This window comes from Bacteroidales bacterium (assembly GCA_016709865.1).
Lineage (GTDB): Bacteria > Bacteroidota > Bacteroidia > Bacteroidales > VadinHA17 > LD21.
Genome location: JADJLX010000005.1, coordinates 1 through 230,686 on the forward strand (window position 1 = coordinate 1; position 230,686 = coordinate 230,686).

General features: G+C 39.3%; 172 protein-coding genes, 1 tRNA gene and 2 pseudogenes (1 of these 175 cut by a window edge). 65 read left to right on the forward strand and 110 right to left on the reverse strand.

Going from position 1 to position 230,686, the window contains the following annotated elements; translation table 11 throughout:
* Positions 1–79 precede the first annotated feature (79 nt).
* The 10 genes from IPJ16_08740 to IPJ16_08785 all read right to left on the reverse strand — a co-directional run bounded on the left by IPJ16_08740 (position 80) and on the right by IPJ16_08785 (position 17,629).
* Entirely contained in the window at positions 80–484 is a 405-nt protein-coding gene (locus IPJ16_08740; protein MBK7627260.1) for a hypothetical protein, read from the reverse strand.
* A 1,051-nt stretch (positions 485–1,535) separates the two neighbouring features.
* Positions 1,536–2,129, reverse strand: a complete 594-nt coding sequence (locus tag IPJ16_08745; GenBank protein MBK7627261.1) for a hypothetical protein — start codon at positions 2,127–2,129, stop codon at positions 1,536–1,538.
* A gap of 975 nt (positions 2,130–3,104) precedes the next feature.
* A complete protein-coding gene (locus IPJ16_08750) occupies positions 3,105–3,491 on the reverse strand; it encodes a hypothetical protein (protein MBK7627262.1) in 387 nt (128 codons plus the stop codon).
* Positions 3,492–6,038: 2,547 nt separating this feature from the next.
* A complete protein-coding gene (locus tag IPJ16_08755; protein ID MBK7627263.1) occupies positions 6,039–6,713 on the reverse strand; it encodes a hypothetical protein in 675 nt (224 codons plus the stop codon).
* A 971-nt stretch (positions 6,714–7,684) separates the two neighbouring features.
* Positions 7,685–8,761, reverse strand: a complete 1,077-nt coding sequence (locus tag IPJ16_08760) for a hypothetical protein (protein ID MBK7627264.1) — start codon at positions 8,759–8,761, stop codon at positions 7,685–7,687.
* Positions 8,762–9,593: 832 nt separating this feature from the next.
* Complete coding sequence (locus tag IPJ16_08765; GenBank protein MBK7627265.1) at positions 9,594–10,868, reverse strand: fibrobacter succinogenes major paralogous domain-containing protein; 1,275 nt, start codon at positions 10,866–10,868, stop codon at positions 9,594–9,596.
* Between the two features lie 862 nt (positions 10,869–11,730).
* Entirely contained in the window at positions 11,731–12,567 is an 837-nt protein-coding gene (locus IPJ16_08770; GenBank protein ID MBK7627266.1) for a hypothetical protein, read from the reverse strand.
* An 895-nt stretch (positions 12,568–13,462) separates the two neighbouring features.
* Positions 13,463–14,539 carry a hypothetical protein gene (locus tag IPJ16_08775; protein ID MBK7627267.1) on the reverse strand — a complete coding sequence of 359 codons (1,077 nt, stop codon included), beginning with the start codon at positions 14,537–14,539 and terminating at the stop codon, positions 13,463–13,465.
* Positions 14,540–15,296: 757 nt separating this feature from the next.
* Entirely contained in the window at positions 15,297–15,815 is a 519-nt protein-coding gene (locus IPJ16_08780) for a hypothetical protein (protein ID MBK7627268.1), read from the reverse strand.
* 725 nt (positions 15,816–16,540) lie between these two features.
* Complete coding sequence (locus IPJ16_08785) at positions 16,541–17,629, reverse strand: alkaline phosphatase (GenBank protein MBK7627269.1); 1,089 nt, start codon at positions 17,627–17,629, stop codon at positions 16,541–16,543.
* Positions 17,630–17,758: 129 nt separating this feature from the next.
* Here IPJ16_08785 and IPJ16_08790 point away from each other — a divergent pair, with 129 nt between their 5' ends.
* Positions 17,759–18,094 carry a helix-turn-helix transcriptional regulator gene (locus IPJ16_08790; GenBank protein MBK7627270.1) on the forward strand — a complete coding sequence of 112 codons (336 nt, stop codon included), beginning with the start codon at positions 17,759–17,761 and terminating at the stop codon, positions 18,092–18,094.
* 695 nt (positions 18,095–18,789) lie between these two features.
* Here IPJ16_08790 and IPJ16_08795 read toward each other — a convergent pair.
* A complete protein-coding gene (locus IPJ16_08795) occupies positions 18,790–19,170 on the reverse strand; it encodes a hypothetical protein (protein MBK7627271.1) in 381 nt (126 codons plus the stop codon).
* A 567-nt stretch (positions 19,171–19,737) separates the two neighbouring features.
* Here IPJ16_08795 and IPJ16_08800 point away from each other — a divergent pair.
* Entirely contained in the window at positions 19,738–19,953 is a 216-nt protein-coding gene (locus tag IPJ16_08800) for a hypothetical protein (GenBank protein ID MBK7627272.1), read from the forward strand.
* Between the two features lie 362 nt (positions 19,954–20,315).
* Here IPJ16_08800 and IPJ16_08805 read toward each other — a convergent pair whose 3' ends face one another.
* From IPJ16_08805 to IPJ16_08920, 24 genes are all read right to left on the reverse strand, one after another.
* A complete protein-coding gene (locus IPJ16_08805; GenBank protein ID MBK7627273.1) occupies positions 20,316–21,338 on the reverse strand; it encodes a DUF4249 family protein in 1,023 nt (340 codons plus the stop codon).
* 1 nt (position 21,339) lies between these two features.
* Entirely contained in the window at positions 21,340–23,697 is a 2,358-nt protein-coding gene (locus IPJ16_08810; GenBank protein ID MBK7627274.1) for a carboxypeptidase-like regulatory domain-containing protein, read from the reverse strand.
* A 64-nt stretch (positions 23,698–23,761) separates the two neighbouring features.
* On the reverse strand, positions 23,762–25,063 hold the full coding sequence (locus IPJ16_08815) for a fibronectin type III domain-containing protein (GenBank protein ID MBK7627275.1): 1,302 nt from the start codon (positions 25,061–25,063) through the stop codon (positions 23,762–23,764).
* Positions 25,054–25,605 (reverse strand): hypothetical protein, encoded by a 552-nt coding sequence (locus IPJ16_08820; protein ID MBK7627276.1) that lies wholly within the window; start codon positions 25,603–25,605, stop codon positions 25,054–25,056. Before IPJ16_08820 ends, IPJ16_08815 begins: the two co-directional genes overlap by 10 nt.
* A 209-nt stretch (positions 25,606–25,814) precedes the next feature.
* Positions 25,815–26,165 (reverse strand): LytTR family transcriptional regulator DNA-binding domain-containing protein, encoded by a 351-nt coding sequence (locus IPJ16_08825; GenBank protein ID MBK7627277.1) that lies wholly within the window; start codon positions 26,163–26,165, stop codon positions 25,815–25,817.
* Between the two features lie 1,685 nt (positions 26,166–27,850).
* On the reverse strand, positions 27,851–28,174 hold the full coding sequence (locus IPJ16_08830) for a helix-turn-helix transcriptional regulator (GenBank protein MBK7627278.1): 324 nt from the start codon (positions 28,172–28,174) through the stop codon (positions 27,851–27,853).
* A 10-nt stretch (positions 28,175–28,184) separates the two neighbouring features.
* A complete protein-coding gene (locus IPJ16_08835) occupies positions 28,185–28,523 on the reverse strand; it encodes a type II toxin-antitoxin system RelE/ParE family toxin (protein ID MBK7627279.1) in 339 nt (112 codons plus the stop codon).
* A 665-nt stretch (positions 28,524–29,188) separates the two neighbouring features.
* A complete protein-coding gene (locus IPJ16_08840) occupies positions 29,189–29,560 on the reverse strand; it encodes a hypothetical protein (GenBank protein ID MBK7627280.1) in 372 nt (123 codons plus the stop codon).
* Positions 29,561–30,697: 1,137 nt separating this feature from the next.
* Entirely contained in the window at positions 30,698–31,888 is a 1,191-nt protein-coding gene (locus IPJ16_08845; GenBank protein MBK7627281.1) for an AhpC/TSA family protein, read from the reverse strand.
* Between the two features lie 914 nt (positions 31,889–32,802).
* Positions 32,803–33,831: a helix-turn-helix transcriptional regulator gene (locus IPJ16_08850; GenBank protein ID MBK7627282.1), complete on the reverse strand. Its 1,029-nt coding sequence runs from the start codon at positions 33,829–33,831 to the stop codon at positions 32,803–32,805.
* 5 nt (positions 33,832–33,836) lie between these two features.
* Positions 33,837–34,379, reverse strand: coding sequence for a hypothetical protein (locus tag IPJ16_08855; protein ID MBK7627283.1), 543 nt, complete (start codon positions 34,377–34,379; stop codon positions 33,837–33,839).
* A gap of 717 nt (positions 34,380–35,096) precedes the next feature.
* Positions 35,097–35,504 (reverse strand): hypothetical protein, encoded by a 408-nt coding sequence (locus IPJ16_08860; protein MBK7627284.1) that lies wholly within the window; start codon positions 35,502–35,504, stop codon positions 35,097–35,099.
* 316 nt (positions 35,505–35,820) lie between these two features.
* Positions 35,821–36,585 carry a hypothetical protein gene (locus IPJ16_08865; GenBank protein MBK7627285.1) on the reverse strand — a complete coding sequence of 255 codons (765 nt, stop codon included), beginning with the start codon at positions 36,583–36,585 and terminating at the stop codon, positions 35,821–35,823.
* A gap of 637 nt (positions 36,586–37,222) precedes the next feature.
* The gene (locus IPJ16_08870) at positions 37,223–37,867 is read right to left on the reverse strand and encodes a hypothetical protein (GenBank protein ID MBK7627286.1); all 645 of its coding nucleotides are present in this window, start codon (positions 37,865–37,867) and stop codon (positions 37,223–37,225) included.
* 707 nt (positions 37,868–38,574) lie between these two features.
* Complete coding sequence (locus IPJ16_08875; GenBank protein ID MBK7627287.1) at positions 38,575–39,075, reverse strand: hypothetical protein; 501 nt, start codon at positions 39,073–39,075, stop codon at positions 38,575–38,577.
* 101 nt (positions 39,076–39,176) lie between these two features.
* Positions 39,177–39,890: an SH3 domain-containing protein gene (locus IPJ16_08880; GenBank protein ID MBK7627288.1), complete on the reverse strand. Its 714-nt coding sequence runs from the start codon at positions 39,888–39,890 to the stop codon at positions 39,177–39,179.
* 1,322 nt (positions 39,891–41,212) lie between these two features.
* Positions 41,213–41,644, reverse strand: coding sequence for a hypothetical protein (locus IPJ16_08885; GenBank protein MBK7627289.1), 432 nt, complete (start codon positions 41,642–41,644; stop codon positions 41,213–41,215).
* A gap of 874 nt (positions 41,645–42,518) precedes the next feature.
* The gene (locus IPJ16_08890) at positions 42,519–43,349 is read right to left on the reverse strand and encodes a M56 family metallopeptidase (protein ID MBK7627290.1); all 831 of its coding nucleotides are present in this window, start codon (positions 43,347–43,349) and stop codon (positions 42,519–42,521) included.
* A gap of 450 nt (positions 43,350–43,799) precedes the next feature.
* Positions 43,800–44,168, reverse strand: coding sequence for a BlaI/MecI/CopY family transcriptional regulator (locus tag IPJ16_08895; GenBank protein ID MBK7627291.1), 369 nt, complete (start codon positions 44,166–44,168; stop codon positions 43,800–43,802).
* 866 nt (positions 44,169–45,034) lie between these two features.
* Positions 45,035–45,637 carry a hypothetical protein gene (locus IPJ16_08900; GenBank protein MBK7627292.1) on the reverse strand — a complete coding sequence of 201 codons (603 nt, stop codon included), beginning with the start codon at positions 45,635–45,637 and terminating at the stop codon, positions 45,035–45,037.
* Positions 45,638–46,320: 683 nt separating this feature from the next.
* On the reverse strand, positions 46,321–47,061 hold the full coding sequence (locus IPJ16_08905; GenBank protein ID MBK7627293.1) for a hypothetical protein: 741 nt from the start codon (positions 47,059–47,061) through the stop codon (positions 46,321–46,323).
* The gene (locus tag IPJ16_08910; GenBank protein ID MBK7627294.1) at positions 47,042–47,431 is read right to left on the reverse strand and encodes a hypothetical protein; all 390 of its coding nucleotides are present in this window, start codon (positions 47,429–47,431) and stop codon (positions 47,042–47,044) included. The genes IPJ16_08905 and IPJ16_08910 overlap by 20 nt, the downstream gene beginning before the upstream one ends.
* Before the next feature lie 880 nt (positions 47,432–48,311).
* A complete protein-coding gene (locus tag IPJ16_08915) occupies positions 48,312–49,394 on the reverse strand; it encodes an AhpC/TSA family protein (GenBank protein MBK7627295.1) in 1,083 nt (360 codons plus the stop codon).
* A gap of 830 nt (positions 49,395–50,224) precedes the next feature.
* Positions 50,225–51,064: a carboxypeptidase-like regulatory domain-containing protein gene (locus IPJ16_08920; GenBank protein MBK7627296.1), complete on the reverse strand. Its 840-nt coding sequence runs from the start codon at positions 51,062–51,064 to the stop codon at positions 50,225–50,227.
* Between the two features lie 1,214 nt (positions 51,065–52,278).
* Here IPJ16_08920 and IPJ16_08925 point away from each other — a divergent pair.
* On the forward strand, positions 52,279–52,479 hold the full coding sequence (locus IPJ16_08925; GenBank protein ID MBK7627297.1) for a helix-turn-helix transcriptional regulator: 201 nt from the start codon (positions 52,279–52,281) through the stop codon (positions 52,477–52,479).
* Positions 52,480–53,540: 1,061 nt separating this feature from the next.
* Here the strand turns inward: IPJ16_08925 and IPJ16_08930 are convergent.
* From IPJ16_08930 to IPJ16_09035, 22 genes are all read right to left on the reverse strand, one after another.
* The gene (locus IPJ16_08930; protein MBK7627298.1) at positions 53,541–54,521 is read right to left on the reverse strand and encodes a carboxypeptidase-like regulatory domain-containing protein; all 981 of its coding nucleotides are present in this window, start codon (positions 54,519–54,521) and stop codon (positions 53,541–53,543) included.
* 24 nt (positions 54,522–54,545) lie between these two features.
* Complete coding sequence (locus IPJ16_08935; GenBank protein ID MBK7627299.1) at positions 54,546–57,008, reverse strand: TonB-dependent receptor plug domain-containing protein; 2,463 nt, start codon at positions 57,006–57,008, stop codon at positions 54,546–54,548.
* Between the two features lie 861 nt (positions 57,009–57,869).
* The gene (locus tag IPJ16_08940; GenBank protein MBK7627300.1) at positions 57,870–60,314 is read right to left on the reverse strand and encodes a M4 family metallopeptidase; all 2,445 of its coding nucleotides are present in this window, start codon (positions 60,312–60,314) and stop codon (positions 57,870–57,872) included.
* 11 nt (positions 60,315–60,325) lie between these two features.
* A complete protein-coding gene (locus IPJ16_08945) occupies positions 60,326–60,709 on the reverse strand; it encodes a hypothetical protein (GenBank protein MBK7627301.1) in 384 nt (127 codons plus the stop codon).
* Between the two features lie 1,976 nt (positions 60,710–62,685).
* On the reverse strand, positions 62,686–62,886 hold the full coding sequence (locus IPJ16_08950) for a hypothetical protein (protein ID MBK7627302.1): 201 nt from the start codon (positions 62,884–62,886) through the stop codon (positions 62,686–62,688).
* The gene (locus IPJ16_08955; GenBank protein ID MBK7627303.1) at positions 62,871–63,122 is read right to left on the reverse strand and encodes a hypothetical protein; all 252 of its coding nucleotides are present in this window, start codon (positions 63,120–63,122) and stop codon (positions 62,871–62,873) included. The genes IPJ16_08950 and IPJ16_08955 overlap by 16 nt, the downstream gene beginning before the upstream one ends.
* 41 nt (positions 63,123–63,163) lie before the next feature.
* On the reverse strand, positions 63,164–63,379 hold the full coding sequence (locus tag IPJ16_08960) for a hypothetical protein (GenBank protein ID MBK7627304.1): 216 nt from the start codon (positions 63,377–63,379) through the stop codon (positions 63,164–63,166).
* Positions 63,380–63,963: 584 nt separating this feature from the next.
* Positions 63,964–64,332 (reverse strand): BlaI/MecI/CopY family transcriptional regulator, encoded by a 369-nt coding sequence (locus tag IPJ16_08965; GenBank protein ID MBK7627305.1) that lies wholly within the window; start codon positions 64,330–64,332, stop codon positions 63,964–63,966.
* A gap of 941 nt (positions 64,333–65,273) precedes the next feature.
* A complete protein-coding gene (locus IPJ16_08970; protein ID MBK7627306.1) occupies positions 65,274–66,113 on the reverse strand; it encodes a S41 family peptidase in 840 nt (279 codons plus the stop codon).
* Between the two features lie 270 nt (positions 66,114–66,383).
* The gene (locus tag IPJ16_08975; GenBank protein ID MBK7627307.1) at positions 66,384–67,376 is read right to left on the reverse strand and encodes a CPBP family intramembrane metalloprotease; all 993 of its coding nucleotides are present in this window, start codon (positions 67,374–67,376) and stop codon (positions 66,384–66,386) included.
* A 9-nt stretch (positions 67,377–67,385) separates the two neighbouring features.
* Positions 67,386–67,952 (reverse strand): helix-turn-helix domain-containing protein, encoded by a 567-nt coding sequence (locus tag IPJ16_08980; protein MBK7627308.1) that lies wholly within the window; start codon positions 67,950–67,952, stop codon positions 67,386–67,388.
* Positions 67,953–68,845: 893 nt separating this feature from the next.
* Positions 68,846–69,394, reverse strand: coding sequence for a hypothetical protein (locus IPJ16_08985; protein ID MBK7627309.1), 549 nt, complete (start codon positions 69,392–69,394; stop codon positions 68,846–68,848).
* A 244-nt stretch (positions 69,395–69,638) separates the two neighbouring features.
* Positions 69,639–70,316 (reverse strand): hypothetical protein, encoded by a 678-nt coding sequence (locus IPJ16_08990; protein MBK7627310.1) that lies wholly within the window; start codon positions 70,314–70,316, stop codon positions 69,639–69,641.
* A gap of 746 nt (positions 70,317–71,062) precedes the next feature.
* The gene (locus tag IPJ16_08995; GenBank protein ID MBK7627311.1) at positions 71,063–71,344 is read right to left on the reverse strand and encodes a hypothetical protein; all 282 of its coding nucleotides are present in this window, start codon (positions 71,342–71,344) and stop codon (positions 71,063–71,065) included.
* Positions 71,345–71,964: 620 nt separating this feature from the next.
* Entirely contained in the window at positions 71,965–72,225 is a 261-nt protein-coding gene (locus IPJ16_09000; protein MBK7627312.1) for a hypothetical protein, read from the reverse strand.
* Positions 72,226–72,615: 390 nt separating this feature from the next.
* Positions 72,616–72,918 (reverse strand): type II toxin-antitoxin system RelE/ParE family toxin, encoded by a 303-nt coding sequence (locus IPJ16_09005; protein MBK7627313.1) that lies wholly within the window; start codon positions 72,916–72,918, stop codon positions 72,616–72,618.
* Positions 72,911–73,159, reverse strand: a complete 249-nt coding sequence (locus IPJ16_09010) for a hypothetical protein (protein ID MBK7627314.1) — start codon at positions 73,157–73,159, stop codon at positions 72,911–72,913. The genes IPJ16_09005 and IPJ16_09010 overlap by 8 nt, the downstream gene beginning before the upstream one ends.
* 44 nt (positions 73,160–73,203) lie before the next feature.
* Positions 73,204–73,536, reverse strand: coding sequence for a nucleotidyltransferase family protein (locus IPJ16_09015; protein MBK7627315.1), 333 nt, complete (start codon positions 73,534–73,536; stop codon positions 73,204–73,206).
* A gap of 35 nt (positions 73,537–73,571) precedes the next feature.
* Entirely contained in the window at positions 73,572–73,748 is a 177-nt protein-coding gene (locus tag IPJ16_09020; GenBank protein ID MBK7627316.1) for a type II toxin-antitoxin system PemK/MazF family toxin, read from the reverse strand.
* 83 nt (positions 73,749–73,831) lie between these two features.
* Positions 73,832–74,200, reverse strand: a complete 369-nt coding sequence (locus tag IPJ16_09025) for a four helix bundle protein (protein ID MBK7627317.1) — start codon at positions 74,198–74,200, stop codon at positions 73,832–73,834.
* Between the two features lie 106 nt (positions 74,201–74,306).
* The gene (locus IPJ16_09030) at positions 74,307–75,791 is read right to left on the reverse strand and encodes a tyrosine-type recombinase/integrase (protein ID MBK7627318.1); all 1,485 of its coding nucleotides are present in this window, start codon (positions 75,789–75,791) and stop codon (positions 74,307–74,309) included.
* Between the two features lie 182 nt (positions 75,792–75,973).
* Positions 75,974–77,569 (reverse strand): YfcC family protein, encoded by a 1,596-nt coding sequence (locus tag IPJ16_09035; GenBank protein ID MBK7627319.1) that lies wholly within the window; start codon positions 77,567–77,569, stop codon positions 75,974–75,976.
* A gap of 165 nt (positions 77,570–77,734) precedes the next feature.
* Between IPJ16_09035 and IPJ16_09040 the strand changes: the two genes are divergently transcribed.
* The gene (locus IPJ16_09040) at positions 77,735–78,217 is read left to right on the forward strand and encodes a GNAT family N-acetyltransferase (protein MBK7627320.1); all 483 of its coding nucleotides are present in this window, start codon (positions 77,735–77,737) and stop codon (positions 78,215–78,217) included.
* A 502-nt stretch (positions 78,218–78,719) separates the two neighbouring features.
* Here the strand turns inward: IPJ16_09040 and IPJ16_09045 are convergent.
* Positions 78,720–81,266: a DUF4982 domain-containing protein gene (locus tag IPJ16_09045; protein MBK7627321.1), complete on the reverse strand. Its 2,547-nt coding sequence runs from the start codon at positions 81,264–81,266 to the stop codon at positions 78,720–78,722.
* A 67-nt stretch (positions 81,267–81,333) separates the two neighbouring features.
* Entirely contained in the window at positions 81,334–82,635 is a 1,302-nt protein-coding gene (locus IPJ16_09050) for a DUF3472 domain-containing protein (protein ID MBK7627322.1), read from the reverse strand.
* Positions 82,636–83,282: 647 nt separating this feature from the next.
* Here IPJ16_09050 and IPJ16_09055 point away from each other — a divergent pair.
* Both IPJ16_09055 and IPJ16_09060 read left to right on the forward strand, forming a co-directional pair.
* Positions 83,283–86,018 (forward strand): family 78 glycoside hydrolase catalytic domain, encoded by a 2,736-nt coding sequence (locus IPJ16_09055; protein ID MBK7627323.1) that lies wholly within the window; start codon positions 83,283–83,285, stop codon positions 86,016–86,018.
* 69 nt (positions 86,019–86,087) lie between these two features.
* Positions 86,088–87,743 carry a M1 family metallopeptidase gene (locus tag IPJ16_09060; GenBank protein ID MBK7627324.1) on the forward strand — a complete coding sequence of 552 codons (1,656 nt, stop codon included), beginning with the start codon at positions 86,088–86,090 and terminating at the stop codon, positions 87,741–87,743.
* On the opposite strand, the gene IPJ16_09065 is transcribed toward IPJ16_09060, so the two are convergent.
* Together IPJ16_09065 and IPJ16_09070 are read right to left on the reverse strand one after the other, a co-directional pair.
* Positions 87,730–89,046 carry a TldD/PmbA family protein gene (locus IPJ16_09065; GenBank protein ID MBK7627325.1) on the reverse strand — a complete coding sequence of 439 codons (1,317 nt, stop codon included), beginning with the start codon at positions 89,044–89,046 and terminating at the stop codon, positions 87,730–87,732. The genes IPJ16_09060 and IPJ16_09065 overlap by 14 nt on opposite strands.
* Before the next feature lie 22 nt (positions 89,047–89,068).
* The gene (locus IPJ16_09070; GenBank protein ID MBK7627326.1) at positions 89,069–90,595 is read right to left on the reverse strand and encodes a TldD/PmbA family protein; all 1,527 of its coding nucleotides are present in this window, start codon (positions 90,593–90,595) and stop codon (positions 89,069–89,071) included.
* 344 nt (positions 90,596–90,939) lie between these two features.
* On the opposite strand from IPJ16_09070, the gene IPJ16_09075 reads away from it, so the two are divergent.
* From IPJ16_09075 to IPJ16_09085, 3 genes are all read left to right on the forward strand, one after another.
* Entirely contained in the window at positions 90,940–92,157 is a 1,218-nt protein-coding gene (locus IPJ16_09075) for a PQQ-binding-like beta-propeller repeat protein (protein ID MBK7627327.1), read from the forward strand.
* A gap of 261 nt (positions 92,158–92,418) precedes the next feature.
* Positions 92,419–96,180 (forward strand): DUF4981 domain-containing protein, encoded by a 3,762-nt coding sequence (locus tag IPJ16_09080; GenBank protein MBK7627328.1) that lies wholly within the window; start codon positions 92,419–92,421, stop codon positions 96,178–96,180.
* Between the two features lie 7 nt (positions 96,181–96,187).
* Positions 96,188–97,063 carry a hypothetical protein gene (locus tag IPJ16_09085; GenBank protein MBK7627329.1) on the forward strand — a complete coding sequence of 292 codons (876 nt, stop codon included), beginning with the start codon at positions 96,188–96,190 and terminating at the stop codon, positions 97,061–97,063.
* 210 nt (positions 97,064–97,273) lie between these two features.
* On the opposite strand, the gene IPJ16_09090 is transcribed toward IPJ16_09085, so the two are convergent.
* The 3 genes from IPJ16_09090 to IPJ16_09100 form a co-directional block, all read right to left on the reverse strand.
* Positions 97,274–97,999: a tryptophan-rich sensory protein gene (locus IPJ16_09090; GenBank protein MBK7627330.1), complete on the reverse strand. Its 726-nt coding sequence runs from the start codon at positions 97,997–97,999 to the stop codon at positions 97,274–97,276.
* A 159-nt stretch (positions 98,000–98,158) separates the two neighbouring features.
* Positions 98,159–99,013 carry a Nif3-like dinuclear metal center hexameric protein gene (locus IPJ16_09095; protein ID MBK7627331.1) on the reverse strand — a complete coding sequence of 285 codons (855 nt, stop codon included), beginning with the start codon at positions 99,011–99,013 and terminating at the stop codon, positions 98,159–98,161.
* A 524-nt stretch (positions 99,014–99,537) separates the two neighbouring features.
* On the reverse strand, positions 99,538–101,199 hold the full coding sequence (locus IPJ16_09100) for a putative transporter (GenBank protein ID MBK7627332.1): 1,662 nt from the start codon (positions 101,197–101,199) through the stop codon (positions 99,538–99,540).
* A 313-nt stretch (positions 101,200–101,512) separates the two neighbouring features.
* Here IPJ16_09100 and IPJ16_09105 point away from each other — a divergent pair, with 313 nt between their 5' ends.
* The 4 genes from IPJ16_09105 (at position 101,513) to IPJ16_09120 (ending at position 106,551) form a co-directional block, all read left to right on the forward strand.
* A complete protein-coding gene (locus IPJ16_09105) occupies positions 101,513–103,141 on the forward strand; it encodes a GMC family oxidoreductase (protein MBK7627333.1) in 1,629 nt (542 codons plus the stop codon).
* On the forward strand, positions 103,117–104,493 hold the full coding sequence (locus IPJ16_09110; GenBank protein MBK7627334.1) for an aldehyde dehydrogenase family protein: 1,377 nt from the start codon (positions 103,117–103,119) through the stop codon (positions 104,491–104,493). Before IPJ16_09105 ends, IPJ16_09110 begins: the two co-directional genes overlap by 25 nt.
* A 248-nt stretch (positions 104,494–104,741) precedes the next feature.
* On the forward strand, positions 104,742–106,151 hold the full coding sequence (locus tag IPJ16_09115) for an efflux RND transporter periplasmic adaptor subunit (protein MBK7627335.1): 1,410 nt from the start codon (positions 104,742–104,744) through the stop codon (positions 106,149–106,151).
* Between the two features lie 58 nt (positions 106,152–106,209).
* A complete protein-coding gene (locus tag IPJ16_09120) occupies positions 106,210–106,551 on the forward strand; it encodes a hypothetical protein (GenBank protein ID MBK7627336.1) in 342 nt (113 codons plus the stop codon).
* Between the two features lie 72 nt (positions 106,552–106,623).
* Here the strand turns inward: IPJ16_09120 and IPJ16_09125 are convergent, their stop codons facing one another.
* The 6 genes and pseudogenes from IPJ16_09125 to IPJ16_09150 all read right to left on the reverse strand — a co-directional run bounded on the left by IPJ16_09125 (position 106,624) and on the right by IPJ16_09150 (position 112,029).
* The gene (locus IPJ16_09125; protein MBK7627337.1) at positions 106,624–108,120 is read right to left on the reverse strand and encodes a glucosylceramidase; all 1,497 of its coding nucleotides are present in this window, start codon (positions 108,118–108,120) and stop codon (positions 106,624–106,626) included.
* A 192-nt stretch (positions 108,121–108,312) separates the two neighbouring features.
* A complete protein-coding gene (locus IPJ16_09130; protein MBK7627338.1) occupies positions 108,313–108,555 on the reverse strand; it encodes a transporter suffix domain-containing protein in 243 nt (80 codons plus the stop codon).
* Positions 108,556–108,716: 161 nt separating this feature from the next.
* A pseudogene (locus IPJ16_09135) lies at positions 108,717–108,865 on the reverse strand (class I SAM-dependent methyltransferase).
* Positions 108,866–108,867: 2 nt separating this feature from the next.
* Complete coding sequence (locus tag IPJ16_09140) at positions 108,868–109,158, reverse strand: TfoX/Sxy family protein (GenBank protein MBK7627339.1); 291 nt, start codon at positions 109,156–109,158, stop codon at positions 108,868–108,870.
* Between the two features lie 27 nt (positions 109,159–109,185).
* Positions 109,186–110,913, reverse strand: coding sequence for a coagulation factor 5/8 type domain-containing protein (locus IPJ16_09145; GenBank protein MBK7627340.1), 1,728 nt, complete (start codon positions 110,911–110,913; stop codon positions 109,186–109,188).
* A gap of 132 nt (positions 110,914–111,045) precedes the next feature.
* A complete protein-coding gene (locus IPJ16_09150; protein MBK7627341.1) occupies positions 111,046–112,029 on the reverse strand; it encodes a twin-arginine translocation signal domain-containing protein in 984 nt (327 codons plus the stop codon).
* 146 nt (positions 112,030–112,175) lie between these two features.
* On the opposite strand from IPJ16_09150, the gene IPJ16_09155 reads away from it, so the two are divergent.
* The 10 genes from IPJ16_09155 (at position 112,176) to IPJ16_09200 (ending at position 126,442) form a co-directional block, all read left to right on the forward strand.
* Positions 112,176–113,966 carry a thioredoxin domain-containing protein gene (locus IPJ16_09155; protein ID MBK7627342.1) on the forward strand — a complete coding sequence of 597 codons (1,791 nt, stop codon included), beginning with the start codon at positions 112,176–112,178 and terminating at the stop codon, positions 113,964–113,966.
* A gap of 111 nt (positions 113,967–114,077) precedes the next feature.
* Entirely contained in the window at positions 114,078–114,995 is a 918-nt protein-coding gene (locus IPJ16_09160; GenBank protein ID MBK7627343.1) for an NAD-dependent epimerase/dehydratase family protein, read from the forward strand.
* Between the two features lie 233 nt (positions 114,996–115,228).
* On the forward strand, positions 115,229–116,467 hold the full coding sequence (locus tag IPJ16_09165) for a DEAD/DEAH box helicase (GenBank protein MBK7627344.1): 1,239 nt from the start codon (positions 115,229–115,231) through the stop codon (positions 116,465–116,467).
* Between the two features lie 61 nt (positions 116,468–116,528).
* Positions 116,529–116,933 (forward strand): thiol-disulfide oxidoreductase DCC family protein, encoded by a 405-nt coding sequence (locus IPJ16_09170; protein ID MBK7627345.1) that lies wholly within the window; start codon positions 116,529–116,531, stop codon positions 116,931–116,933.
* A 58-nt stretch (positions 116,934–116,991) separates the two neighbouring features.
* Positions 116,992–118,272: an AGE family epimerase/isomerase gene (locus IPJ16_09175; GenBank protein ID MBK7627346.1), complete on the forward strand. Its 1,281-nt coding sequence runs from the start codon at positions 116,992–116,994 to the stop codon at positions 118,270–118,272.
* 172 nt (positions 118,273–118,444) lie between these two features.
* Entirely contained in the window at positions 118,445–119,023 is a 579-nt protein-coding gene (locus IPJ16_09180; protein ID MBK7627347.1) for a TetR/AcrR family transcriptional regulator, read from the forward strand.
* Positions 119,024–119,030: 7 nt separating this feature from the next.
* Entirely contained in the window at positions 119,031–120,410 is a 1,380-nt protein-coding gene (locus IPJ16_09185) for a TolC family protein (GenBank protein ID MBK7627348.1), read from the forward strand.
* Between the two features lie 50 nt (positions 120,411–120,460).
* A complete protein-coding gene (locus IPJ16_09190; protein ID MBK7627349.1) occupies positions 120,461–121,588 on the forward strand; it encodes an efflux RND transporter periplasmic adaptor subunit in 1,128 nt (375 codons plus the stop codon).
* A gap of 47 nt (positions 121,589–121,635) precedes the next feature.
* Positions 121,636–125,010, forward strand: a complete 3,375-nt coding sequence (locus IPJ16_09195) for an efflux RND transporter permease subunit (GenBank protein ID MBK7627350.1) — start codon at positions 121,636–121,638, stop codon at positions 125,008–125,010.
* 25 nt (positions 125,011–125,035) lie between these two features.
* Positions 125,036–126,442: a Gfo/Idh/MocA family oxidoreductase gene (locus IPJ16_09200; GenBank protein ID MBK7627351.1), complete on the forward strand. Its 1,407-nt coding sequence runs from the start codon at positions 125,036–125,038 to the stop codon at positions 126,440–126,442.
* Positions 126,443–126,589: 147 nt separating this feature from the next.
* On the opposite strand, the gene IPJ16_09205 is transcribed toward IPJ16_09200, so the two are convergent.
* Complete coding sequence (locus IPJ16_09205; GenBank protein MBK7627352.1) at positions 126,590–127,708, reverse strand: DEAD/DEAH box helicase; 1,119 nt, start codon at positions 127,706–127,708, stop codon at positions 126,590–126,592.
* Positions 127,709–127,826: 118 nt separating this feature from the next.
* On the opposite strand from IPJ16_09205, the gene IPJ16_09210 reads away from it, so the two are divergent.
* Positions 127,827–129,185, forward strand: a complete 1,359-nt coding sequence (locus IPJ16_09210; GenBank protein MBK7627353.1) for a Gfo/Idh/MocA family oxidoreductase — start codon at positions 127,827–127,829, stop codon at positions 129,183–129,185.
* A gap of 183 nt (positions 129,186–129,368) precedes the next feature.
* Entirely contained in the window at positions 129,369–131,195 is a 1,827-nt protein-coding gene (locus IPJ16_09215) for a Xaa-Pro dipeptidyl-peptidase (GenBank protein MBK7627354.1), read from the forward strand.
* 347 nt (positions 131,196–131,542) lie between these two features.
* On the opposite strand, the gene IPJ16_09220 is transcribed toward IPJ16_09215, so the two are convergent.
* The 3 genes from IPJ16_09220 to IPJ16_09230 all read right to left on the reverse strand — a co-directional run bounded on the left by IPJ16_09220 (position 131,543) and on the right by IPJ16_09230 (position 137,638).
* A complete protein-coding gene (locus IPJ16_09220; GenBank protein ID MBK7627355.1) occupies positions 131,543–132,559 on the reverse strand; it encodes a zinc-binding dehydrogenase in 1,017 nt (338 codons plus the stop codon).
* 72 nt (positions 132,560–132,631) lie between these two features.
* On the reverse strand, positions 132,632–133,948 hold the full coding sequence (locus IPJ16_09225) for a vanadium-dependent haloperoxidase (protein ID MBK7627356.1): 1,317 nt from the start codon (positions 133,946–133,948) through the stop codon (positions 132,632–132,634).
* A gap of 93 nt (positions 133,949–134,041) precedes the next feature.
* Entirely contained in the window at positions 134,042–137,638 is a 3,597-nt protein-coding gene (locus tag IPJ16_09230; protein ID MBK7627357.1) for a VCBS repeat-containing protein, read from the reverse strand.
* Between the two features lie 142 nt (positions 137,639–137,780).
* Here IPJ16_09230 and IPJ16_09235 point away from each other — a divergent pair, with 142 nt between their 5' ends.
* From IPJ16_09235 to IPJ16_09255, 5 genes are all read left to right on the forward strand, one after another.
* Complete coding sequence (locus IPJ16_09235) at positions 137,781–138,734, forward strand: AEC family transporter (protein ID MBK7627358.1); 954 nt, start codon at positions 137,781–137,783, stop codon at positions 138,732–138,734.
* Between the two features lie 42 nt (positions 138,735–138,776).
* Entirely contained in the window at positions 138,777–139,274 is a 498-nt protein-coding gene (locus tag IPJ16_09240; protein ID MBK7627359.1) for a redoxin domain-containing protein, read from the forward strand.
* Between the two features lie 36 nt (positions 139,275–139,310).
* On the forward strand, positions 139,311–140,600 hold the full coding sequence (locus IPJ16_09245) for a fibrobacter succinogenes major paralogous domain-containing protein (GenBank protein MBK7627360.1): 1,290 nt from the start codon (positions 139,311–139,313) through the stop codon (positions 140,598–140,600).
* Between the two features lie 189 nt (positions 140,601–140,789).
* Positions 140,790–141,677 carry a DUF4249 domain-containing protein gene (locus IPJ16_09250; protein MBK7627361.1) on the forward strand — a complete coding sequence of 296 codons (888 nt, stop codon included), beginning with the start codon at positions 140,790–140,792 and terminating at the stop codon, positions 141,675–141,677.
* A gap of 4 nt (positions 141,678–141,681) precedes the next feature.
* Positions 141,682–144,630 (forward strand): TonB-dependent receptor, encoded by a 2,949-nt coding sequence (locus IPJ16_09255; protein MBK7627362.1) that lies wholly within the window; start codon positions 141,682–141,684, stop codon positions 144,628–144,630.
* A 203-nt stretch (positions 144,631–144,833) separates the two neighbouring features.
* Here the strand turns inward: IPJ16_09255 and IPJ16_09260 are convergent.
* A tRNA-Ser gene (locus tag IPJ16_09260) sits at positions 144,834–144,925 on the reverse strand.
* A 314-nt stretch (positions 144,926–145,239) separates the two neighbouring features.
* Between IPJ16_09260 and IPJ16_09265 the strand changes: the two genes are divergently transcribed.
* The 6 genes from IPJ16_09265 (at position 145,240) to htpG (ending at position 151,238) form a co-directional block, all read left to right on the forward strand.
* Positions 145,240–145,509, forward strand: coding sequence for an HU family DNA-binding protein (locus IPJ16_09265; GenBank protein MBK7627363.1), 270 nt, complete (start codon positions 145,240–145,242; stop codon positions 145,507–145,509).
* A gap of 215 nt (positions 145,510–145,724) precedes the next feature.
* Entirely contained in the window at positions 145,725–146,432 is a 708-nt protein-coding gene (locus IPJ16_09270) for a response regulator transcription factor (GenBank protein MBK7627364.1), read from the forward strand.
* A 15-nt stretch (positions 146,433–146,447) separates the two neighbouring features.
* Positions 146,448–147,653 (forward strand): aspartate aminotransferase family protein, encoded by a 1,206-nt coding sequence (locus IPJ16_09275; GenBank protein ID MBK7627365.1) that lies wholly within the window; start codon positions 146,448–146,450, stop codon positions 147,651–147,653.
* Positions 147,650–148,480 (forward strand): hypothetical protein, encoded by an 831-nt coding sequence (locus tag IPJ16_09280; GenBank protein ID MBK7627366.1) that lies wholly within the window; start codon positions 147,650–147,652, stop codon positions 148,478–148,480. The genes IPJ16_09275 and IPJ16_09280 overlap by 4 nt, the downstream gene beginning before the upstream one ends.
* A gap of 93 nt (positions 148,481–148,573) precedes the next feature.
* Positions 148,574–149,092 (forward strand): hypothetical protein, encoded by a 519-nt coding sequence (locus IPJ16_09285; GenBank protein MBK7627367.1) that lies wholly within the window; start codon positions 148,574–148,576, stop codon positions 149,090–149,092.
* Between the two features lie 97 nt (positions 149,093–149,189).
* Positions 149,190–151,238, forward strand: coding sequence for a molecular chaperone HtpG (htpG, locus tag IPJ16_09290; GenBank protein ID MBK7627368.1), 2,049 nt, complete (start codon positions 149,190–149,192; stop codon positions 151,236–151,238).
* 199 nt (positions 151,239–151,437) lie between these two features.
* Here htpG and IPJ16_09295 read toward each other — a convergent pair whose 3' ends face one another.
* Positions 151,438–151,959 (reverse strand): hypothetical protein, encoded by a 522-nt coding sequence (locus IPJ16_09295; protein ID MBK7627369.1) that lies wholly within the window; start codon positions 151,957–151,959, stop codon positions 151,438–151,440.
* A gap of 233 nt (positions 151,960–152,192) precedes the next feature.
* On the opposite strand from IPJ16_09295, the gene IPJ16_09300 reads away from it, so the two are divergent.
* Positions 152,193–153,386 (forward strand): pyridoxal phosphate-dependent aminotransferase, encoded by a 1,194-nt coding sequence (locus IPJ16_09300; GenBank protein MBK7627370.1) that lies wholly within the window; start codon positions 152,193–152,195, stop codon positions 153,384–153,386.
* Between the two features lie 167 nt (positions 153,387–153,553).
* Here IPJ16_09300 and IPJ16_09305 read toward each other — a convergent pair.
* The 6 genes and pseudogenes from IPJ16_09305 to xerD form a co-directional block, all read right to left on the reverse strand.
* Positions 153,554–154,106, reverse strand: a pseudogene (locus tag IPJ16_09305) (nitroreductase family protein).
* Positions 154,106–154,684, reverse strand: a complete 579-nt coding sequence (locus IPJ16_09310; protein MBK7627371.1) for a rubrerythrin family protein — start codon at positions 154,682–154,684, stop codon at positions 154,106–154,108. The pseudogene IPJ16_09305 and the gene IPJ16_09310 overlap by 1 nt, the downstream one beginning before the upstream one ends.
* Before the next feature lie 43 nt (positions 154,685–154,727).
* Positions 154,728–155,372: a glycerol-3-phosphate 1-O-acyltransferase PlsY gene (gene plsY / locus IPJ16_09315; protein ID MBK7627372.1), complete on the reverse strand. Its 645-nt coding sequence runs from the start codon at positions 155,370–155,372 to the stop codon at positions 154,728–154,730.
* Positions 155,369–156,991 carry a phosphoenolpyruvate carboxykinase (ATP) gene (gene pckA / locus IPJ16_09320; GenBank protein ID MBK7627373.1) on the reverse strand — a complete coding sequence of 541 codons (1,623 nt, stop codon included), beginning with the start codon at positions 156,989–156,991 and terminating at the stop codon, positions 155,369–155,371. Before pckA ends, plsY begins: the two co-directional genes overlap by 4 nt.
* Before the next feature lie 211 nt (positions 156,992–157,202).
* Positions 157,203–159,929, reverse strand: a complete 2,727-nt coding sequence (locus tag IPJ16_09325) for a pyruvate, phosphate dikinase (GenBank protein MBK7627374.1) — start codon at positions 159,927–159,929, stop codon at positions 157,203–157,205.
* A 231-nt stretch (positions 159,930–160,160) separates the two neighbouring features.
* Entirely contained in the window at positions 160,161–161,060 is a 900-nt protein-coding gene (xerD, locus tag IPJ16_09330) for a site-specific tyrosine recombinase XerD (GenBank protein MBK7627375.1), read from the reverse strand.
* Positions 161,061–161,206: 146 nt separating this feature from the next.
* On the opposite strand from xerD, the gene IPJ16_09335 reads away from it, so the two are divergent.
* The 5 genes from IPJ16_09335 to IPJ16_09355 are packed head-to-tail and all read left to right on the forward strand — an operon-like array spanning position 161,207 to position 167,438.
* Complete coding sequence (locus tag IPJ16_09335; protein ID MBK7627376.1) at positions 161,207–161,644, forward strand: 3-dehydroquinate dehydratase; 438 nt, start codon at positions 161,207–161,209, stop codon at positions 161,642–161,644.
* A gap of 3 nt (positions 161,645–161,647) precedes the next feature.
* Positions 161,648–163,078: a pyruvate kinase gene (pyk, locus tag IPJ16_09340; GenBank protein ID MBK7627377.1), complete on the forward strand. Its 1,431-nt coding sequence runs from the start codon at positions 161,648–161,650 to the stop codon at positions 163,076–163,078.
* A 53-nt stretch (positions 163,079–163,131) separates the two neighbouring features.
* The gene (locus IPJ16_09345; protein MBK7627378.1) at positions 163,132–163,611 is read left to right on the forward strand and encodes a hypothetical protein; all 480 of its coding nucleotides are present in this window, start codon (positions 163,132–163,134) and stop codon (positions 163,609–163,611) included.
* A 7-nt stretch (positions 163,612–163,618) separates the two neighbouring features.
* Positions 163,619–166,216 (forward strand): gliding motility-associated C-terminal domain-containing protein, encoded by a 2,598-nt coding sequence (locus IPJ16_09350; GenBank protein ID MBK7627379.1) that lies wholly within the window; start codon positions 163,619–163,621, stop codon positions 166,214–166,216.
* Between the two features lie 19 nt (positions 166,217–166,235).
* A complete protein-coding gene (locus IPJ16_09355; GenBank protein MBK7627380.1) occupies positions 166,236–167,438 on the forward strand; it encodes a hypothetical protein in 1,203 nt (400 codons plus the stop codon).
* A 102-nt stretch (positions 167,439–167,540) separates the two neighbouring features.
* Here the strand turns inward: IPJ16_09355 and IPJ16_09360 are convergent, their stop codons facing one another.
* On the reverse strand, positions 167,541–170,750 hold the full coding sequence (locus IPJ16_09360; GenBank protein ID MBK7627381.1) for a PAS domain S-box protein: 3,210 nt from the start codon (positions 170,748–170,750) through the stop codon (positions 167,541–167,543).
* A gap of 91 nt (positions 170,751–170,841) precedes the next feature.
* Positions 170,842–171,489 (reverse strand): endonuclease III, encoded by a 648-nt coding sequence (nth, locus tag IPJ16_09365; GenBank protein ID MBK7627382.1) that lies wholly within the window; start codon positions 171,487–171,489, stop codon positions 170,842–170,844.
* Between the two features lie 67 nt (positions 171,490–171,556).
* Here nth and IPJ16_09370 point away from each other — a divergent pair, with 67 nt between their 5' ends.
* The 3 genes from IPJ16_09370 to IPJ16_09380 all read left to right on the forward strand — a co-directional run bounded on the left by IPJ16_09370 (position 171,557) and on the right by IPJ16_09380 (position 175,543).
* A complete protein-coding gene (locus IPJ16_09370; GenBank protein ID MBK7627383.1) occupies positions 171,557–173,431 on the forward strand; it encodes an ABC-F family ATP-binding cassette domain-containing protein in 1,875 nt (624 codons plus the stop codon).
* A gap of 80 nt (positions 173,432–173,511) precedes the next feature.
* Positions 173,512–174,549, forward strand: a complete 1,038-nt coding sequence (gene aroB, locus IPJ16_09375) for a 3-dehydroquinate synthase (protein MBK7627384.1) — start codon at positions 173,512–173,514, stop codon at positions 174,547–174,549.
* Positions 174,550–174,553: 4 nt separating this feature from the next.
* The gene (locus IPJ16_09380) at positions 174,554–175,543 is read left to right on the forward strand and encodes a chorismate synthase (protein ID MBK7627385.1); all 990 of its coding nucleotides are present in this window, start codon (positions 174,554–174,556) and stop codon (positions 175,541–175,543) included.
* 137 nt (positions 175,544–175,680) lie between these two features.
* Here IPJ16_09380 and IPJ16_09385 read toward each other — a convergent pair whose 3' ends face one another.
* From IPJ16_09385 to IPJ16_09410, 6 genes are all read right to left on the reverse strand, one after another.
* Entirely contained in the window at positions 175,681–176,034 is a 354-nt protein-coding gene (locus IPJ16_09385) for a GIY-YIG nuclease family protein (protein MBK7627386.1), read from the reverse strand.
* A gap of 38 nt (positions 176,035–176,072) precedes the next feature.
* On the reverse strand, positions 176,073–177,425 hold the full coding sequence (tilS, locus tag IPJ16_09390) for a tRNA lysidine(34) synthetase TilS (GenBank protein ID MBK7627387.1): 1,353 nt from the start codon (positions 177,423–177,425) through the stop codon (positions 176,073–176,075).
* Positions 177,426–177,505: 80 nt separating this feature from the next.
* Positions 177,506–178,138 (reverse strand): peroxiredoxin, encoded by a 633-nt coding sequence (locus tag IPJ16_09395; protein MBK7627388.1) that lies wholly within the window; start codon positions 178,136–178,138, stop codon positions 177,506–177,508.
* Positions 178,139–178,310: 172 nt separating this feature from the next.
* Positions 178,311–180,248 carry a hypothetical protein gene (locus tag IPJ16_09400; GenBank protein ID MBK7627389.1) on the reverse strand — a complete coding sequence of 646 codons (1,938 nt, stop codon included), beginning with the start codon at positions 180,246–180,248 and terminating at the stop codon, positions 178,311–178,313.
* Positions 180,248–180,958: a hypothetical protein gene (locus IPJ16_09405; protein ID MBK7627390.1), complete on the reverse strand. Its 711-nt coding sequence runs from the start codon at positions 180,956–180,958 to the stop codon at positions 180,248–180,250. Before IPJ16_09405 ends, IPJ16_09400 begins: the two co-directional genes overlap by 1 nt.
* A gap of 35 nt (positions 180,959–180,993) precedes the next feature.
* Positions 180,994–182,469 (reverse strand): proline--tRNA ligase, encoded by a 1,476-nt coding sequence (locus tag IPJ16_09410; GenBank protein ID MBK7627391.1) that lies wholly within the window; start codon positions 182,467–182,469, stop codon positions 180,994–180,996.
* 101 nt (positions 182,470–182,570) lie between these two features.
* Between IPJ16_09410 and IPJ16_09415 the strand changes: the two genes are divergently transcribed.
* The 3 genes from IPJ16_09415 to IPJ16_09425 all read left to right on the forward strand — a co-directional run bounded on the left by IPJ16_09415 (position 182,571) and on the right by IPJ16_09425 (position 186,943).
* Complete coding sequence (locus IPJ16_09415; GenBank protein MBK7627392.1) at positions 182,571–183,713, forward strand: hypothetical protein; 1,143 nt, start codon at positions 182,571–182,573, stop codon at positions 183,711–183,713.
* Between the two features lie 144 nt (positions 183,714–183,857).
* Entirely contained in the window at positions 183,858–185,381 is a 1,524-nt protein-coding gene (locus IPJ16_09420) for a hypothetical protein (GenBank protein ID MBK7627393.1), read from the forward strand.
* 80 nt (positions 185,382–185,461) lie between these two features.
* Positions 185,462–186,943, forward strand: a complete 1,482-nt coding sequence (locus IPJ16_09425) for an outer membrane protein transport protein (GenBank protein MBK7627394.1) — start codon at positions 185,462–185,464, stop codon at positions 186,941–186,943.
* A 149-nt stretch (positions 186,944–187,092) separates the two neighbouring features.
* On the opposite strand, the gene IPJ16_09430 is transcribed toward IPJ16_09425, so the two are convergent.
* From IPJ16_09430 to larC, 4 genes are read right to left on the reverse strand one after another with little or no spacing between them, the layout of a single operon-like run.
* A complete protein-coding gene (locus IPJ16_09430) occupies positions 187,093–187,713 on the reverse strand; it encodes a WbqC family protein (protein ID MBK7627395.1) in 621 nt (206 codons plus the stop codon).
* A 10-nt stretch (positions 187,714–187,723) separates the two neighbouring features.
* A complete protein-coding gene (gene larB, locus IPJ16_09435) occupies positions 187,724–188,473 on the reverse strand; it encodes a nickel pincer cofactor biosynthesis protein LarB (GenBank protein MBK7627396.1) in 750 nt (249 codons plus the stop codon).
* Complete coding sequence (gene larE, locus IPJ16_09440; GenBank protein ID MBK7627397.1) at positions 188,470–189,273, reverse strand: ATP-dependent sacrificial sulfur transferase LarE; 804 nt, start codon at positions 189,271–189,273, stop codon at positions 188,470–188,472. Before larE ends, larB begins: the two co-directional genes overlap by 4 nt.
* Positions 189,270–190,442: a nickel pincer cofactor biosynthesis protein LarC gene (gene larC, locus IPJ16_09445; GenBank protein MBK7627398.1), complete on the reverse strand. Its 1,173-nt coding sequence runs from the start codon at positions 190,440–190,442 to the stop codon at positions 189,270–189,272. Before larC ends, larE begins: the two co-directional genes overlap by 4 nt.
* 184 nt (positions 190,443–190,626) lie before the next feature.
* Here larC and IPJ16_09450 point away from each other — a divergent pair, with 184 nt between their 5' ends.
* The 9 genes from IPJ16_09450 (at position 190,627) to IPJ16_09490 (ending at position 199,084) form a co-directional block, all read left to right on the forward strand.
* Positions 190,627–191,547 (forward strand): DUF362 domain-containing protein, encoded by a 921-nt coding sequence (locus tag IPJ16_09450; protein ID MBK7627399.1) that lies wholly within the window; start codon positions 190,627–190,629, stop codon positions 191,545–191,547.
* 6 nt (positions 191,548–191,553) lie between these two features.
* Positions 191,554–193,113, forward strand: a complete 1,560-nt coding sequence (locus IPJ16_09455) for a 4Fe-4S dicluster domain-containing protein (GenBank protein MBK7627400.1) — start codon at positions 191,554–191,556, stop codon at positions 193,111–193,113.
* A 185-nt stretch (positions 193,114–193,298) separates the two neighbouring features.
* Complete coding sequence (gene mce, locus IPJ16_09460; protein MBK7627401.1) at positions 193,299–193,715, forward strand: methylmalonyl-CoA epimerase; 417 nt, start codon at positions 193,299–193,301, stop codon at positions 193,713–193,715.
* Between the two features lie 11 nt (positions 193,716–193,726).
* Positions 193,727–195,286 carry an acyl-CoA carboxylase subunit beta gene (locus tag IPJ16_09465; GenBank protein MBK7627402.1) on the forward strand — a complete coding sequence of 520 codons (1,560 nt, stop codon included), beginning with the start codon at positions 193,727–193,729 and terminating at the stop codon, positions 195,284–195,286.
* Between the two features lie 12 nt (positions 195,287–195,298).
* On the forward strand, positions 195,299–195,571 hold the full coding sequence (locus tag IPJ16_09470; protein ID MBK7627403.1) for a hypothetical protein: 273 nt from the start codon (positions 195,299–195,301) through the stop codon (positions 195,569–195,571).
* 29 nt (positions 195,572–195,600) lie between these two features.
* Entirely contained in the window at positions 195,601–196,020 is a 420-nt protein-coding gene (locus tag IPJ16_09475; protein MBK7627404.1) for a biotin/lipoyl-binding protein, read from the forward strand.
* A gap of 90 nt (positions 196,021–196,110) precedes the next feature.
* Positions 196,111–197,346, forward strand: a complete 1,236-nt coding sequence (locus IPJ16_09480; protein ID MBK7627405.1) for a citrate lyase ACP — start codon at positions 196,111–196,113, stop codon at positions 197,344–197,346.
* An 8-nt stretch (positions 197,347–197,354) separates the two neighbouring features.
* Entirely contained in the window at positions 197,355–198,914 is a 1,560-nt protein-coding gene (gene citF / locus IPJ16_09485; GenBank protein MBK7627406.1) for a citrate lyase subunit alpha, read from the forward strand.
* An 8-nt stretch (positions 198,915–198,922) separates the two neighbouring features.
* A complete protein-coding gene (locus IPJ16_09490; GenBank protein ID MBK7627407.1) occupies positions 198,923–199,084 on the forward strand; it encodes a rubredoxin in 162 nt (53 codons plus the stop codon).
* A 10-nt stretch (positions 199,085–199,094) separates the two neighbouring features.
* Here the strand turns inward: IPJ16_09490 and IPJ16_09495 are convergent, their stop codons facing one another.
* Positions 199,095–200,555, reverse strand: coding sequence for an aminoacyl-histidine dipeptidase (locus IPJ16_09495; protein ID MBK7627408.1), 1,461 nt, complete (start codon positions 200,553–200,555; stop codon positions 199,095–199,097).
* A 147-nt stretch (positions 200,556–200,702) separates the two neighbouring features.
* Between IPJ16_09495 and IPJ16_09500 the strand changes: the two genes are divergently transcribed.
* Positions 200,703–201,902 (forward strand): isocitrate/isopropylmalate dehydrogenase family protein, encoded by a 1,200-nt coding sequence (locus IPJ16_09500; GenBank protein ID MBK7627409.1) that lies wholly within the window; start codon positions 200,703–200,705, stop codon positions 201,900–201,902.
* A gap of 10 nt (positions 201,903–201,912) precedes the next feature.
* The gene (locus IPJ16_09505; GenBank protein MBK7627410.1) at positions 201,913–202,464 is read left to right on the forward strand and encodes an HDIG domain-containing protein; all 552 of its coding nucleotides are present in this window, start codon (positions 201,913–201,915) and stop codon (positions 202,462–202,464) included.
* On the opposite strand, the gene IPJ16_09510 is transcribed toward IPJ16_09505, so the two are convergent.
* Positions 202,453–204,921, reverse strand: coding sequence for a chitobiase/beta-hexosaminidase C-terminal domain-containing protein (locus IPJ16_09510; protein MBK7627411.1), 2,469 nt, complete (start codon positions 204,919–204,921; stop codon positions 202,453–202,455). The genes IPJ16_09505 and IPJ16_09510 overlap by 12 nt on opposite strands.
* Positions 204,922–205,090: 169 nt before the next feature.
* Positions 205,091–207,004, reverse strand: coding sequence for an AMP-binding protein (locus tag IPJ16_09515; GenBank protein ID MBK7627412.1), 1,914 nt, complete (start codon positions 207,002–207,004; stop codon positions 205,091–205,093).
* Between the two features lie 182 nt (positions 207,005–207,186).
* Here IPJ16_09515 and IPJ16_09520 point away from each other — a divergent pair, with 182 nt between their 5' ends.
* Positions 207,187–207,645 carry a hypothetical protein gene (locus IPJ16_09520; protein MBK7627413.1) on the forward strand — a complete coding sequence of 153 codons (459 nt, stop codon included), beginning with the start codon at positions 207,187–207,189 and terminating at the stop codon, positions 207,643–207,645.
* A gap of 120 nt (positions 207,646–207,765) precedes the next feature.
* Here IPJ16_09520 and IPJ16_09525 read toward each other — a convergent pair whose 3' ends face one another.
* The 6 genes from IPJ16_09525 to IPJ16_09550 all read right to left on the reverse strand — a co-directional run bounded on the left by IPJ16_09525 (position 207,766) and on the right by IPJ16_09550 (position 216,060).
* Positions 207,766–209,031 (reverse strand): adenylosuccinate synthase, encoded by a 1,266-nt coding sequence (locus IPJ16_09525; protein ID MBK7627414.1) that lies wholly within the window; start codon positions 209,029–209,031, stop codon positions 207,766–207,768.
* Positions 209,032–209,166: 135 nt separating this feature from the next.
* On the reverse strand, positions 209,167–209,616 hold the full coding sequence (locus IPJ16_09530; GenBank protein ID MBK7627415.1) for a transcriptional repressor: 450 nt from the start codon (positions 209,614–209,616) through the stop codon (positions 209,167–209,169).
* Between the two features lie 73 nt (positions 209,617–209,689).
* Complete coding sequence (locus IPJ16_09535; protein MBK7627416.1) at positions 209,690–211,936, reverse strand: bifunctional (p)ppGpp synthetase/guanosine-3',5'-bis(diphosphate) 3'-pyrophosphohydrolase; 2,247 nt, start codon at positions 211,934–211,936, stop codon at positions 209,690–209,692.
* A gap of 94 nt (positions 211,937–212,030) precedes the next feature.
* Entirely contained in the window at positions 212,031–213,536 is a 1,506-nt protein-coding gene (locus IPJ16_09540; GenBank protein MBK7627417.1) for a gliding motility-associated C-terminal domain-containing protein, read from the reverse strand.
* Positions 213,533–214,813 (reverse strand): insulinase family protein, encoded by a 1,281-nt coding sequence (locus IPJ16_09545; protein MBK7627418.1) that lies wholly within the window; start codon positions 214,811–214,813, stop codon positions 213,533–213,535. The genes IPJ16_09540 and IPJ16_09545 overlap by 4 nt, the downstream gene beginning before the upstream one ends.
* 2 nt (positions 214,814–214,815) lie before the next feature.
* Positions 214,816–216,060 (reverse strand): insulinase family protein, encoded by a 1,245-nt coding sequence (locus IPJ16_09550; protein MBK7627419.1) that lies wholly within the window; start codon positions 216,058–216,060, stop codon positions 214,816–214,818.
* A 60-nt stretch (positions 216,061–216,120) separates the two neighbouring features.
* Between IPJ16_09550 and IPJ16_09555 the strand changes: the two genes are divergently transcribed.
* From IPJ16_09555 to IPJ16_09565, 3 genes are all read left to right on the forward strand, one after another.
* A complete protein-coding gene (locus IPJ16_09555) occupies positions 216,121–217,896 on the forward strand; it encodes a chloride channel protein (protein ID MBK7627420.1) in 1,776 nt (591 codons plus the stop codon).
* A 21-nt stretch (positions 217,897–217,917) separates the two neighbouring features.
* Complete coding sequence (locus tag IPJ16_09560; GenBank protein ID MBK7627421.1) at positions 217,918–219,198, forward strand: serine hydroxymethyltransferase; 1,281 nt, start codon at positions 217,918–217,920, stop codon at positions 219,196–219,198.
* Positions 219,199–219,289: 91 nt separating this feature from the next.
* The gene (locus IPJ16_09565; GenBank protein ID MBK7627422.1) at positions 219,290–219,676 is read left to right on the forward strand and encodes a response regulator; all 387 of its coding nucleotides are present in this window, start codon (positions 219,290–219,292) and stop codon (positions 219,674–219,676) included.
* Positions 219,677–220,075: 399 nt separating this feature from the next.
* Here IPJ16_09565 and IPJ16_09570 read toward each other — a convergent pair whose 3' ends face one another.
* The 4 genes from IPJ16_09570 to IPJ16_09585 form a co-directional block, all read right to left on the reverse strand.
* Complete coding sequence (locus tag IPJ16_09570) at positions 220,076–220,639, reverse strand: hypothetical protein (GenBank protein MBK7627423.1); 564 nt, start codon at positions 220,637–220,639, stop codon at positions 220,076–220,078.
* On the reverse strand, positions 220,620–221,012 hold the full coding sequence (locus tag IPJ16_09575; protein ID MBK7627424.1) for a biopolymer transporter ExbD: 393 nt from the start codon (positions 221,010–221,012) through the stop codon (positions 220,620–220,622). The genes IPJ16_09570 and IPJ16_09575 overlap by 20 nt, the downstream gene beginning before the upstream one ends.
* A complete protein-coding gene (locus IPJ16_09580) occupies positions 221,012–221,704 on the reverse strand; it encodes a MotA/TolQ/ExbB proton channel family protein (protein MBK7627425.1) in 693 nt (230 codons plus the stop codon). Before IPJ16_09580 ends, IPJ16_09575 begins: the two co-directional genes overlap by 1 nt.
* Positions 221,705–221,941: 237 nt before the next feature.
* Positions 221,942–226,435, reverse strand: coding sequence for a translocation/assembly module TamB domain-containing protein (locus tag IPJ16_09585; GenBank protein MBK7627426.1), 4,494 nt, complete (start codon positions 226,433–226,435; stop codon positions 221,942–221,944).
* A gap of 61 nt (positions 226,436–226,496) precedes the next feature.
* Here IPJ16_09585 and tsaD point away from each other — a divergent pair, with 61 nt between their 5' ends.
* Together tsaD and IPJ16_09595 are read left to right on the forward strand one after the other, a co-directional pair.
* Positions 226,497–227,510, forward strand: coding sequence for a tRNA (adenosine(37)-N6)-threonylcarbamoyltransferase complex transferase subunit TsaD (gene tsaD, locus IPJ16_09590; GenBank protein MBK7627427.1), 1,014 nt, complete (start codon positions 226,497–226,499; stop codon positions 227,508–227,510).
* Between the two features lie 155 nt (positions 227,511–227,665).
* Complete coding sequence (locus tag IPJ16_09595; protein ID MBK7627428.1) at positions 227,666–228,040, forward strand: DUF1987 domain-containing protein; 375 nt, start codon at positions 227,666–227,668, stop codon at positions 228,038–228,040.
* A 30-nt stretch (positions 228,041–228,070) separates the two neighbouring features.
* On the opposite strand, the gene IPJ16_09600 is transcribed toward IPJ16_09595, so the two are convergent.
* From IPJ16_09600 to IPJ16_09610, 3 genes are all read right to left on the reverse strand, one after another.
* Complete coding sequence (locus IPJ16_09600) at positions 228,071–228,958, reverse strand: metallophosphoesterase (protein ID MBK7627429.1); 888 nt, start codon at positions 228,956–228,958, stop codon at positions 228,071–228,073.
* A gap of 122 nt (positions 228,959–229,080) precedes the next feature.
* The gene (locus IPJ16_09605) at positions 229,081–230,328 is read right to left on the reverse strand and encodes a serpin family protein (GenBank protein MBK7627430.1); all 1,248 of its coding nucleotides are present in this window, start codon (positions 230,326–230,328) and stop codon (positions 229,081–229,083) included.
* A 57-nt stretch (positions 230,329–230,385) separates the two neighbouring features.
* A protein-coding gene (locus IPJ16_09610) for a DnaJ domain-containing protein (protein MBK7627431.1) crosses the window boundary here: on the reverse strand, positions 230,386–230,686 show its 3' portion. Its footprint extends 260 nt past the window's final position; only the last 301 of its 561 coding nucleotides appear in the window; the start codon falls outside the window, past its right edge; it ends in the stop codon at positions 230,386–230,388.

Below are 230,686 nucleotides of genomic sequence, written 5' to 3' on the forward strand. Positions count from 1 at the left end.
TAGCAGGATTTGTCACTATAAACAGTTTCTGTTAAAGTATGGAGTATTATAATAATCAAGTAAGGGATGTCTAAATCTATTATTTTGACTTTGAATTATATAGAAATTCTTCCTGATAGTTGAGATTAAACTGTCCAGAGGTAAAGTTCATTATTTCTCCAGCATTAGATAATCTTTTGTCTTTGAGAAGTTTTACCTCGAATATCCCAGAAATTTGTCTATTTATTGTATCAAGTGATGTTATTTGAATAAAATTGGCTGAAATTGAATCTATTACATAACTATCAGTAAGTAAATCTCCACCAATAGTTTTATTCCAGGAAGACGAAAATTTAGTGATGGTATTCAATTCTGAAATGTCAGAAATGTAGAATGAAAGATATAAACCCTCCTCTTCGTAATTTTTAGAATTTTTCTTTCTTCCATAAATTGAAATAGAATTGTCAGTTTTATGTAAGTAAGAATAATTAGATGTGCGATCCATTCAGCTCCATCTTTCAGCGCCTTAAAAGATGATAGAGAATCATTCTCAGATTTTTTGCAAGAGAATATGAAGAAGAAAATTGATAGACCAATTATTAGACTTAATCTTTTCATATATCTGGATTTAGTTTGTTAATAAATTAACATCAAAAATCGTTCCAATGGAGCATTTTAATCCGAGATTTTGCCTTGTCCTGATAGGGGAGTAGGATTTGTCTTGATTAACAAATTTGTCACGATTTATAGTCCGTCAGCGATTAAGAAATTGTCCATATTATGACGAAAATTTACTTCGAAACCGTTATGCTTAGGCCTTTTCGGCCTAGTCGAATTTGTCACGGAACAGTCTGAGGCTTAAGCATAACGGCTCGGTGGTTGCGGTAGTAAACGTTGGTGGCGCCGTCCGCCGTTAAGGGTCCTGGTACTTTAGGCAGGATTAGTCCCGGCGTACAAGCCACCATGGCGCATTTTTTGCCAGTCCCGGCGAACGATAAAGTTGTCACGGTAGACGGATTTGTCAAGAGCCGGAAAAAACGGATTTGGAAGATAAGTGATAAGTTTTGTGTCACGATAAAATTGTCACGGTGGCGAGCAAAAAATGTGACAAGTTTATTACCCCAACCATCCGGGTTATGGGCAGTAGTTATTTTTTGATAGATATAATTTTAAGATCCTGATTGAAAGCAGTATTTGTCACGATATGAAATATTTAATGGAAGGCAGAATACTGAAGAGATGCTATAGAAATTAGATAAATTGTCACGATTGACTGTTATTTTGTAAACAATAAAATAGTTATTGTGTGCTATTACCCAAACCCGGCAGATGGCGATAATTCAAATGTTATTATAAAATGGTCATGATGAGAGAATCCTGATAGAAAAACGAAATTGTCACGTCAATGATAATTGATCCAGATGGGCTGTTATAGGCTGTTGCGCTGATAGATAATTTGTCAAGGTAAAACGAATCTGTCACGCTGACGAATTTGTCTAGGTAACCGCAACTGAATCAGCGCTATTGCCCATATTGTCCGTGTTATAAGCCGTTTTTTATTTTGTTATATAGTGAGTTGAAATCTCCGTAAGTGTAAGGTCTTTTTTATTGATTTTTTCAAGTCGAAACGAAATCCCATAGGTGTACAAATTATATGTTAAGCTATCGCTAGATATAAAATCATTGTTCATATACAGCAAATACTTTTGAGCAATTTTGGGATTTATGTCACCAATTTGTAGTCCAGAATCTGTATACACCTTTAATGTCTTGTCTTCTTTAATTTGTATCCAATTTAATTTAAGGGTTTTATTACTGGATGAATCTGAAAACTGAAAATTCATAGATTTATAGTTTATCTCTTTATTGACATCTGACCCGGATACTGCTTCTCCTGTCTTAGGATCGTAACCATCCCACATTCTTATAGTAAATTCATTAGGGTCTTGAGTGAGTTTGATATTTAATATTTTACACAAATCGTTTATTGTTGTTTTGAAAAGTATGATCGAATCATTATTATAGATTATTCCTTGACCTGCTATAACCTTCACAAAATCAATTTTTTGTCCAAAGGTTGAGGTAGATGCAAAATTGAATACAATTATCGTAATAAACAGAATATGTTTTATAAAGAGTTTCTTATTCATTAAGATAGAAGTGTTTCTTATCATTGGCAGTATCAATTATTGTGCCGCGTTATAATCGGAATTAAAATTGGCATGCCGTAAACCAATGGCTTATAACGGCTCGGCGGCTGCGGTAGTAAACGTTGGTGGCACCGTCCGCCGTTACGTTTCCTGGTACTTTGATGAGATGCTATTGAAATTAGATAAATAGTCAAGGTTTACTGTTCTTATGTTAACAATTAAATAGTGATTAAAATATTGTGTGACATTATAAAATCCTGGCAAATTGCGATAATTCATATGTCATTATAAAATGGTCACGATGAGAGAATCCTGATAGAAAAACGAAACTATCACGTCAATGATAAATAGTCAAGATAGTCCGTTATAGGCTAGTGGCGCTGAGAGATAATTTGTCAAGGTAAAATGAATCTGTCACGCTGACGAATTTGTCTAGGTAACTGTAACTGAATCAGCGCTATTGCCCATAACGGCTCGGCGGTTGCGGTAGTAAACGTTGGTGGCGCTGTCCGCCGATACGTGTCCTGGTACTTTAGGTCGGATTAGTCCCGGCGGACACGCCACCATGGCGCAATTTTTGCCATCCCGGCAGAGAGTGAAAACTGACATGTCAAGATAAAGCAAGCCAGCCGACTGAGCGTAGGGTGAGAAATTTGTAAAAGGGCAGAAAATTGTCATTAAGCTAAAATGATCAAAAGAGAAAAGAGCGTTCGGGCCCCTAAATTACTTGCAGTTTTTGCTCGGCTGGCGTTCACGTCACCATGCAAAAATTGTGACAAGTTTATTACCCCAACCGTCCGTGTTATAGTGCGTTTATTTATAAAACTGTCAACCAGCGATGAAATTGTCACGGTAGTAGGATTGGTCACGGTACAAAAAGTTATTAAGCGGGTGTAATTTAACATTGGTTTTTTGAGGATTTGTCCGGACTGTCGAAGGAAATTAATTAAATCATCCTTGTCATAGTGCGTTTATTTATTCTTTTTCCCAGAGAGTACCTATAAATTTGGAGTCCTTAAGAACATTTAAACAAGTATCAATCGGTTGGTTACCTCTACAGGAATATAGCTGAATTCCACTACAGTTATATAACACACCTGTTGGAGCATCTTGAATGCCTATTAAGTTCCACTGAATCTCAATTATGTTTTCAGAACCATGTAAGTAATAATTGATCCTGGTATAATCATGAGTCGTATTACTACTCATGTTTTTAACATATTCATTAAGCCATGGAAGATTTGTAAAGGGATTTTCTACACCGCATGCAGAATTCGTAAGTGAGTCATGCTCACAGCTATTGAAAGTAATAATTAAGCCGATAACGAAGATAAATACAATTCTATTTTTCAAAGAATTCATGGTCCTTAGGTTTGTGAAATAATTAACAAATATTGAGCCAAAATATTTTTGTTTTTGCAGAGTCCCGGTAAATGGGTTACAATTTGATGTCACAATAAAATTGTCAAGACGACGATGCAAAAACCATTACTCAATAGTCTTGATTGTCTGTCTTGAGGAACTGTCTTTGATGCAGGATTTGTCACGGTATACAAATTTAAATATAAAAAAGGATTTGGAGTTATAGTGCGTTTGGAGTGTCAATTTGGGGTCAGGCAGGAATCGCAAATGCACTATAACGGCTCGGTGGTTAGGATTAGTTGCCGTCTGTGTCGGGGTTGGCATGAGTTTTTGCACAGTCCCGATAAGTGGGCAGGATTTGGATGTCACGATAAAGTTGTCCAGATGAAGGTGTCCCGATAAGTGAGCAGGATTTGTCATGGTATGGTAAAATTATCACGACGGAGATGCAAAAACCATGACAACAGGAGCGAGGGCCGGCAGCCCATAGACTTTGTCACGGTAGCAGTATTAGTCACGGTACCAAAAACTTATAAGTGGGTGAAATTTATGGTGATAGACATTGGGTTGATTAAAAATTTGTCCGGGCTGCCGAAGGCAATTAAGCCCTACCATCCGGGTTAGCATTTCGGGCCAATTTTTAAACTGTCATTTTATATGAATTAAATTGTATACAGATACGCGTGTCCGGGGTATCAACCATAAAATATCTGTCTTGAGTAGAAGAGAAAAAGCTAAAACTGTAACGAACAACTTACCCATATTGTCAGGGTTATGGGGCGTAACTATATTAGTGTTATAAATGGCAATATCAATGATGTCATCCAAAGTATAATGGTGTATATAAAATCTGCCATCGATGGAGCAGGTTTATCGACAACAGGTTCTCTCTTGAGTATTTTTATGAATAATCTTCTTAAAGGAAATTGGATTGTTAAAAGGAAAATTGGCAAATATGATGCTGATTTGATAAATCTATAGTCAAACGTAAGAAGTTTCTGAAATAATATGTAGCTGTATATTATCGGAAAAATTGAAATTGCAACTGCTATGAGAAAAATGATAGATGTTGAAGCATTTTATAATCTAAAACGAACCAACCCCAAATTCCCCAAAAAGATAAATCCTGTCATCAAACTAAAATTCTTTGAATTCCCGATAAATGCATAACTTATTAAAATCAAGAGTACAACAACGAGTGAGATAATACTTGTTCGCCTTTTAATCTTTTCTTTTTCTTTAAGCGCGACCTTCTTTGGATCAACCTTCTTTTTTTTAAAAATTTGAGGTGATGAGAGAACTGAGAAATCTAATGGTGGTTTTTCAAAACTTTTGATTAATGAAGATTTAATCGTTTTACCTCCAAAATCAATTTTAAACACTTCATTATATTGAGTCACGGCATATACATTATCGTACTCTGTATCATTTTGGGGAACAAAATTTCTATTTCATAGTTTAATTTCTCTTTTGGGAAAATCGTTGTGTCTTTCACAAAAGTGTAACCACTAATTATTGGTTTATACTTTATGTTTTCAGGGTAGTATAAATAATTAACCAAAAAATTGAATGACTGATTATCAATATCTTCTTTGGGTATAATGACATACTTATTTGTGTCATACTGATATAACTCAATACAAAAATTCTCTGACAATGATTTATCATACATATAGATCCATTGTCTGATTGCTTTTTTGATCTGGAATAGTGTGCAATCTTGGACTATTATGAAATTAGTTTGGGTCATTGATCAAAGATATTTATTGGTTGGAATTATGCCCAATAGCTTGTTTATAGGATTTATCGACAGTCAAAGTTAAAAAACATTTTGAGTCCCGAAACCGAGTGTAATCTGATTTTTCGGTTAGCATTCGGGTCCCCTGATTACGTTACGGAATTGTCACGATATGAGTAAATTGTCACGGCGACTTTGGGCCTGAATGCTAACGGCTCGGTGGTTGCGGTAGTAAGCGTTGGTGGCGCCGTCCGCCGTTACGTGTCCTGGTACTTTAGGCAGGATTAGTCCCGGCGGACAAGCCACCATGGCGCAATTTTTGCCAGTCCCGGCGAGAGATAAAGTTGTCATGACAAACGGATTTGTCCAGAGCCGGAAAGCACTGATTTGGAAGATGAGTGAGAAGTTAATCGTCATGAAAAAATTGTCAAGGTGGCGAGCAAAAATTGTGACAAGCTTATTACCCCAACCATCCGGGTTATGGGCAGTAGTTATTTTGTCATATATTATCCCCAAGTCCTTGAATGATAGCAGTATTTGTCACGGTATGATATACTTAATGGATGGCAGAATCCCTGAAGAGATGCTATAGAGGTTGATTAATGGTCACGACGAGAGAATCATGATAGAGAAAACGAAATTGTCACGTAAATGATAATTGGTCCAGATAGTCCGTTATAGGCTAGTAATTTAAATATTGAAAGATGTTTTTTTAATTATGATAGATGACCAGTATTTGTCAGGTAAGGATAAAATTATTTAGATGAAGATTCAAAAACCATGGCAACAGAAATCATGATATGCTGCTTTTATTTAAAAGAATACTTCATGCCTAATTGAACTTCTAAGTATCCAAAACCTGATATCGTATAGGTTAGATTAGATTCTAATTTAACGGAAAATGAATTTGATATGTTAATATATGTACCAGTCCCAATTTCATAAAACAGAAATAATTTTCCGTCATGATTGTTAATCTCTCCATTGATTGGCTCCGTCATCATTTCACTTGAAGTATATTCTCCAACATAATACCTTTTAAAGTAGGTTGTCCTTAATCCGGTCTTTAAGTATGGGTCGAAAATCTTTGAGGGAGTAAGTAAATTATAATAAACACTAAAGGGAATTTCAAAAATGTATCTGTTATCAGTAGATTCCTCACTGTAGTAGAATAATCCAAGAGCAAAAGTTGAAATATCTGTCAAGCGAGCTTTGTAGTTTAATCCAGAACTTAAAGATAGTCTGTCATTTAAATCATGGTGTATTGCGAAGTTAACTCCGAAAGGATATATAACCTCCCTTATACCTTTTGTGTAATAATCATAAGACTTTTCGCCGGTGCTACCATAATAATAGAATGTGCTAATCGGAGAATATGAAATAGATGCAGACCATTTTCTTAGGCCTTGAGTATTGTCTTGTCCTGTAATTTTTGAGGAAGAGAAAATTGTGAGTAAAACTAAAAACAAAAAAGATTTTTTCATTTTAGTAGGCTGTTAGTTAAGTTGTTGTTAAATAAGAAGCCACAAATATTATGCCGATTTGCTTAATTCCGGTCTTTAATCGCGGGTCCGCCCAATTGAGTATTATTTGCTTCGGAGCTGTTATAGGTTTTTACGCGGATAGATAATTAGTCAAGGTATATCGAATTTGTCTCGGTTTACTGTTAATTTGTTAACAACAAAGTGGTGATTCAAATACCGTGTGTGATTACACAATCCCGGCAGATGTCGATAATTCAAATGTCATTATGAAATGGTCACGATGAGAGAATCCTGATAGAGAAAACGAAATTGTCACGTCAATGATAATTAGTCAAGATAGTCCGTTATAGGCCAGTGGCGCTGAGAGATAATCTGTCAAGGTAAAACGAATCTTTCACACTGACGAATTTGTCTAGGTAACTGTAACTGAATCAGCGCTATTGCCCATAACGGCTCGGTGGTTAGGATTAGTTGCCGTCTGTGTCGGGGTTGGCATGAGTTTTTGCACAGTCCCGATAAATGAGCAGGATTTGGCTGTCACGATAAAGTTGTCAAGATGAGTGAGTCCTGATAAGTGAGCAGGATTTGTCACGGTATGAAAAAATTGTCACGACGGTGATGCAAAAACCATGACAACAGGAGCGAAGGCCGGCAGCCCCATTGGCTTTGTCACGGTAGCAGGATTAGTCATGGTATATAAAACTAGATAAGTGGGTGAAATTTACGGTGATAGACGTGGTGGCTATTACGGATTTGTCCGGGCTGCCGAAGGCAATTAAGCCTACCATCCGGGTTATGCTTAGGCCTGGAATTAAAACTCAATTTTCAGGTAGATTTGTCACGGTCACGATATACAATCTGTCAGCGATTAAGATATTGTCCCTTTTTGATGAAATTTTGCTTTGAAGACCATGGCCTTTATGTCCAGTCGGAATACTGAGAAAGTAAATTTATAATTGATGCGAAAAACTTTAGTCTATTTTTTTCATCCTGTAAAGAGTAGATCCCCAAAATGCAAAACCAAGCTCTCTTTGCGGAAAATTTGTCAAATTCATTGACAATGAAGGTATCAACTCTGATTTAGTCCATGTTATTCCGCCATCTTTAGTCCTATAGTAAATACTCCCCTTAAAAACAGGCCAATCACCGCCTTCATATGCAGACACATATTCTAAATGAAAACCTTCATTTTCATTACTGAAATGTAGCGTCCCAAGACCATCAAATGGGAAATTGGTCTTTGTCCAACTTAAGCCTCCGTCAGTTGTTTTGAATATTTCTGAAATGCCATCAATATAGCCAATGGTTTCATTGTAAAAGTATAATTCTCTAATATCATAGGTTGTTTTTACAGGTGTGTTCAATGTAGTCCATGTCTGACCATAATCTGAACTTTTATAAATTCGTTGATTCTTTCCAGCAACAAAGATTAAATTACCAGCAAAGACTAGCTCATCATAAGGTGCAATAATTTCTAAATTATTTATAGACCAATTTATACCACCATCTGAAGTAGTTGCGAGTTTTTTGTTTTGCATGCCGTTATTTCCAGTTGTATAAATAATTGCAACCCCTTTTAATTCGTCAAAGAATTTTAGTGAATGTATACTTAAATAATTAGGGAAAAATGTTTTTGTCCAGGTCTCTCCTCCATTCGTAGTTTTTAACAGCAAACAGCCTTTATTGCAGTCTGCGCCTAAACAGTTCATCGATTGGCTTGATACAAATCCAACATTCTCATTAATGAAAAAAACAGAATGCAGGTGGAGAGTAGTGCCGGAATTTTGCTTAGTCCACATTTCTCCTGAATCAGTTGTTTTATAGATGTCGCCATTATATCCAACCACAAATCCAATTTCAGAATTTAGGAAATAAAGACCTCTTGAATTAATAGAAAAATCGTAAGTTGATTTTGAGAACTCCCAACCATCCAAACTTAACACGGTATTGTCAATAGGGTTAAATTTGGTTTCTGCTTCATTTATTGGTTTACTACAACCAATTAGAAATATTGCTACCAATAATATTCCAGTACTTATTTTTGACATGATAATTGGATAAAGGTTAGACAATCAAGGTATTTCTAGATGATCAATTATATAATTCTGAATTAACTTTACTGTTAATCTATTAACAGCAAAAATCGTTCCAATGCAGATTTGAATTTGCGGTGTTACCTAGTCCCGATAGGGGAGCAGGATTTGTCTTGATATACAAATTTGTCATGGTAAACGGTCTCACAGCGAATAAGAAATTGTCCAATTTATGATAAAATTCTACTTCGAAACCGTTATGCTTAGGCCTTTTCGGTCATGACGGATCTGTCCCGTAACGGCCTGAGGCTTAAGCATAACGGCTCGGTGGTATGGGGAGTTGCCGTCTATGTCGGGTTGGCATGTGTTTTTGCACAGTCCCGATAGATGAGCAGGATTTGGATGTCACGATAAAGTGGTCCAGATGAGTGTGTCCCGATAAGTGAGCAGGATTTGTCACGATATGATAAAATTATCACGATGGTGATGCAAAAACCATGACAACGGCGCGTCGGCCAGCAGCCCCATTGGCTTTGTCACGGTAGCAGGATTGGTCACGGTATATAAAACTTGATAAGTGGGTGTAAATTATGGTGATAGACATTGGGGTGATTATGAATTGGTCCGGGCTGCTGAAGGCAATTACCTATACCATCCGTGTTATGGTTAGTTCTAATATTAAAACTGTCAAACGACAACGAATTTGTCCCTCAAATGAAGTTTGTCAGTGTTTCTAATCCATGCAGGTAGTCAAGATTAGTCATGGAATTGAATATTTGATATATATATATATGAATATGAGTGTATTGAAGACAGTTTAGCCTACAATTTCTCATTTATGGATAGTTTAATCCTTGATACATCTGACACTAAATCCAAATCCCTTTTTAATACTTGAACGTCCAACCTGAGTATTATTATTTGATATAGATCTGGCCCAAGAAGAAATAGCGTCATACTCTGTACTTGACCAATAGTATGCTTTTAGTCCAGCCTCTGAAAATATTCCGTTATCATATCTATAACCGCCTCCCAATGCTGAAAAGCCAGACGAGTTTGTTGCTCCAATATTTTGACATGTCCAAAAATCCGGGCATCCAATCTGCTTTAACTTTCCACCCTGATCTATCCCTCTCAATCCTGTAGCATCAGCCTGAATTTGACTCATCCCAAGGCATACTTCTAAAATTTTCCAATCCTCGTCAGTTGGTACATGCCAACCTGTTGGACAAAGTTTACGGGTATCAGCTATAGCATAATAATTGTACAATTTACCATAAATTGGATTATATGTACTATAAGCACTTGTAAATGTTGAGTTCCATGATAAATTATCCTCCACAAAACTAATTGGAGTCCCGTCTTTGAAATTTGATACTTTCAGGTTTTCAATAGTCCAGACTTGATTGCCGATAGTTTTGATTTGATAAATATTTCCATCTATATCAGAAATTTCTCCTTCAGTAGTTGAAATACTTTGCTGGCCTGTATAAGATATACCAGATTCATTTTTTATGTATCCACAAATATAATACTTAGTATTTGGTAATAAGTTATTTATGATGATGCTAGTTGATGTGTAAGGGCCAGCAGCAACAATATGCGCTCCTTCAATAGAAGGAGACCCAGTGGTATTATAACATATACCATTTTCTTCCCAAGGCCGTACTGGGGGTATTGATAAACTGTAAGCAACAATAATTGAATTAGTTGTCGCAGTTATCTTTCTTAACTCTATTGAATTAGAATCTGGTGGTTTTAATTTTGGATAAAAAGAAAGTTCTTCGCCATAAGATGTCCCATTTCTATTTGTAGCGTAAGCTCTTAAATAATGCGTATCTCTAATTGACATTGATGCTCCATGCCATATTATGTTAATTTTACTCTCAAAACTGCCGGTACCTGAACCATCAACTGTTAGCCAGGGCTGATCCCATTTGGTGCGAGCACTAACGCCTCTTGAAATAACTTGAGAACCTCCATCATCAATGACTTCTCCGCCAGCTATAGCATAGTCCCATGTAAATTCCGTTATTGGAGTAGTAATCACATTGGGAAGGTTCTCCTTTATACAAGAATTGGTAAAGATAAAAAGACAAAATAAAATACTAATTTGTTTCATACTTTATAGATTGAAATTAAACATTGATGGTTGCTTGATATGGTATTTTAACTTTTCTAATTTACTTAAAACTTGAATAATTCCCATTACTCTGAGGACTTAGCTATTTCTTATGTGAAAAGATATACTCTCTAATCAGCAGGAGTAGTCCAGATTTACGAATTTGTCCCGGTTACCAATCCCGGCAGAAGGGCAGGAGTTGTCTAGTTTTACGAATTTGTCCCAGTTTACCAATCCCGGTGGCGAAGCAGGATTTGTCACGATTTATAAACCTCGCTTGAGTTATGGTTAGTTTTGAGAATCTGTAACTATCACGAAACTTGCGAATTAACCATAACGGCCCGCTGGTAGGTTTAGTTGCCGTCCGTGTCCGGGTTGGCATGTGTTTTTGCAAAGTCCCGATAAGTGGCGATAAGTTGGCTGTCATGATAAAATGGTCAAGATGACTGAGTCCCGGCAAACGGCGAGAATTGCTCCGGGTGCAGAAGCTGGCAGATGGCGATGCAAAAACCATGACAACGGTGCGTCGGCCGACAGCCCAGTAGACTTTTTCACGGATGCAGGATTGCTCCCGGTGTAAAGGTTTAATAAGTGGGTTGCAATTTGAAACATAGACTTTGGGGTGATGTAGGATTTGTCCGGGCTGGCGAAGGCAATTAAACCTACCAGCGTTGTTAGCACAAGTAGTGGATTAAAATGTCACGATAGTTTTAAATCCTGAAATAATTCGTGAATTTGTCACACACGAAAAGCTTTGTTGAGTATTGTCATAAATGGAAGTCCAGCTATCAAAACGAAACGAATTTGGGAGGTTACATTCAACTTACCAATATTGTCCGTGTTATGGGGGGTTAATAATTTACTATTTATTAATTTTTTTACTCCTAATTTCCCCTTTTTGCCCATAGCCAATCCAAGGATCTAAATAAATAAGTTCTAATTTGTTATTTTTAAAATGAAGAAGTGCTTGCAATGTTGATTTGTCAGTTGAGAAATCTAAGTTCGCTTTGCCAAAAGAGTCTAATTGATTTTTTGAGAATTTGATTTGTTTATACCATATTTTATAAGGTCTTGCTGCTTGACATAGTATCATTGAAAAATCTGACTTATTAAAGTTTATTTTTGGAAGTTTAAGACGTGAAAAAACTTCCTCTTTTTCCATTCCAACTTTAATATTATAAAAGAAATTAACTACTGTGTCTTGGATCGTGGCACTTTCCCAATAATAAATGTTTCTTTTTTTATCCTTAATTAAAGTGATTAAATCATTTTCGTTCTCCAAATAAACAAAATATGGGATATCATCGTCAACAGTTATTCTATAGTGTTCTGGATAAATTAATGTGAACATTGAGTCATTTACCAAAGGAAAGTATTTGTTTTCTCTATCGTAAAGTAATTCATTATTTAAAAAAGCAAAAATTGTATCACCTACTTCAGAAACGCAGATGACTTCAGTACTAACAAGTTGATTAGCAATCAAACTATCGGGTACTCTTGGATTTGGGTAAAGTCTTTCACCTAAGTAAATAAATTCTTCACCTGATGTTTTGAAAATAATACTATCAATTCTTGCAAGGGAGCTATTTTCCTGTTTATCCTTTAAAGTTTCATTTGAAGAATTCCTTGGCTGGCAGGAAATTATCATTAAGCCTAGAAGGACTGTAATAAATCCATTGATAAAGCTTCTATTATTCATAATTCCATTTGTTTGTTATATTCAAATTGCAATTGAAAAACTCTCAAAAGAAGTAATATATTAATATAATATTTCATTCGTTTCTGATCTCAATTTTCATGCATTCTTGCAGATTGACAAATAGTCAAATCGGTTGTTCTAATTATCTATAACTCGTTTTTCAAAATCCACCGAAAACAAATCTACAAGTTTTTTTAATACTGAAACTTGATGAATTTCAGACTTTTTGGTTAGCACAAGTAGTTTGAGCAGGAATTGTCCAAGATTGGCCTGCGGATAAATTTCTCCAGGTATATGTAATATGCTTTTTAGACAAAATTGTCAAGGTAGTAATCGCGGGGAGCTTTTCATTACAGATGACAAAAAATCTGAATGTTATGATAAGCCCAATAGATGACGGCGCGAGGCCAATCAAGTCACGAACTATTTGTGCTAACGGCTCGGTGGTTAGGATTAGTTGCCGTCTGTGTCGGGGCTGGCGAGTTTTTTGCAGGTCCCGATAGATGGAACGGAGTTGTCACGTCAAGATAGATTTAAACAGTGTAGCTGCAAAAAACTTGACAGCTTGTGCGTCAGCCGGCAGGCCCATAGACCTTGTCACGGTAGCAGGAGTGGTCAAGGTACAGAAAGTATAATAAGTGGCTTTAAACATGCTCTTTATGACTTTGGGGCTGATTACGAAATTGTCCGGCCTGCCGAAGGCAATTAAGCCTACCATCCGGGTTATGCTTAGGCCTTGAATTAAAACTCAATTTTCAGGTAGATTTGTCACGGTATACAATCTGTCAGCGATTAAGATATTGTCCCTTTTTGATGAAATTATGCTTTGAAGACCATGGCCTTTTTGTCCAGTCGGAATACTGAGAAAGTAAATATATAATTGATGAGAAAAACTTTAGTCTATTTTTTTCATCCTGTATAGAGTAGATCCCCAAAATGCAAAACCAAGCTCTCTTTGCGGAAAATTTGTCAAATTCATTGACAATGAAGGTATCAACTCTGATTTAGTCCATGTTATTCCGCCATCTTTAGTCCTATAGTAAATACTCCCCTTAAAAACAGGCCAATCACCGCCTTCATATGCAGACACATATTCTAAATGAAAACCTTCATTTTCATTACTGAAATGTAGCGTCCCAAGACCATCAAATGGGAAATTGGTCTTAGTCCAACTTAAGCCTCCGTCAGTTGTTTTGAATATTTCTGTAACGCCATCAATGTAGCCGATGTATTCGTTGTAAAAGTATAACTCACGAATATCAGATGTTGTTTTTACAGGTGTGTTCAATGTAGTCCATGTCTGACCATAATCTGAACTTTTATAAATTCGTTGATTCTTTCCAGCAACAAAGATTAAATTACCAGCAAAGACTAGCTCATCATAAGGTGCAATAATTTCTAAATTATTTATAGACCAATTTAAACCACCATCTGAAGTAGTTGCGAGTTTTTTATTTTGCATGCCGTTATTTCCAGTTGTATAAATAATTGCAACCCCTTTTAATTCGTCAAAGAATTTTAGTGAATGTATACTTAAGTAATTAGGGAAAAATGTTTTTGTCCAGGTCTCTCCTCCATTTGTAGTTTTTAACAGCAAACAGCCTTTATTGCAGTCTGCGTCTAAACAGTTCATCGATTGGCTTGATACAAATCCAACATTCTCATTAAGGAAAAAAACAGAATGCAGGTGGAGTGTAGTGCCGGAATTTTGCTTAGTCCACATTTCTCCTGAATCAGTTGTTTTATAGATGTCGCCATTATATCCAACCACAAATCCAATTTCAGAATTTAGGAAATAAAGACCTCTTGAATTAATAGAAAAATCGTAAGTTGATTTTGAGAACTCCCAACCATCCAAACTCAACACGGTATTGTCAATAGGGTTAAATTTGGTTTCTGCTTCATTTATTGGTTTACTACAACCAATTAGAAATATTGCTACCAATAATATTCCAGTGCTTATTTTTGACATGATAATTGGATAAAGGTTAGACAATCAAGGTATTTCTAGATGATTACTTATATAATTCTGAACTAGCTTTACTGTTAATCTATTAACAGCAAAAATCGTTCCAATGCAAATTTGAATTTGCGGTGTTACCTTGTCCCAGTAGGGGAGCAGGAATTGTCTTGATAACAAATTTGTCAAGGTACACGGTCTCTCAGCGATTAAAAATTTGTCCGCTTTATGATAAAAATCCACCTCGAAGCCGTTATGCTTAGGCCTTAATCGTCCAGACGAATCTGTCCCGCAATGCGTTGGGGCTTAAGCATAACGGCTCGGTGGTATGGGGAGTTGCCGTCTGTGTCGGGGTTGGCATGTGTTTTTGCACAGTCCCGATAGATGAGCAGGATTTGGATGTCACGATAAAGTGGTCCAGATAAGTGTGTCCCGATAAGTGAGCAGGGTTTGTCACGGTATGATAAAATTGTCACGATGGTGATGCAAAAACCATGACAACGGCGGGTCGGCCGACAGCCCCATTGGCTTTGTCACGGTAGCAGGAATAGTCACGGTATACTAAACTGGATAAGTGGGTGTAAGTTACGGTGATAGACATTGGAGTGATTGCGAATTGGTCCGGGCTGGCGAAGGCAATTACCTATACCATCCGGGTTATGCTTAGGCCTGGAATTAAAACTTGATTCTTAGCAGGATTTGTCACTATAAACAGTTTCTGTTAAAGTATGGAGTATTATAATAATCAAGTAAGGGATGTCTAAATCTATTATTTTGACTTTGAATTATATAGAAATTCTTCCTGATAGTTGAGATTAAACTGTCCAGAGGTAAAGTTCATTATTTCTCCAGCATTAGATAATCTTTTGTCTTTGAGAAGTTTTACCTCGAATATCCCAGAAATTTGTCTATTTATTGTATCAAGTGATGTTATTTGAATAAAATTGGCTGAAATTGAATCTATTACATAACTATCAGTAAGTAAATCTCCACCAATAGTTTTATTCCAGGAAGACGAAAATTTAGTGATGGTATTCAATTCTGAAATGTCAGAAATGTAGAATGAAAGATATAAACCCTCCTCTTCGTAATTTTTAGAATTTTTCTTTCTTCCATAAATTGAAATAGAATTGTCAGTTTTATGTAAGTAAGAATAATTAGATGTGGCGATCCATTCAGCTCCATCTTTCAGCGCCTTAAAAGATGATAGAGAATCATTCTCAGATTTTTTGCAAGAGAATATGAAGAAGAAAATTGATAGACCAATTATTAGACTTAATCTTTTCATATATCTGGATTTAGTTTGTTAATAAATTAACATCAAAAATCGTTCCAATGGAGCATTTTAATCCGAGATTTTGCCTTGTCCTGATAGGGGAGTAGGATTTGTCTTGATTAACAAATTTGTCACGATTTATGGTCCGTCAGCGATTAAGAAATTGTCCATATTATGACGAAAATTTACTTCGAAACCGTTATGCTTAGGCCTTTTCGGCCTAGTCGAATTTGTCACGGAACAGTCTGAGGCTTAAGCATAACGGCCCGGTGGTATAGGGAGTTGCCGTCTATGTCGGGGTTGGCATGAGTTTTTGCACAGTCCCGGTAAGTGGGCAGGATTTCCGTGTCACGATAAAGTTGTCCAGATGACCGAGTCCCGATAAATGAGCAGGATTTGTCACGGTATGATAAAATTGTCAAGATGGCGATGCAAAAACCATGACAACAGCGCGTCGGACGACAGCCCCATAGACTTTGTCACGGTAGCAGGATTACTCACGATACAAAAAGTTTATTAAGTGGGTGTAAATTACGGTGATAGACATTGGGGTGATGAAGGATTGGTCCGGGCTGGCGAAGGCAATTACCTATACCATCCGTGTTAGGCGCCGGAGTAGAATTAAAACTGTCCAGTGAGCAGGATGTTGTCTTTACATTAATTGTCTTTAGAAATAGTGATATTTTGAGCGTTGCAACAGATCACTTTTGATTAAAAATATTGTAAATCAACATTATTTATTTTTCTTCCAGTCCTAGCAACTTCATAATCTCATTAAATAGGTAGGTATTGTCCTGAATTCCACCAAAACTTTCAGATCCTGGACCATATGCAAAAAATGGCACCATTGTTCCTGTATGAATCATCCCGGATACTGCCCATTTTGCTTCAAACATCCCATTTTGAAAATTGCCAGTTGTCAGAGCCATGCCAGATGCTTCCGGTCCACCGGTAACTATTACTACTGTATTCCTATTTCTTTCAGCAAATTCCAGTGCCTTACCAATCGCATTGTCCAAATCGACCGTTTCAAGGGCAACAAGTTCAGCATTTTCTGAGTGAGATGCCCTATCAACAAAAACATCTGCAACAAACAGGAAAAAACCTTTTTTGTTGTTATCCAATACGTTTAAGGCTGTCTGCAATGCATCAGGAAACATGCTTCCACGTCCATCTTTGATACCTGAATTGTTTTGATCTGCAGTGAATCCTGCCAGTTTACCACTTTTAATATTTCTAATACTATCCATTGAAAACACTACCTGGTAGCCTTTGTTACGAAGCTCTGTAACCAGATTTCTTCCATCCTTGCGGTTGATAAAGGACCGAAGACCGGCTCCAATAAAAACGTCAAGATTGTGGGTAAGATAAGAAGCTGCAATATTTTCCATTTGCATCCTGTTTGCTTCATGTGCTACAAAAGGTGCGACACCTCCTTCAAGCAGAGTATTGGCTGAAACAATTCCAGTTGATATCCCTTTCTCCTCAGAATATTCAATGATCGATTTAATTGGTAGAGTATCTATATCAACAGAAACTGCGCCATTAAAACTTTTTATTCCAGTTGCTAATGCAGTCCCATGGTCAGGAGCTCCACCATTTAGACTGTTTGTGGTGTGTGTTAAGAGAAATCCAACATTCTTGAATTTATTGAGATTTAATTGACCTTTGTTTGCAATAAGACCTGCGTGCCACTGTGCCACACCCATTCCGTCTCCTACTATTAAAATTACATTTCTGTTTTTTTGGCTGTAGACTTCATTACTCGCTGTAAAATAGATTACAGAAAAAATCCCTATTAAAATCACACTTTTTGCAGTTTTCATGTTGGCAATACTTTTTCGTGTCGAAATTATTCTCAAAAAATTTCACCAAATGTAACATACTAGTTACTTTTGTACAAGTACCTACAAAAAGGTAAGTACCTGATTTAATGTTTATATTATTATAAATCAATGAAAAAAAATCAAGAAGAGATTAGGATATCCGACGAAAATTGTCCTGTTAGAAGAACATTAAGCTTATTAGGGGGCAAGTGGACCTTGCTAATACTGTTCCAGATAAACAATCGAGTCATTAGATACGGTGAACTGAAGAGAGCTATTCCTGGGATAAGTGAAAAAGTTTTAATACAAGAATTGAACTCACTAGTAAAGAATAATCTGGTAGTTAAGAAGTCTTTTCCAGAAATCCCTCCAAAAGTTGAATATAGTTTAACAAAGAAGGGACTTAGTACATTACCTATAGCAGAAAAACTGACAACTTTTGGTTTAGAAAATTTAATGTCATAATGAGCTATATTATTATTAAATGGGACTATTTGAATAATAAATATAATGTCACAGATACGAATTTATCAGGCTTTGACGGATTTCTGATTTTCTGTTAGGCGCCGGAGTTTCTAAATCCCGGCAGATGAGCAGGATTTGTCACGGTACCAATAAACTGTCCCAATGTCCAAGTCCCGATAAGTGAGCGAAAGTTGCCCGTCAAGATATAATTGGATAAGAAGTGCAGGAACCAAATAGAACACACGAAATATTATTGTCAAGATAAATTCTCAAACGAAGACGGCATGGGGCGGAACGCAAACTCTGACGCCTAACGGCTCGGTGGTTAGGATTAGTTGCCGGCTGTGTCGGGGCTGGCGAGTTTTTTGCAGGTCCCGATAGATGGAACAGAGCTGTCACGTCAAGGTAGATTTAAATAGTGTAGTTGCAAAAAACTTGACAGCTCGTGCGTCAGCCGGCAGGCCCATAGACCTTGTCACGGTAGCAGGAATGGTCAAGGTACAGAAAGTATAATAAGTAGCTTTAAACATGCTCTTAAAGACTTTGGGGCTATTACGGAATTGTCCGGCCTGCCGAAGGCAATTAAGCCTACCATCCGTGTTAGGCGCCGGAGTAGAATTAAAACTGTCACGATGAAACGAATTTGTCACGGTTGAAAAGCCCAAAAAATGAAGGTGATCCACTACATTTTAATTTCAATTCTTTGTTATGTTCATTTTGATTGTGAGATCTTTTGAAGTTGTAGTCCCCATACTAATAGGTGCTACATCTAAAAGACTGAAAGCATATTCTCCAAAGTGAATGGGATGACTTGAGTTTGGATCTTGATATAACACTGTATCCACAAGATTATTTGACTGATTGAAAGTGATAAAAATGTGAACTCCACCGGCTATTGCACAGCGTGCTCCTGGAGGACATCTTGAATCATTTAGGCTATTAATAGTAAATGATAAGTCACTGGTTACAACATATTTAATTCCCATATGTAAATTATCTGATATGCCCATTTTTATTTTTTCACAGCCTGATAAGAAAAGAGTCATGGTAAGAAGAACACACAATTTTGTTTTCATAGCTTAATATCGCATTATAATAGTTTTATGACACACCAATTTACGAATTTATCAAGCAAAAACGAAATTGTTTTTCTGTTAGGCGACGGAGTTTCTAAATCCCGGCAGATGAGCAGGATTTGTCACGATACCGATAAACTGTCCCAATGTCCAAGTCCCGATAAGTGGGTGAGAGTTGTCCGTTAAGGTAAAATTAGATAAGAAGTGCAGGAATTATATAGAACACACGAAATATAATTTTCAAGATAAAATTCTCAAACGAAGACGGCATGGGGCGGAACGCAAACTCTGACGCCTAACGGCCAGCGGGTTAGGATTAGTTGACGTCTGCGTCGGGGTTGGCATGTGTTTTTGCACAGTCCCGATAAATGAGCAGGATTTGGCTGTCATGATAAAATGGTCACGATGGCTGAGTCCCGATAAACGGCGCAGATTGCTCCGGGTGCAAAAGTTGGCAGATGGCGATGCAAAAACCATGACAACAGCGCGTCGGCCGACAGCCCCGTAGACTTTGTCACGGATGCAGGATTGCTCCCGGAGCAAAAGCTTAATAAGTGTGTGAAATTTATGGTGATAGACGTTGGGGTTATGAAGGATTTGTCCGGGCTGGCGAAGGCAATTAAGCCTACCCGCTTGTTAGCTGGCAGGGCAAATGTCCGGGTGGAAGATATTCTCAAGTTGTGGCGTTTTAAAAGTCCCGGTGTAAGAAGTGGATTTGGCATTGATGTCAGAAGTAATCAAGCGGCGAGATGTCCAAATGCAAATGTTTTGGAATTCAAATAATCTCTAACAAAAATTAGAGTCTTTGGATAGTTGTGTGCTAGTATATGTAATAAGCGTTTTGGGAGTGTTTTTTGTAATTGTAATGTTTGGAAACGCTTATTACATGTACTAGGCCGGTTAGCTGCAGGGCAAATTTTGTGTTTGTCATTTTGTAATAAATGCCTATACTTTAGCCGCCTGTTCGGCTTAGTGGCAGGGACGGGCCGGAAGGCTCTTTACGCAAAAACAATTTCAACTGCTTAAGAGATTTTTATTTTGCGTAATGTGCCTGACGGCAGAAGGGACGGTTTGGCTATTTTTTCTGAGAAAGCCTTGAGCATAAAATAACAGGTCCTTTGAATTTTATTGTTCACTGGTTTAGATTAGTTGTTAAAATCAAATTTCAACAGATCATCTGGCTCAATCGCCTGCCTTGCTTTAGATGCTTTACTAACCGCTCCGAAAAACCCGGCTTTGTTACTCATATTGCTGTATACAACGATTGGTTGAGCATAAATATCATCTTCAATAATTTCGTTTGTGAAAGATGATGTTATAAACGCAAACAGATCTTTTGAAATTGAGTATAGTTCTACCTCATATTCAGAAAAGTATTTCTTATTTGGGACTAATGCGTTGGCATCCTTTCTGACAGGAACTTCGATCTTTAAGCTATAATCTGACCCGTTGAAAACCTTATCTGAGAATACCCGCGGCTTCAGATCAGAACTACTGAATGGCTCCTTTATTGAGGTTCTGTAATCGGGCATAAAGTTAAATACCGGATCACTCAGAGGGACCTGCTTTCTTTCCTCAGAATATAATGTATCGTATATGTTCCCATAACCGGGCATTGGAAAAGAGTATTGAGTAAGGTAATATATTGCCGATACAAGATAGAAATCGTTCGAAACTGGATGGTCGCTAAATGATATTGTGAAGCGATAAAAGTCTTCAGAAGAAGTAATTTTGGTAGAATTTATCGAAGATATTGAAGCCGGAAGAGGTATAATTGTTGAGCCGCTTACTTCATCAAAACCGGAGGCGTCTACTTTAATTATAATTGAATCGCCTGCTTCAGGTACTGCACTAAAAGAGTTTATCTTAAAAAATTGTCTGCCTGCTTCAAAGTTTACAGTAGTATCGAGACACAATACAGATCCTGTTTTATAAAGAGTTAGACGGGTTACACCAATTTTTTTTGATAACGGCCGAATGAGGTCCATTGGTTGAGATAGGGATATCTCTAGACCTTCACCCGAGAAGTATGTGGCAAATGTTATTACTTTCTGAGCCGGAATTTCAGGTACGATATCAGATTTTCTCATTGAATAATCGGAGATAAGAAATTCACAGGAGTTAAGAAAAATGGAAAAAACTAGTATGATTCTTATCACCCTCTTCATCTTAGTAGTTTAGTTTATATGATATTGAAGGAAGAATGCCAAAAAGGCTGGCATTATATACCGTACCTGATATTATTCCTCTGTAGTAGGTGTTTTTTCGGTTATAAGCATTAAAAACTGTAGCAGAAAACGTCTGTTCCATTTGAGGATGTTTACGAAGTTGTTTAGTGTATGTGATTCCTAAGTCCAATCGATGATACGGAGGCATTCGTGAGCCATTTTTTGTTTCAAAGATCTGTGATTGCGGTATGAAAAGCAATCTGCCGGAAGGACCCTGATGCGACATTATTGAAATCGGTTCTCTGTAATAAAGCGGGAAACTATATGGAGCACCTGTATTGAAAATCCAGTTAACTCCCAGCTTAAAATTCTGGTTGAGCTGATAGTTGGAAGTTAATGAAAACTCATGCCGTTTATCAAAAGAAGAATAGAATTCAATTCCATTATTAATGTTTTCAAATTTCCTTTTAGACCACGATAAGGTATATGATAACCATCCATTTAACTTACCGATTTTTTTGTGCAGGAAAAATTCTGAACCATAAGCATTACCTGATCCCAAATCTACTTTCTCTTCCCAACCATTAACAGGTGAATTAATACTGGACCCTTCTTTGTACAATACCAGGTTATTCATTTCCTTATAGTATGTATTATATGAGAAGCTGTAAGCCTCATTCAATTTATACTCGGCTTCAAACCCATATTGGTAAGCTCTTTCAGGTGGTAAATTTCGGTTTGACGGAATCCATAAGTCAGTAGGTAATTCCAGAATTGAGGATCTAAGAAGGTGAAAATACTGATTTGACTTTAAGTAAAAGAATGTTAAAGAAGTATTAGGTATTGCTATTATTGTGCCGGATAAACGGGGTTCAGGGAAAAGAAAATTACCATTGTCTGAATTTAAAGATGTTAGCCTTATGCCAATATTATATGAAAAAAACCTTGATACTTTGGAGTCAAACTCAAAATACCCGACCGATTCAACTAAGTCAATTGGTTTGTTTCCAAATGATTCACTTATTGTCTCTCCCGTCTCAATATTTTTATCGTAGAAAACAGATTGTCCTGGTTTAAACCTGTGAAGTGTAGAACTTAAACCGAAGTAGAGGCGATTTGAACTTTTTGGAATAAACTGCCAGTCAGTTCTTGTGCCGAAATCATTTATAAGTGATGTGAAGGAAAGTTCGGAGCGATATGTATTTTCACCTTCTTTGAATTTGTCATAGCTATGCCTATCGAGATAAAATTTCGAAACATACAGAGAACTGCTGAAAGTAAGAGAAGGCCTCAGAATCTTATTCCATTTTGCCGAGATTATGTTATTACCCCATTTATAGCCTTCATCGCGACTCATCGTACCAGAAATACCATTATTTGTGTATTCAAGAGACTTAGCGACATTGTAATACTTGTCTTTTGATGTAAAGAAGCTTATTGTAAGCTTATCACGTGGTGAGATATTATGTGTCACTTTCCCTGACAAGTCACCAAAGTAGTAACCTGTGCGCGGCTTTTTTGCGATCAGATTATATGGCAACATAAACAAATCAATCATTGACCGGCGGGCAGCAAGGCTATATGTTGTCTTATTTTTAATTGGCCCTTCCATAATAATACTGCTGCTCATCAGACCAATTCCAATTTCCCTCTGGTGTTTATACTTATTTCCCTCTTTTAACGTAATATCAACAATTGATGACAATCTACCTCCATATCTTGCAGGCATGGCTCCTTTCATAAATCTGACGGACTGAATTGCTGATTCATTAATAACTGAAAAGAGGCCATAAAAATGTGAGTAGCTGTAAAGAGGAATATCATCAATGAGAATAAGATTCTGATCCTGATTCCCGCCTCTGACTATTAACCCTGAGAATCCTGCCCATGTACTGTTTACACCGGGAAGCATTTGTATAGTCTTTAAAATATCGACTTCCCCGAGCATGGCAGGAGATAGTTTTATTTGTTTGATTGGAATGTCGGTTACTCCGAAATTTCTAAACCTTGTGCTTTCTGATTTGCTGGAAACAATTTTTACCTCATCAAGTTGATGACCCTGGATTAGTGTAACAAAAATGGAGGTATCCTTTTTTGAGGTAAAACTGATTTGTTTACTTGAATAACCTATATAAGATACAGTTAGATCGATGCTGCCTGGCAATAATGAAACACTAAAATAGCCTTCATTATCTGATACTGTGCCATTTTTATTGTCACTTGACAAAATATAGGCTCCTACTATTTTTTCTCCGTTAATTGAATCTCGGACAAAACCAGAAATCCTCACGGATTGAGAACTACTTACAAGAAAAACAGACAGTAAAACTGAAATTAAAGTAAAAAGTTTGAAATTCATAAATCAAAAATACAAAGCGTTTAGGGTTTATGCAACCCTAAACGCTTATGATATTATTTAAATATTAGTATGGTGGTTGTGTAGAAAATGTTACAATTATATTGTCCAATACCTGGGCTGAATAATCCTCAGGAAACCAATAAGCAACATAGGTTGAACCTAGGTTTTCAGTCCTATTTCTGATACTGAAATTCAAATCTATTGATGATGCAGCTTGAATGTCAACTGTACCAATCTTTATAGGAATTTTGGTACTAAAGCTTAGCCCTTTCCAGCCCTCAAGCCAATTTGGTGCATGATATTCTATGAAAGTAAAACTAAGCACCTGATGATAGAAATAATTATCCCAGTTTCCACCACTTAATGCATCCAGATTAAAACCGTATTGAGCCTGAGGATAATCATAGCTTCTAGGAATAATTTCTTCAAATACCGTTATAAATTCTTCACGATAAATTATAATTGGTTGGGTAGAACTTGGAGTAGGTAAGTGTGCAAGGCTTACTTTTACTTCTGGAGTTCCAAGATACCAATACTCAAACTCAGTTATATTATAGAAGTAAATATTTGTAAGGTACAAGTGTTCTGTATATGTACGATATGGATTATAAACAATATCTTCCAACGGTCCTGAATTTGTACTCCCATTATAAGCTCTGATACTATATTGATATTTTGCTCCTAATTCTTTTGTGGCAAAATCTGTATAGCTTCGGCTCCCAGCTGCCAAAGTTGCTATATCGAAAGGAAGATCCCCATTTCCCATTTTTCTTGCCTGAATCTTGAAACCAGAAATATTAATATTTGTAGGATATACCCAGGTTAGGTGGATTTCATTTGGGCCATAAGCATTAATTGTCGAGTTTGTAGGTGCAGCAAGGCCAACATTTACTACATCAACAATTATTGTAGGCGAGTAATATGAATACATTTCTGAAAAGTCGGGATTAATCCTTTTTGTCCTTAAGCGATAAATGTACTGATAACCAGGCACGATGCTGTCATTATCAAAATATGTATCAGAACCATTAATAGCAAAAGTCTCATATACCAATTCCCAATAACCTGACACTTCTTTTTCTACCTGGATATAGTCATTATACCCATACTCAGCTGGATAACTCCATGATATCATATTATAGCTATTCAAGTATTGACCTGCGACGTCATCAGGAGGATAGACTTCGTACGGGTCTAAACTCTTTGAAGTTTTCTTAGGTTTTGTAATAGTTTGACTTAATGAATTATCAAGGTTCGTATTCTTGTCATAACGTGGATCAATATCCCCATTTATGTCGGACCTTTCATTCAAATTGATTACTATCACCGGTACTTTAGGAAAGGTTTTTCCATCAATTATCCCCACTTCTCCTTTATCGTTGATTGTGGTAAGGATATTACTATCATCATTATTAGTTTGTTCAAGAAAGCTACAATTGGGATGTCAGTATTAGCATCCCACTTATCTATATTGACAGGCATGGATAATTGTAGTTGTTTAAAGAGCAAGCCAAAAGATTCAAGTTTTTCTTGCTTCTCTTCAGCCGGCATTTGTAATTTAATGCCTTTAGCAATTTTCTTAGAGATTTTTTCACCTTTAATCTCTTTTTCTTTCAGGTTTTTAAAAATGACATCATAATCTCCATCAATTTTATTCAATAACTCTTGTTTCAGCATTATGCGAAAATCTAAATCCTGAAGCGCGTTTGCAGTACCAAAAGCCAATTGTTTTAATCCCTCATTGTATAATTTTGTAAGATTTTCAGGGGTATAGTCACCCCAGGAGTGAGATTTTATTTCTGTTTCACCAGAAAAAAGTTGTTGATCAGTCCCTTTAGTTTCAATCTCTTTCTCACATGATATTGAGAAAGAAATCAGAAGAAGCATAATTAGTTTAATCTTTTTCATTTTTGTAAGTTAAATTAGACATTGAAACAATTTTATAGCTATCTGTAACAATGTTAATTAGTTTCAACTCACTTACCAATACTGCAGTAGACGGATAGCACATGGAACCGATGAATTGTATAACAACATGCTCCATTTGCAAAAAAATAGGATATTTGGAATATACATAGTTCTAGAAAATAAAGAAATTTAGCTGGATGGCACATATCCTATATGTCAAGAAGCATTAGATTATCTTTAAAAGTCTTTTTCTTTAATCTAGATAATGGTATAATCTGATTTAAATCTTTAAGAATTATTCCTTTATTACAGAAACATTCAACAGATTTGCAATTAATGATGTAAGAATTGTGACATCTATAAAAAACTGGTTCTGGCAAGAATTTAAGATACCATTTTAAATAGTGTGAAGTCTTTATGAGCTCCTTTGTATTTAGAAGAATAAAAGTTGATTTATTTTCTGCTTTTATATAAACAACTGTTTTCAGGTAAATAAATCTTGAACCTCTTAAAGTTGTGACTTCAAAACAATTCTGGTTTTGCAAGGAGTTTTGGTTCATAAAATCGGATTAATAATTAATACTTCTACTTAAACATTTATAAAAAGTGCTTCAAGAGCAGGATTAGACTAAATATAAAATCAAGGAAAACTGTCTTATAGGGAGCTGATTTGAAATATATTATTGAATTTATTTATAAAGCTTCTGTAAATGTTTTGTTTGTGCCCAGTTGGTATGCTAAAAGAAGGATTTTGTTGATTTTTGTAATTGTAATTCAGTAACTTCGATTACTGCTTTAGCCTGTTGACCTGATGAGTAGGATTTAATGCAAGAAAGATTCTTTACTGGCCGAACATCGCTAAAATGTAACATTTATGCAAGCTTTCGCCCCGTCAGTCCCATCGGAAAAATGGCACTAACAAGACGAAACAGTAGCGATATAAACTTAATCATCAGCAATATATAAGATCAATATTTTTGCTGATATGCTTTTTTATTGTGTTTTAAATGTTTTAAAACTGTCTAGTATTAATGTTCTAGGATTGCAACTCCAAGAAGTAACTAACATCGAATGTTGTATTTGCTGTTATGCATAAAATATGTGATGTAAAATGTCTGTTTTGTCGTTATAGATTTCATCTCTGTTGCTACGTGTCAAAAACAGTCATTTTGTGACATGAAAATTCGAGTTATTTTTGAGCATAAGAATAATATATATTCATTCTAAATAATTTAAGCATTTTGTAATGCTAAAACTCTATATTGCTACGTCTCAAAAAATGCCTTTTTGTGACATGGGAAAATGAATTATTTTCAATTTTTCATGAAATACATATTCATTCTAAATAATATAGTGGAGAGAATCATGGTATTCCTTGAGGATATTAAGCCTCTCAATCGTCCAATGCATGGGTTGTTTAGTGTTGTAAGCTAAGAAGATAGGATGTATGCTGGCTATGTTGAATCATCGTCAAGTTGTACAGACATGAAGGTCTCGATAAACCGGGAAGGGATTAGCACGGTATAAAATAGTTGTCAAGGGTTGCCAAATTTCGGGAAAGAGGGCTGGTTTTGTCAAGATAGGATAAAGCTGTCAAGAGATGCCAAATCCTGGCAAGTGGGTAGTAGGATCTGCCATGATATGCTTAAATTGTCACGAGATGCCAAAGTCCCGGCAAGTGGGCAGGGTTTCTCATGGTATGAAAGGTTGTCACGATGGCGGAGTGCGGGAGGGCTAAAAGCATGTGTTTTGAAGCGAAGGGACGGTTACAGGGAAGGGCTTCAAAACTCTTGCGCGCGCGTCGGAGGTCCAGGTGTAATGCGGGATTGGAGCAAATTTGCCTTGCAGCTAACGGCTCGGTGGTTAGGATTAGTTGCCGTCTGTGTCGGGGTTGGCATGAGTTTTTGCATAGTCCCGATAGATGGGCAGGATTTGGATGTCACGATAAAGTTGTCAAGATGAGTGAGTCCCGATAAGTGAGCAGGATTTGTCACGGTATTACGAATTTGTCACGATGGTGATGCAAAAACCATGACAACAGAAGCGAGGGCCGGCAGCCCCATATACTTTGTCACGGAAGCAAGATTTGTCACGGTATGCAAAACTTGATAAGTGGGTGAAAATTATGGTGATAGACATTGGGGCAATTACGGATTGGTCCGGGCTGCCAAAGGCAATTAAGCCTACCATCCGGGTTATGTTTAGGCGGGGAATTAAAACTGTCCCGATAGCAGAAATAATCGTATTAGGCAATAACAATACTATTATCCTCAAGTTCAACCTGCATTTTAATCTTTGCTTTAAGTGCTGAAAAGACTTTTAGTATTGTCGAAAGTGTCACGTTACCAGTATGATTCTCAAGTCTTGAGATTTGAGCTTTTTGAACACCAATGAGATCTCCAAGTTGCTCCTGGGTTAATTTTCGATCAATCCTGGTTTGTTTGATAAGCTCTCCCAAAATATCCATCTGTAAATCATATTCATACTGGTCTCTCTTGGTTGTACCTTTTTTACCAAGGAATTCATCTTTTATTTCATCGAAGGAATATTTTTTCATTTTCGTTTCCATAATCTTTGTTTTAAAAAGTTTCAAAATACTTTCTCATCAGATTTCTCGCTTTCTCAATCTCCTGTTTTGGAACCTTATCAGTTTTCTTAATAAAACCGTGAGTGCAAACCACAAGAGTATTTCTATTGTTTCTTTTATCCCAAAAGGCTAAAAGTCTGTGTTGTAAGTTTTTATATTTAGTTCTAAATTCCCAAATATCGTTGTCTATTTTTTTAAAAGTTGCTGGGTCATTGAATTTTTTTGATTTGTCAATAATGAAAAAAAGTTTGATACGAGCTTTTTCATCAATGCTCCAGAGAAATTCTAGGGCTTCGTCAAGTAACTCAATTTCAAATCTGTCTTTAATCATGGCACAAATATACGAAATGTTTCATTGCAACGAAACTTAATTTTAAAATTTAAATCCTCTTCGGTTATGTTTAGGCGGAATCTGTCACGACGAGTAAAAGCCTGATCTTAAGGCGAATTAGTCCCGGTTCGCGCAGCGCCGCTTAAATATAACGGCTCGGTGGTTGCGGTAGTAAACGTTGGTGGCGCCGTCCGCCGTTACGTGTCTTGGTACTTTAGGTCGGATTAGTCCCGGCGGGCAAGCCACCATGGCGCAATTTTTGCCCGTCCCGGCAGAAGAGTGAAAATTGTCACGTCAAGATAAAACAAGCCAGCCGACCGAGCGTAGGGATGAGAAATTTGTAAAAGGGCAGAAATTTGTCATGATGATAAAATGATCAAAAGAAAAAAAAGCGTTCGGGTCCCTAAATTACTTGCAGTTTTTGCTCGGCTGGCGTTCACGTCACCAGGCAAAAATTGTGACAAGTTTATTACCTCAACCATCCGGGTTATAGTGCGTTTATTAATTAAAACTGTCCACCTGCGATGAAATTGTCATGGTAGCAGGATTGGTCTCGATTTCAGGATTGGTCACGGTAGCAGGATTAGTCACGGTATACAAAACTTGATAAGTGGGTGTAAATTATAGTGATAGGTATCTGGCTGTAGCTAATAATGATTAGATTTTCAATATTTTAATTTGCTGCTTGTCAGAGCAACTGTTATCATGTTTGTTTTTTTATAAATCTTTAATTCTGTGTTTGAAACAAACTCTTCGGAAGGAACAGCGGATACACTAAAAGAAATCACTACATCGTCACTAAAATGATTTTCTGAATCCAGTTCAATATTTCTTTCCGAAGGTACTCCATCTCCATAGGTTTTGATCGTAACTTTGTCTCCGGTTGTTGAACCTTCGATAATTAAATGGACAGCTCCACCATTGTTTGTCCTTTCTAAATACCAGTCTGAGCGAGTAACTTCTAGAGTAGGGTCCTCATCTTTGCTGCAGGATGCTAAGGCAATGAGCAAAAAGGTTAAATAGATATAGGTTTTCATAGTTTTATTGTTTCTGTGTTAATAATTTAACAACAAAAATCACGCCATAGTTGATGTATTGTCCAGATAGATACTCTCTTGTCCAAGTGAATTTGTCAAGATACTGAATCCTGATAGGTGGCCAGAAATTTATTACATTGGAATAAAATTCTCCAGATGACCCAATCCCGGCAAATGATAAGAAGTGGTCACGGTACGATAAAACTGTCACGACGGCGATGCAAAAACCATTACTCAATAGTCTTGATTGTCTGTCTTGAGTAACTGTCTTTGATGCAGGATTTGTCACGGTATACAAATTTAATTATAAATAGGATTTGGAGTTATAGTGCGTTTGGAGTGTAAATTTGGGGTCAGGCATGATTCGCAAATGCACTATAACGGCCCGCTGGTATGGGCAGTAAGCGTTGGTGGCGCAGCCTGCCGTTGTGTCATGCTATACTTTAGCTGATAAACTGTCCCGGCGGCAAGCCACCATGGCGCAATTTTTGCAAGTCCCGGCGAAAGATAATTTGTGCCTGCATTATGGATTTGTCCAGAGCCGGAAAAGAGTTGGCAGATGAGTGAGAAGTTAATCGTCATGGCGAAATTGTCACGGTGAGGAGCAAAAATTGTGACAAGTTTATTACCCCAACCGTCCGGGTTAGCATTCGGGCCTATATTAAAACTGTCCCGATATGAAAAATTTGTCACGATAAATGAAATTTGTCAAGATTTTAAGTCCCGATAAGTGGCGATGAGTTGGCTGTCATGATAAAATGGTCACGATGGCTGTGTCCCGATAAACGGCGAGAATTGCTCCTGGTGCAGAAGTTGGCAGATGGCGATGCAAAAACCATGACAACAGCGCGTCGGCCGACAGCCCCATAGACTTTGTCACGGATGCAGGATTGCTCCCGGTGTAAAGGTTTAATTAGTGGGTGTAAATAATGTTGATAGACGTTGGGGTTATGAAGGATTTGTCCGTGCTGGCGAAGGTAATTAAGCCTACCCGCTTGTTAGCACATGTATTAAATTTGAAACTGTCTACTGCCTAAAAATTATCTAGTTATTTGAAATCATATTTTATGGCGCTGATTACGTAGGTGTCTCGGCTGCCTCAGACAATTAAGCCTACCATACTTGTTAGCCTGCGTATTAATTTAAATTTTCAAATATCTGGGATAGAAACTTGTCAAGAGTCGCTTCACTTTCTTTTGAGTGTCCTACGTGTCGATAAATAATCTTTCCAGTTTTATCAATGATCAGCGTAAAAGGAATTGCTGGCACTGAAAAATTGTCTGATATATCCTTATTATATATCTCCCCATTTCGAAACATAGTTGTTGCATTATACCAGTTATCAATTTTTTCTTGATTTATCGCTTCTATCCAGGTTTCTTTATTTTTATCTAACCAAGCAATAGCAATAATCTCAAGTCCCTGTGGATGATATTGGCTATAAATTTCTCTCGAATGAGGAAAACTTTCACGACATGGCACACACCAGCTAGCCCAAAAATCAATCAATACAACATTTTTGTCACGAAATTGGGAAAAAGTAATTGTCTGATTATTTATGTCTTTTATATTTATGTCAGGAACTTTTGCACCAATTTGAACATTTTCTTTTTTTCTGATTTCGTCAAGAATATTTTTGCCATTACTACTTTCCTTGAGTGTAATGTCTAATCCATTAAAGATTGATTTTGTAGAGTCAAGTGACACAACCTCGTTACTTCCTAACATCTCTAATTGAGCTACAGAAAGAAACGATTTTGGATTATCAATTACGAATTTAATCTTTATGGAATCTAATTTCTTTTTGTTTTGTGTCCATTGCATATTTATTTCTTCTGCCTTCTTCTCAAACAGCATTTTTGAGGAATCTTCCAATGTTTTTTTAATGCTCTCACTGATTTTATTCTTCTGATCCCTAAGCATCGCAAACCTCTCATGAATTGGTTTTTCCATTTTGGATAATAAAACAGCATCATCTTGTGTCTTTGAACCAGTCATTATACATTCTTCAAAATTGCCTTTTGATACAGAAATCTTCATTTTATTCGGTTCAATATATATAAAGACTCTATCAGAATCGTTTCTCCCACTCATCACAGCAGAAATTGGCTCAACAATCTTTCCGGTAAAAATAAATCTACCATTTTTAATTCTGGTGGTATCATAAATTCTGGCATTATCTGACCAATATGTTAAAACTAATGAGCCTGTATCCTGACCGCTAATTTGCCCCTGAAGGGTAAATTTTTGGAATTCTTTGTCTGAGTGAGAAGTGCAGGAACTGATCAAGATGAGAATACCCAAGATAGTGGAATGAGACAATTTCATAGACATTTTAATTAAGTGGTGATACAATAATGATGTAAGCTATATAAATTTTTTGATTTTTCGATGTTTTAATACTATTAGCTGATATTGTTTCGGACTCTGAATCTGTCAAGGTTTTTGCAGTCCCGTTAATATGGCGGGAAATGTCACATTATGCTGAAATTTTTAAAAAGATGTTAGTACATGTATTTTTAGTCGCGCGATGGGAGAGTCCCGGTAGAATGCAGTATTGTTAATTAAATAACAGAGCTCTCTTGTGACGGAGCGAGGGCCTGCTGTCCGTCGTGCGAGGGCAGGTCCCGATAAAGTGCTGAATTTCTATTGTCATGATAAAACTTTATAAATACGGCGCGAGGGGTAAGTCACACGTTACCAAATATATGTGCTAACGGCTCGGCGGTTGCGGTAGTAAACGTTGGTGGCGCCGTCCGCCGTTACGTTCCCGATAGCTATCGGGACTGGTACTTTAGGCAGTATTAGTCCCGGCGGACAAGCCACCATGGCGCAATTTTTGCCATCCCGATAGCTATCGGGACCGGCGAAGGATGAAGTTGTCATAGTATACGGATTTGTCCAGAGCCGGAAAGCACGGATTTGGAAGATGAGTGAGAAATTAATCGTCATGAAAAAATTGTCAAGGTATGGCGCAAAAAATGTGACAAGTTTATTACCCCAACCATCCGGGTTAGCATACGGGCCAGAATTAAAACTGTCCCGATGAAAAGAATTTGTCACGATAACTGATTTGTCATGATTTTAAGTCCTGGCTACAAGCAGGATTTGTCTTGGTAGTGATACTTTATAAAAAGCAGTCATGACGAAACGAATTTGTCACGGTAGTCCCAGTCGTGGCTGAAAGGCAGGAATTGTCTTGATATTGTTATCTTGTTAACAGGCCATGTTAGGGTCATTTGTCAAGTATTATTGAATCCTAAGTCGCCTTTGTTTTTTTTATCAAGATTTAAGTTCAAGACATCCTTTCTGGAGTTAATACCAAGCTTTGAATAAATGCTATTAATATGCGATTTAACTGTACTTAAACCAATTGAGATGATTTCGGAGATTTCCTTATTGGATTTACCCTCAATCATCAAAGCAAAAATTTTTCTTTCTTGTATACTTAAATCACGAAGTAAATTTTGATTCTTTTGAGTAAGTTTAAAATATATCATGGACAAAAGAACTCCCATAACTAAACATATCCCGCCAATAAGAAATGGTATCCAGTGTCTGTTATTTTGAGATTGAGGGATTCTCTTACGAAATTCAATGAAATAGGTAGAACGTTCTTTACTCCACTTTGATAAGAAGTTTCTGTAGAACTGTTGATTTATTGGATAATTTTTTTCGAAGTTACTTTTATATAATGCATACAAAGAAACAATTGGGTTAGAACAAGAATCTGCTAAACTTCTAAGTTTTTCAGAAACAGCATTTTTAATTAACTCTTTTTTTATCACATAGCCGTTTATATTTACTGTGTCCAGAAAACTAGCAATCTCGTTTACTTGCAGCATCATTTTGTTTGGAAGATATCCATAAACTGAAGCATCCGCTAGAAATTTCGAATTGCACGAGTCCTTTATAATTATATGTGATTGGTTATTAGCTATTACTAATATGTAATTCTCATCTCTGCCACCTATAATTAAAGATGTGGGGGGGTCATTTTTTTTGGCAATATGAATTCGGAAGAGATTATCCTCTATTGGCAAGTATTGTGTTTTGAAACTGAACCGTCCTGAATTGTCAATTAAGGATTGATCAATTATCATGTCATATGCCATGGTATTGATATTATCTATATCAGGGATAATTGAAAGGTAAGCAATAGGTTTCCAAATGGTTGTATCAATTACAATTTGTCCATCTATTGATGATTGTGCTTTTATTTCTTGAAGAATAGAGGAGACTAATAATAGAATAAGCGCAAGTTTATACATAAATCTCATAATTTAATTTTTACATAGACTTTTCTTGCACTATTTGCACTATCGATTTTGTCTGTCAAGAAAATATATATTACTCCAGAAGTATTATCTGAGTAAATCTTCGCTTTCCAATCTCCTTTTATTGGATTTATAATTGTCCTGATAAGATCACCAGAGGCAGCTTTATTCTCATCAAGACCCTTTAAATTGTTATCAATATTTTTATATTTATTTACTCTTGCATTATTTTTTGAGGGACATTTTATTGAGTATTTAACTTGTCTTTCTCCAGAAGGATCAAAAATTTCTAAGGTTAGACTTCCAGTTTGAATTAAAGAGTATGACATAATGGTAATGGAATTTAAGCTATCCTTCAGAGGAATAATCTTTTCTTGCACACCTGTCTCATTATTAAGAATAATTTCTGTTTGAAATTTCATTTGTTTTGTCAATTCTTGTGCAGTCTGTCCAGATAGTTTATTTGTCTGGCCCATAATGAAATTTGCATTAAGCAGAAAAAAAATGAACGCTACAAAAAATCCTTTAATTGTTGTCATCATGACGATTGAATTAGGTTTGTAATAATAACGATTACAAAGCTATTTGAAGAATTTATCATATTAGTGCAGATGAGGATTGAATAAAGGATAAGAAAAGGTTGAAAAATTGCTATTTGTAAGATTTTTTTGGCACATTAGGTATAATTCTGGGAAAAATGACCGGTAACTTGCTTACAGATTCTTTTATTAATCAAAGTTACAAAGTTTTTTGAATCCCGGTTGTCGTGTAAAAGCCCGCCTTTTCAGTTAGCATTTGGGCCATCTGTCCAGGTTACGTAATTGTCACGGTATGAGTAATTGTCCCGATAGGCGCGCAGCGGGCCTGAATGCTAACGGCCCGCTGGTAGATTTAGTTGCCGACCGTGTCAGGGTTGGCATGTGTTTTTGCACAGTCCCGGTAAGTGGCGATAAGTTGGCTGTCATGATAAAATTGTCACGATGGCTGAGTCCCGATAAACGGCGCGGATTGCTCCCGGTGCAGAATTTGGCAGATGGCGATGCAAAAACCATGACAACAGCGCGTCGGCCGACAGCCCCATAGACTTTGTCACGGATGCAGGATTGCTCCCGGTGCAAAAAGTATAATAAGTGGGTGTAACCTGCGGTGATAGACTTTGGGGTTATGAAGGATTTGTCCGGGCTGGCGAAGGCAATTAAACCTACCAGCGATGTTATAGTTAGTTGCAATTTTAAAACTGTCACGGAACAACGGAACTGTCAAGGATTAACGGCTCCTTTAAAAGTCAGGTAATCATCTACAGAGACTCTGTATTTAAAATTTTCTCCAGTCCCGATAAATTTTAAATTATAAGTATAGTAACAAATGCAATCACAGTTTCCAATTTTTGTATTGAGTATTTTAATTATAATACTATCGCCTTTTATATCGGAGGATGTTGAATACTCTCCACAACATGTGGCATTAAAACCTGTAAGTATCTCAAGGTTTTCGTTTACTATTGAACATGTTACACCATTAGTTCCCAAAATCTGAGCTCCTTTAGAAGAGTCTCCTTTATCTAGAGCACAGCCTCCTGGAATCGTTTCTGAAAACTTAAGATCACCTATCCGTTCGCAGGAGATAAAGGCTGCGATCAACACAATAAGAAGAAATAGTTTTTTCATGATGGAGACTTTAGTGTTAATTTATTCACAGCAAAAATCAAGCCAGTCAGTAATAAATTTGAGTATTATTCTTCAGTCCCGGCAGATATGCAGTATTTAAATCGTCAAGATAGAGTTGTCCAAGGTGCCAGTCCCGGCGAACGATATAGTTGTCACGATAAACGGATTTGTCCAGAGCCGGAAAACACGAATTTGGCAGATGAGCGAAAAGCTAAGGGTCAAGATAAAATTGTCAAGGTTAGGAGCAAAAATTGTGACAAGTTTATTACCCCAACCGTCCGGGTTAGCACAAGTAATTTTTTCTTTAAATCTCTTATTAGTTTTTTAATGTTTTTAAATATTCTTCTGATAAATTTGTGATCATATCTACCAAGTCCGAATCAAGTATTTTTATTAAATCTACTTGGACCCTGAGAAGTTCTCTGTTTGAGTATTCTTCCATAAATGGAGGATATTGGTCATTATACATAATCCTTGAGAGAATTGCCAAAGACGATTCCATTCCTGCAACTCCATAGTACTCAACTCGTAATTCAAATTTTTGTTTCTGATTATCAATGGCAAGTTGGAAAAGCTCTAATTTTTGAGCTTTCGTCAAGCTCTTAAGAATTTCATTTTGCGCAAGGAATAATTCATGATTGATTATATTAATTATATAATGGCCAATTTCCAAATCTGTCCATGAACCCCAGTTCCCTTCAATATTTAACTCTTTATAAGCGCTGACAATTACAGGATAGGCATCACTTCGTCTTAATAGTTCTCCAAAACCATTACAGATCCCTTCGACATAATCAAATCCTTGTTGTAAACTATTCCGTGTCCAGATCATCCTTATTTCAGGATATGTTAAGCAGGTTTGAAATAACTCATCCGTATAAATACATCCGACAATATCTTTCGGTATTTTATAGAATTCCAGGGCTTCAAGGAATGTTATGCCATCTGGTTTCTCAGGATAAATATAAACGCCCCTGTCTATATCCTTACAAGTATCTTTTGAGCAACTAAAAACAAACAATCCTATTAGAAAAATCGAATAAAATTTATTCATCATAATTTTAAATCCTCCTATTTTCATGGTTCAAAGATACTCTATTTCAACATTTAGCATCTCAATTCTTCGCTCTTATCAGTTAGCACAAGTTTTTAGTCGCGCGAGGGACTAGTCCTGGTAAAAGGCAGAATTGTTATTTTGTTAACAGAATTATATAACTGACGGCGGGCAGGCAAATTGTCTTTTGTGCGACTGGCATGTCCTATTAAAGAGCAGAAATTATCTTGTCAAGATAAAACATTTTAAACATGGTGCGCGGGCATAATCGTCACATACTGAAATATTTGTGCTAACGACCCGCTGGTATAGGCAGTAAGCGTTGGTGGCGCCGTCCACCGATACGAGTCCCGGTACTTTAGCCGAAAAACTGTCCCGGCGGGCAAGTCACCATGGCGCAATTTTTGCAAGTCCCGGCGAAAGATAATTTGTCCCTGCATTACGGATTTGTCCAGAGCCGGAAAGCACGGATTTGGCAGATGAGTGAGAATTAATCGTCATGAAAAAATTGTCAAGGTATGGCGCAAAAAATGTGACAAGTTTATTACCCCAACCGACCGTGTTATAGTTAGTTGTATCATTAAAACTGGCAAGATATCAGATATTTAATGAGGAGTGTATTATAAATTAAAGGCCGAATTCTTATTAGGTTTTTAATTTGAAACTAAAACAATACTAATAGTTGCATATTGAGTCCAGTCACCGTAAATCCATCGGGTAATAATTGTCGCATTGGAGAAAACGTAATGTCGAGGTTTTTACTAACATCAAAATTTGTGAGACTTGCATCTACATTAGCGTCCAGGATTGTTAATAGATACCACCCTGCGATACCTATATATGATAAGTCGCGGTAACGTTTATAACCATCAACGCCACGTAACATACCTTCTTCATAGTATGCTTTCTGAGAGGGACTATAAGTATCAGGGTATAAAACTGGGTCATATGTTTTCGGATCAATAGTTTTTAGCTTACCTAGCTTAAGGTAACTTGTTGTTTGAGGGTTTTTATCTGAAAAATCCTGAAGAGCTTTTAAATATTGATTGTATTGTGCAGAATTGAATCCCACACTATAGATTAAGCTTGCGAATCCTGCATAAACTATTGGGACTTTCCAATATTTCTTGTTATAAATTTGTCCAAGTCCGGGGAAAACGACAGCCATCATGGTTGCTTTAAGCGGGTCTGCTTTAAATTTTTGTTTTACTTGAGTCTGAATACGAATAGAATCCTGTGCAAGGGTGATGTTTTGTCCCACAACGAATTGCAGAGTTACTAAAAATAATATTGTGTGAATTGTTTTCAATTTAATTAAAACGAAACAATTAGTTGTTTATTGAGAAAACTGATAAAAATTTATTTGTCAAGTTTCAGAATCCCGGCAGATGGGTGTAGGTTATCCCTCCAGGCAAAGTTGTCCAAGTTACCAATCCCGGCAGATGGGTGTAGGTTATCCCTCCAGACAAAGTTGTCCAAGTTACCAATCCCGGCAGATGAGTGAAGATTTACTCGTCATGATATAATTGTCCAGATGTTAAATCCAGTCAAAAGAGCAGGATTTGTCTCGATAAACGAACATCGTTTTCGGTTATAGTTAGTTGCTTAAAGCTCTCTAACGTGCAGAAACCCAACAATTAACTATAACGGCTCGGTGGTTGCGGTAGTAAGCGTTGGTGGCGCCGTCCGCCGATACGTGTCCCGGTACTTTAGGTCGGATTAGTCCCGGCGGACAAGCCACCATGGCGCAATTTTTGCCAGTCCCGGCGAACGGTAAAGTTGTCACGGTATACGGATTTGTCCAGAGCCGGAAAAAACGGATTTGGCAGATGATTGATAAGTTAAGTGTCAAGATAAAATTGTCACGGTAGCGAGCAAAAATTGTGACAAGCTTATTACCCCAACCATCCGGGTTATAGTTAGTTGTAATATTAAAACTGTCACGCGGAAACGAATCTGTCACGATAAAGAGAGTTGCAGATTATAAGTACAGATTTAAAATTTAGTCTAAGGGTACTATTCGATTCTCTCTATTATTTGATTTTTTGCGATTAGGAAATAGTCCTTCGGAATTGAATTGTCAACGATTTTGAGAATAACATCAACTGTAATGTCAGTATCCCAAATGGGGCCATTGTTGCTTAGTCCATATAATTTGTAGTCAGGGAATTTTGTTTGACGATTATCCTGTGGGTCTGAAACCCAAATTGTCTGGTTTGAGATAACGTACATTTTTTTTATTTGAATATGATCAGGAATTGAAATACTGTCACATTTAACCAAATATACCGAAGCAATCAATGGACTTTTTCTAGGAATTGGTCCACCAGGGAAGAAGTCCCGGTATAGTTCTGCTTCTGTTATGTATTTGTCAATCCCGATAGTCAGTGTATCAACTGAGTCTGAGTAAAGACTTGAATATAGTTTTGGATCTTCGATTAAGTCACCGTAAATCTTATCTTTTTCGCATGAAACTAATAAAAGGGAATAGACTAGGAGCAAGGTTATCTTATTCATAAATCTAGTGCTAGTGTTAATTCTTTCACAACAAAAACCAAGTCAGCCACTTAAAAGTCAAGAAACCTTGTGCGATGAAATTGTTTGTTTTATACAGGGCTCTATTGATTTAGTTTATTTTTTAACTCAATAAAGTTCTTAATTTTATTTTCTTTCTGCCATGTAACATTTTCAAAACCGAAGGTCAATATATTTCGCAAATACTCTCTGTCTTTGCCACTATAATTATTAATCTGTTTTATCACCAAATCAGGATAACATAAATAACAGTCACCCACACTCCATGCAGGCATTTCGTTTGCTGACCCTTGATTAACAATTAAAACTTTGAGGTGCTTTTCAAGTAAATCAATATCTCTATTTTTGCAGAATATTTTTGAAAGATATGGTAAAAGCGGAGTATAAATAGTCTCTTCAAAATTTTCAAACTCACTTAATAACTTCATCCTCTCATCATTTGGTAAACTCAGTCGTAGTGAATCGTATTTTAATCTGTAATCTTTGAGTCTATTTATTGAATTTATTATCAGGTCTCGTTGTTGTTGTTCCGTAAAATCAGATATTAATTGAATTCTGGATTTATGTACAAATCCAGACTTTGTGTAAAAATTATCAATTTTCCACCAGTTCTCACTTGTCGGCACACAAAGGAAAAATTCTCCTTTTTTAATTTTAAACAAAATTTCCGAATTAGAATTTTTGTCATCTCGAACATTGACGAAACCATCTAAGTCATTAATCATTGCTAATTCGGATTGTCCGAAAATTAACATAGGTATAAGTAATCCGATTGTTAGTGTTATTAATCCTCTCATTGTCAGGTTTTATTTATGCAGAATGTTACCTAGGATTGCTTACTATTACTTTTAATGTTATTATATTCACAACAAAAATCAGGCCAGTCAATTATAAATCAGAGTATTATTGTTTAGTCCTGGCAGATGTGCAGAATTTTAATTGTCACTATTAGCTTGTCCAAGTTACCAATCCCGGCAGATGGGTGCAAATTTACTCGTCATGATGTAATTGTCCAGATGTTAAATTTAGTCAAAAGAGCAGGATTTGTCAAGATATCTGAACCTCGCTTTCGGTTATAGTTAGTTGCTTAAAACTCTCTAACGTGCAGGAACCCAACAATTAACTATAACGGCTCGGTGGTTAGGATTAGTTGCCGTCTGTGTCGGGGTTGGCATGAGTTTTTGCACGGTCCCGATAGATGAGCAGGATTTGGATGTCACGATAAAGTGGTCCAGATGAGTGAGTCCCGATAAGTGAGCAGGATTTGTCACAGTATGATAAAATTGTCACGATGGCGATGCAAAAACCATGCAGGAGCGAAGGCCGGCAGCCTCTTAGACTTTGTCACGGTAGCAGGATTAGTCACGGTACCAAAAACTTATAAGTGGGTGAAATTTATGGTGATAGACATTGGGGTGATTACGGATTTGTCCGGGCTGCCGAAGGCAATTAAGCCTACCATCCGTGTTATGCTTAGGCCTGGATTAAAACTTGATTCATAGCAGGAATTGTCATGATAACAGAGATCATTTCTGCCGTATAAAGAAGCCAAGATCAAGAGCGAGGGTCTTATCCTGCTCATAAATGGTAATGTTAATAGTTCTCCCTGTCGTACAAAAGCACGAGAAACAACCACTGGCTGGTCCGTCATCTGTAATAGAGATTTTTTTAATCTTAATGCCTTGTAGCTCTAGGTAACTAATGACTTTGTCTTTATAGTCAGTATCATTATGGTTTGCACTCCATGGATTAGCGCAACCAGTTTCGTAGAAATGCAATTCTATCAAATCACCTTTTTTTTCACACGACCAATTGGAGATTAAGAATAATATCGAAATTATTATGAGGCCTTTTAATTTCATAGTAAATTTTTGTTTTAGATGTGGTGTTAAATTATTAACAGCAAAAATTGATCCAATCCAACAGGACAACTGGATCTAGTCCAAGTCCTGGTAGGGGAGCAGGATTTGTCATGGTAAACAAATTTGTCAATGAATTCGGTCTCTCAGCGTTAAAGAAATTGTCCATTTTATGATGAAATTTTGCTTCGAAACCGTTATGTTTAGGCCTAGATTAAAACTCACTTCTTCAGCAGGATTTGTCAAGGTATATTTGTGAATCATTTTGTAATTGTGTGACGAATTGGATCTTTAATAATCAAATGATATTTTACATCTTCGGAGGTGTCTGGTTTAATAATTAATATTTTCCCTCTTGTATCAGGTTTTCTAACAAATGGATAACAATAGAATCTTGAAGCCCCAGAAAATTCTTCTACAACAACAATATCTGAGTATAATGGGACTTTCTTATCTTTAAATAATGAGCTGTTTGGATATAACCCAAACCTATCTAAATCTCTTAATATTGGATTATCAATTTTTTTGGGTGAATGGAGATCAGGTTTTCCCAATAGAGGACTTACTGGATCTGTAATAGGGAAAAATTGTTTTTTAATATCACTGTCGATATAATTATGTTTGTCTTTTTGTCCAAATAAGGATCCAGTGATAAAAATGAAAGAAAACATCAGAATAATAGTTGCTTTCATGTCTATTTGAGTTTAGGTAATCAAAGAGTTAAAAGAAGTTTTTTAGAATAATTCCATAAGTTCGTTGAATACTAAGATATTACCGCAAAAATTGTACCGGTTTTAATTTTTATCTACAAATGTCATTGGCATTCTTGTTTAAGAGGTGGAAGCTTTCATGTCGGGATAATGTTGTCAAGATGTGGTAGTCTAGGTAATGGAGCAGGATTTGTCTTGATAAACAAATTTGTCAAGGTATACGGTCTCTCAGCGATTAAAAAAATTGTCCATTTTATGATGAAATTTTACTTCGAAACCGTTATGCTTAGGCCTTTTTGGTCATGACGAAACTGTCCCGTAACGGTCTGAGGCTTAAGCATAACGGCTCGGTGGTATGGGTAGTTGCCGTCTGTGTCGGGGTTGGCATGTGTTTTTGCACAGTCCCGGTAGATGAGCAGGATTTGGATGTCACGATAAAGTGGTCCAGATGAGTGTGTCCCGATAAGTGAGCAGGGTTTGTCACGGTATGATAGATTATCACGATGGTGATGCAAAACCATGACAACGGCGCGAAGGCCAGCAGCCCCATTAGCTTTGTCACGGTAGCAGGATTTGTCACGGTCTACAAGACTTGATAAGTGGGTGAAAATTACGCTCATAGACTTTGAGGTGATTACGGATTAGTCCGGGTTGCTGAAGGCAATTACCTATACCATCCGGGTTATGTTTAGGCGGGGAATTAAAACTGTCCCGATATGAGGACTAATCGTATTAGTCATTGTCATGATGTAATTATTTTAATTAGCCCTTAATCAGTATACCCAGACAGCTGTCCGGGTATATTAAATGTCCTTAAAATTTAAGATTTAGCTTTTCTTAAGCTATTGTTTAGTAATTATTTAAGCATGAACTTAATTTCGAGAGCAAATTCCATATCCTTATCCTTCCACTCAGGTATTTTAGCGTCTGAAAGGGTATTAGCGACCCGAAGACATTCAGTTTTTAATATTGGGTGTTCATTCGTACTAGCTTTTGTAGTTTTTGCTGCACTTGTTCCACCAGATGGTTTATAACCGACAATTACGATTTCTGGCAACAGGGGAACATTGACAGCTTTTTTGTCAGTATAAGCTTTGCATTCTTTTATTACTCCACCCTTATTCATTTTTACAACAACAAATACTTTTCCTGTGTCGGAAGAGTTTCTCGCCTCCTGAGGGTAGCCGGTATTGATCCCGATAAATTTCAAAATCTCTGTTTCAGAAGTCTTAGAGAATAGTGGTTTTTGGTTACCAGTGTTTGTTATAGTGTTCTCGGGTTTGAACGAAAACATAACTAATAGGATTGCTACTACCGGAAAAATTATTAAACTTTTCAGAGTAGCATAATTGCGTGTTGGCTTTTTGTTGATCATGACAATTCGGTTTTTAATTAAACTTGAGAAATTATGCGCTAATGGGACATTCATTAGGCTCGTTGGGATGTTTAGAAGTTTATACTGATATTCTTTTATATTACAAGAACTTTTTAATGAAAAATTGTCTGCTAAGTACTCATGGTTTAGTACGATCGACCTTTTTATAAGCCACATGAATGGATTGAACCATAAAAAGGCAATTAGTAATTCAGAAAATACCAAATCAAAAGTATGTCCTTGCTTGATATGTGCAGTTTCATGTTCAAGAATCTCCAAATAGTCACTGCTTTTGTAGGTTTTCTTTGGAATAACTACATAAGGAAAGAAAGAAAAGGTGGATGCTCCATTTCGGACAAAACAACTTTAGGGAACATAGTGTTTTGTATAGTTCCCTTTCGAATTATTCTAAGTGTTTGTGCAATGCTGGATATTATTCGAAATAGGAAAAGGCCTGTAACTAAAAAATAGATCCAAATCAATATGCTATTTAAATCGAATGAGGTAATTTTTTCTGAAACAATTGCTTCGAGACTAGTCCCAGTTAATATGATGCTTTTTATTGAGTTTGTGTTTTCAATTGGAGACTCAGTGGCAAATAGGTTAAAAACATTCAGTAAGGGTATAAAAATGGAAAGCAGCAGAAGTCCAATCAGGAAAATCCTGTTGCGAAGATAAAATGTATCCTTACTGAAAAAAAGTATATAACATAGGTATAACAGCATAGTCACAACTGATACCTTAAGCAGGTATAAGAGTAAATTATCCATTTTTCTTCCCTTTCTCAATAACCTCTATTAATTTTTTTAAGTCATCTGTACTTAGCTTATTTTCATCCACAAAAAATGAAACAACATTTTTGTAGGATGATCCAAAGTAATCGCTTACGACCTCTTTCATATAAGTTTTCCTATATTCTTCCTTCTTAACTAGTGGGAAGTACTCATGGTTTTTGCCATAAGCTTTATGACCAATGAAGCCTTTCTCCTCAAGTATTCGGATAACTGACGAAAGTGTCGTGTATAAGGGTTTCGGTTCTGGACAAAGATCAATCAGATCTTTAATGAATCCTTTTTTAGCTTTCCAAAGGATCTTCATAGCCTCTTCTTCTTTTGTTGTGAGTTTATTCATAGCAGTAACTGTTTTTACAAAGATATAACGGATATATCAGTAATGCAACTAAAATAACAAATAAATAACGGATAAATACGTTATTGATAAATATTGTTGTAAATTAGATGTGCTAATGTCATCTATTTCAGAGCAGTAGGTCAATAAATATTTTTAGCAATATTTCATAATAATTTTTAAGGCCATTTACTTTTGTTAGAGCGTCTAGGAAAATTTGTCCGATAAAATAGTCCCGATAGATGGGCAGGATTTCAGTATCATGATAAAGTTGTCCAGATAATTGAGTCCCGATTAGCGGGCAGGATTTGTCACGATTTAAGTAAATTCTAATCGGTTATGTTTAGGCGGATTTGTCACGACGGGTAAAGACCTGATCTGTAGACGAATTAGTCCCGGTTCGCGCAGCGCCGCTTAAACATAACGGCCCGCTGGTATGGGCAGTAAGCGTTGGTGGCGCAGCCCGCCGAGGTGTCATGCTATACTTTAGCCGATAATCTGTCCCGGCGGCAAGCCACCATGGCGCAATTTTTGCCAGTCCCGGCGAATGATAATTTGTCCCTGCTTTACGGATTTGTCCAGAGCCGGAAAAGAATTGGCAGATAAGTGAGAAGTTAATCGTCATGGCGAAATTGTCACGGTGGCGAGCAAAAATTGTGACAAGCTTATTGCCTATACCAGCGTTGTTAGCATTTGTGCATATTTTAAAACTGTCCCGATGCGAAGAATTTGTCACGATATCTGAAATTTGTCACGGTTTTCCAGTCCCGGCAAAGATGCAGGATTTTGTCACGGTGCTGTTATTTTGTTAACAGATGATCCAGTCTGGTTAGAAGTTATAATTCACTCTTTAGCATTTGTGCAAAATTTTAGAGTTTTTTTCTAAAGTCTTTTGGAACCCAACATCTCATATACATAGATTCAATTTTGCCAGAGGGAAATATGATTGTGTCAAGAGTATGGCCTCCATCAAAACATTCATCTGTGCCGAATTTTTCGGGATTTTGATTCCATTTTTCAACATGTCTAATTTGATTTCTAAGTTCAAGAATATCGTAATATAAATATCCATCATTATCCTCTAAATACTTTGATAAGACAGTATGATTTTCTTTATACTTTTTATCAGGGATTTTTAATTTATAAGTTATTAATGAGGAATCTATAAACATTGCAACATAATCAGCAGGACATCCAAAACAAATATAATCATAGTTTTCTTGAAGATAGATTGTATCTCTTTTGTTCGCTGTCAGTATAGAGTCTAAATCAAATAGATATAATGATCGATATTTGAATTGTTTATTTAATTCATCTGCCACACCTTTCGCTGTCCTAAAAGGAGACTCAATCAAGGCTGCTTTTTGGCTACTATCGATTGATAAATTTAGAGAGCGGTTAACTGCACATGATGTTAATAGAACAATTAGGAGAATTGATCCTACTGGTTTAATAGATTGAATATTTTGCATGGTACAGTTCATTTAAATATATTCTAAGTGAAAGTCGGTTTAAATCATGGTATTGAAGATAAATGTATGAATTTTCCGTTAGCATTTGTGCGATCTGTCATGGAAGAAAAAACTGTCATGCTATTAATAATTTGTCCCGAAGCATTGGCCCCCGCATAAATGCTAACGGCCGGCTGGTGTAGGTAGTAAGCGTTGGTGGCGCTGTCCGCCGACACGGGTCCCGGTACTTTAGGTCGGATTTGTCCCGGCGGGCAAGCCACCATGGCGCAATTTTTGCAAATCCCGGCGTAAGATAAAACTGTCACGGTAAACGGATTTGTCCAGAGCCGGAAGTCACGAATTTGGCAGATTAGTGATAAGTTTTGTGTCATGATTAAACAGTCAAGGTGGCGAGCAAAAATTGTGACAAGCTTATTACCCACACCAGCCTTGTTAGCACAAGTAGTAATTTTAAAGGTGTCAAAACTATCATTGTAGTCTTTAATCCTGAAATATGTGGCGAAGCAGTCACCCCAGCAGGGTTTCGATAGGAGAGTGTCATACTTTAATTCAGGTTTTCAAAACTGAACTGATTAGCCCGGATACATAAAAAGGTCATGATATATTCTGATCCCGGCAAAAGAGGAGAAATTGTCACACTAGCAGTGTTTTGGTAAATGGTTTTATAGCGAATGTTTTATTTTTTACTGCGAGAATAAATCATTTAATTGAACTCTTGAAAAGGTCATGATATCATCTCCAGTTTTCACGACCTTTACAAAATTTCCCGATGTAGTATAGAGCAACTTTAATAAACTTGTTTCTTTCGAATCAATTGTTTGTCCATTTCCATCAATTCGGATTAAAATTGATTTTTGTATCGGATCGTTCGGATATCCAACTGTTTCCTTTATAATAAAATCATTTTCTGCAGCATATAAAAACTTTTCCAACCACTCATTTGATTCAGTACCAAATTTTTTTGTCCAAATAGTATCTCCAGCCATGTTGGTACGAATTAAAAAACAATTCATGTCCCAAGGTTCTATAAGGTCCCGAGTTCTGCCAATAATCAGAAATCCTTTATCTGACAACTGACGGACGTCATAACCTAAATCATTAAATGGTTGTTTATTATAACTGTTTTTTGACCATTGCAGTACTCCATTGTCATTGAATTTTTGTAATAAAACCTGTTTACCGCTCCAAGTACCTGTAATTGCGAATCCATTTTTATTCATAGGTGAAACAGATGCCCCAGAAAAAACATAATTCTGATCACTGTTTTCCCATTCCTTCGAAAAATCTGAGTTTAGTTTAATTAATTTGCTACCAAAAAGTAAGTATCCATCATCATTAGTTCTGATAACGCTGAGAAGCGAAGTATGCTCTAATTCAGTCTTAGTTTTTTCATTGCCAAATTTATCAAGTGTGACTATTAACACGGAATGCCACATTACATCGCCACCTTCTGATACTGAGCAGAAGCATACAAGATTTCCATTCTCTTTTTTGAAATATATCTACAACCTCAACTGAATAGAAAGCTCCTCCCCAACCTCCCTCAGATAATAATTCGCCCCATTCATAATTATCTTTTTGCCATATCGGATCAAAATTCACGTCCAATTTTGATATTGTTATTCTTGAATCCTTTATTCCAGAAACTATGAATCCATTATTAATCTCTTTTATGTTAAGTAGAGTATTTAATTGAACTTCGGCAGTTGCTGTTAGATCAATTTTAGTACAACTTGACAAGAATAATGTGGCTAGGAATAAAAATTGAAAGGAATAGAGAAATTTCATTTTCATAGAATTATTAATTTTCACTAGCAAAAATCGTTCCAATTGGTTAATAATCAAAGTATCTGCTTTAATCACATTGGTTATTACCGGTTTTTAGTTAGCACAAGTAGTTTTAGCAGGAATTGTCCCGAATTGGCCGGCGGATAAAATTCTCCAGGTTGACGAAATATGCTTTTCAGACGTATTTGTCAAGGTAGCAGTAGCGGGGCGATATTCAGTCCAGATGACACGAAATATGAATGTCAAGATAAGCCCAATAGACGGCGGCGCGAGGCCAATAACACCGAAGACTATTTGTGCTAACGGCCAGCGGGTTAGGATTAGTTGCCGTCTGTGTCGGGGTTGGCATGTGTTTTTGCACAGTCCCGATAAGTGGCGATAAGTTGGCTGTCATGATAAAATTGTCACGATGGCTGTGTCCCGATAAACGGCGAGAATTGCTCCCGGTGCAGAAGTTGGCAGATGGCGATGCAAAAACCATGACAACAGCGCGTCGGCCGACAGCCCCATAGACTTTGTCACGGCAGCAGGATTGCTCCCGGTACAAAAGTTTAATAAGTGGGTGTAATTTATGGTGATAGACGTTGGGATTATGAAGGATTTGTCCGGGCTGGCGAAGGCAATTAAGCCTACCCGCTTGTTAGCACATGTATTAAATTTGAAACTGTCTACTGCCTAAAAATTATCTAGTTATTTGAAATCATATTTTATGGCGCTGATTACGTAGGTGTCTCGGCTGCCTCAGACAATTAAGCCTACCATACTTGTTAGCTTGCGTATTAATTTTAATTTTCAAATATCTGGGATAGAAATTTGTCAAGAGTCGCTTCACTTTCTTTTGAGTGTCCTACGTGTCGATAAATAATCTTTCCAGTTTTATCAATGATCAGCGTAAAAGGAATTGCTGGCACTGAAAAATTGTCTGATATATCCTTATTATATATCTCCCCATTTCGAAACATAGTTGTTGCATTATACCAGTTATCAATTTTTCTTGATTTATCGCTTCTATCCAGGTTTCTTTATTTTTATCTAACCAAGCAATAGCAATAATCTCAAGTCCCTGTGGATGATATTGGCTATAAATTTCTCTCAAATGAGGAAAACTTTCACGACATGGCACACACCAGCTAGCCCAAAAATCAATCAATACAACATTTTTGTCACGAAATTGGGAAAAAGTAATTGTCTGATTATTTATGTCTTTTATATTTATGTCAGGAACTTTTGCACCAATTTGAACATTTTCTTTTTTTCTGATTTCGTCAAGAATATTTTTGCCATTACTACTTTCCTTGAGTGTAATGTCTAATCCATTAAAGATTGATTTTGTAGAGTCAAGTGACACAACCTCGTTACTTCCTAACATCTCTAATTGAGCTACAGAAAGAAACGATTTTGGATTATCAATTACGAATTTAATCTTTATGGAATCTAATTTCTTTTTGTTTTGTGTCCATTGCATATTTATTTCTTCTGCCTTCTTCTCAAACAGCATTTTTGAGGAATCTTCCAATGTTTTTTTAATGCTCTCACTGATTTTATTCTTCTGATCTCTAAGCATCGCAAACCTCTCATGAATTGGTTTTTCCATTTTGGATAATAAAACAGCATCATCTTGTGTCTTTGAACCAGTCATTATACATTCTTCAAAATTGCCTTTTGATACAGAAATCTTCATTTTATTCGGTTCAATATATATAAAGACTCTATCAGAATCGTTTCTCCCACTCATCACAGCAGAAATTGGCTCAACAATCTTTCCGGTAAAAATAAATCTACCATTTTTAATTCTGGTGGTATCATAAATTCTGGCATTATCTGACCAATATGTTAAAACTATTGAGCCTGTATCCTGACCGCTAATTTGCCCCTGAAGGGTAAATTTTTGGAATTCTTTGTCTGAGTGAGAAGTACAGGAACTGATCAAGATGAGAATACCCAAGATAGTGGAATGAGACAATTTCATAGACATTTTAATTAAATGGTGATACAATAATGATGTAAGCTATATAAATTTTTTGATTTTTCGATGATTTAATACTGTAAGCTGATATTGTTTCGGACTCTGAATCTGTCAAGGTTTTTGCAGTCCCGTTAAGATGGCGGGAAATGTCACATTATACTGAAATTTTTAAAAAGATGTTAGCACATGTATTTTTAGTCGCGCGATGGGAGAGTCCCGGTAGAATGCAGTATTGTTAATTAAATAACAGAGCTCTCTTGTGACGGAGCGAGGGCCTGCTGTCCGTCGTGCGAGGGCAGGTCCCGATAAAGTGCTGAATTTCTATTGTCATGATAAAACTTTATAAATACGGCGCGAGGGGTAAGTCACACGTTACCAAATATATGTGCTAACGGCTCGGCGGTTGCGGTAGTAAACGTTGGTGGCGCCGTCCGCCGTTAAGGGTCCTGGTACTTTAGGCAGGATTAGTCCCGGCGTACAAGCCACCATGGCGCAATTTTTGCCAGTCCCGGCGAACGATAAAGTTGTCACGGTAGCAGGATTTGTCCAGAGCCGGAAAAACGGATTTGGCCGATGATTGAATAGTTAAGTGTCATGATAAAATTGTCAAGGTGGCGCGCAAAAATTGTGACAAGTTTATTACCCCAACCGTCCGGGTTAGGCGCCGGAGTAGAATTAAAACTGTCACGATGAAACGAATTTGTCACGGTGTGTAAAAGTTGATTTTTATTGCTAATCAAGCCTGTTGATCTTATTGAACTGTTAGATAAAAACTTGGGCTTTGCCTATCATGTCTAACCCATTTTGCTTCGGTTCCCCATTTTGTGTATATACTACCATGTTTTAATTTTTTTATTAAAAAGTATATTTGCTGAGTATACTTTTTGTCCGTTCATTTTTATAAGGTTATTTTTATTTACCCCGATAACTTTTATCCATTCCAGAGATAAAACAATATCCCCTTCAAATACTAAGTTGTATTTACTCAAATCAACCTCAACCCAACCAGACTCTTTAGTGAGAGTAATTAAGATATTTGCCTTAAGCAGTTCACTCCCTGGGAGGCTATCTATAATGTTACGTATGTGTAATCGGAATAGAGAGGAGTCGAATGATTGTTTAAAGAGATGCATGTTCAAACTCTTTAATCTTACCACTTTATCTCCTAATTCAAGCAAAGTGCCAATCTCATAGCCCTTACTAAAGTCAGTTCCTCCCCATCCACATAATCCACCTTTGAATGTATAATTCGTTGAACCAACTTTCTTTAACTTTCCTAAAGGGTTGACTATAACCTCCGGCAATTTGTAAATCTCATTTTCGAGCTGTACAGTATTGTCCTTATTTGAGAGTTCCTCAATTGTAAAAGTTTTGGATTGAAATCCGATCATTGAAAACCTGACGAGTGAATTAATCGGAAGCCCATGGACTTCTAACTTGAAATTACCTTCTTCATTTGTAATTGTACCGTAAGAGGTCTCAATAACTCCAATACTTGCATAAATCAACGGTTCATTTTTTGAAGCACTTAGGACTTTTCCGGTAATTGCCTGTCCATAAAATTGAAGATTAAGAAATAGGAGACCAACGATGGTAATGGTTTTTATATTATTTATCATGTATTTGAAGAATTTTGAATCAAGATACAATTTTTTGTTTTCAATGTCAGGCACCTGAGGAGATTAAAACTGTCACGATGAAATAAATTTGTCAAGGGTGAATCACACGAATCGATATAAAGTAGTGAAAACTAAAAAATTGTCAAGGTTACGAATTTGTCAAATGGAAACGGAACAAGGATTTTCTGTTAGGCGCCGGAGTTTTTAAATCCCGGCAGATGAGCAGGATTTGTCACGGTACCGATAAACTGTCCCAAGGTCAAAGTCCCGATAAGTGGGTGAGAGTTGTCCGTCAAGGTAAAATTGGATAAGAAGTGAAGAAACTATATAGAACATACGAAATATTATTATCAAGGTAAATTCTCAAACGAAGACTGCATGGGGCGGAACGCAAACTCTGACGCCTAACGGCTCGGTGGTTAGGATTAGTTGCCGTCTGTGTCGGGGCTGGCGAGTTTTTTGCAGGTCCCGATAGATGGAACGGAGTTGTCACGTCAAGGTAGATTTAAATAGTGTAGCTGCAAAAAACTTGACAGCTTGTGCGTCAGCCGGCAGGCCCATAGACCTTGTCACGGTAGCAGGAGTGGTCAAGGTATGGAAAGTATAATAAGTGGCTTTAAACATGCTATTAATGACTTTGGGGCTGATTACGGAGTTGTCCGGCCTGCCGAAGGCAATTAAGCCTACCATCCGTGTTAGGCGCCGGAGTAGAATTAAAACTGTCAAGATGTAAGAAATTGGTCTTGTTATGTAAACTTTGTTTGAATTAATGTAAATAAAAATTGTCTATATGTAAATTAAGTATTACATTTGTATAAACTAAATTCTTAAAACAATGAAACCAAAAAGTTATTTACTACCTCACAATTTTCAGAAAATAGGATGGGGAATATTCATTATTTCATTAATTCTTATGCTTGCTTTTTACGCGTTTGCCACTCTTAAGTTATTCAATAAGGATAATAACTACCTCCCAGGAATTAGCTTATATATTCTTATTATGTTCTCTATGTATTTTATAGCGTTTTCAAAAGATAGAATTGAAGACGAACTAATTCAAAGTGTCAGATACTCATCTATTGTGTTTACAGTTTTAACAGGATTTATATCTCATACTATAATTCTAATAATAGTCGCATTTAAGACGGCGATTAGTTTTCTTCCATATACTTCAACTATTTTTGCGATTATAAATCCAGTTACCTTGTTTATCCTTTATGTTCTCATTTTCAGAGCAAGATTATTTATGTTTAAGAGAGGGTTGAAAAATGCAGAATAATATAAGAGTAGAAAGGGCTATTGTGAAAATCTCACAACAGCTGTTAGCAGATGCAATTGGGGTAAGTAGGCAGACTATTAATGCCATTGAATCTCAGAAGTATGTACCTTCAACTGTCTTGTCTTTGAAAATTGCAAGATTCTTCAAGAAACCAGTTGAAGAAATATTTAAACTTGAAGAATCCGATTAAAACCCTCTTGTAAAGCATTTTGTGGAAAGGTTTTTAAGAATAATTGTCAAGGTTACGAATTTGTCAAATGAAAACGGAACACGGTTTTTCTGTTAGGCGCCGGAGTTTCTAAATCCCGGCAGATGAGCAGGATTTTTCACGATATGGTAAACTGTCCCAATGTCCTAGTCCCGATAAGTGAGTGAAAGTTGTCCGTCAAGATAAAAATGGATAAGAAATGCAGGAATTATATAGAACACACGAAATATTATTGTCAAGATAAAATTCTCAAACGAAGACGGCATGGGGTGGAACGCAACTCTGACGCCTAACGGCCGGCTGGTGTAGGTAGTAAGCGTTGGTGGCGCCGTCCGCCGATACGAGTCCCGGTACTTTAGGCAGGATTTGTCCCGGCGGGCAAGCCACCATGGCGCAATTTTTGCAAGTCCCGGCGAACGATAAAGTTGTCTCGGTTGCAGGATTTGTCCAGAGCCGGAAGTCAAAATTTGGCAGATGAGTGAAAAATTAAATGTCAAGATAAAATTGTCAAGGTGGCGAGCAAAAATTGTGACAAGCTTATTACCCACACCAGCCTTGTTAGCTGCTGGGCTATTTTAATTCTGTCACGGTTGTAGAAATTGTCATGGTAAATCAGCATTTTTAAGTCCCGGCAAATGGCACAAATTTGTCATGATGTACTAATGTCTACCTGGTGAAAAGTCCTTTAGTTATCTTGTTATAATACTCATTTTGTTTTTAATAGAACACTGAGTATTTGGATTTATGAGGGCTGGTATATGTAATAAGCGTATTAGGATTGTTTTAAAAATTGTCATGGTTTGGAAAGCTTATTACATGTACCAGTGAGTTAGCTGCTGGGCAAATTTTGTTTAAATCCTGATGGGACAACATTTTCTACTTTAGCCGCCTGTCTCGCCGAGTGGCAGGGAAGGGCTGGAAGGCTCTTTACGCAAAGGAATATTTAATTAAATGAAGCTGATTATTATGTTTGCGTAATGTGCCTGACAGCGAAGGGACGGTTATTGTAATGTATCGAGTTATGAAGATTGCAAAATTTATTTTTATTTTAGTTTAAAATCATATGGAAGGAGATCTCCGATTCGTTGTTGTGCCATTTGACCTGATAACATTATTCCCGAGCCATCGAAATAGCCATTAGAGTCAAAAAAGATATAGTCTTTTAATGGTTGTATGCAGCTTGAAGGAGATTTAGAGAGGTAATAGATATAAAGATCACTTTTGCTTGAAAGATATTTCTTAAAACCAGCTCTTACACTCACTATATCTTCATAATTAATAATTTCTTCCACTGAATTTTTAATATCGAAGCCATTAGAATGTAAAGAATTTGTCCATAATGAAGAGAAAAAATGACTCCTGGATCCAAGGTATGTTTTCTTCCTTCTTTTTTCAAAGAAGTTTTTGCTGGTTAACAATGTAGACATGTCTTCGCTGAAGAATGCATTACCTTCATATAGAAATGATTTGCATTTCCAGCAGTATTCAAAGTTATCCAGATAGTAGGTGATTTTATAACCGAGAGCATTATTGACAATCAGAATCGGATTTAAGGCATAAGCTTTTAAAGTATCACCGGAGTTTTTAAATGTAATATCGCCTTCGTTCGTAATAACACAGTTCTTCCCATTATAACCTGATCCAAGAAACTGGTTTCTGAATAGCATTAGATTTGCTTTTCTATCTTTCGATGTCGATTTAGCTGCTACTACGACTTCATTAAGTTCAAACGTCTTGGGTGATAAAAAAATCTCTATCGGTTTTTCTACTGAAAAATCAGTAAGTGTAAGAGTAAAATAACCTAATGCACTTACTGTAATTGGAAGCGAACTATATTTTGAGATATCCAGTTCAAAATATCCATTCTGGTCTGAATGGGTTCCTGCAGATGTTCCATTTATATAGATTGATGCAAAACTTATAATTTGATTATCAGACTTGTCGAGTAAAGTCCCTTTAATAATTTGAGATTGGCCCGCCTGAAAAAAAATGACTAATAAAAGGAATAAAATTATTTTTTTCATTGCGACAGATTCTGTCTGTTTGGTTTATCTGACTTCGTATTCAGCTTTTCCCGTTACAGGAATGCCACTATCTGTAATACCCTCTGCAATAATTCTGATTAATGATGAATTATCTCCGTTGTAATAATTCAGAATTACTTCACTTGTACCCTCCAGTTTTATATTAGGTTTCCAGTAAATAGTTGACCTCAGATCAGGATTAATGTCAGAGTTTGAATCCTGTAAATGTTGTGGCGAATAGAAAATCCGTGGTTCATTATACCCTGAAAACCTTATATTTGTTGAGTATTCCACTGGTGCTTTAATTTCTGAATCTTCACCTGTTCTGGTAATTAAATTTATAACTCCGGATGATGCCCTCATACCAAAAACAGAGGTTGCTCCAACGGATTTTAATACATCAATCCTTTCAATGTAATTGACCGGGATATAGTTTATTTCTTCATATGGTACCGGGTTACCATCAACAAGTATGAGAGGTAGAATACCAGATGTACCATCCGGATTAATTGTATCTTTTTGAAAACTAAATGCTCCCCTGATTCTGATTATGCCTCCTTTTAAAACTTCTACTCCTGGAAATCTACCGCTAATAAGCTCCGGCAGGCTGTTATAACTTTTCATTTGTTCGGTAATGATTAGTTCACCTTCGGGGGTACCATATTTTGAACGGCTCTTCTCTACTTTTTCAGTTTGTGGGTCTTTATGACGTTCAGAAATAATATTTACCTCTCCAATCCTTATCGTATCTGAAAGTTTGTATTTTTTCAATATTTCCTCATTAATTGTATAGTAGGATTTTAATTTAGAATTCTTGTTTTCAGTTAAAATAAAAACAGGAGTCAGACTATCTGATACTTTTGCCGGATTATATTTTAGCGAATCCAAAATCAACAAACCCTTCATTCGGTCTTTTTGATCAATCCCACTTACAATTAATCTTGCTTCGCCGGTTATGTCAACGCCTGATAAATTGAATCTGCCAGTTGAGTCGACTGGTATAGTTGTAAAAAATGAATTTGTATTACCGAAAATTCCCACACTTACTCTTGAACCCTCAATTGGTTTGTTTTTATAGAAATTTCTCAATCTCCCGGATATCATAAATCCATTCTCGGTAGGATAATTAACGGTATCATACTTCCAGGAAAAGTCACGCCAGCCCTGAGTAAGTAGCAAAAGATCCAAATTTTTTAATCTGTCTGCATTTGTCGGATCGAAGTAATTTGATGGATCTTCAACATTTCCTCGTATATCTGATTCCAGCAGAAACCATGAGGAAATATTCCTTGGGTACTGAGAAGTATTATTTGTGAAGGTTTCATCAATAGCAGCCAGAGAGACATTCCCCGTTCTTTCAACCGTTGAATCACCTGATAAAGATATTTTCAGATTAACTTTTTCTCTCTTTTTATAAAAGTTTTTGTCAGTTTCAATTAGCATTTTTAAAGGGGCCTCTTTTTCTATATAAATAAGTCTTTCTGAAAGAGGAAGATCTTCCCGGGTAGTAAGGGTCAACATTAAAATTCCTTCGGGAAGATAACCAGCCGGAACCACAAAATTGGTTATAGGAGATTTAATTCTAAAGGGAATTGTATTAATAACTTCCTTTCGTATTGAAATACTAAGTAATATGTCATGTTCTGAAATGAGTGCCAGAGTCTCAGAGTTTGTCTTAGTTGTAATCAATATTTCGTTATCTTGATTTATAGCGGCGCTAAAAGTTACACCTTTTGGAAAGCTTGTTGGTAATTCAGTCCTGATATCAATACTATCACCTCCCCTGATTATAGAATAGTATTTCAAACCTGAAGATGGCCTAAGGAAAAATTTGCCCATTCCAAGGTGAGTGGATTTAAATGTAGTGATCAAGTCCCCATTTGACGAATAAATTTTACCTGATACATCGCAACTCACGCCAAGATTATTAACAGCCTTAAAAGCTACTATTGATGACACATTGTTCACAAGGGAACCTCCCTCTGGAAAAAAGTTTATTATGATCTTATTTTCTACATATTTTACTTTATCTGAGATTTCATCTTGACCATTATCATTCGCGTTAACAATGGTGATTTCTTTGCAGAAGAATAACTGATCACTGAAATTCCTCATATAATTAGTGTAAGCCCGTAGCCTGTATCTTCCGGACATGATGTCTGCAGGAATCTTGAAGTCACCATTACCTAAACCTCCTTCGAGACGAATTATCCTGCTAGAGATAATTTTTGAGGATGGAGAAATAAGTTCGACATGCAGGTTGTTGCTGTGATCTGTGAGTAAGTGGTCCAGAGCATCAATTAGATAAGCTTTGAACCATATATCATCACCAGCAAGGTAATTCTCACGATCTATATGAAGATAGACTTTCTCAATTAGAATTACTGAGTCCTCATCAGAAGGATATTGAATGAATTTACCTCTCCCGAATGATAATTGATTGAATATTAGAATTAATACTCCAACAAGAATTTTGAATTTATTCATGTCTGAAGTTTATATTATCCTTAAAATTAATAAATATCATATAATAAAGAAAATATAAAATAGACTGGGCAATGATAAACTGTCTTAATTGGGTAAAGTCCCGATAGACAGGCAGGGTTTGTCATGGTATAATTAAGTTGGCCTGATGGCGGAGTCCGGGCGGGCAAAAAAGCATGTGTTTTGCAGCGAAGGGATGGTTGCAGGGACGGGCTGCAAAACTCTTGCGCGCGCGTCGGAAATCCCGGTGCAGTGAGGATTTGGGGCACTTTGCCTTGCAGCTAACGGCCCGGTGGTATGGGGAGTTGCCGTCTGTGTCGGGGTTGGCATGTGTTTTTGCACAATCCCGGTAGATGGGCAGGATTTGGCTGTCACGATAAAGTTGTCCAGATGACTGAGTCCTGATAAATGAGCAGGGTTTGTCACGGTATGATAAAATTGTCACGATGGCGATGCAAAAACCATGACAACGGCGCGAAGGCCAGCAGCCCTATTGACATTGTCACGGCAGCAGGATTAGTCACGGTACCGAAATTTTGATAATTGGGTGAAAACCATGAATATAGACTTTGGGGTGATTACGGATTGGTCCGGGCTGCTGAAGGCAATTACCTATACCATCCGTGTTAGCATTTGTGCTTATTTTAAAACTGTCCCGATGCGAATAATTTGTCAAGATATCTGAAATTTGTCAAGGTTTTCAGTCCTGGCTAACAGGCAGGATTTGTCATGGTGCTGATATTGTGTAAACAGCTGGTGTTGTGCGGTTAAAAGTTATAACCAATTATCGCAGCTGTTGAATTCTCAACATAAACATAAAGGAGTAATCTGAACATATTTCTACCTGTTTTAAATTGTAATTTTCTAATGCTTAATTATTAATTGCTTATTCATAATTAACTTACCGCTTTTAACTTGGACAATGTAAGTCCCATCTTTAAGATAATGAACAGGAATATTAAACTTGGTGCCGTAATATTTTCTTTTACTTTGCAAAACTCCATATATATTGAAAATACTTATCTCATTAAATGTTTCAAAAGACTTTAGATTCAATGGCCCCAATGCATTAAGTTCAACTGTTATTTCAGTACTACCTGGATTAGGATTTATTGAAAAGTATCCCCCACTGCCTATCTCTATCCACGTATATGCCGTATTACTTGAACCACAGGAATTGGATGCATATACCCAAACTTGATGTCCGACACTTTCATAAAAAGTGATATTGGCCCCACTATAGTCTGGATATATTTCTGCCCAAGGACTAGCATTCCAGTAATATGTGGCTTGAGCTGGAGCATCCCAAGAATGGGGATATGCAGTGAAATAGTACATATTATATGGTTCCCCGGAATAAGGACCAGTAACATAATTCACAATAGGGGTGCCAATCCATATATAGCACCTGACTGCAGAGAAATTTCCGCAACCATAGTTTATAGTAGCATCAATATAAGAAAATCCTTGGCCAGAAAATGAGAAAACACATGGGTTTGAATTATCAGAAGAGTTTTGTTGAATATTCGGACCAGGAGTCCAATCAATTGTACTTCCAACTGGTAAATATATCGAATAAGAAGCAGTATTTGGAGAACAAATTAATGTAGGCCCCAATATCTTATACTCTGAACTACCAATTCCAACTGCATTCCAAGCATTTTTTACTTGAGCAACCTGAAAAGAATTCTGACCAAATAGATTTTCAGCTACATATATAGTATAGTTCTTAACATCTGTAAATGTTGAACTTGTTGTTAACCAATATTTTTCCATTATATAAACTATCTTAGCAGCATCTGTGATACCTATTGGTAAAACCCTATAGCATAGACCTCGAGAATTTGAACCGTACCTGCCTTGTGAAAGTAGAAAAAACCAATGTGACATAACTGTACTATTAACATGTACATAAAGATCATTTACTGAACCCGTATACCAATTGCCCACATTATATACATCCGGATATGATGCGGTTTGATACGGAGTATTGTGATAGTGAAATGGTGCAGCATCAGGATCAGCCATATTTCTATTTTCATTATCGAATTCCCAGTTATCTCCCATAATCCATGGATTATGATTTGGAAGAGAAGCATAGGTTTCAACGCAAGCTGCCCATATATCGCTAAGACCCTCCTCAATTGCCCCAGGCTCTCCTACATGATTATACCCTACTTCATCATCATAAATAGCATGTCCAAACTCATGAGCTGTAACATCTACATCTGTTATTGGACCAAAATTAGTGCCATCCCCGTCTCCCATATAAATATAGTGATCGGTCTGCTTCCAATATGCATTATTGTGATTAGTGCCATAATGAATGTATAAAGTTAATAAAGAGTGACTTCCATCCCAACCATCTCTGCCAAGGAATGGTTGAAGAAAATAGTCGTATGTTTTCCCTGCTGCGAAGTGAGCATTTAATGCAGCGTCATCCATCTGTGCATTATGAAATTCGGCAGATGACCAATTGTTATTATCGTCAGTGAATTCTTCATAATATTGAAAGTATACAGAAGTATTCAAATCCAATGTCTGAATATTCCTTGTTTCATCTAGTAATCTGTAGGATTGAGTTTCAAAATCAGTTGTAATACTTTGAGAGGCACAATATCTTGTATCAGCTGTACCAACAGCATCTATCATCAAAGGTCTTTTATCAAAGATCTGACCCGTACGAGCATCAACATAAATATAATTCTGGTCATATGGAATAAAAGAATAGATCTTAAATTTATAAGCAAGAACAACACTATCTGAATCCCAATCTGTCCAGATTATAAGTTCTCCCTTAGGATAATAGGATACTGTGGTATCATTATTTTGTTTTTTTAAAAGTTCTTCCATGTCTTTATTTTCCCACATATATGTTTTGGCACCTATTTGTTTTAAAGTAGAATTTAAGGCATCCACTTCACTGAAGACTGGATTTACATCTAAGTTTCTTACTTTCCTTAGATTTCCACTTATACTTGTTATTTCTCCTTGATAGGAATGGACGTTATATTGGGAGAATTCAACCAAAAGTCCCTGATAATAATGTTGAAATCTTTCATGAGTGAATCCCATTTCATCGGTGGAGAGTTTTACTGTTTTGAAGTTATCATATGTTGAAAGATCTAAGCATTCTTTAATCAATTTTATTCCGTCAGAGTGCTTATATTTTGCTACTTCAGTATTCATTACTATTAAGCTAGGAATACTGTCTTTAGCATATTCAGTTCTAGAAATCTTTGATTGAGAATTGACATTTATGAGGATGATAAATGCCAAAAAACCAGATGAAATGATTTTCTTTTTCATTTTACAAGTTTTTATTGTTTAGCACTTGGAGATGATTGTGAAAAAACAAGTTTTCTATTAGCGTAATAGAACTCATAAGTAAATCCTTCAGGCATTTTACAATTTCCACCACCAGAGCTTATACCACCTAGTTCACAAGTTTTTTTGCCCTCACAATCATAAAAGACAGACTGTGCATCTGGACCTGGGCAATCACTTATTATTACGTACTCTTTGCGTTCATAAATCAATGAATATACCTCAACACATAGCATCCTTTCTAAAGTTTCCTTTAGCCAAATGAGATCAGTTCCGGGATTTTCGATGCCACATAAACAGTCTTTATCTTTTCGGCAGGTTGTCTGAATCATAATCAGAATTATAAAAACGCTAATGATTGACTTATGTACTTTCATAATTGTTGCTTTTTGAGAATTTTCTTATTGCATAAAGGAAATTTCGTAATTTAGTATTAAGGTATTAGATTTCATATTTCATATTTCATATTATGAGTATTACTGGTTAATAGGAATTAACCGTGTTTTGTTACCTAGTTTTTGTGCTTTTTTGTTAATTTTTCATAATTTATATTGATTCTAAATAAAATACAAGGTATAAAGGGGCATTTTCTTGTTCTATTTTAATCTTAGCGAGTAAAACGCTTATATGTCACTTAAATTCATTTAGAATTGTTTTACTGAAAACGGAAATAAAAGCACTTTAAAGCAGAAAAATATTGTTAGCTTTTTTAACCTTATCTAGAAAATATCTCATATTCAGTAGTTAACAGCTAACTCGTTTTTAGAATTTGTCTCTAATCAAATTTACATAATATTTTGAACTCTTGTTGTAAACGAGATCACGCCTTTTCGGTTAGCATTTGTGTGATCTGTCAATGGTTACGTAACTGTCACACTATAAGTAAATTGTCACGATAGGAGCGGAACGCGCATAAATGCTAACGGCTCGGTGGTTAGGATTAGTTGCCGTCTGTGTCGGGGCTGGCGAGTTTTTTGCAGGTCCCGATAGATGGAACCAAGCTGTCATGTCAAGATAGATTTAAATAGTGTAGCTGCAAAAAACTTGACAGCTCGTGCGTCAGCCGGCAGGCCCATAGACCTTGTCACGGTAGCAGGAGTGGTCAAGGTACAGAAAGTATGATAAGTGGCTTTAAACATGCTCTTAATGACTTTGGGATTGATTACGGAATTGTCCGGCCTGCCGAAGGCAATTAAGCCTACCATCCGGGTTAGGCGCCGGAGTAGAATTAAAACTGTCCAGCGAGCAGGATGTTGCCTTTACATTAATTGTATTTGTGAAATTTTTCACAATCTCCTCTACCATAGAAACCAGGAAATATAAGTACACTCTGAGCATACAAAACATGTCGCAGTGCGATTTGCCCAATCCAGATTAAAAAAGGTAGCTACTGAAGTATTTAATTGCGCCCTTCTAATCCAATAAAGATTATTGCCGCAAATGGGGCATATCAATTCTTTTCCCTTTACTGCAATTGTCTCTGGTTCTGATTTTTTAAATAGTCCCATAATTATCAAATCTGATTAAGAATTTATTTAGATATGAATTTACATTTTTTTATTCAAATAAATTGTCACGGTAACGAATTTGTCAAACGAAGACGGAACACTATTTTTCTGTTAGGCGCCGGAGTTTCTAAAATCCCGGCAGATGAGCAGGATTTGTCACGATACGATAAACTGTCCCAATGTCCAAGTCCCGATAAGTGGGTGAGAGTTGTCCGTCAAGGTAAAATTGGATAAGAAGTGCAGGAACCATATAGATCACACGAAATATTATTGTCAATGTAAATTCTCAAACGAAGACGGCATTGGGCGAAACGCAAACTCTGACGCCTAACGGCTCGGTGGTATGGGTAGTTGCCGTCTGTGTCGGGGTTGGCATGTGTTTTTGCACAGTCCCGGTAGATGAGCAGGATTTGGATGTCACGATAAAGTGGTCCAGATGAGTGTGTCCCGATAAGTGAGCAGGGTTTGTCACGGTATGATAGATTATCACGATGGTGATGCAAAAACCATGACAACGGCGCGAAGGCCAGCAGCCCCATTAGCTTTGTCACGGTAGCAGGATTTGTCACGGTCTACAAGACTTGATAAGTGGGTGAAAATTACGCTCATAGACTTTGAGGTGATTACGGATTAGTCCGGGTTGCTGAAGGCAATTACCTATACCATCCGGGTTATGTTTAGGCGGGGAATTAAAACTGTCCCGATATGAGGACTAATCGTATTAGTCATTGTCATGATGTAATTATTTTAATTAGCCCTTAATCAGTATACCCAGACAGCTGTCCGGGTATATTAAATGTCCTTAAAATTTAAGATTTAGCTTTTCTTAAGCTATTGTTTAGTAATTATTTAAGCATGAACTTAATTTCGAGAGCAAATTCCATATCCTTATCCTTCCACTCAGGTATTTTAGCGTCTGAAAGGGTATTAGCGACCCGAAGACATTCAGTTTTTAATATTGGGTGTTCATTCGTACTAGCTTTTGTAGTTTTTGCTGCACTTGTTCCACCAGATGGTTTATAACCGACAATTACGATTTCTGGCAACAGGGGAACATTGACAGCTTTTTGTCAGTATAAGCTTTGCATTCTTTTATTACTCCACCCTTATTCATTTTTACAACAACAAATACTTTTCCTGTGTCGGAAGAGTTTCTCGCCTCCTGAGGGTAGCCGGTATTGATCCCGATAAATTTCAAAATCTCTGTTTCAGAAGTCTTAGAGAATAGTGGTTTTTGGTTACCAGTGTTTGTTATAGTGTTCTCGGGTTTGAACGAAAACATAACTAATAGGATTGCTACTACCGGAAAAATTATTAAACTTTTCAGAGTAGCATAATTGCGTGTTGGCTTTTGTTGATCATGACAATTCGGTTTTTAATTAAACTTGAGAAATTATGCGCTAATGGGACATTCATTAGGCTCGTTGGGATGTTTAGAAGTTTATACTGATATTCTTTTATATTACAAGAACTTTTTAATGAAAAATTGTCTGCTAAGTACTCATGGTTTAGTACGATCGACCTTTTTATAAGCCACATGAATGGATTGAACCATAAAAGGCAATTAGTAATTCAGAAAATACCAAATCAAAAGTATGTCCTTGCTTGATATGTGCAGTTTCATGTTCAAGAATCTCCAAATAGTCACTGCTTTTGTAGGTTTTCTTTGGAATAACTACATAAGGAAAGAAAGAAAAAGGTGGATGCTCCATTTCGGACAAAACAACTTTAGGGAACATAGTGTTTTGTATAGTTCCCTTTCGAATTATTCTAAGTGTTTGTGCAATGCTGGATATTATTCGAAATAGGAAAAGGCCTGTAACTAAAAAATAGATCCAAATCAATATGCTATTTAAATCGAATGAGGTAATTTTTTCTGAAACAATTGCTTCGAGACTAGTCCCAGTTAATATGATGCTTTTATTGAGTTTGTGTTTTCAATTGGAGACTCAGTGGCAAATAGGTTAAAAACATTCAGTAAGGGTATAAAAATGGAAAGCAGCAGAAGTCCAATCAGGAAAATCCTGTTGCGAAGATAAAATGTATCCTTACTGAAAAAAAGTATATAACATAGGTATAACAGCATAGTCACAACTGATACCTTAAGCAGGTATAAGAGTAAATTATCCATTTTTCTTCCCTTTCTCAATAACCTCTATTAATTTTTTTAAGTCATCTGTACTTAGCTTATTTTCATCCACAAAAAATGAAACAACATTTTTGTAGGATGATCCAAAGTAATCGCTTACGACCTCTTTCATATAAGTTTTCCTATATTCTTCCTTCTTAACTAGTGGGAAGTACTCATGGTTTTTGCCATAAGCTTTATGACCAATGAAGCCTTTCTCCTCAAGTATTCGGATAACTGACGAAAGTGTCGTGTATAAGGGTTTCGGTTCTGGACAAAGATCAATCAGATCTTTAATGAATCCTTTTTTAGCTTTCCAAAGGATCTTCATAGCCTCTTCTTCTTTTGTTGTGAGTTTATTCATAGCAGTAACTGTTTTTACAAAGATATAACGGATATATCAGTAATGCAACTAAAATAACAAATAAATAACGGATAAATACGTTATTGATAAATATTGTTGTAAATTAGATGTGCTAATGTCATCTATTTCAGAGCAGTAGGTCAATAAATATTTTTAGCAATATTTCATAATAATTTTTAAGGCCATTTACTTTTGTTAGAGCGTCTAGGAAAATTTGTCCGATAAAATAGTCCCGATAGATGGGCAGGATTTCAGTATCATGATAAAGTTGTCCAGATAATTGAGTCCCGATTAGCGGGCAGGATTTGTCACGATTTAAGTAAATTCTAATCGGTTATGTTTAGGCGGATTTGTCACGACGGGTAAAGACCTGATCTGTAGACGAATTAGTCCCGGTTCGCGCAGCGCCGCTTAAACATAACGGCTCGGCGGTTGCGGTAGTAAACGTTGGTGGCGCTGTCCGCCGTTACGCGTCCTGCTACTTTAGGTCGGATTAGTCCCGGCGGGCAAGCCACCATGGCGCAATTTTTGCCAGTCCCGGCGAAAAATAAAATTGTCTCGGTTGCAGGATTTGTCCAGAGCCGGAAGAAACGAATTTGGCAGATGAGTGAAAAGCTAAGTGTCACGATAAAATTGTCATGGTAGAAAGCAAAAATTGTGACAAGTTTATTACCCCAACCGACCGGGTTATAGTGCGTTTATGAATTAAAACTGTCCACCAGTGATGAAATTGTCACGGTAGCAGGATTGGTCTCGATTTCAGGATTAGTCACGGTAGCAGGATCAGTCACGATAGTGAAAATTTAATAAGTGAGTTTAAATATGCTCTTAAAGACTTAGGGGTCAATTACGGAGTTGTCCTGCCTGCAGAAGTCATTTGTGCCAACCTTCTATGTAAGGAGATCGCAGCAGATTGATTATCTTTTTGTAGAATGGGAACCCTAATTTTTTTGTAGCATTGTCCAATTAATCCATTTGATTGCTAGTTCTTTTGCATCAACATCCTTAGCTATTTCATCAGGGATTATTTTCTTACCATAAAGTGTTTTATTTCGGTCAGCATAAACAACAGTCATAAGTGCTATCATGGAACTATCGGATAGTATAAATGTTGAATTTCCGGTGGTAAGGCCACAGGTTGCATTCCCAAAAAAGCGAGTTTTTGGTAATCCAATAAACGCCACGGCAATTGCTTCCGCTGAACTCGCGGTTTTATTATTTATCAGAATTGCAATCTTCTTATTTTTGTTTTTCAATTGATATAAGGAATCCGTTTGTATTACTATTGTAGTATCCATAAAAGCTTTTCCATTAGAATATCCCCACTTTTCATAGTTATTTTTACAATTAACAAAATATCCAGCCGTGCCATCTCCTAGAATTGGTCCAACCCCAAGTAGCATTGGCCACATGTCACCACCACCATTATCCCTAAGGTCGATTATCCATCCGTTAATTTTGTGCTTATCAAGGTCTTTAATAAAATCTTGGATTCGACTAGCAAAAGCCTTGGAAAGCACCTTGCTGCCAACAAATCCAGGAATCTTTATGTATCCAATTTCGTTGTCATAATGTGATTCTATGGATTGGATTTTTCTCATTGCTGTGTCAGAATATTCCTTTTTCATAATATTAGATGGAACGAGAAAGCTATGGCCATCGTGTAAAAGTGATAATGCATACTTAATTGTATTATGGTAATCATCCATTGTTTTGTCATTTTTTCCGTACGTAAGGACTTTTGATCTATAATCACTCCAGTTTATTTGTTCTTTCTTCATTGAGTGTGTTTGAATTATGTCTAAAGCATCCACTATATATTTCTGTTGTGGATTACACGCAATCAGGTAGATAATGCAAATCACTAAGACTATCTTAATTGAATTATTCATCTTTTTGCATTAATAGTTTGTCTTATCCAAGTTAAGAAATTGTCTGGATTTTAGTGCGTTTAACTTTAAAATTGTCAGGCAGGAGTCATTGTCATTTGGTAGAATTTCAAGTCCTGGCAAATGGTAGCATAACCTGGACTGAGTAGGATCCCTTTGATTCTATTTGTTAGTGCGAACTAGAGCACTTTCTTTATTAAATACTTTTATCAAAATGTAGATGCAAATTGATACTATGATTATTGAACCGATTATTGATAGAATTAGATTAGTTAATCCACCGTAAATTTTAACCAATGAGTCATTCACTAAAGCATTAACATCGACGAAGTATTTAAATAGAAATCCGCTTAAGTTAGCCGATGCATGAATTATTATAGATGGTAATACACTTCTGGTTTTGAAATATATCCAGCCCGAGAAAGTTCCAATAATCAGGCCATTTATAAATGACCAAGGATTCAAATGGGCTAATCCAAATAGCAAACTGGAAATCAGAATAGCAGTGAGCGGAGAGTATCTTTTTAATAATCCATCCAAAATGATACCTCTAAATAATAACTCCTCCAAAATCGGGGCAGCAATTACTAAAAGCAGAAATGCAAAAATCCCAGTCTGACTTCCGAAATCCATGATTGATTTTTTAAAACTTTCTGGCATAGGAATTATATTTCCTATCGGATCTGCAATTCCAAAAAGCAAGACCACTGATCCAATAATAATGAATGGCAGTATTCGTAGGTTATCAATTTTCAGATTAAATGAATTGCTGTTTGTTAATTTCTTTCTAATAAGATATGCAATGCTCAGAGGAATTCCGACAATTAAAACTTCACTTAAAAGCATTAAGGCTTCTTTCCCAATTAATCCGTCAAGACCTGAAGTTAGTTTAATTGTAAATACCAGCATTAACACATTAAAAGCTGTAATCCCGATACTTTGAGAAATGTTTGGGAAGTATTTGTTTTGACTTGTTTCAGAACCTCCAGTAATACTCCTAAGTATTTTAGGAATCAGAATTAGTCCTAATAATACAATTCCAAAAAGTATAAAATAAGTCCCGAATTTTATATGAGAGATAGTTAAAAAAACACCTATTGCAAATGTGATAACTCCTATTAGAAGAAACAGTTTTTCTGGTTTGTTTGAATTCATAACACTTCTCTAATTTTTAATAAACATAATCCCGGAATAATAGTAATTTCTCACTTTACCTTTACTTATTAAAAAGCTAATTGTAATAGGATATAAGATATTTATCAAATAAAACAATCCGGTTAAATATAAGAAAATCATACCGTTACTCCAATGCTGGACTCTAAAAATGGTGAACAACAAAAGGAGAATATTGCAAACTAAAGTCCAGAGGATTTGAAAGTTTAATAAATTAATCCCTTGTTCGTCTAAGGAAACAATCTTATCACGTTTCTTGCGCCAGAGAATCAATGGAAGAATAACATTCCCAACAGGAAGTATCATAAAAGTTAAAACAGACAAATGGAATAATTTAATGAATCTTAGATCTTCTATCTTATTATAGTCAATAATATCTTCGATTTTTACACCTAATGCTAGGCAAAGATTTTTCAGGGTATTTCCGTGTGGTACTGTAGCACCCTTTTCAATGCGTTGTAAAGTCCTTAAATTAATCTTGGATAAATCAGAAAGCTCTACTTGGGAAAGTCCTTTTCGTTTTCTGATCTCAAATATTTTATCCCCAATTGGATTCATTATTTTGAATCTTTATGAATTTTAAATCAAAGCTACATTTAAATTTTTCATTGATGTTAATGATTCTATATGACATTTTTACGGCATTTGTCTCTGGTTGTTGCTTTTTTAAATCTGGAGTCAAAACAGTAAATAAGGTATTAGGCTTGAATGTGAGCCTATTGCTGAGGTTTTTGCACAGTCCCGGTAAATGGGCATGATTTCAGTGTCACAATAAATTTGTCAAGATGTTAGAATCCCGGCAAATGATACGAAGTGGTCACGGTACGATAAAACTGTCACGACGGCGATGCAAAAACCATTACTCAATAGTCTTGATTGTCTGTCTTGAGGAACTGTCTTTGATATAGGATTTGTCACGGTATACAAATTTAAATGTAAAAAAGGATTTGGAGTTATAGTGCGTTTGGAGTGTCAATTTGGGGTCAGGCAGGAATCGCAAATGCACTATAACGGCCCGCTGGTATGGGCAGTAAGCGTTGGTGGCGCAGCCCGCCGATGTGTCATGCTATACTTTAGCCGATAAACTGTCCCGGCGGCAAGCCACCATGGCGCAATTTTTGCCAGTCCCGGCGAATGATAATTTGTCCCTGCATTACGGATTTGTCCAGAGCCGGAAAAGAGTTGGCAGATGAGTGAGAAGTTAATCGTCATGGCGAAATTGTCACGGTGGCGAGCAAAAATTGTGACAAGCTTATTGCCTATACCAGCGTTGTTAGCATTTGTGCTTATTTTAAAACTGTCTCGAAGAAGAGAATTTGTCACGATATATGAAATCTGTCAAGGTTCCCAATCCTGAATTACGTGCAGGATTTGTCATGGTGCTGTTATATTGTTAACAGCAAATGCAGTGCAGTTAAAAGTTAGAACCTTTATTTATGGTTAGTTGTAGATTAAAGTTTAATTTCAAGTCCTATTTTTATATGAGACTCGAGAAAATCATTAGTCCCGATATGGAGGTTAAATGGTATTATCTCATAGGAGATTCGCTTGTTTGGAGAACTAAACCTAAGTCCGCCACCAATATATCCGGCAAAATGAAAATTACTTATATACTGTGAAGATATGGTTCCTACATAATCCGGGTCAGTTTTGCCTCCAGTCCCAAGTAGACCTCTTGTATTGTTGATTAGTCCTCCCATACCAATGACTAAAGATGCTTTTTTACCTTTTAATAAGTCATAGGATAAAATTGTTTCAAGATTGGTAGAGTTAAAGTACTCATCTCTGGCATCCATAACAACCTTGGAACTATATTGTCCAAAACTAAAATTTGGATTTATTCTGAATCTACCATTCCAAATTTCTTTTTGAAATCCGGCAGAATAGGTGATCCCCAGTCCATCAGTTCTGTTTCCAATTGAAATACCGATTCCTGTCCTGAATTTGATGCTGATCTTGGAAGAGTCTTGACAGTATGCATTCAGAGTCAGTGTCAACAAGATGAGATAAGTTAGATAGAGGGTTTTAATAGTTGTTAAATGTCTTTGAATCATTTAGATCAGGCTATTTTTTGGAACAAATGGTTGAATTATCATAAACTATTGACATACTATTCAAAACTAAAAAAATTAATCATATATTTCAAGTCCACTCTATTCTGTTATTTGTTCTAATTGTTAGCAGTACAATAATTTTTGTAGTACCGGAATAATTGCAGAAAGTGTCTTGTCAGGGTTATAGATTTTATTTTTTCTGAAATATAGGAAATGCTAATCCAGCTGAAAATGAAAGAATGCTTGACTTCACATTAATGCTTGGCCAATCACCATTGAAATTTAGAGAGTTGATTGATTGTCCAACATCAGCTGAATACCAACTTAGCTTTGTAATCAAATCAAATTTGTCTGTCAGGTAAATTTGTAATCCCATCGAAGCATCGAATCCTAACTTGATTTTGGAATTGTCTTTATAACTTTTTGTCACAACCTCTCCGGATTGGTAATTTGTCGTGGTTAAGAATGCACTTGAAAATGAAGAATATCCATTTAATCCCGTTGTAATGAATAGGTTTAAATTGTCGTTTAGAGGAAATGAAACTTTTGGATAGAAACTTATTGAAGGAATCCCTGATGAAATTTCCATTTCTTTCTCCATTGTCACGGTAGTTCCGATTTTGTCAAATGTTGAAGCATGGTAATTAACAATATTAATGTAAGGAGATATTCCAAATGAAAAGTGTTTCGATACCAAGATCTCAAATTGATACTCAACAGTCACACCTGGATTAAATACTTCTGGTTCTTCAAATGCAAGATTAACACCTCCAAGTATTGAGTGTTGGAATTTTTGGGAATAAGTATTTTGGAAGTTTAAGAGTCCTAAGATAATAGGAAAACTAATTGCTAAGAATTTACGGTACATAAGAGTCATGAATATGGAATCTTGTTAAAGTGGTTTTATAAAACGGACTAAGTGATAAAATGTTTTGTCGGGATTTAAAATCCTGACTATCGGTAGAGAATATGCTCTTAGCTGTTAGCATTTGTGCGATCTGTCAAAGGTTACGTAACTGTCACACTATAAGTAAATTGTCCCGGTAGGAGCGGAACGCGGCATAAATGCTAACGGCTCGGTGGTATAGGTAGTTGCCGTCTGTGTCGGGGTTGGCATGTGTTTTTGCACAGTCCCGATAGATGAGCAGGATTTGGATGTCACGATAAAGTGGTCCAGATGAGTGTGTCCCGATAAGTGAGCAGGGTTTGTCACGGTATGATAAAATTGTCACGATGGCGATGCAAAAACCATGACAACAGCGCGAAGGCCAGCAGCCCCTTTGGCTTTGTCACGGTAGCAGGATTAGTCATGGTAGCAAAAACTTAATAAGTAGGTGTAAATTACGGTGATAGACATTGGGTTGATTACGGATTAGTCCGGGCTGCTGAAGGCAATTACCTATACCATCCGGGTTAGCATTTGTGCCTAAATTAAAACTGTCCAGATGCGAGGATTTGTCACGATAAGTGAAATTTGTCAAAGTTCTAAGTCCAGACAAATAGGCAGGATTTGTCAAGGTAGTGTTATTTTGTTAACAGTAGGTGTGTGGTTGGGTTTTGTAAAACTTAATTTGGTTGCTCTTTTGAATCGTCGTATTTTTTTGATTTGGAGTCTTAAATAATAACTATTAGAATTGCAAAAAGGAAACATAAAAATCCTATGATTAAAGTGAAAATAGCGCCATAATAATTGAGTTTCATTTGATTAATTATAGATTCATTTTGCTCTGCTTTTAATAGTTGTTTATACTTTTTAAGGTCAGTAATGAAGAATAAAAACAATGATGAATAAATACCTTCCTTTTTAAGCTTTTGAACAATATTGAATTGAAAAGGAACACTAATCATCCCTATTACAGCCATTATTATCATTAGGGTAATAAGTACTTTATCCATGATTCTGTTCGTATTTACTCAATGTTTTTTATTTATTTTTCTTGAATTGTCAAAACAAGGTGTTAGAATCCGCATAGGTTCAAATTTACTAAGAATTTTGAATATTGGTTGTCATGGAGAATTCGCCTTTTAGGTTAGCATTTGTGCGATCTGTCAAAGGTTACGTAACTGTCACACTATAAGTAAATTGTCCCGGTAATGGCGGCAGCCGCATAAATGCTAACGGCTCGGTGGTTGCGGTAGTAAACGTTGGTGGCGCCGTCCGCCGTTACGTGTCCTAGTACTTTAGGCAGGATTAGTCCCGGCGGACAAGCCACCATGGCGCATTTTTTGCCAGTCCCGGCGAACGATAAAGTTGTCACGGTAAACGGATTTGTCAAGAGCCGGAAAAAACGGATTTGGCAGATAAGTGATAAGTTCTGTGTCACGATAAAATTGTCACGGTGGCGCGCAAAAAATGTGACAAGTTTATTACCCCAACCATCCGGGTTATGGGCAGTAGTTATTTTTTCTCTCTATTAAAGGTCCTGATAGATAAGTAGTATTTGTCATGGTACGAAAATAATATAGATGGTAGAATACCTTATACGACTCTGATTTAAAGTTTCGCTAATTTGTTCTTAATTTGTTAGAAACTTATGTTGGATAATAGCAACACCACCACTTTGATCATTCAGAACTACAATATATTGAATATAGTCAACATCCAATTTATAGACTTTAGTGTATGAATCAAATTGTTTTATCAATGTTGATGATGGTGGATTGGTGACTTCTGGTCCGGAAGCAGCTGGTTCTGTTTTGCAAGAGACAATTAAGAAGATTGCAGAACAGATAATAACACCCAAAAACAAACCCAGGTAAAATCTTACATTTTTCATAGTTTTAAGTATTTGTTTGGAATATGATTAAAGATCGAATTCTTAAAGTTAAATACGATTTGTCATTATGCAATCAAGGTAGATGGCGAAAATTCAAATGTCATAATAAAATGGTCACGATTAGAGAATCCTGATAGAGAAAACGAAATTGTCACGTCAATGATAATTGGTCCAGATAGTCCGTTATAGGCTAGTGGCGCTGAGAGATAAATTTGTCAAGGTAAAACGAATCTGTCACGCTGACGAATTTGTCTAGGTAACCGCAACTGAATCAGCGCTATTGCCCATAACTCGTATATATGATTATAAAAATTGCTTGTTTTATGCTATTTAGAGGTGGATAGATGTATGTTTTATTTATATAATTGTGAGAGTAGGAAGGTACAATCCTTAGCATTTAAAAGTTATTGTATCCGGATTCTGTCTTGTATCAAAAATTCTTAAAATATCTATCTGGGTTTTGCTGTCAGTGTAGAACAAAGAATTATGTTTCGTCAAAACACACTTTCTTATTTTTTCCTTCTTAAAAATTACAGGAAATTGCCTTGGATTTTTTAAAATCTGCTTGATTGAGTCATCTGTCAAATCAATAAAATGATTTGAAACTCTTCTGTCCCAATTATTGTTAAGGTATTCAAGTATATTGTCAAAATCACTTACTGATAAAGGTGACCATACAATCTTTTTAGACATTATTGTATTTCTTACGGTACATTTCAAGTACTTCCTTATTGGAAATTCCTTTTCCTGCTTTTATTTCTGCGATTGCTTTAAATATTCCATCCTTCTGGTTCTCTGATAAATTATCCCATTCATCAGTATCTTTTTGCCCATTGATATAATTTGTAAGAATACCGTAGATTTCCTCAAGTTTTCTTTTTTCAAGAACATCAATCTGGCGGAAAAGCCGTATTTTTAAATCAGAAACAGTCATGTATTTATATTTTTTCAAAGATAATAAAAAGAGATCTGATTGCCTCAGGAATGGATTATAGACAAAGTTGATTTTTGATCACCATAGATTGTCTCTTCTAAAATTGTTTTTTTGAATCTGGGCTTAATAAATTTTTCACGACAGATATCTACCTCTATACCTAACTTATTATGAAAAAAGTCTTTAATCTGTAACTTCAAGTCATGAAGATCTTGTGTATTTTCTTCAAATTCCACCAGCAAATCAATATCGCTTTCTGGATTCTGTTCTCCACGGGCATAAGACCCAAAGATCCCAATCCGGATAATGTGGAATTGTTCCCGAAACAGTTGTTTGTTTTCGGTAATAAAATCTAATATCTGTTCTCTGCTTTTCATTTCATTACAAAAATACAAAATTCATTTGTATTATATTATTCAATATCAAGAACTACCCTGATGTTATCCTTTACAACCTTATGAAGCTCCTTCGGTAGCTCTCCAACCTTGCTCAACAGCCTCCTCTTATCTATCGCCCTTATCTGATCAATCATAATATCAGATTCTTCCTTAAGATTTGCAGTCCCTTTCTTAAGATGAACCCTTAATATCTCACCCTCTTTTTATGAAAATGCAAAGTGCAAAGTGTAAATAGCAAAGATCAATGGTATTTAACCCTTCATCAGATTTCATGTTATTTGATTTTTGCTTTAGCTGTTACAATGGACTTGGCAGTTATATTTGATAATTCCTTCGACTCATCATTTAGAATTTTCAAAATTTCATCTTCGGAGTGTATCAACTTTGCTGAAATTATAAGTTTTACCCAAAAGTGAGATTCCCGAAGTTCCTTTAACACAATCTGCATTTTGTAAACAAAATCCGCCTTGCTCTCTGCTGCCCTTGCTTCTTCAAAATTTGCCCCGGAAGATGTTCCTGAACGAAAAAGCTGACCATAAATATGCCTCCCGGAATAAGTTTTGTATAATTGCTTCTCAAGTTTCATTATCCCAACAATAAAACCCATAAACCTCTCCGACATCCTTTCTGGAAAACTATCCATAACTAATTAATTTTTAATTTCTTCCTTTTCATTTTTCATTTTGCACTTTGCACTTTGCACTTTGCATTTTGCATTTTTCACTTTTCACTTTTCACTTTTCACTTTCTCATATATCCATATCCTCAATCGGACTCCTAATCGCAAACAGATTCCTCCTGCTTACATGCGTATAGATCTCAGTTGTCCTGGTGCTCTTATGCCCGAGCAGTTCCTGTATGTACCTGATATCTAATCCGCTCTCGTGCAGATGGGTGGCGTAACTGTGCCTCAGACTGTGAACTCCTACTTCCTTCTGTATCCCGGCTCTTTTAAGCGACTGCTTAAACACCGAATATACACTCTCAACAGAATACTTTCCTCCTGTCTGCCCTTCAAAAAGATAGACTTTGGGATGATAGGTCTTTATATATCCTGCTATCTTCTCCCAGATCTTGGCCGCTATCGGAACCATTCGGTCTACATTTCCCTTACCTTCCCTGATATTCAAAATACCTCTTTCCATATCCAGATCACTTAGTTTTATATTTATTACTTCACTTCTCCGTAACCCGCAGGAGTATATTAGCCACAGCATCAGCTTGTGCTTGTTGTTCCTCGTGGCATCAAAGATCTTCACCACTTCTTCCTTCGAAAAGACTTTTGGCAATGCCCGGCTGCGGCGCGGACGGCTTAATGAATCGGGCGATACTCTTCGCCCTCCCGATACATAGTAATTAAGTTTTATTGCCGATATCATAATGTTCTGATATGAAGCAGAATAACCAAGTCTTAGAATGTAATCATCAATAAATTCACTGATATCTTCGCTGGTGATCTCATCAATGTCTCTGTTGTGAAAATACCTGAAGAACAGTTCCAGACTTGCTATGTACGACTCAACTGTCCGTTTGCTGTACCTGTTTTCATCAAGATATCTGCGAAGTAATTCAACTCTCTTTTCTGCCTCAGTACTTAACGGCCTGCTTCTTACATCAGTTCCCTTTTCTTCCCGTTTCTCCTTTAGCTCAGCAGGAATGATCCCCTTCTTTACAATCACTTCAACACCTCTCGATGAAAAATAGTCGGAGAGTGAGTCAACAGCAAGCTGCGACCATTTTAGTTTAAATTCTTTTCTCGTTCCGTCATAAAACACCCTTCCATATCCGTTCAGTTCCTTTATCCATTCCCTGTCATATCTTCCGGTAAATTTTATTATCAGCGCCCCGTTCGATTCTCCAATTGTGAAAAGTACAGCATCATACCCGTCCTTTCTTTTTTCCACTCCCTGGGTTTCATCAGGCAAAGGATATTCATCGGTTAACTGATCTTCATCTTCCTTTACAGGAATAGAAGCCTGTTTTTCAGACTTATTCTTACTATCTGATGACGCAATCTCTGAGATATCAATATCAGCAAAATCGCGGAAAGCAGAGAGTATTTGCTTCAGAGTAAGCTCATTGTCAGGTGCGTGCCAGCACATGTGTGTCTGACTCCATTTCACATTCTTTACAGACCTTACAAGTTCCGTAAGCTTCTGATCATATTTGAAAACAATGGCATACCTCCATTCATTACGATGGAAAATCCGTTTCAGGAAAATCTTTGGTTTCATAGCAGCGAAAAGTATTTAGCACGAAAAACTGAGAATTAAAGATACTAATTTCTATGGATTATTCAATTGACCGAAGACCGAAGACGGAAGACGGAAGACGGAAGACCGAAGACCGAAGAAATACTCAGGGCTCAGTTGGTCTGTCTCTCCGCTTTACGCTCTACGCTCTTTGCTTGGGAGTTTCAGAACCCCTTAAGCTTCATATAGACTGTTGGAATTAATAATAGGAAACCAATGACAACCAGAATAATAATAAGCGGAAGTACCCACCTGACCCATTTATCGTAAGGTATTTTAGCCACGCTTAGAACACCAAGCAGGACTCCGGAAGTAGGGGTGAGCATGTTTGTAAAACCATCACCAAACTGAAAAGCCATTACTGTGGCCTGCCTCGATACTCCTATGAGGTCTGAGAATTGCGACATCATCGGCATTGTGAGTGCGGCCTTCGCAGAACCCGATGGCATAACAAGATTGATTAGGTTCTGAACGACATACATCATACTAACCGATGCCATCTTTCCCATGCCCGAGATTGATTCGGAGAGTTTAAATAACAGTGTGTCAATGATATTGCCGTTGTTCAGAATAATAATGATGCCGCCTGCCAGTCCTACAATAATCGCAGCCGACTGTATATCTTTTACTCCGTCGAGAAAGAGTTTTGTTATCTTATTTGGATTGTAATTCATTGCAATACCTGTCACGAGTCCCATTGCAAAGAATAGTGTTGCAATTTCCATAATATACCAGCTGTAACCCATTACTCCGGCAATAAGCACAAGTATTGTAAAAAGAAGGATCTGAATTATGAAAAAATGGACTGATTTTCTTAGTGAAAAAATACCGGTGATTCCGAATAAAGCAGTTAAAACAGGGAAGACGGGGAGGGGAACTGTGCTTTCTCCAATCCCAAGGTTTGTCAATGGGAATTGCCATGAGAATATTCCCATTACAACCAATACGATTAAAAAGATTATCCATGCAGATAACGGAGTGTTGTAAGAGATCTCAAAGGAGCTGCCTTCTTGTTTGTCGCGCCAGTACTTATCATCCTCGGCTACAAGCGATTTTGAAGGATTTTTTTTCACAGATCGCGCATACCTGAGGATGAAAGCGAATCCGGCCAGGTTTATTATTACCCAGCAGAACATCCTGTATTCAATGCCCGAAAAAAGAGGAAGATTTGATAATCCCTGGGCAATGCCAATTGTAAATGGATTCAATATAGCGCCAGCAAATCCTAATGCCGCAGCAACAAAGCATAACGATACACCAACTATAGAGTCGTAACCCATCGATATGGCAAGCGGAACAAAAATCACAACGAATGCAATTGTCTCTTCACTCATGCCGAATACAGCCCCGAAAATGCTGAACATAAGCATTATAAGAATGAATATAATATTGTCAGCCCCCAGCTTAGCAATAATAACATTGTGTTCAATCCGCTTGCTGAACCTCAGAAACGACTGAATCGCCACATCTATCGCTTTGCTCTCGTTCATAATCCAGAATGCTCCGCCGATAATAAGAATGAAAACAATTATATCTGCTTTATCTACAAAGCCATCGAATAGCGCCGAAAACACCTGCCATGTCTGAGGATTATTTCCTGTATAATGAAACGATCCGGGTATCACTACATTACGATCAATGCCGTTTACTGTAATGATATGCCTGTCAAATAATCCCCCGGGAACTATCCAGGTGAGAATGGCACAGATCACAACTATTGAGAAAACAATAACGTAGGTGTGTGGGATCTTTTTTAGCATAACGATCATTTTATTGAAGTAAATATATGAAAAGATTGGCTACCGGCTTGCGGTGTGAGGCAGCCGGAAAAGAATATTTTAAAACGGTTTATTATACTTCGTAAATAATTTGCAACCTTTGTAGTCAGACAACATAATAACTCAATAACCAATAACTTAATTACAATGAATCTGAAATTCAGAACAACTCCTCAGGAGAGCGATATACAAAGTGTAAGAGAGATAATTGAATCAACAAAATTCTTCTACGATCATGAAGTTGAGATAGCAGTCGACCTTGTTAAGGAACGTCTTGAACTGGGAGAGTCAACAGGCTACTTTTTTGTTTTTGCCGAAGCCGATGGAGTTACTGTTGCATATTCATGCTTCGGACCAATATTAATGTCTGATACAAGTTTTGATCTTTACTGGATCTGTACAAATAATGCTTATCGCGGTAAGGGAATAGGTAAGAAGCTAATGGAGCAGACTGAAATCCATGCCAGGGAAATGGGATGCAAAATCCTTATTGCTGAAACATCTGGTTTGCCTCATTACGAACCAACCAGAGCCTTCTATATCAAAACAAATTTTGACCTCGAAGCCAAACTGAAAGACTTCTATAAAATGGGGGATGATAAGTTGTTTTATACTAAGAGGATAGGATGAAAATTGGGTGCGGGGTACTGGGTGCTGGGTGCTAGGTGCTGGGTGCTAGGTGATGTTCACAATAGCTGGTGCTATAAGCTTTGGGGATAAATGAGGAACTGAATATATAAGTTTCCCCTCCTTTTGAAGGAGGGGTGGTCGGGATGATTGATTATCATACATATACAGTATTCTGTTTCCCGACCGGGGTGGTTGATTATTTGATTTATTCTTACCTTTTTTGGGTATGAAAAACCAAAACATTTCTAACAGTAAAAGTCTTAATTTCTACAGATCAGCACTTAGCACCAGGTCTACTTCTGCAATCAACCACCCCGGCTGGTATCAGCATTTGTTTCATAATTAAAAAGTGGTCCAGCCACCCCTCCTTCAAAAGGAGGGGAAATGTATCAAGCATATATTCAATACCTTACATTTTGTTTTCAACTAAACTCTACACAATTTTACTCTACCTAACACCTTAAATTGACGACTGCTTCCTGCTCCCAGTTCTTTGCACCAATTAGTTAGCTAATTTGATTTCTACCGCTGCATTCTTCAGCCCTTTTGACATAGCCTTAACAGTGAACGCCCCGGTTGCTCCCTTATCGGCTTTCACAATAACAAGACACATGCCATTATAAGCTTTTCTGTAGTTGGCCTGGAAAGGATCGTGACTTGTGGCATCGCCGTTATCAACTGCAACTATCTTACCCGGACCCTCAATTGAGAAATTTACAAGGTTGCTGCTGCGTGGTACAAGAAGTTTATTTTTGTCTTCTATGCGTACAGTTATATAGATGAGATCAACGCCATCCGGACGAACCGCTGGCCTGTCAGCCGACATCGAAAGCATTGAAGCTTTTTCAGTTGTCCGCATAACATCCTCAGCCCATTTCACACCGTTTTTATAAGCAATAACTTTCAACTCACCGGGCTGATAGACAACATCATCCCATCTCAGTCTGTATTCATACTGACCTTTCTTTTTCTTTCCAAGAGATTTTCCGTTCAGGAATAGTTCAGCCTCATCGCCAGATGTATAAACATGTACCGGTGTAACCTGTCCTTTTCTTTCAGGCCAGTTCCAGTGAGGCAGAATATGTGCCATTGGCATTTCGGGTCTCCATTTCGACTGATACAGATAAAAACGGTCTTTCTTAAATCCTGCAAGATCAAGGATCCCGAAGTAGCTGCTGCGCGATGGTATTTCAGTCACACCATTATCATCGAGCATCTTCTTCGTTTCTTCAAACCTCCTTGAGGTTGGGCCCTGACCGGTAAGATCACCTGAGTAGGGAGTAGGCTCGCCAAGATAATCGAAGCCTGTCCAGACAAATTCCCCGAATACCCCCGGGTACTTATCCTGCATTTCCCATTGCTGGTCGGGTGTAGATGCCCATGCCGGATATGCCAGATCATATGATGAGACCTGGAATACACCTTTTCCGGGAAGATTATTGTTGAGGTTGCCCTGAACAACCGGGAAGAAGTATTCCCCTCTTGAACTGACAGTTGAAGCAGATTCTGAAGAGTGGAACGGTAGATTTGCATTATCCTTCAAAGCAAAAAATGCATCATATCTGTAAAGGCGGTAGTTGATCCCGAATACATCAAGTGTTTTCTGGAAACCGTTTGTGCCCGATTCATCCCAGTTGCAGCCTACAGTTACCGGACGGGTATTATCCTCCGATTTGATAATATTCTTAAGACTCTCCGACAGGGCAGGATTATTCTGGTCGCCCACCTCGTTTCCGGAGCTGTACATAAATACCGATGGATGATTTCTGTCGCGGCGTACCATTGCTCTCAGATCCTCATCGTGCCATGAATAGAACAGAAGATTATAATCTTTCCGTTTTTTTGGTGTCTTCCATGTATCGAAAGCCTCAACCTGTACAAGCATACCCATCTTATCGCAAAGGTCTAGGAGCTCAGGTGCCGGAGGATTATGACTCGTCCTGATGGCATTGCCGCCCATCTCTTTCAGAATCTCAATCTGCCTCTCTGCAGCCCGCACATTGAATGCAGCTCCCAGGGCACCCAGATCGTGGTGATTACAAACACCTTTTATTTCAACTTTCTTACCGTTAAGAAGAAATCCGTCACGGGCTGTGAAATTCAGCGTCCTGAAACCGAAATTGGTTTCATACCTGTCAAGAATCACCGAACCTTTTGAAACAGTAACTTCAACGCAGTACAGTTCAGGATTCTCAAGATCCCACAGAACAGGCTGTTTAACAGGAATATCGAGTCTGAAAATATGATCTTTCGATGAAGTTATAGTAGCATTTGCAGTTGTTGACACTGCAACAGGAGTTGCTATCCGATCAAATCTGTTATCTAGTTTATAAACAGTTGCTTTCAGAGTGACAGGTACTGCTTCAGTACTGTGACTCTCAACCTCTGCACTTACGCTGAGCACGGCTGACTCTTTCTTTATTTCCGGAGTAGTGGCGAATAGTCCGTTATGCGAAATATGTACCTGTGAAGTTTTTACAAGCCATACATTCCTGTAAATTCCGGCACCCGGATACCATCTCGAATCCCAGCTTTTTGTGTCGAGCCGTACAGCAATTATGTTTTCTTTTCCTGCTAAAATATATGGAGTAAGATCGAGTCTGAAAGAAGTATAGCCGTACGGCCATTCCCCGACATATTTTCCGTTCAGCCACACCTTAGCATAGGCCATGGCTCCGTCGAAATCGATATATATTCTCTTATCCTTATCATTTTCACTTATATTGAAATGTTTTCTGTACCAGCCAATCCCTTTCCATGGTAATAATCCTGTATTGTTCTCCAGCGAATCATTGAAGGGACCCTCAATAGCCCAGTCGTGGGGCAGATCGAGCGACCTCCAGCCGTTATCATTTACAGCAGGCATCTGCAGGTCGGCGGGTTCTTTATCAGTTGCAGCCGCTTCATTAAATGCATTAAAATATTTTGTGAATTTCCATCCGTCGTTAAACGATTCACGCGACCGAGGCGAATCCTGTGCAAGTAATGTCACACTAAAACAAAGTGTTACAAATGCTGTCATCATAACCAGTAAAAGTTGCTTTTTCATATGTTCGGGAGTTATAAATTTTGACTAAAATAAGCAAATGGAGGGGAATTAAAGCGGTGAATTATCATTATTCTAATCCTGCAAAATCTATCAGTGGCTGTTTCCCTGTGGAAGGTCGTGTAAAGATCTGATCCATATTGGTTTTATCGCTGAAGAAACCGCAGTTACGGAGGAAAAACATGCCATTTTCAGAACCGCCTGAATAGTCAATCCGCGATTCTTTCCTTGCAGTTGCATCTGCTGTGAATTTAACGCCGGTAAGTTCGAACCATTTACCTTCCCTGTCCTGTATCCACTGATTTGAATAATAACCCTTTCTTTCGAGCGGACCTGTATCAGGCATGAAGTTTTCGAGGAAGGAGTAAAGACTCTTCAGGTAGTTGTTTGTTTTTGGACGGCGGAAACTTGCTATCAGTTCCCATTTACCTGTTTCAGGTGCAAAAAAGTATGCAGTATAATCGGTTGAATTATTAACAGATGGCTCTCCCTTCAGCAGGAATCGATATGTATTACCTGCTTTCCAGAAATACTTTCGGTAACTCTGTCCTCCGGAGCCTTCGTTTCCAAACTCTTTGGTTATTACATCAGCGCCTTTTTTGAGCAGGATTATCTTGTATTCATCAGGGATCTCGCCCGGATTATCTGTTTTATAAGGACTCCACACAGAGAAAAGGATCCTTCTTTCTGTTTCAGAGTTGCATTGTATACCGAAGTAGCCGTCAGCAAATCCGTTGGCCATAAAGTATGAACCTATTACATCATTGCCTTCCGGAATGGTAATTTCATTATAAAACCAGACAATGTCGGAAGCTGTAGCAGGGATCTCATATCTTAGGTGTACAGATGGTCCGCGCCGGCCGAAATAGAAATCATCCTTTACAAAATATACTTTGCCTTCAGTTGCCTGGCCGCTTATGATGAAATCTGTGATCTCTGCAAATGCAGATCCCTGCTTGCTGATGCCCTGCAATTCAATCCAGTGGTATCCGGATTTGTCTATCCTGAAAGTGCCGACAGGAATTGTATCAAATGTTACATTCTTAATCTGAATTGATTTTATTTCACTGCCAAACCTTGCCTCAATCCCTGATGTTCCTGATGTCACCCTGGCACGTATCGAAATGCTTATCTCACCAGTCTGTTCAGTCCGGAAGTATGTCCTTATCCTTGCATTCCCGTCGTTCCAGCCGGTTATACCTTTGCCGGTTATAACATCTCCGCTTTTTGCCAGGTCATTTATTACCCAGCTGTTCCCGGCAGCAGGTATGGCAATTGCTTTGGTTTTATAAAGTGGTGATTCGCAGCCGTACGATGCAGTTGTTAAACACAGTAAAACACAGATATTAAAGTATATAGCGAATAGCCTCATTGTTAATTTTATTTAATTGGTCTATGGTAAAAATACAATAATATTCGAATTCATGGGATGAATTACATTTACGATTATAAGAGCTCGGAAATCAATGCATTTTAACAGAGAGGAAAATGATAATTCACGTGTATCCACTCCCAAACCAATCTCCGTCAACCTAAGTTTCGGGGATGAATGAGAAGCTTTGTAAAAAGGTTTCCCCTCCTTTTGAAGGAGGGGTGGCCGCAGTAAAATGCTTGTTTGTTTTTGCAAAGCTAATTTGCGGCTGGGGTGGTTGATTATTTATTCCTGTTTTCATCTTTTAGTATTCTGTGATATGCCCTTAGAATCAACCACCCCGGCCGGGATCAGCATTTGTGTGATTATTAAAAATTGGTCCGGCCACCCCTCCTTCAAAAGGAGGGGAAATTTATCCGGCATATTTTCAATACTTTATATTCTGTTGTGGCCTAGACTCTATCCCCTTTTCCATTCTTTCAGAGCCGGCTGGTCCGAAATTACAACCAAGCCCTTCGTGTCCTTTGTGTCCTTTGTGTCCTTTGTGAAATACCTTAGTGCCCTTTGTGGTAAATGGATTTATATTTCCTAATTTAGAAAAGTAAAATCCGTCATGAGATTTCAATATGCTTTACCCTTTCAATAATATGAAAAACTTCAACTTAGCCACAAAACCCATAAGGAATATCCTTTTGTTTGCAACCCAGATATTCATTGCCGCCAACCTGCTGCAATCCTGCACTGACGGAAAAACAAACTTTTCCGCCGGAAATCTGAAGTGCGAATATCTTATCAATCCGCTTGGAATCGATTCACCTAACCCAAGATTAACCTGGCAGATGACTGATGACCGGCAGGGGACTTTTCAGTACGCATATCAGATTCTTGTCTCTTCTGACGCCGCTGATATGAGCCGACTAAATGGAACCGTCTGGAATTCCGGGAAAATAAAATCCGCAAAGAATCTTGTATCATACCAGGGTAATCCCCTGAAGCCCTTTACAAGGTATTACTGGAGAGTGATTCTTTGGGACCAGAAAGGCAGGAAGTCTGTTGCTTCAAAAACCGCCTTCTTCGAAACAGGAATGATAGATAAAATGAACTGGAAAGGTTCCTGGATAAGCGATTCACGTGACGAGAAAATCAAACCTGCTCCCTACTTCCGTAAAAGTTTTAATGTAACAAAAAAGATAGTCTCTGCCAGGCAGTACATTGCTGTTGCCGGATTATATGAACTCTATATTAATGGTAATAAGATCGGTAACCATGTGCTCGATCCTGCATATACGCGTTTCGACCGGCGGACTCTCTACCTTACTCATGATGTCACTTCTTATCTGCAACAGGGTGAGAATGTTATAGGGGTGATCCTGGGTAATGGCTGGTACAATCACCAGTCTACGGCTGTCTGGTATTTCGATGAAGCCCCGTGGCGTTCACGTCCTAAGTTCTGCACCGATCTGAGAATTACTTATGATGATGGTTCCACAGAGACCATCACTAGCGGGACCGACTGGAAAACCTCCCTGGGTCCAATAATATTTAACAGCATTTACACTGCTGAACACTACGATGCGCGTCTAGAACAGCCGGGCTGGGACAAAACCGGTTTTAATGATTCCAAATGGGCCAGACCAATCCTGGTTGCGGCACCTTCTTCAAATATTGTCTCTCAGGTTATGCAGCCGATCCGTCAGGTTGAAGAAATACCTGCCGCCTCGGTAAACATGATCAATAAGCTTACAGCTGTTTACGACCTTGGACGCAATATTGCCGGGGTATCGAAATTAAAGGTAAGCGGTCCGGGAGGAACTGTTATCAGGCTGAAACATTCCGAGCGTCTTTATCCCGATGGACGTGCAGACCAGTCGAACATCGATGTGCACTACCGTCCAACCGACGATAAAGATCCTTTCCAGACAGATATATTTATTCTGAAAGGAGAGGGGGAGGAGACATTCATGGCACGCTTCGGGTATAAGGGATTTCAGTATGTCGAAGTTACTTCTGATAAGCCTTTAAACCTTACAAAAGAGAGTCTTACAGGATACTTTATGCATAGTGATGTGCCTGTTTCAGGTTCAATAGAGTCTTCAAATCCTGTTATTGATAAGATCTGGAGAGCTACTAATAATTCATACCTGTCGAACCTGTATGCTTATCCGACCGATTGTCCGCAGCGCGAAAAGAACGGATGGACCGGGGATGCGCATATCGCGAGTGAGACCGGATTGTATAACTTCGACGGGATAACGGTATATGAGAAATGGCTTGCCGACCATGACGATGAACAGCAACCTAACGGAGTACTTCCTGCCATAATCCCGACAAGCGGCTGGGGCTACCACTGGGCTAACGGTCCCGACTGGACCAGCACTATAGCAATAATACCCTGGAACATTTACCTCTTCTATGGCGATTCATATCTTCTGGAGAAGTATTATGATAATATCAAAAGGTATGTCGATCATATAACAGAGATTAGTCCGGAAGGCCTGACTGACTGGGGACTTGGAGACTGGATCCCGATAAAATCAAGAGCATCCAGAGAATTGACCTCCTCTGTTTATTATTATGCTGATGCAGTCATATTAGCTAAGGCAGCAAAACTTCTGGGAAAAAATGAAGATCTGGCCAAATATGATTCACTCTCATTTAAGATCAGAAATGCTATCAATAACAAATTTCTCGATACAGATAAGGGAGTTTATGCCAGCGGATTACAGACAGAGTTGAGCTCACCTCTTTTCTGGGGCGTCGTTCCTGACGATTTGAAGCAGAAGGTAGCCGACAGGCTTGCTGAGAAAGTTAAGGAGGATGGAAACAAGCTTGATGTTGGTCTGCTTGGTACCAAAACTATTCTGAATGCACTTAGCGAGAATGGTTATCCGGATCTTGCATATAAGCTTGCCTCGCAGGAAACATTCCCTTCATGGGGCTGGTGGATTGTAAACGGAGCAACAACACTTTACGAAAACTGGCCGCTCGATACCAAATCAGATATCTCTATGAATCACATTATGTTTGGTGAGATAGGAGCGTGGCTGTATAAGTCACCGGGCGGCATCTACCCTGATGAGATGAATCCCGGTTTCAAAAATGTGATCCTGAAGCCATGTTTCGTCGAAGGTCTTGACCATTTTTCCGCAACACATAATGGTCCTTTTGGTAATATCGTATCCTCGTGGAAAAGAGCTGATAAGGGAATTGAATACGATGTTGAAATACCTGCCAACAGCACTGCAACAATTATGCTAAAAGGAACTGATATAACACTTGATGGTAAGAAACTATCTGAACATAAAGACCTGAAAGTGACTCAAGATAATGATGTTCATACATTAAATCTTGGTTCAGGCAAATGGAATTTTGTGATTTTGTAGGCTAACTCCTTCCCCCCTGGGGGAAGGTTGGGAAGGGGGTAATTCGAATAATAATACAAAATATTAAAGATGAAGAATTTATATAGATGGAATATATACTTTACAGCAAGTATTGTTATTTTATTAACAGCATCCCTTAACGCCCAGACTGTCAAATTCACCCGCCAGGATACGCTAAGGGGTTCAGTTACACCCGAAAGAGCATGGTGGGATCTGATCTATTACCATCTCGATATAAAAGTAAATCCCTCAGACAGCACAATAAAAGGCACTAATACAGTTACTTATAAGGTTGTCAGTCCTCATGGCAAAATGCAGATCGATCTTCAGGAACCAATGAAACTGAATACAGCAACTTTAAACGACAGGCAGCTGAAATTCACAAGGGAGGGCAATGTTTACTGGATTGAAATTGACGGTAAGCAGCTTGCTGGAGAAATCTATTCTATTGTTCTGACCTATGGAGGGAAACCGCAGGTCTCAACAAGGCCTCCATGGACAGGAGGGATTACCTGGAAAAAAGACCGGAACGGGCTGCCTTTTATCGCTTCTGCCTGCCAGGGAGATGGCGCCAGCATGTGGTGGCCATGCAAAGATCATATGTACGATGAGCCCGACAGTATGCTGATCAGTGTAAATGTACCGGAAAACCTTATGGATGTGTCGAACGGAAGGCTTAGAAGTGTTGAGAATAAGACAGATAAAACAAAAACATTTAACTGGTTTGTTTCCAATCCGATAAACAACTACGGCGTGAATATTAACATCGGTGATTATGTACATTTTTCAGAGGTATATAAAGGTGAAAAGGGAGACCTTGATTGCGATTATTATGTGTTAAGAGATAACCTTGAAAAAGCGAAAGAACAATTCAAACAGGCTCCGATGATGCTGGCAGCTTTTGAACACTGGTTCGGCCCGTATCCGTTTTATGAGGATAGCTACAAGCTTGTTGAGGCACCTTACCTTGGCATGGAGCACCAGAGCTCGGTTACATATGGCAACGGATTCAAAAACGGTTATCTGGGTACTGATCTCAGCAAGACAGGCTGGGGACTGAAATTTGATTTTATAATAATTCATGAATCGGGTCATGAGTGGTTCGCCAACAGCATAACATACAGGGATATAGCCGATATGTGGGTGCATGAGAGTTTTACAAATTACTCTGAAAACCTGTATGTTGAATATCATTTCGGGAAGCAGGCAGGAAGTGAATACCTGATCGGCTCCAGAAAGAATATCCTGAACGACCGTCCCATAATTGGCATTTACGACGTTAATTATGAAGGCTCACATGATATGTATTATAAAGGAGGAAGCATGCTTCATACTATACGTCAGATCCTCAATGATGATGAAAAATGGAGGAGTATCCTGAGAGGGCTTAACAAAGACTTCTACCATCAGGTTGTCACAGGCGAGCAGATTGAAACGTACATGATTGAAAAGTCAGGGCTAAATCTGAAACCCATTTTTGATCAATACCTGCGCGATAAGAGGTTACCGGATTTTGAGTACTATATAAGAGGTAAAGATCTTATATACAGATACAATAACTGTATTGAAGGTTTTGAAATGCCTCTCAAGATCTTTGTCAACGGAACAGAAAAAAACATTACCCCGAAAACAACCTTCTCGGCAATCAGGCTAAAAGCCGGGATTGATGAGATCAAAGTTGATCCGGGGTATTATGTTAATCCTGTGAAGATTACAGCCCGCTGAAATCGGTCTTATCGAACAGCATTGATGGTGTCAGGTAAGTGCTGTAGGGGTATGGATCATTTCCAACCTCGGCAAGAGTATTCCAGAAATCATTCATATTTCCTGATATATTCATCTCATTAACAGGATGTACTATTTCACCTTTCTCAACCAGGAAACCCTCTATTCCATATGAAAAGTCGCCTGTTGATCCATTGCAGTTTCCTCCGTTAAAACCTGTAACAAGAACTCCCTTGCTGACTGATTTTACCAATCCGTTAAGATCTTTGTCTCCCGTTTTGAACACAATGTTTGAAGGATTCAAAGAGGTTGGCTTCAGATCGAGCTTACGCCCATAATAAGTCCCTATATAGTAGTTCTTCAGTATCCCGTTCTCAACAATTGTGCGCTTCTGGGCATTGAGACCTTCAGCATCGAAGTGCCTCGATCCCCATCCGGTGATCATTAAAGGATCATCCTCAATTGAAAGTATTTCGCTTGCAACTTTTGTATTTACTTTCCCTATGAGGAATGAGTTTTTCTGATACATTGATGATCCGAACATGGCAGAAATAAATGGTCCGATCAGATTCTGTACCACCAGTCTGTCGACAATCATCTGATATTTGCCCGAAGAGATCTTTTTTGGATCAAGCTTTCTTATCGTTCTTTCAAGAGCTGTCTTTCCTACACCAGTCTTGATCAATTTATCATAAAACACACTATACTCTCCCCAATAGTCTGAGGGTCTTCCCTTCTCTCCTTTTACAGAAACCGAAGCGGAAATACCTGCATAGCTTCCGGTATTCTCACCTTTGAACCCATTGCTTGTTACAAGAATATCACTGCCGACTGAATCATCATAACTTGTTGTTATAGAAATGATTCTCGGATCGGTACCATATATCTCGCTTTCAGCCTGACGGGCAAGATCAATTTTGGTTTTTGCATCGAGTGAGTTGATTGCAAGGTCTGAAGTCTTCAGATCTTCTCCTCCGCCTTTATAATATAGTTCAGCATCGGGCAGATACCGGAATTCATCTTCAGAGAGATAACGGGTTGCTGCAACAGCTCCCTCAACAAACTTCAGCAGTTCTTCTTTCTTAAGCAGGTTGGTTGAATGAGAGGAGTACTTTTTTTCTACATAAAGTGTAAGATTCAAGCCATTACTTATTGATTCCTGAAGCCTGTCGATCTTTTGTTCACGTATTTCGATGTGTCTGCTGGCACTGTCGTTTATTGCAACAGCAACCTGGTCGGCACCGCATTTTATTGCATGTTTTATAACCAGGTCAGCAATTTCATATTTTTCAGTTGTATTCATATCCTGATTTTTGTAATTATTTCTAGGCATTAATGCCTCCGACTGTAAGTTTTTTTATCTTGACTGTTGGCAGCCCCATAGTTACTGGCACACCCTGACCATCCTTTCCGCATGTATTTGGTGAATCAGAAATCTTAAGATCATCACCAACCATAGTAATATCAGCAAGAGCCTGTGGCCCGTTACCAATTATATTTATGTCCTTGATAGGTTTTGTAAGTTTTCCGTTTTCAATAATATAACCTAATTTGACAAAGAAAGTAAAGTCACCCGGACCAATATTTACCTGACCGTTACTGAAATCTTCAACATAAATGCCTTTTTTAACACTGGCTATGATCTCCTCTTTTTTATGAGGTCCGTTTTCCATATATGTTGATCTCATCCTCGGGATAGGCACATTTCTGAAATCCTGACGGCGTCCATTCCCTGTTGGTTTTACATTGTAAAATTTTGCACTTATTCTGTCGTGAATATAACTTGTAAGTTTTCCATTTGTGACAAGCAGCGTTTTCTCAGTTGGTACACCTTCATCATCGATATTGAGAGCACCACGGTCATTGGGAAGGGTTCCATCATCAATAATTGTGACGAAATCTTCAGCAATCTTCTGGTTCATCTTGTCAGAAAAAATCGATGTCTTTTTACGGTTAAAATCTGCTTCGAATGAATGTCCCATTGCTTCATGCAGAAGAATTCCGGAATCACCTGCAGCCATTACAACTTCCATTTCGCCTGCAATTGGTTTTACGGCATTAAATAAAACTGAAGTTTTTTGAATCGCCTTAGCTGCCAGACCATCTACAAGTTCATCAGTAAGAAACTCAAATCCTTTGCGATATGATTGATAAACAGCTGCATTTTCGATTCTGCCATTCTCTTCCATTATACAAACCGCATAAATCAGAGTCATTGGGCGGTAATCCCAGGAAAGTACTCCATCTGAATTGCAGAAGAGTATATAGGATGTTGAGTCCTGATGCGAAACATTCACTTTGGTTACCCGTTTATCACCGTCGAAAATCTTATCATTCAGTCGGGTTATAAAGGGTATTTTCTGGCTGATAACTGTTTCTTCCCATGGTGTATTTATCTTATAATATGAAGGAGGATTAAATTCACTGAACACTTCAGTTTTAAAAGATGAAGTGCTGTCAGCAATTGAAGCAGCAGTCTTCGCGGCTCTCAGCATAGAGTCGAGTGAAGTATTCTCAGAATATGCGAAACCCGTCTGGTCGCCCTTAAGAACGCGTATCCCTACTCCAAAGTTTACATTAGAATAGGCACTGTTTACTTTCTTGTCCTGCAATGATGTCGCATGACTTACTGTGTGTTCAAAAAAGAGGTCGGCATAATCAGCCCCCTTTTCCATAGCTGCCTGTAATACCTTCCGGAGTTGATCTGGTGTTACTTCAAAATGATCGAGATAACCTGCAGCGCTTTCCGAAACAGGAGATCCGCTGCAAGACTGAAGTAACGAAGGAACAATCATCGTGCCCGCAACAGTAATACCGCTCAGCTTGATAAATTCACGGCGTTTTAGATTCATGTGGATTACATTAATTGATTATCTAATAAAGTTATGACAAATTGTTTTATTTAGAAATTTTTTTTCAATGAATGGTTATGCAGAGCAAACGGATTGCTGTTTTTGGTTAACAACCTAGACCAATAAATCCATTAACCGCAAAGGTCGCCAAGGATTTTCGCAAAGTTCGCAAAGAAGAGAATTGCCGGATATTAGCTTTGCGTTCTTTGCGCATGCTTTGCGTACTCTGCGGTTAGAAAGATTTCTTGCTCAAAAAGTGTTAAAAAAACATAATAAATCACCTAATTAATTGGCAGTATATATTTTACGTTATATTTGAAAAGTTACAAAAAAATATGATTAATATGAGAAAGACTATCTTTATAATTCTGATATCAGTGCTTGGCCTGAACGCTGCAGGACAAGATGTTGCGCAATGGCGCGGAACAAACCGCGACGGCATCTATAATGAGAAAGGTCTGCTTAAAAAATGGCCCGATGGAGGTCCAAAACTTCTCTGGCATTTTGATGAACTTGGCGACGGTCATACTTCCGCTGCTGTAACTTCTAAAGCTATCTTCATAACAGGTATGGTGAACGGACAGGGGTGGATCTATTCATTTGATCTGAAGGGAAAACTCCTCTGGAAGAAGGAGTACGGAAAAGAATGGGCTGAGAGTCATAATGGTGTAAGATCAACACCTCTGGTTATTGGTGATAAACTATATCTCGAGAGCGGTTACGGCCTGCTTCTTTGCATGAAAACATCTGATGGCTCATCCGTATGGACTGTTGACCTCGTTGCAGAGTATGGAGCCAGAAACATTCAGTGGGGATTTACCGAGAACCTGTTTTACGACGGAAATGTATTGTATTGCACTCCGGGAGGCATCGATGCAAGTGTGGTCGCACTCGACAGAAATACTGGTAAAATGATCTGGAAGGCAAAAGGAATTGATGAGAAATCAGCATATTGCTCACCGATGATGGTGAACCTGAGGGACAGAAAAGTACTGGTTACATTCCTTCAGACATCTGTATGTGGTTTTGATGCAAAAAATGGTGATGTGCTTTGGAAATTTGCTCATACAATAAGACCTGATGTTCATCCGAACACTCCGATATACAAGGACGGACTTCTTTTCTGCACAACAGGATACGGCAAAGGCAGTGTAATGCTTAAACTCGCCGCTGACGGTAAAAGTGTTTCTGAGGTTTGGAAGCACGAGATGCTCGATCCAAAAATCGGTGGTGTCGTACTTCTGAACGGGAAAATTTATGGAACCGGCGACAGAAACAAATTCTTTTTCGGACTCGACTGGCTCACGGGAAAAGAACTTTTCCAGATAAGGGATCTTGCTCTGGCTCCTGCCAACATAATCGCAAACGACGGATTATTATATATTTATGCTGAATCAGGAAAGGTGTCGCTTGCTGAACCGAAAGCCGATGGCATCAATGTTATAAGTTCATTCGATGTTCCATATGGTACCATGACACATTGGGCCCACCTGGTCATAAAAGATAAGAAGCTTTATGTAAGGCATGGCAATTCGCTGATGGTGTATGATATAGGGGCTTAAGGGCATAGCTGTCAACCTAAGGATTCTGAAGATAGTCTAGAGTAGTTGAAACAGAAGGCATAACTATTTCAATATCAGGATATTGTTTGGTGAAAAGTCTCCCCTCCTTCAAAAGGAGGGGAGACTTTTTTATGCAGTTTCTTATCCATTCCCAAAGCTTAAGTTGACGACTCAGGGCACAGGGTATTGGCAACACGAGTGCGATTTGTGTGACCTGAATTTTTTTCACTATATTTCCTTCATCATTTAATATTTTGAAGAATGAAAAGGATTTATATTGCAGTGCTGCTTTCAACAATAGCCATAGCCATTCATGCTCAGGAGATAAAGTTCCCGGCGAACATCTATGATTTTCTTGAAAACACCAAGATTTTCGAGATTAACCAGGTAGAGGGTCATGTGCCGGTCGTTCCATATTTAACCTCAGATGAAGCACTGAAGAATAACCGTTCTTCTGCAGGCAGTATATTATCTCTTAATGGTACCTGGAAGTTCCATTTTGCCGATACTCCTGAAGGAACACCTTCCGGATTTTTTGCGGAGAACTATAATGATAAAAAATGGGATACAATTCATGTCCCATCCAACTGGGAAATGCAGGGTTTTGGCGACCCGCTGTTTCGCAATGTAAAGACTCCGTTTAAACCAAATCCGCCATTTATTCCAAGAGAATACAACCCTACAGGCTCTTACAGAAGGACCTTTAATATACCATCGGCATGGAAAGGAAAAGAGATCTTCCTGAGAATGGAAAAGGTGCAATCAGCTTCCTTCGTGTGGATAAACGGAAAAGAGTTAGGCTATAATGAAGGGGGACAGGAGCCGGCAGAATATAACATCACAAAATACCTGAAACCGGGGAAAAACACTATTGCAGTTAATGTGCATAAATACTCCGATGGATATTACCTGGAAGACCAGGATTACTGGCGTCTTGCAGGGATCTTTGATGATGTCTGGTTAATTGCCACACCGAAAACTCATATTTTCGACTGGTATGCCACAACCGACCTCGATGAAACTTATACCAATGCGAAGCTTGAACTTTCGATAGACCTGGCAAATTTTTCACCAGCAACTGTTAATGATTTCACAGTAAAAGCAACGCTATACGATTCAGATAAGAAAGTGGTGAAAACCCTGGTTTCTGATAAGGTTTCAGTAAGCACTGAGGTAAGGAAAACAGTTAAATTATCTTCCGAAATTTTAAATCCGGCAAAATGGTCTGCTGAATATCCCAATCTCTACACCCTCACATTTGAGTTAATAAATCCTGAAGGAAAGACTGTAGAAGCGATAAATGGCAGGATAGGCTTCAAGGAGACTGAAATCCGTAACCAGGTTTTTTACCTGAACGGGGTCCCTGTGAAACTAAACGGCATAAACAGTCATATGCAGCATCCCACTCTCGGACATACAATGGATGAGCAGACTATAAGAAAGGATATGAATCTCTTCAAACAGTTCAATATCAATTGTGTAAGAACTTCACATTATCCTCCTGTTACCAGATATCTCGAGCTTGCCGATGAATATGGTATCTATGTAATCGACGAAACAGGTGATGAATCGCATGCAACTGAGTATGTTTCAACACGAAAAGAATGGGAAGAAATGTATCGCGAAAGAGCAAGGAAGATGGTGCTTCGCGACAGGAACCATCCTTCAATACTTTTCTGGAGTGCAGGAAATGAGAGCGGTGAAGGTGATAATATCTGTGCTGTGATTGATGAAGGTAAAAAGTATGATAAAACACGATACTGGATGTATGGCGGCAATGCATTCGCACAGCGTTGCGAGGATATAATCGGTCCGCGTTATCCTAAAATATCAGATCTTATAACAAATGTGTTTCTTGTCCCTGAAAGCTCAGATCCGCGACCATCCTTCCTTGATGAATATCTTGCTGTTACGGGTAACGGAGGCGGTGCTCTCGATGATTACTGGGAAGCATTTTATAATCATCCGCGAAGCATGGGCGGGGCAATCTGGGACTTTGTAAGCACCGGGATAGCCGAAAAAATCCGATCACTTAAAGATGGCTCAGGAAATAATGTTCAGGTGAATATTATGGGAAGGGCAAAACTGGTTCAAGGATCGGAAGGCAAAGGAATTGACCTTAACGGTCACGACCAGTGGGTGGAGGTTTACAGGGATGAGGTGCTTGAGATAAGCGGTGACCAGCTGACTTTATCACTTAAGGTGTTCCCGAGAGCCCTCAGCAGTTCTGCAGGTACACTTATAACCAAAGGAAACTGGCAGTTTGGGATCCACCAGATCAGAAAGGACTCACTGGAATTTTATGTTACTACAAGGCAAAAAAGAAAAACCCGGATAGCGCTTCCGCCTGACTGGGAGAATAACTGGCACACTGTTGTGGCAGCATATAACGGAAAAGAGATCGTTCTCTCAATCGACAATAAGCAGAGTGATCCTGTTCCTGTTACGGGAAATATCCGCAACACACCTTTCCCTGTTAACATCGGACGAAATGTTGAAATACACGGACAGGAAACCACTGTTTATATATGTGATGCAATAATCGACCAGGTTGGTATTTTTTCAAAAGCTGTTTCCCCTGAAGCGCTTCAGAAGCCAACAGATGATCTGAAAAAGCAGGCCGCTCTCTGGCTCGATTTTGAGGAGATAACTGAAGGAGGTGAGTTTTATAGTTACGGAATAGGAGCCAGGACATACGGATCTATCTGGCCCGATCGCAGACCCCAGCCTGAGATGTGGCAGATCAAAAAATCGGCTCAGCCGGTTTCAGTGAAGCTTGTATCAGCTGAAAAAGGGGAGGTCGAAATTCAAAACAGGTATCTGTTTACAAATCTGAATGAGCTTGATGCTAAGTGGCTTATTCAGGAAAACGGCGAAACAGTGCAGAGCGGAAACATTACTGTTAATCTTGCCCCTCAGAAGAAGATGGTCTTAGCTATTCCATTTAAAAAGACTGAAATAAAGAAAGGCGCGGAATACTCACTGGTGGTCAGCTTCCTGCAAAAAGGAAAAACTGCCTGGGCTGAGCCGGGATTTGAAATTGCCTGGGATCAGTTAAAACTGCCATGGAGTGAGAATATAATCAGCAAAACTGAGGAATCATCCGGAGAAATGTCAACGACAGAAGATAAAGAGAAACTTACTGTCTCAGGAAAAGAATTTGTTTATGTTTTTGATAAACTGAAGGGTACACTTGTTTCGATGAAATTCAACGGAAAAGAACTTATAAAACAGGGTGCCGCACTCAATGTATGGCGGGCTCCTCTTGCCAACGAGACTGACGAATGGGCCTTCTGGGGATCAAATAACAAACACCGTACCGATGGTTACGGGCGTTTTGCAGCTACTGAATGGTACTCCTCGGGACTTGATAAACTTCAGCTTTTCAGCGAGTTATTCAGAGTCTTAAAGGATGATGACAATGAAGTGCAATTTGAAGTTAAAAATGTGATGCAGCTGGGAACAAAGCGGGGTTCCTTCATGAACCATTACCTGTATACCATAAAGAGCGATGGGGAGATTACAATCGAGCACTCAGTTTCTCCCGACGGAGATATGCCATCGTGGCTGCCGCGCATTGGCGTTGACTGGATTCTGGATAAGAGCCTTGGCAATGTTCAGTGGTTCGGACGTGGCCCCCAGGAGAATTACCCCGACAGAAAATCGGGCTATAAAACAGGTGTTTATAAATCAACTGTTATCGACATGTATGAGCCATACCTGATTCCTCAGGATTATGGATTAAGATGCGATAACAGATGGGTAAGGATGACCGATGAAAAAGGTACAGGACTGGAATTCAGCGGAGAAAAACTGTTTAACTTTAGTGCTCATCCATATTCAGAGGAGAACCTTACAAAAGCGTTATATACCTATCAGCTAAAGCCTTTTGATGGTATTACCTTCAACTTTGATTATGCAACAAGCGGAGTTGGCTGCACTGCCCTCTCTGTGTTTCCTGCATACCAGGTTATGCCGCAGAGAATCGATTTTGTTATTAATGTTAAACCTGTAAAAGAATAAACCCTAAATGTCTGAGAATTTTTATACCAATCCTGAAGAAGTAAGGGACTTTGTTACCAGGTTGTCGGAAAAGACAAGTTCCGAACTGTCAGCAATTATTACAAGGTACATAAGTTATCGTCCCGAAGCAGTGGAAGCAGCTCTTTATGTTTCAGTAGAAAAAGGGTTGATATCCTTTGATCTCAGGGAGTTGTTATGGCAGCAAATATCATCTTCATTTAAAGCACATGAGAGCAATATAAAGCATTACCGGTGGGAGAAGAGCAATGCATTTATCAAATATTTTGCAGGATACAATGATGAGGAGATCTATGAAATAATTGAAGACCCGAACAATATTGCAATTGACGTATATCATGCTTTGCTATCGGCAGCAAGGGAGCGGGAACTTATCTCAGATATTGATTTTAACAAGCATTATGGCGAGGCTAAAGAGGCAATAATGAGAGAGGAGGATATTAATCGTAATCTTCTGATTGATATTTTCGGGTATGAAGAGGGACCGGATGAGTCGCAGATCGAAATTGACCTTGAAGCTGAAAGGGAGAAGTACTGGAAGTGTCCGAATTGCCATGAGAATGTTGGAATGGAATATGCTATTTGCTGGAACTGTCAGTCCTCAGTTCCGGAAGAGATAGTCCATCCTGATCCTGTGGAAATAAGAAAAGAGCTTCCTCAAAAAATGCCTCCTTCCCTGGTCAGAATTGGTTTTACACTAATTGGAACGGGAATATTCGTATTTGCCATCGATCTGTTCCGGCACTACAGGTACAGCTCATACCTTCTGACTCATCTTGGTGGTTATATTGTAAGCGGCTTTTTCGTTTTGTTAGGTTTGGGATTTATTATTTACGGGGCATTCGTCGGGAAGAAGATTGATTAAACTCCTGCAAATTCCATGAGATCCCTCGCTGACGCTTCGGGATGACACATAATTCATGGTTCGTGGGGGAAAGAAGTGGCGATTCGATGAAAATTTATCTGTTATGAAAGATTCTTTACGAATCGCCACTTCTTTCCCTTCCTTGTCCCCAAAGAGTCCTGTCATCCCGAAGCGAAGCGAGGGATCTCCCAGTATAAGCAGGAATAAGTTTTAAGCAGCAATACCTGTGGTCTTCCTGAAGAATCCCCAAATAGTTACAGCACCAACCACCACAATAGCCGCTGCCGCAGCAATTACTATTGATTTATAGTCATCCTGTCGTTTTATGATGATCCCTGTAAATGCCCATATCACTGAAAGTCCGATAAACGGATTGCTTATCCTGTAAACAGTTAATGCAACAATTATAGCACCAATTGATATCATTATAATAGTCCAGGCTTCCTGGGATAATCCAAATCCAATCCAGTTATAACTTACAAGAAGCGCGGTAACGTTGGCTATAGTTGCTATACAGATCCAACCGAGGTAGATGCCGAAAGCAGATTTGATAATTCCGAAAGGCAAATCCTGAATAGCCATGTTAATATATATCAGCGACACGAGCATGCCGGCCATAACAAGAAGAGAAAGAGGAAGTTTGCCGTAATGCCATGTCACAATCCATAAAGCATTCAGGACACATGATATTCCAAAAGCAAGGCTGATCTTCGAAATTGTTATCTGGTTCGATCCTGTAAATTGCACAATTGTATAAATCAGAAGAAGTATATAGATTATTCCCCAGATTGAAAATGTAATTCCTGCCGGTACAAACAGATTCGGAAATGAGTCTGAAAGTTCGCCGGTGTTCTTATTATTCAGAGGAAGCGCATTAGCCAGATAGTTCATCACTATCATTCCTGTAAAAAAAACAAGGTTTATATATTTCATCATTTCCTGAATTAGTTAAATAGTTATTTTTTACTCTTCTTTACACTTTGCACAAGATGTCTTGCGGTCCTGCGGTCTTGCGGTCTTGCAGTCTTGCGGTCTTGCAGTCCCCCCCAGTCACGGTCGGTTGCTGAGCGAAGTCGAAGCAAGCCGTAACGCCCCCTAGTACGACCAATAAGCCGGCCCGCTCTCAACAAACACTACCGGAACATCTTTAATAAAAGTCTTCACCCACGATGCACAAAAATCCATTCCTGCCTCTTCTGATGAGATATGTCCCAGGAAGATTATTGCCTTGTTTCTTCCCTGTGAAACAGCGTCGCGGGTGTACTCATATGTTTCCCACTGAGGCGATTCCCCTGCGAGTACGACATCAACGTCTTCTTCCCTTAGTAATCTCATATGTGTAGAACTACCCGGAGCACCGGCAGCAAACCTTACCCTGGAAAGTTTCATATCCCTGTTGCCGATGACATAAAAGGCATTTGACGGAAAGATTTGCTTCAGGTATTTAAGCAATTCTTCAAGCGTAGTCTCTGGTAAAAGATACTGCGACAGATTACCATTTACCACATACTTTTCCCATTGCAGTTTTTTTACCATCCCCGACATGATTCCATCTGGTTTGATGCTGTGGATATAATCGTGAAACCTCCAGATAACCAGATTGTTTTCCTTAATATACCGGCTCTTTTCAAGGTAGACCGGATCATTCTGAAACTGGGTTGTCTGATCTGTATGATTATAGTATAAAGGCTCATGCACGATAATCAGGTTACACTTTTTTTCAACCGCCTTTTTCAGAACATCCATTGTAGCGAACATTGTTGTAACTATTCCTGTAACAGGTGTTTCGGGATTTCCTTCCTTTATAACATCAACAGTACCTGGTATCTTCTGGCTCCCGGTCTTACTGATAATCGTTTCAATAATCTGCCCTGCCGAATTCTGTCCGTAAACAGGAACAGTTATTGCGATTGAAATAATAATAACAAAAGCCTTTAATATCGTCTTCATAGCAATTCCTTTTAAATTCATATTCTCAAATTTAAAACAATTTACCCACTATCTGTTAAATTCCTGGTTTTTTACCTTTTAACAGTCTTGCCATAACCTCTGATGAGGAATGATAATCATCATAAGAAAGTTTCCCCTCCTTTTGAAGGAGGGGTGGTCGGGATGATTGATTATCTTATATATACAGTATTCTATTTCCCGACCGGGGTGGTTGATTCATTGATTTCTTCTCAGTGAGATGTATGAAAAAGGAAAACAATCTTAACCGCAAATGTCTTTATTTTTCTAGGTCATTACTCAGGAATATGGCCACATTAGTTGAGGTTGCTTTGTGACAATCAACCACCCCGGCCGGTATCCGCATCTGCATCATAATTTAAAAGTGGTCCGGCCACCCCTCCTTCAAAAGGAGGGGAAATTTATTATACATATCTTCAATACTTTACACTTTATTTTTGTACTAAAATCTCTCACTATTCTACTCTATTTAGTACCTCAGGATGACGGCTATACCCTTTACGCCGTTAAATAAACAACAACACCAACAGCTGCGCAACAAAAATTCTCAGGAACATTACCAGCGGATAAACAGTTGCATATGCTACCGCCGGTGCTTCAGACTGGGCGATACTATTGGCAAATGCGAGGGCAGGGGGATCAGTCATGCTGCCTGAAAGCAAACCGCAGATCTCGAGGTAATTTTTGCCAAGGTATATTCTTGTGAAAAACCCTACAATCAGAAGCGGCAGCAATGTTATCAGGGCACCATATCCCATCCAGATTAGTCCGTCACCAGAAAGAAGTGTTGGAATGAATTTCTCACCTGCAACAAGTCCAACGCTGGCAAGGAACAGGACAATCCCGATTTCGCGGAGCATTAGATTTGCACTTGGTGTGGTATATGAAACAAGTGAGAACTTATAACCGTATTTACTTAATAAGATCGCTACAATGAGCGGTCCGCCTGCAAGACCAAGCCGTATCGGATTAGCAATTCCGGGGATATGAAATGGAATGCTTCCCAGGATAACGCCCAGAAGTATTCCAATGAAAATTGGTACAATATTGGGTTCATTAAGTCTTTTTATTGAATTCCCCAGTTGTGCTATCACTTTTTCCATTGACTTCTCATCACCTACAACTGTAAGTCTGTCACCCATTTGCAATATTAGATTCGGAGTGGCTACAAGCTCTATTCCTGACCGATATACACGTGTAATGTTTATATTATATCTGGTTCTTAGTTTCAGCGACCCGAGATCTTTGCCAAAGACATCCTTGTTTGTTACCATTATACGGCGGGATATCAGTGAGCCCGATTTTGCTGAAATGTCCATATCGCTTTCCTTGCCGATTATACTTACTACTTCTGATATTGAACCCTTCTGGGTAACGACAAGGATAATATCGTTCTCCTGCACTTCAGTATCAGAGGCAGCAAGTATCAGCTCTCCGTTGCGAAGTATTCTCGAAACAACAACTTCCCGGTTTATTATCTTCGAGATCTCAAAGATCGTTTTATTGAATATCCCCGGATTTGTAACCAGTATGCTTCTTTTTTCAGGCAGAGTCTCTGTCGGATGCAGATCAAGGTTAAATTGTTCTATTTCTTTCTGAACGTTAATACCCAGGAACTTTCTGATTGCGAACATTGTAAGAATTATGCCAAGCACGCCAAAAGGGTAAGCGACTGCGTAACCGAGTCCGATTTCAGGGACAGGTGCACTACCGGAAATCTGTACAAGAGCCTGTTGTGCAGCACCGAGTCCGGGTGTATTTGTTACAGCTCCCGACATTACTCCGACAAGCATCGGAAGTGATTTGCCTGTTATGTAATGAAGAGCCAGTGTTGTTGCTCCGCCCAGCAGGACAATAATCATTGCCATGAGATTAAGTGATAGGCCTCCCTTTTTAAATGAAGAGAAAAATCCCGGCCCAACCTGCAGCCCGATTGAAAATACAAACAGGATCAGCCCAAAGTCCTTTACAAATTCAATGACAAGGTGGTTTGCAGACAATCCGAAATGGCCTGCAGCCAGACCAGCAAAAAGTACAAATGTGATGCCCAGCGAAATCCCGGATACTTTTAGTTTTCCCAGAAATACCCCGATTACAATTATTAAGCTGTAAACCAGTATTGTATGCGCAACAGTTTCTTTAAGAAACAGATCAATCAGCCAGGTCATATTTCAGAAATATTTATCCGCAAAAGTATGAGAATATCCGGACAAAATTATGGTGGTTTATCATGTTTCTAATAACCACGGAGACACGGAGAGCACGAAGTTTCACGGAGATAAGCCGTTACACCCAACGCTAAGCAAAGTCTCCAGACTTCGCCGAGCCCCGGGTCGTGCGCCGTGTGTCGTGTGTCGTTCGCCTTTGCGCCCTTGCGCCCTTGCGCCTTTGCGCCATAATCAATAATCTTTATCACAAAATCACCGTTTATTCGCTATACTTTCTATATTTACATCCAACCTCCCTTGTAAAACATATTAAATGACATACGATTATATTGTAATTGGTTCAGGATTCGGAGGAAGCGTTGCCAGTCTGCGTCTCGCTGAAAAGGGCTACTCAGTTCTTACCATTGAGCAGGGTAAACGATTCAATCCGGAAGATTTTCCAAAGTCAAACTGGAACCTGGCGAAATACCTCTGGGTACCTGCATTACGTTTTTTTGGCTTTCAGAAATTATCATTCTACTCAACAGCTAGCATTCTAAGCGGTACAGGTGTTGGCGGCGGAAGTCTTGTTTATGCCAATACACTCTATATTCCTCCTGATGAGTTTTTTAACAACTTATCGTGGCACCGTTTTGGTGACTGGAAGACTCTTCTTGAACCCTTTTACGACAAGGCCTCATTTATGCTCGGCAGGAAGAAATATTCAAAAATGAATATTGAAGACCAGATGCTTGAGGAGGTTTCAACGGATATGGATGCTCATGAGACCTTTGAGTCCGTGTTTGTCGGTGTAAATATTGACGGATCGGAAACTGAATCGGATCCGTATTTTAACGGACTTGGCCCTCTCCGCAAAGGCTGTATTGAATGTGGCGGATGCATGGTTGGCTGCAGGGAAAATGCAAAAAACACTCTTGACAGAAATTACCTCTGGTTTGCAGAAAAGATGGGAGTGGAGATCCTTCCTGAAACCAAAGTCGAAAAAATCTCTTTTGTTGACAATCAATATATTATTGAAACAAAGAATATTACATCTCTTTTTTTGAAAAAGAAGAAGACCTTCAAAGCTAAAGGGATTATTGTTGCCGGTGGTGCTTTAGGAACGCTCGACCTTCTTCTTAAACAGAAGTACAAGTATTCGACTCTCCCGCTTCTTTCTGACAAACTGGGACATGAACTCCGAACCAATGCTGAAACGCTGTGTGCGGTGTCTGGTGCTTCTCAAAAACTTAATAATGGTCTGGCCATTACTTCAGTTTTCAGTCCCGATGCATTTACCCATGTTGAAATTGTCAAATATCCCGACAAATCAAATGCTATGAAGTGGTTTTTTGGACTCTCTGTAGCCGGGGCTTCAACACCTCTTAAAAGAACATTATTGCTTTTTAAGAAGAGCATTACACATCCTTATCTATTCCTGAAGACACTCTTCAATTTCAGCTGGTCATCCAACATGGTAATATTCCTTGTCATGCAATCGGCAGATAATGCAATGAGAATGGTCTGGAAAAATAATCTCTTTGGCGGTAAGATGAAGATAAACAACCGGGGACAAAAAAGGGTCCCGGCCTATATTCCGATCGGACAGGAGGTAATGGAACGATATGCAAAAAAAGTAACGGGGATCTCTCAGAATATCCTGCTTGAAGTCTTCTTTGACAGACCTACTACTGCTCATATTCTTGGAGGCTGCCCAATGTCGGAATCAGGTGATACCGGAGTGGTTGATAAGAACCTGAAGGTACATGGCTACCCTGATTTCTATATAACAGATGGCTCTGTTATTCAGGGTAATATAGGTGTTAATCCAAGTTTTACAATTACAGCAATGGCAGAATACTGCATGAGCAAAATTCCTGTTAAACCAGGACATAACATTTCAGATATTTCAAAACAATTATTGATTCTTGAAGAAATATGGAAACAGAAGAAATCAGCATAATTCTCGAAAATCAGCGAAGATTCTTTGCTTCAGGAAAGACGCTTGATGTTTCTTACAGGATTGCGATCCTGAAAAAACTGCGTTCTTTAATACTTGAAAATGAACAGGATATTGCAGATGCTCTCTGGAAGGATTTTCATAAACCGGAATTCGAAGTTATAGCCACCGAATCGAGATTTGTATTAAAGGAACTGAATCACACTATTTCGCGTCTTAAAAGGTGGTCGCATAAAAGAAGGGTTAGGACTCCCTTAGTTCATTTCCTTTCGCATAGTTATATTTCTCCCCAGCCATATGGGCAGGTTCTTGTATTATCTCCATGGAACTTTCCGTTTCAGCTGGCTTTCATGCCACTTATAGGAGCCATTGCAGCAGGTAATTGTGTTGTTCTGAAAGTCTCACAGCAGGTACCAGCCATTGCAAAAGTAATGGAGAAGATTCTGAGTTTTCTTCCGGTTGAACATGTTGCATATGTTTATGGCGATCACACTGTTAGCGACCAGTTACTTGATTATAAGTTTGATTATATTTTCTTCACAGGCAGTCCGCGTATCGGTAAACATGTTATGCAGAAAGCATCACAGAATCTAACACCGTTATCGCTCGAACTTGGAGGCAAAAACCCATGTGTTGTTACTGCAGATGCACGACTCGATTACGCTGCAAAAAGAATTGCCTGGGGCAAGCTGATCAATTGCGGACAAACCTGTGTCAGTCCCGATTACCTGCTGATTGATAAAAAAGTACAGGATAGATTTCTTGAGCTTATTACACAGGAAATCAGGAATTTCTATGGAGAAGATCCTGAGAAAAGTAATGATTTTGCGAGAGTAATAAACTCTGCAGGCGTAAAACGGCTCGAGGCTTTAATGAAGGCTGGAAATATTGTCACCGGCGGAATATGCAAACCCGGTTCAGGGTATGTTTCTCCCACAATAATAAAAAATGTAAAACCCGATGATGCCATTATGCAGGAAGAGATCTTCGGGCCTGTTTTGCCAGTTATCGGTTTTGAGAATATTGAGGAGATCTATCCGATTATTGACATGAATCCTAAACCACTCGCTACCTACATATTTTCAACGAGTAAAAAGACAATCAGGGAATTCATGATGAGGACTCAGTCGGGTAGTGCCAGTATCAACGAAACAGTGATGCAGATAGCCTCACCATATCTTCCGTACGGAGGAATCGGAAGCAGCGGAATGGGAAGGTATCATGGAAAGAAATCATTTGAGACCTTCTCTAATATGCGGTCAGTACTCGTCAAGTCAAACCTTTTGGATATCTGGCTCCGCTATCCTCCATACTCAAAATTCAAGACTAAGATTGTCAGTTTCCTTATGAAGTAAAAAATTGTCTTGCAGTCATATTTCTTTTTGCTAAGCGAAGTCTCCAGACTTCGCTTTCCATAACCTGCAGTCTCCAGACTGCAAAATACTTAACGACGAAGTCAGGAGACTTCGCCGAGCCATAAGTCTTCGGTCTTCGGTCTTCCGTCTCCGGTCTTCCGTCTTTTCGAACATTTTCCGCTTCTCATATGTTATAATGATTCTAAATAAGATCATTATTAACAATGTATTTTTTAAGTTAAATTGAAATGAAGAAAACAATAATAATTACTGCACTGGTTGTTATACTGACTTCTGTGGGTCTGACTGTGTTTGTCAGGATGACCACAGACAGCGGGAAAGAAGCTTTGGCTTTTGCAGAGGCAAAAAGAGGAACTTTTGAGATATCAGTCTCAAATACAGGGGAACTTATTGCTGAAAATTCAATCGATATCAAGGGCCCTAATGTGGTAATGAATATGAATTTCAGGGCTGCACCAATAAAGATTACAGACCTGGTGCCAGAAGGTACCATTGTTAGGAAAGGTGATTATATAGCAACTCTTGACAGATCAAACTATAACAATACCCTTAAGGATGAGATGGATATCCTTAAAAAGAATCTATCTGACCTTGAAATGAAGATCCTTGATACAGCAGTTGTCTTAAGTTCTTTACGCGATGAGATCAGAAATCAGCAGTTTGTTGTTGAGGAAGCCTCTATCACAGTCGATCAGTCACGGTTTGAACCTCCTGCTGTACAGCGGCAGGCATCATTGAGACTTGACAGGGAACAGCGTCTGTATACTCAGAAAAAGAAGATTTATTCGCTCAGATCGGCTCAGAGCATTTCAGAGATAAGAGCTCAGAAACTAATAACGGATAATCAGAATTCAAAAGTTCAGGACCTGCAGGCTGTGTTAGCGGGATTTACAATCACAGCCCCTACTGATGGTATGGTTATTTACAAGAAAGACAGGATGGGAAACAAGATTAAAACAGGATCGATTCTTAATCCATGGGAACCTGTGGTAGCGACTTTGCCTGATTTATCATCAATGTTATCAAAAATATATGTCAGTGAGATTGAGGTAACAAAGGTGAAAAAGGGACAACCTGTTCACATAACTATTGATGCTTTTCAGGGTAAATCATATTCAGGAAAGGTTGCACAGATAGCCAATATAGGTGAACAGCTGACCAATTCAGATTCAAAAGTCTTTGAAGTTCTTGTGAAAATAGATGATTCTGATCCGGGATTACGACCAGCCATGACAACAAGTAACAAAGTGATAACAGGTAAATTTGAGAATGTGGTATATATTCCCGAGGAGAGCCTGCATGCCGGGGCTGACAGTGTTCCATATGTTTACACTAAGAATGGAACGAAACAGGTTGTTATTCCGGGAGTTTCGAATGAGAAAAATATTATCATTGAGCAGGGACTCGATGCAGGTGACATACTATGGATCTCAACACCTGAAGATGTGAAAGATTTTTTGCTTGCAGGATCTGATCTGATACCGGTTATTAAGGAACGTGAAAAGGCAAGGCGACTTGAAATGAAAACTAAAAGAGCGGATAAAGTACTTCTTACTCAAACTGATAACAAGACCTTACCAGTCGAGTCCGGTCGCGGCGGTACATCTGTATCAACTGTTTCTTCCGGTATTAACTAAGTAGGGAATCGGAGTTTTTGTGTAAATTTGATAATTATTTACACAAACTCAGCAGTAAATGGTATCAAGGTTATTATACTGGATTCCAAGGGTGTTTACAATCCTGGCGATAATTTTTATGATGATTTTCTCACTTGATGCTTTCGAAGGCAATGAACCCCTGGGAAAGAGATTAATTGGGTTCCTGATTCATAACATCCCTGTATTCATTCTCATTATAATCCTTGTAATAGCCTGGAAAAGAGAGCTCATCGGAGGAGTTCTTTTTATCCTTGCATTCATAGCCGGCGGCATATTTTTCAAATCCTTTTCCGGTAATGCTGCCTCACTGATTGTGATAGGACCTTTCTTTGTAACAGGGGTACTTTTTATTCTCCATCATTTATTTTACAGGAAATAGCTCACTCAATTACTCCCGTCTTCGGTCTCCTTTCTTCTGACTTCCCCGCACCCCGTACCCCGTACCCCGCACCTAATTCCCCGCCTCCCAAACATAAGTCCCTGCTGCCCCCGGACTCAATCTCACTGAAGCTAACATTCCATTGTACTGGATTCTGAATGACGAAACAGTATAAGTATCATTTACAACAATAAGTACAATTTTGCCATCAGGTGTTCTGAATGCGACATTTGGAAGTACAGGTGAGTTTTCAATTATTGCAGCCCGTCTGATTCCCTGGGATTCCTCGTCCTGGGTTATACTGACAGATTTATCCCCGGTATTTGTCGATCCGATGCGGACAGATCCCGGTCTCACAAATTTTGATGCATGTGCAATATTGTAGTATGCCAGGTTTCTTGATACATTATCACCATCAAGAGTAAGCGCACCCTGACACATTGAACAGCCTCCATTATCGGTATGAGGATCATTCTTCGGATCAGCAGCCAGGTTCCATAGTATGACATTCCTGCTCCAGCTTCGCGTTGTACCTATAATGAGCCTTTTAACCTGCGCAGCAATATTTATTGTTTTGTCACCCGGACGTTCAACTACCATCTGTTCAGTGAAATAGAGGTGTTTATCAGGACGCGCAATATGAAGATCAGCCATCGCGGCAATTTCTCCGCCATAGTGGTGAAAACCGCTTCCATCTACATACTTTGATACATCAGGGTCATTCAGAATCGCGAGAGGATAGTCGATGCGATCGAGATTATGATCGAAAAGGATGATTTTTGTTTTTAGTCCGGCCTTATTGAATGCCGGTCCGAGATTATATTTGATAAAATCTGCCTGTTCATTCCAGAACCACCTCATGCTAGGTGTGTTGTTTGTATTCAATGGCTCATTCTGAACGGTGACAGCATCAATTGTTATCCCCTGTTCTTTCATTGCCTGTATGTATTTTACAAAATACCTGGCATATACATCATAACACTCTTTCTTCAGAGCACCACCTCTAATATTATTGTTGGTTTTCATCCATACTGGTGCAGACCATGGCGATCCGAGTATTTTAATATCAGGATTAATGGAGAGTATCTCTTTCATAACAGGAACTACATCTTTCAGATCCTGCGAAAGAGAAAACTTCTTCAGTTCGAAGTCGGTTTCATTTTCTTTAAGATCATTGTATGAAAAGGTAAAGCTGTTCAGATCAGAAGAACCTATGCTGAGACGTAAATAACTGACGCCTATGTTGTTATCATTTAGAGCAAAAACTTCATTCAGAATTTTTCTTCTGGCTGCCGGACTCATTTTCATTAGAAGCTCAGCAGTGCCGCCTGTTATCGCATAGCCGAAACCGTCTATCTCCTGGAATTGCTGTGCTTCATCAATAATTATAGTAGCACCACCGCCTCTGCTGGTTCCGAAGAAGACACTATCAGTCTGTTTCTGGAATAAGGCAGACCTGTCAGCATTTGTAACCCACGATTCTACATATTGTTTTTTAGAATTCTGGGAATAACCTGTTACAATTGAAATTGTAACAATTGTTACAATCATGAGTAATCTATTCTTCATCACTTACTTTGATTAAATATTTCTTATCCAGGTATCATATTATCAAAAAATGATCAATCGCCGTTGGCTTTAGCCTGAAAATTGAATTTGATTTCAATTCTATTAAAAAACTTTTGCCTGGCTTGGGGCTTAGTCCTTCGGCTAGCCGTGTGAACCGTTGGCTAAGCAGGCAATTGTCCTGTACTTCTGTTATTAAAACTGGTCTTTATTTTCCGGATCAATTAATTGTTCATCTCCTTTTGGTTTTGGCCTCCAAAAGAATACTTTTTCCTTTATCTTGGCATAAAACGCTTTCCCAAGAATGAAAATGCTCACATAAAACAGAACCTCACCAATAATTATCAATACTGTTGTAATGCCTGCAATCTGTGCTTTTGTGTAATCAAACCATGGCATTATGAATATCAGTATGAATGAGATACAGGAGATAGTCAATAATATATAACCGGTTATTTTTAGCAAGGGGGTAAAGCGGCGTCGGCCAGGACCTCACACCATATCGCTAAATCAAATTCTTCCCGAAGGAGTTTTCTGCCGAAGTCTTTAGTTCTGCACAGCTTTTTGTGATCGGGCGGTGTCTCTTTTAGTCAGTTTTGATGTCGTCCTGTGCCGCAACCGACAAATTTTTTAAAAATTTTATCTCCTTTTCAATAAAGTCGCATTCCCCTGATGTACCAGCTACAAAGCATTCATTGTCATACTTTCTGGCATAGTTCTGGAACAATTTTTCATACCATTTTTTCATAACTAATTTATGGTTTGAGAATGGGAATTTTTTGCGGCCTGCAGCAAGTTGTAGAATTCTAAAAGTTCCTGCTTTCTTTCTCTGTCGAGATTGTGCCATCTTATACCCTGAATTGCTCCTTCAAGAGCATAGAGCATATTAATGCATACCCCGCTGTTTTCAATCGTGGCTAATCTTATAATTGCATTCTCGCTTCCGGTTTCAATCAGTTCTTTATCGTTATTTATTCCTGCAGCTATAAGTTTATCAGCAAGGGTTTTACCAATATTTGGAAGTTCTGTCAGGGATTTCATTTCTTCAGGAAGAATGTTTTCGGAAAATTATTTCATTATTGACTTTCGGTTATTGACATTTACCGCATCACCCTTACCGTTTATTATACTTTTTACAACACTCTCCTTATTGCCGTTTAACCAGAAAATTATCTTGTTATGGATACTGCTTTCCAGTTCAGGAGGTGTTTCAATAGCATTGTCGACAATAACGGGTGCGTCATAGAAAACATTGTAGATCCCAATACCCCAGGCTTCATGACTTTTCACATTATCAGATACCTTATATGAAGCGTATCCGTATGTATCACCATGCTTCCATGAATCAACTGTCGGAGGATCATAGGGCATCTCACTCTGATAAAAATATACTTTCCCGTTGTTCCCGTTCCAGAGTGTCTGGTATTCCTGAAAATGCTCATTAAACAGTCCGTATATTGTCACATCGTCGCCATTTACAATTAGTCCGTTTGCACCTCTGTTTTTATCCCACCCGACTCCGTTACCATGATCCGCCCTCCATAGCCATATATGATCAATATAAACATTCCTGCTGTTAATTATCATGCAGCTTGTTGCAGATCCCTGTGCAGGTCCTCCAACCCTGAAGAAAATATCATACAGAAAGGCTGGATTAACCGGGTGTGATTTTGCAGATCCTTTCTCTCCAACAATAAAAAGAGTCTCCGAATGTTTTGGACCGGCATCGATCGTTATACCGCAAACAGTAATGCCATCAACATCAGATAATTCAATCGCTGAAGTTCCGTTTACAGGCATAAGTGAAGGAAGTCCGAGTCCCATAATAATTGTTCCCGGACGTGTAACTTTTATTGTATTATTCAGATAATAGATTCCCGGAGTAAACAGCAGGTTTTTTCCCTCTTTAAGTGCATTGTTTATCGTTTCGGAATTATCTGTGCCGGCTTTTGCGATAAAGAAGTTCTTCAGGTTAACCGGTTTGTCAATCCTTTTACTGTCGGTCCATGTTGGTCCCGTAGTATTTGAACTTAACTGTGGCACCATAACCTCAAATCCCTTTTTACCTGATGTGATGTATGGTTTTTCGCGAATCACCGGGGTTCTGTCAATTCTTGTATATGGCTTCTCGGGCCATTCCCCTGCGGGAGCATTGGGTACTCCTATAAACATCATATTCCAGTTGCCTCCAATCCACTCTTTCCAGTCTGTGTTCCTTGAGAGCCACTGCTGCTGGGGACCGGATGTAACAGTTCCGTCAACTTTTGAATCAGCCAGAAAGCCGCCGCTGGCATACCCTTTGTCGAAAAGCTGAAGGTTACCCTTGATATGCACCCGGCGCATTGGTGCGGCCTGCGAAACACCCCAGATCATTGTATTTTCTGCCGTTGGGATAATTGTCATGTTCTCGACTGCTCTCCAGAAGTTTGTCAGAACACTGTTCCCATGAGTGGTATTTGATCTCACCGCACCGTTAATAACAACATCTTCAGGCGATTGCCCCAGACCTGCTACATGCATATAATAATCTACTTTTACATCAAGATTATACGTTCCGGGTTTGAAAAGCAGGGCATACCTGTTTTTGCTGAATTCACTTCTTCGTGCCGATTGTCGTTTAAATAAAGTGTCAATAACTGTCTGAATATCTTTCATATCCATCGACGGATCAAACACAAATACATTCTCCCCGAGAAGCTGGTGATTATATTTCTTCAGATCAATCTGACAATTACTGCTTAATGAGCCTGTTACCAATAGAAGTATCAGGAGCAGTATACGTTTAGTTCCACTCATCTTAATCAATCAATTTTAGTCATAAGTATGAAATGCATTATTCCTCACATCATCTATAATACATTATAAATAATACATCTCCTCGTCCTTGTGCCTTTACGCCTTTGCGCCTTTACGCCCTTACGCCCTTATCTATTCCAAAATGTTCCTCATATATTCAATACACTTCGTAACCTCCTTAACCGGGTCAGAATCAGCAGGTACCGTATATTCCAGTTCAAGGTCAACATTTATCGGCCATTTCTCCTTCTTAAGAAGAAGCAGGATATCCGCAATTGGTGTTTCTCCCTCACCAAATGGCTTATTTGTGTTTGGTGTGGCGTGTTTTGGTCCGGTCTTATCCTTAATATGAATACTTGGAATAAGATCGTGATATTTTATAATGATCTCATTTGGATGAAGTCCGGTTGAACCATAATAATGCCCTACGTCGAGGTTAAGTCTGTTGGCTTTAGAATATCCAAGATATTTGTCGATATCAAATCCTGGCATACCAAACTGTCCGTGAGTATGATAGATAGCCAGACTGTTATGTTTCTCAGCGAATTTACCGAGTCGCTGTGAGGCTTCATCTGTGAATTCATCTGTTATGCCATATGCTCCAAGAGCCTTTGCAGCTTTGTAAGCGTAATCAATCTCTTCATCCGACCATGAAGATGGTACAAATTTGGCTATGTGTATATCAACACCTGCTTTGTTGTACATCTTGCGTACTTCTTCATACTTCGCAATTGGCAGAGATAAACGCCATTTACGCTGTGCCTCTCTTAGCTCCTGAGCTGCTTTAGCCCTTTCAGCCTTTTCCTGTTCGGTAAGGTTACCAGTGCGTGCCTGTCTGGCAGCCTGAGGTATTCCAAGACCTTCTTCAAGTACGCTTCTCATTTCAAGAGAGTTTACTCCTGACTGTAACACATACTGAAGAGTCTCCTCAAGCGAATGAGGTATGCTTCGGTAGCAATAGGTTGTTAATCCGAGCTGGACACCGCCAACTTTTGAGTTTGGTTTCTTTGAACCTGATCCGATTGCAAACGGATAGTTAAATGGTACTGCAGCCAAAGCCGCCGCTGCAGCAGTTTTTCCGATAAAACTTCGTCTTGAAATTGTTGATTTTTTCATAAAAGCTGGTAATTGGAGGTTTATAGATTGCTACTTGTTCTTCATGATCATCAAAAGTAAAAAAAATATGATATAACTATCAACCGCCGGCATGATATTAATTCTGAACATTCTATAAATTTTGTTGTTCATTTATAAAATACTATATGAAAAGTCAGGAGTCTGATAAAGAATACTTCAGGCAAAACAACCTCAATAAATCGTCTTCCCCTTACCTGCTTCAACATACAGCTAATCCTATCTGGTGGCAGGAGTGGAGTTCTGATGCTATACATTATGCAGTTGCAGAAAATAAGCCAATATTTGTTTCAGTCGGGTATGCAACGTGTCACTGGTGCCATGTTATGGCTGCTGAAGCTTTTTCCGATGAAGCTACCGCAACCTGTCTTAACAATAATTTCGTATCCATAAAAGTTGACCGTGAGCAGCGTCCAGATATAGACCAGTTTATGATGGATTTTATTAATAAGCAGAATGGCAGAGGCGGCTGGCCATTGAATGTCTTTTTAACACCTGAACTGCGACCCATTTTTGCACTGACTTATGCCCCTGCAGCATCGGGAAATTCATTGTATTCTTTTCTTTCAGTAGTTGAACAGGTTGTTGCATATTTTAAGACAAAAGGAAATAAAATTCCTGAATTTGTCTGTATGGAAGAACTACCCGCCTTTGCCGATGAAAACTCCCTTACTGAGACAATCTCAAAATATTATGATTCAGATTTTGGTGGCTTTGGGAACGGTCAGAAGTTTCCGTCTCACTCAACGTTATTGTACCTTCTTTATCAGGCTGGTATTGATAACAGCCCTTCAATCAGGACCATGGTAATCAAAACTCTTGATGCTATGTATCTTGGTGGTTTAAATGATCATCTTCAGGGAGGGATTTACAGATATTGTACCGACAGGGAGTGGACAATACCTCATTTTGAAAAGATGCTTTATGATCAGGCAATGGCATTGTGGGTTTACTCACTCGCCTTCAAAGTCACCCAAAAAGCAGAATATAAAGAAATGGCTGAAAGGATAATACATTGTCTGGATGATAGTTTTGAGCAGGAAGGATTATACATCTCGGCACATGATGCAGATACTGATCATGAAGAAGGAGCAACTTATATCTGGAGTTACGATGAACTGACCACAATTCTGCTTCCCGATGAGCTTGAGAGATTTTCAGCTTCATATTATATTACCAGACAGGGCAACTTTGAAGGGCACAATCACCTGATAAGAAAAAACAAAGCATCTGTCCGTGATATTGAGGATAAGCTGTTATCCCTGCGCAGAAAGCGGATCCAGCCTTCACGCGATGAAAAGGTAGTTAGTGGAATTAATGCACTTGTTGCTATATCTCTGATCCATGCAGGAAGACTACTTTCTAAACCGGATTATGAGAAGAAGGCTGCTTTAATCGTCAATAATATTATGAACAGGTTCTGGGACGGAACATCTCTTGGTCATTCATTCTTCGATGGTAAATTACAGAACCAGTCTTTTCTTTCTGATGCCGGAGCATTGCTTCTGGCGATTGCGATGCTTTGTGAAGCAGACAATCAGTACACAAAGCTAATGAACCAATTTAAGGCTTATGTTGAGTCTTTCAGAGATGGAAGTAAATGGATCGAGTCGGAAAGTAATGATTTTCCTCGAGTTTATTCATCATGGTTTGATCACCCCGTTCCATCAGGTATAAGCCTGGCAGAAATGGGACTTACTTATGTTTCTATAATTTCCGGAGAAGAGATAACCGGAAGGGAATATTTGCAGCCTTTTCAATCAGATTTCTACAATATCAATGTAATGATGAATAACGGATTCTTTCATATCATCACTTCAAAAAAACCAATTCCATGGAATGAGCTGCCTGCTAATTCATTTCAGATAAGAGGGGAGCATGAGACCGACTGTTATATGGGAACATGCAGCCCATTGTAATTATCAGTTTCTGAACATATAGGTCAATATTTTGTTTAAATATATCGTAGAGACGCAATGCATTGCGTCTCTACAACAATAAAGGAAACAACATAATAAATCAATAGTTGTATGCAAACAATATTAGGTGCCAACGGAACAATAGGTTCACTGCTGGCAAAAGATTTAAGGAGTTACACTGACAGGATAAGGCTGGTGAGCCGTAATCCGAAAAAGGTAAATGATTCGGATGAATTGTTTTCTGCTGATCTTGGCAAGTCAGAAAATGTAGACAAGGCAGTTGAAGGATCAGATGTGGTATACCTGGTAGTTGGATTTGACTATAAAACAGAAGTCTGGCAGGAGAAGTGGCCAAAGCTCATGAGGGCAACAATTGACGCCTGCATAAAGCATAAAGCGCGGCTCGTGTTTTTTGACAATGTTTATATGTACGACATTAACGCTATTCCTCATATGACTGAAGAATCAGCAGTAAATCCTCCCAGCAGAAAAGGTGAGGTGCGCAGACAGATTGCACAAATGCTTATGGATGAGGTTAAAGCCGGACGCCTCATGGCTCTTATTGCACGATCGGCTGATTTCTACGGACCGAACAATGAGAAGAGCTTTATCAACGAAATGGTTATCAAGAGTCTCAGAAAAGGGAAGGCGGCCGACTGGCTTCTTGATACTGAAAAGAAACACTCATTTACTTTCACGCCGGATGCAGCCAGGGCAACTGCAATTCTCGGAAATACTGATGATGCCTATAACCAGGTCTGGCATCTGCCAACTGACAGTAATACACTTACAGGAAGGGAGTTTGTCGGGCTTTTTGCAAAAGAATTGAATACAAAACCACGGGTCAGGCCAATGCCGATGTGGTTGTTAAAGATCCTAGGACTGTTTATACCAATCATGAAGGAGATACAGGAAATGAGCTACCAGTACAACAGGGACTATTTCTTTGACTCTTCCAAATTTGACAGGAAATTCAACTTTAAAAAAACAACATACATTGAGGGAGTGAAGGAATGTCTGAAGTCATAGGCGCAGAGCACAGAGCACAGTGCACACAGCGTAGAGCGTAAAGCGTAAAGCATATAGATAGGCCAACTGTGCCCTGAGCCCTGTGCCCTGAGCAGTTCTCCGGTCTTCGGTCTCCAGTCTTCGGTCTCCCAGCCAGTTATTCATAAATTTTCACTACCTTTGCACTTTAATCCCGGAATAATCCCCCCATTACAAGGCCGCTTATTTCATATTTTTTTATTAATAAACTATTTATGCATTTTGAATCATTAGACATTATTGAACCAATACTCAGATCAATTAAAGAAGAGGGCTACACAATACCTACACCGATACAGGAACAGGCAATACCAATTATACTAAGGGGCACAGACCTTATAGGATGCGCCCAGACTGGAACAGGAAAAACATGTGCTTTTGCAGTTCCGATTCTGCAGCTGCTTAGTAAAAACAAGGCATTTGACAGAAAGAAAAAGATCAGGAGCCTGATCGTTACACCAACCAGAGAACTTGCAATTCAGATTGAAGAGAGCTTTAACGCATATGGCCGTTATACCGGACTGAACTGTACAGTTGTTTTTGGAGGGGTAAACCAGAATCCCCAGACGAACGCATTAAGAAACGGAGTTGATATCCTTGTGGCAACACCGGGAAGACTGCTTGACCTTATGAATCAGGGACATATCTCACTCAAAGATGTTGAAATATTTGTCCTCGATGAGGCAGATCGCATGCTCGACATGGGCTTTATTCACGATGTAAGGAAGATAATTTCACACCTTCCCCAGAAGAGACAATCTCTCTTCTTTTCCGCTACAATGCCCCCGGAAATTGTAAAGCTGGCAGGTTCAATAGTATATAAACCGGTTAAAGTTGAAGTAACTCCTTCGGCTTCTACAGTTGATATTGTTGACCAATATCTGTATTACATCGATAAAGGAAACAAAAATGCACTGCTGGTTGATCTTTTAAAAGACCAGAAGATAAAGACCGCATTGGTATTTACCCGTACAAAATTTGGTGCTGATAAGGTAGTTAAGGTTCTTAAAAAGAAAGATATAACCGCCGAGGCGATACATGGTAATAAAGCACAGAATGCACGCCAGCGTGCACTGTCAAATTTCAAGGCACAAACAACACGTGTACTTGTTGCTACCGATATTGCAGCCCGCGGAATAGATGTCGACGATCTTGAATATGTGATCAACTATGAGATTCCTAATATTCCTGAAACTTATGTCCACAGAATTGGGCGAACAGGAAGGGCCGGTGCAAACGGAACAGCAATTTCATTCTGTGATGCTGAGGAAAAAGCATATATCTGGGATATCGAAAAGCTCATTGCCAAACAGATAAGTGTTGTTGAAGATCATGCTTATCCTCTGATCGACAATAATCCTGTTAAAGCACCTAAAAATCAGCATGGTAATCATGCCCGTCCGAGGAGTCTCCCAAGGAACCTTATTCCCGACAGGAGAAATGTAAGAAGATAAAGTCGGAAGACGGAAGACCGAAGACCGAAGTTGAAATCCGAAATCCGAAATCCGCAATCCGATGGATCATTTACCTCCGATATTACTCTTCGATGGAGTTTGTAATCTCTGTAACAGGCTGGTAGTGTTTGTTATACGAAGGGATAAGAACGCCAGAATCAGATTTGCATCACTTCAGTCTGAAGCCGGAAAATCACTTCTGTCAGCAGCCGGATTAAATCCGGAAACTGTTGATACTGTTGTTTACCTTACTGGTGGTAAAACCTTTCTCAGATCTTCTGCAATACTCAATCTTCTGAACGATCTGGGCGGAGGCTTGAGACTGTTCTATTCCTTAATTATTATCCCGTCATTTATCCGCGATTTTATCTATAACCTGGTTGCCCGGAGCAGGTACCGTATTTTTGGGAAGAGAGAATCGTGCATGGTCCCGCCAAAAGATATTGAAAACAGGTTCATTTTGTGACAAAAAAGTTTGTATTTTGCATTGATTCATTTGATGTAAAACATAAACACCTCCGGAAATGAAAAACATTTTCACTTCAGTTTTCTTTATTTTTTTCTCGTTTGGCATTTTAACCGGTCAGACAATCGCATTACAAAAAGCTGATCAGACAAGGCTGAATAAACTGAAAACGGAAGTAACTGAAAATCTTACCGGGAACCTTTTGCCATACTGGTCAAAATACATGGTCGATAATGTCAATGGAGGATTCTACGGACGAATCAGCGGTTCCGACCAGGTATTCCCGAATGAAGATAAAGGTGGTATTCTGAATGCCCGTATCCTGTGGACATATTCAGCTGCCTACAGGGTGACAAAAGACACATCATACCTTCGTCTGGCTGCAAGAGCCAGAGATTATATTATGGCTAATTTCATCGACAGGGAATTTGGCGGAGCTTACAGAAGTGTTAAAGCCTCCGGGGAGCCTTCAGATACAAGGAAACAGACTTATACCCAGTCATTCTTTATTTATGGTTTGTCTGAATATTCAAGGGCAACAGGCGATAAGGCAGCTCTGAAAACAGCGAAAGAAATTTTTGAGTGTTTTGAAAAATACGTTTATGACAGGGAATCTAACGGGTACTTTGAGGTATTCACACGGGATTGGCAGCGTTCCAGAGACAGATTAATCGGCGAGAAAGACGACAGGGATGAAAAGACAATGAATACTTCACTTCATCTTATGGAAGCTTATGCAAATCTATATCGCGTTTGGCCCGATAAGAGACTGGAAAGCCGGTTGAAGAATATGGTCGAAATTTTTCTTGATAAAATTGTTGACGGTAAGACTTACCATCTGATCTGCTTCATGGACAGGAGCTGGAACCCGACATCAACAGTCGATTCATATGGTCACGATATAGAGGCTTCATGGCTGATTTATGAAGCAGCAACACTTCTGAAAGATCCCGTAATCCTGAAACGGGCCCGTGAAACCTGTATCAGGATAGCTGATGCCGCATCGGAAGGTATAATGCCCGACGGGAGTATGATTGATGAAAAAAACTTCGCTACAGGTGAATTGCGGACTACCCGGAGCTGGTGGCCTCAGGTTGAGACAGTTGTAGGGTATCTGAATGCTTATGAACTTACAGGTAATACCAGGTATCTCGATTATTGCGTCAATAACTGGAATTACACAAAAAAGCACTTTATCGATACAAAAAACGGCGGCTGGTATCCCTCCGTCAACGCTGAAGGTGTTGCAGGAAAAGGAGATAAGGGAGGATTCTGGACATGCCCTTATCACAACGGCAGGATGTGCCTCGAGGTTATTGAAAGAGTACAAATGCATTGATCATTTTCTGCAGAAAAGCCCTGTTATAAATCCGTTTGTTACAATTTTGTTAAATCTCTTATAAACCGGGGAAACATTTATTGTTTAATTTGTTTCCTGAGTTTATTGATGCTACTTTTGTGCCGTGATTGATAATCTGAACAACATTCTGTTAAAAGTACGGGAACTGTACATGAACTACGGTATAAAAAGTATTACCATGGATGATGTATCGCGTGAGCTTGGTGTGTCTAAAAAGACTCTTTATCAGTTTGTTACAGACAAAGATGATTTGGTTGGAAAATTTATTGATAACGAAATAGCGATCAGGCAGGAGGAGATCTGCAAATGTTTCAGAACAGGTTTGAATGCTATCGAAGAGCTCTTCGAGATTTCGATTTTCATGAACAAAATTATGCGTAATCAGAACCCTGCCACCGAATATGACCTTAAAAAGTATTACCCTGAGCACTATCAGAAAATTGTTAAGGCACGACGGGAGGGAATATACAGCTACATTCTTACTAACCTGAAAAATGGCAAGAAGGAAGGGTTGTATCGTGATGATCTTAATAATGAGATAATTGCCAGACTCTATTTGTCAAGGGCTGAGAGTATTCATACAAATGATCTGTTCACAATTGAAGAGTTTACTTCCCATGAACTGTTTATAGAGCTGATAAAATATCATGTCAGAGGAATAGCTACTCAAAAGGGAATTGATGTTCTGGAACAAAAAATTAATGAAGTGGAAACTAACAACGATAAATAATCTTTATATGAATTTAATACTGAAATTTTTTCTGCCATTTGTTATTCTGGGATTTGTCAGAGACGGATTTGGTCAGGATCAAAATGAAACTCTGAAACTATCTGTCTCTGAAGCACAGGCATATGCACTTCAGAACAATCGTTCAGTGCAGTCGGCGAAGATTGATATTAAGCTTGCTGATAAAAAGGTCTGGGAAACAATTGCCATCGGCCTGCCGCAGTTTGGTCTGTCAGCAAACTACCAGCATCAATTTGTTATTCCCCAACTGAGCTTTGGTCCTTATCTCGACATAAATTCGCTCCCCGGAGGCGGAGTTACCCTTACCAAAGATGATTTTGTAAACGCTTACAAGCCTTCTCCTGCTGTTTCTCTGGGAGTCCCCGACAATACAACATTTGATTTTACACTTTCACAGCTTATTTTCAGCGGTGAATATCTGGTCGGACTTCAGGCAATGAAGGTACTAAAAGAGGTATCTGTAAAAAATCTTGTTAAAACCGAGGGTCAGACAAAAGAATTAGTGGCAGGTACTTACTCACTTGTTCTGGTCTTAAGCGAAAGCATCAGGGTTTTGGATGAGAGTCTGAAAGTGATAGACAAGACGTATAATGATCTGATGAAGATGAATCAGCAGGGCTTCAACGAAGAGTCTGATGTTGACCAGATAAAGATCAGCAAATCTAATATACAAACTCTGATTAAGTCTCTCGAATCGCAGAAAGAAGTCTCAATGAAACTGCTGAAATTCCAGCTTGGCATTGAATTCACACAAAACCTCGTACTTACAGATACTCTTCCTGGAATAATAAATCAGGGTAATATCCAGTATCTGTCAGATCAGGTCTTTGATGTAGAGAACACTGTTGACTATAAAATGGTTGACAATCTTGAAAAGATCTCGGCACTGACTCTAAAACGCGAACAGTCGAAATATTTGCCAACAATATCAGCTTTCTATCGCCGGCATGAACAGACTCATCAGCCATCATTTAATTTCCAGGTAAAGGATCTGGTAGGTGTAGGATTAACTATGCCGATTTTTACCAGCGGTCAGAGGAGTGCAAAAATCAGTCAGGCAAGATTCGATCTTGAAAAATCGCGGCTGAATAAAGAAACGGCAGGTCAGGGTTTAATACTGGAGTTTGAAACTGCTATCAATAACTACCAGACCGCATTCAGTAACTTCTCAGTTAACAGGGAAAGTATGATACTCAGCAAAAAGGTATTTGATAAAACTGTTATCAAGTATCGCGAGGGCATCTCCTCAAGTTTTGATATTGCGCAAAGCCAGAACCAGATGCTTACCGCAGAGTCAAACTACTATACATCGGTGCTTTCGCTCCTGACAGCCAAGGCAAAACTCGATCGTATTTTAAGCATAAATTAACAGGTGAACAGAATATTTTGAATTTAATAATTATACAAATCAATCAAGAAATGAAAATCTTCAAATTAAGTATAGCAGCAATAATCTTTTTGGCTCTTATAATTTCATGCAGCAGCAACAAGAAAGCACAGCTTGAAAAATTAAAGCTTCAGCACACTGAGATCACAGAAGAGATTAAAAACCTGGAAAACGAACTGAAGTTATCCGGTACTGATTCTTTAGATACTGATAAATTCAAATTTGTTGGTATTACAAATGTCACTACAGGAATATTTGATCACTTCATTAAGGTTCAGGGTAAGCTCGACGGAGATCAGAATGCCGCTGTTTTTGCAGAGGCACCGGGTACAGTTTCAGCAAAGTATGCCGACGTAGGTCATCGTGTAACCAAAGGTCAGGTTCTGGCTCAGATTGACGATCAGCAGTACCGCAGTCAGCTCGAGAGTCTCGAAACACAGTATAATTTTGCTTCTGAAATGTTCGATAAGCAGAAGAGGCTTTGGGACCAGAAAATTGGAAGTGAAGTTCAGTACCTTCAGTCAAAAACATCCAAAGAGTCTTTGGAGCAGCAGATTGCTTCACTTAAGCAGCAGATTGAGAAATTTAAGATAAAATCTCCGATTACCGGAACTGTGGAAGAATGCAACATTAAAGTTGGGGGAGTGGTTACTCCCGATCCGCGTCTGGCCGCTTACAGGGTTGTGGAATTCAAAAATCTTAAAGTCACCGCTGAAGTTTCCGAGGCTTATGCTTCACGTGTTCAGAAAGGGGATAAGCTATTTGTGACTTTCCCTGATGCTAAAAAACAGGTTGAGACTGAAGTCTCATTTGTAAGTAAATATATTAATCCTGTTAACCGTACATTTCTTATTGAAACGAATATAAACAGCAGTTCTCCTGACCTTAAGGCAAATATGATTGCAATAATCCAGATCAACGATTATCATTCGGAAAATTCTGTAATTGTTCCAATGAATCTTATCCAGACCGATGATGAAGGCAGTTATGTTTATGTAATTCGACCGAAAGAAAAGTTCAATGCAGCTTTCAAACAGCCTGTTGTAATTGGAAACAGCTACAACGGTATTGCCGAGGTTGTTAAAGGATTAGGGGCAGGTGATAAAGTTGTCTCGACCGGATATCAGGAACTGATTGATGGAGAATTAGTAAGGTTTTAATTATCAGTTTGATACCAGGCCGACAATAGGCATTAAAGAATATTTTCATGGAAAAAAAATACAAGGAATTTTTTGCAACCAGCTGGGCTATTGACAATAAAATAAGTGTCTATGTGCTGGTGTTTATAATATCGGTTTTCGGGATAATGAACTATTACACAATCCCTAAAGAACAGATCCCTGAGATTGTGATCCCTAACATAATTGTTAACTCTGTTTACCCTGGAACTTCGCCTTCCGATATTGAGAATCTTGTTACCAGGCCGCTTGAGAAGAACCTGAAATCAATAAGTGGTGTCAAGAAGATTACCTCGCGATCAGTGCAGGATTTTTCCGCAATTATTGTCGAGTTTAATACCGGCATTGAAATTAAGGATGCCAAACAGAAAGTTATGGATGCTGTTGATAAAACCAAAAGGGTTTTGCCAAATGATCCCTCTTTCATGGAGCCATCTGTAATGGAGATTGACCTCTCTGAGCTTCCGATTCAGTATATAAACCTTTCCGGTGATATGCCGCTTGACAGACTGAAGCAATATGCTGACGACCTGCAGGATCGTATTGAAGGTCTGAAAGAGATTACCCGTGTTGAGATAGGAGGAGCCCTCGATCGTGAAATACAGATAGATATCGATATGTATAAGATGAAAGCTGCAAGTCTCACGTTCAGGGATGTGGAACAGGCAGTAAGTCTGAATAACATGACCGTTTCGGGAGGAAATGTTGATCTGCAGGGGATGAGCCGTTCAATACGTGTTGTTGGTGAAGTAAAAAATGTTGATGAATTGCGCAATATTGTTATTAACACATCAAGCGGTGCTCAAATAAAACTGATGGATATTGCTCATGTGGTTGACGGTTTTAAAAAAGCCGAGAATTACGCCCGCTATGATGGAAAAAACGTTGTTACCCTTAACGTAATTAAAAAGAGCGGTCAGAATCTTCTCGATGCTGCAGATCAGATACAGGTGATTATAGCAGATATGCAGAAGACTAAATTCCCTTCAAATCTGATTGTTGAGGTTACCGGCGATACTTCCCGTTATACCAGGAATACGGTTAATGAGCTTAACAATACAATCATAATCGGATTTATTCTTGTTACAATTGTTCTGATGTTCTTCATGGGACTTGTGAATGCCATCTTTGTCGGTTTTTCTATTCCGTTATCAATGGCAATAGCATATATATTCCTGCCCTGGATAGGATTCACTATGAACATGCTGGTTATGTTCGCCTTTATCTTTGCGCTGGGAATTGTAGTGGACGACGCAATTGTTGTCATTGAAAACACGCACAGGATCCATAAGAAGACAAAAATGGATATATCCCATTCGGCAAAGGCAGCTGCAGGGGAGGTATTTGTCCCTATTTTATCGGGGACACTCACTACGCTTGCTCCATTTTTCCCTCTGGCATTCTGGCCCGGGGTTGTAGGCAGTTTCATGGTATTCATACCTGTCACTCTTATCATAACACTGTTTGCCTCACTTATAGTCGCTTATATTTTTAATCCGGTTTTTGCTGTCGATTTTATGAAACACGATGAAGAAGACAGACCGGTAGCATTATCAAAATTGTATAAAATCACCGCCGTTATTGCAGCAGCAGCTATCCCGTTCTATTTTCTGAAATTGCCGGGTGTTGCGAACTTTCTCGTCTTTATCGCGATATCGTTCATGCTTCATAATCTGTTCGGCTATAAGGTTTTGCGCAAATTCCAGACTAAGGTTATTCCTTCAATGATGAGGCTTTACGAAAGAACACTTGTTTGGGTGTTAAAAGGAAGAAGACCTGTTTTTATCCTGTGGGGTATGATTGGCTTATTCGCTTTTACTTTGGTTCTGAACAATATCGTAAAAACAAAAGTTGTATTCTTTCCTGACAATGAGCCAAATACGATAAACACCTTCGTTAAAATGCCTGTCGGTACCGATATTACTGTTACCGACTCAGTCGCAAGGGTTGTTGAAAACAGAATAATGAGCGTTCTCGGAGAAAATAATCCGATAGTTGAATCAGTGGTTACAAATGTAGCATTTCTTGCCTCGGATAATAACTTTGATAACTCAAGCAAATCTTCAAACCTGGCCAAAATAGCAGTTAACTTTGTTGAATTCGCCAACAGAAAAGGTGAGAGCACCGGTGCCTATATGAACAGGATGCGGTCGGCCCTCAAAGATATCGCCGGAGCAGAAATTGTTGTCGACAAGACAAAAATGGGTCCGCCAACCGGGAAACCGATCAATATTGAGATCTCAGGAGAGGATCTGAAACAGCTGGCATCAACTTCTGACAGGTTCAGAAGATTTGTAGATTCATTACAGATAGGCGGAATTGAAGAACTCAAATCTGACTTTGCTACAACAAAACCTGAACTTATTATAAATCTCGACCGTGAAAGAGCCAACTTTGAAGGAATAAGTGCTGCAGTTGTTGGTGATGCAATCCGCACAGGTCAACTTGGTAAGGAAATATCAAAATACAGGGAAGGAGAAAATCAATATCCTATTATGCTTCGTTTTGAAGAGAATCAGCGCAAGGATATTGAGCAGCTTCTGAATCTTACAATAACATACCGTGATATGAACTCAGGCTTATTGAGGCAGATTCCTCTGTCGGTTGTTGCAAATATAGATTACGTTAACAGCTATGGCCAGATAAACAGGCTTAACCTGAAAAGGGTTATTACAGTCTCTTCCAATGTTATTGAAGGGTATAACGCAAATGAGATTAATGCCCGTTTGAGAAAGCTGATACCTCAGTTCCCGAAATCATCTGAAGTTGATATACGTATAACCGGCGAGCAGGAAGATCAGAAAGAATCAATGATATTCCTTTCAAAAGCTATGATTCTGTCACTCTTCCTTATCATGTTTATTCTTATCACCCAGTTTAATTCAATGTCGAAGACCCTCATAATAATTTCAGAGGTGATCTTCAGCCTTATTGGAGTACTCCTTGGATATATGATATTCGGCATGACAATCTCAATTATTATGACTGGTATGGGTATCATTGCACTGGCAGGAATAGTTGTGAGGAACGGAATACTGCTGGTGGAGTTTACAGATGTCCTGAAAGCAGATGGTATGAAAACACGAAAAGCAATCATTGAAGCCGGGAAAACACGTATTACTCCTGTGATACTCACAGCTACGGCTGCGATCCTCGGACTTATACCACTTGCAATCGGAATGAATATTAACTTCGGAACTCTCTTTTCAGAATTAAACCCTCACCTGCATTTTGGCGGTGATAATGTAATGTTCTTTGGACCATTATCATGGACGATAATCTTCGGATTAAGTTTCGCGACATTTTTAACACTGATTCTTATTCCGGTGATGTATTTTGTAATTTATTCAAGGAATATCAGACGGCAGCGTCGAAAATCCAATTATATTAGAGCCATTAATTAAATTATTAATCTTAACTGCTCTTACCATGGAAAACAGTTCCCGTCGCGATTTTGTGAAGAAATCCCTGTTAACAGGTGCAGGTCTTATCATCCTGCCTCAGATTATAAGGAACAATGCTTATGCTGCTTCACCAAATAAATTAATTCAGTTTGCACAGATCGGCTGCGGTCGTCAGGGTTCTGTCGATTATGCCGGAACAATGAGGCACACTGATCTTTGCCGTATTGTTGCTGTATGCGACCTTGACTCCAAAAGGGTTGACATAGCAAAAAATAAAATTGAAACTTTCTATAAGGAAAAGGGAGAAACCAATGTAAGTATCAAAACTTACCACGATTTCCAGGAGGTTCTGGCAAATCCCGATATAGATGCAGTTATTGTAAGTGTTCCTGATCACCAGCATGCACTCGTTGCTGTACAGGCTGTTCTGGCAGGTAAAGATGTTTATTGCCAGAAACCTCTCACATATGCAATATCTGAAGCAATTGCACTTCGTACCGCTGTCAGGGCAAAGAAAAGAATTTTGCAGACAGGAAGTCAGCAGCGTTCAGAGAAGCCATGGAACACTTTTCGCATCGCCAGTGAAGCAGTCCGTAATGGCCGCATAGGAAAAGTACATACAGTTAGTATTGGTATAGGAATAGACAGAATAAAGGGAGTTAAACCTGCTCCTCAGACTCCTCCGTCAACTTTTGATTATGAACGTTGGCTGGGCCCGGTATCTGATCAGCCTTATATGGAACTTAGATGTCACCCGCAGGATAGTATCGATGGCAGACCAGGATGGATAACAACCGAGGATTTTGGTCTTGGTATGATAACCAACTGGGGAGCTCACCATATGGATATTGCTCAATGGGCACTCGGAATGGAACTTAGCGGTCCTCAGACAGTTGAGGCAAAGGCGGAATTCATGAAGGATGATGTATGGACAGTTCATACAACTTATCATGCCGAGATGATGTATCCTGGAAACATTAAGGTTATCCTCGATAATAAATTCACTAACGGTATTTTATTTGAAGGAAGTGAAGGAACTGTATTCTGTGCAAGGGGTAGTGAAAGAGTTACTGCAAGCGATCCGGTTTCAACTGTTGACAAAAAAGGTCCGCTCTGGGCCAGCAATGATAAGATCCTTTATCCGAGAGTAGGACCTGAGGGTAAAGTATGGATGCCAAGTCCTGATCATTACCGCAACTGGCTCGAAAGTATAATCAGCAGACAGGATCCTATTGCTCCAGTAGATCAGTCATGCCGCAGTCTCGAAGCCTGCGCTGTTGCCTGGATAGGTATGAAGCTTGGCCGTAAGCTTACCTGGGATGCTAAGAAAGAGATGTTTAAAGGCGATAAGGAAGCAAATGCAATGCTTTCACGCAAAGCCCGCAAACCGGAATATGACCTGGCTTTAATTATGAAAAAAGCCAAACTATAATAACCTTTTCTCTTGCTCGGCGAAGTCTCCTGACTTCGTCGTAAAGTACACTGCAGTCTCCAAACTTCACTTTATCAAAAGCGAAGTCTGGAGACTTCGCTTAGCAAAAGTTTTTTCTTGACCGCACGACCGCAAGACTGCACGACCTTATCTTTGTATCTCCTTAATCGTAATCCCCAGCTCTTTTTCTATCTTCCTTAGCCCCTCATGCTCCCTTTGTGTGATCATAGTTAAAGAAAATCCCTTATTCCCTGCCCTTCCCGTTCTTCCGCTTCGGTGAGTATAATATTCTGTTTTTTCGGGCAGCTGGTAATGAACCACAAAAGCAAGTTCTTTTACATCAATACCTCTTGCTGCAAGGTCGGTGGCTATAAGGATCTGTAATTTGCCGTTTTTAAACGCTCTCATAACCTTATCGCGGTCTTTCTGGTACATGTCTCCCTCCAGGGCATCAACATTCACCTTCTTGGCCTGGAGCCTCTTTGTTACGGTCTGCGCTTCAACCTTTGTCCTGCAGAATACCAATCCTCTTCCAGCACCCTGCGATTTAAGGAACTGAAAAAGTACTTCAGGCTTGTCCAGACGGGAACAGATCAGAAATTTGTGCTCGATATCCCTGTTTACAATATTGTTCTTGTTTACTTCAACCCGCATAGCCTGCGGCGACATGTAGCTTGAAATGATTTTCTTGATTTCATCGGGCATTGTTGCTGAGAACAGCCATGTATGTCTCTTACCTGCAGTAGATTTCAGAATTGTATCAAGCTCTTTCTTGAATCCCATGCTAAGCATCTCATCAGCTTCGTCGAGAACGACTGTCCTGATAAATGAGAGATCAATCGCTTTTCGTTCAAGCAGATCAACAAGACGGCCTGGTGTGGCTACTACAATATGTGTCGGACGTCTGAGTGAGCGAACCTGTTCGTCAATGTTTGCTCCTCCGTAGACAGACTCTATAAAGATCTTCTTTGGAATATGTTTTGTGAACTTAAAAAGCTGTTTGGCAATCTGTTGTCCGAGTTCGCGTGTGGGTGACAGAATGAGAGCCTGCACATTTGGTTTGTCGGGATTAATTGCCTGCAGAATCGGAAGCCCGAAAGCTGCAGTTTTTCCTGTCCCGGTCTGTGCCTGACCAATAAAATCAGTTCCGTTTTCAATAAGAAATGGAATGGCTTTTTCCTGTATTTCAGTAGGTGTGATAATGTTGATTTCCTCTAATGCCTTGATGAAATTGCGGGAAATGCCTAAATCAGAGAACGTTTTCAAATTATAATTATTAATGCGGTGCAAAGATAGTCTAAAAAGCGGGGCAAAAAAATTGCCGTTTTTAATAGTCCGGTGAATATATTTTTCCGACATTTGATAATATTAAAACAACTTAACCATGAGTAATAAACCTTCGAAAGTAATTACCCGCAGAGGATTTATCGGAACTTCTGCAGCTGCTATGGCCGGACTGACAATTGTCCCGCGCCATGCCGTTTCCGGTTTAGGTCATAAAGCCCCCAGTGATAAGTTAAATGTTGCCGGTGTTGGTATCGGAGGGAGAGGAAGGGGCGTTATTGAGGTGGTTGCCAAAACTGAAAATATTGTTTCTCTGTGCGATGTCGACTGGAGCAATAATGTAAATAAGGTATTTCAGCTGTATCCTTCAGCTCGCAAGCATAAGGACTTCAGACTGATGCTCGATGCTGACAAGGATATTGATGCTGTAATCATAGCCACTCCTGATCATACTCATGCTGTTATCAGTCTTGAGGCGATGCGGCGTGGCAAGCATGTTTATACAGAAAAGCCTCTTACCCATACTGTTAAGGAAGCAAGGATGCTGACTGAAGCTGCAAAACAGTACAAAGTCGCAACCCAGATGGGTAACGGCGGTCAGGCTGCCGATGGTCCACGCCGTCTGCGCGAAATGATCTGGGATGGCGCAATCGGACCGGTGCGTGAAGTGCATGTCTGGACCGACAGGCCAAACAGGGGACTATCAGATACTTACTGGCCACAGGGCGTTAAAAGACCTGCAGATACTCCTCCGGTACCTGAAACCCTCGACTGGGATCTGTTTATCGGTCCTGCTCCAATGAGACCCTATCATCCTTCATATCACCCGTTTAACTGGCGTGGCTGGTGGGACTTTGGTACCGGGGCTCTTGGCGATATTGGCTGCCACTCACTTGATCCTGTTTTCAGAGCATTGAAACTTAAATATCCTGTAAGCTTCCAGGGAGTATCAACGCTGGTTAATGAGGAGACCTATCCACTTGGCTCAATGGTTCGGTATGAATTTGCTGCACGTGAAAATATGCCTGCTCTAACTCTTACATGGTATGATGGTGGTCTCAGGCCGCCTCTTATTGCTGAGCTTGAACCGGATATGAAGATGGGTCCGGGAGGAACACTGTTTGTCGGAGATAAAGGCAAAGTACTTGATGATAAGATCGTTCCGAAAGCTTTGCGGGAATCATATAAAAGACCTGATCCGTATATTCCTTCTTCACCCGGACATGAGATGGAATGGATCCTGGCATGCAAGGGCGGGGCACCGGCAGGTTCTAATTTCGAATGGGCGGGACCGCTGACAGAAACAGTCCTGCTTGGTAATATCCCTCTAAGGAAGGAGCTGAGAGAGAAACTGAGCGGACAGGTATTAACTTTCGATCCTGAGAAACTCACAATTCCTAATCTGCCGGAAGCAAATAAATTCCTGCATAAAGAGTACCGGAAAGGCTGGAGTCTTTGAAAGCTGTAACTGTAAAAGAAATCAAGGAAGAATTAAACCTCCGCACCCCGAAAGAGGTGCGGGAGTTGTGTTTTTTTATAAAACCCTCCATGAAGATCTTCAGATTGATTACGAAAAAGAACTTGTGGATCTGACAAAATGATTTTCTTTGTTACAACAATTTAGTAAAATAAAAAAGTTTTTATGAGAAGAATAATATTCTTGTTATCTGTATTGGTAATTACACAGTTGTTCAATCAATTGGACCTTATTGGTCAGGCCAAAACAATTGTTCCTGTAATTATCAATGGTGAAGCACAAAAAATACCCGAATTTGAAAATGCCGCAGATTGGATCAAACATGACCTTTGGGTGGAAACCGAATTTGACTCCGACGGCGATGGTAAACCGGACAGAATGCATGTGGATGTCACACGTCCTAAACAGACAGATAGTGAGGGAATTAAGCTTCCTGTTATATATGAATCAAGTCCTTACTTTGCCGGAACTGCAGGTAACGATAAGGAACTATTCTGGAATGTGCAGCAGGAATTGAATACTCAGCAATCGGGACATATTCACCCTCCTCAGATACAAATAAGGGGAAAACGTCCTGTAATTTCTACATCGCAGCTTAAATGGATCCCTTATGGATTTATAGTGGTTCATTCCTCTGCTCCCGGAACAGGATTATCGCAGGGGTGTCCGACAATCGGAACGGATATTGAACGTCTGGCGCCTAAGGCAGTTATCGACTGGCTGAATGGCCGCGCAAAAGGTTATTCCACTGCCGATAGCACTGAAGAGGTTAAGGCTTACTGGACAACCGGTAAAGTCGGGATGACAGGTACTTCTTATAACGGCACAATTCCGTTTGCAGCTGCAACTACCGGAGTTGAAGGTCTTGAGGCGATTATTCCGGTTTCTCCGAATAATTCATACTATCATTATTACAGATCCAATGGTCTGGTACGCAGTCCTGGAGGATACCTCGGGGAGGATGTTGATGTTCTCTATGATTTTGTCCACTCCAATCCGGATAATTGTGCTTACTGCGACAGTGTTGTAAGAGATGGTGAAATGGCAAATGGACAGGATCGTGTAAAAGGCGATTACAACGACTTTTGGGAAAAGCGCGATCTGATGAACGATATAGGGGCATTTAAAGCAGCCATACTTATGGCTCATGGATTCAACGACTGGAATGTTATGCCGAGCCACAGTACACGTTTTATTAAAGTTCTGGAGGAGAAGGGAGTACCTGTTCAGGTGTACCTGCACCAGGGAGGACATGGTGGCGAACCACCTTTTACAATGATGAACAGATGGTTTACCCGCTACCTGTTCGGCGTGGAAAACGGCGTGGAAAATGATCCCAAAGCATTCATTGTCAGGGAGAATGACAACAGGTTAAAACCAACACCTTATGCAGCTTATCCGAATCCTGATGCTTCTCCGGTTGAGTTTTATCTTTCATCCGGAGCCCCTGGTTATGGTAAACTCGGATTGAAAAAGACAAAGAAGCAGGGTAAGGAGACTCTTGTTGATGATTTCTCCAAAAGCGGAAGCGATCTGGCACAATCAAAGAATTCAGAGAACAGACTTCTGTTTCTTACTCCGGTATTGAAGGAGCCACTTCATATCTCAGGTACAACCACAATAAAAATCAGGGCTTCAAGCGATAAGCCGGCCGTCAACCTCTCAGTCTGGATGGTACAGCTTCCATGGAATGGTGAGAAGAATGCAAAGATCACTGATAATATTATTACCAGGGGATGGGCAGATCTTCAGAATCACAAATCATTGACTGAGAGTGAACCGCTGGTTCCGGGTAAGTTTTATGACATGACCTTCGAACTCGAGCCCGACGACCAGATAATACCGGCAGGGAAACAGATTGTTTTAATGATCTTCTCCAGTGACAAGGAATTTACACTTCATCCGCAACCGGGCACAAAACTTACTGTCGATATTGATAAAACTTCAATTACAATACCTGTAGTTGGTGGAGCCTCAAAGATATTATTTTGAGGGGGAGAGGGCAGAGCAGTCAACTTTAGCTTTGGTGTTGAATGAGAATCAGAATATAAAAGTTTCCCCTCCTTTTGAAGGAGGGGTGGTCGGGATGATTGATTATCTTATATATACAGTATTTTATTTCCCGACCGGGGTGGTTGATTCTCTGATTTCTTCTTACTTTTTTAGTACGAAAAACCAACACATCCTTAACATGAAAATTATAAAATCCTTTAGATCACTTAGGAACAAGTTCACTTCTGAAATCAACCACCCCGGCCGGTATCAGCATTTATATCGTAATTAAAAAGTGGTCCGGCCACCCCTCCTTCAAAAGGAGGGGAAACTTCTACGACACATATTCAATACTTCCCCTGGTTAGGCATAAGCAAAACTTTCCCCGCAGACATATTCTTCAGGTATGTGTCGACAGCCTCTTGCGCTCTTATGAGCGGAAATCTGCCCTGTATTTTGATTGTCAGATCGCCGCTCATCAGACTTCCTACTTTACGGAGGTTCTTCATATTCTTAATCATTCCATTTTCACCAGCCCGTCTTCCAAGAAAGAATCCGGATACTGTTATGTTATTGTCTATCAGGCTTCTTGGATTAACATTTATATGTTCTGCACCTGTAAGGTTCCCATAAATATATACTGCACTCTTTGGCGGAAGCACTTTTATCATTTCCGGCAGTTCTTTTCCGCAGACTGAATCAAACATAAGAGTGGCATGAAGCTCATTCGACAGATTTCCAAGGGTTTCAATGAATGATGGATCTGAAGTATTTAAGACATATTTTGAGCCCTTCTTTATAAGTGTCGCAACGTGTTCACTGTTTCTAACCAGATTAATAACAGGTATTCCTTTCTTAGCTGCAAGCAGCTCCACCATCCGTCCAAGCGCACTGGCCGCAGCATTGTTTATAATAGCCCTGTGCTTTCCGGCTTCAGCAATCTCCATAAAGGCAATTGCAGTAAGCGGATTGACAAGTGTCATCGATCCCTGTTCGAAGCTTACTTTATTTTTCAACGGAAAACACATTGCTGCAGAGGTTAACATATATTCAGCCCAGGTTCCTCTGATACCATGATGAGTACAGGCAACTCTTTTCCCAAACCATAACCGTGGCAACAGACCTTTACCTGCAGCTACAACCGTACCGCTTCCTTCGAGTCCCGGAATAAATATATCGAGATCAGTATCCATATTTCTGACCCTTGCAAGATCAGAAGGATTGATCGGGGCCGCAGCTATCTTTACAAGGACTTCACCCGGTCCGGGTTTTGGAATCTCAACTTCCCTGACAACCAAGGGACCTCCCTGTTTCTCAGTAAAAACAGCTATCATTTTCTCCGGATACTCTCTCTTATCTGACATCTTTTTCAGTTTCTTTAAAAATAGTTCATTTTGTAAAATATCCGTGCACCCTGAGGATAAAGATCTGATATTTTACTGTTTAAGTTTTTCAATTATGAGTTCCCCGAGCCTGTTACCCTGTGCTGCACTCGTGTCTGCAGTGAATCTGTAATGAATTCCACCGTATACCCTGCTTATCGAAGCTTCTGCAGCTGCTTCATTAAATGAATTGAAATGACGTTCCATTCCGATATACTTCAGATCGCTGGTATCCTGAAATTCAAAATTCTCACCAAAGAGTGAAGTAAGCACTGTTGCAGAACAGGCAGATATATTGCTGTGTCCGCTGGTATATTCCGGAAAGGGAGGAGTTTGCAGAAATGGCAGCCATAATGGATCGAAAGATTCATTTATTGCTGTCACTGGTCTGATATAGCTGCTACGGTATTTCTCATCCCAGCACGATATAAAGGATTCATATAATGCCAGGGAAGTGTAGGCATATGCCTTTGCCGTCATTACCTCATCGGCATCTGCTTTCTTTGAGGCGATTGCACAGATTCCCATCCAGTGACCTCCCGGTGTTATTTTTTTATTGCCGAACATCATGTGACCGGAATGTTCAATTACAAAAGGGTTATCATCCCAGAAACGTGCAATATCCATCTGTTCCTGTGTAATATTTTTATTAATGTCATATACTTCTTTAAGAGCTTTGTAAAAAAATGCTGTAGTATCCATATCAAATGTGGGAGGAGGTGATGGCTTAAGCATTGAAGCTGAATCCATTACTAGTGGTTTCATAGTGTTCCAGCACCACTCGATCCCATCGAGATAATCAGGTGGGGTTGGCCGCCATTTTCCCTTTTCGTTGCTGCCAAGATATTTGGCTTTTCCTCTTGAAGCCAGGTACCCGTCCATATTGGCTCTTTCCAGGATCACATTTGCCACACTGTCGCCGAACGCTGTGGATCGGTTGTATACTTCCTCATCCAGTGTTTCTTTAAAACCATTGTATATTGATTCTTCATAACTTATTAATGAATCAACAGAGAAGACTTTCACATTTCTTACAACATTAAAGAATGCTGTCGTAGCCGCCAGAGTGAAGTTATAGCTCTTTCCCTCCTCAGGAACTGGCATTGCCCCGAACCCGTTGAGTTTTGCTGTAATTGAAGGCGCTCCGGGCTTGTTAAACCTGATGGCTTCATACGATGCAAGCGATGTATAAACATATAGCCTGCTTGCAACAGGCGGAGTAAAAACATCATAAATTATTATCTGCGTGAGCTTATCCTGATTCTGATGGAGTATTTCAGTATCAGATAACAGAACAGTTTTCTTCTGACTGCAGCCACTTATCACAAAAAGTGATACTACAATAATTGTAAAGAGTTTAATTTTTTCCATCGAATATATTGTACTTAATATTTTTCTCCTTTCTCCTTTCTCTACGCTTTACGCTCTACGCTTTTTAACCTCAGAGTCCCAATTCCGTGTCCCTCATTGCGAGGAGGAACGACGAAGCAACCCCTTTGAATTAGTTATCGTCACCTCCTTAACCCCTCTCCCTACCTTTAAGAACCTGGCTGATTGTGATAAAAACGAATTTCCATAATAGAATTCCTGTCTCTGAACCTTCCCGTCTTTATATCTTATTTCAGCACTTATATCATCATCTCTAAGCGGAAAAATGTCAGTTTCAGCATTTAGTTCAAATATTTTAACCGGACCGCGGTTCTGTGAGGCAGCCACAAGGTAATTTCCTTTGGCACCTCTGAGTTTAACCAGTGCTTTCCCGTTACCGGGAACGTAGACTCCGCTTTCAGAAATTGAGAGAGGAGTAAATTCTCCGTTACCGTTACCTTTTAGAAATAATCCGCTTAACGCATCATATCTGCCTGTGAGTACATCGGTGCTGTAATCATTTGTGTTAATGAGGAGATCAATATTACCGTCTTCATCAAAATCATCTGCAACCATACCATTGACAGCTGATAACTGTGCTTCAGCAGGCAGGTTAATTACACTGAACTTCCCATTCCCATCATTTCTGAATAACGATGATCTGAACTCAGTAGCCTTGAGTTTCAAAGCTTCATTAAACTGGTTTTCAGTAAAAAGCTTATCAATTGTTGCTATGGCATATGACTTATAGTTCTGAAAACCTGATCGCATTTTGATCATCTGTTTCACAGCATCATCCCTGCCAAATGCCGGATATGCTTTTTTCGAAGTGTCTGTCTGACTGCTTGTTATATACAGAGCAGGGAATGCATCGTAATTACCATTATTATCAAAGTCGCCGGAAATTATTGAAACCGGGTGTTTCTCAGATGCTCTGTAAAAAGAATTCAAACCAAGGTTCCCAACTACGTAGTCAATATCACTATCGTTGTCAAAGTCACCGGAGGTAATTGAATTCCACCATCCGGAAAGACTTACGGTGCCAGTCTCATTTGTAGCATTTATAAACTTTCCGTCCACATTTTTCAGAAATGTAACAGGCATCCACTCCCCGGCCAGAACAAGATCACTCCATCCGTCATTATTATAATCAGTAAACAGGGCATCACATACCATCCCTAAATCTGACATCATGGGGGCGACTTCTTTTGTAATATCAGTGAACTTAACGGTTCCATTATCAGAGTCATTTCTGAATAAATAGCTCGACACAGGCTTTGGATAGTTCCAGGGATCAACCCTTCCTGAAATAAACAAATCAAGGTCGTTATCCCTGTCAAAATCTGCCGCCCTTACACATGCTTTGCTTGTAAAGTTCTCCGGGAAAACATCATCTCTTTCAGTAAAAATCCCCTTCCCGTTGTTGATATAAAAGTGGTCCTGATAAGCTTTTGAACCAGATTCATTTTCATATCCTCCCGATGAAACATATAGATCCTTATCTCCATCACCATCTGCATCAAATAACAGGATTCCCATATCATCCCACTTCTTTGAAGAAATAATTCCATCATTAAGAAGTTGCCTCTGCGTGAATGTCCCTTCGCTTTTCTGAAGAAACAGCATTGCACTGTTCTTTGCTGATCCACCGGTAACTATATCATCCAGACCATTCCCGTCAATATCTCCCGATGCAAGCGATGGTCCGTATTCCGATAACTTATGCGGCAGCAGTTTCTGGATATTGAAATCGACAAAATCTTCTTCTTTATCATTATGGCTGATCTTAACAGATCCTGTAACATCACTGAACAATGCATTTTCTGACTTCTCCCTGACTGGAACAGAATCATAAATATCTGCATTTTTAATATTGACTTCAATAAGCTGATTTGCAGTAACATTGATTAGTTTCTGGACTTTACCGCTTTGCCATTTAATTATAAGTGAATCAGCAGTTGCCTGATCTCTCAGTCCAAAGTGAGATATTACTGTGGAAGTTGAAATGTAGCCTCTGTAAGGATTGTTTTCCCGGACCTGCATTTTACCATTACCAAAATAAAGATAAATCAGAGCTCCCAGACCATTTCTGTTCAGGGAATCCCCAATGAGTTTAACATGCAGATAATTGCTTTTCAGAGGATCGATATCTGTTGAATTATTCCTGTATAAAGAAGCTTCGTCATTTATATTGTTTATCACAAGGTCAAGATCTCCGTCGTTGTCAAAATCAGCATATGCCGCACCATTTGAGAATGTGGGATCTGATAATCCCCATTCTGCTGACTTATCTGAGAAAGTAAGGTCAGCATTATTTTTATATAGGTAATTGTGGATTTTTACCTCAGGTACCTGTTTCAGGATATCTGCCTTGGGAGTGGTAAGCCAGGCCTTGCTCCGGAACATCCCGAAATCGTGGTCAGTTATATCTTTTGGAAACCCGTTAGCAATGAAAAGATCGTTATATCCGTCGTTATCAGAGTCAAACAGCAATGGAGTCCAGCTCCAGTCTGTAGCTTCCACTCCGGCAAAATATGCTATTTCGCTGAAAACTGGAATATCTGATGAGTCCTGGGCTGATGGGATTGATCCCTGATTAAGCTGCAGTGTGTTCCTGGTATACTGGTAGCTATAACCGTACCTGTCGGAATTCTGGAAGAACTGATAGCTTGAAGGAGGGAGCATCATCTTTTTGCGGTAATTGTCTTCCGGATTCATGTCAAGTGTTATAAAATCAATGAGACCGTCATTATTTATATCACTTGCATCATTACCCATTGCGCTGTTTGATGTATGTCTGAATGCTGAAGCTATACGTTCCGAGAAAGTGCCGTTTCTGTTGTTGATCCAGAGAAGATCATTCATAAGGTAGTCGTTTGAGACATAGATATCTTTCCATCCATCCTGATTGATGTCAGTTATACTAGCCTGATTACCATATCCTTCTGTTTGAATTCCCGCATGCTTTGAGACATTTGTGAATACCGGATGTTTCAGTTTAGCATCCAGGTCATTCCGGTATAATCTGCCTGTACTTGAATTAGATCCGTCCCTGATTACAGGTCTGAAAACAAAGGGTGAATTACGGTCATTTATTTCGTTTACAGTGAGGTAAACATCAAGGTCACCGTCATTGTCATAATCGAAGAAGGCAGCCTGTGTTGTGTGAGAATCATCATCAAGTCCGTACGCAGCCGCCATATCTTTAAAATGCGGTATATTCCTGCTATCTGTACCCTGATTCACATAAAGTATATTTTTTCTCTTCTCCGAATCGTTCCAAATTGTGGATGACACATAAAGATCCTGAAATCCGTCATTGTTGATATCAACTACTGCAACACCCCTGCACCATTTTCCTTCACCGGTTACTCCTGCAGTTTCAGTTACATCCTTAAAAGAAAAGTCACCGTCATTTAAATATAGTTTGCACGACACCAGGTTACCTGTAAAGAAAATATCAGGAAAGCCATCGTTGTTGAAATCACCAATTCCGACACCGCCTCCGTTAAATACATTCCCGTTATCCAGCTGGTTTACTGAGTCATTCTCTATAATCAGGTTATTGAAATGTATTCCGGAATGAGATGAATTGATCTCCTGAAACCTCAAGGGCTTTCTGATACATGAACTAATTGATAGGAATATTGCAAGTACACTAAAGAATTTTAATAAGGGTTTTGTGAAGTTCATCAGGTCTGATGGTTTTATAAAATCAAACAAAAAAAAGTGATTTTGGTTCAGTATTTATAAGATTGATTTTTCTTTTTTTGAGTAACACTAAACGTGCTATCTTTGGGAAGGTTAATAAATGTATCTGTTACACTTAATAATTTTGGAGACAAAAATCATAATATCTCAGATCATTATCCTTGCAATTGTTGTAATTATCGGTGCAATAGCTGCAAAGTTCAGAGTAATTACGCCGGAGTCGAAAGATATGTTGTCGAAGGTGATCTTTAATATTTCTCTTCCTCTTATGCTTTTCACTAATTTTCTTAAATTGGATGTAACTCCTAAATTGCTGACTAATAGTCTTTTAGTGTTGACAATAAGTGGAACAGTAATCCTCTTTATGTTGTTGGCTGGCTGGTTAACTGCAAGAATGTTCAGAATAAAAGGGAGGGAGGCTGCTGTTTTTAAAGCACATTCAATGTTCGGCAATATTATTTTCCTTGGTTTTCCACTGATTTACGCATTATACGGATCTGAAGGACTTCTATATGCGAGCATGTTCCAGCTAATTGCCAATATTATTATGTGGACAATCGGGGTAGTTGTTCTAACATATGGCAATGGAGTTTCGTGGCAAAAAAGTATTCTGAGGGTAATTAATATCAATACTATAGCGACCGTTACCGGATTTCTGTTTTTTATTTTTTCATTGAAACTTCCGGATATAATTGTTACTCCTTTTTCGGCACTGGGTGCTGCGAACACCTGGCTCTGCATGCTATACATAGGAGCGATGCTGGCTTTCTCAAGTGTGGGTGGGTTACTTAGAAAGAAGAGTCTTTATATTATCAGCTTCAACAGGCTGATTTTGATCCCGGCACTGCTAATAGCTGTTTTCGTTTTGTTTGCTTCTGTTTTCGGTCTTGCACCCGATAAGCTTGTCGCGTCTGTGATCATTCTTGAGGTTGCAATGCCCTGTATGGCAAGTGTTGTTATAATGGCAAAAGAGCTTGGTGCCGACGATCAGCTGGCTGTAGGTAATGTATTTGTTTCAACTATTATTAGTATTGTTACCCTGCCATTGGTACTGATGGCAATCAATACCTTCCTGTAGATGTGACCTAATTGTAAATGCCTGATGCAAAAAATATATAAGATGAAAAAGCAGGTTATCATATTCTTAATGTTACTGGCTGGACTGTTAACTACCTCAACACTTTCGTCTCAACCAAATAAGATTCCTCCTTTTCAGATGATGCAGGCTAACGGGAAAGTCTTCAAGGCTCAGTATTTGCCTCTTGGCAAGCCGATAGTACTCATTTATTTTTCACCTGACTGTGATGAATGCCAGAAACTGACAAAGGAAATGCTGGAGCGGAGTGAGGAACTTAAAAATGTATCAATTGCTATGATTACCTATCAGCCTGTAGAACAGGTAGTTCAGTATGTTGCTAAAAATAATTTAGGAAAGTATCCGAATATTTATGTGGGAACGGAAGGCAGCAGTCTGTTTGTAAGGAACTATTATGATATTATGCTTTTCCCTTTTATGACACTATATAATAAGGATGGTGATCTGATTGTCAAGTACACAAGTAAGCAGGTTAATGTTGAGGATCTGATGTTGAGGATCAGGAATCTCACGAAATACTAAAACTAAGTATATTTAAGGTACTCTTTGAAAGATTGAATGCGAACTCACTGGACATACATATTTGTTTTAACTATTCTCTTACTCTCTCTGCAGTCTTGCAGAAAAGGACCTGGAGTACCAACCGTTACAACACAGGATGTGACTGATATTGAATATGTAACCGCTGCCTCAGGCGGTAATATTACTGATGATGGAGGAGATCCAATTATTGCAAGAGGAATTTGCTGGAACACTAAAGGAAATCCAACAACAGCAGACAATGTTGCTAAAGGGGGCAGTGGAAGAGGACCATTTCACAAAGACATTACCAATCTCATTCCTGGAACAACATATTACCTGAGAGCTTACGCCTCCAACAGTGCCGAAACCGGATATGGAAATGAGGTGACATTTAAAACCCGTATGATTTTTAAACCGGACGTTTCTACTTACTGTATATCGTTTGAAAACCAGACTACTATAAAAACAGGTGGTTATATTACTGCTTTTTATGGCGGAACAATCTCAGAAAGAGGAATTTGCTGGAGCACTTCGCCAGAACCGGAAATAAATTCAGAAAAAAAAGTCACTGATAATCTCGATGGTCAAAACTTTTATTTGAGTAGCTCTGGTTTTATTCCCGGAACTACTTATTATCTGCGTGCTTTTGCCACCGATGAAGCAGGCACAGGTTACGGAAATGAAATAAAGTTTACTGTACATGTCGATGGTGCAACTGTTAGCGATGTCGATGAAAATGTATATAAAACAACTAAAATAGGCACACAAACATGGATGGCGGAAAACCTGAAAACAACAAAGTTCAATGACAAGACCCCTTTAGTAAACATAACAAATGATTATCAGGATAGCAGACTTTCTGTTTATGCATGGTATAATAATAAAGAAGAGTATAAAGAAGAATATGGTGCTCTCTACAATTATAATGCTGTTTCAAAGGCATGGGCTCCATATGACAGAAATGTTTGCCCTACAGGCTGGCATGTTCCTTCCGATAAAGAATGGTCCACACTCATCACCTTCCTTGGAGGCGATAGGTTTGCCGGCGGCAAACTGAAAGAAACAGGAACAACCCATTGGTCAGGTCCAAATGCTGAAGCTACTGACGAATTTGGTTTCAGAGCTCTGCCGGGAGGAACCACTAATTTCTGTTATGGATTTAATTCAGTTGGAATCACCGGATCGTGGTGGTGTTCTGATTTTGGAATATATAATAAGGAATATTATAATATAGTTTATGTTATGGATGCTTACTCAGGATCAGCCATCCGCTTACCTGGCAACGCCCATAACGGATATTCAGTGAGATGTATAAGGGATTATTGAAATAATTATCAACAATAATCGGAATTGCTCACTGCGACATCAATATCCTTCGGCGAAAGATAGATTCATTCACTTCACAGTGCCAGAATGAAAAAATTCAACGCATGAATTTTTATGTGAGTTGACAAATTTCAGCTTATTTGATTTTAAAATGTTATATATTTATAAGTTAAGTCAAAACTGTAGTAAATGCGTAGCTTGTTTTTTGTCGCTCTTCTGATACTCTTAACTCATTATTCCTGCAGAGAGATTGTAACTGATGAATTCCCGGGATTTACTCCCGTTCCTGCCGTAAATCGTATCATTATTGCCGGAGAACCTGTGAAAGTTCATATATCATTAGCTGAAAAGCTTGATACAAACCAGCTGACTTTGGTCAAGGATGCAGATATCTCACTTTATATCGACGGAAATTATGCAGAAAACCTTTTCCCTGATGAGAATGGGATATATTTTTCTTCATCGGTTGTTGAGCCACTGAGATCTTATAAACTGGAAGTAAATATACCTGGTTACAAGTCAATTACCTGTAACGAAATTCTGCCTTCTCCTTCACCAATATTCAATATTATCCATACCAGTAATGCCGGGAAAGATGAAGAGGGCATGATTTATCCATCCGTAACATTATCATTTAAAACAAATCCGGCTGAAAGACAATATTATGAAATAGTAATAAGAACGTTCCAATTCGGATATGAAAGGTTAGCTACTCTGAAGAAGATAACCGATCCTGTCTTATTGAACGAAGGGCTTCCTTTGACCATCTTCAGTAATGAGATCATAAGAGATTCGGTTTATACAATGACAATTAATTATTTCACGGGATCAGCCGGCTTTAGTGGGAATGAGCCATATCATACCTCATTGTATCCAATGATAATAGAACTGCGTTCCTGCAGTGGTGACTATTACCGGTTTGTCAAACAGAAGCACTTATATGAAAAGGGCAGGTTTCCTGAATTCCTAGCAGCCTCAACAAATGCATTTCCTTTATTCTCAAATATTCCCGGCGGCTATGGAATATTTGCAGGATATTCAGTAGTAATATCAGATACATTATTTCCTAAATTCTGATTAAATGCGAAAGATCATTCAAAACATCATCATCTTTCTATTACTGAGCTCCTCAATAAATGCTCAACAAAAGATTAATGTTTCAGGATTTGTAAAAAGCAGGGAAGATGGAGAGCGATTGATAGGAGCATTCATAACTGAGGCAGGAACATCAAATGGTACAACATCAGATTACAATGGATATTTTAACCTGGTGGTTCAGAATGGTACTTCATTGAAAGTCTCATTTATTGGATATAAAGACCTGGTTTTGAATCTGAATACAGGTAATGATACGATTCTTGAAATTGCGTTATCAGAGGATATTGAACAACTGGCTGAGGTAACAATAAATGCACAGAGGAAAATAAATAGTAATATCTCAACCCTGAACTATGTCCAGATGACGCAAACCCCTTCTTTGGGAGGAAAACCAGATGTAATCAAAACCCTTCAGCTTCTGCCTGGAATAAGTTCACAAAAGGAAGGATCCAGCCTCATGATTGTCAGGGGTGGGGATCCGGGGCAGAACCTTTACCTTTTCGATAATGTCCCAATCATATATGTCAATCACCTTGGCGGATTCATGTCTGTTTTCAATCCTGAGATGATTAACAATATCGATGTCTATAAAGGTGGATTTCCTTCGAGATACGGGGGGAAACTTTCCTCTGTAATGGATATAACCCAAAAGGAAGGTGATTACTCTGCCTATAAGGGATCGTTTAGTGCAGGTATAACAGATTTGTCTTTCAATTTTGAAGGACCGGCAGGAATTAAGAATTCAAGCTTTATTGTAGGGGCAAGAAAAACCCTGTTCGATCCTTTGATGGCATTGATCCAGCTTACCCAGTATACAGCCGGTGATTATATTATTGCATACGGTTTTCATGATTTCAATGGTAAATTTTCCTGGAAACCAGATAATAAGAACAGTCTAAGCTTAAACTTTTATCAGGGAGATGATTACCTTAATTATTGGTCCTTGAAGAAGGAGAAGTACAGAATGGGTGACATATGGGGAAACTGGCTCATTTCGGCAAAATATAATAAAATAGTATCTCCAAGGTTATTTTCATCAAGCAACATATCCTTCACCCGATACAGGTTAAAGGAGTTCATGAATTACACTTTACAGGAACCGGATACCTCGACTACGCACAGGCAAAGTTACAAATCTGCAGTCAGGGATCTGTCCTTCAGGTCGGCTTTAAAATTTACTGTATCTGAAAGCTGGTTTGCAGATTTCGGAATTCAATCTTCCTGGCTCTCTTTGATTCCAAATGAAACATACAATTCTACTCAGGCAGTTCAGTACCCAACAGAACCTGTAAATTCATTAGAAACAGCCATCTACGCTGACAACAAATTCATCCTCAAAGATAAATGGTCAGTTACCCCTGGTTTCAGGTTCATCAACCATCTTACCAGAGGATTTCCAGATCTTTCCTTTGAGCCGAGACTGAATGCGGATCTGCGATTTTCAGAAAATCATTCCATCAGCTTCAGCTACATGAAGGTTTCACAATATTCTCATCTTGTGTTCACTACCGGGAGCATATGGAATAATGAAGTCTGGATACCATCCGGCAAAAAGATCCCTCCTGCTAAATCTGACCAGCTGACTATAGGATGGAATGGTTCGTTCATGAGTGGAAAGTTCTCTTCCGAACTTAGCCTCTATTATAAGGATATGTACAATCTCTCCACATACAAAGACGGATACACCAGCCTGATGGGTGATGAGAACTGGATTTCAAAGGTCGAAACAGGGGGGAAGGGAAGATCAACGGGTATTGAGGTCTTGGTCAAGAAGAATTCCGGAAACTGGACAGGATTCATCAGTTATGTTTACTCATTGACAACAAGGCAATTCCCAAACATAAATGACGGAAAGCAATATATGTTTGATTATAACCGTCCCAATAATCTCTCTTTGAACCTGAATCGCAAAATTGGTGATAATCTCAACCTTAATCTGGTTTGGGTTTATCAGTCCGGCTTGCCCTATACTCAAGCAATCGGCAGACAGTATATCCCATCTGTGACAAATGATATGGAGGGTGCTGATTTCTATTATGAGGGATTGATATATGGTGAAAGAAATGGAGCCAGAATGAAAGATTATCACAGGCTGGATATCGGATTAACCTGGTCCCATTATAACCGGAGATATAATAAAGTTGATTGGAATTTCTCCATATACAACCTTTATAACAGGCACAACCCTGTTTTCTACTATTACAATACTGATAAATCGATGGATCTTTACAATCCTCAATGGAATCATGACTTCAAGCCATTATCACTTTACCAGTTGAGTTTATTTCCCATTATGCCTTCTGTATCCTATAAAGTATATTTTGATCCTTTAGCAAGGAAATCCCGAAAGGCATCTGCGATAGCGATCGCTCTTGAAAAAGCAAATTTGGAAAAACAGAGAGTGTCTGCCTCAGGAGGTTCATACATTAAGGATCGCTGGAATATTAAAGCAGGTTATTCAATCTCTTCGGGAAGAGGGGCGAAATATGATCCGTACAGAAACAAAAGATATAACCTTGAACTGAACTATGGATTTTTTAATAATATTGAAGCAGGAATTTATGGAGGATACTCAAGGATTCAGATGTGGGAACAAATATCACCAACGGGATGGGGGGGGTATCAAAAAGGTGCATTCATTTATGGTGTCAACTGTAATTTTCAGCTGCTCCCTTATTTAATTAAAAAGGATGATTTTAGGTTTGATCTGTATATTACCGGAAAGCTTGGTGGTATCACAATAAAATCCTCAAAAAGCTATGAAGAACATTGTCTTGGTGCCGGGGCAACAGTCTATTTGTTTAAACACCTTGGATTTTTTAGCGAGTATTATTACGGTAAATTCTACACTGTGCCTTTAAATCCCTTTCATTTCTTTAGTCAACCTGTTCAGAACAAAGTCAATTTCGGTCTGACAGTAAAATTTAAATGACAATCCACCATTATATGCCTGAGCTCAAAGCGCAAAAAGAGGGATTGCTCGCTTCTCTCGCGTTCCCTGTGAGGGAGGCTTCAAAGCAATCTGATCAAACCTTTCAGGTATTTTTATTTACGAAAAACCTTCGCTGAAGCTAGCTTCGCTTGGTTTCCCGTAAATAAAAAATCCCGCGAAAGCGGGATTTGATCAGATTGCTTTGGCGGAGAAAGAGGGATTCGAACCCCCGGAACCGTGGTAACAGTTCAACGGTTTTCAAGACCGCCGCATTCGACCGCTCTGCCATTTCTCCGCCGCAAAGATAGTATTTTTTTGTTTTTACAATATTTTTTTGAAAAAATATTGTAACTAACTAATAATCAACATGTTGCAATTTTTGTTAACAGGATATGAACAAAAAAATGAAAATAAAACTCTGAAGTCAGCGACTGGTGAGAAGTTGCGACATTTTGACCAAAACGCAACTTTCATCCAAAAAAAGTGCCATTTTAACCTTAAAGTGGCACTATTTGTGGAAAAACGGAAAAATAAATTTGCGTATGAATTTAAAAAAAATAAATTTGTATTCAATTAGTAAGATTGGTCTAACCCTTTAAATTTTTCATCATGACAAAAAAAGAATTAGTTAATGCAATCGCTGCTGAGGCAGGACTTTCTATCAAAGATGCTGGCAAATCATTAAACGCATTTGTTACCTCTTTCGGAAAAGCAATGAAAAAAGGTCAGAGAATCCAGCTCCCGGGCATGGGTACATTTAAAGTTGACAAGAGAAGTGCAAGAGTGGTTCGTAACCCACGTACTGGCGCTAAACTTAACGTTCCTGCTAAGAAGGTTGTAAAATTCAAAGCAGCTCCTGCTCTTAACAAAGGTCTTTAATCTTAACTGATTGAGATTGCTGAGGGGTGTTTTTACACCCCTTTTTTTATTTCATTATTCCCGGCTCATTAAAACAGCCATATCATGTTTAGATGAAATTAATCACAATTCTGATTCTTTTTCTAAAAGAATTTTAACTTTAGCCCCTGTGACACCTAAAATGTGAATGTTTTTATTATTTTTGATCGTGAAACTTATTGTCTAAACCGTAAAGCATGAACTGCATTATTGTCGATGATGACAAACTAAGCTGTAAAATCCTTGAGGGATACGTTGGCAAATCAACATCCCTCAATCTTATAGGTTCATTCAGCGATGCAGTTGAAGCACGAAATATTCTAACTAAAAGACATGATATCGAGCTTATTATACTCGATGTCGAGATGCCTGAAATGAACGGTTTTGATTTTATCGGAAGCCTTGACTTTCCTCCTAATATTATAATAGTATCCTCAGCAGAGGAATATGCAATGAAGGCATTCGACTTTAATGTTGTTGACTATCTGCTCAAACCTGTCACTTACGGACGTTTCTGCAAAGCAGTTGATAAAACTGTCAGATATTTCTCCCGCAAAGAAGGTACCAGCTCAGGCGACGAGGAAATATTTATTAAAAAAGGTTCATCGCTTGTTAAACTTAAACTGAGAGATATTATCTATATCGAAGCACTTGAAAATTATGTTACCCTGAATACCAATGATGATAAATTTACAATACATTTTACTATGAAAGCAATTGAAAATCAGTTGCCTTCAGGAGTATTCATCAGGGTGCACAGATCATTCATTATTAATAAAAGCATGATCCAGACTATTAAGGAGAATTCCCTCGATATCAATGTAGGCGGTTCCCTTAAAAGTATTCCGGTCGGGAAATCATTCAGAGACTCCCTCCTGAATGATATAAATGTGATGGCAAGATAATTTCTACTGATTTACATGCTTACCAATCGTCAGATCTTTCTGCAGCATCTTGGACAGACTTCACCATCACCTATGATGATCGAGATTGTCAGTGCAAAAGGAATATATATGTTTGGTCCCGACGGACAAGAGTATATGGACCTGATATCAGGGGTGTCGGTTAGCAATACCGGACATAGTCATCCCGCCGTTGTTGAGGCTGTTAAAAGCCAGGCTGACCAATATATGCACCTGATGGTCTATGGAGAAATAATCCAGTCTCCTCAGGTGAGATATGCTGAAAAACTTACCGGAATACTTCCGTCTTCACTGAACAGTTGCTACTTTGTTAACTCAGGAAGTGAAGCAGTGGAAGGGGCCCTAAAGCTGGCTAAAAGATATACAGGTAGGGGCCGGATAATCTCTTTTAAAAATGCTTACCATGGAAGCACACATGGAGCACTCAGTGTTCAGGGAAGCGAGCTTTACCGAAACTCTTTCAGACCACTGATGCCCGATGTTTTCCAGATCAGTTTCAATGATGAGAAAGCATTAGATATTATTGACACTTCAGTTGCATGTGTTATTGTTGAGCCTGTTCAGGGAGAAGGCGGTATAATTTATCCTGAAAATGATTTCCTGAAGAAACTGAGAGACAAATGTACATCTGCAGGTGCCTTGCTGATTTTTGATGAGATCCAGACCGGTTTTGGACGTACAGGTTTCATGTTTGCCATCGACCGGTTCAGGGTTGTTCCCGATATTCTTCTGCTGGCAAAAGCTCTTGGAGGCGGAATGCCGCTTGGTGCATTCATATCATCCAAGGAGATAATGTCGGTACTGATCTCAAATCCTGTTCTTGGACATATCACAACTTTTGGAGGTCATCCTGTCTGTTGTGCTGCCGGACTTGCTGCCCTCAATGTTATAATCGAAGGAGGGTATGTTGAAAAATCAATTCCTAAAGCAGAACTCTTTAAAAAAGAACTGATTCATCCTCATATTTCTGAGGTGAGAGGAGAGGGCCTTCTAATGGCTGTTAAGCTCAAAAATCCGGATTTTATTCATTATGTAATCGCTCATGCTCCTGATTATGGCCTGATTCTTGATTATTTTCTTTTCTGCAGCGATGCTTTCAGAATTGCTCCTCCGCTTATAATAGCTGAGGATGAAATAGCTGAAGCATGTAACAGGCTGAAAAAACTGCTTGATGCTGCAGGGATAAACGCAGAAAGGAAATGAAACGATTTTTCAGATACCTTATTATAATATACCTCCTAAGCCCGGCTTTAAAAGTAAACGGTCAGGAGTCTTTGGATTCTGCATCGGTTTTACTTGAGACTCTTTTCAGCCGGCTTACTGATAATAACGATGATAATTCCCGGATTCAGATTTATGACTCCATAAACGGGGTTATCGACTGGTATGTCAGGACAGACACGATTTTTAATCATAAATTCGACAATCTGAGGTATCTCGGACAAATTACCTCCCCCGACTCTGCCTTAAAGATTGTCACCTGGAACGCGGTCTTGCGGAGTAATCCGGGTAAGTACTATTCTTACATTATAAGAAAAGATGAGAAGGGTAAAAAGAATAATATTAATTTTCTCTCTGCCAGATATAATGATGCACCGATAAAAAAAGATACAACATATACAAGTTCAAACTGGTATGGAGCACTATATTATGATATGCGTCCATGTATCGACGGGGATAAAATGTTCTGGATTGTTCTGGGGATTGATTTTGGAAATCCATTGATATCAAAAAAAATAATCGATGTAATGGAATTTGCCGGCGACGGGACTATAATATTCGGACGAAAATGGTTTGCTGACGGAGATACATACAGCTACAGGGCAGTTATGGAATATGCAGTAACCGCATCGATGTCGCTTAGATTCACTTCCGATAAATCAATTGTTTTCGACCACCTGGTACCCATCAAACCTTCTCCCGTTAATAACCGGCAATTTTACGGACCGGATTATTCGACTGATTCATATGACTTTGAAAAGGGGAAATGGATTTTAAAGATTAATGTTGATGCCAGGAATAAGGAGTAAAAAAGTTTAGAGTGAACTAAAGTTTAGAGTGAGCTGAAGTTAAAAGAATTACATTTGTATTAACTTTAGTCACTTTAGTCACTTTTTAAATCTATGGCTGTAAGTGTTAAAACATATATCTTCTGTTTCGACGACCACAGAGCTTTCTCTGAGGATGTTAAGAAAAGATTCTCAGATACTTCCAGGTATTCAGTTGTCTCTTTTCCCACAAGGGAAGAATTGATAGATCACCTTGAAAAGGTGAGGGAAAACAACTTCTGCAAAATAGCTATTCTGGCTCTGCACGACAATAAAGAACAGATCTCAATGATCGACAGGATGACAATTGAGATAAAAAAGATTGACAACAGGACAGGACTCATTCTTGTTGGACCACCGGATAAGATGGAAGATATTAAGAAGGCTGTAAAGTATAATATTGATGCCTTTATTCCCAAGAACGCCAATTCAATTCTCCGCATTCATAATACAGTTAAAAAACTTATCAGTGAGCATAATATAGGTGTATTCAAAAAAAGAAGAAACATTTCGTTATATGCTCTGTTCATATTCATTATTGTGTCAGCTCTTCTTACCTTACTGGCATATTTTAAATTTCCTCAGTATTTCTGATCAGTTGCTTTGTGACTATTTGTCAGTTGTTAATCAACGGCACATCTTTTGAATGGTGAGGCCTGATTATTCATGTTAAACCATAAAACTATAAGATATGCAAACCGGTAAAATTGGAGTAACTACTGAGAACATTTTCCCGATTATTAAAAAATTTCTCTATTCTGACCATGAGATCTTTCTTCGTGAACTCATTTCAAATGCTGTTGATGCCACACAGAAACTTAAGACACTTGCTTCTGTAGGCGATTATAAAGGTGCCCTTGATGATACAACGATCAGAGTATCATTCGATAAGAAGAAAAAGACAATAATTGTCTCCGACAGGGGTTTGGGAATGACAAAAGAGGAGGTGGATAAATACCTTAACCAGATCGCTTTTTCCAGCGCCAACGATTTTCTTGATAAATATAAAGACCAGATAAATTCGATAATCGGACATTTCGGTCTTGGATTCTATTCATCATTTATGGTGTCTGATAAGGTTGAAGTTATTACAAAATCCTATCAGGATGGTGCGCAGGCTGTTAAGTGGAGCTGTGATGGAAGTCCCGAGTTTTCGATAGAGGAGGTTGAAAAGGAGAACATAGGAACAGATGTCATTCTCTATATTGATAAGGAGTCAAAAGAGTTTCTTGAGGAGAGCAGGATCGAACAGCTTCTTAAAAAATACTGCAAATTCCTGCCCGTGGATATTGCTTTCGGCATTGAGAAAGAGTGGAAAGACGGCAAGATGGTAGAGACAGGAAAAGCAAAAATCATAAATAATACAAAACCTGCATGGACACTCAAACCTGCTGATCTTAAAGATGATGATTATAAAAATTTCTACAGGGAGCTATATCCTGCCGGAGAAGAACCATTGTTCAATATACACCTGAATGTAGATTATCCTTTCAAGCTAACAGGAATATTATACTTCCCGAAGATTAAAAGCAATATCGAAATTCAGAAAAATAAAATTCAGCTTTACTGTAACCAGGTTTTTGTTACAGATTCAGTAGAAGGCATTGTTCCTGAGTTTCTTACACTACTTCACGGAGTAATTGATTCACCTGATATTCCGTTGAACGTATCTAGGAGTTATCTTCAGAGCGATTCGAATGTAAAGAAAATTTCTGCCCATATTACAAAGAAAGTGGCTGACCGGCTTAACGACATATTCAAGAATAACCGTGAGGAATTTGAGAAGAAATGGGATAGCTTAAAGTTATTCATTGAATATGGAATGATGACCGAGGAAAAGTTTTATGAGAAAGCCTCCAAGTTTGCCCTTCTTAAAAACACTGAGGATAAGTATTTTACATTTGAGGAGTATGAAAAGATAATTAAGGAGAATCAGACCGATAAGAATAATACACTGATTTATCTTTATTCTACAAACAAAACTGATCAGTTTACATATATTGAAAAAGCTAAGAATAAGGGTTATGATGTTCTGCTTCTCGACGGTCAGCTTGATGTTCACCTGATTAATCAGCTTGAGTCTAAGCTGAAAGATACCAGGTTTGTCAGGGTTGACTCCGATGTGGTTGACAAACTCATTCAGAAAGATGAGAAACGCGAATCAAAGCTGACTCCTGAGCAGCAGGACGATCTGAAGAGTGTATTTAATGTAAGAGTGAAATCAAAAGAGGTTTATAATGTTGTTTTTGAAACACTCGATGAGAATGAAGCGCCTGTAATCATAACTCAGTCAGAGTTCATGCGCAGAATGAAAGAGATGGCTCAGATGGGCGGCGGAGGGATGAATTTTTATGGCGAACTGCCCGATAGTTTTAACATTGTTGTTAATCCTAATCATCAGCTTGTTATAAAGGTTTCTGAGGATCTGCAGACAAAGGAAGGTACCCGCCTGGTAGAGAATGATGCTGAAAGAAAAAGGATTAAGGAGGAGATCGATTTTACAGAAAAAGAGCATAAGAAAAAGAAGGCTGATGAAATTAGTCAGATTGAGAAAGATGATCTCGAAAAACTGCGCAAGGAACTGACAGATGTTGAAAACTCCAGGAAAGAGATCCTCGAATCATATGGCACTTCAAACAAAGTTGTCAAGCAGCTTATAGACCTTGCACTGCTCGCAAATAATATGCTGAGAGGAGAGGAGCTGAGTAGCTTCGTTAAACGTAGCGTGGAATTGTTATAATAATTTTTCTAAGGATAAACCCCTCTGCCGCTTAGCGGCATCTCCCCTGGAAGGGGAGAAAATTTCTGCAATTAGCCGAATTTCAATTACATCCGGAGATTATTCCCCCTCCCAGGGGGAATGCCCGAAGGGCAAGGGGGTGTATGTATGTTGCAGAACTTGCCCAGGGGGAATGCCCGAAGGGCAAGGGGGGTGGGATTTAGACGATCCTGGCTATCTCATTCTTAACATAGTCAATAGCTGCCCTGGTAGGCTCCTTGTCGAGTTGCATAATTCTTTCAAGGAGTCTTTTGCTAAGATCCATGCCTGATGAATTGACCGGCATTTTCTCTGCTTCACTATTGATTATCTTAATCATGTTGGAACGTGCATTTCTAACCACTTCCCAGGCTTGCTGACTCATGTAAATCTGCTGAGACAGGTTGTGTTCAAATTCACTTCTGATAGTGTTTAGCAGAGTTGAATGAAGCTGCTGAGCTGTCATATCCGTCGAACTTACTCTGACAAGGAGTGACTCCAGAGAAATTCTCTCAAGGAGAAGAATTATTCTTTCATAAGCCTGCAGTTTAATAGGAGTTACAGTCCGGCTGTTCTGGAGTATCAGCTCCTGCCGGCGCTTATCCTGATCATTTCTGATCATATACCTCAGTACAAGCCAGGCTGTTAAAAATACTATCAGTGCCGGTATTGTTATTTTCAGAATGTCAGCAAGTAGTTCCATAATGATCATTTTTTATTAATATACAAATTTAGCTTAAACTTTTTATTTTCTTCTATAGTATTAATATTGCGGATTGCGGATTTTGGATTGCGGAATGAAAACAATTCAACAAATCAACACATCAATCCGAAATCCGAATTCCGAAATCCGAAATTTACCCTTATGTTTTTTCAATTATACTTCCTACATTTGGTTTAGTTGTTTTTAGTTTCATTTATCATAAACGCTTAATTATGGAATACTTATCCGACAGAGTTAAATCTTTAGCTGTATCACAGACACTTGCAATGGCTCAGAAGAGCCGCGAATTAAAGGCAAAAGGAATTGATATAATCAGTTTAAGTCTTGGTGAGCCTGACTTTAATACTCCGGATTATATAAAGGAGGCTGCCAAAAAGGCGATTGATGATAACTATTCCAAATACCCGCCTGTTCCTGGTTATGATGATCTGAGAAAAGCTATTTCAAAGAAGTTCAAAGATGAAAACGGACTTGAATATACTCCAGATCAGATTATTGTGTCTGCAGGTGGCAAGCATTCACTTATAAATGTGATTCTTTCAATAGTTAATCCGGGTGATGAGGTTATCATACTTGCTCCGTATTGGGTAAGTTACTATGATCAGATTGTTCTTGCTGAGGGCAAGCCTGTAGTTATAAAAGCATCTCTTGAAAACGATTTCAAGATAAAGCCTGAACAGCTTGAAGCCGTTATCACATCGAAAACGCGTTTAATAATTTTCAACTCTCCGTCAAATCCCACAGGTATGGTTTATAGCCGTTCGGAGATGGAGAAAATTGCTGCTGTTGTGGCAAAACATGAAGGATTGTTTATAATCTCAGATGAGATCTACGAACACATCATATTTGAAGGGGAGCATGTAAGTATGGCATCATTCAGCAACATTTACGACAGGGTAATAACAGTTAATGGTGTATCGAAGGGTTATGCAATGACAGGCTGGAGAATCGGATATATAGGTGCTCCGCTATGGATTGCAAAAGCATGCAATAAGTTACAGGGACAATTTACTTCTGGTGTATGCTCAATTGCCCAGAGAGCTGCTCTGGCAGCTATTCAGGGAGACGGTGAATCGCAAAAAACAATGAAGGCCGCATTCCTTCGCCGCCGCAACCTTATCTGCTCATTGCTGAGGGATGTTAAAGGACTCAAAGTAACAGTACCTGAAGGTGCATTCTATGTTATGCCAGATATTTCATATTTCCTTGGTAAATCGGATGGTGAGACAACAATCGGCAATTCAGACGATCTTGCTCTTTACCTCCTCGATAAAGCCCAGGTAGCTACAGTGGGAGGTGATGCTTTTGGTGCACCCGAATGTATCAGAATCTCCTATGCAACTTCAGATGACCTTCTGGTTGAAGCTGTTAAGAGAATAACAGTAGCATTGGAAAAATTGAGATAGGTCCTGTTTTTTTTTACCCCAGAGTGCGCTGAGGAAGAATACGCAGAGAACCGCAGAGAAAATTTCATAAATTCTCTGCGGTTCTCTTTTTTAAACAATCCATTATGGTATTCTCTGTAAAACTCTGCGGTCCTCTGCGGTAAAAATAAAACTTGCAAAAAAGAGAATTAGTACTTATTATATGAAACTGTATCTTCAGCGGGTTTCCTTCTTTTTTCCCTTTGGTCGCTGAGTGAATAACCAAGTGTAATGATCAGCTCAACACGTTTGGATTTAGGAACACCGAGCAATTTTTTTACCAGGGGTTCATCAAACCATCCAAGCATGCATGAGCCAATACCTTCAGCCTTAGCCTGCAGACAGATATTCTCAGATGCAATACCGATATCAATAAGTGAATAATCCTTGTCTTTGATACTGGCCCCGATTTTCGAGGTCAGGTTTGGTTTTTCCCTCACAATAACTATCTGAACCGGAGCCTGTGAAACGAAGGTATTCATACCCAATAAGGGAGCAGTTGCAGCCTCCGCAACTCTTGCCACCAGGGTCAGGATCAGTAACAATAATGAATTTCCACGGCTGAGCATTACAGGCCGAAGGGGCCATTCTTCCGGCCTCTATTATCCTGTCGAGCTTTTCCTGCTCTATCGGCTTATTGCTGTATTTTCTGTCGCTCTGCCTGCTCTTTATCAGATCAAGTATCTCTTTTGCCTCTGCCATTAATAGTTTGTAGCAAGAAGTTCGAAATAGCTTTCAGGATGCAGGCAAGCCGGACAATTCTTCAGCGGCTTTGTTCCGAAATGAATGTAACCGCATTTTCTGCAATACCAGAACACTTTATCATCGCGCTGAAATACTTTATCCTGCATTACGTTCTCAAGAAGTTTCCTGTATCTCTCTTCGTGTCCTTTTTCAGCGGCTGCAATTGCCTTGAAAGCTGTTGCAACAGTCTTAAATCCCTCTTCTTCAGCTATCCTGGCAAATTCAGGATAAAGATCACTCCACTCTTCATGTTCGCCCTCAGCTGCAGCAGAAAGGTTTCCTTTTGTTGTATCAATCTTGCCGGCAGGATATGATGCAGTGATCTCAACCATTCCTCCCTCAAGAAACTTAAAGAATCTCTTGGCATGCTGCTGCTCCTGAAGAGCTGTTTCAAGAAAGATCCCCGCAATTTGCTCATAGCCTTCTTCTTTTGCAACCTTGGCTGCAAACTCATACCTGTTTTTCGCCTGCGATTCTCCGGCAAATGCCTTCAGCAGGTTCTTCTCGGTTTTCGATCCTTTAATACTCTTTTCCATTTTGATTGGGTTTTATGATTAGTTGATTGATTGGTACATAATATTATGAAATTTTTTCCTTCTTCCCAAATTTAAAAAGTTTCTTCTCTTCCCCTTTCATCAGTCGTTCTATGTTTTTCCTGTGCGTTATTATCAAGGCAATTGCCACAACAACTGAAAACATTTTGAAAATTACAGATGGTGAGTCGAAAAGTAATAAGAGGAAGGCAGGAAATGCAAGACCAGCTGTCATCGACGAGACCGATACTATGCCAGTTATTAACAGAACTATCAGAAAAACTCCCATACAGCTTACAGTAAGAAGAGGATGAAGTGCCAGCAGGACCCCGAATATTGTTGCAACTCCTTTACCGCCCCTGAATCCGGCAAAAACCGGGAATACATGTCCGAGAATTGCAGTGACTCCGGCAATAATCTGATAGTTGATCAGAAGCGGGCTCTCAGGTTCGGCAAGCTTAAAGAAAACAGGGAGAAGAGTAGCCAGTGCACCCTTTGCAACGTCGATAAGTAAAACAGGAATTCCTGTTTTCCATCCTAGCACTCGTATTACGTTTGTTGCCCCTGCATTACCACTTCCGTGTTCTCTTACATCAATATTGTGAAACCACTTTCCGATCCATACCGCTGAGGGAAGGGAACCAATCAGATAGGCGAGTAGAAATGCCGTAATTGTGATTACCATACTCACGAGATTTTTGGTCCAAAATCTGCCAGTTTTGCAGTCTCTTTATTTGTGTTAAACTTACTGAAATTATTAATGAATTTAAAAGCCAGATCTGTAGCCGCCACATGCCATTTGGATGGTGTTTCCCATGCTTCTGAAGGATCCAGTATTTTATCATCCACTCCGTCAACTTTTGATGGGATACTCAGATTAAAGATTGGCAGCGTGTTGAATTCGCAGTCTGTTATTGTATCATTAAGTATGGCGTTAATGATCAGTCGTGTTGAGGGCAGATCTATCCTGGTTCCCGATCCGTACGGACCGCCCATCCATCCGGTATTTACAAGCCAGGCTTCTGCATGATGAATCTTCATTTTGCAGGTCAGCTCGTTAGCGTATACCAAAGGATCGAGCATAAGGAAAGTTCCCCCGAAACATGTGGAGAAGGAGGGAACAGGTTCTTTAATCCCTCTCTCGGTACCGGCAACTTTTGCAGTGTAACCACTTAGAAAATAGTATCTTGTCTGCTCTTCAGTAAGCCGGCTTACAGGAGGTAAAACTCCGAAAGCATCAGCAGTAAGGAAGATTACTTTCTTCGCGTGTCCTGCTTTTGATACCGGCTTTACTATATTGTCTATATGATAGATCGGATAAGAGACACGTGTGTTTTCAGTTTTTGAATTATTATTGAAATCAATTGTTCCATCCGATAAAATGACCAGATTCTCAAGCAGTGCATCCCGCCTGATTGCATTATAGATGTCGGGCTCATTTTTCTTGCTCAGGTTAATGCATTTTGCATAACAGCCCCCTTCAAAATTAAAAACACCATCATCATCCCATCCATGTTCATCGTCGCCTACAAGTGCCCTGTCAGGATCGGTGGAAAGAGTTGTTTTTCCTGTCCCCGAGAGGCCGAAGAATATAGCAGTATTTCCGTCTTTGCCTACATTCGCAGAGCAGTGCATCGATGCTATTCCCCTGAGAGGCAGATAGTAATTCATAATTGAGAAGATTCCTTTTTTCATCTCGCCGCCATACCAGGTGCCGCCTATAATTGTCATGCCCTCGGTTAGGTTGAACATTATGAAGTTTTCGGAATTAAGTCCCTGTGACTGCCAGTCGGGATTAGTGGCTTTAGAGGCATTTAAAACAACATAGTCAGGCTTGAAATTGTCGAGTTCATTCTGATCAGGCCTGATGAACATATTCTTAACGAAATGTGCCTGCCAGGCTACTTCAACAATAAATCTCACACTTAATCTTGAATTCTCATTAGCTCCGCAAAAACAATCTATTACAAAGAGTCTTTTGCCTGTTAATTGTTTAACAGCCAGATTTTTACAATGGTTCCATATTTCAGGTGTAATTGGCTTGTTATCTGAGACCTTGGCCTTTTCAGATCGCCACCAGACAGTATCTTTTGTTTTGTCATCGAAGACAACATATTTATCTTTTGGAGACCTTCCGGTGAAAACACCTGTGTCAATTGCAATAGCACCGCTTCTTGTAATTATACCTTTTTCACACCCGGTCAAACCTGGTTTTGTCTCCTCAGCAAAAAGCTGGTTATACGATGGATTATAAAGTATCTCTGTAACCTCCTTTATTCCGTATTGCAGTAAGTCCTGTTGGCTAATCATCCCTGGAAAATTCGTTGAAACTTGAAAGATGCCGAAATATAGCTCTATTTTTTGAATTAAAACCTGATGGAGGATAGGGTATTTATCATATCAGAGGTCTTAATTATACAAGTTGGTTATGGATTTTTTAAGTCCTGATAAATTAGGGCAGTCATGAAAAGAAAAAGGGTCCCGCTTCTGGCAGAACCCTTTTCTTATTTATAAATAGTGGTTATTTACCATATTTAATTGAAGCCTGTGCAGCAGCAAGTCTTGCAATAGGAACCCTGAAAGGAGAGCAGCTTACATATGTTAAGCCTGCCTTGAAACAGAATTCTACTGATGCAGGATCACCGCCCTGTTCACCGCAGATACCAACTTTAAGATCCGGTCTGGTTGCGCGACCTTTCTCAACTGCCATCTTGATAAGCTGTCCAACGCCATCCTGATCAATTGTCTGGAATGGATCAGAAGCAAGAATTTTCTTGTCAAGATAATCATGAAGGAATCCGCCTGTATCATCACGGCTGAATCCGAATGTCATCTGAGTAAGGTCGTTTGTACCGAATGAGAAGAACTCAGCGGTTTTCGCCATACGGTCAGCGAGCAGACATGCACGTGGAATTTCGATCATAGTTCCGTATTTGCATGAGATCTCTTTTACACCGAATTTAGCGCAAACTTCTGCATATACTTTGTCATATACTTTCTTTGTATAGTCAAGTTCTGCAACTTCGCAGGTAACAGGAACCATTAATTCAGGATAAGGTTTCTTACCTTCTTTAAGAAGTTCAACTGAAGACTCAAGCATTGCTCTGATCTGCATTTCAGTTACTTCAGGGAAAGTAATACCAAGACGTACTCCGCGGTGTCCCATCATCGGGTTTGATTCGTGAAGTGCTTCGCCACGTTTTGCAACGTCTTCTTTTTTAATTCCAAGTGCTTTTGCAAGCTCTTCCTGTTTCTCTGCACCCTGTGGTACAAACTCATGAAGAGGCGGATCAAGAAGCCTGAATGTTACAGGAAGTCCGTCCATAGCAGCCATAGTGGCTTTCATATCTTTCTTAACAAATGAGAACAGTTCGTCGAGTGCTTTACGGCGCTCTGTTTCGTTTGCGCTGAGAATCATCTTACGGAGAAGGAAAAGAGGCTGCTCTGAACCTTTACCATAGAACATATGCTCTGTACGGAAAAGTCCGATACCTTCGGCACCGTAGCTGCGTGCTATTAATGCATCTTCAGGTGTTTCAGCGTTTGTACGGACACCCATTTTACGGAATTTGTCAACAATCGACATGAATTCCTTGAAACGCGGGTTTTCAGAAGCATCCATAAGTGTAAGAGCTCCAATATATACGAAACCTTTTGTTCCGTTGAGTGTAAGGAAGTCACCTTCTTTAATAACTACATCAGAACCTGATATTTTGCAGATTTTCTTTCCAGCATCAACATGAAGAGCACCGGCACCTACAATACAGCATTTACCCCATCCGCGTGCAACAAGTGCAGCATGTGAAGTCATACCACCGCGGGCGGTAAGGATACCTTCTGCAGCGCGCATACCTTCAACGTCTTCAGGATTAGTCTCTTCACGGAGAAGAATAACTTTTTCACCTTTACGGAACCATGCAACTGCATCTTCAGCATTGAATACCACTCTACCTACAGCAGCACCCGGACCAGCGGGAAGACCTTTAACTGCAGGTGTATGTTTTTTCTCAACAGCCGGGTCGCAAATCGGGTGCAGAAGCTCATCGAGCTGTGCAGGATCTACGCGCATAACAGCAGTTTTCTCTTCAATAAGTTTTTCATGAAGCATGTCCATCGCCATGTTAAGGGCTGCGGTACCGGTTCTCTTACCAGCACGGCACTGTAACATATAAAGTACACCTTCCTGAATTGTGAATTCTATATCAAGCATGTCGCGGAACGACTTCTCAAGTATATTGCGGATATCCCATAGTTCTTTGTAAGTACCTGGCATAGCTTCCTGCATACTGTGAAGATGTCTGTTCTGATCATTTTTTGTGTCATCGTTAAGCGGACTCGGGGTACGGATACCTGCTACAACGTCTTCGCCCTGTGCATTCACAAGCCATTCGCCATAGAAAAGGTTCTCACCGGTTGCAGGGTTACGTGTGAAAGCAACACCTGTGGCTGATGTATCGCCCATGTTACCGAATACCATTGCCTGAACGTTAACAGCTGTTCCCCAATCATCAGGAATACCTTCAATACGACGGTATGATACAGCTTTCTTACCGTTCCAGCTCTTGAATACAGCTTTGATTGAACCTTCAAGCTGTTCTTTTGCATCGTCGGGGAAAGGTTTGCCGAGGGCTTTTAATACTATAGCCTTGAATTCTTCAGCAAGAGTCTTAAGTTCTTCTGCTGAAATCTCAGTGTCGGACTTGTATCCTTTATGTTTTTTAAATTCATCAAGTTTCTCATCAAGCTGCTTACGTATTCCTTTACCTTCGCCAAGATCAATACCTTCAGCTTTTTCCATTACGACGTCAGCGTACATCATAATAAGACGACGGTATGAGTCATAAACAAAACGTGGATTGTTTGTTTTTTTCAGGAAACCGGGAATCGTAGCTGAACAAAGTCCGATGTTAAGAACTGTATCCATCATACCAGGCATAGAGCTGCGGGCACCTGAACGGCATGATACAAGTAATGCATTCTCAGCATCACCATATTTCATGTTCATAGCCTCTTCAGTTTTCTTCATCGCTGCCCATACTTCAGGCATCAGTTCTTTAGGAAGAGTACAATCATTCTTGTAGTACTCATTACAGGCTTCGGTAGTGATTGTAAAACCAGCTGGTACCGGCAGACCAAGCAGGCACATTTCTGCAAGGTTGGCGCCTTTACCTCCGAGAAGGTTTTTCATATCAGCTTTACCCTCTGCAGATTTCTTTCCAAAGGAGTAGACTCTTTTAACTTGTGACATAATTTTTATTGATTTGAGATAAATTAAATTATTGATTTTGCAAAATAAGTCGCAAAGTTAATGATTTAAATTGAATTTCAGAAATGGGTTGAAATGATAACTTTTTTTAACATTTGGATCATCTTTTTAAAATGACTTTTGCCCATTATTTTTTTGCCCCTAAATCCCCTAAAGGGGACTTCTAAAACCGGCCAACTCCCCCTTTAGGGGGCTGGGGGGCGGTGGCTGGGCTCACGCCCTCGGATGAAACATAATAAGCGTATCCCTCAGATAACTCCTTTCAATATGAGTATAAATCTCGGTGGTAAGTATCGACTCATGTCCAAGCATCTCCTGTACTGCCCTCAGATCAGCCCCTGCCTCAATCATATGTGTGGCAAAAGAGTGCCTGAAGGTGTGAGGACTAATATTCTTCCTTATTCCGGCTTTCGCTGCCAGATCCTTGATTATTGTGAAAATCATGGCTCTTGTAAGTTTTGATCCGCGCCTGTTGAGAAAAAGCACGTTCTGATCCTTAATTACTGTCAGGGCATTCCTGTCCTGTTTGTATATATCAATCTCTTTCAATGCTTTGCCGCTCACAGGTACAAGCCTCTGCTTATTTCCTTTTCCTGTTACTATTACATATCCCTCGCCATAATGTATGTCGGTGAGACGCAGATTTACAAGCTCTGATACACGCAGCCCGCATCCGTAGAGCGTTTCGATTATGGCCTTATTTCTGTGACCGTCAGGTTTGCTCAGGTCGATGGCATCAATCATAAGGTCAATCTCAATAACAGAGAGGATCTCAGGAAGTTTCAGTCCTATCTTCGGCGATTCAATCAGGGTGGCAGGATTCTCTTCTATCTCCCCCTCAATAAGCAGGAATCTGTAAAACGCCCTGATCCCTGAAAGCACTCTCGACTGTGTCCTGGAGTTTTTATTATCTTCTCCATACCATATAAGGAATTCCTTAAGATCTGAGTATGATACTGCTGCCGGAGTGATTCCTGTTTTGGTTTCAGTAAAATATTTCTCAAGCTTTGAGACATCATTCATATAAGCATCAACACTGTTTTCCGACAAAGATTTTTCAAGCCGGAGGTATGTTTCAAAATTCCTGAATGATTGTTTCCAGTTCAGACTCATTCTTTGTCGATTTATAATAACAAAGTAACACAAACTTACAGAACCTTCTTAAGTTGTCTCCCTTAAATATTTTTTGTCTATTTTTACCGTTATTTAAAAAAAGTTTGCCTTTAAAATTACGATAGCTGTAGTAAATTCATTATCAGATGAAAATATTAATTATTAACGGACCAAATCTCAATCTTCTGGGCAGGAGAGAACCGGAGAAATATGGTCATTCTTCATTCGAGGAATATCTCGTGGTGCTGAAAGAACGTTTTCCTTTTATAATTATTGATTATTTCCAGTCAAACGTTGAGGGTGAAATTATTAATGAAATACATAAGGTAGGTTTTTCATACAACGGAATAATCCTTAATGCCGGAGGCTATACTCATACTTCAGTAGCCATTACCGATGCAATTGCTTCTGTCAAAACTGCAGTAATAGAAGTACATATAACTAATATAGCAGCCCGCGAGGACTTCAGAAAAACAAGTCTTATCGGAATGAAGTGTGCCGGAAGTATCTCGGGTTTTGGTCTTGACAGCTACAGACTTGCCGTTGAAGCATTAATTGAAATGAATAACAATAAGAAAATTTAATATATGAACAGAAAAAGAACAAAGGTTGTAGCAACTATTTCCGATAAGAACTGTGACGTAACTTTTATAAAAGAGCTCTATGAAGCAGGAATGGATGTTATAAGGATTAATTCGGCACATCTGAGTATCGAAGGAGCACTTAAAATTATAAAAAACACACGCGAAGTATCTGACAACATAGCAATTCTTCTCGACACAAAAGGCCCGGAGATTAGGACAACAATATGTGATGCACCAATTGAGCTTAAAAAAGGCAATAAGATAAATCTGATCGGCGATCCTGATAAAAAGAGTTCAAACGAAGGAATTCATGTCAGCTACAGGACTTTTTCATCAGATATTCCTCTTGGTTCTGTTATATTGATAGATGATGGTGAGCTTGAACTGAAGGTTCTTAAAAAACATGGAAATGCACTTGAGTGTCTGATCGAGAATGACGGAACTCTGGGTTCGCGAAAAAGTGTTAACATTCCGGGAGCAAAAATCAATCTGCCTTCACTTACAGATAAGGACAGGGCTTTCCTTGAGATGGCAGCAAATAACGGTGTTGACTTCATTGCCCATTCATTTGTCCGTTCAAAACAGGATGTGCTTGATGTTAAGGAAGTTCTGAAGCAGCATAACAGTGAAATAAAAATCATTGCCAAGATTGAGAATCAGGAAGGGGTGGATAACCTTGATGATATCCTCGATAATGTTTACGGCATAATGGTTGCCAGGGGTGATCTTGCCATTGAGATCCCTTATGAAAAGATCCCCGGTATTCAGAAAATGATAATCAATAAATGTATCATCAGCAGAAAACCGGTAATTGTCGCTACCCAGATGCTTCATTCAATGATTAACAATCCCCGGCCAACAAGGGCGGAGGTTAGCGATATAGCAAGTGCCATTTATTCCCAGACCGATGCCATAATGCTGAGCGGCGAGACAGCGAATGGCAAATACCCTGTTGAATCGGTAAAAACAATGACAAAGGTTGCTCTGGAGGTGGAAAAGAATAAAGAGAAGTTTCTTGATATACCTTATCTTAATGTTACAGGCGAAATATCTGCATATCTGGCAAAAGTCGCGGTTAAAACTGCATTCAGAATAGGCGCAAGGGGAATTATTGCCGACACAACCGGGGGAAGAACTATCAGGGATATGGCTTCCTATCGCGGAATTAACCTGATTCTTGCACAGTGCTACTCTAAGAATACAATGAGGGAAATGGCTTTGTCGTATGGAGTTTATGCCAGTTACCAGGAGCGTAAATCTTCTGTTGATGAGTTTATACATATTGCTTTGAAGAACCTTGTTAAGACTCATAATCTGAATAAGGACGATATTATTGTAGTGCTTGCAGGTAATTTTTCAGGAGGTTCCGGTTTCTCATTTATTGAAGTCGGATCGGTACAGTATCTTAAGGACCGTGTAAACATTACTGATTAATGAAGAATTGGTCTGATTTTTGAGGATTTATTCATGACTGAATATGAAAATGTATGCTTAAGCTTTTGTTCTTTTCAGTATGGATCACTTTTCATCCGGTTCATGTTACTCTGACCAGTATCGAATATGTTCCTGAGACAGTAGATTTTAAGATGTTTGTCAGGATGTATTTCGACGATTTTCTGGTTGATTGCAGGATGAATGGTTCCCTGATTAAGGATGAAAAGTTTTCAGGTGATAATCCAGCCTCTGTTGAGATTCTGGAAAAATATATTAATGATAAAATTGTTCTGAGAGTTAACGAAAAACAATTGGTTGCCAGATTGCAGAACCTGAATGTAGCAGATAATGAGATCAGTATGAATCTTTCTTACAGAAACAGTAAAAAGCCGAGAACAGTGACTGTGAAAAACCTGATTATGACAGGTCTCTATTCAGATCAGGCTAATATGCTGGTTGTCAGGATAAATGATTTTGAAGAGGGAGTTAAGCTTACTCCTGATTTAACTGAAAAGACTTTTAAAATAAAATAAATTCAGCGTGAAAAATTCCATTCCATACAAATATTTTCTTACACTACTCTTATCCTTCTGTTTTGTAAGCACATATGCTACACATAACCGTGCAGGTGAAATAACCTATGTCCAGCTTTCTGATCTCTCTTATGAAATAACAATAACCACTTTTACTTATACACTTAGTTTTGCCGACAGGGATAAACTTGATGTGGAATGGGGCGATAATACAACTTCAATTGCGCCAAGGGTAAGCAAAGTTATTCTCCCTAACCTTTATCAGAAAAATATTTACAAAATAGTCCATACTTATCCCGGACCAAGTGTTTATAAAATTGTTGTACAGGATCCTAACAGGAATGCCGGTGTAAAGAATATTCCAAATTCAGTGAATGTTGTTTTTTCAATGTCAACATTACTCATTGTTAATCCGGCAATGGGACGAAACAGCACTCCGGTGCTCTTAAATCCGCCGTACGATAAAGCTGCTTTCGGATATGTCTTTATTCACAATCCTGCTGCCTACGATCCCGACGGGGATAGTCTGTCATATCAGATGACTGTTTGTACAAGGGAAGATGGAAAGCCGATTGAAAACTATACACTTCCTCCGGCAACAAAATCAATAAGGGTAGATTCCATTTCGGGTGACCTGATCTGGGACACTCCAGCCGATACCGGTAAGTTCAATGTTGCTATGGAGATTCAGGAATGGCGTAATGGTAAAAAAATCGGAGCAGTTGTAAGGGACATGCAGATTGAGGTATATAATACTGATAATAAGCCACCTGTTAACAGCACTCTCAGAGATTATTGCGTAGAGGCAGGTCAAATGGTGGATTTTATATTCTCTGCGACAGATGCAAATCTTGATAAAATAGGGTTAATGGCAACATCAGGTATCTTTAAGCTTGGGTCATGCCCTGCAACATTTACCAAAATTGATTCAGTTGCAGGTTTTGCTTCTTCCCATTTTCAATGGACACCATGCCATGATGCTGTCAGAAACCAGCCATATGATGTTATTTTCAAATCGGACGATTACAATACCGAGCTCAAATTATCCGACATCGATAATATGAAGATTAAGGTTCTGGGTCCCTCACCAAAGATAATAAACGCAGTACCGGAAGGTAAGCTCATAAGACTTACATGGCAGAATTACGGAACGAATGTAATTTCAGGATTCAGCATTTACAGAAGGGAAGGGGCAACTACATTTGAACCTGATTCATGTACTTCAGGGGTACCATCTTCTACCGGTTTCGTTAAGGTAGGTTATATCGGAGGCAGTTCAACTACTTCATATTCTGATACAGATAATGGACAGGGTCTGCAATTTGGTAAAGAGTACGTTTACAGGATAGTTGCTGTTTATCCGAATGGAACTGAAAGTAAAGCATCGAACGAGATTAAGTCATCACTTATTTCTGGTTTAGTATTAATTAAAAATGTTAGTGTCAGTACCACCAACCCTCTGAACGGATCTGTTTATTTAGCATGGCAGAAACCTGATACTTTACTTACCGGCGGACCTTTCAGATATATGATTTATAGAGCTGAAGGTATTACTGCTACGAATTATACTCCAATTCCATCGTTGCCAACTTTAACTCTTAACGATACTATCTATACCGATACTTTGATTAATACTCAGTCAAAAGCTTACATTTATAAAATTGAGATATTGAATAATGAAAATCCTATCCCTGAACCTTCAATTGCTTCATCACTGCTTTTGAGTGTTGAGCCAGGTGACAGGAAGGCAAGACTCACTATAAGCCGTAATGTTCCATGGATAAATACTAGATACGATGTTTACAGATTGAATGAAGTAACATTGGTTTATGATTCAGTTGGTACTACTAACCTGTTGACATTTGTTGATAACGGACTTGAGAACGGGAAACAATACTGTTATAAAGTAAAATCAGTTGGTGAGTATATGGGTGAGAGTATGCCAAAGAATCTTATTAACTATTCTGAAATTGCCTGTACAACTCCGGTAGATAATGAGCCGCCGTGTACTCCATTGATTGATGTTAAAACCCAGTGCGACAGTCTGTATAACAAAATTTCCTGGTCGTTTTCAGATCCTCTTTGTATCGGCGATGTGGCTGGGTACAGACTATATTATAAGATGACTTCACAGGAAAACCTTACTCTTCTGGCTGATCTTCCGGATAAGCTTATACAATCTTATAAGCATTTTCCCGGTGAGGTTGTAGCCGGTTGTTATGCTGTATCTGCATATGATTCCAAAGGTAATGAGGGACTTAAATCAGTAATGGTTTGTATCGACTCCTGTAATTTTTATGAGATTCCTAATGTGTTCACACCTAATGGTGATGATATAAACGACAGGCTTGTTGCCAAGACATCAGGACTGGTTGAGAAAATTGATTTTTCGTTGTTTAACAGGAATGGATTATTATTATTCCGAACTGAGGAGCCAAAGATAAACTGGGATGGAACGTACAAAGGAAAGATTGTCTCTCCCGGAGTATATTTCTATCAGTGCGATGTGTTCGAAAGACGAATAACCGGACTGGAGCAATTCCATCTTTCAGGTTTTGTACATGTAATTACTGAAGCTGATGCAAAACCGATATTAACGAAATGATTCTGAATCCTGATTCAAAATGAAGAAGATTATTAACCTTATATTCCTGCTTATTCTGTCAGTTGCTGTGAGTGGCCAGCAGGTTGTTGATTATTTGCTTAAAGCAAGGGCAGCTGAGTCAGAGGGAAGGCCAGAGATAGCTATAGGTTATCTTAATAAAGCAGTTGAAGAAATGAAGGATAGCCGGCTCTACACCGAACGGGCAGCTGCAAATATCTTAAAAGGTGATTATTCTGATGCTATAAACGACTATAACAACGCTAACAAATTGTCTCCAAATTCCGGCGATTATGGACTTGCCAGGATCTATGCAATAAAAGGTGATGCCAAAACTGCGTTGTATCATCTCGAACTGAGCATGAAATCGGCTTACAGGAAGAAGGAAAAAGAAATAATGCTCGATCCGGCTTTTACAGGTATTGAAAACAGGCCTGAATGGCGTCTGTTCTGGCAAAAGGACTGGTATTCAGATGTCGAGGAGGGAATAGCCGAGATTGAATATTCTCTCACCTTACATAAAACTGATGAATCAGCTGCAATTCTCTCAGAGCTGAAAAAGGAGTATCCCGGTAATGATGAATTGATTTATGCCGATGCCTTAATTAGCCTTTCATCGGGAAAAAATCAGGATGCTGTTAATAAATTAACAGTGCTGTTGAAGAGTAATCCGGGGAATGAAAAATATCTTCGCCTGCTTGCAAAAGCACAGTTTTCTGGTTCAAATCCTTCAGGTGCTTCCATTACTTATTCTCAGCTCATCGATGCGGACGTTGCTGATGCTGAATTATTTGTCCTTAGGGCAGGCTGTTATATGAAAACAGGCGAGAATGATAAAGCACTTTCAGATCTCAGGAAATATCTCATTTATTATCCGGCCGACAAGACAGCATTAAGTATGGCAGGTAAAGCCGAATCAGCATCGGGTGATAATCTGAATGCACTTAAGTATTTCTCGGAAAATCTTAAGCTCCATCCCAATGATGCAGAGTGTTATATCGACAGGGCAAATTCCTACTTTGTTTCGAAATCATGGGAATGGGCAATCAATGACTACGCAATGTCGCTCGACCTGAATCCGGGTAATCCCGATGCCTGGCTCAATAAGGGAATATCACTTCTCAACTCAGGTAAGTCTGATGATGCCTGTCACGATTTCAGAAAATCATTCAGCATGGGAAACAAGAAAGCATCGGAATATATCAGCAAGTTTTGCATAAAATAGCGTATAGCGTATAGCGTAAAGTATGGATCTCTACGCTCTACGCTTTACGCTTTACGCTTTACGCTTTACGCTTTACGCTTTACGCTTCTGTGCCCTGTGCCCTCACCTTATATGCTTCCTGATCCTGTCAAACAGATCATGTGGTTTGAAGGGTTTCAGAACATAGTCATTAATCTTCAGATCATCGATCTTGTCGTGACTTTCCGACATTATAGCTGCAGTGAGAGCAACAATAGGTATGTTTTTTATTTTGGGGATTTCAGAATTCCGAATAATCCTAGTTGCCTCTATACCATCCATTACAGGCATATGCAAGTCCATAAGGATCAGATCGTAATCGTTTTTTTCCAGCTCATCCAGAGCAAGCTGTCCGTTTTCTGCATGAGTTACCTTTATGCCCCACCCGACGAGGAATTTATTGGCTACAAAGAAGTTTATCTTGTTATCCTCTGCAACAAGGATCCTTTTTCCCTCAAGCCCGGAATAGTTTTCAATCACATCGGCAGTCTGAGCTTTTCCGGATTTTTCCGGGACCCCCAGTTTGATAATAAATCTGAAAGTGGATCCTTTATCAGGTTCACTTTCAAGAGTTATAGTACCACCCTGTAATTCAATTAGTTTCTTGCATATAGCCAAGCCAAGACCTGTCCCTCCGAAATGCCTTGTGGTATCAGGCGATGCCTGTGTGAAACTGTCGAATACCATAGAGTGTTTATCTCTGGGGATCCCGATACCTGTATCTGTTACAGCAAACTCGATTTTTGACTGATTCCCTTTGCGTTCCAGCTCATTTAAGGTTACGGTTATACTGCCTGCATTGGTGAATTTGAGTGCGTTTGAAAGAAGGTTAGATAGTATCTGATTCAGTCTAATCGGATCTCCGATAACTTCAACCGGAACATTGTCCTCTTTCTTAATCGCAAAATTCAGATGTTTTGCTTTGGATCTGAAAGAGTAGGATCTCATTATCTCATCAAGAAAATCACTGAGGTTGAACTGTGTCTGTTCAAATACTATCTTTCCCGATTCCATTTTATTGTAATCGAGTACATCGTTTACAAGTGTCAGAAGATGGTTACCTGAAAATTTCAGTGTTTTAATAAAGTCCATCTGATCTTCTCTGGGATTTCCCTGCAGAAGAAGGTTTGTTATTCCAATCACCTCATTCAGAGGTGTTCTGATCTCATGGCTCATAGTCGACATGAAGATCTGTTTGGATTGAGCAGCCTCTTCAGCTTTTTGTCTGGCTGTTATGAGATTATCCAGCATCATTCTTCTCTGAAGTGCAATTGCTATCTGATTGGCAATAAAATCAAGCACATAAAGGTCATCCTGAGAAAACTTGTTTTCATCATTATAATCCTGAAGGCACATCACCCCGATAATGCTATTCTCTACCTTCAGAGGAACACCCATCCATACTTTGCATGGAGTACCGACAAGCTCAATTTCACCCGCTTCTTCAAGGACTTTTAGGTCGCTCTCTTTCAGAAGTACCGATTTATCCTTATGTATTACCCAGCCGGTAATTGTACTCTTTGTCGGTATTTCGTAGAAGTTGTCCTTCTCATCTGCAAAGAAAGGCAGTGATAATGTTTCAGATGCATTGTCGTAAAGGGCAATAAAGAAATTATTGGTATCCCATATCTTTCCTAACTCATTGACTATTATAGGATATATCTCCTTTATGTCGTACTGTTTCAGTGCAGCTGTTGAGATATTATAAAGTATTTCCTGTACAAGCTGCCCTTTTCTTTCAGATGTTATATCCCTGTATATTCCTAGGTGGGCTACAACCTCATTATTGATTATAATAGATGTTGCTACAAGAGAAACATGGATCTGGTTTCCTGATTTGTTTTTTCTGACAGTTTGTATGACATTGCTTTTATTCAGGGAGGCATTTCTGTCTATTTCCCTTGCTTCATCTAATAGATTATCAGGAACAACAAGGTCGTTTACGTTTTTATTAACGGCTTCTTCAGGAGTAAAACCGAAAAGATTGGTAAACTCTCTGTTTACCATCGATATTATCCCTGAAGCACTTGTGATTGCTATTGCTGCCGGAGTTGAGTTATACAGATGTTCCAGAAAAGCTTTCTCCCGGATGATCTGATTCTCATACTCTTTTTGCTTGCTGATATCGGTAACAACGCCTCTGTAGGCAATTATTTTATCATTCAGGAAAGTTGCAAATGAGTGTGTTACAATCGGTACTTTTGAACCATCCTTTCTCCGGGCTATATACTCATTGCTTGAAGTGGCTTGAGGAGATTTCAGCGACTTCAGATTTTCTATCATCTGAAGATAACTGTCAGGGAACAGTTCTGAAATGTGTACACCTTTCTCAATGTCGCTCTTTGTATACCCGAAAAAATCCATCCCGCGCTTGTTCCCATATAATACTCTTCCTGTGACGTCTACCTCATAGATCATCTCCGGAAGCATCTCAGCAACCTTCTCAAAAACAATTCCCTGTTTGTAAAAGTCATCAAGGTTCTTCTGCTTATTTCCCGGTTCCCAGGTTATTACGATATTTCCGGATGTGAGAGGAAATCCCATGTAGTAACCTTCGGTATCGTCACCGCTTTCGGATGCAGACAGCTTATGAGCTTCTCCTGTTATCCTTATGTGATTAAGGAGTTCGACAAGTTTAACCCGGTGTATCAGGGTAGTCTCTTCAATACATTTGCCAATGACATCATCTTTCCTTACAAATTCAACAGCTTCAACCTTATTGTTCAGATCGATTATGTAAAGCTTGTTATCTTCTCCAATACTGTATAATGCCAGATAACTGCTTACTGTTTCAAAAATTTCATCAAGAACACTTCCCTGACTCTCTTTTATTTTTTTGTTTTTAGTGCTCTCTACTTCATTGTATACAGTTAAAAGATAAACTTCATCGTTGAGCGTAATAGTTTCTGCAGAGAAGAGGTACTGTTTTTCCTGTCCTGTTTTTGATTTAAGTGTTACCGGATAAGACTTGATCTTCTTTAGCCTTGATATTAGTTTGATATATTTATTACTCTCTTCAAAATCAGTAAATATCTGGATGTCATCGGAGGTATGCCCTATAATTTCTTCTTTATTGTAGCCCAGTGCATTAAGAAATGCCTCGTTAACATCCACATACTGACCTGTATCAAGTTTACTTACAGCCATCAGATACGATGCAGAATGAAAAAAACTAAAAGCCATATCTCTGCTCAGAGAATCTCTTCCCGGATTATTTATCCGTAACTCAGCCAGCTCCTTTTCGAGCTTCTGTTTTTCGAGCAGCAAATCCTCATATTTGGCTTTAAAATCCATCTCTGTGCACCTTTGAATTACTTTTTAAAAGTAACAAATATTGATTTAAATACTGATTATTGATTATTTATTTATCAGTTTTATTGAAAATTTATTTCATTTTTATTGTTTCACCATAATATTTGCAGAATTCAGTGAGGCCGCACTGGCTGCAGAGTGGTTTTCTGGCTTTGCAGACATATCTTCCATGCAGTATCAGCCAGTGATGTGCCTTATGCATCAGGTTATCGGGGATATTGGCTGAAAGCTGTTCCTCAACCTGTAAAGGAGTTTTTGCTTTTGTTGCAAGTCCTATCCTGTTAGCTACTCTGAAAACATGTGTATCGACGGCCATTACCGGTTTACTGAATACAACAGACGCAATAACATTTGCTGTTTTTCTTCCAACCCCTGGGAGTTGCTGCAGTAATTCAGTATCAGAAGGCACATTTCCTCCGAACTTTTCTGTCAGCATCCTCGACATTCCCAGTAAATGTTTCGCCTTATTATTTGGATAGGAACATGATTTAATAAAGCTGAATATTTCTTCCTGAGTAGCTTCCGCCATTGAATAAGGATCGGGAAATCGTTTAATCAGAGCAGGGGTTATCTGGTTGACTCTCTTGTCGGTACACTGGGCTGAAAGAATTACGGCGACAATCAGTTCAAACGGATCACTGTATACAAGCTCAGTTTCTGCTTCAGGCCTGATAGTCTGGAAATATTCAATTGTTCTTTTAAATCTTTCCTTTATTGTCATTGCAGTTAAATATAATAGTGCTGTTAAGGTAACACTTTTTATCTTTGCGCCATATTGAATGATAACCATGATAAGTTACCTGCAGGCAGAAAATATTGGAAGAAGGATAGGAGATAATCTGCTATTTGAGAATATAAGTCTTAATATCAATAAAGATGATAAGGTAGCTCTTATTGCTGTTAACGGAGCAGGCAAATCATCTATGCTCGAGATACTTGCCGGCAACGAGAATCCAGATGGCGGGTCTCTGAGTATCAAAAGAGGCCTGCATATTGCCTATCTTAAGCAATCTCCAGATCTGAACGACTCAAATAAGATTATCGATGAACTATTTTCAACTGACAGTGAGCTTGTAAAGACTATCAGAGAATACGAAGAGTGCCTTATTTCAGGAAACCCGGAACAGCTGCAGGAGATGATACAAAGAATGGATGATCATAAAGCATGGGATTATGAAGTGGCTGTTAAACAGATACTTTTCAAACTTAAACTAACCGATCTGAATGCAGTTGTGGGTACACTTTCAGGTGGTCAGAAGAAAAGAGTGGCATTGGCCAAGGTACTTGTCGAAGACTCCGATCTTCTTATTCTTGATGAGCCTACCAACCACCTCGATCTTGATATGATAGAGTGGCTTGAAGAGTACCTTATGAAGTCGAAAAAAACACTTCTGATGGTGACTCACGACAGATATTTCCTCGACAGGGTTTGTAATGTTATACTCGAACTGTCTGATAATGATCTTTATAGGTATGAAGGTAACTATGAGTATTTTCTTGAGAAGAAGCAAAGCCGTGAATACTCGGCAAAAATAAATACCGAAAAAGCAAAGAACCTGCTGAAGACCGAACTGGAATGGATGCGACGTATGCCAAAAGCGCGCAGACATAAAGCGAAATCGAGGGTAGAGTCTTTTTACGAAATAAAGGAAAGGGCAGCCACGCGCACAGAGGAAAAAAGCATAAATATCAATGTCAATATTTCAAGGATGGGTGGCAAGATCCTCGAAATGAGAAATATAAGCAAATCATTCGGGGATAAAAAAGTAATTAACGATTTTACTTACCTCTTCAACAGGTTTGAGAAAGCGGGCCTCATTGGCCGTAACGGAACCGGGAAAACAACTCTGCTGAACATAATAACCGGACAAACTGAACCTGATAAGGGAACTGTTGAAAGAGGCGAGACCATTGTATTTGGTTATTACCGTCAGGAGGGTATGAACTTTGATGATGATATGACTGTAATTGATGCAGTGAAAAACATTGCAGAACAGGTAACTATAAGCGATGGTTCAGTCCTTTCAATAATGCAGTTTATGAACTATTTTCTCTTTCCTCCCGAGAAACAGTATACTCTCATAAGAAAATTGTCAGGAGGGGAGAAACGGCGCCTCTACCTTCTCACAGTACTCATGAGGAATCCCAATTTTCTGATTCTCGACGAACCGACTAATGATCTGGATATTCTTACCCTTAATGTTCTCGAGGAGTACCTGGCCGGATTCAAGGGCTGCGTGATTGTAGTTTCGCACGACAGATATTTTATGGATAAAGTCGTGGATCATATTTTCGAATATAAGGGTGATGGTGTAATTAAAGATTTCCCTGGTAACTATACTCAGCTAAGAGAAAAACAGTTGGATGCTGAAAAACTATCAACATCAGCCAAACAGGTTAAAGCGCAGGAAACTGATGTGAAAGAAGAGTCTAAGGTTAGGAAGGAAAAAAAGCCGGGACTCACATTCAAAGAGAAAAGGGAGTTTGAAATGTTATCGGCTGAAATTGAAACACTTGAATCTGAAAAAACGATTCTGGAGACGGAAATGAGTTATGGAAAACTGAATCCTGACGAGATATATGTGAAATCGTTGAGACATGGAGAAATACTAAAGATTCTTGATGAAAAGGAGATGAGATGGCTTGAACTGAGTGAAAAGTAACAGAATCGGATCAGTAATTTCCGTTTCCGGCATAGAATAAAGATGATTTTTTTAACTTTATCAATCAATATTATACGCAATTGGAGAGGATATTTGTAAATACTCCCGGCAGCAGATCAGAGATACTGGTTGGTCAAAACTGGGAATCTGTAAGGGAGATGCTGCCTGAAAGGGGAGTTGTTATCATAACCGATGATAATGTGAGAAACCTGTATGGCGACAAGTTCCCTGCTGTGCCTGTTTTCTCTGTCACCCCGGGGGAAGAGAGTAAAAAACTGTCAGTTATTGAAAACCTTGCTGCTATGATGCTCGACGCCGGAATAGACCGGTCGGGATTTATTCTGGCAGTGGGAGGAGGGGTTGTTTGTGATCTGGCCGGATTTCTTGCATCTGTATATATGCGTGGCATTGGATGCGGATATGTTTCAACAAGTTTGCTTTCACAGGTTGATGCCAGTACAGGTGGCAAGAACGGGGTTAACCTGGGAGGTACAAAAAATATGATCGGAGTTATCCGCCAGCCTGAGTTTGTTATCTGCGATACCGCAATGCTGGCTACGCTTTCTGAACAGGAGTATCTGTCGGGTCTCGCCGAGCTGATCAAAACAGCTATAATTGGTAATTCAGATCTTTTTGTAACTATTGAGAACAATTATAAAAAGATTATGGAGAGAGACACAAGCCTTCTTACATCTCTTGTTGCTATGTCGGTAAGGTTTAAAGCTGCAGTCGTCTCGGAGGATGAGAACGAAAGGGGTTTGCGGCGTATTCTTAATTTCGGTCATACATACGGACATGCAATTGAGATGTATATGTCTCTTAAACACGGGTTTGCAGTGGCATCAGGAATGGAGCTGGCAACTGAACTTTCATACGAAAAAGGGTATATTGGTAAGGATGTAAAGGAGAGGATTGTCGGTTTGTTAAACAGGTTTGGGCTTATTCAGAATCATAACCTGCCTGATGAAACCATTGAACAGCTTGTACTCCATGATAAGAAAAAATCAGGTTCTGAAATAAATTTTGTTTTCACTCAGGGCATCGGTGCAGCAGAAGTTAAGAAAGTACCTGTTAGTGAATTATTGGATTTTTACAGAAGACACAGAGATAAAAAGTAGCATTATGAATTCTTTCGGAGTTGTATTCAGAATTTCACTTTTTGGCGAGTCACACGGTCCTGCCATTGGCGTTGTAGTTGACGGATGTCCTCCCGGTTTACATCTGAGTCCGGAGAACTTTTTACAGGACCTTAAAAGACGGCAGAGCGGGAGCAGGGGGACAACAAAGCGACAGGAGCCTGACCTGCCTGAGATACTGAGTGGTGTACTGGATGGTATTACAACCGGTGCCCCCATAACTCTGATAACCAGAAACAGTGACAAGATTTCATCAGATTATGATGAGTTTAAAAATATACCCAGACCAGGGCATGCTGATTTTGTTTCAAGGGTTAAATATTCCGGGTATTCAGATATGAGGGGAAGCGGTCACTTTTCAGGAAGAATTACCTGGGGACTGGTTGCTGCCGGCGTGATTGCCAAAAAGATAGCCGGAGAATCGCTAATAGAAGCTAAACTCATATCTGCCGGTGGTTCGGAAAATATTGAAAAAGCTCTCGATGAAGCAATCGCATCGAATGATTCTATAGGTGGTATCATTGAATGCAGGGTAAAAACCCCACCTGTTGCAATTGGCGAGCCATTCTTTTACTCATTCGAATCAGCTGTAAGCCATATCGTTTTTTCAATTCCTGCTATTAAAGGGATTGAATTCGGGGCCGGTTTTGCCGCTGCCAAAATGAGGGGATCAGTTCATAACGATGCCTTTACTGACAGCTCCGGAAAGACTGCAACAAATAATGCCGGCGGAATAAATGGCGGGATTACAAACGGTAACGAAATAATCTTCAGGGTGGTTGTTAAACCTACTTCCTCAACCGGGGCAGAGCAGACAACTTTTAATTTTAAAGAAGGAAAGATGACTACTCTTAAGGTCAAGGGAAGGCATGATACCTGTATTGCTTTAAGGATGCCTGTTATCGTTGAAGCTGCAACAGCAGTGGCAATGGCTGATCTTATGCTTATCGACAGGGGAATTCATGGCTTGAGGTAGTGAAGTTTGTATAGGTTGACAATAGAATTGTCTCGGCTTCGCTCGATGAACGAAGATAAGGTTCGATGCGAATGTCTCCCTTCGACTCCGCTCAGGGAGCCACTTTAGCGAGCCCTGAGCGAAGTCGAAGGGCGAAATTACTCAGTTGAATTCTCCCCGTTCATCGAGCGAAGCCGAGATGAACTATCAGGGGCATTTCGAAAGTGTGTCTCGTTAGTACATTCTGATAATTTGTGAAGTTTATTGACTTCACCATTTATCAACGCTTCCTTCTTCTTCCTGCTCCAACCCTGTACTTGTTTCTCCCTATAAAATGCGTCGTCTATTCTATCAAACTCCTCATAATAAACCAACACTACAGGTAAGTGCTTTCTTGTAAAATTTGCTCCTTCTCCATTCTGATGTTCAGCCATCCTCTTGTCCAAATCAATTGTACTGCCTGTGTAATACAGGCCATTTGAACAGAGTAATATATACATGTAACCTTTCATCTCGTCTTCATTACCTCATTACTGCACGACTATCAGCCTTATCTTATAGGAGTTATTTTCATAGCCTTTTTTGTGGCTTTTACAGTTAAGGCTTTTTTAGTCGACCGGGTAATCTTAAACCTGTTATCAATCCTGTCACCGATTATCCACACAATCTTACCATCCGACTCCAGTATCAGTTTATTTTCCTTATCCAGGATCGAATACTTATTGTCGATAAAATAATCGCTTAGCTTTTTCTTCTGCTTCATTCCGAGCGGATAAAAATGATCGCCCGGCATCCATTTTCTTACAATTAGAGGGAAAACAAGCTTATCGGCATCGACACAGGCGGTTGTCGGATTTGTTGGTATTTCAAAGCTGTCTGTAATCTCAGAGTACTGTGCAGATTCAATTCCCGGGACCTTCTTAAAACCAGTTATGCTGTTGATCAGAAAGGATGTATTGTCTTTTATCTCTTCGTTTGATACAATTATTTCTTTTCTGTTTTTTATTATCCTGTGACTTCCTGTAAAGATCTGTCCACCGGTTTTTCCGTTTATCACCTTAATCAGATCTTCGAGCTGGACGTTGATAATTCCAAATGGTTTGAATAATTCAAAAATTATCGCTTTGTTATGAAGATGAGTTCTTAGGAGGCTGATATTGAATGTTGTAATCTCTCCTGAATGTTCACATATTTTTTCCCTGAGTTTCCTGATATACTCTGAAACAATCTCATTAATACCAATAATTCTCTCTGCTGTCTCGTTTAAAGTTGTCTCAATTGATGGATTAATCTCCTTTAAAACAGGTATTATCTGATGCCTGATCTTGTTACGGATATATTTTGTATCAGCATTTGATTTATCCTCCCTGTACCTGATACTGTTGATGTTGCAGTAATCGGTAATCTGTTTCCTGGAGGCAAACAGCAATGGTCTTATTATCCGGTTGTTGACTATTCTCATACCTGATAGTCCGGCCAGACCAGTCCCCCTGGTAAGGTTAATTATCAGAGTTTCGATGTTATCATTCAGGTTATGTGCAACTGCAATTAGATCATAGCCATTCTGTTTCCTGACCTCTTCAAACCACGAGTATCTAAGCTCTCTTGCAGCCATCTGTACAGAGAGGCTATGCTTTTTTGCATAATTTTTGGTATCGAAATGTGCAGCGAAGAACGGGATGTTATGACTCTCAGCAAACTTGCGGACATGTTCTTCGTCTTTATCAGACTCCCTGCCACGGAGTGCAAAGTTGCAGTGCATTATTCCGGTCTCATAACCCATCTCAATAAACAGGTGTGCCATTACCATCGAATCTATTCCCCCGCTTACAGCCAGAAGGATTTTCTCATCCGGATTTAATATGTTATTCTCAGCAATAAACTTTTTAAAATCGTTCAGCATTTCAATGTTGGTAATACAAAACTAGTAGAGACGCCATGCATGGCGTCTCTACAAATCTAATTATAAAATTTAATCTGGTACTATTTTTTTGACAGGTACTTCGATACACCTTCCTGTGTAGCTGCCATACCCTTATCGCCTTTGTGCCAATCGGCAGGACAAACCTCGCCGTTCTCTTCAAAGAACTGAAGAGCATCCACCATCCTGAGGGTCTCTGAAACACTTCTGCCAAGTGGCATGTCATTTACCGCCTGATGCCTGACTATGCCATTTTTATCAATAAGGAAAAGGCCTCTGTAAGCCATAGGAGTTCCGCTGAATGAAACATCGCCCTCATCAGAATACTCATAATTCCCCGCAAGTACATCATAGTTTTCTGAGATTGTTTTTGAAAGATCTGAAACAAGCGGATATTTTACTCCTTTGATTCCACCCTGGTTCAGATCTGTCTGCAGCCATTTCCAGTGTGAGAACTGTGAATCGACCGAACATGCAACAACTGCAACATTTCTGTCGTCAAAATCCTTCATCTTTTCCTGAAATGCAATAAGTTCTGTCGGGCATACAAAGGTGAAGTCTGCAGGATAAAAGAAAAACACAACATATTTCTTTCCAAGGTATTGCTCTAAGGAGAAACCTTCAACTATTTCACCGCCTTTTATAACTGCAGGAGCAGAGAATGCGGGTGCTTTTTTTCCAACTAATACGGACATAGAGTTAAATTTTAGTAATTAATATATTTTTAAAAAGTGCTAAAGTGCCTGGAGTGCCTAGAGTGTCTGGAGTACTTATTGTTACTTAAATCTAATTAACTCTAGGCACTCCGAACTCAAGGCACTCCGAACTTTTCTTACTACCAAGACAAAATTAAGTATATTTTGTTCATTAGCGGTAAGGAATTATTGAAGGAGGACCAGAATCAAAATTATACGGGGTTAGCAGTTGCTCTCCAGATACCTGCAGGTGGTTTATTCTTGAATATTGCGGAGGATTCGGGAAGAACCCAAATCTGAACTGGAATGTATTGAAAACAAGGTTGTCATTTCGTATCCTGATCCCCAATCCAATGCCTGCCAGGTTTATACCATTTGAAAGTATTTGGTTAGATCCGGCCAGACTTGAAAAATCCGTAAAACCGAAAAATGCAAATTTGAAACCATAAATGTTAACCGGACTGAATAAAACCGATTCGAGACTAATTGTTACTCTCTGGGTACCCCAGACAGAATCATTTCTGAATCCGGAGAATCCATTTTCAGTATAAAAATAGAGGCGGTCATCAATATACCTGTCGAATCCGCGTGTATAATCGGCGTATATAAAGTTTCTAATTTTATATTTTCCAAGTACCAGAAGATTAGAGAAATACTTCATGTTTAATGAAACAATTCCCTGCTCAGTCTCAACCTTATTCAGAAAGGCAGCAACTCCTGCAGACATGTAGAAATAGCCCAGTTTTTTACTTGATTCTCCAAAAGAGGCTTCTAATCCTAGATAGTTTCTTTGCTTAAACTCATTATTCTCTTTTCCCGCAGTAATTTTAACAAGACCGCCATAAGGAATATCTTCTGTCCTTCCATAACTGTAAATAAGGTTTGTTTTATAATATTTTTGAACAGAATAAGCTACTGATCCCAGAAAGATTCTATACCTCTGAAGATTGTAGTAAGAGTCTGGCAGAATGGCCGGACGGTCAAATATATTATTGTTTTTATACCGTGCTCCGAGAATTATTCTTGAAACAGATTCTTTATCAACGAGTACAGATCTAGCTATCCAATAATCCTGAAGGTTGTATTTAAGCGGTTCCTTTGGTGTCAGCGCTTTTAACGCAACTGTTGTATACATCTGAATAACAGATATTCCCCCGGCATATTTGGTACCCGAGCTCACGAGTTTCCGGTTCAGGCTGAAGCCATAAGTTTTATCACCCGGTGCATTCAGGTAAAATCCATTTAAATTAATGAATGAGCTGGCAATGTTATCAACCCTGTAGTGGAATCCGAAACCTGGTGAATTATGTTCTTTATAATCGTAAGGTACATCTATTCCGAATTCATGCCCCATACCTAAGAGGTTCTTTTCAAAAACAGAAACAGATCCTTCTTTAAGTCCCTTATATGAATAGGAACCACCCAGAGAATAGACATCTTTTGTAAGTATCAGGATATCAGACTCATTTTCAGTGACAGGAACAACAATTATCCTTGCATCATTAATAAATGGCAGTTGTCTCAGGATCCTTTCATTATCACTTAATGTCAATGGTGATATAGTATCACCTTCAGAAAAAATCAGGTTCTTCTTAATTATACTTTCACTTGTATTGACATGCGTCTTATTCAATACATTATCTATTTTCTTTGGATTGGAAGCAGCAGGTTCATTAATGTTAACCCCGAAGACATTTAATCGTTCGATTGCAATATTCCTGATTCTGTTCCCGGAATATTTAAAGTAGCTGGCATCGCTGGTCCCTGTTATCTGCTTACTGTTGACAGTGTCGGGATTTACAATTAAAAAATCATAGAGTTTCTTTGTCAGAGGTCTCTTGGAAGCTCTTACTTCCAGTGAGTTGTAAAAATAGAGGTTTTTGTCAAGCGAAATATTGGATGGTTGCCGCAGATTAACGGGATCGCTGAAAGGAATGTCGGGGAAATAAGAACCGCTTGCAGAAGGCTCGAATAATGGTCCGGATCTTATTCTGACAATCTGGTTGTCAGTACTTCTGTTTTGTGAGAATCCGTCAGAATAAATCAACAGAAAACCCAGTGAAAAAACCGGATATATAAGGTATCTGTATTTTATTCCTGTTCTGCACATCAGGATTCTTGAGGATTGCTTATCAGAACGTCGTCAGAATTAAACTGAAATCCCAGACGTTTACCTGTCATGACCCTGGAGTGCTGGATTTTAGCTTCAGCCTGACCAACGGTTGCTATTTTTACAGTATCATAAGGAGGAACAAGCAGGTCGAATTCAAGAGAATACTGAATGGCTGTGGATATGATAATATGTAGCGACTGCTTATTTATCTCTTCATTGCCATAGTTTGTGAAAAGCATTCCCATCTGCCTTTTCCCCTCTACAAAGTACTGTTTCTCATGATTTATAAAGATCCTGGCAATAAGATATCCAAGGTCATCCTGACGGGAATACTTAAATGAATCAGCAAGGAAGTTATAGATATTAATTATCCCTGAATATGCGTTAAACTTGTTTTTCTGAATGTAAGCTGTTTTCCATGCCGGATGCTCCCTGTCGAACTGAAAGATGTTTGAATGCATGCTGAACAGCAGAATATCTCCGGCTACCTTTATCTGGGCATCAAAATTACTCCGGTCGGTATACTCAAGCTTTATACGTGAGTCCATGCCCGTGAGATTGGTATTTACCTCTTTGGAAAGGCTCTTCAGCACATCCTTAACATTCGAAAAAGCTTCCAGAGTATTATCAAATACTTTTTGCTTAAGAATCGATTTCTCCTTTAGGGTTGAAATTATCGCAAGCTTTTTTTCATTCTGATCAACCATGATATCTAAATGTTAGGGCAACTAAATTAGTAATTTTAATACGACCTTGCAAACAGTACTCTTCTCTTTGAAGGTTTACCGGAATATACACATTTGCCTTCTTCATCGGGACTATCAAAAGGAATGCACCTTATTGTAGCCTTGGTTTCCTCTTTAATCTTTTCTTCAGTCTCCACAGTTCCGTCCCAGTGAGCCATTATAAATCCGCCCGGATTATCCAGAACCTTCAGGAACTCATCCCACTTATCAACATAGAAGGTATTGTCCTTCCTGAAATTCAAAGCCTTATTAAAAATATTTGTCTGAATATCGTCAAGCAATTTTGGTATAAACTCACTTAGAGTGTCAATTGTGATAGTCTCTTTTGTCAGAGTATCACGTCTTGCCACTTCAACAGTTTTGTTTTCCAGGTCGCGCGGACCGATTGCCAGACGAACAGGTACACCTTTAAGCTCATAGTCTGCAAATTTCCAGCCCGGCTTATTATTGTCTCTGTCATCATATTTCACAGAAATTCCTTTTGCTTCAAGATCCTTCTTGATCTGTTTTACAGTCAGCGATATCTGTGCAAGCTGCTCGTCAGTTTTATATATAGGTATGATAACTACCTGAATAGGAGCAAGTTTAGGAGGAAGAACAAGTCCGTTGTTATCGGCATGTCCCATAATTATAGCACCCATAAGCCTTGTTGAAACGCCCCATGATGTAGCCCAGACATAATCAAGCTTGCCGGTACGGTCGGTAAACTGAACATCAAAAGCTTTTGCAAAATTCTGGCCAAGAAAATGGCTGGTTCCTGCCTGCAGAGCTTTTCCATCCTGCATAAGTGCCTCAATAGCATAAGTGTCGAGTGCGCCTGCAAAACGCTCATTTTCGCTTTTATAGCCTTTTATTACAGGCAGAGCCATTGAGTTCTCTGCGAAGCTGGCGTAGACGTTTATCATTTTTTCAGTCTCTTCAATAGCCTCTTCCCTTGTTGCGTGAGCTGTATGTCCTTCCTGCCACAGGAACTCTGTAGTTCTGAGGAAGAGTCTGGTTCTCATTTCCCATCTTACCACATTAGCCCACTGGTTGATGAGTATAGGAAGATCCCTGTATGACTGGATCCAATTCTTATATGAATGCCATATTATTGTTTCTGAAGTCGGACGGATTATAAGTTCCTCTTCAAGTTTTGCTGTTGGATCAACTACTATCCCTTTTCCGTTTTCATCATTCTTCAGACGATAGTGGGTTACAACAGCACACTCTTTCGCAAATCCCTCAACATGAGCTGCTTCCTTGCTGAAGAACGATTTTGGTATGAATAGCGGAAAATATGCATTAACATGTCCTGTTTCCTTGAATAGCCTGTCTAGCTCTGCCTGAATTTTTTCCCATATAGCATATCCGTAAGGCTTGATAACCATGCATCCTCTTACAGCTGAGTTTTCAGCCAGATCAGCTTTGATAACCAGATCGTTATACCATTGTGAATAATTCTCTTCCCTGTTAGTTAAAAACTTCGCCATTTTTTTGGTATGGTATTTGTTTAATTTGTATTAAAGAAATAGATTGCGTAAAAATAAATAAAAAGTTCAGTTATACGTCAAAAAAGAAAGGGAGGTTCATCATGAAAGCAAAATTATACATCGGAATCCTGTCACTCCTGCTCCTCGGAGGTTATACCGGAAAAGCCCAGTTAGCTTACAACAGTGACTACAGAAATGATGACGCCCGGATTGTAGTAAATAATTATTACGATGATTATGATTATTACTTCTCGTCGCGGATCAACAGGTTCCACAGGTCATATACAGCATTCAACTATTACGCTCCGGTTTTTACTGATTCTTACTGGTATAATTACCAGCCATTTGCCTGGGGAATAAGTATATACGGTGGCGGAGGTTTCGGAATAGGATATACCCGCAGTTATCCGGTTTATGACTGGGGATACAGTTACGGTTATGATCCATATTACGGAAGCTCATACTATTGGGGTTATGATCCTTTTTACTATAGCAGCTGGTATGCTCCTGTAATAATAAATGTTAATTTAAGAAGCAGATGGCACAATAACTACTATTACGGGTGGGGCGGACACAACTGGTATAATCACGGATATAACAACTACAGATCGGAATACAATGTCTATAACAATAATTACTACAATTATTCTTCTTCAGGGAATTATTCTTCAGGCAACAACGCAAGAAGAAGATCTGATTACTCTTCTTCCTCATCATCTTCATCAGGGAGTTCTTCAAGACGTGAATCTGTAAATACAAATTCTTCAGGTAATAATGTTAATAATAACAATTCCTCAATCAATTCGAATAATGGCCAGAATATGGGTGGAACCAGAAGAGTTGTTGGAAGCAGCAATTCTAATAATGGTAATAACAACAACAGTGTTACCAACAGGAATCCAAACAACAACCCTAATCGGAATATGAACATTAATAACAGTAACTCACGTTCAAATTCGGGTTCTGACATGAAAGGATCTGCACCTTCATCAGTTACGAGACGTTCTGCTCAGCCTGCAAATACAGGAAGATCATCTGTATCAACAGGATCTGCTCCTTCAAAATCAGTTAGTACTCCGGCCAGAAGTTCATCATCATCTTCCAGATCGACTTCAGCCTCACAGGGAAGAAGCAGTTCCTCAGGTAGCAGCTCAAGGTCATCCTCAACGAATGCTTCATCTTCAAGGTCTTCATCAGGATCATCCTCATCGACCTCATCATCAAATTCAACAAAAAGAAGATAACCGGAAGCCTCAAAAGAGGCTTTCCGGCTTAAATATTTAAAGAATTTTACAATATTTACCGCATTTCAGAAAAGTAAAACAACAGAAAGGTCTTTTTGGTATAATTTTTGCGTGTAATTAAGAAAATAATAGGGGGAACTTAAAATGAAAGCAATATTAAATATTTCACTCCTTGCACTCCTGGTCCTGAGTTCTTGTACTTCAAGTCTTTATACAGGTACGGAGTATGATGATCTATACTTTTCAGCTTCTGATAAGCCAGTTGTAAAAGCAAGACCTTCAGCCAGAGATCAGATTTATGATCAGAATCAGAATCAGAACGCGGGAGAGTATTATGATAATATTTATGCTGCAGATACCCTTGTAGCTGATGATTACTCTGAAGCTGTTGATATCGACAACCAGATAGTTGAGAACAACATTTACGACAGAGGCTATGATTATTATGATAATTACTCATATACAGGCAGGCTAAGCAGATTTTACGGAAACTATTTTAATCCATACTGGAGAGATCCTTTTTACTTTGATTATGGTTACGGATTCCCTTCCTTCTCTTTAGGAATGGGTTATGGAGGTTACCCCTGGTCATATCGGTCATATAATCCCTTCTATTATGATCCATACAATTACTACGATTCTTTCTATAATTATGGAAGTTATTACGGTGGTTATTATGGAGGATACTATGGCGGTTATTACGGAGGTTTCGGTGGCTACAGAGGGTACTACGGTAGTTATTACGGTGGTTACGGATACTATGGCGGTGGCGGATATTATGCCAGGGAAAGCAGAACTAATGTGCCATACGGAAGGACCGAAAGGGCAAGCAGTATGTCTTCAAGGTGGAATAGCAGCACTGGCGCTACCGGTTCAGGCAGAAGAGATTCATACCTTTCTACCGGCGGTACTTCAGGCGCAGGCAGAAGGATAGCAACAGGGAGTCAGGCCTTATCAAACGAAAACGGCGGAAGAACAGTTTCAACAAATCCTGTTTCAAAACCTGCTTATAGTCAGGCTGACCGAAAAGCCGGACAGAGCCAGACCGGAACTGAAAACATGCGCTCCAATACAATAACTAACCAGCAGCGTACTGCACCGGCTTCCAGACCTTCTTACGGCGATGTAAACAGGTCTTATACTCCAAGTTACAGCAGTCCCCGTATGCCAACAAGGCCTGCATATAATAATAGCCGGGTTTCTGAAAGTATGAATTCAGGTTCAACAAACAGAAGCAGTGGTGCAGTTAATAACAGCAGAGTTAACACAAACTCCGGTTATTCACGCACACCGGTTAATCAGGGTACATACCAGAACTCTAACAGTAGTTCAGGATCTAATTCATCTGTAGGCTCACAAAGAAGAGTTGATTCACCAACAGGTTATTCTTCACCATCAACTGGTACAAGATCTAATGTAAGTACCTACAGAAGCACCGAAAGCTATTCAGTACCTTCCAGAAGCAGTGTTGAAAGCAGATCAACTTATTCAGGAACCAATTCATCTTCCGGCAGCAGATCATCTACATACAGCGGTGGCTCTTCCAACTACAGTTCCGGTAGCAGTTCATATTCATCAGGCTCATCATATTCCGGAGGTTCTTCATCAGGTTCTTCAGGGTCATCATCTTCCTCATCAGGCTCATCAGGATCAGGGGGGAGAAGATAATTTAAGTTAATTAAAATAAGGTTATTACAGCCCATTCTAAAACTAAGAGTGCAGGATAAGTCTTACAAAAATTAAATGTCATGAAAAGAATTACATTATTAATCCTTGCAGTTTTTACACTCTCATTTTCAATCTCAGCTCAGAATGTTGACGATGCACTAAGATATTCCAGATTATTTTATGGCGGTACAGCCAGATTCATGTCAATGGGAGGTGCATTCACTGCTCTGGGAGGTGATATCTCATCGCTGAGTCAGAACCCCGGAGGTCTGGGAGTTTTCAGATCATCTGAGTTAACAGTCACTCCTCAGCTTCTGCATAATAAAGTGAATGCCAGTTTCAATGGAATATCTTCAGATTATCTTTACAATTTCAATCTGGGCCAGGGCGGAATTGTAAGTAATCTGATATCAAATTCTAATGAAACCGGACTGATTACTCTGAATTTTGGTTATTCGTTCAATAAAACTAACAATCTGAACAGAAGTGTACTTATTCAGGGCAATGGAACAAACAGCTCAATAGTAGATTCCTGGGCATTAAGGAGCGAAGGAATTCTTAAAGATGACCTTAAGGATGAGCCGGGTATGGCTTATGATGCCTGGTTGACCAATCCAATTTCTGTAGGAGGAGTATCCTATGGTACTGTGTATTCCAATTATGGACTTTCTTCATCTGTTTATAACCAGAATGTCAGACGCCTTGTTACAGATGAGGGTTATACAGGCGAACATGCTCTTTCTATTGGTGGTAATTACTCTAACAAAATCTTTTTCGGAGCTACTCTGGGCATTAACAGAATCAAGTTTTCTAGCCACTTAGAGCATCTGGAATCTACAGATGTTGCATTACCTACAGAGTTTAAGAATTTTACATTTACCGATCATTTTGAGAATAAAGGAACAGGATATGCGCTGAAACTCGGAGCAATAATAAAACCCATTGAAGCTGTACGAATCGGACTCGCATTTCATTCTCCGACATTATATACAATTAATGAGACTTTCTACAAGAACATTACATCTAATTTCACAAATGGTGGTCATCACGACTGGTCAATTGAAACACAAAGGTATGTCTACAATCTGACTACTCCTTTCAGAGCGTTGGCAGGTGTTGCTGTGCAAATCAAGAAAATTGCTCTTATAAGTGCTGATTATGAATTTGTTGATTATAGTGTTGCCCGCTTTAAAGATGCAGGAGACGATTATGATTACAGCGAGAAAAATCTTTTTATCAAGCAGAGTCTGAAATCGGCAAGCAATATCAGACTGGGCGGTGAAGTAAGACTTAATAAGATATACCTCCGTACGGGTTATGGTTATTATGGAAAGGCATTTCAGGCAGGCGAAGATAATTCAGACCTTGACTATACATCGTTATCATTCGGTGCAGGTTTCAGGGAGAAGAATGTCTCAATCGACTTCGCCTTCACAAATTTCAGTTCCCAGGAGAAGTATTTTCTTTATCCGCTCGATGATACCTTCGATCAGGCTCTGGCAAATCTGAGCACAAATAAAAATATGTTTAGTGTAACACTGGGATATAAATTTGGTTACTAATACTTTGATGACTTCCTTTTTGAAGAGGCTGTTAATAAAATGACAGTCTCTTTTTTTATTCCTGCTAAAAGCAGGAGATCCTTCGCTAACGCTCAGGATGACAGAGAATTACTTCGTGACCTTTGTGTATCCCGATAGCTATCGGGACCTTAGTGACCTTTGTGGTTAATGGATTTTGCGGCATCCGGACCCATATTAAAAATCAAATCAACTATGCTTAGATTAGGTACAAATCCATTCCCTGTATCAAACACCTGGATATATGGTTTTTGTATATAGGATGATTCTTTCTTAGGTGTGATCTTATATCTGAAATCGTAAGTGTTATTATTAATTGGCTCAAAAACAGATGACCAGGAGATAGATTTCTTAATTTTCAATATCTGCAGGATCTTTTCAGTCAGAGCCATGTTCAGATCTATCAGAAATTCATGATTTTCTGAAATTATATTTTCAATACTCTCAAAATAGAATTCAAAATATGGTGATGAGTTATAAGATGCTGTCATTGCTCTCAGATGCACCTGCTGCCATCTTTTTGAGTAATCAATGCGTATATCTTTAATAAGTGTTTTATGTACACTTCCCAGATACACCGGTACAGAAAGCAGCTGTGGCCCGTGAGCTGAAAGGATATAGCATCTGTTCCTGTAGGATTGTTTAATATAGTTTTCTTCTTTCTCAACCAGTATCTCTTCAGCATCAGAAATCAATGAGAAATACTCAACAGGAGGGAGGTATGCTGTGGAAATCAGTAATTTAACAGCCATCACAAAAAGTTCATGCCATTTTGTTAATCATGCTTGCCGAGAACCCTGCTCCGAATCCGTTATCGATATTCACAACTGTTACACCTGTTGAACAGCTTGTCAGCATAGCCAGAAGGGCTGAGATCCCTCCAAAATTTGCCCCGTAGCCAACACTTGTGGGAACCGCTATTACAGGCTTATCTACAAGTCCCCCGACAACACTCGCCAGGGCACCCTCCATACCTGCAATAACAATGACAACCCTGCAGCTTCTTATCTCAGGAAGTTTATCAACAAGCCTGTGAATTCCGGCAACTCCAGCATCATAGATCCTTACCACCTTATTACCAAGCAGTTCTGCAGTTATTGCAGCCTCTTCTGCCACTGGCATATCAGATGTTCCTGCTGTTATTACGGCAATACTGCTATCGGGTGTCTCAGGCTTCTTTTTCTGGACTGATATTATCCTTGCCATCGGATAGTATACTGCTGAAGGAATGATACTTTTTACTGCATCAAACATCTCCTGATTTGCGCGGGTACCGATAACATTATTTTCCCTTTCCGACATCACCCTTACTATCTCTTTTACCTGTTCAACAGATTTTCCGGCGCAATAAATTATTTCAGGGTAACCTGTACGCATTTCACGATGATGGTCAATCCTGGCAAAACCAAGGTCGGTATAGGGAAAGTTCTTCAGCACCTCCATCGCTTTATCAACGGATGTTTCTCCGCTCTTTACATCATTAAGCAGCTTTTCTACCTCTTTTACATTCATGTCACTTTTATTTCAGGGTTTGAGCTTCCTGTTCTGTAACCTTCGAGGTCCAAAGATACAAATCTGAATCCTATTTTCTTAAGGCTTGCTGTAATCTCTTCTCTTTCAGTTTTTTTGATCATCTTTTCCATAAAGCCGGGTATACACTCAATTCTTGCTACCTCGCCGTGAACCCTCACCCTGGTGCCCGGATAACCTTTATCGAACAGCATGTTTTCTGCGGCTTCAATCATCCTCAGAGTACCTTCCTCAATCTCTGTATCATAAGGAATCCTGGTGAGGAGACATGCCATAGCAGGTTTATCCCAAAACTCAAGTCCCTCTAATCTTGACAATTCCCTGATCTCTTTCTTTGTCAATTCTGCTTCAAGAAGGGGACTTCTGATCCCCATCTCCTTTAGAGCTTTCATGCCTGGCCTGAAATCACCTGAGTCATCAGCATTTGTCCCATCAATAACGTGCTTAAGCTTATTTTGCCTGGCAAATTCCAGAAGCTGCGTAAACAGTGTCTTTTTGCAGAGATAACATCTATCAATCGGATTGTGTTTTATTATTTCCGGAAAAGCTATATCAACTATCTTATGTCTGATCCCGAATTTTTCTGTAAACTCAATTGCTTCATCTATTTCACGCGCCGGAATATATGGTGTCCTTATTGTTATTGCAATAACACCTGATTTAACTGCCTTATGGGCTCTGTGGAGCAGGAAAGAACTGTCCACACCCCCTGAGAATGCCACTGCAAATGAACCCAGGTCTTTGAGTATATTATTTAGTTTTAAAGATTTATTTTCTGTCATTTTTTACTGATTTCAAACATTATTTTATTATAGATCTCCTTTAGCGGGATCCCGGTATCAGAAGCAATCTTTTTACAATCGTCGTATTCAGGTTTTGCTGATACTTCTTTCTCTTCAAAGTAGGAGCGTTTTATCCTGACTTCTCCAAAAGTTGTATGTATTGTTTCTAATTTCCTGACAAGGGTATCCTTTCTGAATGGGAAAGTCCTGATTCCCAGAGATGTGGACTCTGTAAATATTATGTTTTTAAGTGTGTCTGCTGATTCAGTCTCACATATAACATTTAGCACTATACCGGGTCTGCCTTTTTTCATAATAACACTAGTGAAGAATACATCGGAAGCTCCTGATTTAAAGAGCTTTTCAGATATGTACTCGCAGAACTCGGGGTTCATATCGTCGATGTTGCATTCCAGATGAAAAGCGTCATGTCCCGATTCATTGCCTGTTATCGTTTCACCAAGAAAAACCCTCAGAAGATTGGGAATATCTTTACTCTCTTTCTGTCCCACTCCATATGCTGTCTTTATAATTTTAAGAGGTAATCCGGCACTGAAATGAGTACCCAGTGCTGCAAGTATAGCTGCCCCGGTCGGTGTGGTAGCTTCAAAATCTACGCCTCCCTTTTTAACGGGCAGTCCTTTTATTATCTCAGCTGTGGCCGGGGCAGGCACGGGAAGTTTACCGTGATCACACTTCACAAATCCGCTGCCCAGTTCAATTGTCGACACATGTACGCCATCAACCTTAAGAGCGTTATAACATATTGCGGCTCCCACAACATCAATTATAGAATCAACAGCTCCGACTTCATGAAAATGAACGTGGTCGAGAGAAATACCATGGACTTTGGCTTCAGCAACTGCAATCTTCATGAAGATCTTTTTGCTGAGTTCCTTTGTTTCCTGATCAAGGGCCGAATCGTTTATAATTTTTTCAATATCTGACAAATGTCTGTGTGCATGTTCATGCCTTGTCTGTTTTACAGTTACTTTCGTTCCTGTAATGCCATGCCTCTGGTCCTTCTGAACAATCAGTTCCCATCCTTTAAGATTCAGCTTGTTCAACTCATTAATGAGTAATGTTTTATCAACTCCGAGATCGATCATGGCACCCAGGTTCATATCCCCGCTTATACCTGAGAAACAGTCATAAGAAATAATTTTCATGCTTCCTGAATGTGTTATATTGTTAACAACAACTAAACCTCCGGAATGTTAAGCAAAAAAAAATGTTCTTCTGCAAACTTCCTTTTGCGAATATACTACTTACAATCTTTACAGAATAATAAAAAAAAATCGTATTTTTCGGCTCTTATGAGGTATTCGTAAGAAAAATCAAGACTGAAAAGACATGAAAAGGAGAGATTTTCTTAAAACTTCAGCAGGCGCAGGTTTGGCTGCAGGAGCAGCACTAAGTTTCGGTGGATACGACAAACTCTGGTCTCCATCTACGGCAGCAGCAAAATATGATCTGGTTGCAGTTATGGGTGGTAATCCTGATGCAATGTTTGATCTCGCGATCCAGGAGCTTGGCGGGATGGGTACATTTGTTAAGAAAGGCCAGAAAGTCCTGATAAAGCCAAATATAGGCTGGGACGTTATTCCTGAACTGGCTGCCAATACAAATCCTTTACTTGTTAAAAGGATTGTGGAACATTGTTTTAAGGCCGGGGCCAAAGAGGTATATGTATTCGATCATACCTGCGATAACTGGGTAAACTGCTACAAGAACTCGGCAATCGAGAAAAATGCAAAATCGGCCGGAGCTAAAGTTGTTCCGGGCAACTCCGAAAGCTATTATCATGAAATTCAGATTCCCGGAGGGGTGAAGCTGCAGTCAGCAAAAGTACATCAGCTCCTTCTCGAAACAGATGTGTTTATAAATGTCCCTGTTCTGAAAAATCATAACTCAACAAGAATGACCTGTTGTCTGAAGAACTCAATGGGACTTGTATGGGACAGAGGATACTGGCATTCCAACGATCTTAATCAGTGTATAGCCGATTTCGCTCTTTATGAAAAGAAACCAGCCCTTAATGTCATTGATTGTTATAATGTTATGGTAAAGCATGGTCCTCAGGGTGTTTCGAAAGAGGACCTGGTTCTGATGAAATCACAGATTCTTACAACAGACTGGGTGGCCGGAGATGCTGCAGCAGCCAAAATGCTCGGTGTAGGTGTAGAGATGATCGAGTACATACCTATTGCTCATAAAATGGGTCTTGGTAATATGAATCTTGAATCTCTCAATATTCAAAGAATTAAAATGTAACTTCTGATGACCACTCCGCTTCTAAGAAGACTGCGTATCGCTTTTTCAACTCTGATCTTCATCTGTTTCTTTCTGATATTTGTTGACTTCAGATCTCTGATACCATCAAAGTATACAAATATCCTGTTGTTTCTGCAGTTTATTCCTTCAGCAATCAGGTTTTATAGTCTCCAGTCAATGGCTGCCGGCGGATTCCTTGCTGTTCTCGCCCTTACTGTTCTTACCGGACGTACTTATTGTTCTTTCCTCTGTCCGCTGGGCATAGGCATGGATCTTAACAGCAGGATAGGCGGACGCATTAAGAAAAAATTCAGACGTTATGGTTTAAAAAAACCATTCACAATACTGCGGTACCTGTTACTGGCAGCTACTCTGATTGTAACAATGGTATGGGGCATCTATATGCTCACGCTTCTTGATCCATACAGTATCTTTGGCAGATTCATGACATACTTCGCCAAACCGGCTGTAATTGAGATCAATAATTTTCTTGCAGGAGTACTGGGCCGGTTCGATATCTATTATCTCAGCGATATTCCGTTTAAGGGATTTCCTCTTATTGTTTATGCTGTTCCTTCACTGTTCTTCCTGCTTATTGGCGGACTTTCGCTTACAAAGGGAAGACTTTTCTGCAATATGATTTGTCCAGTCGGAACACTTCTGGGCCTCCTTTCCAAAATCTCAATTCTGAGAATCAAGTTTGATGATTCAGCCTGTACCAGATGCGGAAGATGTGCTGTAAGATGTAAATCATCATGCATCGACTTTCTTAACCACAATATAGATGTTACCAGATGCGTCGGGTGCTTCAACTGTGTAACCACCTGTCAGGATAAAGCAATCTCATACGGTATTGTTTCCCTTAAGAAAAAGGAACATGTTACGGATGAGAACAAGCGTAAGTTAATTGCCACTTCTGTTCTCTTTCTTTTAGGTATTTCCCGGATTGCAAAAGGTCAGGATAAACCTGCTCCAAAACCAAAGAAAGATTCAACAGTTAAAGAGGAAAGGAAATTTCCGGTTTGTCCTCCAGGAGCAGGATCTATTGCTGATTTCAATAAAGACTGTACTGCATGTTCACTATGCATTTCCGCATGTCCGAACGGTGTTCTGGAACCGGCTTATAAACAGTATGGTATAACAGGAATGATGCAGCCTGTAATGAATTATCATAAAAGTTTCTGTACATACAACTGTACAATATGTACTGAAATCTGCCCTACATATGCTTTGCACCCTCTTGTGCTTGATGCCAAAAAGCTTACTCAGCTGGGTAAGGTGACATTTATAAAGGATAATTGCATTGTCAAGACTGAGAAGACGGCCTGTGGTGCCTGCTCTGAGGCATGCCCTACGAAAGCTGTATACATGATTCCTTATGAAGGGAACCTTCTGATTCCTGAAGTTAATGTTGATATATGCATTGGCTGCGGACACTGCGAATATGCCTGCCCGACTATCCCGTATAAAGCAATATTCGTCGATGGAAATCCGGTTCACCTTGCTGCTAAAAAGCCGGTAAATCAGGAGTCTGAGATAAAGACCCCGGTGGAATTTCCTTTCTGATACTGACTTTCGAATATTTCCCCTTCCGGGTAAAAATATCCTGAAAACATGATATTTGTCTGTTCCTTCAACAGGGCAATAAGCTAATTTTGCTTATAGGTTTATACCCCTGGTAAGAATTAAGCATTTCCCCCCTGGGGGAAACGGGAAAGGGGTTTAGACATAATAAATCTTATTACCTACCTATGAAACCATCACATATTGAGCACATTGGAATAGCTGTTGCTAACCTTGAAAATGCAATTTCTTTTTACGAGAAGGTTCTTGGGCTTACCTGTTATAACATTGAAGAGGTTCCGGAACAGAAAGTAAAAACCGCTTTTTTTATGGTTGGCCAGACAAAAATTGAACTGCTTGAATCGACTGATCCAGAAGGTCCTATCGGTAAATTTATCGAGAAGAAAGGTGAAGGGATTCATCATATCGCCTTTGCTGTAGATAATATCGAAGAACAGCTTGCTCATGCCGAAAAGATGGGGGTGAAGCTTATTGATACTGTCCCAAGAAAAGGTGCTGAGGGACTCGATATTGCTTTTCTTCATCCGAAATCTACAGCAGGTGTGCTTATGGAGCTCTGCGAAAATAGAAAAGGTAAACACTGAATATTATTAAAATGAAGAGCCGGGAAAAGGTAAAACAGCTGATTGAACTCCGCGAAAAAGCCCGCGAGGGCGGCGGCGTTAAACGCATTGAAGATCAGCACTCCAAAGGCAAAATGACTGCCAGGGAGAGGATTCTTATACTCCTCGATGAAGGAAGTTTTGAAGAGTATGACATGTTCGTAACTCACAGGACCGAGGATTTCGGTCTGGGTGACAAGAAGTACCTTTCTGATGGTGTTGTTACAGGTCATGGAACAATTGATGGGAGAGTGGTATATGTTTTCGCTCAGGACTTTACAATCTTTGGGGGCTCTCTGTCTGAAACATTCGCTCTTAAGATCTGCAAGGTGATGGATCAGGCTATGAAGGTTGGAGCCCCTGTTATCGGAATAAACGACAGCGGTGGTGCAAGGATTCAGGAGGGCGTAAGGAGTCTTGCAGGTTATGCCGAGATCTTTGAGCGCAATATTTTAGCTTCAGGAGTAATACCACAGATCTCAGCTATTTTTGGTCCCTGTGCAGGCGGAGCAGTCTACTCCCCGGCTCTCACCGACTTCATAATAATGAGTGAGAGAAGCAGTTACATGTTTGTAACCGGACCCAAGGTAACCAAAACTGTTACAGGCGAAGATATTTCTATTGAGAACCTTGGAGGTTCTCAGGTGCACGGCACTAAATCAGGTGTTGCCCATTTTATTGCCGACGATGAAGAGGAAGGACTTCTTCTTATCAGGAAGCTTTTAAGCTATCTTCCTCAGAACAATCTCGAGGAACCGCCAATTATTGAATGTGAAGATCCTATTGATCGTCTGTCAGACGAACTTAATAATATAATTCCTGAAAACTCCAATCAGCCATATGATATCAAAGATGTTGTATATCAAATAGTTGATGAAGGAGAGTTTCTTGAAATACATTCAACTTATGCCAGGAATATTGTTGTTGGCTATGCAAGAATGGGAGGAATGCCGGTTGGTATTGTGGCTAACCAGCCTAACTTTCTTGCAGGGGTACTCGATATTGACGCTTCGCGAAAAGCAGCTCGTTTCATAAGGTTTTGCGATGCATTCAATGTGCCTATAGTTACACTTGTCGATGTTCCGGGGTTTCTGCCCGGCAGCGGACAGGAATACGGAGGTATAATCATTCACGGTGCAAAACTAATGTTCGCGTATGGTGAGGCTACTGTTCCCAAAGTGACGGTTACCCTTCGAAAATCATACGGAGGGGCACATTGCGTGATGTCATCAAAGCAGTTAAGGGGTGATATAAACTACGCCTGGCCCTCGGCAGAGATTGCTGTTATGGGACCATCCGGTGCTGTAGAGATCCTTGAAGGTAAGGACATTAATGAGATCACAGATCCGGTTAAAAAAGCCCGGTATATCGCTGAGAAAGAGAAGGAGTACAGAGACAAGTTCGCTAATCCCTATGAAGCTGCCCGGTATGGCTATATTGATGACGTAATTGAACCCAGGAATACAAGATTCAGGATAATAAGGGCTTTAAGGACTATTGCCACCAAGAAAGATCCGGGACCGATGAAAAAACACTCTAATATTCCATTGTAAAAACATAGAAATATGAAGCCGACTTTCTCAAAAAGCTATTTTACTGGATTACTTTCGGGACTCTTCAGAAGCAGGGAAGTGAAAGATGAAGCACAGCTTTCCGGTTCGGAAACCAAGTCTGTATCATCTGCCGATAAAGATAAGATGGCAGCTGTTGCAATGGCGTTGTATCTGTATTTCAATGAGATGCATGATGAGGAGAGCAATGTTATTACTATCCAGAGGATCTCCAAGACCTATTCTCCCTGGAGTTCTAAAATATATAACATGCGAAATTTCAGATAATTAAATCTAACAGAAGAAATCCCGATAAGATGAAAAAATTCAGCTTTTCAGTAAATGGTGCCAATTATGATGTGGAAATCCAGTCTGTTGCCGGAAATATTGCGAATCTTCAGGTAAACGGGGAATCATTCGATGTGGAGATCCACCGCGAGATCAGACAGGCAAAAACACCTGTAATAGTGCGATCGCCGGTAAAGGAAGCATCAAGAGAGATTGAAAAGAAAACAGGAGGTGCTAAAACAGAAATCAAATCACCTTTACCGGGGATCATTGTTAAGATCTTCGTCACTCCCGGTGAAGAGGTTAAGAAAAACCAGAAGCTGTTCAGTCTCGAAGCAATGAAGATGGAGAATGAAATAAAGGCTGAAAGAGATGGAATTGTAGCATCAGTAAAAGTAACACCCGGACAATCTGTTCTTCAGGAAGAGGTTATACTTGAGATGAATTGAACCGGATTGATAAAATCTCTTTGCCGGCTGATACCAGTCATGTTTGAAAAAATCAGTAGGTTTGTATAGGAAAACCAAACAGAGGGTAAAATGAAAAAGACCATCGCTGTAACAGGTAATACCGGTCCGAAAGTCAGATCCGACTGCGAAATAACCCTTGAGCTTACAGACAAATGGGGTATCATAATTGATCTTACATCCAAAGTCAGGACTCTTTATGGTGACTCAATTGTTAAACTTACCAATGATGTTCTTGGATTCTTTGGTGTAAAAAATGCCCGGGTAAAAATCCTCGATTCAGGTGCTCTGCCCTTTGTTATAAGTGCCCGGCTCGAAGCTGCTGTGAAACAATTAACAGATAGTGATCTTGAGTATCTCCCTGCCTTTCTGCCTGAAAATGGTTACGCTACGATCCGCGACAGGTTCAGGTTTTCACGTCTTTACCTGCCGGGAAACAATCCCGGATTAATGATAAATGCCGGACTTCATTCAGCAGATGGTATTATACTTGATCTTGAGGACTCAGTAGCACCTGATAAGAAGGATGAAGCAACGATTCTTGTAAGGAATGCCCTGAGACAGATCGATTTCTGCGGAGCTGAAAGAATGGTAAGGATAAACCAGGGTGAAAGGGGTGTAAGGGATCTGCAGCAGATAATTCCTCACAATGTAAATCTCATACTTATTCCTAAATGTGAAAGTCCTGATTACATTTTAAGGGTTGAAAAGGAGATAGAAGCAATACTGCGAAAGCGTAAACTGAAAAACAAGGTATTCCTGATGCCGATCATCGAAAGTGCAATAGGGGTAGAGAACGCCTATGCAATCGCAAAAGCATCTGAAAATATTGTAGCCATGGCAATCGGACTCGAAGATTATACCGCCGATCTGGGTGTTCAGAGAACTACTGAAGGTAAAGAGTCGTTTTACGCCAGGACAAGACTTGTTGTTGCAGCCAAAGCAGCCGGTATCCAGCCAATAGATTCTGTTTTTTCTGATGTTTCAGATATGGAAGCTCTCAGAGCAACAGTTCTTGTTTCAAAATCTCTTGGCTTTGAAGGTATGGGTTGTATTCATCCCAGGCAGATCCCGGTGATCCGTCAGGGCTTTGCTCCTGATAATGCAGAAATAGACAAGTCAAAACAAATAGTACTTGCCTGGGATTCGGCAATGAAAAATGGTCTGGGAGTGGTGGCACTGGGATCAAAAATGATTGATCCTCCTGTTGTTGCAAGGGCTCAGAAAACAATCGACCTTGCAATACGTCTGGGTCTGATTGATAAGAACTGGATTCAGGAAGATGCACCAGGTGAAAACAAGTTATAAATAGCGATATGACTGTCAAAACTGTTAAGAATGCAGCCGGCAGACTGGTCCCAACGGAGATTAACGGGAAAACTGTGATCCCGTTTAAAGGAGTCGGCAGGCATAAACCGGAAGGCAGAAAGTATGCACCTCCGATACCAAGCTGTTCGGATTATCCCGAAGACGGAAACAAGGTTGTCGGTTCTCTTGAGGAAGCACTCAGGAAATGCGGATTAAAAGACGGAATGACAATCTCCACTCATCATCATCTCAGAGACGGAGATCTTGTAAGCAATAAAATCTTTGAAATCGCATCTAAAATGGGTGTCAGGGATCTTGTCTGGTTCCCGTCTGCTTCTTTTCCCTGTAATGACCCTGTTATCAGATTTCTCGATGACGGGACAATAAACAGAATTGAAGGAAGTATGAACGGCCCGCTGGGAAGATATGTATCTGAAGGCAGGATGAAAGGTACCGCTGTTCTGAGATCGCACGGAGGCAGAGTTCAGGCAATACAGGACGGTGAGGTTAAGATAGATATTGCTGTAATGGCAGCCCCGTCAGCCGATTCATTCGGCAATGCCAAAGGTACAGGCGGAACATCTGCCTGCGGGGTCCTTGGATATGCCAAAGCAGATATAATGTACGCCGACAAGGTAATAGTCGTTACCGATAACCTTGTTGATCTGCCATGTTTTCCGATGGAGATAGAAGGCAATTATGTTGATTATGTGGTGGTTGTGGATAAGATAGGTATCCCTGAAAAAATTGTATCAGGCACAACCCAGATTACGAAGAGTCCCGACAGGCTCCTCATCGCTGACCTTACAGCTTCTTTCCTTGAGAAATCAGGCATTCTTAAAGATGGTGTAAATATGCAGGCAGGTGCAGGTGGAACATCGCTTGCCATAGCTGTATTTGTACATCAGATCCTGAAGAATAAAGGGTGGAAATCGAAGCTCGGTTTTGGCGGAAGCACTAAATATATGGTCAAGATGCTCGAAGAGGGCCAGATGGGTTATATTCTTGATGCACAGGCCTTTGATCTTGATTCTGTAGCCTCAATTGAGAGAAATTCAAACCATGTTCCATATCCTGTTTTTAATGCTTATAACTATCATTCCAAGGGAAACCTTACAAGTATGATGGATATTATGATACTTGGTGCCACAGAGATTGACCTGAATTTCAACGGCAATGTGGTAACCCATTCTGATGGTTATCTTCTTCATGGAATAGGAGGCTGGCAGAATTGTCTGCATGCCCGTAACGTAATACTTCCGGTTCCGTTATTTCGCGACAGGATCCCTGTAATTGTTGATAAAGTGACAACCCTATGCGGACCGGGGGAACTGATTGATGTTATTATTACAGAAAGAGGAATTGCAATAAATCCGCTTCGTAAAGATCTTATTGACAGTGTAAAAGACAGCGGACTTCCTTTGAGGACTATTCAGGAACTGAAGGAGGAGGCTGAGAAGATCTGCGGAATACCTCAGAAACCTGAATTTGAAGATGAAATTGTTGCAGCAATAAAATGGGTTGATGGAACTGTTATAGATGTAGTCAGGAAACTTAAAATTAAATAATGACCGATATGAAAAAGTATAAGTGTGTAATTTGCGGCTATATATACGATCCGGAGCAAGGTGATCCGTCAGACGGGATTAAAGCCGGTACTCCCTTTGAAGATTTGCCAGATGATTATATCTGTCCGGTGTGCGGAGCAGGCAAAGATGAATTTCTGGATAATGTATAGATGATTGGTATTATTTTGCCGGCATCCTTGTAATTACATCAATCAGGAGATCCCAGAACATAGCGGCAGTTTTAATTTCAATCATCTCTTCGGGCGTATGTGCGCCTCTGATTGTGGGACCAAAGGATATCATATCAATCCCTTTGAATTTTTCATATATCAGTCCGCATTCAAGGCCGGCATGTATAGCTCGTACTGCAGGATATTTCCCGAATAGTCTGTGATATGATTCCTTTGTGATTTTGAGGATTTCGGAATTTATATTTGGTTTCCAGCCGGGGTAACCGTCAGAATGAATGACTTTTGCATTTGCCAGTCTCAAGCATGACTCAACCATCTCAGAGGCTGCAAATTTTGACGACTCAATTGAACTTCTCTGAGTTGTTACTATCTTGATTGTATTGTTTTCGGCAAATTTTGCTGATGCCAGATTTGTAGAGGTCTCCACAAGATCGGTCATCTCTTTTGACCAGGCTAAAGCACCGTGCGGACAACAGTTTATGAGATTAAGAAAGTTTTTCTGACTTTCCTTATCCATAACAGTTTCTGGTAATTCTACGTCCTTAAAAGTGATTTTAAGATCTTTCTCAAGATCTCCGAATTCGTCAACCAGAGTCAGATAAAATACATCGATATATTTACGTATTGTACTGCAGTCGTTTTTATCAACAACTATTGTTGCAAAAGCCTCTCTGGGAATCGCATTTCTCAGGTTTCCGCCATCGTAGTCTGCAACTGATATTTCCAGCTTATTGGAGATATTCCAGAGCAGCCGGTTCATTATCTTCACTGAGTTTCCATATCCCTTATGAATCTCATCACCGGAATGTCCTCCATGCAAACCTGTTATCGAAATTCTCAGTGCACACTTGCCTTCTCCTGATGGAATAATATCATATTGCATAATTCCTACAGTGTCCATCCCGCCTGCACAACCAATATACAGAATACCCTCATCTTCAGAGTCAAGATTAATAAGTGTCCTGCCTTTGAAAAACTCAGGTTTGAGATTTATTGCACCTGTCATGCCCGATTCCTCATCAACAGTAAAAAGACACTCTATTTCTCCAGCTATTAGATTCTTATCAGTCAGAATTGCCATCTGCGCTGCTATTCCGATACCATCATCTGCACCAAGAGTTGTCCCTTTGGCACAAACCCAGCCATCTTTGATAACAGGAATAATAGGGTCACTATTCCAGTCATGAATATAGTCGGCATTCTTCTCACCAACCATATCCATATGGCTCTGCAAAACAACTGTTTTTATATTCTCTTTACCCAGAGATGCTGGCTTAATGATCAGAATATTCCCTACCTCATCTTCTCTTGCCTGCAGATTGTTTCTGACAGCGAAATCCAGAAGATATTTCCTTATTAATCCTTCATTCTTTGATATACGTGGAATGCTGCAGATCTCTTCAAAGTAATTCCAGATCGATGCAGGATTTAATTGACTTAACACACTCATAATTAGAAAAATAGTCCTTATCAGGCTGCAAAAGTACTAATAAAATCCCAACTTTTTAGCCATATTGTTAAATATTTAACACAATTAAAAACAATGCAAATTTTGACTATTTTTACGTAACACTACACTTTTAAAAAGAATCAGATCATGGCTAAGCGGACAATTATTACATTACCCGGAGACGGAATTGGGAAAGTAGTTTTAAACGAAGCTCTGAGAGTCCTTGATGCTGCAGGATTCGAAGCTGATTATATTCATGGTGATATAGGCTGGGACTTCTGGTGTAAAGAAGGTAACCCAATGCCAAAAAGAACAATAGACCTTATTGAAAAGCATAAAATTGCTCTGTTTGGTGCGATTACTTCAAAACCAAATGATGAAGCGAAGGCAGAGCTCGCTCCGGAGTTGCAGGGGAAAGGATATTCTTACTCCAGCCCGATAGTTGGCCTGAGGCAGCATTTTAATCTTGATATATGCGCCAGACCATGCAAGTCATATAAGGGTAATCCGCTTAATTTTGTAAGAAGGGGAAAAGGAAACACAATCGACGAACCGCTTGTTGATGTTGTAATCTTCAGACAAAACACTGAGTGTCTGTACTCAGGTGTTGAATGGACTAATCCACCTACGCAGGTTTATCAGGCATTTTTGACACATAAGAAATTTGCGGAAAACTTTGGTAGTGTTCCTGTTGAGGAACTCTCAATATCAACAAGAATCTTTACAAGGAAAGCTACTCTGAGGATTCTGGAGGCAGCCTTTGAGCATGCAAGGAAATTCGGATACAAATCTGTCACTGTATGCGAAAAACCGAACGTAATAAGGGAAACATCAGGTCTAATGTGGAAGCTTGCAAAAGAGATGCAGAAAAACTCATACCCTGAAATAAAACTCCTTAATACAAATATCGATGCTCAGATGATGTGGCTTACAAAGAATCCTGAAGAGTATGGTGTTATTGTAGCAGGTAATATGTTCGGAGACATTGCTTCGGATGCATTTGCCGGACTAATCGGCGGACTGGGATTTGCATGCAGCGCACAGTTCTCTTCTGATGGCATTGCTGTATTTGAGCCGACTCATGGCTCGGCTCCGAAATATGCTGATTATGAGGTTTCTATAGTTAATCCTATTGCAATGATCGAGTCGGCTTGTATGATGCTTGACTATATCGGGGAGGTGAAAATCTCCTCAAAGATACGTAAAGCAATTGCAACAGTGATCGAGGAGGGTAGGGTCCGCACTTATGATATGATGAGAATGCCGGGCAGGCCTGAGGTTATAAGGAACGGAGCAGCTTCAACAACACAAATGACCGATGCAATCATTACCGGATTAAAAAAATAACTTATAAGATATGAATGCTCAGGTGAAAAAACTATGGCCGGAACTTGAATGGATAAAAGACGAAGTTCTGAGGGAAAAAACTGCAAAAACATGGGAGATTGCACTTGAAAGAAGTGTGCTCAAGGCATCTGATCTGGATACTATACCTTTTACTTTATTGTGCGGACCGGATCTTAGAGTGAGTTTTATGGCTCATAAGCGCTGTGTTGTTCATATTGCAAAAGCCAGCGGTGAAAAAATGAATGAATTCTTTGCCACAGACCTGCCGGTTGATATGGATGTTCTTATTTCAGGTGCAATACTTGCTGATGTTGGCAAATTGCTTGAATATGAACTCGATAAAGATAGCAAGGCAATCCAGGGAAAGTATGGGCAGTATATTCGTCACCCGTTTTCAGGTGTATCACTTGCAGAGGAGTGCGAAGTGCCGCCTGAGGTTTGCCATATAATTGCTGCTCATGCTCATGAAGGTGATTTAGTCAAAAGAACAACCGAAGCTTATATTGTTCACCACGCCGACTTCATGACATTCCTGCCATTCAAAAGCAGATTAATTGTTTAGCCATGCAGCTGGAACAGCCATTTTTTGCTGTCCCGGAGCGGTAACAAGAAATTCCAGTCCGACACCGCCTTCACCCTGGAAATATTCTATTTTAATTTTATGAAATCCTTTTGCCAGCGGATAGCTTCTTCCTTCTTCCCTCATGCCATGTATACCGTCGTTTAATACTGGTTCAGTTTCTCCGATTGTCATTCTGCTGCCATCATCTGAGTTTATATACAGACCATATGCTCCATCAGCAGGAATATTGATATATCCTTCAAACACTATCCCGAAGAATGAGTTTTTTCCTGATACAGAATGAGATACTTCCTTAACTATCTTTGTATGAACCGGTTTCATTCCTGAAAATTCAGGAATTGTGGTAAACCTGCCATCATAAACCGCTGCTTTAAGACCTGGCTTTACTTTTCCAACTTCAACAGCGCCTAACGGTGCACTCTTTTCAATCAGAAAGGAAGTTACCCTGCTCTCTGCATCATCCCATTTTGTAAATGCGTTTATTGTAGTTGTTTCGCTGATTTTTACCGGTCCGGAAAAAAGAGCTGATTTTTCAGTTGGTTCGCTTCCATCGGTTGTATAGTAGATTTTACCTCCGGGTCTTGAGCTAACCATTTCAGCCATAAATGTATCGGTAAACATTCTTACATCAGTAGTAAGCGCTGGGGGAACAATGTTATTATTGGCTCTGAATACATTCTCAACGCCCATTTTATTCACCTTCCTGTCATAGGTCATAAGACCATTTGTCTCTGTTTCCACATCGGTTGTCTGGGTATAGATTGTTGCGCTTAATCCATTCTCTTTCACAAACTTATGGACCTGGTCGTAATATGCTTCATACTTTGATAATAACTGAAGCGAATCTTCCATGTTCCGGTATCCCCAGTTTTTTTGTTCCCATGTATGTCCCTGCAGGGGGAGACCTAATCCCCCGAATTCGCCAAGCACAATTGCTCTTTTCTCTTCAGCGGGCGGACAGACCGGGTCGGGGTAATGATGAATGTCATTCACATCACCTGTTCCTCTGTCGGTCCAGCCGGAAGCACTGTTTACAAGCCTTGTAGGGTCGTAATCCTTTGTAAGCTGAGTTATCCTGCCTGTTTCAAACTGTCCCCAGCCTTCATTGAAAGGGACCCACATTATTATTGACGGGTGATTATATTTTGTGTCGATCATTCTTTTCAGCTCATACTCATACTGTTCAGTTGCTTCTTTGGATTTTTCTATATCAGGCATACTGCCGTTTATATGTCTGTCGCCGCTTGGCATATCCTGCCATACAAGTATCCCGAGTTTATCGCACCAGTAATAGAAGATCCGGTTTTCAACTTTTACATGTTTCCGCAGCATGTTGAATCCCATTTTTTTTGTCATCTCAATATCATACACCATTGCCTTCTCCGTTGGAGGTGTATATAATCCATCGGGCCAAAAACCCTGATCCAGAGGACCATTCTGAAAGATAAATTTGTTGTTAAGGAGAATTCTTGTAAAGCCATCATCAGTTTTACCTGTTGATATTTTTCTCAGTCCGGTGTATGTTCTAATCTCGTCAACAACCTTATTACCGTTTTTCAATTTGGCTTCTACATCATACAGGAATGGATTTTCAGGTGACCATAACTGCGGATTTTCAATCCTGGCTGTTATCTCTTCTCCGGGCTTACCAGAGACTTCAGCCACCTTACTGTCTTTATCTCTGATTATGAAGTTAAGAGTGGATGTCTCTCCGTTTTTAACATCCGCAATAAATGTAACTGTGCCATTATCAATGTTTGTAACTGTTCTGAAAGATGAGATATATGACGCATTTACAGGTTCAATCCATACTGTCTGCCATATGCCGGTAGTAGGAGTGTACCAAATGCCTCCGGGATTTGAAACCTGTTTGCCACGGGGCTGAGCTCCTTTGTTAGTGGGATCCCATACACAAACCAATATCTCATGCTCTTTCTGATCAGCAAGCGTTTCGGTAATATTGAAAGTAAACGGATCATATCCTCCTTTATGACTTCCAGCCTCTTTGCCATCAATCCATACAGTCGTCTCCCAGTCGCACGCCTCAAAGTTCAGCAGGATATGCTTTTTACTCCATACATTTGGTACTTTGAAAGTTCTTCTGTACCACAGGTTCTCACTTTCGCTGACTCTCTTTTTAACTCCGGAAAGTGCTGATTCAACAGGATAAGGAACCAGAATGTTACCATCCCATTTCTCTGGTTTGGTCCCTTTTGCAGTTATTGCATACTCCCATAGTCCGTTAAGGTTCATCCATGCGTTTCTTTTGAGATCGGGACGCGGATACTGCAGCCAGGGTTTCAGAGGATCAACATCTTCAGCCCATTTTGTAACTATGGGATTATCAGCAATTTTCCAGGTAATTTCAGTATTACGTGTACAATTTACACTTAAAGCAAAAAACAGCAGAATTGCTACCCTTTGAAGAATTTTCATATTTTTTGGATTAATAAGTTTTTATAAAAAGGTGCTGAGTCTCGGGTGCTAGGTGCTAGGTGCTAGGTGCTAGGTGCTCTACGCTCTACGCTCTACGCTTTACGCTTTACGCTTTACGCTCTACGCTCTACGCTCTACGCTCCATGCCCCGTGCCCCATGCTCTGTGCCTTATCCCAGCTTCATCTTCTCCACCTCCTCAATATTCCTCTCATTCGTTACGGCCTTGGCATCAGGAGTGTACAGATAATCAATAAGATCCTGATATTTTTCCATAATTTTACCTCTTACTATTTTCATAGTGGAGTTCATAAGTCCGTTATCTTCAGTGAAGCTCTGTTCAAGAATACCGATAGCCACAGGGAGCCATCTCTGCGGGAACATATGTCCGTACTTTCCATTTGAGCGGTACTCATTAACCTCACTCTCTATAAGGTTTATTACTGCTCTTTTTCCTTCATCCGAATCGGCAGTAAGGTTTTTCTCCTCTAGGTACATTTTAAGTGCGTGCTGATTTGGGACAACAAGTGCAACAGTATATGGTTTCTGATTATTATAGAGCATGCACTGATCGATATATTTTGACTGTTCCGAGATAGCTTCTTCTATACCTTCAGGACTGAATTTTTCCCCGTCGTCGGCAATAAGAAGACTCTTAAACCTGCCCAAAACATAGAGGAATCCATCCTCTGACATATAACCCATATCTCCGGTATAGAGCCAGTCATCTTTTACGGTATCCTTAGTAGCTGTCTCATTTTTCCAGTAACCGTGCATCACATTGCCGCCTCTGATTACTATTTCGCCTTTCTCACCTGCAGGCACTTCATTACCATCCTCATCACATATTTTCAGATCCATATTATTAACAAGCACGCCTGATGATCCAAGTTTATGGCGGGCTGTTGAATTGGAAGAAATTACCGGAGAGGCTTCACTAAGCCCATAGCCCTGGTACATCGGGATTCCGAGTGCATAGAAGAATCTCTGAAGTTCAATTTCCAGAAGGGCTCCGCCGCCAATAAAATAGTCGAGTTCACCGCCATAACCTTCCCTGATTTTGCTGAATAGGATCTTGTCATATAGCCTTAGCAACGGTTCTTTCAGTTTCTGTACTCCGCGGCCTTTATTCCATCCCTCTTTGTTATAGGAATAAGATATTTTGAGTGCATGATTAAACAGCATCTCAATAACGGGACCTTTTTCCTTGATTCCTTTTTCAATATTTTTTCTGAAGTTTTTGGCTATGGCGGGAACGCTCATAAGCAGGTTTGGTTTGATCTCTTTAAGGCAAGAAGGAAGGTTCCTGAGAGTCTCCATCGGTGTTTTTCCCGTTTTAACAGAAGCTATGCTGGCTCCCTTTCCCATAAATGCAAAAATACCGCAGGTATGTCCGAAAGAATGATCCCATGGCAGTATCAGCAGTGTCTTGTAAAAAGCCGGAATATCCATAAGGCTGTATGCCTGGTAGACGTTTGTAACGTAGTTGCCATGTGTAAGAATAATACCTTTCGGATCGGCTGTTGTGCCTGATGTGTAACAGATATTGGCAAAATCCGATGGAGTTATACTTTTGAAAACCTCTTCGAATTTTGTCATATTTTCAGGCTGATCGAGCCATTCTCTTCCGATTTTTCTTACCTCATTAAAATGCATCTCATTTGATGCATATTCTTCCTGAGTATCGAAATGAATTATTTTTTCTATAGTAGGACATTCCTTTATCACTTCTTTAAGCTTCTGTGCCTGAATTGATGAAACAAGTATCATCCTCGAGCCGGAATGGTTGATCCTGAATTTTATCTCATCCGGATTCAGTTTCACCGACAGAGGAACATTCATAGCACCGGTATAAAGAATACCCATCTCTCCGATAACCCAACTGTTTCTTCCTTCAGAGATAAGACTTAACCTGTCACCTTTTTTGATTCCAAGCTTTAAAAGTCCGGCAGCAAATTCGTAAACCTGTTTCCTTGTTTCGCCATAAGTTGTGCCTTCATATTTGTCGTTTGGTTTCTCCCACAGATAAACATTATTGCTGTGCTTCTCAACGCTTTCCTCGAAGAATTGTATTAACGATTTCATTAATTTAGTTTTAATGATTATTGATAATAATATATGCCGAATATACAAAATCTGCAGTATTTCAGATACCCCCCTGAAAATTTATATCATTTGGTTTGGGTTTCAATTATTTGTATCTTTGATTATTAACCTTTTAGATATTGTAAGTAATAAATAAGTACTAATTTTTTAACTATCTTATTATGAGACATTTATTATCTATTGCTTTAATAGTTCTTCTGGTAGCAATGCCTTCATGTAAATTTTTCGGTAAAAAAGCAGCCAGGGAAAAAGCCCAGGCAGCCTTGCTTGCCCGACAGGATAGTATCAGGGTTGCTGATTCGATTAGAAAAGTCCAGGAGCATCTGATGGCGCTTGAAAATGCCAAACTTGATTCAATCAGGATGGCTGAAGAAGCAAGAATTGCCATGGAAAGCAGATACAATATTATTGTTGGCAGTTTTATTACTCCACAATACGCAAAGGACCTTCAGGCAGAGTACGTTAAGCAGGGTTATAATGCTCAGATACTTAAGGTTGAAGGAAGCAGGTTTGAACTGGTTGCGGCGGAGGGTCACAAAAGTTTCAGGACAGCCGTGGAACGCCTGAAGCAGTTCCAGGATACCATTCAGCTTGATGCGTGGATGTATATCAAAAAATAAAATAAAACCTTATTAACCACAAAGAACACAAAGGATTCTCAAAGTACACAAAGTAAAATATTGTATAAATCTCTTTGTGAACTTCGTGCAATTACTTTGTGACCTTTGTGGTTAATGGATTTAATTACGAAATATCGTTTCTTCCCGGTCGGGACCAACTGACACCATTGTTACAGGTACCCCGGTATTTTTCTCAACAAATTCAACGTAATTCCTGAGCGAAGCAGGCAATTTGCTGTATTCCCTTATTCCTGAAATATTCTCTTTCCAGCCCGGTAAATCGGTATAAACAGGTTCGATCACAGAGTCTATCCCATATGGAATTTCCTGACACTCTTTTCCATCAATTTTGTAAGACGTACAGATACTTATTTTATCAAATCCCGACATCACATCGGCTTTTGTCATAAAGAGCTGGGTTATCCCGTTTATCATAATTGAATACTTCAGTGCAGGCAGGTCAAGCCATCCGCAGCGTCGCGGACGTCCGGTTGTGGAACCAAACTCCCTCCCGATATCTCTGAGTATTGTACCTGTGTTATCAAAGAGTTCAGTAGGAAAGGGGCCGCTGCCGACTCTTGTGCAATATGCTTTGAAGATTCCGAAGATCTCACCGATCTGTTTGGGTGAAATTCCCAGACCTGTGCAGGCTCCTGCGCTTATTGTATTTGAGGATGTAACGAACGGATAAGAGCCAAAATCAACATCGAGCATTGTACCCTGGGCACCTTCGGCAAGTATTTTTTTGCCATCGTTAAGCTCTTTATTTACAAGATATTCGGTATTAACTATTGGGAAATTCTTAACCATCTCAATACCTTCGAACCATCCCTTCTCGTATTCATTAAGGTCAAATTTGAAGTCATAGCTCTTCAGAATATCAAGGTGCATATCGAGATGCTTCTTATAGATCTCACGGAAGTCTTTTCTCAGAATATCTCCAACGCGCAATCCGTTTCGGCTTGTCTTGTCAGTATATGCAGGACCAATTCCTTTCAGGGTGGATCCGATCTTTGATAACCCCTTTTTACTTTCATAGGCTGCATCGAGTATCCTGTGCGAAGGCAGAATAAGGTTGGCCCTTGTTGATATTATGAGTCGTTTTGAGAGCTCAGCCACTGTAGGCCCTAATCCGTCGATCTCATTTTTGAAAACTGCAGGATCGATGACCACTCCGTTACCGATGATATTCATCTTTTCAGGATGAAAAATTCCGGACGGTATCAGATGGAGAACATGCTTTACGTTGTTGAACTCAAGCGAATGACCGGCATTTGGTCCTCCCTGAAATCGTGCAATTATATCATAATCAGGACTGATTGCATCAACAATTTTTCCCTTTCCTTCGTCACCCCACTGCAGGCCTAACAGTATGTCAATGTTCATATTAGATGTAGTGTAAAAATTTAAAATGCCTCACAAGGTACGAAATAATTCTGCTTGTTGACAGCAGAATTCATGATTGTTAATAAATGGTAATTTAAAAGTGTGGTACCTCTGTTTAAAGGCAGAGTCAGGTTTCTATTCCTTTTTCTTCCCTTTGTAATGTCCGTAAATATAGAGGGAATGATATTGCGCAGTAAAATTGTGAAGTTCACTGGCCGTATTTATGATTTCATGAATTCTTGGATCGCAGAATTCAATTACATCACCTGTTTCGATATCTATCAGATGATCGTGCTGACCACACTGATAAGCTCTCTCAAATTGTGCTATATTTTTTCCAAACTGGTGTTTGATCACAAGGTTGCAGTCGAGAAGGATTTCAATTGTATTATATAATGTAGCCCTGCTTACCCTGTAATTCTTATTCTTCATGAAGATGTAAAGCGACTCGATATCAAAGTGACCTGATCTGGAGTAGATTTCATCAAGAATAGCATATCTCTCAGGAGTCTTCCTGTGTCCCTTTTTTTCGAGATATTCAGTGAAGATCTTCTTAACTGTTAGCTTGGTATCGTCACTAATCATATCTGGTCTAATTTAAAATAATATCAAAAGTATGAATTTTTTGCAGATAAACTAATTGAATTCTGAATGAAAATTACTTGGTGAATTCCTCGACTCTTTTGACGCTTTCAATACCATTTATGTTGGAAATCTTCAGAATCAGGTTATTAAGGTCCTTGGTGTGATGAACATATATATCAATAGTCCCTTCAAAGATTCCGTTTTTAACAGAAATGTTAATGTTTGTCATATTAACTTTAAGCTCTGACGAGATTATGTTGGTAATATCATTTACCAGACCAATCCTGTCAATTCCTGTCATGCTTATCCTTGCAATGAATGAAACAAGTTTATGGATTGCCCATTTTACGGCAATGATCCTGTTTCCTTCATTTGCCATAATCCTTATTGCTACCGGACATTTTGGTTTATGAATAATAATACCGCCCTCCGGTGACCTGTATCCGGTAACTTCATCGCCGGGGATTGGACTGCAGCATTTGGCAATTTCATACGACTGTTCAGCATTGTCAACATTCTCTCTCAGGAGGAAAGGACCCTTGTTATCACTCTTATCTTTTGCATCTGCGGCATCCTTTTTTTCTTTCTTTGAACCGATAAGTTTTAATTCCCAGTACTTTATGACATTGCCGGCAGGACTCTTTTTAACAAGTTTTTTGAGATTGTTAAGTTTTATTGCACCGGTACCAATACCGGCAAACAGGTCATCTTTGTTCGGTACTTCAAGTGACTGAAGAAGATTCTTCAAAATTTCGGCATTCAGGGTAAGGCCTATCTCCTTCAGCTTCAGATCAAGAATCATCATCCCCTCCTGAATAGCATCTCTTGATCCAGACTTAAGGGCATTCTTTATGGCTTCCTTGGCTTTGGATGTCCTTACAAATGAGAGCCATTCCTTTTCAGGCTTGGCAATATCGGAGGTAATTATTTCAACCTGATCCCCGCTCATCAGTATAGAGTTAATGGGATTAAGTTTGTAATTTATTTTTGCGCCAATAGCCTTATTACCTACTTCAGTATGAATTTCATAAGCAAAGTCAAGAGCTGAAGCACCCTTTGGCAGGCTGACAAGGAAGCCTTTTGGAGTGAAAACCATTATTTCTGAGGAAAAGAGGTTCATCTTGAACTCATCGAGGAATTCAATCGGATCCTCCAGCGGACTTTCGAGCATGAGCCGGATCTTTTTAATCCATTTGTCCAGTTCACTCTCCTGAGCTTCGTCGCCCTTATACTTCCAGTGAGCGGCATATCCTCTTTCAGCTATTTCGTCCATTCTCCGGCTCCTGATCTGTACCTCAACCCATTGGCCGTCGGGACCCATAACTGTAAGATGCAGAGCCTCATATCCATTTGGTTTTGGTCGGCTTACCCAGTCGCGGAGTCTGTCGGGTTTCGGGAGATATGTATCGGTAATAATTGAATAAATATTCCAGCACTGGGTTTTTTCAGGAAGTCCGGGAACAGGTTCAAAAACAATTCTGACAGCAAGTACATCATAGATCTCTTCAAACGGGACATTTTTAGCCTGCATCTTTTTCCAGATAGAAAAAATCGATTTAGGCCTTCCGCTGATATCAAATTTCAATCCGGCCCCGGTAAGCTTTTCGATAAGAGGAAGTGAAAATTTATTTATTATCGATACATTCTTTTTTTCAGAGTGTTTAAGTTTGGCAGCTACCTCTTCATAGATCTGGGGCTGACGGAACTTAAAACTAAGATCCTCAAGCTCGCTTTTTATTGCATATAGTCCTAGTCTGTGGGCAAGAGGGGCATAGAGGAAAATAGTTTCGCCGGCTACCTTCATCTTCTTATGTTCAGGCATCGATTCAAGAGTTCTCATATTATGCAGTCTGTCTGCAATCTTAATAAGAATTACTCTCAGGTCGTCGGAGAGGGTAAGAAGCATCTTACGGAAATTCTCGGCCTGAAGTGATGATGAGTTCTCTTTATTATAGGTACCTGATATCTTAGTAAGACCATCTATCAGTGAAGCAATCTTTGGTCCGAATTCCCTCTCTATATCTTCGAGAGAATAATCAGTGTCTTCAACAACATCGTGAAGCAGGGACACAGCAATGGATTTGGCTCCAAGGCCTATCTCCTGGTTTACAATTTTTGCTACTGAAATCGGATGAATAACATACGGTTCGCCTGATTTTCTCCGCATGTTCCAATGGGCTTCATTTGCGATTTTGAAAGCCTTGTCAATCATCTCCCTGTCGCCAGGTTTATTGCACCTTAGCAGATTATTTACAAGAGAGTCATATTCAGCCTGAATAAAGTTCTTGTCCTCCTCATCAAAAATATCCTTGTTCCCCATAAATATCTATGCGACACCTTTCTTTGCCGGATACAAATATAACTCTTCCCTTGAAAAGTTTATAGCTAAACTAGTATTACCGATGATGATTTTATTACCGGTTCCTGATAATTGTTACAGTACCTGTCCTGGTTATGCTCTTATCAGACGGAGTACTAACTTTTAAAAACCAAAGGGTTACACCCTGTAACTGAGGAGTGCCATTCTGTGTACCATCCCATTCATCAAGGTGATTCCTGGTCTCATAAAGTACTCTGCCGTTACGGTCGGTAATAATGAGGTGATAATCTTTTGGCGTGAAAGAAAGGACTGGTTTGAATTTATCATTCAGAAGATCGCCGTCGGGAGTAAAAACATTGGGGACCGTTATGACTTCCGTAGGTAATGTACAGACCTGTGCAGAACGACTTTCTCCTGTAACTCCATGAGGATTAAATGTTTCACTCGCTTTGATGTAGAAACATACCTCCTCTGATGTTACTTCATACATTATATCATTATAACCTAATTTTATAAGTGTGTCAGATACACTTAATGTCGTTTTAAGAGTAAAGCCATTTCCTGTATTCATAAACAGCCTGTATTCTGAAACCGGTCCCAGCCATTCTTTATAGGCGTTCCATGATAAGATCAAATCATCTCCGATTCTCTTCATATCTAAAACCATATTTGAGCAGAGATTTGATTGAGTAACTGGGATATTACAGCTGTTAATTGCAGATAGTCTGTAATAATTAACTGTGCCTGCCTTAGCTTCTGAATCTGTAAATAATATCCTGCCATTATCTGAGACTGGTCTGGCTATCTCTTGGAATGCTCCTGATGGTCCGGTTTTTCTTGTCAGACTGTAATTTTTAATTTCCGACAAAGGATCTGCAGTGAATGCCAGCGATATTTTATTATCCTCATTTACAGTGGCATAGTCTGCGTTTATCCAGTCAGGAGGGCGTTGCATCTTCGTCGACAGACAACTTTTGTTAGAAGTGGAAAAAGTTCCATCATCAAAAACTGCTTTAACTGCCAGACAATATTGTGAATCAGTGATAAAATCTGTAATAGTATAATTTTCAGTGCTTTTACTGGCAGTATACATTTCTGTAAGTGGTGCTCCGTTAACAGAAACAAGTATTTTATACTCTTTTACAGGTTTCGGAAAGTCGGAATATTTATTCCAGTTTACTGCAATACGTCTGTTACAGGTATCAATTGCAGAACTGCAGAAAATTGTACTAAGCACATTTGAGAGGGGACTGGGACAGCCTTCCTCCCCGGGAATGCCTGAAAGTCTGTATGCTGCAACTACATATGATGTGCTAAAGTATTTTGTGCCGGTTGATGAAAGTGTACAATTTGTCGCTGAAGGATTCCAGATTGTGTCGATTGGAGGAGCATCAGCTGCTTTGTAAGTATAAACTATATAGGCCGCAATACCGGTCGATGGACTTAAGTTCCAGCTTAGTTCTGTTTTTCCTGTTTCAGGCTGAACTGACACCAGAGTGAGTATAGGCGGCAAAGGCACTGTGCAGCCGGTCTGGGATGATGCATTAATTGACAGTAAACCAATTGCCAGGACGATAATATAGTAATACCACTTTGTCATTTCATGCCGGCTGTGATCTCATAAAGATCGTCAGTATTATAATACGTATTAGCAAGGTGCATTATTTCATCCTGACCGATAGTTTTTATTTTATCAGCCAGCCTGTAGTAGTAACTATTGTCTAATCCGAAATCCCATACAGATCTGAAACTGTCAGCAAGTGCAAAGGGTCCGTCAAACATTCTCAGCAGTTCCCCCGACATATAATTACGTACCAGATCAAGCTCACCGCTCTTTACTGGTTCGCTTTGCAGAAGCCTGATCTCCTTATATATCTCATCAATTGCCTTGTGGCAGTTTTTTTTGCCTACCTCGGTTGAAATAACTTTGTATCCGGCTAGGTCGAGTGATGTAAGAGAAGAACTTATGCCATAAGTGAAGCCTTTATCCTCACGTATATTTTTCATAAGCCGCGATCCGAAATATCCTCCCAGGATGGCATCAAGTACTTTTAATCCGGGATAGTCGGGATGACGTTTATTGATTGTAGCGGAACCAATTCTGACAGATGTTTGAACCGTTCCTGCTTTTTCGATATGGACCTTTTTTTCCTTTTCTGCCTGAAGAAGTCTCTGTGACTCCTGCAAATCAGGTTTGGTTGATTTTATATCTCCAAAATACTTATTGAGCAATTCTGCGGTATCTGCTGAGATTTTACCAGAGACAATAATTGCCATCTTCTCAGGCTGGTAATATTTTGAATGGTAACCGGCAAGAATGGAGGGTGTTAGATTCTTAAAATCTTCTTCTGCTGCCATATGACCGTATGGATTGTTTTTTCCGAACACCGATTCAAAAAATTTATCCATTGCCAGATTCTGCACTTTTTCCCTGTTCACCAGGTACCACCTCAGTCTTTTGTTCATCAGAGCATTAAGTTCGGGTTCAGGAAATACCGGACGAAAGAGTATCTCCCTGCTAAGTTCAAGAACCTTATCAATATGCTTGTTAAGGAAGAAGACAACTATGCCGGCCCGGTCTTTTTCAGGGGATATGTTAACGAATGCTCCGTAAAAATCAATCAGTCTGTTTAGCTCTTCCGATGTATACTTCTTCGATCCTTCTGTCAACATCATATTGGTTGTAGACGACAGAAGAGGCATGTACTCATTTATCTGACCGGCACTGAAGGTAAACTCCACTCTCATTATCTCTTCAGTACCCGATTCAATCATAAATACCGGCACACCGTTATTCAGTCTTTTTGAGACCGCTTCCGGAATCACTACTTTTTCCACAGGAAATACCGGCGGCTGGATTCTTTGCAGTTTACTCATGGCTAATCTCTACGGGTTGATATATAATACAAAGTACTGCAATTCCCGGGTGTGAAATATTTTCTGGCAGTGGCTGTAACCATTTCCAGAGTTACTTTTCTGAAATCAGCCACCTCCCTGTTTATCTGATCAGGGTCACCAAGAAGTTCATAAAAAGAGAGGTTAATGGCTTTGTTCAGAATATTGGTATTTGAAAAGACGGTTGAAGATTCAAACTTATTTTTCACCTTTTCTATTTCATCCTTCAGGCCATTTTCATTTTTTAAGCTTTCAATAACCTCATTTACAGACTCTTCAGCATGCTGAATATCAACATCTTTCATTAGTTTGCCCTGCATAATAATTAGTCCGGGATCAATATCGGAAGTGATATACGCATTAATTTCACTGAACAGCTTTTTTTCTCTTACGAGCCTTGTATGCAGCCTTCCGGTCTCTCCTCCGGCCAGAAGATCGGTAATGAGGTCGAGAGTATAAAAATCTTCACTCATCCTTGGACCGACATGCCAGACTTTGTAGATAGCATTAGATGGAACATCCTTCTCAATTGTAAGTGTGCGGCTCTCTCTCTGTTCAGGTTCCTGAGGAATATTTCGTTTCTGAAGCCTTCTTTTTTCGATGGGTCCGAACCATTTACGGGTTAGTTCTTCAGCTTTCTTAAGGTTAATATTGCCAGTTATTGAAAGAACCGCATTATTCGGAGCATAATGGGAGAAGAAGAATTTTTTGATCTGATCGAGACTTACTTTTTCAATATGAGAAATGTCCATGCCAATTGTAGGCCAGCGATAAGGATGAACTTTATATGCCAGAGGCCTTATTTTAAGTATTGCATCACCATAAGGCTGATTCAGGTATCGCTGATTAAATTCTTCAATAACAACACTTCTTTGTGTGTCGAGATTCTTCTGTGAAAAATCGAGTTCAAGCATCCTGTCAGATTCCAGCCAGAATCCGGTTTCTATATTGTCGGATGGGATTGTCAGGTAATAATTGGTTATGTCGCTGTTGGTGAATGCATTATTGTCGCCGCCAACCATCTGTAAAGGCAAATCATAATCCGGCACGTTTACCGATCCTCCGAACATAAGATGTTCAAAAAGATGTGCGAGACCGGTCAGCCCGGGATCTTCGTCCCTTGAACCAACATTGTACAGTATATTCATTGCAACAAGAGGAGTAGACCTGTCCTCATGTACAAGAACCTTTAATCCGTTATCAAGTGTGAACCTGTTGTAATTTATCATAAAGACAAACTTAAATAAAAAACAATGAAGGATTAGTATTGTTTTTATATTTGCATAATTATGTTCAGAAATCATTTTTTAAGGAGATTTTTCCGCAAAAGCCTTATAAATACAGACCAGGTTAAGTTAGTTTACTTTCTCAGTCTGGTTGTCGGACTGCTAAGCGCGCTTGCTGCAGCTCTTCTGAAAAACGCAATTCATTATACACATGGCCTGATTACAGGCACCATAGCCGTTGACTCCAAAACATATATCTATCTGGCCTTTCCTCTGGCAGGTATGGCCCTTACCCTCTTTTTCGTTAAATTTGTAGTAAAAGATAATATTGGTCATGGTATCAGCAGGATCCTGTATTCAATCTCCAAAAAACGAAGCTATCTGAAGGCACACAACACATGGACCTCCCTTGTTGCGAGTACTATTACAATCGGATTTGGCGGATCGGTAGGGGCTGAAGCACCTATTGTACTGACAGGATCTTCAATAGGTTCAACTATCGGACGTTTCTTTAATCTTAACTATAAAAATATTACTCTTCTTGTAGGATGCGGTGCTGCTGGAGCTGTAGCAGGGATTTTCAAAGCGCCTATTGCAGGAATCGTGTTTACACTTGAGATTCTAATGCTCGATCTGACAATCTCATCGATTGTTCCGTTGCTAATTTCATCAGTGACAGCTGCAACAGTGGCTTATTTCCTGATGGGTGATAAAGTCTTGTTTAATTTTGAAATATCTAGTGCATTTAATATTTCTAATATACCCTGGTATCTTATTCTAGGAGTAATCTCAGGAATGCTTTCCCTCTATTTTTCAAAGATGACAATCTTCCTTGAGGGCAGTTATGAAAAGTTGAAGAATTCATATATCAGGCTTGTCGTTGGAGGTATTGTTCTTGGAGGTCTGATCTTTCTGTTTCCTCCTTTATACGGAGAAGGATACGATACAATAATGCTGCTTCTTCAGGGAGGAGGAAATACAATTCTTGATGGCACTGTTTTCACTGCATACTCAGACAGTTTCCTTGCAGTGGTTCTGTTTATGTTTGGACTTATTCTTCTTAAGGTTGTTGCAAGCAGCTCTACAAACGGGGCTGGCGGTGTTGGCGGTATTTTTGCCCCGACACTCTTTCTGGGAGGTGTAAATGGGTTTTTTATAGCTTCCCTGTTAAGGAAATATATGCATGTTGACCTTCCTGATAACAGGTTTGTTCTGGTTGGTATGGCCGGGATGATGGCTGGAGTCATGCATGCCCCGCTGACAGCAATATTTCTGATAGCAGAAATAACTGGTGGATATGATCTGCTTTTACCTTTGATTATCACATCTACAGTTGCATTTATTACTGCAAGAAGTTTTGAAAAGCACTCGATATATCATGTTCAGCTGGCCGAAAGGGGAGAGCTAATAACACACGATAAGGACAAAGCTGTTATGACTGTAATGGACTGGAAGAAAGAGATTGAGACCGATCTGATTACAGTGAGGGGTACAGATACCCTGGGCGATCTGATAAAAGCAATATCAAAATCAAAAAGGAACATATTCCCTGTTGTTGATGAGTATAATATCCTGGAAGGGGTAGTCTCGCTTGATGATGTGCGTGAAATAATGTTCAGGCATGAACTTTACCAGACTACCTATATAAAAGATCTGATGTCTATTCCTCCTTCATACATCGATAAAAGGGAGAATATTGAGACAGTTATGGATACCTTCAGAAAGACAGGCGCCTGGAACCTGCCTGTTCTCGACAATGGTTATTATGTGGGTTTTATTTCCCAGTCGAGGATCTATGCAACATACCGTGAATTATTAATTGAAATTTCAGAAGAATAATTGTATTAAATATTTTATAACATGGAAAGAGATAAACTGATTTTTGACCTGATTGAGAAGGAGCGGCAGCGCCAGATAAACGGAATTGAACTGATTGCTTCAGAAAATTTTGTCAGCCAGCAGGTTCTGGAAGCAATGGGATCAGTGATGACAAATAAATATGCTGAAGGTTATCCGGGCAACAGGTATTATGGCGGATGTGAGATTGTTGACCAGTCGGAACTTATTGCCATTGACCGGCTTAAGAAACTTTTTGATGCAGAATATGCCAATGTTCAGCCCCATTCAGGAGCCCAGGCTAATATGGCTGTATTTATGACTGTACTTAAGGCTGGCGACACATTTATGGGACTCAATCTGGCACATGGAGGCCATCTCTCTCACGGTTCGCCTGTGAACTCCTCAGGATTATTCTATAAGCCAATAGCATACAGTGTTAAAGAAGAAACAGGTATGGTTGATTATGATATGATGGAAGAGACTGCCATAAAAGAGAAGCCTAAAATGATAATAGGAGGGGCTTCAGCATATTCAAGGGAGTGGGACTATGAGAGGATGAGGAAAATTGCAGACAGGATTGGTGCAATATTTATGGTAGATATGGCTCATCCTGCAGGATTGATAGCAGCAGGTGAACTGAAAAATCCGCTTAAGTGGGCTCATATTGTAACATCAACAACACATAAGACACTTCGCGGTCCGCGTGGTGGTATTATCCTTATGGGAAAGGACTTTGTTAATCCCTGGGGAATAACTACACCTAAAGGGGAAGTCAGAATGATGTCCTCTCTTCTTAATTCAGCTGTTTTCCCTGGTATACAGGGAGGTCCGCTTGAGCATGTAATTGCTTCAAAAGCAGTCTCTTTCGGAGAGGCTCTTACTCCTGAATTCAGGGATTATCAGTCGAGGGTAAAGAAAAATGCTGCTGTAATGGCTAAGGCTTTTATGGACAGGGGATATAAAGTTGTTTCTGACGGAACAGATAATCACCTGATGCTGATTGACCTTCGTACCAAGTTTCCTGACATTACAGGTAAGAAGGTTGAGAATACACTTGTTCTGTCGCATATAACAGTTAACAAGAACATGGTGCCTTTCGACAGCCGTTCTCCTTTCCTTACATCGGGACTGAGAGTCGGTACTCCGGCTATTACTACCAGAGGACTTAAGGAAGAGCATATGGGAATTATTGTAAATCTCATTGATGAAGTTATCTCTAATATTGATAATGAAATTGTTATCAGAAAGGTTGGAGATAAAGTGGTCGACATGATGAAATCATTTCCCCTTTTCTCTATGTAACTTCAGATCATTAATTTCAGATGAATAAAGGATCTGCTGATTTAGATTTTTATTTTAACTTTGTACCAGCTCAATATCAATTTAATAATCAATGAGTACCCAGAAACTGATTTTTATTGTAGATGACGACCCATTTATTAATATGCTGGTTGTTAAGAGGTTTACCTCAGAAGGATATAAGCTTGAATCATTTCTGTATGGTGAGGAGTGTTTAGATGCTTTGGGTAAGAATCCCGATCTTATTATTCTCGACTATTTTTTTGTTAATAACGACAGGCAGGTTATGAACGGGATGGAAGTTTTTGATAAGATTAAAGAAGCTAAGCCTGATCTTCCGGTAATTATGCTTTCAGGTCAGGAGAAAGGCGAAATAGTTCTTGAACTTGCCCGCAAGGGAATAGACGACTATATAATTAAGGATAATAATCTCATCGAAAATCTGAATACGGCAATCACCGAATTGTTTTCCAGACAATAATATCGTATAGACGTGTGTTTTTTTTTTGTAGAGACGCAATATTTTGCGTCTCTACAAAAACATGAAAACAACTATTTCAAGATAAAATTGTATGTAATTGTCCCTTTCTGAACCACAGGGGCATCTGGTTTTGCCTCAAATCTGGCCTTCAAGGGCTGCATCTTTTGCTACTTTACAGAAATATTCATCGAGTGTAGTGGATCCTTTTGTTCCAGGCATTGCCTGAATAACTTTACCTTGCCCTGTTTACAGTTACCTCTACCACTACCCTCCCTCCTCCCTGGTAAACATAATTTGGAAGAGGTATTTCTGACCTCTTCCCCCAAGATCGTATGAGAAACCTTTGTTTCCTGATCCGCCGCCATCACCCCTTCCTTTGATGTCACAGAACCATTCAGGTCACCCTGGTTTCCGGTTCCGCCGGTGATACCCTCGCTGGTTGTGTTTGTGCCTGCATTTTTTAGAGTTGGCAAGAGCATTCTTGGTAAGGTTCATTATATCTGTCTGACGTTTCTGATCTGCTTCAACTTTCTTTCTTTCAGCCTCTTCTGCAGCTTTTTTGATTCTTTCTGCCTCAAGTTCTTCCCTGCGCTTTTTGTCAGCTTCAATCTTTTCAAGCTTTTTCCTCTCAGCATCCGGATCAACTTTCTTTACCTCAGGGGCCTCTTCTGTATCCTGGGTGAGCAAAGGTTCATCCTCGGTAACTTCTGCCTGAGATGCATCAGGAGGAACGGTAGTCTCTTCCTGAACGGCTGCAAGAGATGGTTCTATTAGTCCTGACCCGGTTTCGTCTGTTCCGAAATTAACCTCAATGCCCTCTTCAATCTGTGGTGGGGGAGGAATCGAGAATCCGACAAATACAAGTAACAGCAATAGTACTAGATGTATTATTACTGCCCCGGCTATTCCCTTTCCTCTTTCGGAAGGGAATTTGTGGAGGTCGTTATCTGGGTGAGGTTGCAATTATTAACTTATAATTATTTGACTGGGCAATGTTCATAACTTTTACAGCATTTTCAAAAGGTACTGTTTTATCGACATGAAGAGAAATATATGTATCAGGCTTTTCTCCAAGTTTCTGCTTTAGCACTGCTTCAAGGTCATCTATGTTGACTGGTTGTGTCTCTACATAATATTTCAGGTCGCTGGTTATCGACACAGTTGTAAGCGGTTTTGCTGAGGTCTGACTGCTTCCTTTCGGCAACAAAAGCTTTAGTGCAGTGGGATGCACCAGCGTGGATGTTAACATGAAGAATATAAGTAGATTAAATACAACATCAGTCATTCCGGTTGAACTGAAGTTGATACTTATCTTGTTTCTTTGGGAGATTGCCATTACCGATCTGTTTTTACAGGTTCATTCAAAATATCCATAAACTCGGTCAGCGTTGCTTCAAGGTTAAAAACAACTTTTTCAACTCTGACAACGAGTGTGTTATAGGCAAAATAACCTATTATACCCACGATTAAACCGGCTACTGTTGTAATAAGCGCGGTATAGATTCCTCCCGACATCATAGATACTTCAATATTGTTACCTGCCTGCGACATAGCATAGAACGACTGCACCATTCCGATTACTGTTCCGAGGAAACCAAGCATCGGTTCAGCCCCTGTTATTGTTGCAAGTGTAGGGAATCCTTTTTCCAGTTTCGATATTTCCAGCTTTCCTACGTTTTCAATAGCAGTACTGATATCCTGAAGAGGTCTGCCAAGACGTGTTATCCCTTTTTCAACCATCCTGGCAGATGGACTGTCAGTTGATCTGCAAAGAGCAAGTGCTGCATCAATTTTTCCATCATGAATATAGTCTTTTATCCTGTTCATGAAATTTGTATCTTCTTTGGTGGCTTTCCTGATAACATAGTATCTCTCTATAAAGATATAAGCCGCCACAAATGAAAGAAGTATTATCGGGATCATTACCCAACCCCCTTTTATTGCGAGGTCAAGGAGTGTGAGTTTCATTGCACCTGCGTTTTCAACAGGAACGGCTCCGTCCTGCATTATGAACTGTAAAAATGCCATATTCTTCAGATTGTTAATTAATTATCAAATATCAATAGTATGTTTTAATGTAAATATCAGCTGCGAAGTTATTAAAAAACGTAATCAAACCCTGTTCTAGTATAGAGGGTTAATAACAATGATGGAAAATTTATTAACCAAAGGAAAAGTTTGGAGTGACTAGAGTGACTAAAGTGACTAGAGTGACTAGAGTGACTAAAGTGCCTAGAGTACTTACATAACATTAGCAGACCAGGATTATTTGGTTTCTTCTTTGGGAGTGACTTCTTCCTCTTTTTTTGCTTCGGGTTTGATTTTCTTTTTGAAGAGATCGGAGAACTTATCGAAATCTTCCCTGAAGAAAATACCGATTCCCTGGGTATACGGACCTCTTCCCGAATACGTATTATTAAATCTGTTAAATACTTTCAGCCTGATTTTTTCGGTCAGACGGATCTCTGCATCAAAATCCCCGGTTAGTTGTCCATCAGTCTCTGCTGAGCCGCCAATTCCATAATCCAGGTTACTGTTAATTTTTATTTTATTATTCAATAGCTGCGTGGAGAGATCAAATTGCAGGTCCTGACTGCTGGCATCTGTTGTTCCTGGTCGCCACTGGAATGCAAAATCTATATCATTGTTTATCTGCGACAGCCAGTTGCTTAACTGATTTGAGAGCATCTCAGTTGTTGTTACAGCCATTGCCGAGGTACCTGCCGTTGAGGTTGTTGTTGAACTCGATTCATCTGCCAGGAAACTATTTGTTATCAGGAGGTAAAGAAATTGCCTGCTTAATTCTTCTTCGGTTGAGATCTTGTTGCGTAGAATGGCTCTTTTCTGCTCATCGGAATTTGGCAGTTCTATATTCAATTTTACAACAGGATTAAATAATTTCCCGGTGAGCCTGAGCTGGCACTCAACATCCTCTCTTTCACTATATGCATCGCTTTGTCCTCCAACCAGAGGACTAAGAGATGTCTTGATTTTATATATAGCATTCAGGTCAATCTGCGCGTTAGCCATTTCACCATTAAACATAATCCGACCTCCATTCTCGACGCTGAACGATTTATTCAGAATATTTTTCAGGGTGAATAAATAGTCTCCTTCTTCAATAACATAGTCACCATTCATCAGGAAATCTCCTTTACGTGTCATAACTATGTTAAGATCACCGGTGCCTCTCCCTTTCATAACATCACCGACCTTGGCATCAAATATGATTTGAACTTCAGCATCAGGTGTCACCTGAAGATCGAAATTCATTTCCATACCGGTTTTTTTTGCCTGGGCAGGGGTGTTTGCATTAATGCTTTCATAATTGCCAGATTCCTTATTTAAAACAGAATCGGCATCAAAGAAGGAAATGAATGAGTAATCGGAAACTGACAATCCTGATGTGAGCGGGATATTAAATTTTGTTCCTTTCCCTGTGCGTGCTGAGATATCAAACGAAAGCAATCCCGGTGCTGCCTTGATTGTAGTTAGTCCCGATGCAACTGCCGTTCCATAAAACATCTCATTGTCTTTTGGTTTTGTATTGAGTACCAGGCATCCGGGAGTTGGAATATTGATTACCACATCAGAAGAGTATTCCTTAAAGTTTTTATGATATACATAACCGTTGAGTATTGCCGGATTTCCTCTTTCATCAGTAAGTTTTAAATTATTGAATCTGAATCCTTTTTTATCAAATCGCACAGAATCATTCAGTTTGTATCTTGTCTGCAGGTAATCAATTTTCATAGAAGCATTCTCAGCCATAATTGATCCTGTTAAAAACATTTTATCAGTAGAGCCTGATAGATTCACTTTCCCGGAGGCTGTGCCTGTAATACCTGAGGCAAACATTTTGAGTAGCGGATTAAGAGCATCAATCGGCAGTTTGGCTGCAACAGCAGCAAGGTCTATTTTCTTTCTGGCAGGATCATAATTGCCTTTTATATCTAACATTTTAACACCCGCCAGATTGCTTCCTGCGTTTATTTTTACAATTTTTCCTGCGTTATCCAGGGCTGATTTGATACTAATATCACCGTATTGACAGCCGAGCATAGAAAAACTGTTAACAACAATGTCACTCTCGAGCAGAATATTTCTGTAGACATTGGTAACCATTATTTTACCATTTAACAGGCCCTGAAAGTTCAGTGGTATTGAAATCGCATCAGCGGCATTTTTCTTATTTACCAGGTAATTGAGAGGTGAAATATCTATGCCTCTGAAGTCAAGGCGCAAAGTGTCATTCGGATTTTCCGAAATTGTGCCGTCAATTCTGTAATATCTGTCTCTGCTGCTGATATTAAGGTCATTTATACTTACCGAATTAGTATCGATTTTAACAGATGAATTTTTGATCTGCCACAGATTATTTCTTGCATATATACTGGTTGAATCTATTTCAACCATTAAGAGTGTTTTGGTTGGGTCTGAGCTGCTCTTTGCAACTGAACCTCTGGCCATAAAATTCCCTTTATTGAGTAATTCGGCTTTATTGTCCCAGTTTATTGTAAAAATAAAATTATCCGGTTTGGTATCGAGCTCAACTGAGAAACCTTTAAGGTCAGACTGGCCAAGGAAGAGAAGGGTGGATGTGTTAATATCCATTGAGAAAGCTGACCCGGAAGTGGAAGCATTAAGCCGGAGATCTTTGAATTCATTGTTTCTGAAGCTCAGCGATTTAGCAGTACCTGTTATACTGATTATACTGTCGGTAAACACTGAACCTTTGAGATTACTTTTATCTGCCAGCAGGATTCCGGTTCCGAAGAAGTTATTTATCTTATCAGTATTTCTGAAATTTATGTCAAAAGTAAAATTGTTATTGATCGATTTGGTCCGTTTGGCAACAGGAGGGAACTGCGAGGGCATTAAAGTTGCAAGCGTTGATTTTATAAGGCCTCCGATTGATGCGAAGTTGTAATATCCCCTGATATCGGCATTTACAAAATCAGTACGAAGACTGAGTACAGGCTTGTTGTTCTCGGAGAAGGTCCTTATAGTAAAATCATAAAGTTCGAGAGTCTCATTATGCTTTCTGTAGTTTGAGTTTAAAAGTTTTATCTCTCCATCAAGGTTGTCGATGTTACTTCCTTTGAAATTTGATGTCAGCAGCATTGTAAGGTTTGCTGTGGTATCAAGTTTATCGATATTGAGTTTATACAGATTTGCATCGGCAAGGTTAAGTGTGAAATCAAATTCAGGCAGTTTATTCTTGAAATTAAACATACCCAGAACATCGAGTTTAATATTTTCATCGGCAACTTTAATACTGCCATCCCATGCGTTCTCTGTAAATGAACCGTTGAGCGCGATATTTCTGTATTTGTAACTGTTGATCTCAATACTGTCAATCCTGCCTGTAAGGTTTGCTGCAAATTTTTTAAAGGAGTAGGCGTAACCATCAATATTTGCCTGCATACTCAGTTTTCCCAGCAAATCAGATTTGTCTGTCAGCAATCCGATATCGATATCACTGCCGTTGATGAGGCCCTTAATTCTGTATCTCTCTGATTCTTCAGGTCGGAATGAGATATCTGTTCTCAGGCTGCCTGCATCGGTGCTGAACTTTCCGTAAGTAACAAAATCTGTAGTAAAACCGGTGAAGCTGCCATCGAATGATACATTCCCAAGCTTATACAGTGCTTCAGGCACAATAATTAATCCCTTTTTTGGTAATCTTATTTTTTCAAAATCTTTTGCATTGGTATTCAGACTGTTAACTCCAATATAAATGAATGCGTTCTCAATTTTAGGCAGCCCGGAAAAGTCAAAATCACAGTCAAGGGTTGTGTAATCACGGTACGAAAGATAAATGTTTCTTCCCCTTAATTCGGAAACTGTTCCGGCAATTTTACCTGAGATCCACACACTTTCATTCAGCCCCTCAGGCAAAGGCAGAAAATAGGCGATCTCGGTCGTATTGATTATCGATCTCTCCATCAGGATATCGAGCCTTACCTCCTCTGTGAATCTTTTGTATGAGTCGGATGAATCGGGCCTGATACCTAGCCTTGTCAGATTGAGTATGGTACTGTCGCAATTAAGAAAGAAGGAGTTAAAAAGGATACTCTGGTTGGCCAGCAAGACAGAACTGCTCATTCGCCTTACATTAAAACCGCTGTTTTCCCTGAAGCCCAGGTGGTAAATATTGAAAGAGGTTGTATCGTTCTCAATATTAAGATCTTCAATTATTCCGTTAATGTCAGAGAAGTTCATATTATTAAAGTCAAGCCTGGTCTTACTCTTCTTTCCATTGTGGTTGATAAGTGAAAACCTGGCATTGCTGAAGTCAATCTGGTCTATCGATAACCTGAGAGGCGCTTTCTTAACAGTGTCGGGAGGACTTTTCAGCTTCCCAAGAAACCAGCTGAGATTCATTAATCCTGTTGAATCTGTTATTAGAGCAACGTATGGCCTGATAAGAGTTACTTTACCAAGACGTGTTGAGTTGTTTTTAAGGTCAATTCCTTTTAATATAACACTTACCTCCTGCGAAAACAGAAGAGTATCATTGTGATTGTCCTTAATAAGGATATTATTTAATGTCAGTCTGTTAAAGAACCTGTAGTGGAAGCTCTCTATAGAGATTGTGGATTTAAGTTCTGAGGAAAAGTGGCTGGTGATCCGTTGTACTATGGCAGTCTGCACCTGTGGAATCTGCAGGACAAGGTATAGCAAAGTCGGAAGCAAAATTATGATACCGGCAACTATTATGAAATACTTAAGCGATTTTTTAATATTTTTGAGCATTAACAGGTATAAAAAAATCTTTATCAAAATAACCTAAAATATACCGAAAAACAAAGCGTTGATGGCAGTTACAATCCTTGCAATAGAATCCTCCTGCGATGATACCTCTGTTGCTGTATTAAGTGATGGTTGTGTTCTTTCCAACCTTATTGCCAACCAGGAGATCCACATGTCGTATGGTGGGGTTGTCCCCGAACTGGCATCCAGGGCACATCAGGCAAATATTGTGCCGGTAACGCATCAGGCAGTTGTAAGAGCCGGAATTAAAAACGAAGATATAAATGCTGTTGCCTTTACAAGAGGACCGGGATTACTAGGGTCACTGCTTGTAGGTACCTCATTTGCAAAGGGTTTTGCACTGGCACTCAATATACCGTTAATAGAGGTTAATCACCTCCAGGCACATGTTCTTGCTCATTTTATACTCGAAAAAGATAAAAAAAACAGAATCCCTGAATTCCCGTTTCTTTGCCTTTTGGTTTCCGGCGGACATACACGCATAATTGTTATGAAAAGCCATCTTGAGATGGAGGTAATTGGTAATACTATCGATGATGCCGCAGGGGAAGCCTTTGATAAATGCGGAAAAGTGATGGGATTTACATATCCTGCCGGACCATTAATTGATAAACTGGCAAAGGAGGGAAACAAAAACGCTTTCAAATTTGCAAAACCTTCTGTTAAAGGCCTCGATTTCAGTTTTAGCGGACTGAAGACAAGCTTTTTGTACTTTCTCAGAGACAGGTTAAAAGAGGATCCCGACTTCGTTGAGAAGAATAAAGCTGATTTATGTGCCTCTCTTCAGCATATAATTGTAAGTATTCTAATAAATAAAATGGTAAAGGCATCAGCACTTACAGGAATAAGGGAGATAGGAATTGCAGGTGGTGTCTCTGCAAATTCCGGTTTACGAGAGGCAATGAGAGAGGAAGCAATCAGAAGGAACTGGAATCTGTTTATTCCGGAATTCAGATACACAACAGATAATGCTGCAATGATAGGAATTACAGGTTATTATAAATATCTTAGGGGAGAGTTTTGTACTCATGATGTGGCACCTTTAGCCAGATATTAAATAATTTTCTGATTTTCTTTGCTCCGCTCTGCGCCTTCGCTTGGCCGCTTCGGCAGAGCAAGGTGGGGCCTGAGTAAACGAAGAAAAACAGATATGGTTTAACTTTTTTGCAGGTTTTATTATAAAATTACTAATTTCGGGACAAATAAATTGCAATGGAGGAGTTGAGGATTTCACCGACGAAAAACACGCCGGAAATCATTTTAAATCCAGAGGGGATGATCAGGATCAGGGGGAGATCAATACATGAGAATGTAACTGATTTCTTTGCTCCTGTCGAGGAATGGGTTACAGCATACATTGTTAATCCTGCCGAAGTTACTTGTGTAGATATGAATCTTGAATACTTTAACAGTGCCAGCGCTAAGGTGTTCATACATTTGTTGCAGAAGATCACATACGTTGCTCTGAAACACAAAAAATTTATTTTTAACTGGTACTATGAGGAGGGCGATGAAGATATTCTTGAAAGAGGTGAATACTTCGCATCAGTACTGGATGTCCCTGTAAATCTGATCAAAACCAACTGATATTATCTGGTCTCTTAATTCTGAGCTTATTTAATAGGCCAGGATCTGGTTTTTTTCCCGCCCTGTTCCAGTAATCCAGATTTTGTTCCTGTAGACATCCACCCTGGCGAAACTGTTCAGCTGTTCAGTCTCAACCATTCCCCTGAAGGTGACAAAATGAATCATATTGTAATTGCCGTAATTTCCAGCATGGTTATGTCCGTTCAGCCACGCGATTATATTATGATATTTCTCAAGAAGTGAGAGTACTTCTTTATAATTCAGTAGATTATGAACATTTTCAGGAAATACCGGGAAGTGGCATACAAGGAATACTCTCTCGTTAGCTTCATTCGACAGATCGAGCTGCGATCTTAACCATGAAATCTGATCATTGCTTATCCCGCCATTCCAGTCAACTGCATTTATTTCACCTTTCTTTTTCATTTCATCCAGAATGGCTAATGCATTTTTAACTGTGGCTTTATTGCCAGAAGAATAGGTACTGATCTCATTGCCGTTCAGGAAGATAAACCGGAAATTTTCATATACTATTGAATAATATCCTTTTTTTGCTGTGATAAGTACAGGAAGTCTCTTTTTGTATTTTGAATCAACAGAGTAATCATGGTTCCCTGCTGTATGATAGATTGTAAGACCCGATGAATCAAGCACATCCATTACCGGTTTGTAGGAATTGTAATCCCTGTCGATAAGATCACCGAGATTTATAACGAACCTTACAGAATCGGATTTAAGATCTTTTAGTGCTTCCCTCAGTTTACCTGTTGATGACCTGTAGAATCTTGTTCCAGCAGCATCAGCATCAGCATACTGGACATCAGCAATTACACCAAATGAAAATAACGGCTTCTGACTCTGCGCAGACATATTGAATGAGATTATAATGGCAAAAAAGAATGTGAAAAGTAACTTCATATTGTTTTGATTACTTAGATAAAAGTAAGCAAATTCTGCCTTATGACCCCAAAAATCGTTATTTGGTAAATCTCTTTTTTACCGCAGAGTTACGCAGAGGATAGGCTGCGGTAAAATTATTATTAGTTCACAGTCGGATCTGCCACTTTTCCCATAAAGAGAATTGAGTTGGTGGTTACTTCCCTGATTATATATATGAATGGGTGGTCTATATTAAGTATAAAGGGTGTCAAGGGTGCTGAAGTCATTCCTATATCAACAATCGTGGCAGCTGCGGCCTCTGTTCCTTCCTCATTGGTCTCTATGAATGCCTGGTGAGTGACATCATTTATGAGGAGATCGCGATCTGAAATATTTGAGAAATCCGCTCCGTCATAAAATGCGATTGCCATTCCCATATCGCTGAGTATATCCTTCAGTTTTATTTTGTAACTGTTTTTAAAACGGGGAAATGAGAGATCAGTTTCTCTTTTATTCAGACCTTCGATCCATTTTCTGAAGTTATCGTCGTTAAGAGATGCTGCAACTGAATTTAATCCGTTATTTTCATTCGGTACAATAACATCCATTACAAAATTTCCCTGACCGTATGGAAACTCGGCAAGAACAAAGTTTTCGCCGGTATATACTTTGAAATCAGCTTTCTGCTTCATCATCGGGACTTCAAGTGTTGATCCATCCGGTTTATAGAATAACCTGTTTACCGTGTTCGCCTTATCAAACTTTGAATTCCATATACCTTTAAAATATATGGCATTTATAAGGAGCATAACAGTATTATCATTAAGCTTATCTACCATGTCTTTTATAAGACCGTTTGTCTTACCCTCAATCCAGGTGTTGATTTGTTTCGGAACCAAAGGGTCATTTATATCAAATGATCTTGCTTCCGCACTATAGTACTTTGTAAGTATATCAGTGAATGGTTTCTTCACGACAAAGTTGTTCTCTGTCCATACTGAATTGGCAATAGAAATATTCACCCGTTTATCAACTGAAAGCAGTGCCTCCGAAAGACTTTTATATGAACTGTTTATTACCTCGGGTGTTATTCCGTTTACCCTGAGAGCCTCAAGCATGGCTGTGCGTGTAGCACCGGCTGCTCCGTTAAGTGTCATCGAAAGGGCGCAGGAGATGCTGAGAGGGGAGACTATAATATTTTTTGAGGCTTCTGTATTTTCATATGTCTTTCCGAAGATATCGAATGCAAAAGAATTTTCCGACTGGATTAATTCCACCTGACTGGCAGTCAGATCAATAGTAACCGGCTCTACCGGTACAATCTCTGAATTATCCTTAGTACATGAAATCAAAAAAAGAGCGGCAGCAAGCAGGAATCCTTCAAAAGACCTGAATATAATGGTTTTCATAGCGGTAACTTTTTAGGTAAAATACGAAAGAAGACATCCAAAAATCATGCCATTAAGCTATGATTTCTTTTTACGCTTTTTTGATGTTTCAATGTAGGCTTTCAGGTAGATAAACGATACAACACAGAAGATCATTCCAAGAGTCAGAAACATAAGAAATGCAAATACTGTTGGTTTTTTAACACCGGGAATAGGATGGCTTAGCCTGAAAAAATAGCCGTATACACTATATACCAGAACAATTATAGCAATTATAAAACTGATGATTATTGTTGTACCGTCAAGTATTCGTGTGGTTTTGTAGAATTTTGTATTTGTGAATGTGTTGTAAGATGCTCTTGCATAAACCCTTGCTCTT

What these genes read in the sequence shown, in the direction of transcription:
- IPJ16_09470 (MBK7627403.1), top strand. Translation starts at nt 195,299, where the DNA reads ATGAAGCCGACTTTCTCAAAAAGCTATTTTACTGGATTACTTTCGGGA.
- IPJ16_09200 (MBK7627351.1), top strand. Translation starts at nt 125,036, where the DNA reads ATGGAAAACAGTTCCCGTCGCGATTTTGTGAAGAAATCCCTGTTAACA.
- IPJ16_08880 (MBK7627288.1), bottom strand. Translation starts at nt 39,890, where the DNA reads ATGAGAGGATTAATAACACTAACAATCGGATTACTTATACCTATGTTA.
- IPJ16_09165 (MBK7627344.1), top strand. Translation starts at nt 115,229, where the DNA reads ATGCATTTTGAATCATTAGACATTATTGAACCAATACTCAGATCAATT.
- IPJ16_09175 (MBK7627346.1), top strand. Translation starts at nt 116,992, where the DNA reads ATGAAAAACATTTTCACTTCAGTTTTCTTTATTTTTTTCTCGTTTGGC.
- IPJ16_08885 (MBK7627289.1), bottom strand. Translation starts at nt 41,644, where the DNA reads ATGAAAGCAACTATTATTCTGATGTTTTCTTTCATTTTTATCACTGGA.
- IPJ16_09425 (MBK7627394.1), top strand. Translation starts at nt 185,462, where the DNA reads ATGAAAAGAATTACATTATTAATCCTTGCAGTTTTTACACTCTCATTT.
- IPJ16_09045 (MBK7627321.1), bottom strand. Translation starts at nt 81,266, where the DNA reads ATGAAAAAGCAACTTTTACTGGTTATGATGACAGCATTTGTAACACTT.
- larB (MBK7627396.1), bottom strand. Translation starts at nt 188,473, where the DNA reads ATGAATGTAAAAGAGGTAGAAAAGCTGCTTAATGATGTAAAGAGCGGA.
- tsaD (MBK7627427.1), top strand. Translation starts at nt 226,497, where the DNA reads ATGGCAGTTACAATCCTTGCAATAGAATCCTCCTGCGATGATACCTCT.
- IPJ16_09490 (MBK7627407.1), top strand. Translation starts at nt 198,923, where the DNA reads ATGAAAAAGTATAAGTGTGTAATTTGCGGCTATATATACGATCCGGAG.
- IPJ16_09010 (MBK7627314.1), bottom strand. Translation starts at nt 73,159, where the DNA reads ATGACTGTTTCTGATTTAAAAATACGGCTTTTCCGCCAGATTGATGTT.
- IPJ16_08980 (MBK7627308.1), bottom strand. Translation starts at nt 67,952, where the DNA reads ATGAATCCAATTGGGGATAAAATATTTGAGATCAGAAAACGAAAAGGA.
- IPJ16_09535 (MBK7627416.1), bottom strand. Translation starts at nt 211,936, where the DNA reads ATGGGGAACAAGGATATTTTTGATGAGGAGGACAAGAACTTTATTCAG.
- IPJ16_09230 (MBK7627357.1), bottom strand. Translation starts at nt 137,638, where the DNA reads ATGAACTTCACAAAACCCTTATTAAAATTCTTTAGTGTACTTGCAATA.
- IPJ16_09285 (MBK7627367.1), top strand. Translation starts at nt 148,574, where the DNA reads ATGGCTGTAAGTGTTAAAACATATATCTTCTGTTTCGACGACCACAGA.
- xerD (MBK7627375.1), bottom strand. Translation starts at nt 161,060, where the DNA reads ATGAGTCTGAACTGGAAACAATCATTCAGGAATTTTGAAACATACCTC.
- IPJ16_08865 (MBK7627285.1), bottom strand. Translation starts at nt 36,585, where the DNA reads ATGAAAATAGGAGGATTTAAAATTATGATGAATAAATTTTATTCGATT.
- IPJ16_09190 (MBK7627349.1), top strand. Translation starts at nt 120,461, where the DNA reads ATGAAAATCTTCAAATTAAGTATAGCAGCAATAATCTTTTTGGCTCTT.
- IPJ16_09495 (MBK7627408.1), bottom strand. Translation starts at nt 200,555, where the DNA reads ATGAGTGTGTTAAGTCAATTAAATCCTGCATCGATCTGGAATTACTTT.
- IPJ16_09115 (MBK7627335.1), top strand. Translation starts at nt 104,742, where the DNA reads ATGAAGAAAACAATAATAATTACTGCACTGGTTGTTATACTGACTTCT.
- IPJ16_09525 (MBK7627414.1), bottom strand. Translation starts at nt 209,031, where the DNA reads ATGAACATTGACATACTGTTAGGCCTGCAGTGGGGTGACGAAGGAAAG.
- IPJ16_08955 (MBK7627303.1), bottom strand. Translation starts at nt 63,122, where the DNA reads ATGTTTTCGTTCAAACCCGAGAACACTATAACAAACACTGGTAACCAA.
- IPJ16_08790 (MBK7627270.1), top strand. Translation starts at nt 17,759, where the DNA reads ATGAAAAAAAATCAAGAAGAGATTAGGATATCCGACGAAAATTGTCCT.
- IPJ16_08925 (MBK7627297.1), top strand. Translation starts at nt 52,279, where the DNA reads ATGCAGAATAATATAAGAGTAGAAAGGGCTATTGTGAAAATCTCACAA.
- IPJ16_09160 (MBK7627343.1), top strand. Translation starts at nt 114,078, where the DNA reads ATGCAAACAATATTAGGTGCCAACGGAACAATAGGTTCACTGCTGGCA.
- IPJ16_09090 (MBK7627330.1), bottom strand. Translation starts at nt 97,999, where the DNA reads ATGATGAAATATATAAACCTTGTTTTTTTTACAGGAATGATAGTGATG.
- IPJ16_08840 (MBK7627280.1), bottom strand. Translation starts at nt 29,560, where the DNA reads ATGAAAACCTATATCTATTTAACCTTTTTGCTCATTGCCTTAGCATCC.
- IPJ16_09465 (MBK7627402.1), top strand. Translation starts at nt 193,727, where the DNA reads ATGAAGAGCCGGGAAAAGGTAAAACAGCTGATTGAACTCCGCGAAAAA.
- IPJ16_08760 (MBK7627264.1), bottom strand. Translation starts at nt 8,761, where the DNA reads ATGTCAAAAATAAGTACTGGAATATTATTGGTAGCAATATTTCTAATT.
- IPJ16_09520 (MBK7627413.1), top strand. Translation starts at nt 207,187, where the DNA reads ATGAGACATTTATTATCTATTGCTTTAATAGTTCTTCTGGTAGCAATG.
- IPJ16_08965 (MBK7627305.1), bottom strand. Translation starts at nt 64,332, where the DNA reads ATGAATAAACTCACAACAAAAGAAGAAGAGGCTATGAAGATCCTTTGG.
- IPJ16_09210 (MBK7627353.1), top strand. Translation starts at nt 127,827, where the DNA reads ATGAGTAATAAACCTTCGAAAGTAATTACCCGCAGAGGATTTATCGGA.
- IPJ16_09095 (MBK7627331.1), bottom strand. Translation starts at nt 99,013, where the DNA reads ATGAAGACGATATTAAAGGCTTTTGTTATTATTATTTCAATCGCAATA.
- IPJ16_08795 (MBK7627271.1), bottom strand. Translation starts at nt 19,170, where the DNA reads ATGAAAACAAAATTGTGTGTTCTTCTTACCATGACTCTTTTCTTATCA.
- IPJ16_09295 (MBK7627369.1), bottom strand. Translation starts at nt 151,959, where the DNA reads ATGGAACTACTTGCTGACATTCTGAAAATAACAATACCGGCACTGATA.
- IPJ16_08875 (MBK7627287.1), bottom strand. Translation starts at nt 39,075, where the DNA reads ATGAATAAGATAACCTTGCTCCTAGTCTATTCCCTTTTATTAGTTTCA.
- IPJ16_08930 (MBK7627298.1), bottom strand. Translation starts at nt 54,521, where the DNA reads ATGAAAAAAATAATTTTATTCCTTTTATTAGTCATTTTTTTTCAGGCG.
- IPJ16_09180 (MBK7627347.1), top strand. Translation starts at nt 118,445, where the DNA reads ATGAACTACGGTATAAAAAGTATTACCATGGATGATGTATCGCGTGAG.
- IPJ16_08850 (MBK7627282.1), bottom strand. Translation starts at nt 33,831, where the DNA reads ATGTATAAACTTGCGCTTATTCTATTATTAGTCTCCTCTATTCTTCAA.
- IPJ16_09070 (MBK7627326.1), bottom strand. Translation starts at nt 90,595, where the DNA reads ATGAATCTAAAACGCCGTGAATTTATCAAGCTGAGCGGTATTACTGTT.
- IPJ16_09415 (MBK7627392.1), top strand. Translation starts at nt 182,571, where the DNA reads ATGAAAGCAAAATTATACATCGGAATCCTGTCACTCCTGCTCCTCGGA.
- IPJ16_09550 (MBK7627419.1), bottom strand. Translation starts at nt 216,060, where the DNA reads ATGATAAATTACAACAGGTTCACACTTGATAACGGATTAAAGGTTCTT.
- IPJ16_09370 (MBK7627383.1), top strand. Translation starts at nt 171,557, where the DNA reads ATGATAAGTTACCTGCAGGCAGAAAATATTGGAAGAAGGATAGGAGAT.
- IPJ16_09395 (MBK7627388.1), bottom strand. Translation starts at nt 178,138, where the DNA reads ATGTCCGTATTAGTTGGAAAAAAAGCACCCGCATTCTCTGCTCCTGCA.
- IPJ16_08845 (MBK7627281.1), bottom strand. Translation starts at nt 31,888, where the DNA reads ATGAAATTGTCTCATTCCACTATCTTGGGTATTCTCATCTTGATCAGT.
- IPJ16_09335 (MBK7627376.1), top strand. Translation starts at nt 161,207, where the DNA reads ATGAAAATATTAATTATTAACGGACCAAATCTCAATCTTCTGGGCAGG.
- IPJ16_09145 (MBK7627340.1), bottom strand. Translation starts at nt 110,913, where the DNA reads ATGAGTGGAACTAAACGTATACTGCTCCTGATACTTCTATTGGTAACA.
- IPJ16_08990 (MBK7627310.1), bottom strand. Translation starts at nt 70,316, where the DNA reads ATGTACCGTAAATTCTTAGCAATTAGTTTTCCTATTATCTTAGGACTC.
- IPJ16_09155 (MBK7627342.1), top strand. Translation starts at nt 112,176, where the DNA reads ATGAAAAGTCAGGAGTCTGATAAAGAATACTTCAGGCAAAACAACCTC.
- IPJ16_09410 (MBK7627391.1), bottom strand. Translation starts at nt 182,469, where the DNA reads ATGGCGAAGTTTTTAACTAACAGGGAAGAGAATTATTCACAATGGTAT.
- IPJ16_09100 (MBK7627332.1), bottom strand. Translation starts at nt 101,199, where the DNA reads ATGACCTGGCTGATTGATCTGTTTCTTAAAGAAACTGTTGCGCATACA.
- IPJ16_09385 (MBK7627386.1), bottom strand. Translation starts at nt 176,034, where the DNA reads ATGAAAGGTTACATGTATATATTACTCTGTTCAAATGGCCTGTATTAC.
- IPJ16_09015 (MBK7627315.1), bottom strand. Translation starts at nt 73,536, where the DNA reads ATGAAAAGCAGAGAACAGATATTAGATTTTATTACCGAAAACAAACAA.
- IPJ16_09085 (MBK7627329.1), top strand. Translation starts at nt 96,188, where the DNA reads ATGTCTGAGAATTTTTATACCAATCCTGAAGAAGTAAGGGACTTTGTT.
- IPJ16_08900 (MBK7627292.1), bottom strand. Translation starts at nt 45,637, where the DNA reads ATGCAAAATATTCAATCTATTAAACCAGTAGGATCAATTCTCCTAATT.
- IPJ16_08825 (MBK7627277.1), bottom strand. Translation starts at nt 26,165, where the DNA reads ATGAACCAAAACTCCTTGCAAAACCAGAATTGTTTTGAAGTCACAACT.
- IPJ16_09220 (MBK7627355.1), bottom strand. Translation starts at nt 132,559, where the DNA reads ATGTCAGATAAGAGAGAGTATCCGGAGAAAATGATAGCTGTTTTTACT.
- IPJ16_08775 (MBK7627267.1), bottom strand. Translation starts at nt 14,539, where the DNA reads ATGTCAAAAATAAGCACTGGAATATTATTGGTAGCAATATTTCTAATT.
- IPJ16_08785 (MBK7627269.1), bottom strand. Translation starts at nt 17,629, where the DNA reads ATGAAAACTGCAAAAAGTGTGATTTTAATAGGGATTTTTTCTGTAATC.
- IPJ16_09595 (MBK7627428.1), top strand. Translation starts at nt 227,666, where the DNA reads ATGGAGGAGTTGAGGATTTCACCGACGAAAAACACGCCGGAAATCATT.
- IPJ16_08910 (MBK7627294.1), bottom strand. Translation starts at nt 47,431, where the DNA reads ATGAAAATGAAATTTCTCTATTCCTTTCAATTTTTATTCCTAGCCACA.
- IPJ16_09215 (MBK7627354.1), top strand. Translation starts at nt 129,369, where the DNA reads ATGAGAAGAATAATATTCTTGTTATCTGTATTGGTAATTACACAGTTG.
- IPJ16_08810 (MBK7627274.1), bottom strand. Translation starts at nt 23,697, where the DNA reads ATGAATTTCAAACTTTTTACTTTAATTTCAGTTTTACTGTCTGTTTTT.
- IPJ16_09555 (MBK7627420.1), top strand. Translation starts at nt 216,121, where the DNA reads ATGTTCAGAAATCATTTTTTAAGGAGATTTTTCCGCAAAAGCCTTATA.
- IPJ16_09065 (MBK7627325.1), bottom strand. Translation starts at nt 89,046, where the DNA reads ATGAATACAACTGAAAAATATGAAATTGCTGACCTGGTTATAAAACAT.
- IPJ16_09255 (MBK7627362.1), top strand. Translation starts at nt 141,682, where the DNA reads ATGCGAAAGATCATTCAAAACATCATCATCTTTCTATTACTGAGCTCC.
- IPJ16_09055 (MBK7627323.1), top strand. Translation starts at nt 83,283, where the DNA reads ATGAAAAACTTCAACTTAGCCACAAAACCCATAAGGAATATCCTTTTG.
- IPJ16_09505 (MBK7627410.1), top strand. Translation starts at nt 201,913, where the DNA reads ATGAATGCTCAGGTGAAAAAACTATGGCCGGAACTTGAATGGATAAAA.
- pckA (MBK7627373.1), bottom strand. Translation starts at nt 156,991, where the DNA reads ATGATTAGCCAACAGGACTTACTGCAATACGGAATAAAGGAGGTTACA.
- IPJ16_08945 (MBK7627301.1), bottom strand. Translation starts at nt 60,709, where the DNA reads ATGAAAGTACATAAGTCAATCATTAGCGTTTTTATAATTCTGATTATG.
- IPJ16_09405 (MBK7627390.1), bottom strand. Translation starts at nt 180,958, where the DNA reads ATGGTTGATCAGAATGAAAAAAAGCTTGCGATAATTTCAACCCTAAAG.
- IPJ16_09050 (MBK7627322.1), bottom strand. Translation starts at nt 82,635, where the DNA reads ATGAGGCTATTCGCTATATACTTTAATATCTGTGTTTTACTGTGTTTA.
- IPJ16_09080 (MBK7627328.1), top strand. Translation starts at nt 92,419, where the DNA reads ATGAAAAGGATTTATATTGCAGTGCTGCTTTCAACAATAGCCATAGCC.
- IPJ16_08765 (MBK7627265.1), bottom strand. Translation starts at nt 10,868, where the DNA reads ATGAAACAAATTAGTATTTTATTTTGTCTTTTTATCTTTACCAATTCT.
- IPJ16_09000 (MBK7627312.1), bottom strand. Translation starts at nt 72,225, where the DNA reads ATGAAAAATGTAAGATTTTACCTGGGTTTGTTTTTGGGTGTTATTATC.
- IPJ16_09040 (MBK7627320.1), top strand. Translation starts at nt 77,735, where the DNA reads ATGAATCTGAAATTCAGAACAACTCCTCAGGAGAGCGATATACAAAGT.
- IPJ16_09560 (MBK7627421.1), top strand. Translation starts at nt 217,918, where the DNA reads ATGGAAAGAGATAAACTGATTTTTGACCTGATTGAGAAGGAGCGGCAG.
- IPJ16_09170 (MBK7627345.1), top strand. Translation starts at nt 116,529, where the DNA reads ATGGATCATTTACCTCCGATATTACTCTTCGATGGAGTTTGTAATCTC.
- IPJ16_09545 (MBK7627418.1), bottom strand. Translation starts at nt 214,813, where the DNA reads ATGAGTAAACTGCAAAGAATCCAGCCGCCGGTATTTCCTGTGGAAAAA.
- IPJ16_09360 (MBK7627381.1), bottom strand. Translation starts at nt 170,750, where the DNA reads ATGGATTTTAAAGCCAAATATGAGGATTTGCTGCTCGAAAAACAGAAG.
- IPJ16_09030 (MBK7627318.1), bottom strand. Translation starts at nt 75,791, where the DNA reads ATGAAACCAAAGATTTTCCTGAAACGGATTTTCCATCGTAATGAATGG.
- IPJ16_09225 (MBK7627356.1), bottom strand. Translation starts at nt 133,948, where the DNA reads ATGGAAAAAATTAAACTCTTTACAATTATTGTAGTATCACTTTTTGTG.
- IPJ16_09280 (MBK7627366.1), top strand. Translation starts at nt 147,650, where the DNA reads ATGAAACGATTTTTCAGATACCTTATTATAATATACCTCCTAAGCCCG.
- IPJ16_09075 (MBK7627327.1), top strand. Translation starts at nt 90,940, where the DNA reads ATGAGAAAGACTATCTTTATAATTCTGATATCAGTGCTTGGCCTGAAC.
- IPJ16_09275 (MBK7627365.1), top strand. Translation starts at nt 146,448, where the DNA reads ATGCTTACCAATCGTCAGATCTTTCTGCAGCATCTTGGACAGACTTCA.
- IPJ16_09585 (MBK7627426.1), bottom strand. Translation starts at nt 226,435, where the DNA reads ATGCTCAAAAATATTAAAAAATCGCTTAAGTATTTCATAATAGTTGCC.
- IPJ16_09380 (MBK7627385.1), top strand. Translation starts at nt 174,554, where the DNA reads ATGAATTCTTTCGGAGTTGTATTCAGAATTTCACTTTTTGGCGAGTCA.
- IPJ16_09575 (MBK7627424.1), bottom strand. Translation starts at nt 221,012, where the DNA reads ATGGCAATCTCCCAAAGAAACAAGATAAGTATCAACTTCAGTTCAACC.
- IPJ16_08830 (MBK7627278.1), bottom strand. Translation starts at nt 28,174, where the DNA reads ATGGAAACGAAAATGAAAAAATATTCCTTCGATGAAATAAAAGATGAA.
- tilS (MBK7627387.1), bottom strand. Translation starts at nt 177,425, where the DNA reads ATGCTGAACGATTTTAAAAAGTTTATTGCTGAGAATAACATATTAAAT.
- IPJ16_09110 (MBK7627334.1), top strand. Translation starts at nt 103,117, where the DNA reads ATGGAAACAGAAGAAATCAGCATAATTCTCGAAAATCAGCGAAGATTC.
- IPJ16_09300 (MBK7627370.1), top strand. Translation starts at nt 152,193, where the DNA reads ATGGAATACTTATCCGACAGAGTTAAATCTTTAGCTGTATCACAGACA.
- IPJ16_08960 (MBK7627304.1), bottom strand. Translation starts at nt 63,379, where the DNA reads ATGTGGCTTATAAAAAGGTCGATCGTACTAAACCATGAGTACTTAGCA.
- IPJ16_08770 (MBK7627266.1), bottom strand. Translation starts at nt 12,567, where the DNA reads ATGAATAATAGAAGCTTTATCAATGGATTTATTACAGTCCTTCTAGGC.
- IPJ16_09310 (MBK7627371.1), bottom strand. Translation starts at nt 154,684, where the DNA reads ATGGAAAAGAGTATTAAAGGATCGAAAACCGAGAAGAACCTGCTGAAG.
- IPJ16_09540 (MBK7627417.1), bottom strand. Translation starts at nt 213,536, where the DNA reads ATGACAAAGTGGTATTACTATATTATCGTCCTGGCAATTGGTTTACTG.
- IPJ16_09580 (MBK7627425.1), bottom strand. Translation starts at nt 221,704, where the DNA reads ATGGCATTTTTACAGTTCATAATGCAGGACGGAGCCGTTCCTGTTGAA.
- IPJ16_09025 (MBK7627317.1), bottom strand. Translation starts at nt 74,200, where the DNA reads ATGGATAGTTTTCCAGAAAGGATGTCGGAGAGGTTTATGGGTTTTATT.
- IPJ16_08855 (MBK7627283.1), bottom strand. Translation starts at nt 34,379, where the DNA reads ATGATGACAACAATTAAAGGATTTTTTGTAGCGTTCATTTTTTTTCTG.
- IPJ16_08895 (MBK7627291.1), bottom strand. Translation starts at nt 44,168, where the DNA reads ATGAATAAACTCACAACAAAAGAAGAAGAGGCTATGAAGATCCTTTGG.
- IPJ16_08750 (MBK7627262.1), bottom strand. Translation starts at nt 3,491, where the DNA reads ATGAATTCTTTGAAAAATAGAATTGTATTTATCTTCGTTATCGGCTTA.
- larC (MBK7627398.1), bottom strand. Translation starts at nt 190,442, where the DNA reads ATGAAAATTATTTCTTATGACTGTTTCTCAGGTATAAGCGGGGATATG.
- IPJ16_08820 (MBK7627276.1), bottom strand. Translation starts at nt 25,605, where the DNA reads ATGAAAAAGATTAAACTAATTATGCTTCTTCTGATTTCTTTCTCAATA.
- IPJ16_09125 (MBK7627337.1), bottom strand. Translation starts at nt 108,120, where the DNA reads ATGAAGAATAGATTACTCATGATTGTAACAATTGTTACAATTTCAATT.
- IPJ16_08835 (MBK7627279.1), bottom strand. Translation starts at nt 28,523, where the DNA reads ATGATTAAAGACAGATTTGAAATTGAGTTACTTGACGAAGCCCTAGAA.
- IPJ16_09265 (MBK7627363.1), top strand. Translation starts at nt 145,240, where the DNA reads ATGACAAAAAAAGAATTAGTTAATGCAATCGCTGCTGAGGCAGGACTT.
- IPJ16_09035 (MBK7627319.1), bottom strand. Translation starts at nt 77,569, where the DNA reads ATGCTAAAAAAGATCCCACACACCTACGTTATTGTTTTCTCAATAGTT.
- IPJ16_08975 (MBK7627307.1), bottom strand. Translation starts at nt 67,376, where the DNA reads ATGAATTCAAACAAACCAGAAAAACTGTTTCTTCTAATAGGAGTTATC.
- larE (MBK7627397.1), bottom strand. Translation starts at nt 189,273, where the DNA reads ATGACAGAAAATAAATCTTTAAAACTAAATAATATACTCAAAGACCTG.
- IPJ16_08860 (MBK7627284.1), bottom strand. Translation starts at nt 35,504, where the DNA reads ATGAAAAAACTATTTCTTCTTATTGTGTTGATCGCAGCCTTTATCTCC.
- IPJ16_09600 (MBK7627429.1), bottom strand. Translation starts at nt 228,958, where the DNA reads ATGAAGTTACTTTTCACATTCTTTTTTGCCATTATAATCTCATTCAAT.
- IPJ16_09195 (MBK7627350.1), top strand. Translation starts at nt 121,636, where the DNA reads ATGGAAAAAAAATACAAGGAATTTTTTGCAACCAGCTGGGCTATTGAC.
- IPJ16_08740 (MBK7627260.1), bottom strand. Translation starts at nt 484, where the DNA reads ATGGATCGCACATCTAATTATTCTTACTTACATAAAACTGACAATTCT.
- IPJ16_09510 (MBK7627411.1), bottom strand. Translation starts at nt 204,921, where the DNA reads ATGAAAATTCTTCAAAGGGTAGCAATTCTGCTGTTTTTTGCTTTAAGT.
- IPJ16_09345 (MBK7627378.1), top strand. Translation starts at nt 163,132, where the DNA reads ATGCTTAAGCTTTTGTTCTTTTCAGTATGGATCACTTTTCATCCGGTT.
- IPJ16_08995 (MBK7627311.1), bottom strand. Translation starts at nt 71,344, where the DNA reads ATGGATAAAGTACTTATTACCCTAATGATAATAATGGCTGTAATAGGG.
- nth (MBK7627382.1), bottom strand. Translation starts at nt 171,489, where the DNA reads ATGACAATAAAGGAAAGATTTAAAAGAACAATTGAATATTTCCAGACT.
- IPJ16_09240 (MBK7627359.1), top strand. Translation starts at nt 138,777, where the DNA reads ATGAAAAAGCAGGTTATCATATTCTTAATGTTACTGGCTGGACTGTTA.
- pyk (MBK7627377.1), top strand. Translation starts at nt 161,648, where the DNA reads ATGAACAGAAAAAGAACAAAGGTTGTAGCAACTATTTCCGATAAGAAC.
- IPJ16_09450 (MBK7627399.1), top strand. Translation starts at nt 190,627, where the DNA reads ATGAAAAGGAGAGATTTTCTTAAAACTTCAGCAGGCGCAGGTTTGGCT.
- IPJ16_09500 (MBK7627409.1), top strand. Translation starts at nt 200,703, where the DNA reads ATGGCTAAGCGGACAATTATTACATTACCCGGAGACGGAATTGGGAAA.
- IPJ16_09420 (MBK7627393.1), top strand. Translation starts at nt 183,858, where the DNA reads ATGAAAGCAATATTAAATATTTCACTCCTTGCACTCCTGGTCCTGAGT.
- IPJ16_08935 (MBK7627299.1), bottom strand. Translation starts at nt 57,008, where the DNA reads ATGAATAAATTCAAAATTCTTGTTGGAGTATTAATTCTAATATTCAAT.
- IPJ16_09270 (MBK7627364.1), top strand. Translation starts at nt 145,725, where the DNA reads ATGAACTGCATTATTGTCGATGATGACAAACTAAGCTGTAAAATCCTT.
- IPJ16_09140 (MBK7627339.1), bottom strand. Translation starts at nt 109,158, where the DNA reads ATGAAATCCCTGACAGAACTTCCAAATATTGGTAAAACCCTTGCTGAT.
- IPJ16_08805 (MBK7627273.1), bottom strand. Translation starts at nt 21,338, where the DNA reads ATGAAGAGGGTGATAAGAATCATACTAGTTTTTTCCATTTTTCTTAAC.
- htpG (MBK7627368.1), top strand. Translation starts at nt 149,190, where the DNA reads ATGCAAACCGGTAAAATTGGAGTAACTACTGAGAACATTTTCCCGATT.
- IPJ16_09060 (MBK7627324.1), top strand. Translation starts at nt 86,088, where the DNA reads ATGAAGAATTTATATAGATGGAATATATACTTTACAGCAAGTATTGTT.
- IPJ16_09515 (MBK7627412.1), bottom strand. Translation starts at nt 207,004, where the DNA reads ATGAAATCGTTAATACAATTCTTCGAGGAAAGCGTTGAGAAGCACAGC.
- IPJ16_08745 (MBK7627261.1), bottom strand. Translation starts at nt 2,129, where the DNA reads ATGAATAAGAAACTCTTTATAAAACATATTCTGTTTATTACGATAATT.
- IPJ16_09355 (MBK7627380.1), top strand. Translation starts at nt 166,236, where the DNA reads ATGAAGAAGATTATTAACCTTATATTCCTGCTTATTCTGTCAGTTGCT.
- IPJ16_09455 (MBK7627400.1), top strand. Translation starts at nt 191,554, where the DNA reads ATGACCACTCCGCTTCTAAGAAGACTGCGTATCGCTTTTTCAACTCTG.
- IPJ16_08780 (MBK7627268.1), bottom strand. Translation starts at nt 15,815, where the DNA reads ATGAAAAGATTAAGTCTAATAATTGGTCTATCAATTTTCTTCTTCATA.
- IPJ16_08970 (MBK7627306.1), bottom strand. Translation starts at nt 66,113, where the DNA reads ATGAAGAAAGAACAAATAAACTGGAGTGATTATAGATCAAAAGTCCTT.
- IPJ16_08800 (MBK7627272.1), top strand. Translation starts at nt 19,738, where the DNA reads ATGGTGATAGACGTTGGGGTTATGAAGGATTTGTCCGGGCTGGCGAAG.
- IPJ16_09120 (MBK7627336.1), top strand. Translation starts at nt 106,210, where the DNA reads ATGGTATCAAGGTTATTATACTGGATTCCAAGGGTGTTTACAATCCTG.
- IPJ16_09245 (MBK7627360.1), top strand. Translation starts at nt 139,311, where the DNA reads ATGCGAACTCACTGGACATACATATTTGTTTTAACTATTCTCTTACTC.
- citF (MBK7627406.1), top strand. Translation starts at nt 197,355, where the DNA reads ATGACTGTCAAAACTGTTAAGAATGCAGCCGGCAGACTGGTCCCAACG.
- IPJ16_08940 (MBK7627300.1), bottom strand. Translation starts at nt 60,314, where the DNA reads ATGAAAAAGAAAATCATTTCATCTGGTTTTTTGGCATTTATCATCCTC.
- IPJ16_08755 (MBK7627263.1), bottom strand. Translation starts at nt 6,713, where the DNA reads ATGAAAAAATCTTTTTTGTTTTTAGTTTTACTCACAATTTTCTCTTCC.
- IPJ16_09250 (MBK7627361.1), top strand. Translation starts at nt 140,790, where the DNA reads ATGCGTAGCTTGTTTTTTGTCGCTCTTCTGATACTCTTAACTCATTAT.
- IPJ16_09605 (MBK7627430.1), bottom strand. Translation starts at nt 230,328, where the DNA reads ATGAAAACCATTATATTCAGGTCTTTTGAAGGATTCCTGCTTGCTGCC.
- IPJ16_09480 (MBK7627405.1), top strand. Translation starts at nt 196,111, where the DNA reads ATGAAAAAGACCATCGCTGTAACAGGTAATACCGGTCCGAAAGTCAGA.
- IPJ16_09325 (MBK7627374.1), bottom strand. Translation starts at nt 159,929, where the DNA reads ATGTCACAAGTTAAAAGAGTCTACTCCTTTGGAAAGAAATCTGCAGAG.
- IPJ16_09400 (MBK7627389.1), bottom strand. Translation starts at nt 180,248, where the DNA reads ATGTGCAGAACAGGAATAAAATACAGATACCTTATATATCCGGTTTTT.
- IPJ16_09475 (MBK7627404.1), top strand. Translation starts at nt 195,601, where the DNA reads ATGAAAAAATTCAGCTTTTCAGTAAATGGTGCCAATTATGATGTGGAA.
- IPJ16_09565 (MBK7627422.1), top strand. Translation starts at nt 219,290, where the DNA reads ATGAGTACCCAGAAACTGATTTTTATTGTAGATGACGACCCATTTATT.
- mce (MBK7627401.1), top strand. Translation starts at nt 193,299, where the DNA reads ATGAAACCATCACATATTGAGCACATTGGAATAGCTGTTGCTAACCTT.
- IPJ16_09430 (MBK7627395.1), bottom strand. Translation starts at nt 187,713, where the DNA reads ATGGCTGTTAAATTACTGATTTCCACAGCATACCTCCCTCCTGTTGAG.
- IPJ16_09530 (MBK7627415.1), bottom strand. Translation starts at nt 209,616, where the DNA reads ATGATTAGTGACGATACCAAGCTAACAGTTAAGAAGATCTTCACTGAA.
- IPJ16_09105 (MBK7627333.1), top strand. Translation starts at nt 101,513, where the DNA reads ATGACATACGATTATATTGTAATTGGTTCAGGATTCGGAGGAAGCGTT.
- IPJ16_08915 (MBK7627295.1), bottom strand. Translation starts at nt 49,394, where the DNA reads ATGAAATTGTCTCATTCCACTATCTTGGGTATTCTCATCTTGATCAGT.
- IPJ16_09150 (MBK7627341.1), bottom strand. Translation starts at nt 112,029, where the DNA reads ATGAAAAAATCAACAATTTCAAGACGAAGTTTTATCGGAAAAACTGCT.
- IPJ16_09185 (MBK7627348.1), top strand. Translation starts at nt 119,031, where the DNA reads ATGAATTTAATACTGAAATTTTTTCTGCCATTTGTTATTCTGGGATTT.
- IPJ16_09005 (MBK7627313.1), bottom strand. Translation starts at nt 72,918, where the DNA reads ATGTCTAAAAAGATTGTATGGTCACCTTTATCAGTAAGTGATTTTGAC.